Source organism: Microbacterium sp. SLBN-111, from assembly GCF_049739645.1.
Lineage (GTDB): Bacteria > Actinomycetota > Actinomycetes > Actinomycetales > Microbacteriaceae > Microbacterium.
This window is the reverse complement of sequence record NZ_JBMGQH010000001.1, coordinates 1021261-1250371: the sequence shown is the minus strand read 5'-3', so window position 1 is coordinate 1250371 and position 229111 is coordinate 1021261. Positions and strand designations below refer to the sequence as shown.

Sequence of the window (229111 nt, the reverse complement as noted above, 5' to 3'; positions counted from 1 at the left end):
GTCGACCATGATGATCGCGCTGACCGTCGTGCCCATGCCGGCGAGCTCGGGACGCCGCGCGACCGTGTCGATGAGGTCGGTCGCGGTGTCGGCCAGGGCATCGCCCAGCGCGTGCTCGGCCTCGCTGGTGCTGGGGAACGGCCGGTCGAGGTCGGTCAGCCGTGCGATCGCCAGGCTCGAGGCGACGTCACCGCCGGCGTGCCCGCCCATGCCGTCGGCGACGATGAAGAGATTGGATCCGGCGTAACCGGAGTCCTGGTTGTTGGAGCGGACCTTTCCCGTGTGGGAGATCGCCGCGCTCGAGCCTTGAAAGACCAAGGTGCGTTACTTCCGCAGCTCGAAGGTCGTCGCGCCCACCTTGATCGGCGCGCCCACCTTCACCTGAACGGGGGATGCCACGCGCACCCCGTCGTGCGTGGTGCCGTTCGTGGAGTCGAGGTCCTGCAGCATCCACTGGTCGCCCCACAGCACGAGTCGCGCGTGATGGCTCGAGGTGTAGTCGTCGCGGATGACGAGACCCGACTCGCTCGAGCGGCCGATCGTGAGCGGCTCGGTGCCGAGCGGCAGCTCGAGTCCGGCCTTGGGGCCGCTCGTGATGACGATGCGCGAGACCGAGGCGGTCGTCGCGAGGCCCCCCGCGGGGACCGGGGCCGGAGCAGCGGGACGCTTGACCTGCGTCGTCACTGCGTTCGGCGATGCCACCGGCGCCGGGGCGGCCGGAGCGGGGGCGGATGCCTCGGGCTCGGGGAGCTTCCGCACCTTCACGCCGAAGAGGTCGGCGCGCAGCGAATACACGACACCGAACACGAAGAACCACAGGAGGATCAGGAATCCGCCCTGCAGGAGAAGAAGAGTCAGTGGACTCATGACAGGGGCCCCCGGTCCCGGACGTCGAAAAGCTGTGTCGCATCGGACGGCGTCGAACGCCGTGCGGTCTGCGCCTGCGCGACCACACGGAAGACGATATCCGTGCGGCCGATCGAGATCTTCGAATCGGGCGGCAGAGCGGCTTCGGTCACCTTGCGTCCGTTGAGCGTCGTCCCGTTCGTGGAGCCGAGGTCGCGGACCATGGCGCGCTCGCCGTCCCACAGGATCTCGACGTGCTTGCGGCTCGTGCCGGCGTCGGGGATCGTGATGTCGGCGTCGCTTCCGCGACCGATCACCGTGCGGGCCTTGACCAGCGGATGCCGCGTGCCGTTGATGTCGACGACACCCCGCCACGAGACCTGGCCCTCGGTGGTGCCCGAGTCGACGCGGAGCGTGCCGGTCGAGACGGAGGAATCACGCTCGATCGAGATCGTGACGGGACCCGCGAACGAGTAGCCCTGCGTGCGCGCGTGCTGCTTCACCAGGGTGTCCAGCTCGGACACGAGCGTCGAGCCGAACGCGCTCATCTTCTCGTCGTCGGCGGGGGAGAGGCGCACGGTCAGGGCGTTCGGCACCAGGATGCGCTCACGCGTGACCACGACGGCCTTCTTGTCGAGCTCGGCGCGGAGTGCCGAGGCGATCTCCACCGGCTGGATGCCACTGCGGAAGGTCTTCGCGAACGCACCGTTCACGGCGCGGTCGAGACCTCTCTCGAAACTGTCGAGTAGTCCCACGAGACTCCTTCAGGCAGGCAGACCAGTAGCCACATCGTAGTCAGCGCGCCTGGGGAGGTCATGGATGCGAGCGCCGAACACGGTTCATCTGCCCCGTGGGACCGTGATATTCTCGGGAAGTTGAGTGCGCGGCATCCCTGGATGCCACGACTCGCGCGAGTGGCGGAATAGGTAGACGCGCTGGCTTCAGGTGCCAGTGCCCGCAAGGGCGTGGGGGTTCAAGTCCCCCCTCGCGCACAGAACGACGAGGGCCCCGGAGAGATCCGGGGCCTTCGTTGTCGGCGGGAGCGGGGGGCCGTGCGGGGTTGGGCCCACGCCGCCGAAGGCTCGCTGTGCCGCGCAGTGATGAAGCTGCGGTGGGAACCACCGCGGATCATCGGCGATCCGCTTCTCGTGTCGCGAACAGCGCAGAAACCAGCACGGTCGCCGCGAACAGCCCTGACATGACCGCGAACGTCAGTGCGATGCCTCCCCAATCGATGGCGCCCACGGCCGTCGCTGTCGCCCCAGGGTCGCCGGCGACGTATCGCCAGGCGATGAACGCAAACGCGACGGTGAGCAGGGCACCGCTCGTGAGCACGAGGACGACCGCTTCGGAAAGCAGCGTGCCGATGATCCGAGGCCGAGAGACGCCGAGCAGGCGCAGCAGTCGGTACTCGCCCCGCCTGTTGAGCGTGGAGGCTGCCAAGCCTTGGATCATCGCGACCACCGCGAGCACGTAGATCGTGCCGAAGAGGGCGATATTGCCCGTGCGGGCATTGCTCTGGCGGAGTTCCACGCGGGTGTGAATGTACTGATCCTTGGTCAGGACCGGAGCCACCGCCCGCACTTCGTCGGCGACGGCGCTCACATCTTCGGTTCCTGTCGAGAGGAAGGCGCGGACGTCCCACACCTGAGGGTCGAGCTGCTGCATCAAGCCCCAATCCAACAGGAGGCCCGAATAGATACGCGAAGCGACCACTGCTGCCACTTGGAGGGTCACGGTGGCCCCATTCGGTGCTTCGACCGTGATCGTGTCGCCGACCTTGTCTCGTTCGCGTGCGGACACGACCTTCGTGCCACCGGCGGCCGCGAAGTCCCCCGCCCGCACTTCGGTATCGAAGACGTTCCGGTACGTGTCGAGGTCGACGAAGTTGAAGACCGTCAGGAAGGTGCCATCCGGCCGGCCCGATTCGAGGAGTCGGGTCGTCGCCGCTGATCTCATCACCGCGTTCACGCCCTTGAGTTCGCTTGCCAGAGTGAACACCGCGTCAGCTTCTTTCGTGCCGGTGGGTTGCGCGACCAGGTCGGCGGTCACCTTGTGGTCGTAGTCGGCGCGCGTCGTCGCCTGATCGGGCCCGGCTCCGATGGCGAACCCGCCCAGGACCCCCATCAGGATCAGGAGGGGGAGAACGTTGGATGCAAACCTGCGCGAGTCGCGGGAGGCCCGCTGGGCCACCAGCACTCCGGAGCCTCGAATCAGCGGCCACAAGGTCCAGGCCAGCAGGCGAGCGACGCCGGGGACGAGAACCGGGGCGAGCGCGCCGAGTGGGAAGACGATCAGCAGCGGCACGATGATCGACGCAACGGGGTTTTCGCTGCCGGTGTCGGGCATGAAGACGAGGAACGCGGTGAGCCCGACGACGGACAGGGCCGCCACCAGTAGCCGAACTGTGCTCACACGCCTGGTGGCGTCCCCCTTCGCCGTAGAGTCGAGGGCCGCCAAGACATCAACCGCCTGACGGGTCCGAAGGCTCAGCCAGGCCGCAACGACCGAACAGGAGATCATGCCGGCCGCAACCGCTGCGAGCGTTCCGACGGGCACGCCGAAGTCCAACTGCAGCGAGCTTCCAAACACGCCGACGGACTGCAGCAACAGGTAAAAGGGGTGGGAGAGAAGCTGTCCGACGATCACGGATGGGACGACGACGGTGGTCGCGAAGACAAGCGCCTCAGTGGTGACCATCACGCGAACCTGGAGGACGCTGGCCCCCGCGAGCCGCATCTGACCGAGTTCGTGTCGGCGAAGAGCCAGCATTTTGCGGAACCCCAGGTAGACGAGCACGAGGGCGATGGCCACCGTCGTGAAGCACATCACCTGCAGAATGCCCTGCGACGCGTTCACCGCTGCCCGCACGACGCGCGCGTCGAACTCATCGAGCGTCTGGCTCTGGATGGCGTCACCGCTTGCCAGCCCGGTGTAGAGCACCATCTCGACGGTGGTGACGACCGTGGCAACACCGAGCAGGACCGAGACGCCCACGTAGGCGGCGCGGTGTCGACGTACGAACGCGGCGGACACCCAGAGCCGTCGACCTACACTCATCGGGCCGCGCTCTCCAAGCCCGTCATGCGCGTGCTGACCCTGTCGGCCGTGGGATCGTTCATGGTGTCGACCAGTTGACCGTCTACGAGGAAGAGCACGCGGTCTGCGAAGGCGGCGATCTGCGGATCGTGGGTGACCATCACCACCGCGGCCCCCCGCTCGCGGAATCGACTGAACTGCTCCATCACGACGAATCCACTCTTGCGGTCCAGCGCTCCGGTGGGCTCGTCAGCGAAGATCACCCGACGGTTTTGCGCCAACGCGCGCGCGATCGCCACCCGCTGTTGCTGCCCGCCGGAAAGCTCCGCCGGGTACGAGGCGCTCTTCTCTGCCAGCCCCACCTCGGCGAGTGCGTCCACCGCCCGCGATCGCGAGATCGCCGCGCCGCCGAACAGCGAGGGCAACGTCACGTTCTGCTGCGCCGTCAACGCTTCGAGCAGGTTGAGGTTCTGGAAGATGAAGCCGAAATCGTCCCGTCGGAGCCGGTCGAGTTGCCGCGTTCGCGCGGTCGTCAGCGTTACCCCATCGAAGGTCACCGATCCGGTGGATGCGCGGACGAGCCCTGCCAGACAGTAGAGGAGGGTGGATTTCCCCGAGCCCGACGGACCCATGATGGCCGTGAATGTGCCCGCCTCGAAGGCGCAATCGACGCCGCGGAGCGCCACCGTCTCGACGCGACCGTTGGAGAAGGTGTGGCCCACCCCGGATGCTCTGAGAATCTCGATCCTCCTTCGCCTGTCACCCATCGAACCGTTCACACCTGGGGGAGGCGATGGGCTCAGCCAGCCTGTGGGGGTATGGCTGGCCATACTTCGTGGGGTTCCCCCTCTCAGCGAGCCGGATCCGTAGGCTAGCCACATGGAGGGCGGGGATCTGAGGGCGGCGCTGACCCTGCCCCCGTGGCGGTTCGCTTTCCGTGCGTGGCCATGGCGGGCACTGGGCTATCTGATTCTGAGCGTCGCCATCGGGGCCGTTCTCGTTCCGCTGACTGTCCTGTCGTTCCTTCTCCTGCCCTTCTGGGCGCTGCTGCTGGGTGCGGTGGAACGCCGACGAACCCGCGTTTTGGGCTTTCCTCCACAGGAAAGTGGCCACGTGCACGTCGGTGATCACGAACGCCACCACTGGATCAACATCCGTCTCAGGGAAACGGCCACGTGGCGGGAGACGGCGGCGCTGCTGCTGGATCTCGCTTTCGCCTTCGGGGCGCTCGTGGTTCTTTTCTTCGAGGCGGTGACCGTTGTCGCGCTGGGCATGGTTGCGGTCGCCGGCATCACCGGCCCGAATGAGGTTCAGTTCGTCGGCGAGGCCGAGGGGGTGATGACACCGAGCAACTGGTGGCCGGTGCCTCTCCTCCTCTTCGCGGCGATGTGCCTGTTCGGGTACGTGAATGCGGTGCTCGCGACGGCCCAGGCTCTTTCGCTCCGGTACCTGTGTGAACCACGCCCGAGTGAGACCGACATCAACCTCGCCAAACTCATAGACTCCCGACGCGCGCTCGCGGAGTCGGCGGACGCAGATCGTCGTCGCATCGAACGAGACCTCCACGATGGGGTGCAACAAGAGCTGATCGCCCTGGGCGCACGCCTGGGCATGATCGGTCTGGAGGTGGACGAGCTGGCCGCACGCGGCACGGACACGACCCTGTTGTCGCGGGCCGTCAACGATGCCCAACAGCAGGCCGAGCACGCGATGTCCACGCTCCGTGACACGGTGCGCGGCATCCATCCCTCCGTGCTGACGGACCATGGACTGAGAACCGCGCTGGAGGAGCTCGTCGAACGCGCGGCGATTCCGGTGTCGCTCCAGGGTGATGCTGACGCACGTCTGCCCGCGGCGATCGAGACGACTGCCTATTACCTCGTGTCCGAGGCTCTGAACAACGTCGCGAAGCATGCCGCCGCGACTTCTGCGGGCATCAGGATCGATCTCCGCGACGACACGTTCACCGCCACGATCACGGATGATGGCGTGGGCGGTGCCGACGACAGACGGGGAAGCGGACTTAGGGGACTCCATGAGCGGGCCGAGTCGCTGAATGGTCACCTGCGGGTGACGAGCCCTGCGGGTGGCCCTACCGTTCTCCGCATGGCACTTCCCCTGCCCCCGGGTTGGAGCACGTGAGCATGAAGATTCTCATCGCCGAGGATTCCGCTCTTTTGAGGGAGGCGCTCGTCGCCCTTCTCGAGCGGCTCGGTCACACGGTGGTCCACGCGGCGGAAACGGCGACAGAGCTGGTCGACGAGTATCACGCCCTCGCTGCCGCCGCCGACGTCCCCGACCTCGTGATCACCGATGTGCGCATGCCGCCGGGCCTTACGGACGACGGACTCCGTGCCGCGCTCGACATTCGGCGCGAGTACCCGGACCAGCCAGTGATGGTTCTGTCGCAATACCTCGCCGACGCGAACGCCCGGCAGCTGCTCACCCTCCCGGAAGGTGCCGTCGGGTATCTCCTGAAGGACCGCGTGAGTCGCGTCCGCGACTTCGCCAGCGCGTTGGTGAACGTCGCCTCCGGTGGGACCACGATCGACCCCCACGTGGTGCAGCACCTCCTCCGTGCAGGCAGGCCGGGCGTCCTCGACGCGCTGACACCTCGGGAGACGCAAGTGCTCGCGCTCATGGCCGACGGCCAGTCGAACGCCGCTATCGCGGATCAGCTCGTGCTCAGCGACCCCGCGGTGGGAAAGCACGTCGGGCGGATCTTTTTGAAGTTGGGACTGAGTCCCGTCGACGAGAACCGCCGCGTCAAGGCGGTGCTCACCTACCTCCAGGCTTCCGACTCGACCTGAGAAGGTGTCGACCGGTCGTGGCTCCGGATGGCGGTAGGACACGTTCGCCCGGTAGGAAGGTGCGATGGAGAGAGTCGTCAGGCCCCGGGTCGTATCGCTGATGCGCTCGCCCCTGTTCGCGGGGGTCGTGTTCGTCGCCACCGTCGTGCAGGTGTCCGCGGTGCCCGTGTTGACGCTGTTCGGTGGGGGCGGCACGTGGGACGGGCCGCTCACACCGGCGGTCGTGATCGTGCTCGTCATCCTGGCCTGCCTCGCGCAGGCCGCGAGCCTGATGCTCGTGGCATCCCGTCCCGTCCTGGCGATGCTCGCGACCGTCGTCTTCTATCTCGTCGTCCCGGTGGGGCTGGCGGTACCGAACTGGGCCGGGCCGATGCACCTCGTGATCGCGATCGCGATGTTCGCCGTCGGGACCGCACGACCGCCCTCCGTGGCCGCCGCGTGGGCGGCCTTCGGCGTGGTCGGCGCGTGCGTGGTCCTGGCGGCGTGGGCGGCCGGGATCGGCACACCCGCCGACCGGGTGATCGGGTTCCTCCTCACGGAGGGGACGTCGCTGGCATCCACGTCGTTCGCGGGTGTCGCGCTCGGCATCCTGTGGGCGGTGCTGGAGCGGCGTGCGGCGCGGGCGCGACAGCGCGCGATCGATCTCGAGGAGGAGCAGGCGGCGGCGATCGAGAGGCCTCGCGTGCCACCGAGCGGGCACGCATCGCGCAGGAGCTGCACGACGTCGCGGGGCAGCACCTCGCCGGCCTGGTGTCGCTGTGCGACGCGTCCGCGGAGCTGGCGCCCGCGCACCCCGATCAGGCGTTGCGGCTCATCGAGGAGGTTCGCGCCGAAGGGAGGTACGCGGCGGCCAGTCTCTACGGCGCCCTGGGCGACCTGCGTTCCGTGGAGGACGTCGCGCACGCACCGACGCCGGATCTCCGCGATCTCGAAACCCTCGCCCGGTTCTGGCGCGAGCGCGGGATGGAGGTGTCGCTCGAGGTCCGGGGCGATCTCGACGAGGCGCCCGTCGTGGTCTCGTCGACGGCGTATCGCGCGGTGCAGGAGGGTCTGTCCAATGCCGCGAAGCACGCTCCGGGCGCGCCCGTCGAGGTGCGGGTGACGGTGGATGCCGAACGACTTCACGCCGGCGTCACGAACGGGTCTCCGCGGCACTCGCGTGCCGGCGAGGACGACCTCGGCCTCGGGTGGGGTCTGGAGAACCTGCGCGACAAGCTCGCACTGGTGGACGGAACCCTGGATGCCTCGGGCGACGAGTCCCGCGGATGGCACCTCGCGGTCGAGATCCCGTTCGTCCGCCCCCGGGAGATCGTGCGTGACTGACGAACACGCGATCCGGGTGCTCATCGTCGACGACAACCGGATGTTCCGGCGAGGGGTCCGCCTGCGGCTCGACAACGTCGACGATGTCGTCGTCGTCGGGGAGGCGGCGACGGGGACGGATGCCGTCACGGCGGCACTCAGTGAGCGTCCCGACGTGATCCTCATGGATCTCGAGATGCCCGGCATGAACGGCATCGAGGCGACACGCGCCGTCATCGAGGACTCGGGCGGCAGGGTCCGCGTGATCGCCCTCACCAGCCACGGGGAAGACCACCTCGTTCGTCGCGCGCTGTCGAACGGCGCGAGCGGCTATCTCCTGAAGACCCACGACGGCGCGCAGCTCGTGGAGGCCATCCGCTCCGTCCACCGCGGCGAGGGCGTGGTGTCATCGCGCGTGACGCGGGCGCTGCTCGCGTACGTGGTCCAGCGGCGGATCGGCGACGAGGACCGGGGGAAGGTGGCATCCCTCAGTCCGTCGGAGGTCGCGATCATCCGTCTGCTGAGCGACGGCGTCACCTCGAACGAGCACGTGGCGAAGCGACTCGGGGTGTCGGTGAACACGGTGCGGACCCATATCCACGCGGCGCTGCGCAAGGTCGGCGTCGCGGACCGCACGCAACTGGCTCTGTGGGGCGTTCGCGTGCGCGAGGAACTCGTGCCGCGCGACGGCATCCGCTGACCGAGGGGGGAGGGCCGCCCCCAATGGCCGGCCCTCGCCCGTCGGTGACGCAGGACCTTGGCGGCCGTGCGCGGAGACCGCCTCCGGCCGGGAGCCCGTACCGCCCGACGTCTCACTCCTTCCAGCTTGCGCCGGTGCGGGTGAACCAATGAGTGACCCCGGACCCGGCACCCCGGGATTCCGCTGGACGCCGGACCGACGTGCGAAGGAATCTCATCCGATCGGATGAGGAGGGGACTCTGGCGGAGCGACGTTCATCAGCGTATGATCGCTCAACGAACACGCGTTCGCTGAACGAACAGAGGAACCATGATCGACAAGACCGTGCCGGACGTCGCGGCGGCCGTGGCGGGCATCGCCGACGGCTCGACCGTGATGATCGGCGGATTCGGCCGCGCGGGGCAGCCCGTCGAACTCATCGACGCGCTCATCGCGCACGGCGCCCGCGACCTCACGGTCGTCAACAACAACGCCGGCAACGGCGAAACGGGCCTCGCGGCGCTGCTGAAGGCGGGGCAGGTGCGCAAGATGATCTGCTCGTTCCCGCGCCAGAGTGACTCGTGGGTCTTCGACGGGCTGTACCGCGACGGCAAGATCGAGCTCGAACTCGTGCCGCAGGGGAACCTCGCCGAGCGGATCCGCGCAGCGGGCGCCGGCATCGGCGGCTTCTTCACCCCCCCACCGGGTTCGGAACGCAGCTCGCCGAGGGGAAGGAGACGCGGCGCATCGACGGCCGCGACTACGTCCTCGAGTACCCGATCCACGCCGATGTCGCCCTCATCAGCGCGCGCCGCGCCGACCGCTGGGGCAACCTCGTCTACCGCGAGACCGCCCGCAACTTCGGACCGATCATGGCCGCCGCGGCGAAGACCACCGTCGTCCAGGTCGACGAGATCGTGCCGCTCGGCAACCTCGACCCCGAGGCCGTCGTCACCCCCGGCCTGTACGTCGACCGGGTCGTGGCCGTGGGCGAACGCCGCTGGCTGAACGGCGGCGTCTTCGTCGGCGGCGTCGACATCGAGGGGCGCCCGCTCGCCCAGAACGGAGCGGACGCATGACCACCCGCGTCTCCCGCACCGCGCTCGCCGCGCGCGTGGCATCCGACATCCCCGAAGGCGCCGTCGTGAACCTCGGCATCGGCGCCCCGACGCTCGTGGCGGACTACCTGCCCGAGGGGCTCGAGATCGTGCTGCATACCGAGAACGGAATGTTGGGAATGGGTCCGGCGCCGGCCGTCGGATCGGTCGATCCCGACCTGATCAACGCCGGAAAGCAGCCGGTCACCGCGCTCGCGGGAGCCGCATACTTCCACCACGCCGACTCGTTCGCGATGATGCGCGGCGGCCACCTCGACGTGTGCGTACTGGGTGCATTCCAGGTCTCGGCATCCGGTGATCTGGCGAACTGGTCGACCGGTGAGCCCGGGGCGATTCCGGCCGTCGGTGGGGCGATGGACCTCGCCATCGGGGCGAAGGACGTCTACGTCATGACCGACCTGCTCACCAAGCAGGGCGCGCCCAAGCTCGTCGAGACGTGCACCTACCCGCTCACCGGTGTCGGCTGCGTCTCCCGGGTCTACACCGACCACGGCGTCTTCGACGTCACCCCCGACGGCTTCCGCGTGCAGGAGCTGTTCGGCGACAACACGCACGCCGAGATCGAGGAGCTCCTCGGTCTCACGCTGATCGAGCGAGGAGCCTGACATGACCGCCAGCTACGTCTACGACGCCGTCCGCACGCCCTTCGGTCGCGCCGGGGGAGCCCTGGCATCCATTCGTCCCGACGATCTGGCCGCTCTCGTGATGAAGGCGACGGTCGAACGGACCGGTCTCGACCCCGCCCGCATCGACGATGTCGTCTTCGGGGATGCCAACCAGGCCGGGGAGGACAACCGGAACGTCGCCCGTTTCGGCGCGCTGCTCGCCGGCTTCCCGACGACCGTCACGGGGACGACCGTCAACCGGCTCTGCGCGTCGTCGCTCGAGGCCGTGATCCAGGGGTCGCGCGCGATCGAGTCGGGCGATGTCGACATCGTGCTGGCCGGCGGCGTCGAGTCGATGAGCCGCGCGCCGTACGTCGTGGAGAAGGCCGCGAAGCCGTTCCCGGCCGTCGGCAACGCGACGATGTGGAACACCGCGATCGGCTGGCGCATGACGAACCCCGCCCTGCCGAAGCACTGGACGATCTCGAACGGCGAATCCGCCGAGAAGATCGCGCGCGAGTGGGGCATCACGCGGGAGGCGCAGGATGCCTTCGCCGTCCGGTCGCACCAGCGTGCGGCATCCGCGTGGGCCGACGGCGTCTTCGACGGCGAGATCGTGGCGGTGCCCGGGGTCGCGCTGAGCCGCGACGAGGGCATCCGCGACGACACCTCGGTCGAGAAGCTCGCGGGGCTGAAGGCGCTGTTCGCCGCCGACGGGCAGGGGAGCGTCACGGCCGGCAACTCCTCGCCGATCAACGACGGCGCCTCCGCCGTGCTCATCGGCGGCGAGGGAGCCCTGGATGCCGAGCCGCTCGCGCGGATCGCGGGTCGTGCGGCCCACGGTGTCGACCCCGACGTCTTCCCGATCGCCCCCATCGAGGCCGCGAACAAGGCGCTCGCGCGCGCCGGGAAGACGTGGGCCGACGTCGACTTCGTCGAGCTCAACGAGGCCTTTGCATCGCAGTCGCTCGCGTGCCTGGCCGGATGGTCCGAACTCGACCCCGAGAAGCTCAACGTCCACGGCGGCGCGCTCGCGATCGGTCACCCGCTCGGCGCGTCCGGCGGTCGCATCATCGGCCGCGCGGCGCACGAGCTCGCCCGCCGCGGCTCGGGAGTCGCCGTCGTCTCGATCTGCATCGGCGTGGGCCAGGGCCTCGCCGTCGTCCTGGAGCGGTGAGGTCGCTGACCGCCCGATCGATAGGGTGAGCCGGTGACCGACGCCGAACCCCTCGCCTCCGCTCTCGGCGACGACAGCGACGGCCCCGGCGAGGTCGTCCAGGCCTTCGTGCGAGGGCTCGCGGTCATCCGCGCGTTCGACGCCGATAACCCCGAGTTGACGCTCAGCGACGTCGCGCGCCGCGCCGGCGTGACGCGGGCCGCCGCGGGCCGCTTCCTGCGCACGCTGCAGAGTCTCGGGTACGTGCGGAACGATGGGCGCTCGTTCGCCCTCACCCCGCGGGTGCTGGAGCTGGGCTACAGCTACCTCTCGGCCCTGTCGCTCCCCGAGGTCGCGCAGCCGCACCTCGAGGCGCTGTCGCGCGCGGTCGGCGAGAGCGCGTCGGCTGCCGTCCTCGACGGTGCCGAGATCGTCTACGTCGCCCGCGTCCCCGTGCGCCGGATCATGTCGGTCGGCATCACGGTCGGCACGCGGTTCCCGGCCGCGATCACGAGCATGGGTCGCGTCCTTTTGGCCGCGGCATCCGCTCCGGAACGGGATCGGATCCTGGATGCCACGAAGCTCGACGCTCGGACCCCCCGAACGCTGACCGATCCCGCCGCCGTGCGGCAGGAACTCGAGCGGGTGCGCGCGCAGGGCTGGGCCCGCGTCGACGGTGAACTCGAGCCCGGGCTGCAGTCGCTCGCGGCGCCGGTCCACGGCCGCGAGGGGGCGGTGGTCGCGGCCATCAACCTCTCGATGGCGACCGGCCGCTACCCCGAAGCCGAGGTCACCGACCGGCTGATCCCGGCGCTGCTCGCCGCGGCCCGCGCCATCGAGGCCGACCTGCGGACGCCCTAACGCGCAAGCGGGTCCACGGCATCCGGCCGCAGATCCAGGCGGCGCAGGAGCTGCGCGTTGAGAGCCACGACGATGGTCGACAGCGACATCAGGATCGCGCCGACCGACATCGGCAGGACGAAGCCGATCGGTGCCAGCACTCCCGCGGCCAGCGGCACGGACAGCAGGTTGTACCCGGCCGCCCACCAGAGGTTCTGGCGCATCTTCCGGTAGCTGGCGCGCGAGAGCTCGATGACCGAGAGCACCGACCGTGGATCGTCGCTGGCGAGAACGACACCGGCGGAGGCGATCGCGACATCCGTTCCCGCGCCGATCGCGAGCCCCACGTCGGCGCGCGCGAGCGCCGGTGCGTCGTTGACGCCGTCGCCGACCATCGCCACGCGGCGACCCTCGCCCTGGAGTTCGGCGACCTTGGATTCCTTGTCCTCGGGGCGCACTCCGGCGAAGAAGCGACGGATGCCGAGCTCGTGGGCCACCGCGGCGGCGACCGGCTCCGCGTCACCGGTGATCATCACGACCTCGATCCCGCGTTCCGCCAGAGCGCGCACGGCGGTCACGGACTCGGGTCGGATCTCGTCGGCCAAGCGCAGCGCACCGACGGTCTCGCCACCCGCCACGACATGCAACACGATCGAGCCGTCCCCGCGCCACTCCTCGGCGATCGGAAGCTCGTCGGCGCCCTCCTCCGCGAGCAGCGCCGGGCCGCCCACGCGAACGGTGCGACCGTCGACCGTCGCCCGCACGCCGACCGCCGGTGACGAGGAGAAATCGGTGGATGCCGGGACGTCGAGCTCTCGCGCTTCGGCGTCGCGCACGATCGCGCGGGCAAGGGGGTGCTCGGAGTCGGACTCGGCGGCGGCCGCCCAGGCCAGGACGGTGTCGCGATCGAAGCCGGCGGCGGCGGCCGTGGCGGTGACGGCGGGCTCGCCGCGGGTGAGCGTGCCGGTCTTGTCGAAGAGGACGGTGTCGACCGTGCGCATGCTCTCGAGCGCGAGACGGTCCTTCACGAGAACGCCTCCGCGCGCGGCACGTTCGGTCGCGATCGAGACGACGAGCGGGATCGCGAGACCGAGCGCGTGCGGGCACGCGATGACGAGGACCGTGATCGTGCGGATGACGGCGGAGTCCGGCATCCCGACCAGCGTCCACACCACCGCGGTGATCACGGCGGACCCGAGGGCGAACCAGAACAGCAGCGCGGCGGCGCGGTCGGCGAGGCGTTGCGCACGCGAGCTCGACGCCTGCGCCTCGGTGACGAGCTTCTGGATGCCGGCGAGGGCGGTGTCGTCGCCCACGGCGGTGATCTCGACGCGAATGCCGGAGTCGGTCGCGACCGTGCCCGCGACCACCGGGTCGCCCTCGCCGCGGGACACGGTGCGGGATTCTCCCGTGATCATCGACTCATCGAGCTGGGCGGAGCCCTGGACGACTCGGCCGTCCGCGGGGATGCGTCCGCCGGGGGCGCACGACCACCACGTCGCCGACCCGCAGCGCGGACGGCGGCACCGACACGGTCGTGTCGCCCTCGACCCGCTCGGCCTCGTCGGGGAGCAGTGCCGCGAGCGAGTCGAGCGCCGAGGTCGTCTGGGCGAGGGACCGCATCTCGATCCAGTGCCCCAGCAGCATGATCACGATCAGGAGGGCGAGTTCCCACCAGAAGTCGAGATCGTGGTGAAGCAGACCGAGGCTCGCGCCCCAGGATGCCAAGAAGGCGACGGTGATCGCGAGCGCGATGAGGAGCATCATGCCGGGGGCGCGCCCGCGGATCTCGCTGACCGCTCCGCTGAGGAACGGCGCGCCGCCCCACACGTACATCACGGTTCCGAGGACCGGCGACACCCACGGCACCCACGCGGCATCCGGAAGCGCGTAACCCAGGAGATCGGCGAACATCGCGGAGAAGCCGACGACCGGCACGGCGACGACGAGCATGATCCAGAACAGGCGTCGGAAGCGTGCGACGTGCCCGGCGTGGCCACCGTGACCGGCATACCCGGAGTGGCCCGCGTGGTCGTGCATCTCGTGGCCCGCGTGGTCGTGCATCTCGTGGCCCGCGTGGTCGTGCATCTCGTGCTCCGTCGACGTCGAACCCGGCGTCGCCCCGTGCATCGCGTGATCGTGCGAGGTCATGGCATCCTCTCTTCCGCGTCAGGACGCGACGGACGGCTCCGCGCGGAACCTCCGCAGCCGCAGGCTGTTCGTCACGACGAACACCGACGACAGCGCCATCGCCGCGGCCGCGACGACGGGGTTCAGCAGACCCGCCATCGCCACCGGAATCGCGGCGACGTTGTAGGCGAAGGCCCAGAACAGGTTGCCCTTGATCGTGCCGAGCGTGCGGCGCGCGAGACGGACGGCGTCGGCGACGACGAGCAGATCGCCCGACACCACCGTGACGTCGCTCGCCGCGATCGCGGCATCCGTCCCTCCGCCCATCGCGATGCCGAGGTCGGCGGCCGTGAGTGCCGCGGCGTCGTTGACGCCATCGCCCACCATCGCCACGACCCGGCCCTCGGCCTGCAGCGCGCGGACGACGTCGAGCTTCTCGGCCGGCGTCACCTCGGCGCGGACGTCGTCGATCCCCGCCTCCGCGGCGACGCGGGCGGCGGTCGCGGCGTTGTCCCCGGTGAGCAGCACGGGGCGGAGCCCGAGGCGGCGGAACCGTGCGATCGCTTCGGCGCTCGTCGGCTTGATCGTGTCGGCGACGACGATCGCGCCGAGGTACTCCCCGTCGCGCGCGACGGCGACGACGGTTCCGCTCGCCTCAACATCGAAGGATGCCGGCACCTTCACGCTCCACTGATCGCGCAGCCACGACAGCCGACCGGCGACGACCGCGGAACCGTCCACGACACCCTGGACGCCGTACCCCGCGTGCGCGTTGAACGACTCGACGCGGGCCACGGTTCCCGCGGCGGACGCGATCGCGCGCCCGACGGGATGCTCCGATCCGCCCTCGACGGCCGCGGCGACGGCGAGCAGTTCGGCGCGGTCCACACCTGCGCCGGGGAGCACGTCGGTCACGGCCATGCGGCCGGTGGTGACGGTGCCCGTCTTGTCGAGCACGATCGTGTCGACGCGGCGCGTCTGCTCGAGAACCTGCGGACCGCGGATCAGGATGCCGAGCTGCGACCCGCGTCCCGTTCCCACCAGCAGCGCGGTCGGGGTCGCGAGGCCGAGGGCGCACGGGCAGGCGATGATAAGCGTCGCGACGGCGGCGGTGAACGCGAGTTCGAGCGGTGCCCCCGCGACGAGCCACCCGACGAACGCCGCGACGGCGAGCAGGATCACGACCGGCACGAAGACCGCCGACACGCGGTCCGCGAGACGCTGCACCTCGGCCTTGCCGGTCTGCGCCTCCTCGACCAGGCGTCCCATGCGGGCAAGCTCGGTGTCGGCGCCCACGCGCGTGATCTCGACGACCAGGCGGCCACCGACGTTGATCGTGGCACCGACGACGCGGGCGCCGGGGGCCACCTCGACCGGAACGGATTCGCCGGTGAGCATGCTGGCATCCACCGCCGACGTTCCCTCGAGGACGACACCGTCCGACGGGATCTTCTCGCCCGGACGCACGACGACGACGTCGCCGACGACGAGGCTCGCGACCGGGACCTCGCGCTCACGGCCGTCGTCGAGCTTCGTCGCGGAGGTCGCGCCGAGGTTCAGCATGGCCTTCAGTGCACTGGCCGAGGCTGTGCGCGCCCGCGCTTCCGCGTAGCGTCCGGCGAGGAGGAACACCGTCACGAGCGCGGCGACCTCGAGGTAGATCTCGTGCGCGCCGGCGGTCGGTGCGCCGAAGAGCGTGAAGCTCATCGTCATCCCGGGCATGCCCGCGCCGCCGAAGAAGAGGGCGTAGAGCGACCAGCCGAACGAGGCGATGACGCCGAGGCTGATCAGCGTGTCCATCGTCACGGCGCCGTGGCGGGCATTGACCGCCGCCGCACGGTGGAACGGCCACGCCCCCCACACCGCGACGGGAGCGGTCAGCGTGAGTGCGAGCCACTGCCAGTTCGAGAACTGCAGCGCCGGGATCATCGACAGCAGCGCGACCGGCACGGCCAGCGCGAGGCTGATGAGCAGGCGTCGGCGGAGGGCGTCGGTCTCGGGGTCGGTCGCGACCTTCTCCGGAACCGGGGGCGCGGGCACCGCGGCCGCGTAGCCCGCGGCCTCGACGACAGCGATGAGGTCCGCCGGGTCGAGGTCGTCGCCGCGCACGCGCGCCTTCTCGGTGGCGTAGTTGACGGATGCCTCGACGCCGGGCAGCTTGTTCAGCTTGCGCTCGATCCGGGTGGCGCACGAGGCGCACGTCATCCCGGTGATGTCGAGCTCGACGTCGGTGGTGCTCATGACGGGTCGGCCGCCAGGGCGTAGCCGGCCTCCTCGACGGCGTCGCGCACGAGGGCGGCGTCGAGCGGGGTCTCGCTGGCGATCGTGACGCGCGAGACGTCGCCGACGCGCAGGTCGACGGACACTCCCTGCACTCCGGCGATCCCCGAGATCTCCTCGGTCACGCTGCGGACGCAGTGCGCGCACGTCATCCCGGTCACGCCGATCACCTGGGTGACCGCGCCTTCCGGAAGGGGAGTGGATGCCGCGGCCTCGCGGAGACCGAGTTCGATGCGTTCCTTCATGGTGTTCTCCTCGGGGGTCAGGACCGGACGAGCCGGGCGATGGCGTCGTTGGCTTCGCGGATCTTCTCGGCGGCGACCTGGCCGCCCTCCGCGCTGGCCTCGGCGACGCAGTGGCTGAGGTGATCGGACAGGAGCGACAGCGCGACGGTCTCGAGCGCCTTCGTCGCGGCGGACACCTGCGTGAGGATGTCGATGCAGTACTTGTCTTCGTCGACCATCCGCGCGATGCCGCGCACCTGGCCCTCGACGCGCCGCAGCCGTTTCTGCAGGTCGTCCTTGTGTCCGTCGTACCCGTTCATGATGGATACCATACCCCCCTAGGGTATGCGGGAGGGCCGATCCGGCGAACATTCATCGAACTCCGCTTCACTGTGGGGATGCCGACCGCTTCGCGCCGCCGACTCCCGCTCCTGATCACGCTTCTCGTGGCAGGCGTTCTCGCCCTCCTCGTCGTCTGGCCGCAGCTCATCGGTGCGGAGCGGTGGCAGGGCGTGGCCCTGCTGATCTCGTTCCGGGCGCCGGTGGCGATCGGGTTCGCGGCGCTCGCCGCCGTGGCCGGGATCGTCGCGCTCCTGCGTCGTCGCGCGGCGGTCGCCCTCGGGCTGGCCGTCGTCTTCGCCGCCGCGGCGGTCGGCAACGGCGCGGTGCTCGTGACGCGGGGCTGGGGCGGCTCCGTCGCGCAGGGCGACCTCACCGTGGCGGTGTGGAACACGTACGGCGGGGGAGCGTCGCCCGACGCCATCGCCCGCCTCGTTCGCGAGAGCGGCGCGGATGTCGTGAGCCTCCCCGAGACCGACTCCCGCGCGGCGGCGGAGGTCGTCGGCATCCTGGAGCGCGACGGGATCCGCATGACGGCCGCGACCGTCGAGGCCGCGCCCGGCGATCGCCCGGTACCGACCTCGCTCCTCGTCGCGGACGCGCTCGGCCCGTACGTCCTCGACGCCGCCGCGGGATCGACGCCGGGTGCACCGAGCGGGGTCTGGCGGCCGGTCGACGGCACCGGTCCGACGCTCATCGCCGCGCACCCGCTGCCCCCGCTGCCGTTCATCATCGACGACTGGACCCGGGGCATCGACTGGGTCGCGGCGCAGTGCGCGGGGCCCGACGTGATCCTCGCCGGTGACCTGAACTCGACGCTCGACCACCTGTCCGGGCTCGGGCGGAACGGCGGGACGGTCGGCGAATGTCAGGATGCCGCGCAGGAAGCCGGAGCAGCGGCCCGGGGGACCTGGCCGGTCGACCTGCCGACCGCGCTCGCGGCGCCCATCGATCACGTGCTGGTGGGGTCCGCCTGGGAGGTCCGCAGCTTCGAGGTGCCCACCGACTTCGACGACGCCGGCAGCGATCACCGTCCCGTCGTCGCGGTGCTGGCTCGGCGCTGATCTGGCGGATTCGTATGCCGGAATGACGTTCCCGTCACTTCCCCGTCCCTGAAGGCGCTCCTAGCGTGAGGGCATGGCATCCATGCGCGTCGTCACGCAGGACCGGCTCGGCGGTCCCGAAGTCCTCCATACGGGCGAGGCGGAGCGGCCGACCCCGGGGGTCGGGGAGATCCTCGTCGAAGTCCACGCAGCCGGGGTGAACCCGGTGGATGCCATGCAGCGACAGACCGGCACCTTCGGCGGGCCGCCGCCGTTCACCATCGGCTGGGACGTGTCGGGCGTCGTCGCCGCCATCGGCCCGGGCGTGACGCTGTACGCCCCCGGTGACGAGGTGTTCGGCATGCTGCCGTTCCCGCGCGGAGCGGGCGCGTACGCCGAGTTCGCCGTCGGACCGCCGCGCGCGTTCGTCCGCAAACCCGAAACGCTCTCGCACGTCGAGGCGGCGGCGCTGCCTCTTTCCGGGCTGACCGCGTGGCAAGCGCTCGTCGACACCGCGAACGTGACCGCCGGAACCCGCGTCCTCCTCACCGGGGCGAGCGGCGGCGTGGGACACCTCGCGCTGCAGATCGCCCGGTCGCGCGGAGCCCACATCGTCGCGGTCGCCTCCGGAGAGCACGCGGATGCCGTGCGGGCCTGGGGCGCTGACGAGATCATCGACTACCGCACGACCGATGTCGCGACCGCTGCCACCGACATCGACGTCGCTCTCGAGGTCATCGGCGGGGAGTACCCGGCCCGGGTGCTCCGCACGGTGCGGGCCGGCGGCATCCTCGTGTCGACCCTGCCGCCGAGCCTCGCGCCGATCGTGGCTGCGGCGAGCGAGCGGGGTGTGCGCCTCGCGGGGCTGTTCGTGGAGTCCGACCAGCTGGGCATGCGGGGTCTCGCCGACCTCGCGACGCGGGACCTGCTGCGCCCGCGCATCGCCGCGACGTATCCGCTCTCGGACGCCGCGTCCGCGCACGCGCGGCGCCACGGACCGGGCAAGGTCGTGCTGACGGTCCGGTGACCGCGAACGGCCCTTCCGGGAGGAGAGAACCCATGTCGACGACCCACCTCGTGGCCGTGCTGGCGCTCGATCACGTCTATCCGTTCGAGCTCGGCATCCCGGCCCGCATCTTCGACGCCGCCGACGCCGGATACGACACGCGAGTGTGCAGCGCCACGGGCGGTCCGGTCCCGACCAACGCGGGGTTCTCGATCACTCCGGAGCACGGCCCGGAACTGCTCGATCGCGCCGACACCGTCATCGTGCCGCCCATCGACCCGTACCGGTTGAGTCCCACCCTCGCGCGCGACGTGCGGGCAGCGCTCGACCGCGTGCGCCCGGGGGCGCGCATCGCGTCGATCTGCACCGGAGGCTTCTTCCTCGCGGCCGCGGGCCTCCTCGACGGCCGTCGCGCGACGACCCACTGGGAATGCGCGCCCCTCTTCCGGTCGTGGTTCCCCGAGGTCGAGCTGCAGGAGAACGTGCTGTTCGTCCACGACGGTCGCATCCACACGTCCGCGGGAGCCGCCGCCGGCATCGACCTGTGCCTCGACCTCGTCCGGCGGGACCACGGCGGCCGCGTCGCCAACACCGCCGCGCGCCGGTGCGTGGTCGCGCCGTTCCGCGAGGGCGGGCAGGCGCAGTTCATCGACCGCCCGGTTCCCGAGATCCAGGATGCCTCGACCTCGCCGACCCGGGACTGGGCGCTGGCGCACCTCGATACGCAGCTCACCGTCGCCGACCTCGCACGCCACGCGCGGGTCAGCGACCGCACGCTGGAGCGCCGGTTCGTCGAAGAGACCGGCCTCGCACCGCGCCGCTGGCTGACGATTCAGCGGGTGCAGCGGGCGCGGGAGCTCCTGGAGGAGACCGACCTGCCCGTCGAGCAGGTCGCGGCGGCCGTCGGGTACGCCACCGTCGCCTCGCTCCGCCACCACCTCACCCGTCACCTGGGCGCGGCTCCGGCCGCGTACCGGCGGGCGTTCCATCCCGACGCCCCGGCGTCGTCACCGAAAGAGAGCACCGACCATGTCCACGTCGACTGAGAACACCGAACTCGTCCTGCGCTTCTGGAACCAGGCGTTCAACCTGGGCGAACCCGAGGCGGCAGCCGCGGCCGCCCTCGGCGAGACCTACACCCAGCACAACCCGGGAGCCCCCGACGGCGCCGAGGCGTTCGTCGGATACGTGCACACGATGCGTCAGCGCTTCCCCGAGCTGACCGTCGAGGTGAAGCGGACGGTCGCCGAGGGCGACCTCGTCGTCACGCACAGCCACTTCCACCTCGTGCCCGGAGACGACGGGCTCGCGACGGCCGACTTCTGGCGCATCGCCGACGGACGCATCGTCGAGCACTGGGACGTCATCCAGCAGGTCCCCGCCCAGTCCGCGAACGCCAACGGCATGGTCTGAGCCGCAGACGCAGCCGGCTCACTCGAGGGTCGGCGGGAGTACGTAGACGATGTCGGCCCCGTCGCGCCCGTGCTCGACGAAGCCCAGCCGGGCGAGCGTGTCGTGCGAGGGGTCGTCATCGGCCGCGACGCACGCGTACAGCGGGCGCTCCGGCTCGGCGAGCGTGAGGAGCCGCAGCGCCTCCGTCGCGGACTCCCGCGACGTGTCGGGCGACACCGCGAGCAGCGCCTCACGGTCCCCGTCGACGTCGAGCGTCGCGGCGAGCCCCACCACGTCGTCGCCGTCCACGATCGTGCGGGCCGTGACCCGATCGGCATCCACCCACGCGTCGAAAGCCGCGCGATCGGCGACCTGCCCGCGCGGCCACCTCGATGCGCTCGCGCGCACCGCCGCGTAGGCGGCATCCCGGTCGTCGTCACGGAGGTCGCGGAGCTCGATGCGGGTCATGACGTCACGGTAGCGGGAGCGCCGGGGAGGAAGGGATGCCTTGCGCTCGCGGCGCCGAGGCGTTGAGGGGGCGGGTTACTTCGGGAAGTGGGGGCGGAGGTTCGCGGCGCTGACGCGATCCAGAACGGCATCCGGCAGGATGCGGGTGAGCCGGGTCATCATCGCGGCGTCCCGACCGATGGTGTACCGCGCCCGTGGCTTGGGCGTCGTGGCGGCGTCGGCGATGACGACCGCAGCCGCCTGAGCTCTCACGCCGCTCGTCGTGAAGGCCGTCGCCTGGTTGATGATCGCCTGCATGAGGGGTGCGTAGCGGCGCCGGTGCACGGGGGTCATCTCCGCCACGAACGTCTTCGCTCGTTCGATGCCGTGCCCGGTCATCTCGGTCTGCACGCCGCCGGGCTCGACGACGACCACCTGGAGCCCGTGGGGAGCGAGTTCGCGACGGAGGGCGTCGCTGACCGCTTCCAGTGCGAACTTCGCTCCCGCGTACGCGCCGTATGTCGGCATCGCGATCTTGCCCCCGACCGAGCTGATGTTGACCACGCGGCCCGTGCTGTCGTGGAGGAACGGCAGCAGCGCCTGGGTCATCGCGATGTGTCCGAAGAGATTGACGTCGAACTGCCGCCGCCACTGATCCAGGGGAAGCGTCTCGACGGGGGCGTTCACCGCGATCCCGGCGTTGTTGACGAGGGCGCGCAGCGTGCGGCTGCGGGGGTCCGTCGCGATCCGCTCGACCAGCGCCTCGATCTGTTCGGGAACGGTGATGTCGAGGAGGACCGGCTCGACGTGTTCCTCGCGGATCGTGTCGGCGTCCGCGGAGCGTCGGACGCCGGCGAGGACGTGGTACCCGCGCCGGGCGAGTTCGTGCGCCGTTGCGGCGCCCATCCCCGTCGATGCGCCGGAGATGACGATGAGTTCATTTTCATGTGACGTTGTCATATGGGCACTGTGAACCATTCGTGTGACATTGTCAACTAGGCTTTCGATCATGGTGACCCGTGCGGACGGTGCGGCGGCGACGCGTGAGGCGCTCCTGCGCGCGGCGGGTGATCTGCTCGACGTCGGCGGCCCCGCGGCGGTCACGCTGCGGGAGGTCGGCGGACGTGCGGGGGTGTCGCGGGGAGCGCCCTACGGGCACTTTCCGGACAAGGAGCATCTGCTCGCGCAGCTCGCCGTCGACGGATGGCAAGAGTTCGCCCGGGTGCTCGACGAGATCCCCGGCTCGGGCGGAACCCCGACCGAGAAGATCGAAGCGGCGTTGCTCGCGCTCCTCCACCTCGCCGCGACGAAGCCGCACCTGTACGCCCTCATGTGGACGCCTCCGGGGGTCGACCCCGCGCCGATCATCGAAGCGGCGGGGCGGTCACAGGATGCGTTCCTCGCCCTCGTGGGCGATGTCGTCGGCCGGGAGGACGCTCGCCGGTACGGTGCGCTCCTGATGTCCAGCACCCATGGCATCGCGGGTATGGACCTGAGCGGGCACCTCTCGAAGAAGAAGTGGAACACGGACGCGCGGACACTCGTCGCCATGTTGGTGGAGTCGCTTCCGCGCGATCCTCGCTCCTGACGCGCGCGCTTGGCGACCTCAGTAGAGACCGTGCAGGCGGAGCCAGAGGTGTGCTGCCAGCGCCGTGTCGCGCTCGCGGATCCCGTCGGCGAGGAGGAGGAACAGCTCTTCGCAGTCCTCGACATGCGCGCACATCCAGCCGCGGAGGTTCCGGCGCACGAGGAACGTCGTCTGCTTCAGCGTCTCGACCAGCACGATGTTCTCCGATGCACGGGTGAAATGGGCGAGAAGAGCGAATCCTGCGTCGACGTAGGCGGGGGAGGAGTTCGCGCGGGCAGCATCCATCAGGCCCGCGATCAGTCGCGCGCCCTCGGCGATGTCCTCATCCGAGCACCGGGGAAGTGCGAGGTGCATCGTCATCGCGATCATGTGGACCGTGTAGTCCTGCATGTCCGCGATCTCTTTGTCGCTGGGCGCCGTCACGCGGGTGAACCGGTGAGGGGCGATCTCGACGAGTCGGATCGCCGCGAGACGCTGCAATGCTTCGCGCACCGGCGTCCGGGAGATGCCCATGTGAGCGGCGAGTTCGACATCCCGGAGCCGGTCGCCGGGCCGGAGACGGCCGTCGACGATCGCCTCGCCGAGAGCCGAATACGCCTCGTCGACGAGGGCGGAAGGCTGGCGCCGCTCGTCCACACGCGGATTCTATGACGCCCGGTTACCACACATCCCCGTCATCCGTGAAGAATTCCCAGCTTTCGTGTCGCGCGAAGGGCATTCGCGGCGGTACAGTTATCGCCGTCACGCCTCGCGTGACATATCCGGGGGGATCCGTCGACGCCCGGGCTTCGAGCTTCTGCTCAGCCCGGGCGTCGTATGGGCTTAAGGGGAGGATGCCGTCCGTGACGCCGTGCAACGTTTGTGTCACGGGCCGATGCGCCGCCCCGGTTCCTGCCGTTACCGTGGGCACAGATCGGCGCGCTCGGCGCCGGCAGGAGCGGGAAACGGCACGTCCATGAGCACGCAGGGCACGGTCAAGTGGTTCAACTCGGAGAAGGGCTTCGGCTTCATCGCGCCCGATGAGGGCGGCCAGGACGTCTTCGCCCACTACAGCGCGATCCAGTCGGGCGGCTACCGCTCGCTCGAGGAGAACCAGCGCGTCGAATTCGACATCGCGCAGGGCCCCAAGGGCCTGCAGGCGGAGAACATCCGCCCGCTCTGACGGTCCCTGCCCCGGCAGCCGCGGCGTCGGGTTCGACGCGGTCCGGCCGACCTGATCGCGCGCCGTGGCCCGCTTCACTTCTCGGGTCGCACCAGCTCCACGCCGGCGGCGGCGAACTGCCGCAGGGTCGCGTGCGGGAGGAACGCGCGGGTGAGCGCGGCTCCGATACGGGTGAGATCCGCTTCGTCGCGGTAGAGCAGGTACATCGTTTCGTACCTCGGGTGGAACTTCTGCTTGAAGCGGTGCAGAGACGCGAAGCCGTAGACCGGCTCGAGCATCGAGGCCATCCGCTCCTGCAGATCGGCGAGCACTCCGGCATCCGCGGGGTATTCGTGCGCGAGCGGAGCGCCGGAGAGCGACATGACCTCGGCCCCTTCGGTCGAGAACTGCTGCGCGGACGAACCGATCAGGTACTCCATCACGGGACCGAAGCCGCCCTCGCGACGCCGCATGAGGTCCAGCGTCCAGCCGCGCACGCGTCCCTCGCCGTAGACCGGCAGCCAGGACAGGAATCCGTCGACGTCGCCGGCGGGTGAGACGGCCAGCGCGATCCGCACCTCCGGGTCCGCCGCTTCGTGCAGGGTGCCGAGGGTGAAGCCCATCTCGGGCAGCCCCTTGTCGCCCACCCAGCTCTCCGAGATGGCGCGGAGCTGCTGCCGCACGCCCCACGTCTCATCGGCGAGACGCGACAGGCGGAACGTCATGCCCTCGCGCTCGGCGCGATTGAGCGACGTGCGCACCGCGCCCCACGCCTTCCCCGTGAATTGCAGGCCCGGCAGGTCGACGATCGTGTCGTCCGCCACGACGACGCTCCGCCACCCCTCCGGTACCACCGCGCGGGTCGCCTCGCCGGCGCTGAAGAAGCACGGCGCGAGCCCGGCGTTCTCCGCGCGCTCCACGAACGCGCGGACCGTCTCGGCTCGTGTCGCCTCCGGCCCGAGCGGGTCGCCCAGGACGAGCGCCACGCGGGAGCGCCGCTGGAACGCCACGATCCCGCGTCCGAACCGCGCGTACGACATGCCCTCCCACGTCGTCATCCACGACAGGGTTCCGCCGCCGGTGGCGCGCAGCTCCGCCTTCACGTCGTCGACGGTCGGCGCGGGGGACTCGCCGAGGGCCGCCTTCGGCCGCGCGCGGAACGCCGCCCGCACAAGGATCAGGTACACGAGCGCGACGACCCACGTCGCCGAGGACGCGAGCGTGACCGTCAGGTCGAGGTCCGCGGCGTCTTCGATCCCGCCGAGTCCCACCGCGACGAGGAGCACCGCCGCGAGCACCAGCACGAGGGCGTTCAGGATGCCATACCCCACCAGCAGCACCCACGCCCAGCGCCGACCCCGACGGATGCCGTTCGCCACTGCCAGGACGACCGCGGTGTTCACCGCGACGTCGACCCACGATCCCGACACCGGGTCCGAGGAGCCGAAGGGACCGGTCGTCGGGCTGAGGTACGTGAGCACGTCGATCGCCCCGAGCCCGCACACCACCACGAACGCGATGAGCCGCTGCTCGCGCACCGACACGCGTTGCGGGCGCAGCGACCGGTCGACGGCGAGCACGAGGACCACCGCGAGGACGTGCTCGAGGTCGTTGAGCGACCCCCAGTAGAGGAAGGTCACCGAGAGCACCGCCACCAGCACCGTCCACGCGCGCAGACGCCACGGCGAAGGGAGCAGCGACACCGCCGCCGCCACGCCCGCGATCACCCCGGGCGAAGGCCCGACGTCGAGGGCGGCAGCCTGCTCCTGGGCCCACGGCCACGGGAGCAGGGCCGCGAGCCACAGCACACCGGACGCGAGCAGCACCGCGCCGAGCTGCCCGCCCGCGAAGTACGCGAGCGCGATCCGGGAGCCGCGGCGGAATTCGAGGTAGCCCAGCCCCGCGAAGCCGACGAGGATCGGGGCGTACAGCCACGGCACTGACACGAAGAACGTCCCCGTGAGCGGGGTCCACCACCGGCCGGCCTCCAGCGCGGGGAGCCCGTAGGCCACGGTGTCGTGCAGCGGTGCCGCCGCGAACGGCGACCACAGACCCGCGGATGCCACGCCGACCGCGAGCAGCACCACGACGAGCGCCGCGGTGACCGGGAGACGGCGGGCGGCGGCGGCGACGTGACCGAAGGTGCTTCTCTCCCCCATGGGCCTCACGATAGTGCGGAGGGGGACGACAATGAGGGCGATGGATCTCCACTGCCATGGCGCGCTCGGCCATTCCTTCGACGACGCGGATGCCGCCGGGGTGGCGGCCGCGGTCGCGTACCACCGGGAGCGCGGCAGTGACGCGGTGATACTCAGCCTCGTCAGCGCGCCCCTCGACCGGCTCGTGCGCCGGCTGACGGAGCTCCGCGGCATCCTCCCCGACGTCCCCGGTGCGGCGGGGGTGCACCTCGAGGGACCGTTCCTCGCCCCCGGGCGCCGTGGGGCGCACGACGCCGACGCCCTCCTCACGCCGACCCCCGAAGCGGTCCGCATCCTGCTGGCCGCGGGGGATGGCATCCTGCGCCAGATCACCCTCGCTCCGGAACTGCCGGGCGCGCTCGCCGCCGTGCGCGCGTTCGCCGACGCGGGAGTCGTCGTGGCGGTCGGCCACACCGAGGCCGACTACGCCACCGCAGGCGCCGCGTTCGACCACGGCGCGCGCCTGCTGACGCACGCCTTCAACGGGATGCCGGGTCTCCATCACCGCGATCCGGGCCCGGTCGGGGCGGCCCTCGAGCGCGACGATGTCGTGCTCGAGCTCATCGCCGACGGCGTGCACGTGCATCCGGCGCTGATCCGCACGCTGTTCGCCGCGGCCCCGGGGCGCGTGGCGCTGGTCACGGATGCCATGGCCGCCACCGGGCTCGGCGACGGCGTCTACGCGCTCGGCGAGCTCACCGTCGAGGTGACCGGCGGCCGTCCGGTCCTGCGCGGCACCGACACGCTCGCGGGTTCGACGCTCACGCTGGACCGGGCCGTGGAGGTGTGCCTGCGCGCGGGAGTGCCCGAGGAGCAGGTGCGCGCGGCGGTCAGTAGCGTTCCGCGGCGCGTGCTCGCGCCCCTCGCCTGAGCGGACTCAGACGTCGGTCACCGCGTGCCACGCGGCGCGGGCGGATGCCAGGGCCTGGAACGCGTCGTGCGCGGAACGCGCTGCGGCGAGTTCGCGGCGAGCGGCCGCGAGCCGCAGACGTTCCTCGATCGTGGGGACCTCGGCGAACGCCTCGGCCGCGGCGACGGCCGCCCGCGCGCACGCGAGGGTGCCGGGGAGGGCGGCGCGGGCGGCTTCGAGCCGCCGGCGCGCGCTCGGCGCCTCGCCGAGGACCTCGTCGCGCACCTCGCGCACGCGGGCCACGACCTCGATCGCCGCGCTCGGGCGCCGCGCCGACGCGGCCCGGAGGTCGGCGGCTGCGACGCGAAGCCGTTCGACCGCGTCAGGGGCGACCTCGCCAGGGCGGGCTTCGGCGAGCTCGAGGGCCGACGCGAGCTCGGCCTCGGCGGCCGTGACCTCCGCGGTGGCGTTCTCCGCCGCCTGCAGGACGAAGCGGTGCGCGTCCTCGACGGCCCGGAACAGTCGATCCGCACGCCGGAGCGCGAGGGAGGCCTCGACCAGGTCCGCGTCGGGGGCGTTCAGCGCGGCGTCGGCGCGAGCGAGCGCCGCCCGTGCCTCGCGCTCGGCGCGGTCGGCATCCGTCCACTCCTCCTCGTCGAATCGCGACCGGTCCTCGGCGACGAGACGGGCGGGGTCGCCCGAGGTCAGGGCGATCTCTTCGCGCCGGGAGCGGACCGCGGCGATGCGAGACTCGATGCTCCCGTGCGTGCGGGTCCACTCGGAGAGGCGTTCGCGGGTCTGCTCGACCTGGACGCGACGACGTTCGAGATCGTCCCGCAGACGCACGGCGTCGACCCGCCGCTGCGCCGGAATTCGCGTCGAGGTCGCCAGCGCGGCGACCTCCTCGAAACCGCGGTCGCGCCCGCGCAGCGCGGCGGCCAGCGCGCGGCGGAGGTCGGCCGGGGCCTCATCGGCGTCGGCCGCCTCGAACGCGACATCAAGGTCGTTCGCCGCGTCGTCGAGGCGCGCGAGCGCGGCTTCGGCGGCGGATCGGGCCTCGGATGCCGCGGCGGCGGCGCGAGGCGACCTCCGTCGTGCGCGCACGACGAGCGTCACGACTCCGGCGATGACCAGTGCCGCAAGGAGGGCGATCGACGCGGGGAGCGCCCAGGAGAGGTCAGACACCGTCGGCGGGACCGGAATCCTCGTCGGACACCAGCAGCAGCGCGCGCAGTTCGTCGGCGGTGTCGACCGCCGCCTGGGCGCCGTCTGCCTCGTGCGGCCAGCTGAAGCCCCAACGGACGAAGATCACCGGTACATCGGCATCCGCTCCGCCTTCGACGTCGTGGTGACGATCGCCGATGAGGACGGGGCGCGAGGTGTCGTAACCGCGGACCTCGAGACGCCGCAGCGCCTCGCGCACGATGTCGGACTTCGCGCTCAGCGTGCGCTCGTCGGGGCTCGCACCGACGATGGCCTCGAGGTCGGGGGCGAGGCCGAAGTGGTCCATGAGCGCCACGACCTGCACCTCGGGCTTCGAGCTCGCGGTCGACTGCGGGACGCCGGCGGCGTGCAGGTCGCGCACGATGTCGGCGACACCCGGGTACAGCTGTGCGCTGCCGGTGTACCCCTCGTTCTTGTTCAGGGCGCGGTAGAACGTGACGGCCTCGGTCGCCTCGTCGGGCGTCATGCCGACGTTGACCTGGAACGACTCGAACATCGGCGGCCCGATCCAGTGCGACAGTTCGCCGCGGAGGGGCGGCCTCCGCCCGAAGTGCTCGAGGGTGGTGGTGAGACGGCGGAGGATGCCCTCGGATGCATCGACGAGGGTTCCGTCGACGTCCCAGAGGACGCACGACCAGGGGGAGCGCACGGGCATGGGCTCCACGCTACCGGCCGTGTCGGGTGCGGGCCGCCGGGGTTGCGGTCACGGCGGGAGGGCCGGGGGCATGGTCGCGGCGGTGACGACGGGAGGGCGTGGGACGGTGGGAGGAGCCGCGAGGGGCGTGGCATCCTCCCCTCCTCCCCTGCCCTCCGCTCGTCACGCGAAGGGGAGCCCGTCAGCGCCGGGGCAGGTCGTGGAGCAGCCGGTCCGGGTGGATCGGCAGGTCGCGGACGCGCACCCCGGTCGCGTGGTGGACGGCGTTGGCCACGGCGGCCGCGGTCCCCACCATCCCGATCTCGCCGATGCCCTTCCCGCCGATCGGCGAGAGGTGCGGATCGTGCTCGTCGATCCATTCGACCTCGACGTCGGGGGCGTCGGCGTGCGCGGCGATGTGGTAGCTCGCGAAATCCCGCGCAAGGTAGCGTCCGGTGCCGGGGTCGACCTCCGCGTCCTCGTGGAGCGCCATCGACAGTCCCATCGTCATCCCGCCGACGAGTTGGGCGCGGGCGGTGCGCGGGTTCAGGATGCGGCCCGCGGCGAAGACGCCAAGCATGCGCGGCACCACGACCTCGCCCGAGTCGAGGTCGACCCGGGCTTCGACGAACTGCGCACCGAAGGAGAACCGCGCCATGGGTTCCATCGCCGCGACCTCTTCAGCGGTGTCGACGGTGACCGAGATGCCCTCGGGGGGCATCGTCGGGCGCGAGGCCAGGCGGCGCGCGAGCTCCTCGCCCGCCCGGATCACGGCCCACCCCCACGAGGCGGTGCCCCAGGACGCCCCGGACACCGCCGCGGGGGGCAGTCGCGTGTCGCCGATCCGCACGTCGATGCGGTGGAGCTCGACGCCCAGGGCGTCCGCGGCGAGCTGCACGATGACGGTGCGCCCGCCCGTTCCGATCTCGGTCGCGTTGATGGCGAGCTCGAAGCGCCCGTTCGGCAGCGCGGTGATCCGCGCGGTGCTGGGCACCACGTCGGCGGGGTACAGCGAGGATGCGACACCCGTACCGACCATCCACCGTCCCTCGCGCCGGCGTCCGGGGCGGGGGTCGCGCGCGGACCAGCCGAACCGCTCGGCACCGCGCCGCAGGCACTCCACGAGGTGGCGGCTGCTGAAGCGCTCGCCGGTCTCGGGATCGGCCGCGGGCTCGTTCCGCACGCGCAGTTCGACCGGGTCGATGTCGAGTGCGAACGCGAGTTCGTCCATGGCCGACTCGAGCGCGTAGAGGCCGGGCGTCTCGCCGGGTCCGCGCATGTAGGAGGGGGTCGGCACGTCGAGCGCGACGACGCGGTGCGTCGTCCGCCGGTGCGGCGCGGCGTACATGTGCCGCGTGGGGACGGCGGTCTGCTCGACGAACTCCTGGATGCCGGACACCTGGCCGATCGCGTCGTGGCCGACGGCGGTGAGGGTGCCGTCGGGATCCGCCCCCAGCCGCACGCGGGAGATCGTGGGCGACCGGTAGCCGGCGAGGCCGAACATCATCTGCCGCGTGTACGCGATCTTGACCGGCCGATCGACGAGGAGGGAGGCCATCGCGGCGAGGACCGCGCCGGGGCGCGTCGGACCCTTCGAGCCGAACCCGCCACCGACGTGCTCGGACCGGATGCGGACCCGCTCGGGCGGGAGGTCGAACAGCGCGGCGATGGTGGCCTGCGCCCAGTTGGTGCCCTGGGTGGAGTCGAGGAGGTCGAGCCCCTCGTCGTTCCAGCGGGCCACCGTGGCGTGCGGCTCCATCGGGTTGTTGAAGGCGGCCGGCGTCGAGTACGTCGCGTCGATCGAGACGGCGGCGGACGCCAGGGCGGCGTCGATGTCGCCGATGATGCTGTCGGTGGCGAACATCGCGTTGGTGTGCTCGGGCGCGTAGAGGCGCGGATGCGTGGGCGTCAGGCGGACGTCGGCCTGCTCCTCCTCGTAGACGACGGGCAGGCGCTCCGCGGCCTCGCGCGCGGTCTCCGGGGAGTCGGCCAGAACGACCGCGACGACCTGGCCGCGGTACGACACCCTCGAGGACTGGAGGACGAGCACCTCGGCGTCGCCGGCGTCGTGAAGTCGGGGCGCGTTCTCGGCCGTCATGACGAACGCCACCCCGGGCATCGCCTCGACGGCGGCGGAGTCGATCGACACGACGCGTCCGCGGGCGATCGTGGAGGTGACGATCCACGCGTAGAGGACGTCGGACGGCGTGTGCTCGTACGAGTAGCGCGCCGCGCCGGTCACCTTCACGCGGCTCTCGACGCGGGCGACGTCACGTCCGACGGCGCTCACGCCCCCTCCCCCTGACGCTCCGCGAGGTCGCGGAGCGCCCCGGAGATCAACCGGTGCGCGAGCTCGAGCTTGAACGCGTTCTCGGGCTCGGGTTCGGCGGCCGACAGCTCCGCGGCGATCGCGTCGTTGAGCGTGTCCGCGTCGAACGGGGCTCCGACGAGACGCTGCTCGATCACGCGCGCTCGCCAGGGGCGGTGCGACACGCCACCGAGGGCGATCCGGACGCCGGTCACGATCCCGTCCTCGAGGCGCAGGCCGGCGGCCACCGTCACCAGCCCGAAGGCGAACGACTGGCGATCGCGCGCCTTCCGGTACGACGTCGACATCCCGGCGGGCGCGGCGGGGATCGTGATCGAGGTGATGAGCGCACGGGGCGGGAGCGTCGTGTCCAGGTCGGGACGGTCGCCGGGAAGACGGTAGAGCTGGTCCACAGGGATGGATGCCGAGCCCTCGGCGGTCTCGAACTCCACCGTCGCGTCGAGAGCGACGAGCGCCACCGCGAGATCGCCCGGGAACGTCGCGAGGCACGAGGCCGACGCGCCCAGCACCGCGAGTTCGCGCGCGGCCCCCGAGCCGCGCGCGGAGCAGCCGGAGCCGGGATGGCGCTTGTTGCACGGCGTCGAGACGTCCGCGAAGAAGACGCAGCGCGTGCGCTGCAGGAGGTTGCCGGCGACGGTGGCCATGTTGCGCAGCTGCCCGGACGCACCGGCCAGGACCGCTTCCGCGACGAGGGGATGGCGCGAGCGGACCGTCATGTCGCCGGCGAGGTCGCTGTTGCGCACGCTCGCGCCGATCCGCACTCCTCCGTCGGCGTCGATCGAGATGCCGCCGAAGTCGAGGCGGCTGACGTCGACGAGACGGGACGGGTGCTCGACGCCGAGCCGCATCAGGTCGACGAGGTTCGTTCCCCCTCCGAGCAGGCGGGCGTCGGGGTGGGCGTCGAGGAGGGCGAGAGCCGCCGCGGCGTCGGCGGGCCGGTCGTACGCGAAGGACTTCATCGGGCGTCCAGGACGGCGGCGACGATGTTCGAGTAGGCCGCGCAGCGGCACAGGTTCCCGCTCATGCGCTCCCGGACCTCCGCCGCGTCGAGTTCGGCGCCCGCGGGTCCGGCCGGAGCCGCGACATCGGCCGTGACCCGGCTGGGCCATCCTTTCGCCGCTTCGTCGAGCACACCGACCGCCGAGCAGATCTGGCCGGGAGTGCAGTAGCCGCACTGGAAGGCGTCGCGCTCGATGAACGCACGCTGGACGGGATGCAGGTCGCCCTCCTCGGCGAGCCCCTCGACCGTGGTGACCTCCCGACCCTCGGCCGCGACGGCGAGCGTGAGGCATCCGAGTTCGCGACGCCCGTCGATGAGGAGCGTGCACGCTCCGCACTGCCCGTGGTCGCAGCCCTTCTTGCTGCCGGTGAGATCGAGGCGCTCGCGAAGGAGGTCGAGCAGGGACATCCGGTTGTCGATCTCGACCGACTCGGGGCGTCCGTTGATCGTCACGACGATGTGCGACGTGTGCGTGGCCTCGGGGATCATGCGATGCAGTATGCACGAGCGGCGACCTCGGGGGAACGGCGCCTTCTCAGCTCTCGATAGCGGCCTTCTCAGCGTGCGACGGGGAAATCCGCGCAGAAATGCGGCCGACGAGGTCGTTCTCAGCGGCGGCGTTCGACGCCGAAACACACGAGAAACCTTGATTTTACGGGGATCTCGGCGGTTCCCGACGCGCGGCGGGCCGTCGCGGACGCGGGGGCGATTCTCACGGAGCGTGTCCGAAATTGTAACGATGCGCGGGAGCGCGGCTGCCTATAGTTCTCGTCAAGCGACAGACCCATTCTCTCCTGGTGAGAGACCCGAACCTCCCAACGACAGATGGAGAACTGATGAAATTCGGCCCCTTCACTCGCGGCGGCGCACTCGCGTCGCTCGTCGTGGCCGCCGCCCTCGTCATGAGCGGCTGCAGCGGATCCGCGAGCACCTCCACCTCCCCCGCTGCGAGCGGCATCCCGCAGAAGACGATCGGCGTGTGGCAGTCCCAGGGCGACGGCGACGGAGAGAAGCAGACGCTCGCCGCCATCCAGCAGGCGGCCGACACCGTCGGATGGACCACCGTGGTCACCGACTCGGCGGGCGACCCGCAGAAGATGGCATCCACGATGCAGTCGCTCATCACGCAGCACGTGGACGCGATCCTCACGAACTACGTCGCGACCGGCCTCATCGCGCCGCAGCTGAAGGCCGCCGCGGCCGCGGGGATCCCGGTCATCGCCGTCGGCTACGCGGGCGTCCCGAGCGACGACTTCGCCGGCATGTACTACCCCGACCAGGGCGAGCAGACGACGATGCTGCTCCAGCAGATGGCGAAGGACATCCCGAAGGGAGGGGCGGTCGCGCCGCTGGCGGTCGCCGGCTACTTCGGCATCGACGCCGAGGTCGACACGCTGAACCAGGACGGTCCCGGCCTCGGCTTCACGCCGCTGCAGCGCATCGACGTGCCGGTCACCGACATCTTCGGCGGCACGACGTCGGCCGCGGTCGACGTGCTCAACGCCAATCCGGATCTCGCGGCGCTGTTCACCGCGCTCGACATCGGCGTGCAGAGCACCGTGCCGGCCCTCAAGCAGACCGGACGCAACGTGCCGATCTACGGTTTCGGCGCGATCCCCGGTGCCCTGAGCTTCGTCCGCCAGGGCGGGGTCACGCTCGTCACGTCGGACGGCGCCAAGTCCGGTTTCGTCGCGATCGACGCGCTCCTCGACCACTGGGTCAACGGCACGGACATCCCCAAGACCACGCCGGCCGAGTACGCCTACAAGTACACGATCGTCGACAAGTCGAACGCTCCCGCGGAGGGGACCGACGTCTACCCGCAGGACGACTTCGCCAAGCCCTTCCTCGACAAGTGGAAGAGCAAGTACGGGATCTGATCCCTCGGGCCGCCCGCCCTCCCGGCGGGCGGCCCTTCCCCGCCACACCGAACCGACCCGCGCCGAAAGGGGCAACAGTGACGACCCAAGCGACACCCGAGCGACGGGCGACCGTCGCCGAGACGGCACCGACGCCCCGCCGGCGCATCACCGCGGCCGGACTCGAGCGATGGACGCTCCCGGCCGTGTTCGTCCTCGCGATCGCGCTGTTCTCGATCCTGAAGCCCGCGGTCTTCCCCACCCCGGCCAACTTCATCGCGATCGTCCAGCAGAACCTGCCGCTGCTGGTGGTGGTCGGCGGACTCTGCGTGGTCCTGGCGCTGCGCGAGTTCGACCTCTCCTTCGGCTTCGTGGCCGGCGCCGCGGGCGCCCTCGCCGTCCAGTCGATGGTGCTGTGGCAGGCGAACTGGATCGTCGCCACCCTTCTCGGGATCGTCTTCGGCGCGGTGCTCGGCGCGGTCAACGGCATCCTGGTCGCCTACACCCGGCTGCCCTCGTTCATCGGAACGCTCGCGACGGGGGCCACGATCCAGGGCATCATGCTCGCGATCTCGAGCCAGACGATCTTCTCCGGCATCGCGCCCGAGTACACGCTCATCACCGGCGCCACCATCGGGACACTGCCGATCGACATCGTCGTCGTCGCCGTCCTGCTCGTCGCCATCGGTGCCCTGCTGCGCTTCACCGTCTTCGGACGTCACGCGTCCGCCATCGGCGACAACCCCGTCGCCGCGCGGATCGCGGGCGTCAACGTCTCAGGCATCCAGGTCCTGAGCTTCACCCTGGTGGGCGCGTGCGCCGGCATCAGCGGCGTGCTCCTCACCTCGCAGGCGGGTCAGTACTACCCCGACCCGGGCAGCAGCCTGCTCCTGCCGGCCTTCGCCGCGGCCTACCTCAGCCTCTCGCTCGGACGCGGCTGGCGCTTCAACGTGGGCGGGGCCGTCCTCGGCGCCCTCTTCCTCGCCGTGGTGAGCACCGGCGTCACGATGCTCAACCAGCCGAGCTGGCTCGGCCAGCTGCTGCAGGGTCTCATCCTGCTGATCGCCATCCTGGCGCTGAACCGCCGCCGGGGGACCCGATGACGGCGTGGCTCCGGACCGTCGGACTCACCAAGACGTTCGGCGGGGTGACGGCGATCGGCGACGCCGCGGTCGCGCTCGGCGCGGGCGAGGTGCGCGGTGTCGTCGGCCCGAACGGGGCCGGGAAGTCGACGCTCATGCAGATGCTCGCCGGCATCCATGCTCCGGACGGCGGCGAGATCCTCATCGACGGCACCGCCGTGCAGTTCAGGGGCCCCGACGACGCGCTCGAGGCGGGCATCGCGTTGGTGCCCCAGGAGATGCAGCTCGCGCCGCACCTCAGCGTCGCCGGGAACATCGTCCTGGGCCGCGAACCCCGACGGTTCGGCGTGGTCTCGGAGTCGCGCTCGCGCGCCGTCGCGGAGCGGGCCCTCGAACGGCTCGGCGCCCCGATCGAGGCCACGGCACCGATCCATTCGCTCACCTCGGTGGAACGTCGACTGGTGATGGTGGCGCGCGCCCTGGTCACGGACGCGCGACTCATCATCCTGGACGAGCCGACCGCGGCCCTGGCCCCACAGGAGGCGGCCGCGATCCTCGACATGGTGCGGAGCCTCTCCGCGAAGGGGGTCAGCGTCCTCTACGTCTCGCACCGCTTCGACGACATCGAGGCCGTCGCCGATTCGGTCACCGGGGTGCGGGACGCGCGCGTCGTCGCCGACCTGGCGAAGGAGGAGATCAGCCGATCCGCGCTCGTGCGGCTCGTCACGCCCGTCGACCAGATCTCGCACCGCGTGGACGCGCCCGCCGACCGCCTCACCGATCCCGAGGGAGCGCGGGAGACCGCTCTCGTCGTCGAGGATCTGCGCGGGGGACCGCTCGAGCATCTGTCGTTCTCCGCCCACCGCGGCGAGATCCTGGGGCTCTCGGGCCTGGCCGGATCCGGCGTCGACGAGGTGCTCTGGTTCGTCGGCGGCATCGACCCGCGGGACGGCGGATCGGTCACGGTCGAGGGGTTGCCTCTGCGTTCGGGCGACCGACTGCAGGCCGCGCGCGCGGGCGTCGCCTACGTTCCCGGAGATCGGGGCCTCGCGGCCCTCCCGAGTCACGACATCCGTTCCAACATCTCCGTGTCGAGCCTGCGCGGCCTTGCCGTCGCGGGCGTACCGAACCGCGCGCGCGAGACCGAGACCGTGACGGCGCTCGCCGCGCGCGTGCGCCTGGCCGCGCCGATCTCCGCCGCTCTGTCGACCCTCTCGGGCGGCAACCAGCAGAAGGCCATCTTCGCCCGGTGGATGGCGGCCGACGCGCGGGTGCTCCTGCTGCACGACCCGACCGCGGGCGTCGACGTCGGCGCCCGGGCCGAGATCCATCAGCGCGTGCGCGAGCTCGCCGCGGCGGGAGTGACGGTGCTCGTCGTGTCGACCGACGTGCCGGAGATCTGCGAACTCGCGGACCGCGTGATCGTCCTCGATCGCGGGCTCGCGGTCGCGGAGATCTCGGGCGACGCCATCAGCGAGCCGGCGCTCCTCGCCGCGATGACGAGTGGAGCGCCAGCGCAGACGACCGCAGGACATCCGGACCCCCGTGGAGGAACCTCGTGACCAGACAGACCAGCAGCACTTTCACCGCGGCGATGGCCGCGAACCCCGGTGAGGTCCGGGCGCGCGCCACCGGCACGTCGGGCTCGGAGAGCTCGCGGCGCGTTCTCGCCGTCCTCCTCTCCTTCACCGAGGAGAACCACACGCAGTCCGTGCAGGAGATCGCGACGTACCTCGACGTCCCGGTCAGCTCGGCGTACCGCTACGTCGGTCAGCTGAAGGACTTCGGACTCCTCGAGGAGGCCGAGTTCGGCGGCTACCGGGTGTCGCTGCGCGCGGTCGGCCTCGCCGCCGCGGCCCGGGCCGGATCCGCGGGCCTCGCCGAGGTGGTCCGTCCGGTGCTCGAGCGGTTGGCGCGCGAGACCGGCGAGACCTCTCTGCTGGTGCGCCGCCTGGGGCAGGCGGTCGTCGCGGTCGACATCGAGGAGTCGCGCCGCCCCGTCCGGCTGCGCTTCGAGAAGGGCGTGCTGATGTCCCTCCATCAGGGCGCCGGCGCGCGGGTCCTGCTGTCGGCCCTGACGCCCAAGGAGCGGGCCGAGTACTACAAGTCGATCTGGGCCTTCGAGGAGGACCCGAAGCTGCCGACGGATGCCGAGCTCGCCGACATCGCGGCCGCCGGGTGGACCGAGAGCTTCGGTCAGATCGAGGACGGCATCTGGGGGACCGCCGCGGCCATCCGGGTCAACCGCTCGGTCGTCGCCGCGCTCGCCGTCGCCGGTCCGCTCTACCGCCTCGACGACGACAAGCGCGCCCACATCATCGAGGCGGTCCGCGCGGCCGCGACCGAGATCAACGCGACGGTCGGCGAGGGGACGAACGCATGACGACGACGACACACGCCCTCCCGCTCTGGATCGCGGGCGAGCCCCACCCGGGGACGGCGGTCATCGAGCGCGAGAACCCCGCGCGTCCGGGGGAGATCGTCGGTGCGGTCGCGGCCGGCGACGCCCGGCTCACGACGATCGCCATCGACGCGGCGCACGCCGCCTTCCCGGCGTGGGCCGCACGACCGGTCGCCGAGCGCGTCCGCCGGGTGCGCGACGCGATCGCGCAGGCCTCGGCCGACAACCCCGCGCGTTCGCGTCTGCTTGCCCGGGAGCTCGGCAAGGTCGCCCCGGACGCGCTCGGCGAGCTGGGCTTCGCGGCCGCCTTCGCCGACTTCGCGGCGCCGGTGGCGGAGCGGATCAGCGCGGACGTCGTCGTCGAGGACGCCGAGGGCCGCCTGGTGATCGTCAAGGAGCCGTTCGGCGTCATCGCGGCCATCACGCCGTGGAACGCCCCGGTCATCCTGGCCGCGCTCAAGGTCGTCCCGGCGCTCATGACGGGGAACACCATGGTGCTCAAGCCGTCGCCGCTGGCGCCGCTGGCCGTGACGGACTTCCTCTCCGCGGTCGCCGCCGAACTGCCCGCCGGAGTCCTCAACGTGGTCAACGGCGGAGCGGACGTCGGGGAGACGCTCGTCTCCGACCCGCGGGTCGCGAAGATCACGTTCACCGGGGGACTGCCCACCGCCCAGGCCATCGCCACGTCCGCCGCTCGGCGCGTGACGCCGACGGTGATGGAGCTCGGCGGGAACGACGCCGCGATCTTCCTGCGCGACGCCGAGTACACCGAGGCGATGTACACGCGTGCGGTGTTCGGCGCCTTCCTCACCAGCGGGCAGGTGTGCATGGCGATCAAGCGGATCTTCGTGCCGCGCGAGCGCCACGACGAGTTCGTCGCCGGCTTCCGCGCCGCCGCGGGGGCGGTGCTGCGCGTCGGCGATCCGCTCGAACCGGGCGTCACGATGGGGCCGGTCGTGAGCCGCGATCACCAGGAGCGCCTGCGCGGCCTGATCGAGTCCGCCGAGGCGGCCGGTGGCATCCGGTACGAACTCGGTCGATGGGACGTCGAGCCGGACGCGGCCGACGGGTACTGGGTCCGTCCGACGCTCGTGACGGGGCTGACCGACGAGCACCCGCTCGTCGCCGACGAACAGTTCGGACCGGTGGTGCCCGTGCTCGTGTACGACGACGAGGACGAGGTGGTCCGTCGGGCCAACGCGGTCGACCAGTCGCTCGCGTCGTCGGTGTGGTCGACCGATCCCGCCCACGCCGAGGCGATCGCCCGTCGCCTCGACGTCGGGTTCACGTTCCTCAACTGCGCCAATCGCGCCGGCACGTCGCTGCGCGCTCCCTTCGGCGGACGCGGGCTCAGCGGCCACGGCCGCGAGTTCGGCGAGCTCGGCGTGGGGGAGTACCTCCAGACCCACTCGATCAACTACCCCGCGGCGGTCCGCACCGGCGAGGCCGCCGGGAACGCCTACCCGGTCCCCGCGTCATGACCGTTCCGACACCGCGCATCGGGGGACGCACGGTCCGACTGCGCGCGGCCCGCGAGCTGGAGGTCGACGTCCTCCCCGTGCCGGAGCCGCGGGCGGGAGAGGTGCACGTGCGGATCCGGGCCGTGGGGATCTGCGGCACGGACGTGCACGGGTACCTCGGCCGCACGGACCTTTACCCGGCGACGCTCGGACACGACGCGATCGCCACCGTGGTCGAGGTCGGGCCCGACACCCCGTCGACCCTGGCGGTGGGGGACCGGGTCGTCATCGATCCGACCCTCGCGTGCGGGGATTGCGCGGCGTGCCGCGCGGGGGCGCCGCAGATCTGCCGGAACGGCGGCTATCTCGGGATGGGCGTCCCCGGCGTCATGGCGGACCACCTGGTCGTGGCGGCCGACCGCCTCGTGCCCGTGCCGGACGCCGTGGCCGACGACGCCGCGACGGTCCTCGAACCGATCACGGTCGCTCTCCACCTGCTCGAACGCATCGGGTCGTTCTCGCCGCCCGGGCGTCGCGCGCACGTGATCGGGGGCGGACCGCTCGGCGTGCTGCTGGCGCAGACCCTCGAGGCCTTCGCGTGGGACACCACGGTGTACGAACCGCAGCCGCACCGCCGGGAGATCGCGCAGGGCCTCGGTCTCCGCGTGGTCGATCCGGCGGACGTGGATGCCGACACCCCGGGCGACCCCGGTCCGGTCCTGGTCGTCGAGACCTCGGCGGCCGCCGCCGGGGTGGAGACCGCGCGGATGCTCGCCGCGCCCGGTTCGGTCGTCGCCCTCGTGGGGCGCGCGCCGACCGGCTTCAGCAGCGCCGAGATCCTGCTTCACGAACTCACGGTGCTCGGCGTGCGCGCCGGCACGGGCCAGTACGCGCGCGCGGTCCAGCTCGTCGCCGACGGTTCCGTCACCCCCGCGGCCACCATCACGCACCGCTTCGATCTCGCCGACGCGGCGGACGCCTTCGCGGCCGTCACCGACTCCGAGCAGCACGTGATGCGGGCCGTGCTCCTCGCATCCTGACCCCGCCTCCCGACAGGAAGACACCCCCATGACCACAGACATCACCGGCTACCGAGCGAAGGTCGGCGTCATCGTCCCCTCGACCAACACGGTCGTCGAGCACGACACCGCGCTGCTCGCACCGCACGGCGTCACCTTCCACACCGGCCGCATGTACATCGACGACCCGGCGATGGACGACGACACCACCTTCGTGAACCTCATCGAGCAGATCCGCGCGTCGATGAAGGTCGCGCTGCGCGACGTCATGACCTGCAAGCCCGACCTCATGATGATGGGGATGTCCGCCGAGACCTTCTGGGGCGGCGTCGAGGGCAACGCCTCCTTCATCCGTCGCGTGGAGGAGATGGTCGGCGGCATCCAGGTCACCACCGGCGCCTCCTCGTGCCGCGCCGCGCTCGAAGCGTTCGACGTGAAGCGCATCGCGGTCTTCTCGCCGTATCAGCCGGTCGCCGACGTCAACGTCAACCGCTACTTCACCGAGGCCGGCTTCGACGTGCTCAACGTCACCGGGTTGCGCGTGCCCAGCGCGACCGCCATCGCGGAGGTCTCCGAAGAGACCGTCATCCGCACGCTCAAGGAGATCGACTCGCCGGACGTGGAGGCCATCGTGCAGGTCGGCACGAACCTGTCGATGGTCCGGCTCGCCGACCAGGCCGAGCACTGGCTCGGCAAGCCGGTCATCGCGATCAACGCCGCCACCATCTGGCACACCCTGCGCTCCGCGGGATTCACCGACACCTGGGGTGCCGCGGGATCCCTCCTCCGCAACTTCTGACCCGCGCCCCGGACGACCCGGGCCGCACGAGCCGACACGACAGGACTGACATGACCGAACACACTCCCTTCCGCGAGCTCGACGCCGACGTGGTCGTCGTCGGAGGAGGGCCCGTCGGGACGACGACCGCACTCACCCTCGCCCAGGGCGGGCTCCGTGTGATCGTCCTGGAGGGACGCGCGGCGACGAGCCTCGAGGCCCGCGCGACGACGTTCCATCCCCCCACCCTGGAGATGCTCGACGAACTCGGCCTGGCGGACGAGCTGATCCGCCAGGGCATCATCGCGGAGTCGTACCAGTTCCGCGACGCGGAGCGGGGCAAGATCGTCGACCTCGAGTTCTCGGTTCTCAGCGAGGACACCCGGTACCCGTTCCGGCTCCAGGTGGAGCAGAGCGTCATGACGCTCATGGCCAATCGCGCCCTCGAGGCGCACCCCCTCGCCGAGCTGCACAACCTCGCGACCGTCACCGCCGTCCGACCGCAGGACGACCACGTCGAGGTCGAGGTCGTCGGCGGCCCGCGGGAGGGCGTCCCTCCGCGCGCGGCACGTCGTCGGAGCGGACGGGATGCGAAGCACCGTGCGCTCGCAGCTGGGCATCGGGTTCAGCGGGCACACGTATCCCGAGCGGTTCCTGGTCACCTCCACCTCGGCGCCCCTGCACGAGCTGCTCCCCGACATCGCCAGCGTCAACTACGTCGCCGACCCGGTGGACTGGCACGTGCTGATGCGCAACCCGAGCGGGTGGCGCGTGCTGTTCCCGGCGCCCTTCGGCGAGGAGACCGCCGAAGAGCTGCTCTCGTCCGAGAACGTCCGTCGGCAGTTCGACCGGGTACTCCCGGGCCACGACCCCGAGCAGATCGACTGGGTGACCCTGTACGAGGTGCACCGGAAGGTCGCGGACTCGTTCCGGGCGGGCAACGTCTACCTCGTCGGGGATGCGGCGCACGTCAACAACCCCATGGGCGGGATGGGGATGAACAGCGGCGTGCACGACGGGTACCTCCTCGCGAAGCTGCTGGTGCGGGCGGGGAACGGCGAGGACGTGGATGCCGAGCTCGACGACTGGGCGCGCCGTCGCCGCGAAGTCGCCCTCGACTACGTGGGCAAGGAGACCGAGGGCAACTGGTCGGCGCTGCGCGACACCGACGAGGAACGCCGTGCCGCGCAGCGCGCGGCGTGGGAGGCCCTGGGCGAGGACGAAGAGGCCCGCCGGTCGTTCCTGCTCACCTCGTCGATGCTCGCGAGCCTCCGGGGCTGACCCGGATGCAACCCTTCATCCGTCACAAGGGGGTCGGAGCCCCCCTGCGTCTCAGCAACGTCGACACCGACCAGATCCTGCCCTCGAAGTACCTCAAGCGCGTGACGCGGACGGGGTTCGAGGACGCCCTGTTCGCGGCGTGGCGCACCGACCCGGACTTCGTCCTCAACCGACCGCCCTTCCGGGACGCCTCGGTTCTCGTCGCGGGCCCGGACTTCGGCACCGGGTCGTCGCGCGAGATGGCGGTTTGGGCCCTCCAGGACTACGGCTTCCGCGTCGTCATCGCGCCCCGGTTCGGCGACATCTTCTTCAGCAACGCCGGCAAGGCGGGGCTCCTGGCGGTGCGGCTCGACGAGGACGTCGTCGAGCGGCTCTGGGATCACCTGGATGCCACGCCGGGGGCGACGATCGCCGTGGACCTCGAGCGGGGCACGGTGGAGGCGGGTGGCATCCATGTCGAGTTCGTCCTCGACGGGTACACGCGGTGGCGTCTGCTGCACGGGTACGACGACATCGCGATCACCCTCGAGTCCGCGGAGGCGATCGATCGCTTCGAGGCGGCGCGCAGCGACCTCAAGCCCGTGATCGGGGCCGGTCGTTGACGGCGCGGGAGGGCGTCCAGAGCGACGCGGAGGCCGGCTTCGGCCGGAGGCTCACGCCGGGGGCGTCACCGGCGCTCGTCGTCGTCGACATGGTGCGGGCCTACTTCGAGCCGGGCGAACAGCTGTACATGGGGCTCGACGACTGCCTCCTCTCGGCGGAGCGCGTCCTCGCGGCGGCGCGCCGGGCGGGGATCCCCGTGCTGCACACGACCGTCTCGTTCGTCGAGGGCGGCATGGACGGCGGCTACTTCTTCCAGAAGGTCGGGGCGCTGTCGGTCTTCGTCGGCGACCAGCCCGGCGGGCGCCCCATGCCGCAGGTGGCACCCCTCCCGGGGGAGCCGGTGCTGGTCAAGCAGTACGCGAGCGCGTTCTTCGGCACCTCGCTCGCCTCGACGCTGCGCGCCCAGGGGGTCGACACGGTGATCGTCGTCGGGGTGAGCACGAGCGGCTGCATCCGCGCGACGGCCGTCGATGCCCTGCAGCACGGCTTCATCCCGCTCGTGGTGCGCGACGCCGTCGGCGATCGCGCGGACGGCCCCCACGAGGCGAACCTCTTCGACATCCAGGCGAAGTACGGCGAGGTCCTCGGCGAGGGGGCCGTCCTCGAGTACCTCGGCGGGGTGACGCGATGACCGCGACCACGGCCGCGCCGCGGACGATGATCGACAAGATTTGGGAGCGCCAGGCGATCGCGCGCGGCGACGGGCGACCCGACCTGCTCTACATCGACCTCCACTTCGTCCACGAGGTGTCGAGTCCACAGGCGTTCGACGGGCTGCGGGTCGCCGGTCGCCCCGTCCGGCGGCCCGACCTGACGATGGCCACCGAGGACCACAACGTCCCGACCGACACCCTCCTGCTGGCCGATCCGGTGAGCCGGCTTCAGGTCGAGACGCTCCGCCGCAACTGCGCGGAGTTCGGGATCGAGCTGCAGCGGCTCGGCGAGCCGGGACAGGGCATCGTCCACGTGATCGGCCCCGAGACGGGACTCACGCAGCCCGGGATGACGATCGTGTGCGGCGACAGCCACACCTCGACCCACGGGGCGCTCGGGGCCCTCGCGTTCGGCATCGGCACGAGCGAGGTCGAGCACGTCCTCGCGACCCAGACGCTGCCGCAGGCGCGCCCGAAGACGATGGCGGTGACCGTGAACGGCCGCCTCCGCGAGGGGGTGTCGTCGAAGGACCTCGCCCTCGCGCTGCTGTCCCGGGTGGGGACCGGCGGCGGCCAGGGGCACGTCGTCGAGTACCGCGGGGAGGCGATCCGGGCGCTCTCGATCGAGGCGCGGATGTCGCTGTGCAATATGAGCGTGGAGTGGGGCGCCCGCGCGGGCCTCGTCGCGCCGGACGAGGTCACCTTCGCCTACCTCCGGGGACGCCGGTACGCCCCCGCGGGCGACGCGTGGGAGCGTGCCGTGGCCGAGTGGTCGTCGCTGACGACCGACGAGGGTGCCGCGTTCGATCGGGAGATCGTGATCGACGCCGCGGAGATCTCGCCGTTCGTGACGTGGGGCACCAACCCCGGCCAGGGCGCTCCCCTCGATTCCGCCGTGCCGGATCCGGAGGCGTTCACCGACCCGGAGGAGCGCGAGGCCGCCCACCGCGCGCTCGCGTACATGGACCTGCGCCCGGGCACCCCGCTGCGTGGCATCCCGCTCGACACCGTCTTCATCGGCTCGTGCACGAACAGCCGCATCGAAGACCTGCGCATCGCCGCGGACGTCCTCCGCGGACGGCGCGCCGCCCCCGGCATCCGGCTCCTCGTCGTGCCCGGGTCGATGGCGGTCAAGCGCCGCGCGGAGGAGGAGGGCCTCGACGAGGTCTTCCGCGCCGCCGGCGCCGAATGGCGCGGGGCCGGGTGCTCGATGTGCCTGGGGATGAACCCCGACGTCGTCGGACCGGGCGAGCGCACCGCGTCCACCTCCAACCGCAACTTCGAGGGTCGGCAGGGGCCGGGCGCGCGCACGCACCTCGTCTCCCCGGCCGTGGCCGCGGCCTCCGCCGTGGTCGGCCGCCTCGCCTCCCCCGCCGACCTGTCGGCATCCGATCAGAAAGTGACCTCATGACCCCCGCCTCCCAGCTCCGTGGCCTGCTCGCCGACACCGCCGCACCCCTCGTCGTCCCCGGCGCGGGAACGCCCCTCGAGGCGCTCGCCATCCAGCGCGCGGGCTTCGGCGCGGTCTACCTCAGCGGCTACGCCATCGCGGCCTGGCGGCACGGCCTGCCCGACATCGGTCTCCTCGGTGCCGGTGAGGCCCTCGAGGCGCTGACGGCCACCGCCCGCGTGACCGACCTGCCCCTGCTCGTCGACGCCGACACCGGCTACGGGGATGCCACCTCGGTGTGGGCGAACGTCCGCATGCTGGAGGCGGCGGGGGCGGCCGGCATCCAGATCGAGGATCAGGTCTGGCCGAAGCGCTGCGGCCACATGGTGGGCAAGGAGGTCATCGACGCCGACGAGGCCGTCCGCAAGATCGCCACCGCGGTCGAGGCCCGGCGCGATCCCGACACCGTCATCGTCGCGCGTACCGACTCGCTCGCGCCGCTCGGGCTGGACGAGGCGCTGTCGCGGGCGCAGCGGTTCCGCGAGGTCGGCGCCGATGTCGTGTTCATCGACGCGCCGTCGTCGATCGCGGACCTCCGCCGGATCGGCGCGGAGCTCGAGGGTCCGATCATGGCCAACATGAGCGAGGGCGGGGTGACCCCGGCGCTGTCCGCGGACGAGTTCCACGCCCTGGGATTCCAGCTCGTCATCTTCCCCACCGCGCCGCTGCGCGTCGCCTCGATGGCGATGTCGGACTTCCTCACCGACCTGCGCCGGGACGGCGATTCGCGGTCGTGGCGCGAGCGCATGGACGGCCTCGACGAGCTCAACGAACTCGTCGGACTCGACCGGTACCTCACGATCGGCGACCGGGCGTCGAGTCTCGAGCTGCCCCGGGCCGCCGTGCAGGGGGCATCGTGAGGATCCGCGGCGCGGTCCTCGAGGAGGTGGGGCGGCCCGCCCCCTTCCGCGAAACGCGGCCCCTCACCGTCTCGGAACTCGAACTGGCCGAACCGGGTCGCGAGGAGATCCTGGTGCGGATCGAGGTCGCCGGGCTCTGCCACTCCGACCTCTCGGTCGTGGACGGCAACCGCGCGCGTCCCACGCCGATGCTCCTCGGGCACGAGGCCCGCCGGGATCGTGGATGCCGTCGGCCCCGGCGCCGACCCGGAGCTTCTCGGTCGGCGGGTGGTGATGACGTTCCTCCCGCGCTGCGGCGCGTGCGAGGGGTGCGCGAGCAACGGGCTGCGGCCCTGCGTGCCCGGCTCGGCGGCGAACGGAGCCGGCGAGCTCATCGCCGGCGGTCGACGTCTGAGCAGGGACGGCATCCCGGTGCACCATCATCTCGGCGTCTCCGGCTTCGCCGATCACGCCGTCGTCTCCACCCACTCCGTCGTGCCCGTGCCGGACGACGTGCCCGCGGAGGTCGCCGCCGTCCTCGGGTGCGCCGTGCTCACCGGCGGCGGTGCCGTGCTCAACGCCGGGCGCCCGTCGCCCGGGCAGACGGTGGCCGTGGTCGGACTCGGGGGCGTCGGCATGGCCGCGCTGCTCACGGCCCTCGCGCTCGACGGTCTCACGGTCGTCGCGGTGGATGCCGTCGAGGCGAAGCTCGCGCTCGCCCGCGAACTCGGTGCCGCGCAGGCGCTGTCTCCCGCCGAAGCGATGGAGTCGGGGCTGCGCGCTCCCGTCGTGATCGAGGCCGCCGGCAACGTCCGTGCCCTCGAGACGGCGATCGCGCTGACCGAGGCCGGAGGGCGCACCGTCACCGTCGGCCTTCCCGCCCCGGACGCGCGCGTGAGCTTCTCGCCCACGGCGCTCGTCGCGGAGGGGCGTTCGATCATCGGCAGCTACCTCGGCTCCGCCGTGCCCGAGCGCGACATCCCCGTGTTCGTCGACCTCTGGCGACGCGGGCGTCTCCCGGTGGAGCGCCTGGTCTCGTCGGAGATCGCCCTCGATGACATCAATGCGGGCATGGACGCGCTGGCATCCGGAGCAGCCGTGCGTCAGATCATCCGCTTCGCCTGAGGCGTCCGGGCTGGGCGGACCGGGAGGGCCGAGCCGTGCCGGGGGAGGCTTTTCGCCGAGCGGAGGATCAGGAGGCGACAGGGCCTCCTCCGCTCCCCGTTTTTCCTCCGCTCCGCACGGGAGCCGACGCCGGCCCCGGCTCAGAACAGCCGCGGAGCGCCCGACTCGATGCCCTTCATCTCGTCGTAGTCGAGGGTGAGGCAGCGGATGCCGCGGTCGGTCGCGAGCACGCGCGCCTGGGGCTTGATCTCCTGCGCCGCGAAGACGCCGCTCACGGGCGCGAGCAGCGGATCGCGGTTGAGCAGCTCGAGGTAGCGCGTGAGCTGCTCGACGCCGTCGATGCGTTCGCTACCCGCCGCTACCCCATTCTTTGAGATAGTCGCCAAGGGGTCCGCTGGCCGGGCGCCTTCGCCACCACCAGCCATCCTTGTCGTCGATCCTGTAGTGCTGGCCGATCAGGGCGCCAATGTCCGGTTCAGTAGACGCGCGGAATCGATCGTCGGCTGCCGCAACCTGTCCCGCGATGTACTCCCGGGTCCCCGCCGACGCCGTTGCCGAGAACTCGGCGATGTAGTCGCGTGAGTACAAATCGTTCAAGTAGTCGTCAATCGTCGCCTCATAGCGGTCGACTTCAGCGGCCAGACGGTCCCAAACTTGCAACTCTCGTCGCAGGCTTGTGTGAGTAGCCCATGCAGCCGCGCGCATTTCGGCCTCGATGCGGCCGATCTCGGAATCGAGTGTCACAGGCGCAGTCTGTCAGTCCAGCACCCTAGAAGAGGGTCGGTAGGCCGCTGTCCACGCCCCTCATAGCGTCGTAGTCGAGGACTACGCAGTCGATCCCGCGGTCCGTGGCCAACGTGCGCGCTTGAGGAGCGAATGACTGCGCGGCAAGCACCCCCTTGACCGGGCGAAGGTGCGGATCACGGTTCAGAAGATCTAGGTATCGGGTCAGCTGCTCGACCGCGTCGATGCCGGCCTTACGCTTGACCTCGACGGCCACATGGCTAGGAGTAGGCGTAGACGAGATCGAACCGTCGATGTCGCCGCGGCGCTTGACCTCGATCGCCACCGTGCCGCCGTTGTCGTCGCGGAGCAGCAGATCGACCGGGCCGATGGCCGTGGGGTATTCGCGGCGGACCAGGGTGAGGCCCTCACCGACGACCGAGACCTGCTCGGCGAGCAGCCGCTGCAGGTCGGCTTCGACGCCGTCCTTGATGAGACCGGGATCGACGCCGAGGTCGTGCGAGGTGTCGTGGATCACCTCGTAGATCTTCACGACGAGCGCGTCGCCCGACTTCTTGTGCGTGACGCGCCACTGCTGCGTGACGCCGACGCTCGCGGCATCCTCGTCCGGCTCCTCGACCGTCAGCGTGCACGGCGGGCTCATCCAGTTCAGCGGCTTGTAGGAGCCGCCGTCGGAGTGCACGAGCAACGACCCATCGCCCTTGTGCACGAGCAGACGCGTGGCGAGGGGCAGATGGGCGTTGAGCCGACCGGTGTAGTCGACGGAGCAGCGGGCGATGACGAGACGCACCCGACGAGCCTAATCGCGGCGGGCGGCTCTCTCGGCCTCGGGTTCGGCGACGACGAGCGGCTTCGCCGCGCCGGAGAAGAGTCCGGATGCCACGATCAACCCGACCACGATGAGCAGCGTGTTGAGCAGCCCGATGTGATCGCCGATCCAGCCGAGGATTGGCGGACCGCACAGGAACGCGACGTATCCGATGGTCGCGGCCGCGGCCACCCGGGAGGCGGCTTTGGCGGGGTCGTCGGCCGCGGCGGACATGCCGATGGGGAAGCCGAGCGAGGCACCGAGACCCCACAGCGCGGCGCCGAGGTACACGAGCGGCCCGAACGGCGCGACGATGAAGAGCAGCAGTCCCGCGGCGGCGGTGATCGCGAGGATCCGCAGTACCCACACGCGTCCGAACCGGTCGACGACGGGACCGCCGAGGAGGCGCCCCGCCGTCATCGCGACCGAGAACACGGCGAGGACGGCGGGTCCGGCCTCCTCCGGAGCGCCGTGGCCGAAGACCACCGCCGACGGCAGCCAGTCGTTCGCGCTGCCCTCGGCGAAGGCCATCCCGAGCATGATCACGCCGAGCGTGTACGTCCGCGGCTCGCGCCACGCGGCGAGCGAAGTGCCGAGCCGCTCGCGCCAGTGGGCCCGCTGTTCCACGGCCGGGGCGTCCATCGCGATCTCGCGCGACGGGACGTTGGCGATCGCGACGAAGGCCACCACCGCGATCACGATCGCCATCGCGAGGCTGTGCGCGAAGACGGGCACCCCGCCGCGGACGGCGAGGAACCCGATGCCCGCACCGATCACCGTGCCGAAGCTGAAGAACGCGTGCAGCAGCGGCATCACGGTGCGCCCGGTCGCCTTCTCGAGCGCGGCGCCCTCGACGTTCATCATGACGTCGACCGCTCCGTTGCCGAACCCGAACAGCGCGAGGCCGATGAGCGCGACGCCGTACAGCTGGAGGGTGTCGGATCCGAACCCGATGATGAACAGCCCAACCACGACGAGCAGCAGGGCGATGAGCATGCCGCGACGGGCACCGACCCGCGCGATGACCGCGGGCGCCACGGTCAGACCGATGATGGATGCCACCCCCATGCCGAGCAGCAACTGCCCGACGCCGGCGTTCTCGATGCCGAGCGACTCGCGGATCGCCGGGACCCGGGAGGCCCAGGTCGAGATGCTCAGGCCGCTCGCGAGGAAGATCGCGCAGATCGCGATGTACCAGCGCACGAGGCGCGAACGGGTGAGCGTGGAATCCATATCGCCACAGTAACCAGGATTCGCGGACGAATCGAATCGATTCGAGAGATCGGTTCCACGCGGGGTACGATCAGGCGGTGAGCACGCGCCGCGCGACCATCAGCGACGTCGCCCGAGAGGCGGGCGTCTCCGTCTCGACGGCATCCGTCGTCTTCAGCGGCAAGACGCCGACGTCGGAGGCGACGCGGGCGCGGGTGCTCACGGCCGCAGAGAAGCTCGGCTACACCGGTCCCGATCCCCGCGCCGCCTCGCTGCGCCGCGGTCGGTCGGGCATCGTCGGCGTCGTCTTCGACCAGCACCTCGGCACGGCGTTCCTCGACCCCGTGACGACGCACATGATGGACGGCCTCGCCGACGGCGTCTCGCGCCTGGGCGCCGCGCTCCTTCTCCTGCGCGACGACGGCGTGACCATCAGCGAACCGTCGCTGCACACCGCTCCGATCGACGCCGCGGTGCTCATCGGCTGCAGCCCGCGCATGGCCGACTCGCTTGAGATCGTGCGGGGGCGTGGCATCCCGGTCGTCGTCATCGAAGGGGATGCCGGGGACGGAATCCCGCGCGTGCTGCTCGACAACGTGGAGGCGCAGCGCGAAGCAGCCCGGCACCTCGCCGACCTCGGGCACACCGACGTCGTGGTCGTGACGCTGCCGGTCGACGTCGAGCGGCGCCGCGGGTGGATCCCCGACGACGCCGCCGTGCACGTCGACATCACCGTCGACCGGCTCGCCGGCGTCCGCGAGGTGTTCCCCGACGCCCCGGCCCTCGCCGCCGCGGCCAGCTCGATCGACGAGGGCGCGATCGCGGGCCGCACGATCTTCGCCGACCCTTCGCGCCGACCCACGGCCGTGATCGCGCAGAGCGACCTGCTGGCGGCGGGCGTCATCCGCGCCGCTGAGGAGGCGGGACTCCAGGTGCCCCGCGACGTGAGCGTGACGGGCTTCGACGGCGTCGTCGTGGACGGTCTGGCGCCCCACGTCCTCACGACCCTCGTGCAGCCGGCCACGGCGAAGGGCCGCGCGGCGGGCGAGGCCGTCGCAGCGATGCTCGAGGGCTCGACCCCCGCCGGACTCGACCTGACCTGCACCTTCCGCGTGGGCACGACCACCGGACCGCCGCGCACGACCTGAGCGCTCCCGGCCGGGAAGACGAATGCCTCGGGTAGAATGGATCCGACACCCCGAGAGCCCGGGCACCTGCCCGTCGACCCCGAGGAGGCCCACTCGTGCTGGCATTCCTCGGCGCCTTCGCCCTCGTTCCCCTCCTTCTGCCGGTTCTCGTCGCGTGGATCGGCGCCCGCGCGTTCTACGTCGCCGCCGTCCTCCCCGCCCTCGCTTTCGCGCACGCCATCGTGCTGGCGCCGGCGGTGCTCTCCGGTGCCATTCCGTTCGAGGAATACGCCTGGATCCCCGGTCTCGGCGTCACGCTCTCGATGCGCATGGACGTCCTGGGCTGGCTCCTGACGCTGATCGTGACCGGTGTCGGCGCGCTCGTGATGCTCTACTGCCGCTGGTACTTCCGCGGCAAGACGACCGGGGTCGGACAGTTCTCCGCGGTGCTCCTCGCGTTCGCGGGAGCGATGTACGGCCTCGTGCTCACGGACGACATCGTCGTGCTGATCATGCTGTGGGAGGTCACGAGCGTCCTCTCGTACCTGCTCATCGGGTACTACCACGGCCGTGCCGCGAGCCGCCGTGCCGCGCTCCAGGCGCTGCTGGTGACGACGCTCGGCGGACTCGTCATGCTGATCGGCGTCGTGCTGATGGTCGTGCAGGCCGGCACCACCAGCCTGTCCGCGATCCTCGCCGACCCGCCCGTCGGACCCGTGGCCGACGTCGCCGTGCTGCTGCTCCTGGTCGGGGCACTGAGCAAGTCGGCGATCTTCCCGTTCCACTTCTGGCTCCCCGGTGCCATGGCCGCCCCGACCCCGGTGAGCGCCTACCTGCACGCCGCGGCCATGGTGAAGGCGGGCATCTACCTGATCGCGCGCCTGGCGCCCGGCTTCGCCGACACCCCGTTCTGGCGCCCCACGCTCATCACGCTCGGCGTCTTCACGATGCTGCTCGGCGGATTCCAGGCGCTTCGCGAACGCGACCTCAAACGCATCCTCGCGTTCGGCACGGTGAGTCAGCTCGGCTTCCTGACCGTGATGCTCGGGTACGGCACGCGGGATGCCGCTCTCGCCGGCATCGCGCTGGTCCTCAGCCACGCGCTCTTCAAGTCGTGCCTCTTCCTCGTCGTCGGCGTGATCGACCGCCAGCTCTCCACGCGTGACATCGGCGAACTGTCCGGTGTCGGTCGCCAGGCACCGGTCATGGCGACGGCCGCGTTCATCGCGATCGCCTCGATGGCCGGTGTCATCCCGGCCTTCGGCTTCGTCGCGAAGGAGACCGCGCTCACGGCGCTGTGGCACGAGGCAACCGAAGGGGCGCCGTGGGGCATCGTCGCGCTGATCGGCGTCGTCGCCGGGTCGGCGCTCACGGCGGGGTATGGCATCCGGTTCCTCTGGGGGGCGTTCTGGACCAAGAAGTCCATCGAGCGCACCGAGTGGCCCGACCCGCCCATCGGGTTCCTCGCCTCGCCGGTTCTGCTGTCGGCCGCGACGCTCGCGCTGGGGTTCCTCGCGCCGATCGTCGACGGATGGCTCGCGCCGTACGCCGACACCGTCCCCGAGGCGACCGCGGGCCTCCGGGCCCCCGACCACACATACCACCTCGCCCTCTGGCACGGCCTCGAGCCGGCGCTCTTCCTCTCGCTCGGCACCCTCGCGCTCGGCGCCGGAATCTTCTGGCTCGTACGCCGCACCCAGCTGCACAAGCGCAAGCGGATGCTGCCGTTCACGGCGAACGACGCGTACAACGGCGTGCTGCGCGCGATCGACCGGTCGTCGGAGTGGACGACGGCACGGTTCCAGCGCGGTTCGCTGCCGTTCTACGTCGGCACGATCTTCGTGGTCCTCGTCGTGGCCGAGGGCACGGCGCTGCTCGCCTCGGACGAATGGCGTGCGCAGCTCGACGCGTGGCAGTCGCCCGCGCAGCTCCTCGCCGCTCCGGTGATGATCGCCGCCGGCATTCTCGCGGTCCGCGCGCCCAAGCGCTTCACGGGCGTCGCGCTCGTGTCGGTGACCGGTCTCGGCATGGTCGTGCTGTTCGCGACGAGCGGCGCCCCCGACCTCGCGCTGACGCAGGTGCTGATCGAGACCATCACGCTCGTGGTGTTCGCGCTCGTGCTGCGGCGTCTGCCCGCGCGCATGGGCGAGCACAACGCCTCGGTCGCCCCGATCGCGCGCGCCGCGCTCGGCGTCGGCGTCGGCCTCACGATGGCGCTCGTCGCCGTCGTCGCGACCGGCGCGCGACAGGACGCGCCCATTTCGCTCGAGTGGCCGCCCCTGGCGTACGAGATCGGCCACGGCAAGAACGTCGTCAACGTCGCGCTCGTCGACCTCCGCGGGTGGGACACCATGGGCGAGTTGTCGGTGCTCATCCTGGCCGCCACGGGCGTGGCATCCCTCGTCTTCATCACCGACCGCAGCGACAACCTCTCGCGCCGCCGCTCGGGCACCGCCCGCAGTCGCGTGGGTCTCGGACGCCGGCGTCCGCTGGTCGAGACCGACAGCGGCGTGCGCGCGCAGCGCTCGGGCGAGACCGACGCGCCGCGCGCGTGGCTCGTGTCGGGCGCGAAGGTGCAGCCCGAGAACCGGTCGATCCTGATGGAGATCATCATCCGCGTGCTGTTCCACGCGATCATGCTCATCTCGATCTACCTGCTCTTCGCCGGGCACAACCTCCCCGGCGGCGGCTTCGCGGGCGGCCTCGTCGCGGGCATGGGCCTCGTCATGCGCTACATCGCGGGCGGCCGCTGGGAGCTCGGTGCCGCAGCTCCGACCGACGCCGGACGCCTCCTCGGTGCGGGCATGTCGCTCGCGGTGCTGTGCGCGATCGTGCCGCTGTTCTTCGGCTACGCGCCGCTGCAGAGCTTCACGTTCGAGGGCGAACTGCCGCTCATCGGGCACTGGGAATTCGTCACCAGCACGATCTTCGACGTCGGCGTCTACCTCGTCGTGATCGGCCTCGTGCTCGACGTCCTGCGCAGCCTCGGCGCCGAGGTCGACCGGCAGTCGAAGGATGCCGCCGACATCGCCGCCGACGCCGGGACCGACACCGGGACGGTGACGGTGCCGTGAGTATCTCGTTCGTCCTCATCATCGTCATGGCGGTGCTCTTCGCCTGCGGCGTGTACGCGATGCTCGAGCGCAGCCTCACGCGCGTGCTGATCGGATTCCTGCTGCTCGGCAACGCGGCAAACCTCCTGCTGCTCATCGTCATGGGACGGCCCGCGCTCGCGCCGTTCTACGACGACGGGAAGACGGATGCCGCGGACATGGCCGACCCCCTCCCGCAGGCGCTCGCGCTCACGGCGATCGTCATCACGTTCGGCATCTCTGCGTTCCTCCTCGCGCTCATCTACCGCTCCTGGCAGCTCGGCCAGGCCGACACCGTCGTCGACGACGCGGAAGACGTCGCGATCCGCGCCCGCACGGCCGCCGAGCCGGAGGATGCCATGGACGAGGAGTCGCGCTCGGACGACACCGACGTCACCACCGACTTCATCGGCGACGCGATCTCTCCGATCCGCGTGCTGCACGCGGGCGACCTGTCGCAGCTCGTCGACGACGCCCCGGTCGACCGCGTGGCCGTGGGCCGCGATCGACCGCAGGGCGACACCCGGCGACCCGAGGGATCCGCCGACACCGTGGCATCCACCGACACCGTGGCATCCGAGGACGACACCCGAGACCCGGAAGACGGTGATCGCGCGTGAGCGCCCTGGTTCCCCTGCTCGTCGGCATCCCGCTCTTCGGCGCGGCGATCAACCTCATCTTCGGCCGCCGGAAGAAGACGCAGATCCTGGTGTCGGTCCTGGCGCTGACGACGGTGCTCGTGCTGGGCGCGATCCTGCTGGTCGCGGTCGACACGAGCGGTCCGATCGCGGTGGCGATCGCGGGGTGGCCGATTCCGCTCGGCATCGTGTTGTACGTCGACGTGCTCGCGGCGCTGCTGGTCGTGGTCACCGCGATCGTGCTTCTCGCGGTCCTGCTGTTCTCGATCGGTCAGGGCGCGGCCGACAACGACGAGGACACCCCGGTCTCGATCTTCTACCCGGCGTACCTGATCCTCGGCGCGGGTATCTTCAACGCGTTCATCGCCGGCGACCTTTTCAACCTGTACGTCGGTTTCGAGATCCTGCTCGTGGCCTCGTACGTGCTGATCACGCTGGGCAGCACCGAGTCGCGCATCCGCACGGGCGTGGTCTACATCGTCGTGTCGCTGGTGTCGTCGATCCTGTTCCTCGCGGCGATCGCGATGGTCTACGGAGCCCTCGGCACCGTGAACATGGTGCAGATCAGCGAGCGCATGGCGGAGCTGCCGCAGGACGTGCAGACGATCCTGCACCTCATGCTGCTGCTCGCCTTCGCGATCAAGGCGGCGGTCTTCCCGCTGTCGTTCTGGCTGCCCGACTCGTACCCGACGGCGCCAGCGCCCGTGACCGCGGTGTTCGCGGGGTTGCTGACCAAGGTCGGCGTCTACGCGATCATCCGCACCGAGACGCAGCTGTTCGTCGCGAACGACCTCAACTTCGTGCTGATGATGGTCGCGCTCGCGACGATGATCGTCGGCATCCTGGGCGCCGTCGCGCAGGCCGAGCTCAAACGCATCCTGTCGTTCACGCTCGTCAGCCACATCGGGTACATGGTCTTCGGACTCGCGATCAACACCCCGCTCGCGGTGGGGGCGACGATCTACTACATCGTCCACCACATCATCGTGCAGACGACCCTGTTCCTCGCCGTCGGCCTCATCGAGCGCCGCGCGGGCAGCACGTCGATCCTCAAGGTGAAGGGCCTCATGCGGGCGGCGCCGGTGCTCGCGGTGCTGTACTTCATTCCGGCCATCAACCTCGGCGGGCTCCCGCCGTTCTCGGGGTTCATCGGCAAGTACGCGCTGTTCGACGCTGCCGCACAGGTGGGGACGCCCGTGATGATGGTGCTGATCGTCGGCGGCATCGTCACCTCGATCCTCACGCTGTACGCCCTGATGCGCGCGTGGAACCTCTCGTTCTGGCGCGAGGAGAACGACTCCACCGAGACCATGGAACGCATCGCGTACCTCGGCAACGCCCCCGCCGCCGCGATCTCGACCGAGCGGCGCACGATCCCGAAGATCATGACAGCGGCGACCGCCGGCATGGTGGTCGTCACGCTGTCGCTGACGGTGTTCGCGGGGCCGCTGCTCGACCTGTGCCTTCGCGCGGGCGATCGCATCACCGAGGGCATCACGCTCGTGCAGCTGCAGGACGAGGGGGCCGAGCGATGAGCCCGTCCCGCCGGTCGCAGGTCGGCTTCTTCCTGCAGCAGCTGCCGTTCTTCGTCGTCCTGGTGGCCCTGTGGATGCTGCTGTGGGGCCAGTTCACGTGGCTCGCGTTCGTCACCGGCATCCTCGCCGCGGTCTTCGTGACCCGCGTGTTCCGCCTGCCGCCGGTCGACCTGTCGGGACGCCTGAACCTCTGGTACGGCCTCGTCTTCGTCGTGACGTTCTTCGCCGCGGTCGTGCGCGGATCCCTCGTCGTCGCGTGGCAGGTGCTGGACTTCCGGCGCCCGCCCGGAGCGGCGATCATCGCCGTTCCGCTCCGCGTCGACGACGACGTCATCATGGCGCACACGGCGGTCACGGCATCCCTCATCCCGGGGTCGCTCATCGTCGACGTCGACCGCGAAGGACGCACGCTGTTCCTCCACACCATCGGCGTCCGCAGCGACGCGGATGCCGAGCACCAGCGCCGTGTCGTGCTCGGGTGGGAGGCCCGCATCACGCGTGCCGTGGGGTCGCGCGCGCAGCTCGCCGACCTCCGGCGGCAGATCGCGGATGCCGACGACCACGCGCACCGCGCAGCAGAGACGCCTCGCGACGGACGGACCCCGATATGACCGCCCTCATCGTCGTCATCCTGGTCGTGTTCGCCGTCGCCGCGGTGCTCGCGCTCATCCGGCTCGTGATCGGCCCGTCGATCCTCGACCGCGCCGTCGCCGCGGACGTGCTGCTGACCGAGGTCGTGTGCATCCTCGGCGCCGACATGGTCATCAACCACCACACCCGGTCGCTCCCGGCGATGCTCATCATCGCGGCGGTCGGCGTGTTCGGATCGATCGCCGTCGCGCGGTTCGTGGCGCGGAAGGAGAACCCCCGGTGACCCTGGAATCGGTCCTCGACGTCGTCGCGCTCGTGCTCGTGCTGATCGGCGCGGTGCTTTGCCTGACCGCGACGATCGGTCTGCTGCGGTGGCCCGACGTCCCCTCGCGCCTGCACGCCGCGACGAAGCCCCAGGTGCTCGGTGTGCTGCTGATCGTCACCGCGGTCGTGCTCGCGGTGCGCACGTGGGAGGCGCTGGCCTTCGGCATCCCGATCGTCCTCATCCAGTTCGCCACCGCGCCGCTGGCCGCGCACATGGTCGGCCGCGCCGCGTACCGCAACCGCACGATGGACGAAGCCGGCCTCTACGTCGACGACCTGCAGCACCGCACGGAGGAGGGCGGCTCGATCGCCGCTCCGTCGCGTCCCGAGAGCTGACGCGCGGGCCGCATTGCGGCGGCGTTGCGCCGTCGCGGCCGACGCCCATGGCTGCATAAACGCTCGCGCTCGGCAGAAACGCCCGGCGAGGGCGTTTCTGCCGAGGCCGAGCGTTTACGAGGGGACCCGGATGCCACCCGGCCCGGATGCGGCCGGGGTCGGGGCCGGGGCCGCCGCGGGGCCGGGGCCGGGCGTGGGGTGATGCGCGCAGATCGTGCCCTGGCATCCCTAGGCGCACACATAAACGCTCCCCCTCGGCAGAAACGCCCGGACAGAGCGTTTACGCCGAGGGGGAGCGTTTATGGAGCGGGCGGCGGGGCCGCGACGCAAGAGCGCCGCGGCCCGACCAGATCCTCAGCCGAGCGCGATCGCCTCGGCCGCCTTGCGCTCGGAGTCGGCCGACTCCTGCAGTGCCGACTTCGCGCGCAGCGGCGGCGTCCGGAAGAACAGCGTCAGGACGAAGGCGATGAGCGCGACACCCATCGCGACCCAGTACACGCTGACGCTCGACTGGTTGAACGACACCAGCAGCGGCTTCGTGAGGCGGGGGTCGGCGCCGTTCAGGAACGACGTGTCATCCATCGTGCTGTTGTCGAACGACGAGTCCGACGAGCTCGACATGTTGTCGATGATCTGCGGAACGGCCTGGTCGACGAAGGCCCGGCGGGCGGTGGCATCCGAGAAGTCGAGCGTCACCGTGCCGTCCGTCGCGATCTTCGCGACGGGCAGCTTCTCCTGGATTGCCGTCGCGGCCTGCTGGATCGCCTGCTCCTCGGCGGCGGCGGTCGCCTGCGCCTGCGCGGCGGCGGGGATCGTCCCGGCCGCGACCTGCTGCGCCACGGCGGCCGAGGCGGCGTCCTTCGCCTGCTGCACTCCGTCCTGCGCGCCGGTCAGCGCCGCGTCCGTGAGCTTCTCGACGAACGGGTCGTAGACCTTCGACATGATGCCCGCGTTGGCCGGAGCGGACGCGACGGTCGGGTCGAGCGCGGCATCCAGGGCGTCGGTCAGGGTGCCCTGGTCGCGGAAGTTGGTCTGCAGGTTCAGCGGGATGAGCGTGAACAGCAGCGACAGCAGGACGGCGGTGCCGAGCGTGCCACCGATCTGGCGGAAGAACGTCGAGCCCGAGGTCGCCACGCCGATGTCGCGCGGACCGACCGAGTTCTGCGACGCGATCGTGAGCGTCTGCATCAGCTGGCCGAGGCCGAGGCCGATGAGGAGCATCGCCCCGGCGATCTGCCAGTACGACGTGTCGAACTTGATGAACGTCAGCGTGAAGAAGCCCAGCGCCATGAACGCCGTGCCGATGGTCGGGAAGATCCGGTAGTGGCCGGTGCGCGAGATGATCTGGCCGCTCACGATCGACGAGATCATGAGGCCGAGGATCATCGGCAGCAGCTGGAAGCCGCTCTCGGTGGGGTTCGAGCCGAGCACGAGCTGCAGGTACAGCGGGAGCGTGAGCATCGCGCCGAACATCGCAAAACCGACGAAAACACCGATGATCGTGGCCATCGAGAACGTCGAGGAGCGGAAGAGCTTCAGCGGGATGAGCGCGTCGTCCTTCATGCTGCGCTCGATGAGGATGAACGCCAGGATGCCAAGGGCCCCGATGATGTAGCACGCGATGGCGATGGGCGAGGTCCAGCCCCACTCGCGGCCCTGCTCGGCGACGAGCAGCAGGGGCACCAGGGCGATGATGACGGTCGCCGCGCCGAACCAGTCGATGCGGACGGCGCCGTGCGGGTGACGCGGGATGTGGAGGAACCGCACCACGATGGCGAGGGCGACGAGGCCGATCGGCACGTTGATGAGGAATACCCAGCGCCAGCCGGCGAGGAACAGGATCTCGGGCGCGCCGGCGAACAGGCCGCCGACGAGCGGGCCGACGACCGACGAGATGCCGAACACCGCGAGGAAGTAGCCCTGGTACTTGGCGCGTTCGCGGGGCGCGAGGATGTCGCCCATGATGGCGAGCGGCATCGACATCAGGCCGCCGGCGCCGAGGCCCTGGATGGCGCGGAACGCGGAGAGCTCGATCATCGACGTCGAGAAGCTCGCGGCGATGGATCCGATGATGAAGATCACGATGGCGATGATGAAGAGCGGACGGCGGCCGAAGATGTCGGAGAGCTTGCCGTAGATCGGCGTCGCGATCGTCGACACGATCAGGTAGGCGGTGGTCACCCACGCCTGCTGGCTGAGTCCGTTGAGGTCGTCACCGATCGTGCGGATCGCGGTTCCGACGACGGTCTGGTCGAGCGCGGACAGGAACATTCCCGCCATGAGCCCGAAGATGACGAACAGGATCTGGCGGTGAGTCATCACCGGGGTGCTTCGAGTGGTCGGGGTCGACACGGCAGCAGTGGTCACGTTTCCTCGATACAGAGAGGGCCGAACAGAGAGTGCCGCGTGAAGGGTCATACGCGGCGGGGGCGGGTCGAAGGACGGGCGTCGCCGACACCGGGAGAAAGTTGTGTTTTGTCAACTATAAGGGTGCCGAACGGCTGCGCATTCCCGTTTGCCGCAGGTTCAGATATCCGATTCCCGTGCGTCGCTCTCGGCCTGCGGCGACGCCGCGCCGTCCGCGGGGTCGGGAGTCGCCGGGCGCGCTTCGAGCTCGCCCCGCTCGCGTTCTTCTCGCCGGCCCTCCGCGAGGAACGCGAGTCGGTTGAGACATTCGTGGTTCCGCAGGACCAGCAGGGGTCGCCACAGGATGCCAGGGAGCACAGCCGGCAACCCCGACACGGGTTCTTCTGCGATCGTGACGGCGATCCCGTCGCCGTACGGGCGCACGTCGAAGCGGATCACGCCGCGGCCGAGCGGCCCGGCCTTGGGCCGCAGTCGGACGCGGCGCGGCGGGTCCCACTCGACCATCTCGGTGGTGTCGTGCACCATCACGGGCCACACGCCCAGCGAGTGGTGGATCCGGGCGCCTTCTTGCGGCCACTCCGGGTCGACGTCGCGCATCCGCGCCGCCCCCACGACCCACACCGGGTACAGCCAGCCGTCGGCGAGCACGGCGAACAGGTCGTCGGGCGTGCAGCGCATCGGGCGGGTGTTGCGGGCGGCCATGGCATCCCTTCGCGATCGTCGTGCAACGACCCTACGGCGCGGCCCTTGCCGCCGCACGGTCTTGACGGCGCGCGAGAGCAGCGTGCGCCGTGGCGCCGCCGAAGCCGTGCGCCACGGAGTCCGAGTCTGCCCCCAACAGGACCGATAAACGGCACCGGCGGGTGGAAACGGCGGGACGCACCGTTTCCCTCCGTCGATGCCGTTTATCGCGAAGGATGCCGCGCGCCCGCGCCGCGCCCGCGCCCGCGCCGCGCCCGCGCCCGCGCCCGCGCCGCGCGCCCGAGCCCGAGCCCGCCGCGCGCCCGGCGCCGCGCCGACCTCAGCCGATCAGGCTCGGCTGCAGGTCGCGGAGCGTCCGGTGGTGCGTCATGCGCGTGACGCCGATGGCCGCGAGCAGCACGCCGCCGACGAGCCACGCACCGAGCACGGTGAGGTCGGTCCCGACGCGGCTGATGTCGCCTCCGTACATCACCTGGCGCATGGCATCCACGACGTATCCCATCGGCAGCACGTGGTGGAGCGCCGCGAGCGGCCCGGGGAGCGTCTGCCACGGGAACGTGCCGCCGGCCGTCACCAGCTGCAGCACCATGAGGACGAGCCCCAGGAACTGGCCCACGGATCCGAGCCACACGTTCAGCGCGAGCACGATCGCCGCGTACGTCGCCGAGGCGAAGATCAGGATGCCGAGGGCAGCCCACGGATTCGCGAACGAGAACTGCAGCGCGAACGCGAGGATCGTGAACAGCCCGACCATCTGGACGGCGCCGAGGCCCGCCGGGGTCAGCCACCCGGCGAGCGTCACGCGGAAGGGCGAGCGCAGCGCCGTGACCGCGCGCTTGGACACCGGCTTCACGATGAGGAACAGCGCGTAGATGCCGATCCAGCCGGCCAGCGCCGCGAAGAACGGCGCGAGGCCCGCGCCGTAGTTCTGCGCCTTGGTGATCGACGTCGACCCGACGTTCACCGGGTCGGAGATCGTGTCGGCCTGCGCCTTCCGGGTCTGATCGTCGGAGTCGGGGATCTGCTGCACGCCCGACGCGAGGCCGTCGCGCAGCTTCGTCGCTCCGTCCGACAGCTGCCCGAGGCCGCTGTCGAGCTGGCTCGCGCCGTCGCGCAGTTGCGCGGCTCCCGTCGCGGCCGACGAGGCGCCGTCCGCGAGGGCCGACGCGCCGTCCGCTGCGGTGGAGGCTCCGGATGCCACCTGGGCACTGCCGGAGGCGACCTGACGCGCCCCGTCATCGAGCGTATTGATCTGCTGGACGGTGTCCTGGACGCGGGTGTTGGCCGCCTGCAGTCGGTCGCCCACCAGGTCGAGGCGCGAGAGGATCTGGTCGATCTGCGCCTGCGTGAGCCCGGCGTCGGCCAGGGCCTTCGCGATGTCCGCGCGGGCCTGGGGCAGCTGGGCCGCGGCATCCCCGGCGATCGATCCGACCTGCCGCGCGGCGGCGTCGATGCGGTCCACGCCGCCCGCGACCTGCTGCGCGCCGTCCGCGACGCGCGCCGAGCCGTCGCGAAGCTGGGCGGTTCCGTCGGCGAGCTGAGCTGCGCCGGAGGACAGCTGCGCGGTGCCGTCGGCGAGCTGGGCCGAGCCCGAGGCCAGCTGCGACGACCCGGACTTCGCGGTGCCGAGACCGTCGACGAGTTGGGTCGCCCCGGTCGTGGCATCCACGAGGTTCACCCGGATCGTGTGCAGCGCGTCGAGGAGCGTGAGGCCGGCTTCGTCGGTGACCTTCTTCGCGACCGATTGCTGGATGCGCGCGACGGCCTGCGAGCCGATCGTGGACGCGAGGTAGTTGTTCGCGTCGTTCGTGCGCAGCTCGATCGAGGCCTGCCGCGGGGAGTCGCTCGAGAGCGAGGCGACAGCGTCGCTGAAGTCGGCGGGGAGCGTCACGATGAAGTCGAAGTCGCCGCGCTCGAGTCCGGTCGCGGCCTGGTCGGCATCGACGCGGTGCCACTCGAACGTGTCGCTGTCGAGCAGCTGGTCGGCCGCCTCGTCGCCGAGGTTGCGCTGCTCGCCGTTGATCTGGGCGCCGCGGTCGTCGACGACGAGCGCGACGGGGACCTGCGAAAGGTTGCCGTACGGGTCCTGGTTCGCCCACAGGTACAGCCCGCCGTACACGATCGGCACGGCGAGGAGCGCCACGAGGGCGAGGATCGACATGCGGGTCGACGTGAGGCGGCGCAGCTCCGCCGCGATCATCTGCGGGATCTTCACCGGGCGTCCTCCTGACGGGTGTCGGCCTCGGGGGCGGGGTCTTCGGCGGGGTCGGGGTCCTCGACGGGTTCCGCGGCCGGGTCGTCGGCGGGTACGGGGTCGAGCGCCGCCGGTGCGTCGCCCTCCAGCGCCCCGTCGCCCCCGAGCACACCCTGCGCCTCGAGCGCCGTCAGCGAGGCGTGCCCCGCGATCACGAGCACCGCGTACCCGCGCTCGGCGAACTCCTCGGCGATCCGCCACCAGGCGGCCGGTTCGCCGCCGTGCCGGTCCGGCGCGACGAGCACCAGCCCGTCGACGCCCTTGCGCAGCGCCGCGAGCTCGAGCAGCATCCGGATCCGCTGCGGCGCGTCGACGTTCCCGATCGGGAGGGATGCCACCGACTCCAGGCCCAGCCCCTCGAGCCACCGCTGCGCGGCGAAGGGCGTGGGCGCCTGCCCGGCGAACATGAGCTCCTCGGCGACGACGCCCGTGACGGTGACGTTCGGCGACGGCTCCGACACGACGGGTGCGTCGACGAGGGCGACGCGGCGGCGGAGCTGACCGGCATCCATCCGTCCGTCGATCGTGACGGACCCGCCGTCGATCTTCATACGACCGGATGCCACGAGCCCGAGCACCGTGGGGCGCTGCTCGGTCTCCGCGACGACGAGCGTCGCCCGCCCGGTCTCGAAGGAGGTGGAGGTCTCGGGGAGGGCGCGCTGCGCGCGTCCTTTCGTGACCGCGTCGAGGACGATCTTCACTGCGCCTCCAGGTCGGGGTGCTGAGCCATGAGCTGTCGGGCCTCGGTCCACGAGAGACCGGCGATACCGAGCACGGCCGTGACGGCGATCTCGCGGGCCGCGGTCGACTCGGCGTCGACGCGGGTCACGACCATGCGCCCGGTCTCTTCGAGCAGGCGCGACAGGGTCGGGGCGGAGAGGTCGGTCCGCAGTTCGCCGGCCTCCTGGCCGCGGCGGACGATCGCGTCGATGCGGCGGCGGAGCGGAGCGAGGGATGCCGCGGTCTCGGACACGTGCGCGTCGTCGAGCGCGAGGGAGGCCGCGGCCTGCACGTGCGCGGCTTCGCGCCAGAGCTCGGAGACGAGGCGCGCGAGCGCGAGCCGCGAGTCGGGGTCGTCGATGCGGTCGGCGATGGCGTTGAAGCGCGCGGCGCCCGCGGCGATGACCTCGCGGACGATGGCATTGCGGTCATCGAAGTGGCCGTACAGGGCGCGGCGCGACAGGCCGGCGCGCGCGGCGATCTCGGCGATGGAGGCGTGGGGGTCGTGGCCGATCGCCGCGGTGGCGGCATCGACGATGCCGGCGCGGTTCTCCACAGCGTCACGACGGGTGGCGGGCGTTCTCACGTCTCCCGAGTGTAGCCCTATCTTGCACGCCAGTGTGCACTTTCTGTTTCCGCGCGTACGTGTTCCGCTCCCGTCGGGGCGCCAAATCACGTGATCTGGCCGAGGTCACCCGCCGTGGCGCGCCATAGCGGGTACGTTCGGCCAGATCACGTGAACTGGCGCCCCCGGCAGCGCCCACCGGCACCCCACCGCGACGCCGCACGCAGCACGACGCCGCCCGGCCGAAACGGCGGGCGGCGTCGAGGAAGCGCGAGGTCAGTCGGTGCCGGCGTCGAACGCGGCGGACTCGCCGGCGGCATCCGTTGCGTCGGCGAGACGCTCGCCGGCCGCGTCGACGGGAGTCGCGGGCTCGATGATCTCGCGGGCGCCGCCGACGGCGACGTCGCCGACGAGCTCACCGGTCGGGCCTCCGATGAGGCCGAGGCCCGCGTACTGCTCGAGGCGGGCGCGCGAGTCGGCGATGTCGAGGTTGCGCATCGTGAGCTGGCCGATGCGGTCGACGGGGCCGAATGCGGCGTCGCCGACGCGCTCCATCGAGAGCTTCTCGGGCGAGTACGACATCCCGGATGCCACGGTGTCGAGGATCGTGTAGTCCTCGCCGCGGCGCAGGCGCAGCGTCACGGAACCCGTGATCGTGGAACCGACCCACTTCTGGATCGACTCGCGCAGCATGAGCGACTGCGGCTCGAGCCAGCGGCCCTCGTACATGAGGCGCCCGAGGCGGCGACCCTGCTCGTGGTAGGTGGCCAGGGTGTCCTCGTTGAGGATGCTGTTGACGAGGCGCTCGTACGTGATGAACAGCAGCGCCATGCCGGGCGCCTCGTAGATGCCGCGCGACTTCGCCTCGATGATGCGGTTCTCGATCTGGTCGCTCATGCCGAGACCGTGACGGCCGCCGATCGCGTTCGCTTCGCGGACCAGCGCCACCGGGTCGTCGAAGCGCGTGCCGTTGATCGCGACCGGGCGACCGGCCTCGAACTCGACCGTGACGTCCTCGGTCTCGATCTCGACCGCCGGGTCCCAGAACCGCACGCCCATGATGGGCTCGACCGTCTCGAGCGAGACGTCGAGGTGCTCGAGCGTCTTCGCCTCGTGCGTGGCGCCCCAGATGTTGGCATCCGTCGAATAGGCCTTCTCGGCGCTGTCGCGGTAGGGGAAGTCGTGCGCGACGAGCCATTCGCTCATCTCTTTGCGCCCACCGAGCTCGGTGACGAAGTCGGCGTCGAGCCACGGCTTGTAGATGCGGAGCGCGGGGTTGGCGAGCAGTCCGTAGCGGTAGAACCGCTCGATGTCGTTGCCCTTGTACGTGGAGCCGTCGCCCCAGATGTCGACGCCGTCCTCCTTCATCGCGCGGACGAGGAGGGTGCCGGTGACGGCGCGGCCGAGGGGCGTGGTGTTGAAGTACGTGCGCCCGCCCGAGCGGATGTGGAACGCGCCGCACGCGAGGGCGACGAAGCCCTCCTCGACGAGGGCGGTCTTGCAGTCGACCAGGCGCGAGATCTCGGCGCCGTACTGCGTCGCGCGACCGGGGATCGACGCGATGTCGTCTTCGTCGTACTGCCCGAGGTCACCGGTGTAGGTGCAGGGGGCGGCGCCCTTGTCGCGCATCCACGCGACGGCGACCGAGGTGTCGAGACCCCCCGAGAAGGCGATGCCGACGCGCTCGCCGACGGGAAGGGACTGCAGGACCTTGGACATGCCCTCGATTCTATTCGGGACGGATGCCGGCCCCCGAAACGCCCGAAGCACCGGCCACCGCCCGGCGTCGCCCGCGGAGGCGCCCGACCCCGATCGCGATCGCGCCGAGCCCGAGGATGGCGATCGCGATGCCGACGGAGTAGAGGGCGACGCCGCCGTAGCCCCACGGCTGCACGTGGGGGTTCAGGAACGGGTACGGGTACCACCACGCGTTGCCGGTGCGGAAGTCGAGCGTCAACGGTCCGCGCACGAGCGTGTAGACGAGCCACACGATGGGGAAGACGGCGATGGTGCCGATGGTCGTCCAGGGCAGGGCCCGTCGGCGCGGCGCGAGGAGAAGGTCGAGCAGGAAGAACAGCGGTGCCCAGACGTGCAGGATCTCGTTCGACCACGGCACGGTCGACCCCTGGGGGAGAGGGATGTTCCGCAGCAGCAGGTTGTAGACGATCCCGGTGATCAGCATGTAGGTCGTGACGCTCACGAGGACCGTCGCGAAGACGCGGGAGTCGACTGTTCCGGGCCGCAGCAGGAGGACGGCGCCGATCACGAGCACCACCATCGAGGTGGCGTTGGACAGGATCGTGAAGAAGCTGAAGAAGTCGACCACCGTCTGGGCGATCGGCCAGCCCTTCTCGGCCGAGATGCTGATGGATCGGACGAGCTGGCCGACGATCGCCGCGGCGATCGCGCCGGCCGCGCCGAAACGCAGGATGCTCCAGACGATCGTGCCGGCCCCGGTGTCGCGCATGAGGAGAAGATATCGGGCGCTGCGCGCGAGGGCCACGGGGCGGAGCCGGACGGTCGTGTCCTACCCCCTCGATAGGATGGGGTGTACCGCCGGATAACACGCGAGGAGCGCACATGCCCGGAATCGTGATCGTCGGCGTCCAGTGGGGCGACGAAGGCAAGGGCAAGGCCACCGACTTGCTCGGTGAGCGCACCGACTGGGTGGTGAAGTTCAACGGCGGCAACAACGCCGGTCACACCGTCGTCATCGGCGACGAGAAGTACGCGTTGCACCTGCTGCCCAGCGGCATCCTGTCTCCCGGGGTGAACCCGGTCATCGGCAACGGCGTCGTGATCGACCTCGAGGTGCTCTTCAACGAGCTCGAGGCGCTGAACGCCCGTGGCCTCGACACGAGCCGGCTGCGGATCAGCGCGAACGCGCACATCATCACGCAGTACCACCGCACGCTCGACAAGGTCACCGAGCGCTTCCTCGGCAAGCGCATGATCGGCACGACCGGTCGCGGTATCGGCCCGGCCTACGCCGACAAGATCAACCGCGTCGGCATCCGCGTGCAAGACCTGTTCGACGAGAACATCCTGCGGCAGAAGGTCGAGGGCGCCCTCGATCAGAAGAACCACCTGCTCGTGAAGATCTTCAACCGCCGCGCGATCACCGCCGACGAGATCGTCGACGACCTGCTGTCGTACGCCGACCGCGTCCGCCCCATGGTCAGCGACACCTCGCTGCTCCTGAACGACGCCCTGGATGCCGGCGACGTCGTCGTCTTCGAGGGCGGCCAGGCCACGATGCTCGACGTCGACCACGGCACCTACCCGTTCGTCACCTCGTCGTCCGCCACCGCGGGTGGCGCCGCGACCGGATCGGGCGTCGGACCCAACCGCCTCGACCGCATCGTCGGCATCGTGAAGGCGTACACGACCCGCGTCGGCTCGGGCCCGTTCCCGACCGAGCTGTTCGACGAGAACGGCGACTACCTGCGCTCGCGCGGCTTCGAGTTCGGCACGACGACGGGCCGCCCTCGCCGCGTCGGCTGGTACGACGCCCCCATCACGCGCTACGCCACGCGCATCAACGGCATCACCGACCTCGTGCTGACGAAGCTCGACATCCTCGGTGGTCTCGAGCAGATCCCGGTGTGCGTCGCGTACGACGTCGACGGGGTTCGGTTCGACGACCTGCCGGTGAACCAGACCGACTTCCACCACGCCAAGCCGATCCTCGAGTACCTGCCGGGGTGGAGCGAAGACATCTCGACCGCGCGCACGTTCGACGAGCTGCCGCAGACGGCGCAGGACTACGTTCTCGCGCTCGAAGAGATGAGCGGCACGCGCATCTCGGTGATCGGCGTCGGCCCCGCGCGCGACCAGGTCATCGTCCGTCACGACCTGATCGACTGACGTGCGGTTCTGGGTCGGCGCCTACGCCCCCGACGCGGGGTCGGCCGAAGGCATCGGCATCCTGCAGGCGGGTGACGTCGACTCGGTCTGGGCGTCCGGTCCGCTCGGCATGGTCGGCACCGCCGTCGCAGCTCCCGGTTCACCGTCGTGGATCGCGCCGCACCCGCAGCTCGACGTGCTGTACGCCGCCCTGGAGTCCGAGGGCACGGTGCAGGCGTACCGCCGCACGGGCGAGACGAGCCTGGCGCCGCTCGGAGCCCCGGTCCCGGCCGGTGCCGCGGTGTGTCACGTCGCCGTCGCGCCCGACGGAACGTTCCTCGTAGCGAGTTGCTGGGGCGACGGTCGCGTCGTCCGGATCGCCCTGGATGCCACCGGCCGCCCCTCCGCTCCGGTGATCGCCGCGGCCGCGAACGACCCGTACGGCTCCACCGACGATCCGTTCGTCGTCGACACCGGCGCGGCCGTCTCCGGAGCCGCGGTGCCCGACCTCGCGGCCGCGGCGCGGGCGTTGCGTGAAGCCGCCGGCGAGGAGTACGGGCACCTCGTCCCGGAGTACGACACCCTGCCCGAGACCGACGCCGAGTCCGAGGAAGCCGCCGCCGGCGCACGGGTCTCGCGGGCGCACGAGACGATCGTGCTGCCGCGCGGGCTCTTCGCCACGACCGACATGGGTCTCGACCTCGTGCGCTTCTGGCGGTCGACCGGCGCGGGCCTTCGCCTGACGCAGGAGGTCGTGCTGCCGAAGGGCAGCGGACCACGGCACGGGGTGTGGCATCCGTCCGGTCATCTCTACGTCGTGACCGAGCTCAGCCGTGAGGTCTTCGTCCTGACCCCGGATGCCGAGGGCCGCTGGCGCGTCGTCTCGGGTGAGCCGCTGCTGGGCACGCTCGAGGGCGATACCGCGGCCGAGCTCAGCACGAGCCGCGACGGCACGACCCTCTACGCCGGCGTCCGCGGCAGCGACACGATCGGCGTGCTCGCCGTCCGCGGCGCGGGCGAGGCGCTGCAGTTCACGGCGCTCGCCGAGGCCGGAACGCACTGGCCCCGGCACCACGTCGTGGTGAACGACACGCTGCTCGTGGCCGGTCAGCTCGCCGACGAGATCGTGTCGCTCCCGCTCGACGCCCGCACGGGCGTCCCGGGCCGCGTGCGCCACCGCACCGCGTCCCCCTCCCCGACGCGCCTGCTCCCGATGCGCTGAGCGTGGACGTCATCGGCGCCCCACCGCGAGGTGAGGCGCCGAGGTCGATTCACGACGTGGGGATCCACACCCGCATCGTCGAGGGGCCGCGATTGCCCCAGTCGTGGTACGCCACCAGGGGCACGGCATCCACGTCGGCGATCTCGGGTGCCGTCGACTCCCGGTACGGCCACGCGTCGGTCGACAGCACGCGGCGGCCGACGCGGACCCACACCCGACCGTCGCGCTCGAACGGGGCGGGGTCGTCGACGAGACGCACGTCTCCCACGTCGTCGACGCGCGGAACGTCGGTCGACTCCAGCGCCAGCACCTCGGGGCCGCGCTCGATCGCGACGCACCCGCGCACCGCGTCGATGCGCGGGTCGGGCGTCACGACGCGGGGTGCCATCGGCAGCTCCAGCTCCACCACGTCGCCTGCGCGGAACGGGCGCCGCACGCGGGCGATCCCGGGGGCCACGGCGGACGTGTCGACGATCTCCCCGCCCGAACGGACGGTCACCCGTGCACCGTCGGCCCAGTGCGGCACGCGGAGCGACAGCGTCCACTCGCCCGCCGAGTCCTCGTCCACCGTGACGCGGATCAGGCCGTCCGCGGGGTACGCGGTGTCGATGTGCAGCGACACCGTTCGTCCGTCGCCGAGCGCGGTCCGGATCTCCGCCGGTGCGTATTGATGGATCTGGATGCCATCGGCATCCGCCGTCGCGACGTACGCGTCGAGACTGGCCAGGGTGCGCGCGACGTTCGGCGGGCAGCACGACACCTCGAACCACGGCGCCCGCAGCGACGAGGACGCGCGCGGGGAGGTTCCGTCGGGGTCGGCGACGACGCCCGGCACCCGCTGGTGGAGGGTGTTGGCGTAGAAGAAGCTGCGTCCGTCCGCCGCGGGCGATGTCGCCACCACGTTGTACAGCGTGCGCTCGATGAGGTCGGCGTACGTAGCGTCGCCGTCGTTGAGCAGCAGCCGCCACGAGAACATCACGGAGGCGATGCCCGCGCAGGTCTCCGAGTAGGCGCGGTCCGGGGGCAGCTCCCAGTCGACGCCGAACGCCTCGTCCTGGTGGTGCGAGCCCTGACCTCCGGTGATGTACGTCCGCCGGCCGCGCGTGCGCTCCCACTGGCGGCGCAGGGAATCGAGCAGGGCGTCGTCGCCGGTGTCGACGGCGACATCGACGGCCCCCGCGGCGAGGTAGTTGGCGCGGACCGCGTGGCCGCTGAGAGCCTCGGCGTCCCGCACCGGCACGTCGTCCTGGAAGTAGGTGCGGCCCCACTCGATGTCGCGGAGCGTCTCGTGGCCGCGGCGCGCGACGAACAGGGCCGCCTGTCCGCCATAGCGCGGCTCCCCGGTGACGCGCGAGAGCTCGGCCAGGGCGGTCTCGATCTCGGGGTGACCGCAGAAGGCCGGGATGCCGTCGGGGCCGAACATCTCGCACACGAGGTCGGCGGCGCGGCGCGCGACGGTCAGGAGGCCGTCATCGGCGCCCGGCCGGGTCCGCTCGCGCGCCACGGCTGCCTGGAAGAGGTGCCCGAGGCAGTACAGCTCGTGCCCCCATTCGAGGTCGGACCAGCGGGGCTGCTGTCCGGCGCGGCCGAACTCGGTGTTCAGATAGCCGTCCGCCTCCTGAGCGGCCGCGACGCGGGTGACGACGGCCCGGAAGGTCCGCTCGAGGTCGGCGTCGTCGCTGCGCCCGATCTCCCAGGCGGCCGCTTCGAGGAACTTGTAGACCTCGGAGTCGGAGAACTCCCGTCCGCGGCGGCCGGCGGGGAGGAGGCCCGCCGCGGCGAGGTCGAAATTGGGCAGCCAGCCCTCGGACTCCAGGCGGCCGAGGACGTGGCCGAGCGTGTGGGCGGCGTTGACGCGCTGCCGCTCGCCCCAGAACCCGCCCGTGATCCGGACCTCGCCGAGACCCAGCGGGCGCAGGGCCGAGCGGGGCGGGACGACGGGGGCGATCACGGTTCCGGAGGAGGCGACGTCGAGAGGGTGGGCGGGGAGAGTGGTCGACATGGTCATCCCTTGAAGGCGCCGGACATGAATCCGCGCACGTAGTGGCGTTGGAGGATCAGGAACAGGACGATGCAGGGCAGGGCGAGCACGACGACACCGGCCTCGGTGACGCCGTAGTCGATGACGCCCATCGTCTGGCCGCGCAGATTCGCCACGGCGAGCGGCAGGGTGATGCGCGAGGTGTCGTTGATGAGGATCAGGGGCGCGATGAAGTCGTTCCAGGCGGTGAGGAACGCGAACAGTCCGACCGTGATGAGGCCCGGCTTGACCGCCGGCAGCAGCACGCGCCGCAGCGCGCCGAAGCTCGTGCACCCGTCGACGAGGGCGGCCTCGTCGAGCTCGCGGGGCACGGACTCGAACGAGATGCGCATCATGAACATCGAGAACGGCAGCTGGAACATCGTCAGCACGAGCGCGACGCCGACGAGGGAGTTCTGGAGCCCGACGGCGGTGAGGATCACGTAGAGCGGGATCAGCAGCGTCGCGTACGGGACCATCAGGATCGCCAGCACCAGCAGGAAGAGGAGGTTCTTCCCGGGGAACTGGAACCGCGCGAACGCGTAGCCCCCGAAGAACGAGACGGTGAGCGTCAGAACCACCGTGAGCAGCGACACGAACAGCGAGTTCCCCAGGTACACCCAGATGCCGGACTGGAAGTTCGCCAGCGTGACGTAGTTGCCGAACCCCCACCCTTCGTTCTGGCTCGTCCCCGCCTGGGGGCTGACGGATGCCACACCGGTCCAGACGAGCGGGTAGAGGAAGATGATCGCCAGGGCTCCGGTGAAGATCTTCGACGGGAGCCCCCACAGGACGGGCCCGCGAGCGCGGTGACGTCCGTTCGAGCCCGGGGCCACGATCGCGCGGGTGCTCAGGGTCGCCGGGCGAGCCGGGGTGTCGGTCAGAGCCACGTCAGGCCTCCTCGGTGCGACGGAACGCGCGCAGTTGCACGACGTTGATGACGACCAGGGCGAGCAGGATGATCACCGAGAGCGCCGCGGCGATGCCGAGGCTGTTCTGGCCCTGGAAGGCGATGTTGTAGATGAGCTGGACCACGGTCATCGTGCTGTTGTCCGGCCCGCCCTTGGTCAGGATGTAGAACTGGTCGAACGCCAGCAGCGAGCCGGTGACGCACATGACGGTGGTCAGCGCGAACGTCGGCCGCAGCAGCGGGACGGTGATGTCGCGGAAGATCTGGCCGCGCGAAGCGCCGTCGATGCGGGCTGCTTCGTACAGCTCCTCGGGGATGCCCTGGAGGCCGACCAGCAGGAGCAGCATGTAGAACCCCGCGAAGCGCCAGACGATGAGGAACACCGTCGACCACAGGGCGCCCTCGGGCGTGCCGAGGAAGGTGATGCCCCACGACTTCATGAGGCCCGCGAAGGGACCCGCGATGGGGGAGTAGAGCACGTAGAAGAGGAGGGATGCCGAGGCCAGGCCGAGCGCGCTGGGCAGGAGGAAGGCGGTGCGGAGGAAGCCCTTCCACCGGCTCGACTCCTGGACGAGGAGCGCGAGTCCGAGTCCCAGTCCGATCAGCAGGACGGTCGTGATCGCGGTGTAGAGCAGCGTGAAGCGGACCGACTCCCAGAAGAGCCGGTGGTTCACGGCATCCACGAAGTTCTCGGGCAGGTTCGGGCCCATGTTTCCGCGCAGGAGCGGCCACTCCGAGCCCGACATCTGGAGCACGAGCAGCAGCGGGATGATGAACAGCGCGAGCACGAACAGCGCCGTCGGGGTGGCGTAGAGCCAGCCCTGGAGCGGGCCGCCCAGGGCGGAGCGGGCGTAGCGCTTCCGCCGGACAGGTGTGGAGAGGGCCACGTCATTCCTTCCGAAGGGGTGGGGCGCCGCCGTCGTCGGCGACGCCCCACCGGGACTCACTGGGCGAGGACCGCGGTGATCTCGTCGTTGTCGGCGTCGATGCTCGAGCCGTCACCGAGGACCGCGTTGCGCACGAGCGTCAGCCAGGGGCTGCCGGGAGCGTTGAACGCCTGCTGGAAGTTCAGCGCGACGGGCGTCTTGCCCTTGCCGGCGACCTCGTTGATCGCGACCTGGCGCGGGTCCTTCGACGAGTACTCGTTCGAGGCGAGGTCGGAGCGCGAGACCGTGCTGCCGTCCTTGGCGAGGACACCCACCTGGGCGTCCTCGGAGGTCAGCCACGAGAGGAAGTTCCACGCCTGAGCCGACTGCTTCGAGTCCTTCGAGACGCCGATGCCGTCGCCGCCGACGAAGGTCGACTCGCCCCCGTCGACACCCGGGATGCCGGCGACACCCGCGTCGAAGGTCAGGCTCGACAGGAGCGTGGCGGGGAACGGCATGATGCCGACGTTGCCCTCCTGGAAACCGGCGACCCAGGTCGCCCCGGTCTCGTCCGCGGAGCCGGGAGCCACGGCGCCGGATGCCTCGAGGTCCTTCCAGGTCGAGTACACCTTCTTCGCGGCGTCGTTGTTCAGCAGCGACGCGGTGCCGTCGGCGTTGAGCACCTCTTCACCCGAGGCCCAGATCGACGGGAACCACGTGAACAGGAGGCATCCGCCGCAGTTGAGGCCGGTGGAGGTGCCGGAGACACCCGGCTTGTTCAGCGCCTGGACGGCCTCGGCGGTCTTGGCGAAGTCGGCGACGGTGGCGGGGGCCTTCTCCGGGTCGAGTCCCGCTTCCTTGACGAGCTCCTTGTTCCACATCATGACGGAGAGGTCGAGCACGAACGGCAGGACGTACTCCTTCCCGTCGAGGGTGCCGGCATCCAGGTGACCCTTGTTGATCGTGTCCTTGTACGACAGGCCGTCGATCTGGGGCGTGATGTCCTGGAACAGGCCCTGCTGCACCCAGTTCGGGACGTAGACGATGTCGGCGGCGAACAGGTCGGGCAGTCCTCCGGAGCCGGCGGCGGCGCCGACCTTGGCGACGTAGTCGTCATTGGGGACGACCGTCAGCTCGACCTGGTTCTTGTGGCTGGCGTTGTAGGCCGCGACGAGCTCCTTGGCCTGCTTCTCCAGGGGTGCGCGGGTCCACAGGGTCAGGGTCGCGCCGTCGTCGGTGCCCTCGGCCGGGATGTCGGCGGGGGCGGCGGTGTTGCTGCTGCTTCCGCAGGCGGTGAGCCCGCCGGCGAGGGCGCCCACGGCGAGCATCGCCGTGGCGGCCCGGAGCGCGAAGCTGCGCCGGAATAGGGTCATTGCTGTCTCCTCATTGCTCTTCGTTGAGCGGGTGCCGGATCGGGACCGGACGCCGCTGTCTGGGGGTGGGAATCGAAAGCGCCGAAATCCCTTTCGGGACGCTAACCTGTGAAAGGCTTACCCGTCAATACCGATCCACGGTAACGATTGCGAAACGGAGGACAGATGCCGACCGAGCCCGCCCGCGCGGCCACTCTCAGCGATGTGGCGCGCCGCGCCGGCGTGTCGATGGCGACCGCCTCCAAGGCCCTGAACGGTCGCGGAGACGTGGCCCCCGCCACGCGCAAACGGGTGATGTCGGCCGCCGAAGAACTTTCGTTCACGCCCAACGCCATGGCCCGCGGGCTCCTGGCCGGCCGCACCGGAACGGTCGGCCTGCTCACGAGCGACCTCGAGGGCCGCTTCGTGATCCCCATCCTCATGGGAGCCGAAGACGCGTTCGGCGCCGGCCAGGTCAACGTCTTCCTGTGCGACGCCCGCGGCGACGCGATCCGCGAGCAGCACCACCTGCGCGCCCTGCTCAGCCGCCGCGTGGACGGCATCATCGTCGTGGGGAGGCAGACCGATGCCCGTCCCTCCCTCGGGCAGGAACTCCCGGTGCCCGTGGTCTACGCCTACTCTCCCTCCGACGATCCGCGCGATCTCTCGCTCACGCCGGACAACTACTCCGGCGGACGCCTCGCCGTCGAGCACCTGCTCGCGTGCGGGCGCACGCGCATCGGGCACATCTCCGGCGACCCCACCTATGCCGCCGCTCAGGACCGACTCGCCGGTGCGCGCGCGGCGCTCGCCGCGGCCGGCTCGGACTTCGTGGGCGAGCCGATGTTCGCCGAGTGGAGCGAGAACTGGGGGCGCGATGCGGCGGCCATGCTGCTCGATCGGCACCCTGAGGTGGATGCCATCTTCTGCGGCTCCGATCAGATCGCCCGCGGTGTGCTGGACACCGCCCGCGACCTGGGGCGCGACGTCCCGGGCGACCTCGCAGTGATCGGATACGACAACTGGGAACTCCTCGCCGCGAGCGCACGTCCTCCCCTCACGAGCATCGACGCCAATCTCCAGCAGCTCGGGCGACAGGCCGCGCAGCGGATCTTCGACGCCATCGACGGGGTCGATGTGGGGAACGGCATCCACCAGCTCCCGGTGCGGCTGATCATCCGCGGATCGACGATCGCGCGTCGCTGATTTCGGTCGAAGGCTCGCAGTTTTCGGGAATTCCCGAAAACTACGAAAACCATTGCGGTCGGTGATGAATCCTCTGTAACGTGCCACCGACGTACGCGCCGGTCATCGACGAACGGCGCCGAGAGGAATCACCACCGTGGACCGAATCCCGACGACGCCCCTGCGCATCGGACGAACGGCGGTCGCGGCTTCCGCCGCTGCCGCTCTGCTCCTGACGACCTTCGCCGCCGCACCGGCTCGCGCCGCCAACACCGACATCGGGTACCCGACGTTCACCGGCAGCGCTCACCCGGTGCCGGACACGGGAGTGACCTACACGCCGGGCAATCAGATGCGGAAGATCTTCGACGCGGACGTGGCCGCGGGCGCCGGCTCGAGCACCGACGCCGACTTCTGGATCGACCGCATGCTCGCGCGCACCGGCGACGCCGGCAGCTTCGGCGACAACAACCAGTGGCTGTTCACGCGCGGGCGCGCTGCCTTCATGAAGGAGCACGACCCGAGCATCCTCGGCTTCGGCGGGCAGCTCGCCTACTGGGAGGCCATCGACGGCAGCGGCGGGTTCACCGTGACCGCCCGCATCGGCGGCGCGGACGTCGTCCTCCAGGAGGACGTGGCGCAGCGCAAGCAGACCCCGAGCTACTGGCGCAGCGTGCACCGCGACGCGGCGTCGGGCCTCGAGGTCGTGCAGACGAAGTTCATCACCGACGGCAACGTGCTCGTGACCAACCTCGACCTGCGGGCGACGGGCGGCGCGCTCGACGTCCAGCTGGTGGCATCCTCGTCCTTCACCCCCGACGTCGAGGGCGACGAGCGCGTCGGTCACGTCAACGCCCTGAACAACCTCACGAAGATCTCGCCGCGCCTCTCCGGCGACGGCTTCGCCCCCGACGGCGACGCGCTGACCCGCACCGTCAGCGTTCCCGCGGGCGGAGACGTCACGGCGAAGGTGCAGCTCGGCCTCGTGACCGACGAGATCGCCGCCTCGCGCACCGAGTACGACACCGTCCGGGCCGCCGCTCCCGCGCAGGCCTACACGGACCACGTCACCGCCTACAACCGGTGGTGGGCCGAGAACGTGCCGTACCTGGACACGCCCGAGGACAACATCGACAAGACGCTCTTCTACCGCTGGTGGCTGATGCGGTTCAACTTCCTGGATGCCGACATGCCGGGGAACACGTACCAGTTCCCCGTCGCGATGGAGGGCGTCCTCGGGTACAACAACTCGATCGTCCTCACGACCGGGATGTTCATCGACGACCTCAAGTACTTCCGCGACCCGATCTATTCGTACGGGCCGTGGGTCTCGACCGGCGAGACGAGCAAGAGCTACAAGTTCGTCGACAACCCCGGCGACCCCGCGAACTGGTCGAACAGCTACACGCAGTACATCTCCGAGGCGGCGTGGCGCTCGTACGAACTGCACGGCGGCCCGTCGGTCATCGCGAAGAACCTCGCCGAGTACGCCGAGGACGACGTCAAGGGCCTCCAGGACGCCTACGACTTCAACAAGAACGGCCTCATCGAGTACAACTGGGGCGCCATGACCGGGAACGACGCGGATGCCGTGTCCTTCCACTGGAAGGGCGGTTACCAGGACCGCGCCGAGAATGCGTACCTGTACTCGAACGCCCTCGCCTCCGCCGCCGCGTATCGGACCGCCGGTGACGACGCCAAGGCCGACGAGATGGAGGCCTTCGCGCAGAACATCAAGACCCAGGTCATGAAGGTGCTCTGGAACCCGCAGGACAAGCTCATCGAACACGCCATGGCCAGTAACGGCGAGCACGTCCCGTGGAAGGAGATCAACAACTACTACCCCTTCTCGGTCGGCCTCGTGCCGAAGCCCGGTGACGCCGACTACAAGGACGATTACGTCCAGGCCCTCCGGCTCTTCGCCGACGACAAGCAGTACCCGATCTTCCCCTTCTACACCGCGAACCAGGCCGATCAGGCCGCCTACAACGCCACGGGTGGCCAGGGCAGCAACAACTTCTCGGTCATCAACTCCACGGTGACCTTCCGGATGCTGTCGAAGGTGCTGCGGGACTACCCGACCGACGCGATCAACGCGGAGTGGTACAAGAAGCTCCTGTACTGGAACGCGTGGGCGCACTACCAGAACGGCGGCGACAACCGCCTGCCCGACCAAAACGAGTTCTGGGCCAACGGATCGGCCGACCCGCAGAAGATCGACTACCGCTCGTGGATCCACCACACGATCCTGGGCGCGACGAACTTCACCATGATCGAGGACACGATGGGCCTCCGACCGCGCAGCGACGCGAAGATCGAGCTCGACCCGATCGACATCGGCTGGGACCACTTCACCGCGAACAACATCCGCTTCCGCGACCGCGACCTGACGATCACGTGGGACGCGCCGGGTGGCACCCGTTACTACGGCGACGACGTCCCCGAGGGATATTCGGTGTTCCTCGACGGGAAGCTCGCCTTCACCGTCGACAAGCTGTCGCACGTCGTCTACGACCCGGCGACCGGGACGGTCGACGTCGTCAAGGGCGACGCGAAGGTCACGACCGCGACGGCGTCGTCGGTCCAGGCCCCGCAGGACGTGCGCTTCGCCGACGACGCCCGCGTCGTCGACCTCTTCGCGAAGGCGGGCGCGGACGTGCGCTCCGCCAGCACCGGCAGCGCGAACCTGGCCGTCTCGGCGACCGCGACCTTCTCGGCCGCGGGCCGGGAGCCCTCGGGAGCGGTGGACGGAACGACCATCAACGAACCGTTCTGGGGCACCGCGGGGTCTCCGAACGCGAAGGACTCGCTCACCGTCGACCTCGGCGGCGAGAAGTCGTTCGACGACATCCGCACCTACTTCTACGACACCTCGTCCTCGGCGACCGCGCCGGGATACGCGGAGCCGTCCGTCTACACCCTCGAGGTGCGTCGGGGCGGACAGTGGTCGGTCATCCCGCAGCAGGCCCGCACGCCGGCCTACCCGCGCGCCAACTACAACCACGTCCAGTTCCCCGAGGTGACGGGTGACGCGGTCCGGTTGACCGTGACGCACGCGTCCGGCGCGAAGACCGGTGTGAAGGAGCTGCAGGTGTTCCGTACGGGCCTGGAGGCACCGGCATCCACGAATCAGGCTCCGCTCGTGACCGCGTGGCAGGACCGCCAGGCCTCGGTCGGTGGCGCCGCCGCCCTCGTGGGAACGGTCAAGGACGACGGGCTTCCCTCCGGCGAGGTGTCGTCGCGGTGGAGCGTCGTGAGCGCGCCCGAGGGGGCGACGGTGCTGTTCGACGACGCCTCGGCGGCGTCGACGACCGCGCGGTTCTCCGACAAGGGGCAGTACGTGCTGCGGTTGACGGCGGAGGACGGCGAGAAGACCTCGCAGACCGACGTCACGGTGCAGGGCGATCCCGTCACGACGGGGACGAACGTCGCCCCGGATGCCACTCCGTCCGCCGAATACACGGCGGGCTGGAACAACGTCAACGCGGTCAATGACGGCAAGGTGTTCTTCGACGGCGGCAGCCAGAGCGACATCTGGGGCACCTGGTCGGGCAATCACCCCGCCACGCGCTGGCTCCAGTACGACTGGAAGACGCCGCAGCGCGTCGCGGGCGCCGAGATCGCGTTCTGGAGCGACCAGACGGATCCCGCCTCCGCGGACGGCGTCAACATCCCCAAGGGGTGGAAGGCGCAGTACTGGACCGGCTCGGCCTGGGCCGACGTCACCGGTGCGTCCGAGTACACGGTGAACCGTGACGCGGTGAACACGCTGACCTTCGATCCGGTCACGACGACCAAGATGCGCGTCGTCCTGCAGGCCGCGGGCACCGGACCGTACGCCGCGGTCGCCGTCAGCGAGTGGAAGGTCTTCGCGGACGCGCCCACGTCGATCGAGCCGATCGACGTCCGCACGGCGGTGGGGACGAAGCCGACGCTGCCGGCGACGGTGGATGCCACCTTCTCGGACGGCAGCCACGCCGACATGCCCGTCACGTGGGCCGAGGTGACCGACGCCCAGGTCGCCGGCGAAGGCAGCTTCGTGGTGTCGGGCATCGTGCCCGGCTCTCCCGTGGCGGCCAAGGCGACGGTGTGGGTCCGCGCGACGGCCCCGGGTCAGATCAACCAGGTGGATGCCGTGACCACGCGCACCCAGCCCGGTGTCGCCCCGGTGCTCCCGAAGGCCGTGGGCGTGCTGTTCAACGACGGCTCGCGCCAGGATCTGCCGGTGACGTGGGACGCGGTCGCCGCGGACTCGTACGCCGCGCCGGGTCGGTTCACGGTCGCGGGTACGGTGCAGAGCGACCTGCCCGGCACCAAGGTCGCTTCGGCCGCGGTGACCGTGGGCGGTGGCGGCGAGGACACGACGGCGCCGACCGTGTCCTTCCAGGTCTCGCCGGCGGCCCCGGGCTCGGGCTGGTACACGCAGGCGGTGAACGTGGGTGTCACCGCGACCGATGACCAGGACGCTTCCCCGCGGATCGAGGTGCGTGTGGATGCCGGCGCCTGGGCGTCGTACGGGGGCACGGTCTCGGTGACGGGCGACGGCGTGCACGTGGTGCAGGCGCGGGCGACGGACGCCACCGGCAACACGTCGCCGGTGGCGGAGCAGACCGTGCGCATCGACGCCACGGCCCCGGCCGTGGAGGTCACGACGGACGCGGTCTCGCGCACGGTGAAGGCCTCCGCGACCGACGCCGGTTCGGGTGTCGCCTCGATCGAGTACCGTCTGGCCGACTCCGGCGACTGGGCGGCGCTGACGGGCCCGGTGCTCGTCGGTCTCGACGAGACGACGGTGCAGGTCCGCGCCACGGACACGGCGGGCAACGTCTCGCCGGTCGTCGAGCGCACGGTGCCGAAGGCGGACGGTTCGCAGAAGCGCAACGTCGCTCTGCTCGCCACGCCCACGGCATCCGGGACCGCCGCGTGGAACAAGGTCACGGGCCTGAACGACAACGTGCAGCCGACCTCGTCGGGCGATGTCACGCCGAACGACAACGCGAACGTGTGGGGCGTGTGGCCCGCCGTCACCGACCAGTGGGTGCAGTACGACTGGGCGGAGCCGGTGACCATCGGCGAGCTCGGGGTGTACTTCGTCTCCAACCTCGACGCCGACGGTTTCGGCATCGACGTCCCGGCGGCGTGGCAGGCGCAGTACTGGGATGCGGCGAAGAACGCCTGGGTGCCGGTGTCGGCGCGCGGTGCCTACGGCACCGCGAAGGACACCTACAACACGGTGTCGTTCGAGCCGGTCACCACCTCGCGCCTCCGCCTCACGCTCGACCCCGTCGGGACCGGGCAGGGCAAGGGCAGCGTGGGGATCAAGGAGTGGCAGGTGTGGGAGCAGCCTGCGACCCCGGTGCCCGACACGCAGGCGCCCGTCGTCACGACGGCCGTCGACCCGGCCGCTCCCGCGAGCGGCTGGTACACCGGCACGGTGAAGGTCTCGGCATCCGCCATCGACGACCGTGACGACGCGCCCGTCGTCGAGGTACGCGTCGGCGACGGCGCCTGGGCGGCCTACACCGCGCCGCTCGAAGTGACCACGGATGGTGTCACCACGGTCTCGTTCCGTGCGAAGGATGCCTCCGGCAACGTCTCCGAGCCCGTGGATGCCGAGGTGAAGCGGGATGCCACGAAGCCGGTGGCCGACGCGGGCTGGAACGCCGCAGCGCGCACGGTGACGCCGACGGGCACGGACGCGGGCTCGGGCGTGGCCGTCGTCGAGTACCAGCTGGGCAGCGGAGCGTGGACCGCCGCCGGCGGAGCCACCGCCGTCGGCGACGCCGCCACGACGGTGCGCGTGCGGGTGACCGACGTCGCCGGCAACGTCTCCGACGTCGCCGAGGTCGTGGTGCCCGCGAAGACCACCGATCCGGGCACCGACCCGGGGACGAACCCCGGCGGGGACCCCGGCTCCGGCTCGGGGGCGGAGCCGACCGGCTCGCTTACGGGCAGCGAGGTGCTGCGGATCGGCGTCGCCCAGGTGGCGCCGGGCGGCCGGCTGCCGGTCTCGGTCAGCGGAGCGGCTCCGGGAACGGTGTTCGCGGTGGAGTTCCGATCCACCCCGGCTCGCCTGGGCACCCTCACGGTCGGCGCCGACGGCACGGCCAGCGGAGTGTTCACCGTCCCGGCGTACGCCGAGGCGGGAACGCACACCGTGGCGCTCGTCGTGCCCGGCGGTGAGCTCACCGCGCAGGTGACCGTGGTCGCTCCCGGGGCGACGTCGTCGCAGACGCCGCCGCTCGCCGCGACGGGGCAGGATGCCGCGGCGACCCAGGGGGCGCTGGCGTTCGGTGTCGGTGTCCTCCTCCTGGGGCTGGCCGTCGCCGTGGTGGCCTTCATCCGTCGCCGCCGCTCGGCCTGACACCACCGGCCGGGGACGGAGCACGTTCCCGGCCGGGCGGTCCGGCTTCCGCGCCGGACCGCTCCCCTCCCGCGCTCGACCGATCGAGCGGGCGGTCACGACCGCCGCGTCACGTTTCGAAGGAGACCTGTGTCCCGTCCCGCTCTCCGCCCCCTGGCGGCGCTCGTCACGACCGGTGTCGTGGCCGGCCTGCTGGCCCTGGCTCCGGCCGGGCCGGCCGGCGCGCTTCCCAACCCGCTCATCGGCGACGGATCGACGTACTCGGCCGACCCCGCCACCCTCGTCGCCGACGACACGCTGTACGTCTACGCCGGCCGCGACGAGGCGGACGCCACGACGAACGACTTCGTGATGAACGAGTGGCAGGCCTTCTCGACCACCGACGTCGAGGGCGGCTCCTGGACGCACTACCCCTCGCTCATGCGCCCCGAGCAGGTCTTCTCGTGGGCGACGCCGGGCCGCGCCTACGCGGGTCAGGTCGTGCAGGGCGGCGACGGCCGGTACTACTGGTACGTCCCGGTGCACGAGGCCGGCAGCAGCTCGTCCGACCCGTTCGGCATCGGCATCGCGGTGTCCGACACTCCGCTCGGTCCGTGGAAGGACTACGCGGGCGGCCCGATCGTGTCGCAGAAGATCCTGGGCAACAACGCCCACAACATCGATCCCACCGTCTACGTCGGCGATGACGGCCGCGTGTGGATGTACTGGGGCAGCTTCAGCCGCCTCTTCGGTGTGGAGCTGGCATCCGACATGAAGACGCTCATCGGGACGCCGACCGAGTTCCGCAGCGGAGTCGACGGCTTCTTCGAGGCAGCCTGGCTCTTCGAGCGCAAGGGCACCTACTACCTCGCCTACGCCGCCAACACGGCCGGGCCCGACAGCTGGTGCACCCCCGCGGTATACCACGCGTGCATCGCCTACTCGACCGCGCCGACGCCGATGGGGCCGTGGACGCCGCAGGGCCGGGTCCTCGCGCCGGTTTCGTCGACGACGAGCCACCCGGCGATCACCGAGTACCACGACAAGTGGTACATCGCGTATCACACGGCGGATGCCGTCGGCGGGAACCACTTCCGCCGATCGGTCGCCGTGGACGAGGTGCAGTGGGACGACTCGGTCGTGCCGGCCCGCATGAAGCCGGTCGTCACGACCCCGGTGCGCGACCCGCTCCTCACTCCCTCCTCGAACGTCGCCGGCTGGGCGACCGCCTCCGCGTCGAACGAACCGGTGCCCACGCAGTACTGGATCGCCGCCCTCAACGACGGCATCGTGCGGCCCAACCCGCTGCCGCCGGACATGTGGGGCTCGTACGCCGCTGACCGACCGGCATCCCAGTGGATCCAGTACGACTGGTCGGAACCCGTGCGCATCGACCGCTCGTCGATCCAGCTCTGGGCGGATCGCGAGCCCGGAAGCGGGGACGGGGTGTCGGCGCCGTCGTCGTGGAAGCTGCAGTACTGGGCGGACGGCCGATGGAACGACGTCGAGAATCCGAGCGGATACCCGACGACGACGGGTGAGATGCACGAGGTGACGTTCTCGCCGGTGACCACGACGCGGTTGCGCGCGGTCCTGAATGCCTCCGCGGGCACGGGCCCGTCGTCGGGCTACTCCGCTCTCGCGGTGGAGGAGTGGACCGCGGAAGCCGTCGCACCGACGGGCGTGGACCCCGCGGCCTCGAGCACGCTCGTCGGAGAGGCGCCCGAACTCCCGGACACCGTCGCCCTGGCCTACGGCGACGAGCGCGTCGCCGCGCCCGTGAAGTGGGATGCCGTCGACCCGGCGGCGTATGCCGCTCCCGGATCCTTCACCGTGAGCGGGACGGCGCAGGGATACGCCGCCGGTCGCGTGAAGGCCACGGTCACCGTGATCGGCACGGACGCCGGGCGCACCAACCTCGCGAAGACCGGTGCGCCGGTCGCCGACTTCACCGCGGGCTGGAACTCCCTCGCGTCGATCAACGACGGCACCATCGTCTACGAGGGCGGCGAGGGGTCGCAGGTGTGGGCGACGTGGGACGACGACCGTCCGGCGAGCCGCACCGTGGGCTACACGTGGGCGGAACCGGTCACGGTCGACGCGGTGAACGCGCACTTCTGGAGCGACGTCCCCGGAGCCGAGGGCGCGGGCAACGGCGTGGCGGTCCCCGCCGCCTGGCACGTCGAGGCGCTCGTGGACGGCGTGTGGACCGAGGTCTCGGGGGCCGGCGGCTACCCGGTCGAGGCCTCGGCCCCCAGTCGCGTGTCGTTCACGCCCGTGACGACGACCGGCATCCGCGTCGTGCTCGACGCGCAGTCCGACGGCGCCACGCACGCCGCGGTCGGTCTGTCCGAGCTCGAGGTGCTCGGTGAGCCCGTGGATGCCACGGCCCCCGAGGTGTCGCTCCAGACGCGCGGTCCGCAGGGGGCCGGCGGATGGTTCGTCGGGCCGGTGACGGTGCGGGCGGACGCCGCCGACGACCGCGACCTGCGCGTCGCCATCTCGGTGGGCGTCGACGGCGCAGCGGCGGCGACCACGCCGAACGTGCGCCGTGTCGACACCGTCGTGCGCCGGGACGGCGACCACACGGTCACCGCCCGCGCCACGGACGCCGCCGGGAACGTCTCGCCCGAGGCGACGGCATCCTTCCGCATCGACGCGACCGCTCCCGCGGTGACCGCGACCCTCGACGCGGACGCCCGGGCGGTCTCGGCGACCGCGACGGACGCCGGCTCGGGCCTGGCCGGCGTGGAGTACGCGCTGGACGACCCCCTCACGTGGATGCCGTACACGGCGGCCGTCGCCGCGCCCGACCTGGAACGGCACGTCGTGTACGTGCGTGCGACGGACGTCGCGGGCAACGTCTCGACCGCCACGGCGGTGACCGTTCCGCGCTCCCCCGACGCTCCCCTGACCGGCAACATCGCGCTGTACGCGACGCCGACGGCCTCGTCCGCTTCCGGTTGGGCGCCCGTCGGTGGCGTGAACGACGGCAGCGTCACGGGCAATCCGTGGGGCACCTGGCCGCGCGTGGGAGAGCAGTGGGTGCAGCTGACGTGGGATCGCTCGGTGACGGTCGACCGCGCGGGCGTGCAGTTCGCGCGCGATGCGGCCGACGACCAGAATGCGGGTCTCATCCCTCCGCGTTCCTGGGTGCTGCAGTATCGCGACGGCTCGGGGGCGTGGAAGGACGTCGCGACTTCCGACGCGTACGGGCGTTCCTCGGACGCGCTCAACGAGGTGCGCTTCACGGCGGTCGAGACCACGGCCCTGCGCGCCCTGATGCAGTCCTGGGGTGCGGCGGAGGGCCAGGGTTCGGCCGGAATCGCGGAGTTCGAGGTGTGGCCCCGCCGCGGACCAGCCGCCGGTGGACACGACGGGGCCGACGCTGACGTTCGGCGCCGCGGATGAACCGAACACCGCCGGGTGGTACCGCGCCGGGGTGGCGTTCGCCGCCACCGCCGTTGACGACACCGATCCGTCGCCGACCGTGCGCGTGCGCGTCGACGGGGGAGCATGGATGCCGCTCACCGACGATTTCCGGGTCGCCGGTGACGGCACGCGGCTGGTGGATGCCGAGGCGGTGGATGCCGCCGGGAACGTCTCCTCGCGCGCGACCCTGACGGTGAAGATCGACGGCGTAGCACCGACGGTGACGACCGCTGTCATCCACGACGCGTCGGGCCATGTGGTCGAGGTGGCCGCGTCGGACGAGCTGTCCGGCGTCGCCTCGGTCGAGCGTCAGGTGGACGGCGCTTGGATCCCGGTGGTCGATGGTCAGGTGGTGCTCGCCGCGGGTGGGGGGACCGTACCCGTTGTGCTGCGGGCGACCGACCTCGCCGGAAACGTCTCGGAGGAGAAGACGGTGACGGTCGACACGGGCACGACCGGACCGGTCGACCCGACCCCGACGCCGACCCCGACGCCGACCCCGACGTCGGCCGCCTCGCCCGCGCCGGGCGGTGAGCAGGACCCGGGGACGTCTGCCGGTGGTTCGGCGACGACCGCGGACGCGGGCTCGGCGACGCTCGCGCGGACCGGCACGGTCTGGCCGCTGGCCGCACTCGCGCTCGCGGTCGTCCTGCTCTTCGCCGGCGCGATCGTTCGTGGTCGGCCGCGACGGGACCGGCGTTAGTGCGTCGCCCTACTTCTTGGCATCCTGTCGCGGAATGATGATCTGCTTCACGATCAGCAGCAGCGAGGCCGTGACGGGGATCGCGACGAGGGCGCCGAGCAGGCCGAGGAGCGTTCCGCCGACGAGCGCGCCGATGACGACGAGCGAGCCCGGAACCGAGATCGTGCGGCTCATGACGCGCGGCGTCAGGACATATGCCTCGACCTGCATGTACACCAGATAGACCACGGCGAAGATGAGGCCGGCGGTCGGATCGACGATGAGCGTGAAGACCGTGGCGGTCGCCCAGAACAGCACGGAGCCGACGAGAGGGATCAGGGTGATCCCGAACGCGAGCGCCGCGAGCAGCGCCGCGAACGGCTGCCCGACGATCGTCAGGACGATGAACGCGAACACCGCGTTGATCAGAGCCAGGACCACCATTCCCGACAGGTAGCCACCGACCGAGTCGGTGATCTGCCCGGTCATCTCCGACACCGTCTCGCGGTTGCGGGCGGGGGTCAGGCGCACGAGCGAGTTCTTCATCGTGGGAAGGGATGCCAGGAAGTACAGGCTCAGCACGAGCACGATGATCGCGCCCGAGATGCCGGTCGCGATGTCGATCCCGACGTGGAGCAGCCCGCCGCCGATCGCGGTCAGGTTGGCCGGGTTGGTGAAGAACGTCTGCACCTCTTTCAGGATGTCGCCGAGGCTGTCGCCGAAGTTTGTCTCGACCCATCTCACGGCGTCGCTGTTGATGGCGTCGTTGATGAAGTTGGGGAGGTCCGAGATGAACTGCGAGATCTGCCGCACGACCGGGGGAATCAACAACCACAGCGCCCCCGCCAGGACGACCGCGAGCCCCCCGAACACGATGACGATGGCCCACGCCCGCGAGATGCCGCGTCGCACCAGTCGCCGCACGATCGGGTCGAGCGCGAGCGCGATGAACAGCGCGATCGCGATGTAGATGAGCACGGTCGACAGGTTCGACAGCGCGAGCCCCAGGAGGATCGCCGTCAGTCCGCCGAGGGTGAGGAAGAACCCGGCGGCATAGGGTCGGGCGATCGCCGACCACACGGGGCGGTCACGCGAGGTGACCTCGCCGGCGTTGGCGCCGACGGCGGAAGGATCGGGGTGCGACGAGCGGCTCATGGTCACACTGTAGGGGTCAGCGGTCGCGCACCGCGGGGCGCGATAGGGTCGCATCCGGAGGACCCATGACCGACGCCGACCCGACCACGATCCTGCAGGGCCTGCGCGGCAGCATCGACAACATCGACGCCGCGCTGATCTTCCTGCTCGCCGAGCGCTTCCGCTGCACCAAGCAGGTCGGTGTGCTCAAAGCGGAGCACGGGATGCCGGCATCCGATCCGGCCCGCGAGGAGCAGCAGATCGCGCGTCTGAAGCGTCTGGCGGGCGAGGCCGACCTCGATCCCGAGTTCGCCGAGAAGTGGTTCAACTTCGTCGTCGCCGAGGTCATCCGGCATCACCGGTCCGCCGCGGGCGCACCCTCCGACGACTGACGCGACACGCCCGGGCCTTGCTTCCGGTGCGGCCGCGTGGGGTGAGAAGCCACGCGCCCGCGCGTGCCACGAGTGTCCGAAGAACGCAAGCCGACGGTCGGTTTGCCAGCCGATCCATCAGCGTGAAACGGTAGAGGAGGCCCCTTGCGGGGCCGCCCACCCGACCAGTCCGCGGTCGCCGGTGCCGACTCGGGGAGTCGCGCCGCGAGCGTACGGTCGGCGGCCAGGACCCGGATCCGACATCCGGTGTCGGAGCGCTCGCACCCCCGGTGAGCGCCGGACGGCTGCCACCCGGGCGTGACCGATGCGGCCACCCGAGGCCGCCCAGGTGCACACAGTGACCCCTCCGCATGCCCTCGCGGCGAAGAACCTCTTCAAGGTCTTCGGCCGCTCCCCACAGTCCGCCGTCGAGAAGCTCCGCGCCGGGGCCCGACGCGACGACCTCGGTGACGCCGGCACCGCCGCCGTCATCGACGCGAGTTTCGACGTCGAGCCCGGCGAGATCTTCGTCATCATGGGCCTCTCCGGCTCCGGCAAATCCACCATCATCCGGATGCTCAACGGCCTGCACGACGCCACGGCGGGCACCGTCGAGGTGCAGGGCGACCCGCTTACCGGCGTGAGCCCCGCCCGCCTGCGAGCCCTGCGCCGCGAGCGCATCGCGATGGTGTTCCAGCACTTCGCGCTGCTGCCCCACCGCACGGTGGCGGCGAACGTCGCGTACCCGCTGGAGATCCGCGGCGTCGGCAAGACCGAGCGGCTGGCGAAGGCGGAGGAGATCCTCGCGCTCGTGGGGCTCGAGGGCTGGGGCGAGAAGCTCCCCTCGGCCCTGTCCGGCGGCATGCAGCAGCGCGTCGGCATCGCCCGCGCGCTCGCCGCCGACACCGACATCCTGCTGATGGACGAAGCGTTCAGCGCGCTCGATCCCCTCATCCGCCGCGAGATGCAGGAGCAGCTCCTCGAGCTGCAGCGGACGCTGAAGAAGACGATCGTCTTCATCACGCACGACCTCAACGAGGCGATGTTCCTCGGCGACCGCATCGCGGTCATGCGCGACGGGCGGATCGTCCAGATCGGCACGCCGGAGGACATCCTCACCGACCCCGCGAACGACTACGTCGAGCAGTTCGTGCACGACGTCGACCGCGCCCGCGTGCTCACGGCGGCGAACGTCATGGAGCGTCCCCGTCCCCGGGTGGATGCCGCCGCCGGCCCGCGCACGGCCCTGCGCCAGATGCGCGACGCCTACATGTCGGCCGTGTACGTGACCGACCGCGACCGGAAGCTCCTCGGGATCGTCACCGACCGGGATGCCGTGAAGCTCGTGCGCGCGGGGGAGAGCTCGCTGCTCGGGCGCCTCCAGCCCGTGCCGCACAGCGTCCGCGAGGACGAGGTGCTCATGAACCTGTTCGTGCCCGCCGTCGAGTCGCCGCTGCCCCTGGCGGTCGTGGATGCCGAGGGACGCCTCGCGGGCGTCATCCCGCGCGTCACGCTCCTTGCGGCGCTCGGCCCCGGCCCCACGGCCACCGAGGAGATCACCGTGCTCCCGCAGCCCGTGCCGTCGGCCGAGATCGACGCCGTGCTGGCTGGTGCGGGCGATGCCCCCGAAGCCATGGCATCCGGAATCGAGGGGGTGCGCTGATGGACGGGTTCCGCATTCCGGTCGGCACGTGGGTCGACGCGGGCGTCGATTGGCTCCGCGACAACCTCTCGGGTCTGTTCGACGTCATCGCCGTGGTCGTCCGCTTCCTCGTCGGGGGACTCAGCGATGTGCTGCTGGCCGCGCCGATCATCGTCGTGATCGTCGTCGCCGCTCTGCTCGCGTGGCTCCTCCGCTCGTGGAAGCTCGCCCTCGGCACCGTCGTCGGCTTCGCGCTCATCCTCGCCATGGGGCAGTGGGTGACCGCGATGCAGACGCTCGCGCTCGTCGTCGTGGCGGCGGCCGTCGCCGTGGCGATCTCGGTGCCGCTGGGCATCTGGTCGGCGCGCAATCCCGCGGTGCGTGCCGTGATGAAGCCGGTCCTCGACTTCATGCAGACGATGCCCGCGTTCGTGTACCTCATCCCCGCGATCACCTTCTTCAGCATCGGCGTCGTCCCCGGCGTCGTCGCGACGGTGATCTTCGCCCTGCCGCCCGGCGTGCGGCTGACCGAACTCGGCATCCGGGGAGTGGATGCCGAGACCGTCGAGGCCGGACACGCGTTCGGTGCGACGCCCGGGCAGATCCTCCGTGGCATCCAGCTCCCGCTCGCGATGCCGACGATCATGGCCGGGGTCAACCAGGTCATCATGCTCGCGCTGTCGATGGCGGTCGTGGCCGGCATGGTCGGTGCCGACGGCCTGGGCAAGGAGGTCGTGCAGTCGATCTCGACGGTGAACCTGCCCAAGGGCGTCGAGGCCGGGCTGAGCGTCGTGATCCTCGCGGTCTACCTCGATCGCCTGACCGCCGCCCTGGGCTCCCGCGCCGCGAACACGTCGTCGCTGTTGGCCGCGCTGGGTCGCCGTCGCGGTCCCGGCGCTCCTTCCGCGACGACGGACGCGGCGAGCGAGGCCGAGCGCGAGGTCGCCTCGCCGCGCCGCGCCCCGATCACGACGGGCGCCTGAATCCCCTGCCTCCCGCCTGCACCACGGAAATCACATACGGAACGGAAGAACACATGAACAAGCGACACCTCACAGCAACCCTCGCCCTCGGCACGGCAGCGGCCCTCGCGCTCGCAGGCTGCGCGAGCGGCAACCAGGCCGAGGGCGGCTCGGGCGAGGGCGGCGGCAAGGGCACGATCACGCTCGGCTTCCTGCCCTCGTGGACCGACGGCCTCAGCACCGCGTACCTCCTCGAGGACCAGCTCGAGAAGCTCGGCTACACCGTCAAGATGCAGACGCTCACCGAGGCCGGCCCGCTCTACGCCGGGCTCGCGCAGGGCGACGTCGACATCTACCCGTCGGCGTGGCCCGAGCTGACCCACAAGTCCTACATGGACACCTACGGCGACGCGATCGAAGACCTCGGGTCTTACTACGACAACGCAAAGCTCACGATCGCGGTGCCCAGCTACGTCGACATCGAATCGATCGACCAGCTCCAGGCGAACGCGGGCCGCTTCGACGGCAAGATCTACGGCATCGAGCCGGGCGCGGGCCTGACGAAGCAGACGCAGGAGACGATGCTCCCCGGCTACGGTCTCGACGGCGACTTCGAGCTCGTGACCTCGTCGACGGCGGCGATGCTCACCGAGCTCGACAACGCGATCGCGGCGCAGAAGGACATCGCGGTGACGCTGTGGCGTCCGTTCTGGGCCAACGACGCGTACGACGTGAAGGACCTCGCCGACCCGCAGGGCCTCATGGGCGACCCGGAGAAGCTCCACTTCCTCGGCACGGCCGGCTTCGCAGAGAAGTACCCGGATGCCGCTGACCTCATCGCCGGCATCCAGCTCGACGATGCGCAGTACGGCTCGCTCGAAGACCTCGTCGTCAACGAATACGGCGAGGGGCGCGAGGCCGAGGCCGTCGACGCATGGCTGGAGCAGAACCCCGCGGCGTACCCCACGCAGCGCGACTGATCCCCGCGTCCCGAGCCCCCTCCGCCACGTCAGGCGGAGGGGGCTTCATCGCCACACGCGAGTCCACGTTCGACCATTCCCGTCCTGACCGAGCACCTTCACACTCAGCCACAGGTGCCGGTGCAGATGCGGGTCTAACGTACGCCATCGCCGATGCTGCAGCTCGACCACCTCGATACGGTGCAACTGCTCTCGGAAGCGACCGCCGGCATCGCGCCGCGCGTTCAGCGCACGCTGCCACGTCAGCAGGATCCGCTCACGAAGCCGGTCCTGCAGCGCCTCGAACTCCGCCGCGAGCTCCGGATTCAGCAGCGCGACCAGGCTGTACGACTTCGGCGCGTTGATCGTCCCGTCCAACACCAGATCCGCATCCGCAGACACCAGCTCCCGGCCCGCCGCTCGCCCGTCTCAGGATCGTCGCCATTGACCCAGCGCGCAAGGCCGGCCCGATCCAGCTGGTCGACGGAGATCTCCCCATCCACCAGCACGAACCGCGACACCTTGCCGGCATCCACATCGCCGTAATGCGCGAGCGCGGCTGCCCCCGACACACCCGTCAGATGCGAGTCGCACGCTCCATGAAAGGCGTACTCCACGGCCTGTCGGACGCCCCGCGACCCGACCCCCCCGCTTCCACCTTTCCAGCCCTCCACGCGCGGCCACAGCGTAGCCCAGATCACATAGTGCCTGCGTGCATCGTATTGAGTGATGATCGATCGGCGACAGGTCCTTTCCCGGCGGCAGGACCTCCTGCCTCGATGAGAGGCAGGAGGTGTCTAGGCGACGGTAGATTGCTTGCCCTGACGGGGGATATGGGGCGCCGAGGACCCCGCGCCGATGTAGCCGCCACGCCCGATAGACCTCGTCACCCCACCGTCGACGCGCCCCGACGGACGCGCACCTTCTGCAGGCGTGCAAGCCATACCGCCCGGCTGGCCCAGCGCACGAGATCGGCCTCGGCAAGGTCGAGCATCGCGTCGACCGTCTGCCAAACTTTAGCCGCGCGCGCTATCTCGGTCTTGACTGCCGTCATCGCGCCCCGCTCTGAGGCCTCGCGTACATTGCGCTGGGCCTCCTCCGCTTCGGCCGCGTATCCCTCGGCGGCGATGACGCGTAGGACCGCAGTAAGGGTCGTGTCGTTTTTCGAGGAGTAGGTGAGGTAGTGGGCGAGCGCTCGCTCAGCGAGGGCGCGTGCTTCCTGGGCGTTATCGAGTAGTCGGAGTGCACGCGCCTGATAGGACATCGCCTTCACGGTGCCGCCATGGTGCACACCGAGCACGTCCTTGCGGTTGCGGTATAGCTCGGTCGCGTCCCGCATCACCTTGCGTGCCGCTCTCCGGTCGACTGGACCGAACTCACCGTCGTCGGCGGTTTCCTCGAGCCGGTAGAGCACATTGAGTACCCGGTTGCCCTCGGCCACCAGGGTGAACGGATGACGGGCGCCGAAAGTCGCCTGACGCCATTCCGCGTTGACAGCGGTAATACGTTCGCCCTCTGCCCAGTCGCCGGGGTCGTCTGACCGACGCAGCATAGTTGCAAGGTTTTGAGTGGCGAGCGACAGGCGGAAGTTCAGCGGGTCGCGAACATTGCGCCATCCCCGCCGTGCGAGCGACAAACGGTACGCCGCTATCGCCTCGTCCCGAGTCGCACTTTCGCGGGCGAGTTCGAGGTAGTACGACTCCCAGTAAGCGCGTACGTGCGAATCGTCTTCGCCCAACAGCGTCTGCGCGCTCTCGGCGCGAAGGCGTAGATCCGCGCGACGACGTTCGGCGGTGCGTCGCTCGACGCCGCGCGTGTAGAGCCAATTCTGGATCCTCATACCAAGCAGTACGCCAGTGCGACCGCGCTGCGCTTCGGGGGTATCGCCGAAGTGTGTGCGGTTCGCTGCATCGAGGTGGTTGAGCACCACATCGCTGTCAGTGCGCACCTGGATCGCGATGCGGGCAGCGGCGTACATCGCAGTGAGTGGGGCAGCGAGGAGCGTTCGACGCATCTCGATCATGCGCGCCGCGAACTTGGGGTCCATGGTCTCTGCCGTGCTCTGGGTCTCGGTCATCGTTCGCTCTCCGCGTTCTGGCTGCCGAGCGCACCAACTGCAATGCGCAACAAATGGAACTTGTTGGCAAGGCGCGCCCGTTCCTCCACCTCGGCTGGCGATGGGTCGTCGGCTGACGGCTCAAGGAAGTACCTGCGCACTTGCTCGAGCACGTCGCGGGTAACGATATTCGTACCCGGTCCTCGCGCTCGGAGCCGTCCGAGCGCACCTCCGAGCGCGTTGTTCGCATCGATCCGCGCGACGTTCGCCGCGGAGAGCGCCTCAAGGCTCGGATCGCGAGCCATCATGGCGATCGCGAGTGCTAGTTGGAGGATGATTGCGTCAACGGCGAGACCAATTTGGCTCGCCGGGGTGAGTGACGAGTCGATGTCGCCCGCCTCCACCTTCACGAGTCGCAAAATCGCGCGCAGATCCCAGCCAACCACGAGTGGTAGCGCGCTGCGTGCCCGCAGGAAGTCGACCTGCGTCATCGTGGGGCCATCAGGGTCGCGCAGTGCGAGCGCATCGGCGTACTCAGCGCGGGTCGCGACGGCCAGGCCCGGCCACTCGTGCGCCCAGTCCGTGACGACGCGCACGTAGGCGTGAAGGGCACCCTCGGGCGAGATAGGCACTTCGCGTAAGTAGCGTTCGAGCCCGTCACGATAGGGGAGGAATGTCGCCATACGCGCCTGGTGGTACAGACCCAGGATCGCGCGACCACGGCTGGAGGCATCGTCGGGTGAACCCGCTATGACAACGCCCTCGAGCGCCTCGGCGCCGAATGCGTCTAACAACATATCGAAGTGACGGTGGATCGCCCCGTCACTCACCGGTTTGCTGCGCGAGGCTCCCAGCGCGCGCCCCAAGTGTTCAATGACTACCGGCTGACGGTATTCCAAGTCGGCGGACGGGTCGGAGAGCGCGGCAAGAGCGAGGAACCAGTCCATCGGCGGGTGTTCCCCGCGCGCGGTATCGACCCAGGCGCGCCATTCGTCGAGGATCAACGACCCCGGCAGCGTGATGACGCGCGTTGCCTCAGCCTCGGACAGTCGTTCAGGTCGGCCCACGTCTCCTCCTTCGTTCGTGAGGCCCAGTATTCCGACCCACGGGACCGATAAACGCCCGTTTCCCCATGTTGGTGCCCCAGACGGGGAAACCCCGGCTTCCCTTTCCCCATCGCCTCCAGCATGGGTCGAAATGGCGGCATAAAGCCGCGTTGAGACAGGAGCCACAGCATGGGATGGAAATCGAAAGCAGCAGTCGTGGTGGGCGTAGTCGCTTTGTCGGCTGGAGCTCTTTCGGCCCTGGAACGTCCAACGAATACCTCCGAACTGCAGGAGCAGCAGCGCGAGCAGCAGCTCCAGAATTTGCAGGACGCGAACGAGCGCGAGCAGCAGCGGTACGAAGATGACGCCGATGCTCTGCGCCGCGCGCAGGAGGCCGGCCGTGCCGCATCGGGTGAGCACCGTCCGACGCTCCCTCGTCTCCCTCTGCCAGGCAAGGGGTGATCCGAGATGTTCTTCTCGTTCCCGCCGCGCGTGGGCGACGTCGTGAGGCTCACCTCAGCGTTGGCTCCAGGGCTGTTCAGTGCCGCCCTGCCGATCGGTAGCGTCGGAGTCGTCTCGGCTGTGACGAACGGATCTCTTGTCGTCGATGTCGACGCAGGCTTCGCGGGCACCGTGTCCGTTACGGCCCGCCCTCACCAGTGCCGCGTCGTGGAGCGAGGCACCGGGGTAATCCGGTTCCGTTCGCGGACGGGCGTGCGAAACGCGATGCGCCTTGGTGCACTCATCGTCGTCGTCGCGCCGTTCATCCATTTCGTGGCGAGCTGGTGGCTCGCCACGGGGAGCCTCGACGGACTCCTCGAAAATCTTCCCCTACTCGCTCTCGAATCGGGTGCCGAGGCCGTCGGCTTCGCATTCGCCGATCCGGTGCGCGCAGTGCTCTCGCTCGGCCTCGGCACCCTGCTGTGGTGGCTGGCCTTCGGCCCGCCCCGACGCATCTAGCACCGGTACCTCCCCGCATCATTCCACGCATCGCCCAACCGAAAGGACAGTAATGAACCGCACCATCGCCGCCCTCGCGGCCTCCACCACCGTTGCCGCGCTCCTCACCGGCTGTGCGGCGACGCCCACCTCCACGACAACGCCTGCCGCCTGCGGCGAGCCTGCGGTCAAGACCGACGCGCCGATCTACGCCGTGCTCGCACCGACCGGTGAAACCCTCACCGATGTCGATGCCGATCTGCGCACCGTAGTCGACGCGGCAACCAACGATGGCGCCCAGCTGATCGTGAGCGGCATCGGCGAAAGTGCCCCGTCGTTGATCGTCGACACCGTGCTCGTGGGCGTCGGCGAAAACCCTCTGGCCCGCTCGAAGGACCTGGCGTGCAAACACGACGAGGTGACTGCCGGCCTCGACGTGCTCCGAGGCCTGGCAGTCGACGGCACGGACGTCTTTGGGTCGATCTCCACCTTCGCGGGCAACGTCGGCGACCACGCGACAGCGCAGCTCGTCATCTTCGGCGGCTTCGCACCGGCCCCTGCACTCGCGGATCCGATCGGCACGATCAACACCCTCGCGGCCAAGGGTCTCATGCCCGTGGATTGCACGGGCTGGACCGTCTCCGTCGCTGGGCCCGCCGCAGCCGACCCTGCTGTGCGCGACTTTTGGCTCGCCTATGTCGCCAAGTGCGGCGGGACTCTGGCCGCGGTGACGACGCGTCTAGCCAACTTTCCGAGCGGCACGACAGTCACAGCATCCGATCGATCGCCTGTCGAGATTGACCACCAGGCTGACGTTGTCACCGCGACCGTGGGGGGCGACGTGCTCTTTGACTACGGGTCTTCGACGCTTTCCTCCGGGGCAGATCCCGTCCTCGTCAAGGTGTTCGAGATGGTCTCCACGACCCTCGGCACCGTCCAGATCACGGGCCACACGGACTCGCGTGGCACGGGCAACGAAGCGCTCTCGCTCGCCCGCGGCGAGGCGGTACGCGCGTGGCTCGTCCAGCACGGCGTCGACCCCGCGCGAATCGCGCCGGTACGCGGGGCGGGCGCTTCCGAACCCGTCGTCGCGAACGCTGTCACGGAGGCCGAGCACGCCGCCAACCGGCGCGTGACCATCTCCGTCATCCCGTCCGCCTAACCCGCACCATCCACACCCGAAAGGAATGATCATGACCACCACCCCTTCCCACCGCTCGATGCTTTCGAGTGACCGTCGCACCTACGTCGGCGGGTACGCCGACGACCGCGTCGCCGAGATCGGTACCCAGGACGGCTCCGCGAGCGTTGGCGTCACCGACATGTTCGGCGCCAACACCACCGCGCACGGCGCCGGCCTCGTCGCCACCGCTCATGCCGCTCAGAAAGGCCTCATCGGGCACGAGCTCGCCGGCGTTCTCGGCGCTCTCGACGCGCTCCGTCACGACGTGAAGGCCCGCTACGGTGCGACAGTCGCGACGTTCACACAGTCGCTCGGGCGCATGGTCGACGCGTCAATGCACCGAGCAAACATGGCGTTTCAGCGCACGGCCCTCGGGCTAGGCGCCCCGCATGCATGGGCGCCGTTCGCGTTGCTCGCTGTGCTCATCGTGCTCTTCCTCGGCGAGATTGGACTGCTCGCCAGCGCCTTACAGTCCATGGGGCTGAGCGATGTGCCACTCATCCCCGGTGTCTCTCTGACCGACGAGCTGCATATTGCGGCTTTGGCGACTGTCGTGTCGCTCGCCCTCGTCTCGCACGCGGTCGGCGATACGCTCAAGCACCTGAAGACCGATGCCGATGTCCGTCGTCTTGAGATTGTCGATGAGGTGCGCGCCCGGCTGCCAAAGCCGTCACGCTTCGCCATGACGATCGCAGGCGTCGCCGGGATCTGCGGCATCGTGGCCGTGGCTGGCATGGTGATGATCCGGGGCGAGTACCTTGCCGAAAGCGGATCGCAGATCACTTCCGCTCCATTCATCCTGATCCAGCTCGCACTGCTGGCCGCGGCTGTATTCACGGCGTACTTCTTCTCCGACCCCACCGCGGCCGCCTACCGCCACGCAGTCAAGGTAGAGAACGAGCGCGTCGCTGAAACAGAGCAGCACTTGAGCATGCTGGAGGGCACTTGTCGCCGAGCACAACACGATCGCCGACACACGCGAGGCTGAGATCCGCGGCGCCGTGCAGCACGCGCTTGTCGACCAGGCAAACGCGATGCGCCAGGCACTGCACCTCTACCCGCGGGCGGTGCTCCACGGGCTTCCCGAGCCCGTGGTCGACAAGCTCTTCGCTGCGGGACACCCGGCGGTGGAGGCGAAGACGGCCGAGCAGGTGCGCGTCGAGCTGGTCGGCAAAGAGGCCTCGGTGGTCGCGCCGCTATCGGCCGAAGAGTGTCAGAAGGCGTTCGCCACGGCTGTGGCACAAGTCGGCGCACGTGAACAGAAGCTGCGCGCGCTTCTGGACGAGCGCGTGCTCCCCACACGTCCCGCTGACGAGTTCAACTACGCCGTGGCGGAGGACGTCCCCGGAGAGCCGGAGTATGCCGAGGGAACGGAGACGCAGCCGGATGCGACAAGTACGGATCCTGAAGCCCAGGGGCTCGCGCTCCACCCGGTCAAGCCCGCGCACGAGGACGACAACACCGAGGAGTCCGCCGCGTGAGCGTCGTCCAGCGCGACGCGTGGGTGACGGTGGGTCGGGCGGGCATTGTGCCCGACCTACCGGTGCGCGCCTCCCATCGTCGTACCGCGGCAAAGCCCGTATCCCTCGCGCCAATTCGCGGCGCGGCGCGCGCCGAGATCATCAGGCGGGTCGCTGCCTCGACGACGGCCTACCTCGTCGATCGGTCGGGGAGCATGTACGGCGCATGGGGCGACCCGAGCGACGTATGCGGTGCCGCGTGCGAGAGCGTGCTGGGCTTGCAGCGCCGCTCGGGCGGGGGTCGTGCGGTGATCGTGCCGTGGGGGTCGACCGCACCGGCAGAACTCGTCGTCGGGCCCATCGACGTCAGGACGGGCGAGAAGAAGCTCACGACGGCACTGCGCGAGCACGGCTCCCTCGGCGGAAATGACATGAGTGCCGCCCTTCGTCGCCTCGCCGAGGTCGCCGATTCGGGTGCGGACGGGGAGCGAATTGCGACATTCCTCATCACCGACGGCATCGAGACCGTCACCGACGAGATTCGAGAAGGGGTCCGTGCCCTCCCAGATCGGTCGGTGCACCTCTGCCTGATCGACCGCAGGGGCGGCTGCGGCCCCGACCTCGAAGCACAGTGGCGTACCGTCGAGTTCGGCTCATTCACAAGGTTCGCGAAGCTAGACGTGGGCTCAGTCGCGCGCGAAATGGCGGCGCTGTACGCCGGCGCTCTCGGACTCCCTCCGTCGTGACCTATCGGCCCGGGATCGCCGCGCGCTTAGCAGGGGAGATCACAGCTGCTGGCGCATGCTCCAGCACCCCGCAACGCCCAGAGGATGCGAAGGCCATTCCACGCTCGTAGTATCGTGCTACATCTGCTCGGCGCAGCCGCGCGTCCGGGGTAGTGCATCCATGCGGCCGGGGGCCTGGGCCTCCAAAACCCAGGCTTCCTGGCCCCTTTCTTCTCCCACACCCGTGGAACCTCGTTGATGAGCTGGTGGGCCATTCACCCCCGCAGCCGGGTGCGCGGCGTGTGCGGCGTCAGGCGCCGCGTCGACGAGCTACTGAACATCGGTCATGGCGTGCCCCTCGGAGCGCGATTGGGTCGTGTTGACTCGCTCCTATGATCCAAGCACGCGTGGGGGGTCCAGACCTCGCCGCAATCTACGAGACATGGGTTCAGGCACTCGATGTGGCTGTGATGCAACACGACCGGTTCACAGTGCGCGACGGTAGCGACCTGCTGCGCGATGCCGACGCCTTGCGCGGCGTAGAACACATCCAAACTATCCAAAAGGGCATCCAAACAGCGGCCTTTCAGCTACTCGCTGCTGTCGAGATGCACGAAGTATGGAAGCCGCGTTCAGCCGTTCCCGCTCTCGCGCGAGCGGCATTGGAAACTGCGGCAACCGCAGCCTGGACGCTCTTCCCGACAAACCCCGCACGTCGACTCGAACGGTGCGTGTCCCTCCAGCTTCAGAACAACTATGACGAGCAGCAGTTCCGCGGAGCTGGATGGCAGTCTGAATACTCGCGTAGGCGGACCAAGCTTCTAACCACAGCCGACACCCTGAGCATCCCGAGGAGCAGGTTCAAGTCGTTCAGCATGACCAAAGTCATGTCCGACGTATCCGGTGAGCTGAATATCCCTGGCCTCAGTCCTCTCTGGTCCCTGCTATCGGGTCTGTCGCACGGCCGGCATTGGGCGATTCATGAGGCCGCCGGCAGCCCGACAGACTTTCTTCCGGCCACGCGAGTTCTGAGCGTGCCGCGCGAAGCTTTTGGGCGCCATCAGCTCCACGTCGCCGCCGTCCTTGACGCGGCCGTGGCGCTGTGGAACGAGCGATCCGGCAACACGGGTGTAAGCGCCATGCCGCTCGTCGGAGTGTCGGTAGATGTCCTACTCCATGGCCACTACCCGGCCCGCGAACCGCACTCAGATACGGCTAGGCCGTAGTCCCCGACGGCGCTTCGCACAGGTCATGTACACCGCCGATCACAGTCCTGACGCCTCGTTCTCGGCAAGTTCAACTATCCACTTGGGCGTCGCGCGTCCGGCCTTCCGATCCGCGATCACGCGAATTCGTGCAGCCGCCGAGGCATGCGAGGCCGCAAGCGTGATCGAGCTGTCTAGGGCGTCATCCTTCTCATAGTCGGGCGGTAGTGAATGGTGGGTCTGCTGCACGATTGGGTGACAGTGGGTAGTCAGGCCGCGAGGGCCAGGGTCTTGGTCATCATGGTCTCGAACTCGACCGGGGTCAAACGGCCGAGACGGTCTTGGCGGCGTCGACGATGGTAGGTGCGCTCGATCCAGGTGACGATGGCGATGCGGAGCTCTTCGCGAGTGGTCCAGGAGCGCCGGTTGAGGACGTTCTTCTGTAGCAGCGAGAAGAACGTTTCCATCGCGGCGTTATCCCCGGCGGCGCCGACTCTGCCCATCGACCCGACCATGCCGTGGCGCGTGAGAGTGCGCAGGGCCTTCCGGGAACGGAACTGGCTGCCCCTGTCGGAATGGACGATGCAACCGGCGACGTCGCCGCGGAGCGCGGCTGCGTTGTTGAGCGCGTTCACGACCAGGCGGGACTTCATCCGGGAGTCGATGGAGTACCCGACGATCTTGCTCGAGAACACGTCCTTCACGGCGCAGAGATAGAGCCTGCCCTCGGCGGTGCCGTGCTCGGTGATGTCGGTCAGCCAGAGCCGGTTCGGGGCGTCCGCGGTGAACACCCGCTGGACGAGGTCGTCGTGGACGGGAGGACCGGCCTTCTTCCCCTTCCCGCGGGCCTTGCGCTTGCCGAACGCTGACCACCAGCCGTTCTCCGACGCGATCCGCCACGCCGTCCGATCCGCCATGCCCTGACCGGCGTCGCGGGCCTTATCAGCGAGGAGACGGTGCCCGAACTCGGGATCGTCGCGGTGCGCGTCGAAGAGCGCGTTCGCGCGGTACGCCTCCACCAACTCCGCTCGCGTGATGGGCTGGTTCAGCCACCGGTAGTACGGCTGGCGGGAGAGCTTGAGGACCCGGCACGTCACCGTGACAGGAATCCCGTCACAGGCGATCTCTTTCACGAGCGGGTAGAGCCTTTCCCGGCAGATGCGCCTGCGACAGATACGCCGTCGCCCGCCGCAACACCTCGACCTCCTGCTCCAGCAGCCGGTTGCGCTGACGCAACTCGCGAAGCTCGGCGTCGCGGTCGCTGGGCGACGGCGAGCCCCTCTCGGAGGCGGTCTTCTCAGCACGCGATCGGGCGAGCCACTTCGTGAGGGTCATCGGGTGAACCCCGAAATCGGCGGCGATCCGCTCGATCGTCACGCCGGGCTCACGGTTCTCCGCAACGCGCACCACGTCATCACGGAACTCCTTCGGATAGGGCTTGGCCACGATGGCATCCTTCCAGGCCCACCCCTCGGGGCAAGCCAGATCAGATGTCACCTATCCGTGCAGCAGACCCCAGTATCGGTCACCCGGAGGAGCCGGAGCTGGCGTTCGAGTTCCTGCGCGAGTTCTGGGGTCGAGGCTTCGCAACGGAGGCATCGCGACTGGTCATCGACCTCGCATCGGCCGTCGGCTACGACAGCTTGGCGTCCACTGTCCGCGAGTGGAACACGGCGTCACTCAACGTGCTCGCCAAGCTCGGATTCGTCATCACCGACGAGAAGGAGCGCGACGCAGTGCACGGCGACTCCCTACTGCTCCGGTTACCTCTCCGGCGAAGACGCTCGTAGCCCGGCCAACCATCCCCAAACGAACACCACGAGACGCCGACAAGAATCGGCATGATGCGGCGAGCGACGACGACTTCTAGACCCGCCAGAGGATGAACAGCGGCCTGTAGGAGGAGGTCCGGCCATCGCGACGAGGAGTGAACGACCATCCTGTGCTGTACCAGAAGTCATCTGCCTCTTCAGAGAACGCGTAGAGGGTGTGGTCGGGGTGCAGTTGCTCGAGTAGGCGTATCACCTGAGTGCCAACACCCCGACGAGGGTGCAAGAGGTCTGCTCGCACCTCGATGAAGTCCACCGCTATGGCGTCGCGAGGCAGTTCGACGCCGGCATCTTCGAGGTCTGTGAACCCTGCTCTTGTGCGAAGAAGAGCTCGCGCCACCTCTCGACCTTCGTTCCCGGTAAACGAGTAGGGAAGATGGTCGCGCTCAGGAGCGCGCACGAAAGGATCTAGCCACCAGTGATCTCGGAATCCTCGAGCCGTTTCGTCGTACGGAGACTGGTGGGCCGTCTGTTGCTGAAGTAGATGAGCTTCGATGTGCATGATGCGTGTTGGATGTCGATCAGGGGACAGCGTCGTCTTTTTTCGATGACTTGGCTGGAGTTGTCCGTCGGCGGCGCTTGACGGTCATGGTCTTCTCACGGTTTGCCTTGGTCCAGATTCCGACCGTTGTGTAGACGTTGACGGTCCGCATCATCATCTTCGTGCTCAAGTCGATCGTGGTCTTCGGTTCGGCGTCGAGGATGCCCCGTTCGCGGAGCCCCTTGAACCCCCGGACGGCGGTGGACTCCGACACCCCGTACCATTCCTGCGCGCGGTTGGTGGGAAGCGTGAATCGTTGCTTCTGATCGAGCGAGATGAGGAGCATGATCTTCTCCGCGAGAGTCAGCTTTTGGTCCCAGCCGTCTAGCCAGTACGCGTAGGGGATGGTGACCCATCCTCCGTGCGCGAGTTTGGTGGGACGCGTGTACGGCGCTCCGTCGCCTCTCTCGTGCAGAAGGGTGTACACAGCCTGTCTCTTGTCGCGACCGGTCTCGATGAGCTGAAGTTTGGCGAGCTTGTTGACTGACTTCGACCACTGTTGACGGGCCGATTTCTGCGACGCGGTGAGCGTGAAGCCTGCGGCATGCGCCCACACCAGTCCGGGGTATGAGGCCTCGTGTGGCGCTTTGGAGCTCGCCAGCGCATGGATGAGGAGGTAGGCGTCGAGGGAACGTGGGTCCGTCGTGAACGAGGCGAGACGTGACACACGGCTACCCGAGGGATCGGCTTCACGCAGCTGTACAAAGTCGCTGCGGAGAGGGACCCCTCCACGGCCTGTACCTGACAGCATTGAGACGAGAACGTCGCGGCGGTCAGGGAGTTCGATGTCCTGATGTTTGGGACCGCTAGCGGCCACCTTCGATGACTGAACCATGGTCAGATCTTCACCCTTCGAGCGCCTGTCGGCGTTGCCCCCCGCCCCAAATCGTTGGCGAATCAGACAATACTATGCGATGTCTGCTAGCTCGATGCGAGGTCGATGCCAGTTCGCTGCGATGTCGCGTATGGCGAGTTGGCGATCATCCGCACGTATCGCTCCCGGCGACGACAGCACTCGAACCCGAGTTCGGTGATTGGCGTTGGGGATCGGGCGGGACCCCCTCGGAAGGTGACGACCCCGTGGGAGAATGGATTTCAGAGGGCGGAGACGTGCGACCCGCTCGCTCGGGCAAGAAAAGACCCCAGCCGCTACCAACGACTGGGGTTCAGATCTTGCCTGCCAGGCGGCGGGCATGGGAAGCGTAGATTCCCGATACAACAACTGGATTCTACGCGCCCTTTACAGGGCCTGCAAGCGCGGTCCGCCGGCTTGCGGGCCCTCGGGCGCTCTCATGTCAGCCCCTCTCGTACCGGTCGCACACGACGAGAGGTCAGGTGCTGACGATGAATCGACGAGGTTCTGTCGATAAGAAGCACTCCGACGAACGTGGACAGTGGGTACGGGTGGGGATTCTGATCCTCTTCCGCCTCGCATGCACGATCTGGGAGATGTTGGGCTGAGCCCGGGGCCCCCGCAAGGGGGCCCTTTCTTTGCTCTCCCCCACGAGATGAGGTAGACGGAAAGAAGCGACAGGTTGGCGCCCAAGTGGTGCATGGATGGTATACACGCGATACGCTCGTCGAGCGTCGGGCCGGCTATCGGAACGTTGCACGCCTAGGACCTCGCTGACGCGGGGTCCTAGTTTTTTGCGGAGATCCCTAGGGAGTCCAGACCCGGTCGTGCACGACCATCTCGTTGAGTAATCGCGATCGCGCGCGCGGCGGTGAAGCGGGTGCGGAAGCCCGGGTGCCCCGCGGGCATCGCGAGCACCGAGTCGGGGGTGCGTCCGCGCAGCGGGGGGAAGCCGGCATCCGCCACGAGCTCGTCGTCGAGCACCTCGAGCTCGGCGGTCACCAGGGGCCACGGCTCGTGGGTGTTCGCGGCCCAGATCGTGCGGCCGAGGTGCCTCTCGTGGAAGCCCCAGCGTGCGGTGAGGAACCGCGACGACGGGGTGTCGACCGGGTCGGTGCCGAGGCGCGCTCGCAGGCGGGTGCCCGGATGCCGCCCGGTGTGCCGCCGCGACCGGTACTCGATGAGCGGCCCGTCGGTGCGCACGCCCGCTCGCGCCCAGCGGTAGGGCAGGCCGAACAACGCGCGTGCCGCGAGCACGGGCGCGAGGTGCTCGGCCTCGAGCGTGCGGAAGACGACCCCGCGACGCCCGGCGTCGTCCACGGCGTAGGTGCGGACGTTGATCTCGGTGAAAGTCCCGAGCAGCGGCACCGGCGGGAGCGGCAGGAAGCGGAACTCGCTCAACACGAACGGCACGAGCCCCACCCACGCCGCGCCGTCGTGCACGTCGGGGCGGGTTCCGGCGGGCAGCATCGGCGCGACATCCTCCGGATCGACCCGCCAGTGCACGAACACGGCGCGGTTCCACCGCTGCTCGATGACGGCGCGACCGGGGAGGGCGGGGGCGTGGCGTTCGACAGGCACGGCCCGATTCTCGCCCCGACGCCTTTGCGTGGAGGGACACTGGACACATGCCCCCGTCATCTGCTGCGGATCCTCGGCTCGTGGCATCCATCCGTCGGGGCCGTTGACGCCACATCTCGCAGATTCGCCCGAAGCTCGCAGATTCTGAGCCGGAATCTGCGAGTTCGGCGGGATTCTGCGAGGAACGGTCGCGTCAGACGGCCGGCTCGGGCGGTGTCGCGGACGGCAGCTCCAGCGCGACCTTCTTCTCGAGGTTCTCGACCGCGTCGTCGCTGAGCCAGATGAGGCCATCGAGCTCCTGCCGCACGCGGCGATACGCGACCTGCCGTTCGTTCGGCGTAGCGGCCTGGTCGACGGCGACGCCGAGGAGCTGCTGCGCCGTCTCGAGGCGCTTGCGCTCCTCGGGCGTGAACGCCGCAGTCTTGACGCGCCGCGCGTCGCGTTCGGCGAGTTCGAACGCGACCTCGTAGTCGGTCACCGCGTCGCGGTACTCCTTGAGCCGCTCGGGTGTCGGGGTCTCGCCCGCCGCCGGGCGGAGCGTGTCGGCGACCTTCTTCGCGCGCAGGAACGCGGCGGTCAGCGGCTGCCGCCCGTCGCTCATCGCGGGGTACGAGATGAGCTTCGCGACGTCGAGCTCGTAGTCGAGCCAGCGATGCGTGACGTCGTCGTGCCGCGCCTGCACGCGCGCGAGGCCGTCGCCCGCGGCGGGCACCGCGGCGGGCGGGGCGGGAGTGGATGCCAGGGCCCCGCCGCCCTGCACGCGGATCAGTTCGAGCTGCTCGCGGTGCCGCCGACGGGCGGCGACCTCGCGCTGCTTCGAGATGCGGCCGACCGCCGCCATCGTCATGCCGAAGAGGGGAAAGACGAGCCACCAGTAGTTGCCCGCGAACTCCATCATGTTGCTCACGTTACGCGTCCGGTCCGCTCTTCCGCGCTCGCTTCGTGGCGCGCTCGTTCCATGACTTGGATGCCGCCCGCCCCATGTTCTCCACCGACCAGGCGAGCGCGCGCTGGGCCTGCTCGGCCCAGTCGGACGCCATGCGTCCCCACGCGTCGGTGGAGTCGGAACCCGGGCGGTCGTCGCGACCGTGGCGAGCGGCCCGCTCGGCGCGGTCGAACGCGTGGGTGAGCCCGCGGACGGCGTCGCGGTACGCGAGGAAGTCCGCCGGTTCGAGGCGCGCGGTCGGGGAGGACGGCCGCAGCCACTGCGCGCGTTCGTGCGCGCGGAGGAACTCCGCGAGGAGCGGCGACTTCGGGTCGCTCATCATGGGGAAGTCGATCGCGAGCGCCGGGTCGGTCTCGTACGCCATCCAGCGGACGAGGACCGCGTCGTGCTCCCCGAGCAGCCGCGCCACCGGGAGGGGAGCGCTGCCCGCGCGGATCGCGGGGAGCAGCGCCTTCGCCGCGCGCACGCCCGCGCGACGGGCCCGGACCTCGGCCGCGGCGGCGCGCAGCTCGCGCTGCGCGTCGACCAATCGCTCGCGCGCTCTCGACACGGCATCCGGCGAGACTCGGGATGCCGCCCGCTCGGCCTGCGCGCGCATGACCTCGGCATCCGCGATCTTGACCTCGGCGCGACCGCGAGTGAGCGCGTGCCGAGCGTGCTGCAGGTCGAGGAGCGCGGCATCCAGTTCCAGGCGCCGGGCGGCCGACTTGCTGATCGGGCGGTTCGCCCACGTTCGCGCGGCGCGGTCGGTCGTGGAAGCGCCGGCGGGGAGCGCGCGGCGCCGTGTGCCGCGCACGCCGATCCAGCCGACGGTGCCGGCCCCGGCCGCAGCCGGCGCGATCCACCACCACTCGGCCATCAGCGCTAGGAGCGGTTCCACGCCCTCATGCTACGTCGGTGTCCTGGCATCCCGCGGGGAGTTTCTCGTCCGGGGTCGCTCTCGCCCGGCGCCTTGTGGGTGCGGGGCTGCTCTCGCACGGCGCCGCGCGCGCTCGGCGCCGCGCGCGCTCGGCGCCCCTTCGCCGATAAACGCTTCTCGCGGCAGGAAACGCCCTGCCGGCGCGTTTCTTGCCGTGGATCGCGTTTATCGCGGGGGTGGGCGGCGGGGTGCCGCGGCGCGCCCGACTACGGTGCGCGCACCCGCGCCCGACCGCGGCGCGCTCAGCCGCGCCGCGCTCAGCCGGGTCGCGCACCCGCGCTCAGCCGCGGCGCGCTCAGCCGGGCCGCGCAGGCGCGGCCGGCCCGCGCGGCGGAGGTCAGCGCGCGATGAGCGCCAGGAGCGTCGCGCCGCCGCCGGTGAGGATCAGGGCGCCGATCACCACCCACGCGGTGATCTTGACACGGTGCTGACGGCGCGCGTCGAAGTCCGCCATGTCGTCGTCGTGATCGGCCATCGGCGACTCCTTCTCGTTGGGCGGGTTCCCCGGACGGCTCAGGCGACGGGCTCGGTGACCGTCGGACCGAAGACGCCCGGAAGGGTCTCGGTCGACAGACGCCGCAGCTCCGACACGGGAACGGTGAACACGTCCTGGATCTCCAGCGTCGCCTCGGCGCCCGGCTCCACGTCGGTCACGCCGATGCGCAGCACCGGGTAGCCGCGGCCGTCGCACAGGCCGCGGAACTTCACGTCCTCCTCGCGCGGCACGCTCACGAGCACGCGGCCCGTGGACTCGCTGAACAGGGCGGCGGTGGCATCCACTCCGTCGCGCTCCATGAGCTCGGTGAGCCAGACACGCGCGCCGACGCCGAAGCGCATCACGCCCTCCGCGAGGGCCTGCGCGAGACCGCCGGACGACAGGTCGTGCGCGCTGGACACGAGCGACTGCGACCCCGCGGCCTGCAGCAGCTCGGCGAGCTTGCGCTCCTGCGCGAGGTCGACCTTCGGCGGGCGGCCGCCGAGGTGGTCGTGGATCGTCCCGGCCCACTGCGATCCGTCGAGCTCGTCGGCGGTGACGCCCAGCAGGTACAGGTTCTCGCCGGCATCCTGCCATCCGCTCGGGATGCGCGCGGCGACGTCGTCGATGATGCCCATGACGCCCACCACGGGGGTCGGGTGGATCGGCTGGTCACCGGTCTGGTTGTAGAACGACACGTTGCCGCCCGTGACCGGGATGCCGAGTTCGAGGCATCCATCCGAGAGACCCTCGACGGCCTGGCTGAACTGCCACATGACCTCGGGGTTCTCGGGGCTGCCGAAGTTCAGGCAGTCGGTGACGGCCGTCGGTACGGCGCCGGTGACCGCGACGTTGCGGTACGCCTCGGCGAGGGCGAGCTTCGCGCCGGTGTACGGGTCGAGCTGGCAGTAGCGGCCGTTGCAGTCGGTTGCGATCGCGAAGCCGAGGCCCGACTCCTCGTCGACGCGGATCATGCCGGCGTCGTCGGGGAAGCTCAGGGCCGTGTTGCCGAGCACGTAGTAGTCGTACTGGTTCGTGATCCACGAGGTGTCGGCGAGGTTGGGGCTCGCGACGAGGGTCGTGAACTGCTCGCGCAGCACGTCGTTGTCGGACGCGCGGGGCAGCTTCGCGGCGGAATCGGCCTGCAGCGCGTCGATCCAGGTCGGGTACGCGACGGGACGCTCGTAGACGGGGCCGTCGACCGCGACGGTCGAGGGGTCGACGTCGACGATGCGCTCGCCGTACCAGTCGATGACGAGGCGGCCGTCGCCGGTGACCTCGCCGAGCACGCTCGTCTCGACGTCCCACTTGCCGACGACGGCGAGGAACGCGTCGAGCTTCTCGGGAGCCACGATCGCCATCATGCGCTCCTGGCTCTCGCTCATGAGGATCTCCTCGGGCGTGAGCGACGGGTCGCGCAGCAGCACCTTCGACAGCTCGACCTTCATGCCGCTGTTGCCGTTGGCGGCGAGCTCGCTCGTGGCGCACGAGATGCCCGCGGCACCCAGGTCTTGAATCGCCTCGACGAGGTCGTCGCGGTACAGCTCGAGGCAGCACTCGATCAGCACCTTCTCGGCGAACGGGTCGCCCACCTGGACCGCGGGACGCTTGGTGGGTCCGCCGTCGGCGAAGGTGTCGGATGCCAGGATGCTCGCGCCGCCGATGCCGTCGCCGCCCGTGCGGGCACCGAACAGCACGACCTTGTTGCCCGCGCCGGAGGCGTTGGCGAGCTTGAGGTCTTCGTGACGGAGGACGCCCACCGCGAGGGCGTTGACGAGCGGGTTGCCCTGGTAGACGGAGTCGAACACCGTCTCGCCGCCGATGTTCGGCAGGCCCAGACAGTTGCCGTAGAACGAGATGCCGCTGGTGACGCCGTGGACGACGCGCGGGGTGTCGGGGTGGTCGATGGCGCCGAAGCGGAGCTGGTCCATGACCGCGACCGGGCGCGCGCCCATCGAGATGATGTCGCGGACGATGCCGCCGACGCCGGTCGCCGCACCCTGGAAGGGCTCGATGTAGCTCGGGTGGTTGTGCGACTCGACCTTGAAGGTGACCGCCCAGCCGTCGCCCACGTCGACGACGCCGGCGTTCTGGCCCATGCCGACCATGAGGCGCGTCTTCATCTCGTCGCTGACCTTCTGGCCGAACTGGCGCAGGTAGATCTTGCTCGACTTGTAGGAGCAGTGCTCGCTCCACATGACGGAGTACATCGCCAGCTCGCCGCTCGTGGGGCGGCGGCCGAGGATCTCGCGGATCTTGGCGTATTCGTCGTCCTTGAGGCCGAGGGCGCCGTAGGGCTGGTCCTTCTCGGGCGTCGCGATCGCGTTCTCGACGGTGTCAGCGAGAGCTGTACGGGCGGCGGGGTTCGGGGTGGTCACGCGGCTGAGCTCCAAGAATCGCGGGGGCCGGACGGGGACAGTCTAGTTGCGCGTGCTGCCCCGTCCGGCCGCGCGATCACGCGGCTCACACACGACCGACGGTCGTGATGTCCTCGAGGAACTCGGCCGCCGCCTCGGACGAGACCGTCGCGCGCGTGCGGGCGACCGCGGCGACGTAGTCCGACATGTAGGGGCCCGCGGGGTCGGGGGTCCCGGCATCCACCGCCGATTCCAGGGCCGCCTGCGACGCCTGACGGGCCGCGAACTCGATGTCGGCGGGCGAGAAGCCTTCCGTCATCGCGACCAACCCGGCGAGGTCGACGCCGACCGCGCTGTCCGGCACGTAGCCCTTCCAGATCGCGGTGCGCGCCTGCTCGTCCGGCAGTCCAATCGGGATGACGTAGTCGAACCGGCCGTGGCGGAGGAAGGCGGCATCCAGGGATCGGATGAAGTTCGTGGCGCAGATCAGGATGCGACCGGGCTGCTCGCGGAAGGCCGGAATGATCTTCAGCAGCTCGTTGGTGACCCCCTGCGTCGGCGACGGGGGCTCGCCCTGCCGGTGGGAGGCGATCTCCTCCACCTCGTCGATGAACACCACGGCGTGTTCCAGCTCGGCGATCTTGGCGAACGTGGAGCGCAGCGCGCCCGCGAGTCCTTCCGGGTTGCCGGCGAGGCGCGAGGGGAAGACCTCCACGAACGACCACTCCAGCCGCGACGCGATCGCCTTCGCGAACGTCGTCTTCCCGGTTCCGGGCGGGCCGAAGAGCACGATCGCGCGCGGGGGCACGACGCCGAACCGGTCGGCGAGTTCCGTGTGGGCGAGGGGCATGACGATGCGCCGTTCGAGCAGTTCCTTCTCGGCGGTCATGCCGCCGACGGCATCCCACAGGCCGCGCGGGAGCACCCGGCCGCCGAGCTCGGCCAGCGTCTTCAGCTCTTCGCGCTGGACGGGGATGTGCCGTTCGAAGTAGCGCAGGTCGTGCAGGGGCGCGAAGCCCTGAGCGACGAACGCGTCGACCGGTGTCTCCCCGGCGGGGACGAGGGCCGACAGCTTGCTGATGCCGTGGGGAGCCATGCGCGCCTCGAGGGCCGCGAGCAGCGCGGCACCCATGCTCCCGTCGTGCGGATGCGACGCGGTCGCGAGGAACACCACCCATCCCTGAGCGTGCGCCGCGCGTCCGATGGCCGCTCCGACGACGTGGTCACCCGAAACCGCGACGACGGCGTCGTCCTTGGCGCAGGATGCCAGGACCTCGGCGAGGCTGTAGACGGGTTCGGTTCCGTCGGCGGTGACTCTCTCCCAGAGTCGAAGGATGTCATCGACGTCGTCGGCGTGGTAGTCGCGGATGCGCCATGCGGTCATGAGGAGCCCTTCGTCCGATACGCACTCGGAATCCGTGGCGGTCGGGCGTACCGTGCCGGATGCCGAGCGCGCCGACGTCGAGGGGGGTGCACGTCGACGGCGACGCCGAGGATCACGGCTGCCGGGTGCGCCGCCGAGGTTCCTCTGTTCGGCACTACCGTAGCGGGCGCGCGGCGCCGGCGGTACGCGTGGCCGGCGTGCGGCCGCTCCGTTGGTTGCGCTCGCCGCCGGCCGCGGCGGGGCGGGCGGTCGCGGCTCCGCGATCTGCACGACCTCAGCCGGCTCGGCGGGGTCCGGGCTGAGGTTGTGCGAATCGCTGAGGTTGCGCGAGGGCGGTGGGGCGTGGCATCCCCTCCCGATCACTCCGGGAGGTGGACGACCTCGCGGCTGCGCCAGTGGCCGATCGCGCTCAGCACGACACCGACGAGCGCCCACGCCGCGAGCACGAGCCAGGGCTGAGTCGTGTCCGCCGCGGGGAAGTAACCGAGGTCGCGGATGAGCGTCGCGGACGCGCCCGGCACGAAGAACTGGCCGACCCCGCCCCACGGCGCCGCGAGGAACTGGACCGGCATGCTCGCCGCCGACAGCGGGTTGCCGATGAGCATCGTCGTCACGGCACCGACCGCGATGCCCGGAGGGCCGATGAGGGCATTGAGCCCGACGATGAACGATGCCGTGCCGAGCATCGCGAGGGCGACGCCCGCGACGAGGGGGAGGGGGTCGCCCGGCAGGATGCCGAACCACGTGTGCGCGATGAGGGTGACGGCGGTTCCCGCGACGGCCGCGTACACGACGAGTGCCGTGATCCGTCGGGCGACCCCGGTCACGAGCAGGGAGATCAGGATGCCACCCGCCAGGCCACCCAGGACGAGCGGGAAGCCGATCGCGACGATGCCCGCACCGTTGGGGTCAGCGTCCACGAGGGGGACGACGTCGGTGACGGTGACCGTGACGGCCGTCGGGTTCTGCCCCATTGCCGCGAGTTGCGCGGACACCTGCGCCTGCAGGCCCTGCGCCACGCCCCGGAGCGCCGTCGCCACCGCGGGGCTCGCCGCGGTCGCGAGGAGCACCTCGGGCTGCTGTCCGGCGACGACCGCGCCGTAGACCTCTCGCCGTTCGATCGCGTCGATCGCGGCATCCCGGTCGTCGGAGGTCGTGGGCGCGAACACACCTTCGGCGTTCTTCGTGAGGCCGTCCTCGACCCGGGCGACCGCGGTGGGGTCGCCGACGACGGCGAGCGGGATGTCCTTGGCGGATGCCGTGGCCACCGGCCACAGGAACGCGAGGACGATCAGCGTGACGGCGACGGCCGCGCCGACGGCGATGGCGAGGGAGCGGGCCCAGTGGGTGGGCGGATCGACGCGGGTCGACATGCGAGCCTCCAAAAAGAATGTACGTTCTGTGTGTGACTATACAGAACGGCTACTCTGTTTGCATGCCGAGACTCACGGAAGCGTCCTCACAGGCCCGCCGCGACGAGATCGTGGCCGCCGCGATCCGGGTGATGGAGCGCAAGGGACTCACGCGCACGGCGATTGCCGACATCTCCGCCGAGTCCGGGCTCTCGACGGGCTCGATCTACTCGCACTTCGAGAGCAAGGCGCAGATCGCGCTCTACGCCGCCAACACCGTGATCGGCGCCCGCGAGGAGAACATCGCGGCCGCAGGCACCGTGCCGCGCTCGCCGCGTGACCTCGTGGCCGGCTTCCTCCGCGGATTCGACGAGGACGGCACCCCCGCCTCGGTCGTCCTGCAGATGTGGGCGGAAGCCTCGATCGACCCCGAGATGAAGCAGCTGATCACCCACATCGTGGGACGCATCCGCCGCTCCTACGAGGAAGCCCTCGGTCCGTGGGTGGCCGAGCATCCCGGCACGGATGCCGCGGACCTCAGCCTCCACATGGTCGCGCTCGCGCAGGGGTACATCGTCCAGCGATCGTTCGGGGTGAAGGTGACCTTCGAGGAGTACTGCGTCGGTCTGCGCCTGGTGCTCGGGGCTGATCCCTTGGTATGAGCGCGAGCGCTGGCTCGGTGATTCGCGCAACCTCAGTTGCGTTGCCGGGATTCGGGCTGAGGTTGTGCGGATCGCTGAGGTTGTGCCGGGCGCGGCGCGGGCAGTTTCGATCCTGGATGCCAGGGGCCCGCGGCCCGCGCTGGCTCAGTGATTCGCGCGATCTCAGTTGCGTTGCCCGGATTCGGGCTGAGGTTGTGCGGATCGCTGAGGTTGTGCCGGGCGTGGCGCGGGTCAGTGAGGTTGTGCTCGGCGCGGCGCGGGCAGTTTCGATCCTGGATGCCCGCGGCCCGCGGCCCGCGGCCCGCGGCCCGCGCTGGCTCGGTGATTCGCGCGATCTCAGTCGTGTTGCCCGGATTCGGGCTGAGGCGACGCGGATCGCTGAGGTTGCGCCGCGCGCACGCGCGCGCCGCGGCACGCCGCACGCGTGCGCGCGCAGCGCAGTGGCATCCGGTCAGGCGGTCTTCGCGACGCGCACGCGCAGGCTCTTCATCAGCGGCTGGTCGCTCTGGCGGCTGTAGTCGTCGGGGCCGAGGAGCACGTTCATCTCGGGGAAGTACCCGGCGGCGCTGCCGCGCGGGGTGTCGTACTCCAGCGCCCGGAACGCCGTGATGCTGCGCACCGACCCGTCGCGCGAGGTGGCCACGATGTCGACGAGGTCGCCCTCGGCGATGCCGCGGTCCCGCATGTCTTTGCGGTTCATGAAGATGAGCTCGCGGATGTTGCGCACGCCGCGGTAGCGGTCGTCGGCCGAGTAGATCGTGGTGTTCCACTGGTCGTGCGAACGCATGGTCTGCAAGACCAGCACGTCGGAGTCTGCGGGGATGACGTCCGGCAGCTCGGCGGTGGAGAACTCCGCCTTGCCCGAGGGAGTGCGGAAGTCGCGCTCGCGCGCGGGCTGCGGGATGCGGAAGCCCCAGTGCTGGCGGACGAGCTCGTTGAAGCCCTCGAACCCGGGCAGCACCTTCGCCATCGTGTCGCGGATGCGGTCGTAGTCGCCGACGTACCACTCCCACGGCGTCTTCGAGTCGGGCATGGCCGCGCGGGCCATGCGCGCGATGATCGCCGGCTCGCTGAGCAGGTGCGGCGACGCGGGCTTGCGCGACCCGAGCGAGAGCATGACGGAGCTCATGGCATCCTCGGTCGAGATCGACTGCGGACCCGACTCCTGATCGTCGCGCTCGGTGCGACCGAGGCACGGGAGGATGAGCGCGGCCTTGCCGTGCGTGAGGTGGCTGCGGTTGAGCTTCGTGCTGACGTGCACCGTCAGTTCGCAGCGGCTCATGCCTTCGGCGGTGAGCTTCGTGTCGGGAGCGGCCCGCACGAAGTTGCCGCCCATGCCGACGAACACCTTGAGGTCGCCGCGGTGGAGAGCAGCGACGGTGTGCACGGTGTCGAGTCCGGGATCGCGGGGAGACCGGATGCCGCAGACCTCGTCGAGCTTCGCGAGCCATTCCTCCGTCGGCTTGTGGTTGATGCCGCACGTGCGGTTGCCCTGCACGTTGCTGTGGCCGCGGACGGGCGACGGCCCGGTGCCGAGGCGCCCGACGTTGCCGCGCAGGAGGAGGAGGTTGACGATCTCGCGGACCGTGTCGACGCCGTGCTCGTGCTGGCTGACGCCGAGGCACCAGCTGATCACGGTGCGCTCCGACGCGAGGTAGATGTCGGCGGCGGCGCGGATCTCGGTCTCGGTCAGGCCCGCCTGCGTGACGAGGGCGTCCCACGGCGTCGCCTCGACGAGCGCGCGATACGCCTCGTAGTCATGCGTGTAGCCGTCGAGGAACGCCTGGTCGAGCACCGACGGGTCGCGCTCGGCCGCCTCGAACACGACCTTGGCCATGCCGCGGATGAGCGCCAGGTCGCCGCCCGGACGCACCTGCAGGTTGAGGGTGCTGGTGGGGTGGTCGTGGAAGGTCGCCATGTCGACGATCTCGTGCGGCACGATCGTGCGGGTCGCCGCGACCTCGCGCAGCGGGTTCACGTGCACGACCTGCGCACCGCGCTCGACGGCCTCGGCCAGGCTCGTGAGCATGCGCGGAGCGTTTGACGCCGCGTTGACCCCCAGCACGAACAGCGCGTCGCAGTTCTGCCAGTCCTCGAGGTCGGCCGTTCCCTTGCCGGTGGCGAGGGATGCCGTGAGCCCGCGGCCCGAACCCTCGTGGCACATGTTCGAGCAGTCGGGGAGGTTGTTCGTGCCGAGTTCACGCGCGAACAGTTGGTACAGGAAAGACGCCTCGTTGCTGAGACGCCCCGAGGTGTAGAAGGCGGCCTGGTCGGGGCTGTCGAGTCCCTGCAGGTGCTGCGCGATGAGCCGGAACGCGTCGTTCCACGAGATGGGGACGTAGTGGTCGGTCGCGGCGTCGTACGCCATCGGACCGACGAGGCGACCGGCATCCTCGAGGGCGAAGTCCGTCCATTCGGCGAGTTCGGAGACGGAGTGCTCGGCGAAGAACTCCTTGCCGACGCGCTTGTGGGTCATCTCCCACGTGACGTGCTTGATGCCGTTCTCGCAGATGTCGAGGGCGACGCCCTTGTCGTCGGGCCACGCGCACCCGGGGCAGTCGAAGCCGCTCTTGGGGTGGTTCATCGTGAACATCGCCTTGGTGCCGGCGATGGGCTGCCGCTGCTCGAGCAGGACCTTCCCCACCGTGCGGGCGGCGCCCCATCCGGCGGCCGGGTGCATGTACTCGCCGGTGCTCGCCCAGTCGCCCGTCACGGCGGGCCCGAGGCCGCCCTGACGCGGTGCATCCTTCATCAGCCCGAACGCGTCACCCATGTGCACCCTCCGATGGTTTCGGCGCCGAGTCGGTGGCATCCATCCGCGCGCCCTCGGTCAGCGTACGCCGGAGGTCTCGGTGAGAGCGGGGGTTGTGGACGGAACGAGGATGCGATCCGGACGTGTGTAGAGATTCATGCTGCCGCCGCGCACGAACCCCGCGACGGTGAGTCCCGCACGCTCGGCCAGTTCGATCGCGAGCGACGACGGCGCGGACACCGCGGACAGGATCGGGATGCCGGCCATGACGGCCTTCTGCACGAGCTCGAAGCTCACGCGGCCCGAGACCTGCAGCACGGTTCCGCGCAGCGGCAGCCGGTCGTTCAGCAGCGCCCAGCCGACGACCTTGTCGACGGCGTTGTGGCGCCCGACGTCCTCGCGCACGACGAGCAAATCGCCGGACGCGACGTCGAAGAGCGCCGCCGCGTGCAGTCCGCCGGTCTTCTCGAACACCTTCTGCCCCTCGCGGAGGCGGTCGGGGAACCCCGCGAGATCGACGGCCTCGACCTGGATGCCATCGCCCGACACGTCGTAGGACGACACCTTCTCGACGGCCTCGATGGATGCCGTGCCGCACACGCCGCACGAACTCGTGGTGTAGAAGTTCCGGGCGATGTCGGGGGAGGGGAGCGTCACGCCGGGAGCGAGCGTGAGGTCGAGGACGTTGTAGGTGTTGCCGTCCGCGCCGCCGGTGCCCGGCCCGCCGCAGTGGATCGCCCGCGCGAACTGGTCGCCGCGGTGGATGACGCCCTCCGACACGAGGAATCCGGCCGCGAGTTCGACGTCGTGCCCGGGCGTGCGCATCGTCACGGACAGCGGCGACCCGGCGACCCGGATCTCGAGCGGCTCCTCGACGGCGACGGCATCCGGTCGCCGTCTGTTCACGCCGTCGAGCGTGATGCGGGTGACGCGGCGCGAGGCGGTCAGGCGGCCCATGTCAGGACCGGCCGTGCGAGGAGGGGGCCATGGGTCGAGCGTACGCCCGGGGTCCGACATCGGGGCGGGCTTGTCGGCCCGCCGTCGCGGTGCCGGACCGCGCCCGGAGCCCGCCTCCGCGCGTCGCAGTGTCCGACCCGTGTGGTGGAATGGCGGGGAGCGTATTCGAGAGGACCGGCATGTCGGCGAGAGCGGGGCGCGCCCGTCGCGCGGTACGCGGCGTTTCCGCCGCCGTGCTCGCGACGTTCGTCGCGACGCTGTCGCACTCGGTCGCCGCCGGCAATCTCCCCGCGGTGCTCAACGTCGTGCTGGCCCTGAGCCTGGCTTCGCCGCTGTGCATCGCACTGGTCGGTCGCACCGCCTCGTGGTGGCGGCTGTCGGTGGCGATCACCGCCAGCCAGCTGCTCTTCCACACCCTGCTCGCGCTGGACCTCAGCGGGCCGGTCGCGGTCGCGCACCAGCACGGGGCCGTCGCGCTCGCGGCCTCCGGGCACGCGCACGGCCTGACGGGCACCGAATCGCCCTGGATGTGGGTCGCGCACGCGTTCGCCGCGGCCGTGACGGTTCTGGCGCTCGGTTCGGGCGAGCGCGCGCTGCGCGCGGTCGCGGGGCTCCTCTCCGACACGTTCCGCGCGCTCGTCCCGTTCGCGGCGCCGCGCCCCCGCGTGGCGCCCCGGGTGCGTCCGGAGCCGCCGCTGCTCACGGTCGGCATGACCGTGCTGTCGGTGATGAGGCATCGGGGTCCGCCGCTCGCGGCGTAAGACCCTCTCCTCTTCACCCTTCGCGCTTCGGCGTGCGATCACGCCTGCGCACATTCGCAGAAAGCAGCATTCATGTCCCGTACCCTTTCGCGCGCCCTCGCGGGCGCGGCCGTCGGCCTCGCCCTCGTCCTGGGCGTTCCCCTCGCGGCATCCGCACACGTCACCGTCAACCCGAACACCGCCACCCCGGGCAGCTACGCCACGGTCAACTTCCGCGTCCCGACCGAGTCCGAGACGGCCTCTACCGTGAAGGTCGAGGTCACCCTCCCGACCGACACCCCGTTCACGGCGGTGCTCGTCCAGCCGGTTCCCGGCTGGACCGCGACCGTCGAGAAGGGCGCTCTCCCCGCGCCCGTCGAGGTCGACGGCAACACGATCAGCGACGGACCGCTGAAGATCGTCTGGCAGGCCGACCCCGGAGTGGGCATCGGCCAGGACCAGTTCCAGAACTTCTCGGCCGTGCTCGGCCCCGTGCCCGACACCGGCCACGTCGTTCTGACCGCGGTGCAGACGTACTCCGACGGTGAGGTCGTGAACTGGTCGGCCACCCCCGACGAGGTCGCCGCCGACGACACGCTCGAGCCCGCTCCGGTGCTGTACATCAACGACGCTCCGCCGGCCACGGGCCACGGCGCCTCGCACGACACCGCCACGGCGGCCCCCGCCGACGACCACGACATGGCCGCGGCGTCGTCCACGGACGGTTCCGCCGGCGCGGCGCTGGGCCTCAGCATCGCGGCGCTCGTCATCGGGATCGGTGGCGCGGTGCTCGGGGCGCTGGCGTTCGCCCGTCGCCCGAAGAAGGCCTGATCGTGCGCGCGCTCACGGCGCCTCGGCGTCGAGTCGGCGTCCTCGGCCTCATCGTCGCCGCGGCCGCCGTGGGCGCTGCGCTCGGCGGGGCGCAGGCCGCGTCGGCGCACGACAGCCTGGTCTCGGCGACCCCGGCGGCGGACGCGACGGTCTCGGCCGCCGCGGACGTCACGCTCACCTTCAGCGCCAACCTCCTCGGCGCTGACGGCGGGAACGAGGTCATCGTGGTGGGGCCCGACGCCCGCCACTACGAGACCGACTGCACCGCGTTGGCCGGGCCCGCGCTCACGACCCCGGTCGAGCTCGGGCCCGCGGGCGACTACCAGGTGACCTGGCGGGCGGTGTCGTCCGACGGTCACCCCGTCTCGGGAACCTACCGGTTCACCTACGCGCCCGCCGCGGGCGCGCCCGTCGCGACGGGATCCGCGGCTTCGCCCTGCGCGAGCGTCGCCTCGCAGCAGGCGGAAGCGGCCCTGGATGCCACGGCCCCCGCGGCCGCGCCCTCCGGTCTGGTCATCGGCCTGTCGGTCGGCGGCCTCGCGGTCATCGTGGTCGGCGTCGTCGTGGTGCTGCTCGTCCGGCCGCGCCGGAAGGACGACGCGGGCGACGAGTGACGCTGGGCGGGGAGGGGCTGTCCGGCTCCTCCCCGCTGGCGTCGGCCGGTGGCATCCGGTGTGCACAACTCCTGCGGGTTCGCGTGGGACAGGGGGTGGACACGGGTCGGTGTCGGGTTTGCCGGAGTTGTGCGCGGCGTCGGCCGGTGGCATCCGGTGTGCACAACTCCTGCGGATTCGGGCGGGACAGGGGGTCTGCGCGGGTCGGTGTCGGGTTTGCCGGAGTTGTGCGCGGCCCGTGGCATCCGGTTCCGGTGCACGACGAAGGAAATCCGTGTCCCGGGGCAGCCCTCGGCGGCCCGAAAGGGTCGAATGTCCTTCGTTGTGTCCGCGCCGCCCGGGGTGCGGCGGGGCGCGGTGCGTCAGCGCGTCGGCGAATCCAGGGTGCAGAGGTACCGTGCCGTCATGCGCCGCTGGATCGCGCGGTTCAGCGGCCATGCGAGTCGCGTGAACCAGCGCCCCGGACGCGAGAACGCCGTGATCGTGAAGGTCACCTCGCCCGTCGCGGCCAGGGTCAGCTCGAAGCGTTCCTCGCCGCTCTCAGGGTGCCCCGGCAGCGAGCCGTACGCGAAGCCCACGTGCTGATCGTCGCGCTCCGCCCACACGACCAGACACGGGATGCCGAAGGGGCCCAGCCGCATGTCGATGCGGGTTCCGACGCGGAGGGGCGTCTGCGACATCCGCACGGTCGCGCCCGCCCGTCGCTGCACCGCGCCGCACAGCAGCGCGTCGGCCGCCTGCTCGAACGCGAAGCGACCCCGCCCGATCACGCGCTCCGCGCGCACGTGGTGATACCCGCGCGGCAGCACCCCCGCCGTCGCCCCGATCTCGGGATAGGTGAGGTCGCTCATGCCGCACACGGTACTCGCGCGGGGGCGGCGGGCGGCAAGGCTTGTGCCGAACGGAGGACCGAACGCCCCGCGGGGCCCCCCGCCCGTCCCTCGCCCTCCGCTCGTCACGCGCCGAACCGGATGCCACGACCCGGCGCCTACGCTGAGGGAATGCCTGTGATCGCGGTCTCCACGCACCTCGCCGCGATCCTCTCGGCGGTCGAGCCGCTCGCCGCGGAGCAGCGGCCCCTGGAGCATGCCCGCGGGCGCGTGCTGCGGCATCCGGTGCACGCCGCCGTCGACGTGCCGGGCTTCGACAACTCGGCCATGGACGGCTTCGCCGTGCGGGCCGACGACGTGGCGACCGTTCCCGTCACGCTGCGGGTCGTGGCCGACCTGCCCGCCGGGACGTCGGAGAACCCCCCGCTGCGGCCCGGAGAAGCGGCCCGGATCATGACCGGTGCTCCCGTGCCGACGGATGCCACGGCCATCGTGCCCTTCGAAGATTCGCGGGACGGTCTCGCGGGCTCGCTGTCCGAGACCACCGTCCTCGTCGCCCCGCGCGGGCGCGGCGCGCACATCCGCCGCCGCGGGTCGGACACGCCCGCCGGGGCCGCGGTCGTCCCCGCCGGAGTGCGGCTGACCGCCGCGCGCATCGCCGCGATCGCGGCATCCGGAACCGCGTCCGTCGAGGTCGCGCGGGCGCCGCGGGTCGCCGTGATCTCGACCGGCTCCGAGCTCGTCGCCCCCGGGATGCCGCTGGACCACGGACAGATCCCGGAGTCGAACAGCTTCCTGCTCGCGGGCCTCGCCGAAGAGGCGGGAGCCGAGGTCGTGCTGCGCGCGAGCATCGGCGATGAGGGGGACGGGCCGCGGGCGTCGATCGCCGCGGCCGAGCGGCTCGGGGCGGACGTCGTGGTCTTCTCGGGTGGGGTGAGCGCGGGCGCGTACGAGGTCGTGAAGAACAGTCTCGGCGACCTGCTGTCGTTCGTGCAGGTCGCGATGCAGCCCGCGCGACCCCAGGGTTTCGGACGCACCCCGGCGGGCACGCTCGTGTTCGGCCTACCCGGCAACCCGGTGAGCGCTGCGGTGTCGTTCGAGGTGTTCGTCCGCCCCGCGCTGCGGGCGTTGGAGGGCGAGGTCGACGACGTTCGCGCGGTCGTCCGGGTCCCGCTCGCCGAGGGATGGCGCGTGCGCGTCGACCGCCTGCAGTACGTTCCCGTGCGGCTGGACCGGACGGATCCCGCCGCGTGGCGCGCCGTCCCACCCGCGCCCGGAACCCGCGGATCCACCCGCGGCCTCGGTGACGCGGACGGCTACGCCGTGATCCCGCCGGGCGACCGCGACCTCGAACCCGGCGACCTCGTCGAGGTGAGGATCGCGTGAGCCTCGACGCGATCCTGCTCGCCGGGGGCCGCGGCGCGCGCGTCGGCGGGGCCGTGAAACCGCTGTTCCGCCTCGACGGCGAGACGCTCCTCGCCCGCGCGGTGGCGGCGGCCCGGAGCGTCGGGGCGGCGCGGATCGTCGTCGCGGCCCCCGTTCTCGCGCCCGACCTCGACGTGACCTGGGTCCGGGAGGACCCCCCGTTCGGCGGCCCCGTCGCCGCGACCGTCGCTGCGCTGGCCCTCGTCGAGGCCGACGAGACGTTGCTGCTCGCGTGCGACCTCGTCGATCCCTCGACAGCGGCGGGCGCGCTGCCGCCGATCCCCGCCGACGCCGATGGGGTCTGCCTCGCCGAGGGCGGCCGACCCCAGTGGCTCACGGGCCGCTACCGGGCCGCGGCGCTGCGGGAGGTGGCATCCACGATTCCGGACGGAGGACGGGATGCCGCGATGCGGACGCTCCTCGGAAGCTTGCGGATCGCGTTCGTCGACGCGCCCGTGGCGCTGTCGCGCGACATCGACACGTGGGACGATCTGACGGCGGCCGGAGGCTCGGCCGCGAGCGAGCCCGAGGAGGAGCCGTGACCGAATCCCGCACCCTGCCGCCCGAGGCCCTGAACGAGTGGAGCGCGGCGCTCGCCGAGCGCTTCGGGCTCGCGGAGGGCGATGTGCCGATCGCGCTGGTCCTCGACCTGGCGCGCGACGTCGCGAACGGCGTGGCTCGGCCCGCCGCCCCGTTGAGCGCGTTCGTCGCGGGCCTCGTCGCGGGACGGGCCGGGGGCACGTCCGCCGACACCGAGGCCGCGGTCGCCGCGGTCGTCGAGCTCGCGAAGGGGTGGAACGCGGGCTGAGCGTCGGGCGGTGTCACCCGCCGCTGATCACGTCCACCGCCAGGCCGCCGGAGGCGGCCGCGAGGCGCGCGTCGTTGGTCCAGAACGCGGTGCACCCCGCGCGCCGGGCGATGGCGAGGTGCAGCGCGTCCGCCGTCTGCAATCCGCGGTGCCGCGCCCGGAGCCTCGCGGCGTGAAGGTAGTCGTCATCGTCGATGGGCAGGAGCTCGAGGCGATCAAGGGCGCTCCACATCTGCGCTTGTGACAGCGCGTCCCCGTCTCGCATCGGGCCGACCAGTGCCTCGAGCATCACCAGCGGGCTCGTCGCGAGCGGCTGGTTGGAACCGGCAAGGGCTTCGCGGGCTCGGCTCCCGACATCGTCGCCGCGCTCGACGGCGTAGATGACGAGACAGCTGTCGACGTAGATCACGCCCTGTTCTCGGCGATGATCGCCTCGATCTCGTCGATCGAGCGCGCACGGTCGGGAGCCAGGGGATTCTCCGCGAGCCACCGCGCGAAGGCGTTGCTCGCCCGTCGCGGCTCGGGGGCGATCGGCACGATCCGTGCGACGGGGATTCCGCGCCGTGCGATCGTGACTTCGACTCCGGACTCGGCGTCAGCGATGAGCCGCGAGAGGTTGTTTCGCGCCTCCAGGACGTTGTACATCATGTCCGGCAACCTAGCCAGGTCCCGGGCGCGGACGGGGCGGCAGACGGCCGCTTTCACCCCGATCCGGCCGGGACTTCACGGCCCGACGTACTCGCCGCGCGGGCGCAGCCGCATCGCGGGCTCGGCGTACTCGGCGGCGATGTGCGCGATCCACCCGGCCGTGCGGCCGACGACGAAGACGGTGGCCGCGGTGTCTTCCGGAAGCCGCGCCGCCGAGGCGAGGGCCGCCAGCGCCAGATCCACGTTCGGCGCGAGGCGGGCGCGGTCGGCGACGACGTCCTGAAGTCGGCGCACGGCATCCATCGTCCCGTCGCCGTCGGGCAGCGTGGCGAGAAGCGGAAACAGGGCGTCGGCCCGATCGTCGACGCTGTCGTAGAGCGGGTGGCCGAACCCCGGGATGCCATTGCCCTCCTGCAGCGCCTCGACCAAAGCCCGTTCCGGCTCCAGCCCGCGGCGCACCCGGGCCAGCAGGCGCGTGGTGCGGGTCGCCGCCGAGACGTGGAGGGGGGAATCGGCGGCGCCGAGCGCCGCGCTGACCGCGGCGTATCCGTCGGCGCGCGCGGACGCAGCGACGCGCGCCGCGAAGGTCGACACCGCCAGATCGTGGTCGATGAGCAGCACGAGAGCGGCGTTGACCGCCGCGACGACCGGTGCCGACGGGGCGGGGATCCAGGCGCTGACCAGGGAACGGGCGAGGTCGGGGTGCGGGTGCCCGCCGAGGGCGACGGGGAGCCCGGTCAGCAGGGTCCAGCCGACGCGGTACGCCGTCGTGGCACTCGCGTCGCGCCGGAGCGGATCGTCGGCGGCGAAGCCCGTCAACGCCGCGCGCAGCCGATCCATCGGCCCCGCGTGCAACGGCAGCGCCTGCACCATCGCCCGGGCGGAGCCGATGGCGTCGTCGGGCGCGTCGACGCGTTCGGCCTCCCACAGCCCCGCGACGACCTTGGCGAACGGGCGGTCGATGAGGTCGCGGGCGCGGCGACCGCGGTAGAGCAGCTCGCCGTCCTCGATGTCGGCGATGTCGGTGCGGATCACTCCGAGCGGGAGACCGGTCGTCGGGTGCGACGGCGCGGGCGCGACCGTTCGGCGACGCGCGGCGGCGAACGCCTCGACCTCGAGCGCGTCGAACGTCGAGCCGTGCGCGTCGCGTTCGCGCGCGAGCATCCCGCGCGAGACGTAGGCGTACAGCGTCGCCGGCTTCACGCCCAGCCGCGCGGCGGTCTGGGCGGCAGTGAGGCGGGGCGGGGGCATATTGATCCGATCAACGTTGACGGTGTGATCGTCATGTTCGCACACTGAGCGCATGAGCGAGCTGATCGATGTGCCCCGCGGACTGACGGGGGTGGTGGCGGCCGAAACCGCCATCGGCGACGTGGACGGCGACGCCGGGATGTACCACTACCGCGGGATCCCGGCAGTGGACCTCGCGCGCGAGCGCACGTTCGAGGACGTGTGGCACCTGCTGGTCGTGGGTGAGCTTCCGGATGCCACGACCCGCCGTTCCTTCCTCGACCGGGTCGCCGCGGCCGCCGCGCACCCCGCGGTCGACGGCGTCGTCGAGACGGTCTCGGCCCGCACCGAGGACCCGCTCACCGCGCTGCGCGCAGCCTGGCCGCTGCTGGCATCCGCTCGGGGCACCCGTCCGCTCTACGACCTCGACGAGGACGCGCGGCTCGACGACGCGATCGCCTTCGCGGCGGTCGCCCCGCGTCTCGTCGCGGCGGTGGCGCGCGGGTCGGACCCCGGCCCGGCGGGGTCGGTGGTCTCCGGCTACCTCACCGCGCTCACCGGCATCCATCCCGATCCTGCGCACGAGCGGGCGCTCACGGCGTACCTGATCGCCGCGATGGACCACGGTTTCAACGCCTCGACGTTCACCGCGCGGGTCATCGCCTCGACCGGCGCCGACATGTCCGCGTGCCTCACCGGTGCGCTCGGTGCGCTGGCAGGGCCCCTCCACGGCGGAGCGCCCGCGCGGGCGCTCGAGAGCCTCGACCGTGCGGGCGACGATCCCGAGGCGTGGATCCGTGGCGAACTCGCCGCCGGCCGCCGGTTGATGGGCTTCGGCCACGCGGTGTACCGCACGACCGACCCGCGTTCCGCGCTGCTGCGCACGGTCGCGGAGGGCTTCGGCGGCCCGCGGGTCGCGCAGGCGCTGGCGTTCCAGGGCACGGCCGAACGGCTCCTCGTCCAGCACAAGCCGGACCGGCCGCTGCACGCGAACGTCGAGTTCTACGCCGCGGTCGTCATGGAGGAGTGCGGCATCCCGCCCGAGATGTTCACGCCGACGTTCGCCCTCGCGCGGACCGTGGGCTGGACCGCGCACGTCCTGGAGCAGGCGCGCGATCCCAAGATCATCCGCCCGTCCGCGCGATACGTCGGGCAGACGCCGGCGTAGGTCGCGCCGGCGGGTTCCGTGCGTCGCTGCGTTCTCGGCGCCCCGGGGCTTCGGTGTCCAGGACACGCGGATGCCGCGGCCTCGCGTCCGCGTGTCTTGGACACTGAGCAGCTCGCAGGCCGGTGCGACGCAGTGCGCTCTCGGCGCCCCGGGGTTTCGGTGTCCAGGACACGCGGATGCCGCGGCCTCGCGTCCGCGTGTCTTGGACACTGGAGCGCTCGCAGGCCGGTGCGACGCGGCGCGCTCTCGGCGCCCCGGGGTTTCGGTGTCCAGGACACGCGGATGCCGCGGCCTCGCGTCCGCGTGTCTTGGACACTGAGGCAGCTCGGAGGCCAGTGCGACGCGGCGCGCTCTCGACGCCCCGCCGAGCGCCGGACGAACGGTGGGATGCCGCGGACTAACGGTCGGGCGCAACAGCGGCCCACCGGCGAGTATCGGAGCATGACCACCACAGCCCCGGTCCCCGTGACCGCGCCATCCCCCATGCGGTACGGCGGACTCCTCGTCCTCATGCTCATGAGCTTCCTGCTCGTCACCGCCGAGTTCCTCCCGAACGGCGTGCTGACGGAGATCGCCGCGAGCCTCGGCATCACCGCGGGCCAGGCCGGTCAGACGGTCACCGTCACGGCGCTCGCGGGACTCCTCGTCGCCCCGACCATCGGCATCCTGGTGCCCCGCCTCGACCGCCGTCTGCTCCTGACGGCCGCGGCGGGGGCGGCCGCGGTGTCGAGCATCGTCGTCGCGCTCGCGCCGAGCCTGATCGCGATCCTCGTCGCGCGGTTCCTGCTCGGGGCGGCGATCAGCACGTACTGGTCGATGTCGATCCTCGCGGCGGGGGCGCTCGCCGCTCCCGGACGCATCGGTCGCGCGGTCATGTTCACGTCCGCGGGAGTGTCGCTGGCCACGGTCGCGGGGGTGCCGATTGGCGTCGCGCTGAGCGAACTGCTCGATTGGCGGGTCACGTTCCTCATCGTCGGAGTCGCCACGGCCGTCCTCGGCGTCGCGGTGCGCGCCGTGCTGCCCCCGGTGCCCGCGGCGACGGTGTCGAGCCTGCGGATCCTCGGCGACACGCTGCTCCGCCCCGGCACGCTCGTCGGCATGGCCGGCCACGTCCTCGTCGTGCTCGGGCACTTCCTCGCCTACACCTACGTGCGGTTGTCGTTGGAGCGTCTCCCCGGCATCGAGCCCGGCACCGTCGTGCTGCTTCTCGCCGCCTTCGGCGTGGGCGGGCTCGCGGGCAACATCGTGATCGGCATGGTCGTCGACCGCGCGTTCGGGCGCCTCGCCGTGACCGGGCCGCTCGTGATCGCTGCGGCCATCGTCGTCGTCCTGCTGCTGCCGGGGGCGCTCGCCGCCGTGGCCATCGCGGTCGTCGTCTGGGGCTTCTTCTTCTCGTCGTGGTTGATCATCGTCAACACGTGGGTCGGCAAGCGCATGCCGGACCGTCTCGAGGCCGGCGGCAGCCTGGTCGTGACCGGATTCCAGCTCGCGATCACCATCGCCGCGGGCGTCGGTGGACTCCTCGTCGACACCGTCGGGATCGAGACCGTGGATGCCATCGGGATCGCGTTGCTCGTCGTCGGCGCCGTGCTGTTCGGGCTGTCGCTGCGGCGCCGGGGCGCGGCCGTCTCTCCCCGCTGAGTGTCCACGACACGCGGATGCGGCTGCTCCCGGTCCGCGTGTCCTGGACACCGAACCGGGGGCCTGGGCGCTTACGCCGTCAGCGCCCGGGCTCGCCACGACGAGGGCGCGACCCCGGTGTGCCGGCGGAACGCGCGACGGAAGCCCTCGTCACTGGCATAGCCCAGCGTTCGAGAGACCTCGGACACCGGTGTCCCGGCATCCAGGAGTCTCTTCGCCTCCCGCACACGCACCTCGGTGACGTAACCCGCGGGCGAGCGGCCCATGGTGTCGCGGAAGCGCTCGGCGAAGACGCTCCGCGACATCGCGGCGAGGGATGCCAGGTGCTCGAGCGTCCAGTCGTGGCCGGGGTCGGCGTCGATCGCGGCGGCGACGCGCGCGAGGAACGGGTCGGCGACGGCTGCGGGCCAGCCGTCTCGCGACGCCCACGCCCGCACGGCGGACAGCAGCACCGACCGGATCATCGACCGGCAGACGACCGCGTCTCCCGGACGCTCGCACGTCGCGCCGTCGGGCGTCGGGCCGAGGTGGCCGGCCAGCGCCGCGGCGGCGGGCTCGAGCCGTGCGAATCCGGTGACGAGGACGGTTCCCGGGAGGGATGCCACGGCCTCGGAGGGCGTGATCTCCGCCGTGACGACGATGACGTCGGCGCCGGACTGCGAGGAGAGGACGAGCGTGCGGCATCCGAGCGACATGGCCGCATCCCCCGCGAGGAGGGTGCGGCGGCCGCTGACGGAACGCCCGCCGCCGGTCGGGGCGTCGACCTGGCATCCGGTGCCGAGCGCGAGGTCGCCCGTGATCTCGCCGCGGTGGACGTACACGAACGTCGTCGATCCGATCGGAAGCACGAATTCTCCGCCCGCAGCGAGGACGACGCGGCGGGACGAGCCCGTGCGCACGTCGAGGGTGGCGAGGGCGCGCTCCAGGGCGTCGGTCATGCTTTACCGAACGGCCGCGGGTCGCCGGGCATTCCGCGGGTGCGCTGCCGCCGCCCGTTCAGTGTCCAAGACACGCGGATGCCACACGGCGCGGTCCGCGTGTCTTGGACACTGAATCCGGGCTCTGCGCCTCACGTCCTGACGACACTCGGCGGTCGACCCTGCCGGTCTGCGCGCCCCAGTGTCCAAGACACGCGGATGCCATGGCATCCCGTCCGCGTGTCGTGGACACCGAACGGGCATACGGCGCCCTGCCCGGCGCGGGACCTCAGGAGAGGAAGCTCGCGCCGCTGAACAGGCCGATCGCGATCGACAGCAGGAACGCGGCGACGCCCGAGATGAAGCCGGCGGCGGCGAGTTCGCGCGCCATGCGCGCGTTCAGACTCAGGATGCCGAGGACGAACGACACCACCGCGAGCGCCCAGATCCCGATCTGGATCCACAGGAACTGGTCGAGCTCGGCCACCGCGCTCACCGACACCAGGAAGATGTGCCACGCCACGACGATGACGCCCGTGACGACCGCGATGATCGACACCGCGCGCAGGTCGCCTTTCGGCGTCGGGGGTGCCGGGGGCTCTTTCCGCGGCGGCACGTTCAGCCCCGGCTCGAGGGAGTCGGGGAGTTCGTCGTCGGCGGGCATGGGTCGATCCTCCCAGGTTCGTGGGACGGGGGCCACGATGTCGGCGGCCCCGCGTAGCCTGCCGGGATGAGAACGATCGGCGTCGACCTCGCCGCAGGGGTTCCCGGCACCGCGCTCGCCGAGATCGTGTGGTCGTCGGGCGGGGCGCGCCTCGTGCGGCTCACGGTGGGGGTCGATGACGCCGGGATCGTGGCATCCATCGGCCAAGACGGCTGGCTCGGACTCGACTGTCCGCTCGGGTGGCCGGACGCGTTCGTCGACTTCGTCCAGGCCCACCACGGGGGCACCGCGCCCGCGCTCGGCGAGGTCGACGGCGGAGCCGACTGGCGCCGTGGCCTCGTCTACCGCCGCACCGACGCCGTCGTGCGCGACCGCATCGGCCGCTGGCCGTTGAGCGTCTCGACCGACCGCCTCGGAGTCACGGCCCTGCGCGGAGCCGGACTCCTCCGCCGACTCGCGGCCGGCGGCTTCCCGGTCGACCGTGCCGCTGAGGGCCGCCTGTTCGAGGTGTATCCCGGCGGCGCACTCAGGATCTGGGGCTTCGACACCACGAAGTACCGAGTGGATGCCACCCGCCGGGCGACTCTGCTCGCGGTGCTGCAGCAGCGGGCGCCGTGGTTCGACGTCGGCGCTTTCGCGGCGCTCGCCGTGGCATCCGCCGACGCGTTCGACGCGGTGATTGCGGCCCTCGCGACGCGCTCTGCCGCGACGGGCCGTTTCGTCCGGCCCGGGCCCGGCGATCTCGAGGTCGCGCGGCGCGAGGGGTGGGTGGCTCTGCCGGAGGGGGAGTTCGAGGAGCTCGCGCGGCCCTGACCCGTCCAGGGGCGCGGGCCGCGCGGCATCCGGGATCAGGAGGCGGTGTAGCCGCCGTCGACCAGGTGGTAGCTGCCCGTGATGAAGCTCGCGGCGTCGCTGGCGAGGAAAGGCGATGAGGTTCGCGACCTCGTCGGGCTTGCCGAGGCGGCCGATGGGGTGCTTGCTCACGAGGAATTCCTTGACGTCGTCGCCGACGGCGTCGAGCAGCGGGGTGTCGATGAAGCCGGGTCCCACGGAGTTCACGCGGACGCCCTGGGCCGAGTACTCCAGCGCGGCGTTCTTCGTCATGCCCACGACCGCGTGCTTGGCGGTCACATAGGCGGGGGAGGTGGCGAAGCCGACGCTGCCGAGGATCGACGCGACGTTCACGACCGAGCCGCCGCCGTTGGCGAGGATCGAGGGGATCTGCGCGCGCATGTTGCGGAACACGGCGTTGAGGTTGATCGCGATGACCTTGTCCCACGCTTCGTCGGTGTACTCCGCGGTCGGGGCGGCGGCGCCACCGATGCCGGCGTTGTTCACGCCGATGCGGAGCGGCGCGAGGGTGTTCGCGAGCTCGACGGACGACGCGATCCACGCGACGTCGGTGGCGTCGCCGACCGAGGCCTCGGCCGTGCCGCCGGCGGCGCGGATCTCCTCGACGACCTTGTGGGCGTGGTCGGCGTTGAGGTCGTTGACGACCACGGCGGCGCCGTTCTGGGCCAGCAGCAGGGCGGTCGAGCGCCCGATTCCGCTGCCCGCTCCCGTCACGATCGCCGAACGGTTCGCTACGTCGTACTGGGCCATGGGTGGCCTTCTTCCCGGGCGGGCGCGGTGCCGGGAGATCTTCTCGGACGGTCCGTCCTCGTGCTTCGAGCCTACCCCTCCGGTGGGTGATGAATGCGCGTGAATGGAATTTGGGCCGGGTGCAAGAACCCCTGCGGTGTGGGGTGCGCGGGGCGGCACGCGTCGCCGGTGCACGGCATAACCTCAGCGATTCGCGCAGTGTCAGTGGCATCCGGTCGCTCCTGGCTGAGTGTGCGCAGATCGCTGAGGTTGCGCAGATCGCGGAGGTTGCGCGGATCGCGGAGGTTGCGCAGACCGCTGAGGTTGCGCAGGTCGCTGAGGTTGTGCAGGTCGCTGAGGTTGCGCAGATCGCGGAGGTTGCGCGGATCGCTGAGCGTGCGCAGATCGCTGAGGTTGCGCGGATCCCTGAGGTTGCGCGGCCAGGACTTCACGAGCACTGATCCCTTGCCCCCGCCCGCCACCGCTGCTAACGTGCAACCAAATGGTTGAACGAATCGCTCCCACCGACGCCGACATCGACCGCGTGTTCCATGCGCTCGCCGATGCGACGCGGCGCGACATCGTCCGGCGCACGCTCGTCGCCGAGCAGTCGGTGTCGGCGCTCGCCGCGGGGTATGCGATGTCGTTCGCGGCGGTCTCGAAGCACATCGGCGTGCTCGTCGAGGCCGGCCTCGTCCGCAAGCGTGCCGAGGGGAGGGAGCGTCTCGTGAGCGCCGAACCCGCGGCCATCGCGCACGTGCAGCGCCTCCTCCGCTCGTACGAAGACCTCTGGCGCGGGCGCATCGACCGCCTCGACGCCCTGTTCGCCGAAGAAGCCGAAGACCCGGATGCCGCGGCATCCAGCCAGCCGAACTGAGAAACGAAGGAGTCCCTCATGCCCGTCACCTCCGTCGAGACCGACGCCGAAGCGCTCACGCTGACCCTCATCGCCGACTTCCCGGTCGGCCCCGAGCGGCTGTGGGCGGTGTTCAGCGATCCGCGGCAGCTCGAGCGGGTGTGGGGTCCTCCCGGCTGGCCGTCGACCTTCGGCTCGTTCGACTTCACGCCCGGCGGGCGCGCGAGCTACCGCATGACCTCGCCGACGGGGGAGCGGGCGAACGGCCGCTGGGAGTTCGTGTCGATCGACCCGCCGCGCGGGTACGAGGTCATCGACTCCTTCGCCGACGACGACGGCGAGCCGATCGACACGATGCCGGCGATGCGCATGACGTTGACGTTCGAGGCGACACCCGAGGGCTCGCGCCTCACGAGCGTGTCGCGCTTCGCCTCGACCGAGGCGCTCGAGCAGGTCGTCGCGATGGGCGTCGTCGAGGGCTCGACCCTCGCGATGAACCAGCTCGACATCGTGGTGCAGGACCTCCGCGACTACGCGCAGGGCAAGGGCACGCAGCTCGAGGTGCTGAGCGACCAGCACGTGCGGATCACGCGGCTGATCGACGGTCCGCGCGACCTCGTCTGGCGCGCGCACACCGACCCCGACCTGATGCGGCGCTGGCTGCTCGGCCCCGACGGCTGGCGCATGACGGTGTGCGAGATCGGCGACACCGTCGGTGCGACCTACCGCACCGCGTGGGAGCCCGAGGAGGGGACCCCGGGCGAGGGCTTCGGCTTCGACGGCGAGGTGCTGTACGTCGAAGCACCGCGACGGGTGGTCCAGACCGAGCACATGACCGGCACCGACTTCCCGTCCACGACGAACGACCTCTCGCTCTACGAGGAGGACGGCGTCACGCTGTTGACGCTGCTCATCGAGTATCCGGATGCCGCCACCCGCGACATGGTCCTCGCCACGGGCATGGTCGGCGGCATGGAGGACAGCTACCGGCGGCTCGAGGGCGTGCTCGTCGGCTGAGGTCGTGGCATCCACGGGTCTGCGGATGTTCGCAGGATCGCCCGAAGTTCGCAGGATTCGGCCCAGAATCTGCGTAGAACGGGGGATTCTGCGAATTTCGGCGCGGACCCGTGGATGCCGCTGCCCCGACGCCGCGTCAGGCGGCCGGGGCCGCCCGGCGCACCAGCTCGCGGATCTTCTGCTCGACCTCGGGCGTGACCTCGATCACGGCGTACGACACCGGCCACATGGGGCCGTCGTCGAGCTGCGCGGTCTCGTCGAAGCTCACCGTGCCGTAGCGCGTCTTGAACTTCGAGCCCGGCTGATAGAACACCACGACCTTGCCGTCCTTCGCGTAGGCCGGGAAGCCGTAGAACGTCTTCGGGTTCAGGTGCGGCGCCTCCTCGAGCACGATGACGTGCACGCGCTCCGCGACCGCGCGGTCGACGCCCTCGAGCTTGTCGATCGCCTCGAGGCAGGCCTCGTTCTCCTTCTCGAGCTTCGCCGCGCCCTTCAGGCCCTTCATGGCCTTGAGCTCTTCGGCGCGCTGCTTCATCGCCGCGCGTTCTTCGTCGCTGAATCCCGCTCCGTTTGCCGCCATGGCATCCGTCCTTCCGAGGTCGTCGCTCCGCAGGATAGCGCCGACCGGGCTGCGCAGGGAGGGCGTTGGGTCGGGGATCTGCGCTGGGTGAGTCAGGAGCGGCGGGATGCCGCTGAGGTTGTGCGGATTGCTGAGGTTGTGCCGCGCGGGTCGGGGTGGGCCGCAGAGTCAGTGATCTGCGCTGGGTGAGTCAGGAGGGGCTGGATGCCGCTGAGGTTGTGCGGATTGCTGAGGTTGTGCCGCGCGGGTCGGGCCGGGGCGCAGAGTCAGTGATCTGCGCTGGGTGAGTCAGGAGGGGCTGGATGCCGCTGAGGTGGTGCGGATCGCTGAGGTTGTGCGGATCGCGGAGGTTGCGCCGCCCGCAACCGGGCTCCGGCCTGAAGCCGCGCGCCGGTCAGGCCTGGCGGAGGCCCTCTTCGAGTGCGACCCAGGCGAGCATCGCGCACTTCACGCGCGCGGTGTACTTCGAGACGCCGGACAGTGCCGCGGCGTCGCCGAACGTCTCCTCGTCGAGCGGGATCTGGCCGCGCGAGCGCAGGGCCTCGCGGAAGCGACCGATCAGCGCCTCGGCGTCGGCCGTTGGCATCCCGTCCGTGCCCCCGTCCTCGTCGAGCAGCGCGACGAGCATCGACGCGGACGCCTGCGAGATCGAGCAGCCCGCGCCCTCCCAGCTGACGGATGCCACGCGGCCGCCGTCGACGTCGACCCGCAGCGTGATCTCGTCGCCGCAGATCGGGTTGCGCTGGTGCACCGTGGCGCTGTGCGCGCCGGGGTCGGCCAGTCCGAAACCGCGGCGGTTCTTCGAGTGGTCGAGGATCAGGTCCTGGTACAGGGATTCCAGGCCGCTCATGCGTGCACCCCGAAGAAGCTGCGGACGCCGGAGACGGCATCCAGGAAGGTGTCGACCTCGTCGGTCGTCGTGTGGACCGCCGCGCTCGCGCGCACCGACGCGGTGAGGCCGAAGCGGCGGTGCAGCGGCTGCGCGCAGTGATGGCCGACGCGCACGGCGACCCCGCGGCTGTCGAGGAACTGCCCCACGTCGTGCGCGTGGACCCCCTGGACGTCGAACGCCTGCAGGGCGACGCGGTCGGCGGCATCCGTGTCTCCGAGCAGACGGATGCCATCGATCGAGCGCAGTCCCTCGCGGAGGCGCCGTTCGAGCGCGGCCTCGTGCGCGTGCGCGGCGTCGCGATCGAGAGCGCCGAACCACCGCACGGCAGCCGCGAGCCCGATCGCCTGCGACACCGGCTGCGTGCCGGCCTCGAAGCGCTGCGGCGGCGGGAGGAACTCCGCCTTCTCGAGCGTGACGGTGGTGATCATGGATCCACCGGTGGTGAACGGCGGGAGCGACTCGAGCACGTCCTCGCGGCCCCACAGGCCGCCGATCGCGTACGGGCCGAAGATCTTGTGTCCCGAGAAGACGGCCAGGTCGACTCCGGATGCCGGCAGGTCCAGCACGAGGTGCGGTGCCGACTGGCACGCGTCGAGGACGGTCAGTGCGCCGACGCTGCGCGCGAGGGCGACGAGCTCGGCGACGGGGTTCACGATGCCCAGGACGTTCGAGACGTGCGGGAACGCGACGACCTTGGTGCGCGCGCCGATGAGGCTTTCCGCCGCGGCCATGTCGAGCGTGCCGTCGTCCTTCACGGGGATGTGGCGCAGGCGCGCGCCGGTGCGGGCGGCGAGTTCCTGCCACGGGATGAGGTTCGCGTGATGCTCGGCCTCGGTCACCACGATCTCGTCGCCCTCGCGGAGACGCCCGGCGTAGCCGAGCGAACCGGCGACGAGGTTGAGGCCCGCGGTCGCGCCGCAGGTCCAGACGAGCTGCTCGGGCGTGCCGCCGACGAACTCCGCGACGGCGGCGCGGGCGTCCTCGAATAGTTCCGTCGCCTCGGCGGCGAGCGTGTGCGCGCCCCGGTGCACCGCGGAGTTGGCGGTCTCGAGGAAGTCGCGCTCGGCACCCAGGACGGCGCGCGGCTTCTGGCTCGTTGCGCCGGAGTCGAGGTAGACGAGGGGCCGGCCGTCGATCTCGGTGCCGAGGATCGGGAACTCGGCCCGCACCGCGGTCACGTCGAAGGGGAGTGTCACCCCTCCAGGCTACGCGGCGGCGGGTGGGCCGGGGCTGGGCCGCGGCTCGGCAGGCAGGGAGCTGCCGCGGAGCGCTGCCGCCGCGGGGCTGGAGTGAACCTACCAGTCCTTCACGACGGCGCACGCGGTGACGAAGGGGATCCCGGCCATCCCGCGAGGCGCCTCAGCGAGGTGGATCTTGCGGAACCCAGCGGGCTCATAGAGGTGTGAGAAAACTTCTTCTCGGGCGTCGACGACGACGAACCGGCCGGCGATGTAGCCGCGGGCACGCCTGATGACCTCCTTTGCTTCGTCCAAGATGACGCGTCCGGGCAGCTGTTCAGACGAGTAATCATCGGACCTGGCGAGTTCGGCGATGCTGTAGGCACCCGTCTGCACCACACTCACGTCTCCCATGAGTCTCTTGCGGGCGCTCGATGTCGCCTTCTGCAGATTGAGTGCTGTCATACCCACAGTGAAGAAGCCAGCCACATCGATCGTGTCGTCGCGTGGAGTCACAAGAACGTATGTTCGGCTGTGCCCGTGCCGTTCATACTTCTGGACGCTGGACCTCGCGAAGTCTTGGAGACGTGGTGATCGTTCGCAGCGAAAAGTGGACAGCCTCTCGTCCACCGTCTCCGCGAGGACGCGGTACTTCTCTTGCTGAACGTCCGCGAGTGCGAAGACGTCGTACTCGATCACTCTTGGGTGTCGCGGTCAGCGCTCGTTCGGCGTGTGCGCGCGTACGAGGCGCTCCAGGACGGACAGGCGCTGATCGGCCGCACCGTATTCGAGCAAGCGCGAAGAGAATCCGGGCGTCGCCCCCGGTGCGCTTCCGCCGGCCGCCATCTCGGCGAGCTGGCGCGCGCCCGCCGTCGACAGAACGTAAGCGCTGCCAAGTGCTTCCGAAGCCATCTCGATCTCCGTCTCGAATGTGCTGCGTTGGTCCCACGCAACGGGCCGACAACGAACGTTCGCTCAAGTCGTTGGCTTAACGGAATCTAGCATCCGAATCTGTACGCGAGACGTGATCTCTCCGCACCATGTGAAAAATCACCCGCATTCGATCGGAGGGCCGGGAATCGCACCGCCGTGTTCGGCTGACCACGGCGGGGCCCGGGTGCGCCATGAGGATCGCATCCGCGGACGCGGAGCCCGTGCCGAACTCCTGAGAATTTGGCTCGATTCGGGTCGGATGCCGCGCTGCGCGGCGGGAACGACGGATTTCTCCTGAGTTCGGCACGCGGCCCCGGTCCCGCCCCGCGCCGGGGCTGGCCGGGCGGCCCGAGGGTGCCCCCGCGCCCCGCCCCCGGCCTACAGCACCAGGCGGTAGCCCATGCCCTGCTCGGTCAGCAGATGCACCGGGGCCGACGGCTCGGCCTCGAGCTTCTTCCGCAGCTGCGACATGTACAGCCGCAGGTACCCGCTGTCGGCGACCTGCTCGCTCGCCCAGATCTCCTTGAGGAGCGTCTGCCGCGTCACGAGCGAGCCGGGGTTGCGGGCGAGGAACTCCAGCATCCGCCACTCCGTCGGGGTCAGGTGCACGCGGGAGCCGGCGCGCGTGACGGCCTTCGCGGCGAGGTCGATCTCGACGTCGCCGAACCGCACGACGGACTCGCCGCTCGCGGGGACGGCCCGCCGGCCGTGCACCCGCAGGCGGGCGAGCAGCTCGTCGATCTGGAACGGCTTGGTGACGTAGTCGTCGGCGCCGGCGTCCAGCGCCTCCACCTTGTCGGCGGAACCGGTGCGGCCGGACACGACGATGATCGGCGCGGTCGTCCACCCGCGCAGCGCTTGGATCACCTGCACGCCGTCGAGGTGCGGCATCCCAAGGTCGAGCAGCACGATGTCGGGGTGCGCCTGCGCGGCCAGCGTGATCGCCGCCGCCCCGTCGGCCGCGGCGACGACGTCGTATCCGTGGGCGGCGAGGGTGATCCGCAGCGCCCGCACGAGCTGCGGATCGTCGTCGGCGATCAGGACCTTCATCGGGTCTCCGTTCGGGGGAGGGATGCCGCGGCCCCGGCGTCGCGCGGGGTCTCGGGTGGCGCATCGCCGCGGGATGCCGCGCCCTCGGCGTCGCGCGGGGTTTCGGCATCCACCGCCACCGGCAACGCAATCACCATCGTGAGCCCGCCGCCGGGGGTGTCCTCGGGGGTCAGCGTTCCGCCCATGCCCTCGGCGAAGCCGCGCGACAGCGCGAGGCCGAGGCCGAGGCCCACGGTGTTGTCGGTGTCGCCGAGGCGCTGGAACGGCGCGAACATGTCGGTGCGCCGCTCGGGTGCGACGCCGGGGCCGTGGTCGATCACGCGGATCTCGGCGACCCCGCCCAAGCGGCTCGTCGCCACCCGGGCCCGGCCCCCGTCGGGGGTGAACCGCACGGCGTTGCTCAGGACGTTCACGAGCACCCGCTGCAGCAGGACCGGGTCCGCCTGCAGCGGCGGCAGGTCGGGGTCGAGGGCCAGCTCGACGTCGTCGGGACCGAGGCCGAGCTCGTCGAGCGCGACCAGGACGATCCCCGCGGCGTCCACCGGAGCCAGCGACACCGCGAGCACTCCGGCCTGCACGCGGCTGACGTCCAGCAGGTCGGTGACGAGCACCGACAGCGTGGCCAGGCTCTCGTCGGCGGTCTCCAGCAACTCGCGGCGATCGTCCGCGGAGAGCTGATCGCCGGCGGCGCGCAGTCCACCGAGCGCGGCGACGGCGGCGGCGAGAGGCCGGCGCAGATCGTGGCTCACCGCCGAGAGCAGGGCGCTGCGTACCTGGTCGGTTGCGGCGAGGACCCCCGCCTCGGCGGCGGTCTCGGCCAGATCGGTGCGCTCGAGGGCGGCGGCGAGCTGCGCGACGACGACGTCGAGGAGGCGCCGCTCCGTGGCATCCAGGTCTCTGCCGTGCAGTTCGAGTACCGCGCGTCCGTCGCCGACGGGCACCGTGGTCGCCCGGCCGTCGCGGACCGGTTCGCCGTCGGTGGCGAGCACGGAACCATCGGATGCCACGAGTCGCACGCCCGCGAGCGCGAACGCCTCGCGGGCGCGGGACACCAGCGCGGGCACCGCGCTCTCGCCGCGGAGGACGCTGCCGGCCACCGTGGCGAGCAGCTCGGACTCGGCCGCGGCCCGACGCGCGGCTCGGGCGCGCCGGGCGGCCTGGTCGACGACGACGCTCACGAGCATCGCGATGATGACGTACAGCACCAGGGCGATCACGTGGATCGGGTTGGCGATGGTCACCGTGTACAGCGGCTGGATGAACAGGAAGTCCAGGGTCAGCCCCGACAGCACCGCCGCGAACACCGCGGGCCAGATGCCGCCGATCAGGGCCACGACGACGACGAGCAGCTGGTAGGCGAGGACATCGGTCGTGATCGACTCGTCGGTCCCCGTGGCGATGAGCAGCCACGACAGCAGCGGGCCGCCCGCGAGCGCCGTGAGGAACCCGAGGATGCGCCGCTTCGCGCTCAGCGCGGGTCCGGCGAGGCGGGGGAGGGCGAAGCGGCCGCCGGCGCGCGCGTGGTTCACGATGTGCACGTCGATGTCGCCGGACAGGCGGATGACGGTCGCGCCGATGCCCGGGCCGGTGAGGGCGGCGCCGAGGCGTCCGCGGCGGCTGACACCGATGACGAGCTGCGACGCGTTCACCGACCGGGCGAAATCGACGAGGGCCGTGGCGACCTCGTCGCCCACCACCTGGTGGTACGTCCCGCCGAGCGACTCGACGAGCGCGCGCTGCGCGGCGAGGGCGCCGGGTTCCTCGGCGCGCAGCCCGTCCTGCGTCGACACGTGCACGGCGAGCAGCTCGCCGCCGGCGGAGCGCGCGGCGATGCGGGCGCCGCGCCGGATCAGCGTCTCGCCCTCCGCGCCGCCCGTGAGCGCGACGACGACCCGCTCGCGGGCCTGCCACGACCCCTCGATGCCCTGCTCCACGCGGTACCGCTGCAGCGCGGAGTCGACCTCGTCGGCGAGCCACAGCAGCGCGAGCTCGCGCAGCGCCGTCAGGTTGCCGAGCCGGAAGTAGTTCGACAGGGCCGCGTCGATCCGCTCCGCCGGATACACGAACCCGGATGCCAGCCGGTCGCGCAACGACTGGGGGGCGAGGTCGACGACCTCGATCTGGTCGGCCGCGCGGACCACGGCATCCGGGACCGTCTCCCGCTGCACCACGCCGGTGATCTTCTCGACGACGTCGCCGAGCGAGGCGACGTGCTGCACGTTGACCGTCGTGATGACGTCGATGCCCGCGTCCAGGAGGGCCTCGACGTCCTGCCAGCGTTTCTCGTGCGCCGACCCGGGTGCGTTGGTGTGCGCGAGCTCGTCGACCAGCGCGATCTGCGGGTGGCGTAAGAGCACGGCATCCAGGTCCATCTCGTCGAGGTCGACGCCCCGGTGCGCGACGGCCCGGCGCGGGACGACCTCGAGTCCCTCGGCCTGCGCGGCGGTGGCAGCGCGGCCGTGCGTCTCGACGATCGCGATGACGACGTCGCGGCCCTCTTCGCGCAGCCGGCGGCCCTCCTCGAGCATCTCGTACGTCTTGCCGACGCCGGGAGCTGCCCCGAGCAGCACGCGCAGGTGCCCGCGCTTCACGCCGCGCTCCCGCGAGGCCGCTGGGGTCTCGGTGTCCAAGGCACGCGGAGCCGAGGCGCGGCGATCCGCGTGTCTTGGACACTCAAGATCTTCGCGGGCCCGGGTGCCGGCGCGGCCGGGAGTGCGCGTGCGGCACCGGTCGTGGACGCGCCGCGGTGGGCTGCGCGGGCGGCGTTCGCGCTATTGAGGTTCAGTGTCCAAGACACGCGGAGCCGAGGCGCGCCGATCCGCGTGTCTTGGACACTCAACGTGGGTGCGGCGCCGGGCGCCGACACGCCGCCCACCGCGCCGGACGCGCCGAACCGCCGCCGCCCGGGGAGGGCGACGGCGGCGGCGGGAAGCGTGCGCATGTCAGCGATTCTCGCGCGTCAGAGCGCGTCCAGCGCGCGGTTGAGCTCGAGGACGTTCACGCGCGGGTCGCCGAGGAACCCCAGGTCGCGCGGCAGCGTGTGCTGCGCGATGAGCGCTTCGACGTCGGAGACCGGGATGCCACGGGCCTCCGCGATCCGCGCGGCCTGCCGTTCCGCGTTCGCGACGGAGATGTCCGGGTCGAGGCCGGAGCCCGACGAGGTGACCGCGTCGGCGGGGACCGCGCCGGCGCCGTTCAGCTGCTCGAACGTCGCGCGGCCCTGCTGGATCGAGGCGATGAGATCCGCATTCTCCGGGCCGAGGTTCGATCCGGTCGAGGCGGCGGCGTCCCAGGAGGCGGCGGACGGACGCGACTGGAAGTACTGCGGCAGCGCGTTGCCGTCGGCATCCTGGAACGACTGCGCGATGAGCGACGAACCGACGACGGTGCCGTCCGCGGCACGCACGAGCGAGCCGTTGGCCTGGGACGGGAGGGCGAGCTGACCGATCCCGGTGATGAGCAGCATGTAGCCGACGCCGAGGAGCACGGTGAAGACGAGCATCGCGCGGACGGCGACGCCGGCGGTACGCAGGGTGGTGCGCATGACGGGGCCTTTCAGAATCCCGGGAGCAGGCTCACGACGAGGTCGATGAGCTTGATGCCGATGAAGGGGACGAGGATGCCGCCGAGCCCGTAGACGAGCAGGTTGCGGCTGAGGATGCTCGAGGCGCTCGCCGCGCGGTACTTCACACCGCGCAGGGCGAGGGGGATGAGCACGATGATGACGATCGCGTTGAAGATGATCGCGCTCAGCACCGCGGAGGCCGGCGACGAGAGCTGCATGACGTTGAGCACCGCGAGTCCCGGGAAGACGCCCATGAACATCGCCGGGATGATCGCGAAGTACTTCGCGATGTCGTTCGCGAGCGAGAACGTCGTGAGCGCGCCGCGCGTGATGAGCAGCTGCTTGCCGATGCGCACGATGTCGATGAGCTTCGTCGGGTCGCTGTCGAGGTCGACCATGTTGCCGGCCTCCTTCGCGGCCGACGTGCCGGTGTTCATCGCGACGCCGACGTCGGCCTGTGCGAGCGCGGGGGCGTCGTTCGTGCCGTCACCGGTCATCGCGACGAGGTTGCCGCCCTCCTGCTCGCGGCGGATGAGGGCGAGCTTGTCCTCGGGCGTGGCCTCGGCGAGGTAGTCGTCGACGCCCGCCTCGGCCGCGATGGCCTTCGCGGTGAGCGGGTTGTCACCCGTGATCATCACGGTGCGGATGCCCATGGCCCGCAGCTCCCCGAACCGCTCGCGGAGGCCGTCCTTCACGACGTCTTTGAGGTGGATGACACCGAGCACGCGCCCCTCGCCCGCGGGCGTGAGGGTCGCGACGACCAGCGGGGTGCCGCCGGACTGGGCGATGGCATCCGTCTCCTCCTGCAGCTGCGCGCGCAGCGTCTCGGGAACGGGCGATCCGGATGCCGCGAGCCAGGCGACCACGGCCGACGCGGCGCCCTTGCGGACCTGCGTGCCGTCGGTGAGGTCGAGGCCGCTCATGCGGGTCTGGGCCGTGAACGGGACGGGCTCCGCGCCGCGGGGCATCTCGGCGACGATCCCCTGCGCCGCGGCGAGCTCGACGACCGACGTGCCCTCGGGCGTGGGGTCGGCCTGCGACGACATCGACGCGTACTCCGCCAGGAGTGGCCCGCCGACGCCCTCCATCGGGACGAACGCCGACGCGCGACGGTTGCCGTAGGTGATCGTTCCGGTCTTGTCGAGCAGCAGCGTCGTGACGTCGCCCGCGGCCTCGACGGCGCGGCCCGACATCGCCAGGACGTTCCGCTGCACGAGCCGGTCCATGCCCGCGATGCCGATCGCGCTCAGCAGCGCCCCGATCGTCGTGGGGATCAGGCACACGAGCAGCGCGACGAGCACGGGGATCGACACCGGCGACGCGGCGTACGACGCGATCGGGTTCAGCACCAGGACCACGACGACGAACACGATCGAGAGGCTCGCCAGCAGGATGTTCAGCGCGATCTCGTTCGGCGTCCGCTGCCGCGACGCGCCCTCGACGAGCGCGATCATGCGGTCGACGAACGTCTCGCCGGGCTTCGACGTGATCGTCACGACGATGCGGTCGCTGAGCACGCGCGTGCCGCCGGTGACGGCGCTGCGGTCGCCGCCCGACTCGCGGACGACGGGGGCCGACTCGCCCGTGATCGCCGACTCGTCGACGGTCGCGATGCCCGCGACGATGTCGCCGTCGCCCGGGATCAGCTGCCCCGCCTCGACGAGCACGACGTCGCCGACTCTCAGGTCGCCGGACGGGACCTCCTCGATCCGGGCGGTGGATGCCAGGGGGTCGGCCTTCGTGTCGTAGGAGACGACGCGGCGGGCGGTGGTCGTCGTCCGCGTCTTGCGGAGCGTCGCGGCCTGCGCCTTGCCGCGGCCCTCGGCGACCGACTCGGCGATGTTCGCGAAGAACACCGTGAGCCACAGCCAGATCGCGATGCCCCACGTGAAGCCGAAGGGGAGCGAGGCCTCGTCAGTGCCGCCGTCTCCGAGGAACGGCTCGGTGATCGCGATGAGGGTGGTGAGAGCCGCCCCCACCCACACGAGGAACATCACGGGGTTGCGCCACTGCGACGCGGGGTTGAGCTTCTTCGCGGCGCCCGGGAGCGCGGCGACGATCTGCGCGGCGCTGAACGCGCGGCGCGGAGCGGCCGGGGTCGGGGCCTCGGCGGGAGCCGGGGCGTGGGTGAGCGTGGACATCAGCGGGTAAGTCCTTCGGCGAGGGGTCCCAGGGTGAGGACCGGGAAGTAGGTGAGGGCCGTGACGATGACCGCCACGCCCGCGAGGAGGCCCGCGAACTGCGGGCGGTACGTCGGCAGGGTCCCGGCGGTGGCGGGAACGGCATCCTGCGCCGCGAGGGAACCCGCCAGGGCCAGCACGAACACGATCGGCAGGAAGCGTCCGAGGAGCATCGCGACCGCGAGGGCCGTGTTGAACCACGGGGTGTTCGCGGTGAGTCCCGCGAACGCCGAGCCGTTGTTGTTCGCCGCCGAGGTGAAGGCGTACAGCACCTCGCTGAGGCCGTGGACGCCCGGGTTCAGGATCGAGGTCGACTCGACATCGTCCCGGATGCCGGGCAGGCCGAAGCTCAGCGCGGTCCCGGCGAGCACGAGGGTGGGCGTGACGAGGATGTACAGGCTCGCGAGCTTGATCTCGCGCGGCCCGATCTTCTTGCCGAGGTACTCGGGCGTCCGTCCGATGAGCAGCCCGCCGACGAACACCGCGATCACGGCGAGGATCAGCATGCCGTACAGGCCCGAGCCGACGCCGCCCGGAGCGATCTCGCCGAGCATCATGTTGATCATCGGCATCATGCCGCCGAGCGCCGTGTAGCTGTCGTGCATCGAGTTGACCGCACCCGTCGAGGTCAGGGTGCTCGTCGTCCCGAAGAGCGTCGAGCCGAAGATGCCGAAGCGCACTTCCTTGCCCTCCATCGCACCGCCCGCGAGCTGCGGGGCGCTTCCGGCACCGGCGAGCTCGGCCCACGTGAGGAGGGCAGCGGATGCCACGAAGATCGCCGCCATCACGCCGAGGATCGTGTAGCCCTGGCGGTCGTCACCGACGATGCGGCCGAAGGCGCGGGGCAGTGAGAACGGGATCACGAGCATCAGGAAGATCTCGAACAGGTTCGTCCACGGGGCAGGGTTCTCGAACGGGTGCGCCGAGTTGACGTTGAAGAACCCGCCGCCGTTCGTGCCGAGGAGCTTGATCGCCTCCTGGGATGCCACGGGTCCGCCCGGGATCGACTGGGCCGCGCCCGCGAGGGTCGTGGCATCCGTGAATCCGCTCAGGTTCTGGATGACGCCGCCGGCGAGCAGCACGATCGCCGCAACGATCGAGAACGGCAGCAGCAGCCGATAGGTGCCGCGGACGAGGTCGACCCAGAAGTTGCCGATCACGCCGCTGCGGCGGTACGCGAAACCGCGCACCAGAGCGACAGCGATGGCGATGCCGACGGCGGCGCTCACGAAGTTCTGGACGGTCAGCGCGGCGAACTGCACCGTGTAGCCGAGCGTCGTCTCGCCCGAGTACGACTGCCAGTTGGTGTTCGTGACGAACGAGACCGCGGTGTTGAAGGACAGGGCCTCGCCCGGGGCGTCGAGGCCCAGCGAGAACGGCAGCAGCGGCTGCAGACGCATGATCGCGTACACGAACACGACGCCCGCCGCCGAAAACAGCAGCACGGACCGCAGGTACGCCTGCCAGGTCTGGGAGCCGCGCGGGTCGACGCCGATGAGGCGGTAGGTGCCCCGCTCCACGGCGAGGTCGCGCTCGCCGGTGTAGATGCGGGCGATGTAGTCGCCGAGCGGGCGGTACGCCAGGCCCAGGGCGACGATGAGCGTGAGGCTGGTCAGGACGATGGACCAGATGCTTCCGGCATCCATCAGAACTTCTCCGGACGGACGAGCGCGATCACGAGGTAGACGATCGCGGCGACGGCGAGGACGGCGGCGAGGATGCTCATGCGGAGTCGCCCCCTCGCTCGGGTGCGGCGCTGCGCGATGAGCGCTCGGGCGCCGGGGCGGGGGCGGCGGCGGGCGGCTGGGCGCCGCGGCCGGGGATGCGCGCGGAGGGAGCGCCGGGCTGCGGGCCCAGCTTCTCGACCCCCTGCGCGATGAGGGCGACCAGCGCGAAGAGCGCCAGGATCGCGACGAGGTAGACGACATCGAGCACGATGACTCCAGATTCGGGAGCTTCCGCGCGACTGCTGTGGCGCGGGTGCCGTGGGGCGGCACGTGTGTCGATGCAACTCCTGTGCGCCGCGGGATTCCGCGGTCCTAACGCTTTCCCTACGGCCCGCCCACGGACGCATACGAGGTGCATACGCGGCGGTCCGCCGACGCCGATGGGATCGCCGTCCGGTACACAACGAAGGAGATCCGCGGTCCAGGGTCTGCCGTCGCGCGTCGTTCCGTGCGTCCCAAACCGAATCTCCTTCGTTGTGTACCGGCGGGCGGGGCGGGCCGCGGGCCGACGGCCGGGGCGAGGTACTACTCGCTCTTGCTAAGTACCGGTACTCAGTGTTACTTTCTAGCGGTAGTCAACGTTGAGGAGTACCGCATGGGGAGACACGACACCGAGATGCTCAAGGGGGTGCTCGAGGGCGTCGTCCTGGCCGTCCTTGCACGACGCCCGGCGTACGGATACGAGATCACCGCCGACCTCCGCGAGCGGGGGTTCACCGACCTCGCCGAGGGCACGGTCTACGCGATCCTCGTCCGCATCGAACAGCGGGATCTCGTCGACGTCGAGAAGGTGGCATCCGAGAAGGGGCCGCCGCGCAAGGTCTTCACCCTCAACGACACGGGGCGAGAGCAGCTCGCCGAATTCTGGACCACTTGGGGTCTGCTCGCCGATCGGCTCGAGCAGCTCCGCAACGAAGGGAACTGACATGGCCTGGTACGAGAAGATCATCGGCGACCTGGGCGCCAAGAAGCAGTGGCGGGAGTATCGCCGCCGCCTCGACGCCCTCCCCGCTCCTTACCGGCAGGCGGGCCGCGCGCTCGAACGGTACGTGCTCAACCTCGGGCCGACGGATGACAGCGACGCGCTGATCCGTATGGTGACCGACCTTGCCGACCTGCTCGAGCAGGCCGCCGCGGCAGGCACGCCCATCCGCGACGTGACGGGCGCCGAACCGTCCGTCTTCGCCGAGGAGTTCATGGCGAACTACGGCGACGGCAGCTGGATCGGACGCGAGCGCGCCCGCCTCGCCCGCGCGATCGACGAGGCGGCCCAGTCCCAGGGCTGATCGCCCTCTCCCACACGCGTCCTCCGGAACCGGCTGGCCGGAGGCGATGGCCTCGTGCGCCCTCCGGCCGGAACAACACGAGAGGAACACCATGCCCATCACCGATACCGGTCCCGCCATCCGCGTGCGGAACCTCACCAAGTCCTACGGCGACGTCGCCGTGCTGCGGGGTCTCGACCTCGACGTCGAGAGAGGCACCATCGTCGCGCTCCTCGGCTCCAACGGCGCCGGCAAGACGACGGCCGTCCGCATCCTGTCGACGCTGCTGCGTGCCGACGGCGGGACGGCGGTCGTCGCCGGAGCCGACGTCGCGACCCAGGCCGCCCGCGTGCGCGCCGCGATCAGCCTCACGGGGCAGTTCGCCGCCGTCGACGAGGTCCTGACCGGTCGCGAGAACCTCATGCTCGTCGCCCGTCTGCGACACCTGCCCGACCCCGGTCGGGTGGCCGACGCGCTGCTCGAGCGTTTTTCGCTCACGGATGCCGCGCGCCGAGCGGCATCCACGTATTCCGGCGGCATGCGCCGGCGCCTCGACATCGCGATGAGCCTCGTGGGGGAGCCCGCGGTGGTCTTCCTCGACGAGCCGACGACGGGGCTCGACCCGCAAGCCCGCCTCGAGGTGTGGGATGCCGTGCGCTCGCTCGCCGCGTCCGGCACCACGGTGCTGCTCACGACGCAGTACCTCGACGAGGCCGAGCACCTCGCGGACCGCATCGCGATCCTGCACGGCGGCCGCATCATTGCCGAGGGGACGCTCGCGGAGCTCCGTGCGCTGTTCCCGCCGACGACCGTGGAGTACGTCGAGAAGCAGCCCACCCTCGAGGAGATCTTCCTCGCCATCGTCGGTTCCGCCGGCCCGCTCTCCGAGGAGGAGTCATGAACACATACGCCCTGTCCGACACCGCCGTCCTCACCGGCCGGTCGCTCCGGCACATCCTCCGCAGCCCCGACACGATCGTGACGACCGCGATCATGCCGGTCGCGATCATGCTGCTGTTCGTCTTCGTCCTGGGCGGCGCGGTCGACACGGGCGGCACCGCGTACGTGGATTTCCTGCTGCCCGGCATCCTGCTGATCACCGTGGCATCCGGAATCGCGTACACCGCGTACCGCGTCTTCCTCGACGTCCGCGGCGGGATCGTCGACCGGTTGCGGTCGATGCCGATCGCGCCGGCGAGCGTCCTGTGGGGACACGTCCTCACGTCGCTGCTGGCGAACGCGGTGTCGCTCGGGCTGGTGATCGGCGTGGCGCTGCTCGTCGGCTTCCGCTCGGGCGCGTCGGTCGGCGCATGGCTGGGGGTGGTCGGCATTCTGATGGCGTACACGCTCGCCCTCACGTGGGTGGCGGTGATCGCCGGACTCGCGGCGAAGACCATCGACGGCGCCAGCGCGTTCAGCTACCCGCTGATCTTCCTGCCGTTCGTGAGCTCGGCGTTCGCGCCCACCGACACCATGCCCGGGCCCGTGCGCTGGTTCGCCGAGAACCAGCCCGTGACGTCCCTCGTGGATGCCATCCGCGCCCTGCTCGCGCAGCAGCCCGTCGGCGCGAGCGTGTGGATCGCACTGGCGTGGTGCGCCGGCATCCTCGCGGTCGCGTGGGTGGTCGCGGTGGCGCTGTTCCGCCGCGCGGGGCGCTGAGCGGGGCTTCGGTCCGGCCTAGCGCCGGGTGGGGGCGGGCGCCGTAACCCCGGTTCAGTGTCCAGGACACGCGGGTGTCGTCGCGAGGCGTCCGCGTGTCTTGGACACTCAACGGGGTGGGGCTCGCCGGGGGCGGGATGCCGCGGGCTCAGGCCTGGGCGTCGCCCTCGGCGCGACGGCGGCGCACCTGCTCCTCGAGGTCGGCGAGGTACATCTCGCGCTCGAGGTCGGCGATCTGCTGCTCGGTCGTCCGGCGGTCGTGGGCACGCGGCGCCGGAGCCGGCTCGGCATCCTTCTGCCACCGCCGGGGGTCGCCGAACGACATCGGCTCGCCGCGCTGCTCCCACTCGCGGCCGATCGTGAACCACAGGATCGACCCGACCAACGGCAGCAGCACGATGAAGAACACCCACGCGAACTTCGGCAGGTGCTTTACCTGGTCGTCACGGCGGGTGATGGCGTCGATCAGCGCGAACACCATGATGGCCAGGGTGAGCAGAGCGAGGATCGGCATGGCATCCACCCTGTCCTAGACGGGCCGTCACGTCTACCGACCGCGACGGCGCCGCGGCGCGGTGAGCCAAACTCCTGAGATTCTGCGCACGAGACGCCGTCCGCCCGCCCACACGCCGAGCAGGCTGCCGTTCTTCAGGAGTTTCGCCCGCCCGGCCCCCGGGCCGCGGCTCAGGAACCCGAGCCGCGCGGCGCCTTCGTCCGATGCGTCGGGACCTCGGCCACGGGCTGGCCGCCGCGCTGCTGGCCCGGGAGCGGGCGGGAGCGGCGACCGTAGATGACCTCGGACGAGTCGAGCAGCCACGGCACGAGGGTGATCGAGACGCCGTGCACGAGCATGAGCTGCTGCGCGAGGCGGCGCGAGCGGCGGTTGTGGAGGATCGACTCCCACCAGTGCCCGACGATGAACTGCGGCAGGTACACCGTGACGACCGCGGAGCCGTGCTTCTCGCGGTACGACTTGATGAACGACGTCACCGGCGACGTGTACGTGCGGTACGGCGACTCGATGATGACGAGCGGGATGGGCATGTCGTGCTCCGCCCATTCCTTCTGGAGGCTCGTGGCATCCTCTTCCGAGATCGCGACGTGGACCGCGAGGGTCTTGTCGTGCTTGGCGGCGAGGGCGTAGTCGATGGCCTTCACGACCGGCTTCTGCAGGCGGTTCACGAGGATGATCGCGACGTCGCCGGACGAACCGAAGTGCACCGTGTCGTCCATGCGGATCTCGTGCTCGACGTCGCGGTAGTAGCGGTTCACGCCAAGCATCAGGGTCGCGAGGATCGGGATCGCGATGAACACGAGCCACGCGCCGTGCGTGAACTTCGTGATCGTGACGATGAGCAGCACGAGCACCGTGAACGTCGCGCCGAGCGAGTTGATCCACAGGCCCGAGATCGCCGATCGGCGCTCGTACCGCGCGCTCTGCTGGCGGGCGGCGTCGGGGGAGAGGGCGTGGAGTCCCGCGAGCGTCCGCCGCCAGTGCTTGACCATGCCGATCTGGCCGAGCGAGAACGACACGAACACACCGATGATGTACAGCTGGATCAGGGTCGTGAGGTTCGCCTGGTAGACGATCAGCACGCCGATGGCGACGATGCCGAGGATCACCATGCCGTTCGAGTACACGAGGCGGTCGCCGCGGGTGTTGAGGGCCTTGGGGGCGTAGCCGTCGCGGGCGAGCACGGCGCCGAGCAGCGGGAAGCCGTTGAACGCGGTGTTGGCCGCGAGCAGCAGCACGCACGCGGTAGCGGCCTGGATGATGAAGAACGGGATGCTGTTCATGCCGAAGGTGGCGGCGGCCACCTGCGCCATGAGGCTCGGCTGCGGGTTGTTCGCGCAATCGAAGCCGATGAGGTTGCAGGGGTTCTCGGCGTAGTGCACGCCGGAGAGCAGGGCGAGCAGCGTCAGACCGACGAACAGCGCGATGGCGATGCCGCCCATGAGGGTCAGCGTCGTCTGGGCGTTGCGGATCTTCGGCTTCCGGAACGCGGGCACACCGTTCGAGACGGCCTCGACACCGGTGAGGGCCGAGCAGCCGCTCGAGAACGCGCGCAGCACGAGGAGGATCATCGCGGCCTGCGTCATCGATTCCGCTTGGACGTCGTAGTTCGCGCTGGATGCCACGGGCACATCGCCGAACAGCGTGCGGGCGAGGCCCACGACGATCATGACGCCCACCGACCCGATGAACAGGTACGTCGGGATCGCGAACACCGACGACGCCTCGCGGACGCCACGGAGGTTGACGATGACGATGAGGATGACGAACCCGACGGCGATCTCGACGCGGAAGTCGTTGATCTCGGGCAGCGCCGAGATGATGTTGTCGACCCCGGATGCCACCGACACGGCGACCGTGAGCACGTAGTCGACCAGCAGCGCGGCGGCGACCACCACGCCGGGGACTTCGCCGAGGTTCTTGCTCGCGACCTCGTAGTCGCCACCGCCGGAGGGGTACGCCTTGATGAGCTGGCGGTAGCTCAGGACGACGACGACGAGCAGCACCACGACGGCCGCGGCGACCCACGGGCTGAGCGTCAGCAGAGCCGTTCCGCCGATCAGCAGGATCATCAGCAGCTCCTGTGGCGCGTAGGCCACGGAGGAGAGTGCGTCGGAGGCGAAGATGGGGAGGGCCATCTTCTTGGGCAGGAGCTGCTCGTCGAGTTTTTCCGACGTGAGAGGCTCGCCGATCAGGATGCGCTTGGCCATCGGCGTCTGTTCGCCGGGCTCGCGACTTTCGTCAGTCACGGCGCGCGACATTACGCGTCCTGCCGCCCGTATGCAATCTGACGCACGGGACGTTCACCGGGTGGTAGTCCACTGGCGAGACACAATACGACCCGTAACGGCCGCAACTCCGTGGGTCGGACATGTATTCCCTAGTATTCCCGGGTGCACAACATCGTCGGATCCGGGCTCCTCGCGGTGCTGCTCGGCGGTGTCGTCGCGGTGCTCGCGTTCGTCCCGTTCGTCGCGGTCAGCTACCGCCGTCGCGGCGGTCTGTCGTTCGGGCGCAGCGTGCTGTGGGCGGGCGCCGCGGTCTACTTCTGGGCGATCTGGACGTACACGCTCGTGCCCCTCCCCGACAGCGATGACTACCGCTGCGCGGGCACGAACCTCCGCCCGTTCCAGTTCGTCGACGAGATCCGCGAGGCCGTCGCCGTCTCCGGCCGCTACCTGACGGATCCGGTCGTGCTCCAGGTGGCGCTCAACGTGCTCCTGTTCGTGCCGCTCGGGTTCTTCCTGCGCGTGCTCGGGGGACGTGGCATCCTGATCGCCGGTCTCGTCGGGCTCGCGGTCAGCGGGGTGATCGAGACGACGCAGCTGACCGGCGTGTGGGGGATCTTCCCGTGCGCGTACCGCGTGTTCGACGTCGACGACCTCATCGCCAACACGTCCGGAGCACTTCTGGGATCGCTCGTGGCGTTCGTCGTTCCGCGGAAGCACCGAGGACTGGAGAAGACTCCGGATGCCGACCTCCCCCGTCCCGTCACGCGGGGGCGTCGGGTGCTCGGCATCCTGTGCGACGTGCTCGGCGTCGGTCTGCTGCAGTCGGGCATCGCCGTGGCGCTGCAGGCGGTGCTGGTCGTGCTGTTCGAGGACCCGGGTCGCACCGGCCCGCTCTCGTCGACGGTGGGGACGGCCGTCGCGGCGGTCGTGTGGCTCGCGGTGATCCTCGCCACGGGGCGTTCGGTCGGCGACCTCGCGACGCGCGTCCGCTACACGGACGGCGTGCTGCCCACCTGGCTCGCGCGCGTGCTGCGATTCCTCACCGGTGCGGCGTCGTACTCGGTGCTCGAGACGCTGCCGGCCCCGTGGGGGCTGTCGTCGGGGCTCCTGCTGCTGGCGACGCTCGTGCTGCTGTTCGTGTGGAAGGACGGCCGCGGCCTGACGGGCTGGATCGGCGGGCGGCGTCTGGTCGACGATCGCGCCGGCGTGGTGACCCCGGCGGTCGACGCCGGAACGGCTCGAAACCCCGAGAATCCTCGATGACAAGGATTGCCATGCGCAGTAAGGTGGCGGCATGGCGACGATGAACATCTCCCTCCCCGACGATCTGCGCGCCTTCGCCGATGCTCAGGTGCACGCCCACCTCTACGCATCGAGCAGCGAGTACGTGCGCGAGCTGATCCGCCGCGACCGGGAGACCTCAGTCGTGCGCGAGGCCGTGCTCGAGGGGATGAGGTCGGGTGAGGGTTCGCGGATGGATGCGGACTACTTCGACGTGCTCCGTGCGAGCGTCCGCGACGCTTCGTGACACGGGTCGTCTCGTCTCGCGCGGCCGATCTCGACATCGCGCGAGCCGTCGAGCACTATCGAGATGAGGTCGACCCCGAGACCGCCTCTCGCTTCATCGATGCGATCGAGCTCGCGGCGCGCCGGCTCGCCGATTTTCCCGCCTCCGGCTCTGCGACGGCCGAGGCGCGAACCGGAATCCCCGGGCTTCGTGTCCTCGGCGCGGAGGGCTTCCCCTTCCTCCTGTTCTACACATGCGATGACGACGCGGTCCGCGTTCACCGTGTCCTGCACGAGAGGCGTGACATCGACGCCGAGTTCCAGCCCTGGATCTGATGGCCCAGGTGCAGGTCGGCGCCGCGCCCGACCGCGTCGGAGCCGTGGCGCGTGTCTACAGGCTCCCCGCCGCGACCGCGAACGTGTCGCACGCGTTCACGCCGCCGGAGCGACCCGCCTCGAACCAGCGCTGGCGCTGCTCGCTCGAGCCGTGGGTCCAGCTCTCGGGGTTCACCACTCCGCCGGACTCGGCCTGGATGTGGTCGTCGCCCACCGCGGCCGCGGCGGCCAGGGCGTTCGTGATCTGCTCGGTCGTGGGCGGCTCGAGGTAGGGCGTGCCGCTCTCGTCGACCTGGTCGGCCGCGTCGGCGACCCAGGCGCCCGCGAAGCAGTCGGCCTGCAGCTCGGTGCGGACGCCGTTGCTCGCGGGTCCGGTGCCGTTGTTCGGGTACTGGTCCATCACGCCGATGAGGTTCTGCACGTGGTGTCCGTACTCGTGCGCGAGCACGTACAGCTGCGCGAGGGGCCCGGCGTTCGTGTCGAACTGCTGCCGCAGCACCGCGAAGAACGTCGGGTCGATGTAGACCGTCTGGTCGGGCGGGCAGTAGAACGGTCCGGTCGCGTTCGACGCCGTGCCGCACGGCGACGACGCCGCCCCGTCGACGATGATCAGCTGCGGCTTGCTGTACCCCTCGACGGTCTTGCCCCAGAACTGGTCGAGGTTGAGCGATGCGGCGGCGAGTCGGCAGTCGTCGTTGCTGTTGGCATCCTGACCCGTCTCGCAGTTCGCGATGCGCTCGCCGCCGGTCTGCGGTCCCGCGGCTTGGCCCCCGCCGATGAGCCCCGTCAGGTCGGTGCCCGTGAACAGCGAGATGAGCAGCACCACGATGCCGCCGAGGCCCACCGCGCCGCCGCCCACGGCGGCCACGGTGCCGCCGCGGCGCTTCGCTGAGTTACCGCCGACGCGGGCGTTGTCGTTGAACGTCACGCCCGAGACCGTAGCGCGGGGCCCGCGCTCGCGGAGGGGGCTTGAAACCCGAGCGTCAGCCGATCCGACGTACCGCCGCGGTCGACCGCGGCGGCGCCGTGCTCTCGCGCACCACCAGCTGGGGACGCTCGGACGAGAACCGCCTGCCCGTCTCGCCGGCGATCTCGTTGAGCAGCAGTTGCAGGCCCCGGCGACCGAGACCCGCGAAGTCCTGATCGACGGTCGTCAGCGGGGGAGACCACAGCGCGGCGAGCGGATGATCGTCGAATCCAGCGACCGAGATGTCGTCCGGAACGCGGAGACCGGATGCCGTGATCCCCCGGATCACTCCCATCGCGATCTCGTCGTTGCCGCAGAACACCGCCGTGACAGACGGGTCGTCGGCGAGGCGGCGGCCGATGTCGATGCCGGAACGCGGATCCCACGTCGCGTCGCTCAGCGGCGGGACGACCGCGCCGCGGCGCTTGAGCGCCCGACGCCAGCCCGTCGTGCGACCGTCCTCGCGCCGCGACGGCGGAACCCGGACGTGATGCACGGTCGCGTGGCCGAGGTCGAGCAGGTGATCGGTGAGCTCCTCCGCGGCGCGGGACTCGTCGAGCACCGCCTGGCGGAGGCCCGGCTCGCGGACGCCGGACAGGGCGACGACCGGCAGCGACGGGGGGATGCGGTGCAGCGCCGCGACACCGGGAGGGTCGAACTTCAGCACGCAGACCCCGGCCAGCGGCTGGGCGAGCGTCGCCGCGATCGCGCGGTCGATCTCGTCGTCGTCGGTGCTCTCGACGACGGTGATCATCACGGTGTAGTCGTCGGCGCGCGCCGCTTCCTCGATCCCGCGGATCGTCTCAGCGTAGCCGTACTGCGACGTGTCGCCCGCGATCACGGCGATCACCTGGGCCTTGCGGGATGCCAGGACGCGGGCGGCGGCACTCGGCCGGAACCCCAGCGCGGCGATGGCCGCCTCGACGGCCTCGCGCTTGGCGGGGCTCACCCGGGCCGCCCCCGTCAGTACCCGCGACACCGTCGGCACGGATACCCCCGCCCGCGCCGCGACGTCGGCGATCGTCGCCGGTTTCGTGCGGGAGGGGTCCATTGCGCTCCGTCCGTGTGCGGCGCCCGCTCTCACTTGACGGCGCCGCTGGTGATGCCCGAGATGATCTTCCGCTGCGCCACCATGAACGTGATGAGCAGCGGAAGGCTCATCAGGATGATGTAGGCGAAGATCAGATGCCAATTCTGAAGATACAGACCGGCGCTCGCCACCTGGTACAGGTTCAGCGGCAGGGTGTCGAGTCGGCCGCCCACGACGAACAGCGCGTAGAACACGTCGTTCCAGATGTAGAGGCAGATGAGGATCGTCGCGGTGGCGAGCACCGGCATGAGCAGCGGCAGGATGATCTTCACGAACACCCGCACCGGCGAGGCGCCGTCGACGCGCGCGGCCTCCTCGAGTTCGACCGGGATCGTGCGCACGAAGCCCGTGACGAAGAAGATCACGGTCGACATGTACATGCCCATGTACACCCCGATCATGCCGACGGGTGTGCCCGCCAGGCCCAGCTGGCGCAGCAGGAGCACGATCGTGACGACGGCCGGCGGCAGCACGATGCCACTGATCGCGAGCGCGTAGACGAACGCCAGGCCCTTGGACCGGCGTCGCCCGAGGATCCACGCAGCCATCGAGCCGAGGATCAGCACCCCGAGCACCGCCGGAACCATGACGAGCAGGCTGCCGCCGAACGCGGCGATCATGCGGCCCTCCGAGAGGACGGTCGCGAAGTTGTCGAACAGGTGCCACTCGGTGGGCAGGGCGAGCGAGGGGACGAAGGCCTCCGCCTGGGTCTTGGCCGCCGTGAGCACGGTGAGCAGGAACGGGATGCCGAGGAGCACCACGGCCACGATGATCGCGGCGATCGGCTGGACCACGCGGCCGATCGGCGATCGGCGTCGGGGGAGTCGCCGGGTGCGGCCCGTCGTCAGGGTCATGGTCTCGGTCACAGCACGTCCTCCCGCTTGCGCAGAAAACGGATCACGGGGAAGGCGAGGATCGCGACCACGAGGAACAGCACGAGGCTCATCGTCGTGGCCTGGGCGAACAGGCCCTGGCCGAAGGTCCGGAAGATGAAGATGTTGAGCAGCTCGGTGGTGCCGCCGGGGCCGCCCGCGGTGGTCGCTTGGACGATGTCGAAGCCGTTCATCGAGCCGAGCAGCGACGTCGCGACGTTGAAGGTCACGGCCGGGGCGAGCAGCGGGAAGCGGATCGCGCGGAACGTCGTCCACCACCCCGCGCCGTCGAGGCGCGCGGCCTCCAGGACGTCGTCGTTGATCGTCTTCAGGCCCGCGAGGTAGATGAGCATCGACAGGCCCATCCACTTCCACGCGTGGATGAGGGCGACGACCACGATCGTCCAGGTCGTGCTGCCGAGCCAGGCGACGTCGACGTTCTGGCCGGTCAGAACGCTCAGGATGCCGTTGAGCGCACCGTCCGGCTTGAGCATCGCCTGGAAGATGTAGCCGACCGCGAGCGCCGACATGATCACCGGCACGAAGAAGGCGACCCGCAGCGCGCGGTTCGTCCGAGTGTCGCGCTCGAGGAGGAGGGCGAGCCCCAGACCGAAGAGGTTCTGGAAGATCGCGACCAGCACGGCGTAGATCAACGTCACCGACAGTGCGTTGACGAGCGAGCCGTTGGAGAAGAGCGAGACGAAGTTGTCGGTGCCGATGAAGTCGATCGAGCTCTTGAAGCTCGACCAGTTCGTGAAGGCGTAGACGAAGTTGAAGACGGTGGGAACGGCGAAGAACACCACCAGGACCGCCAGCGCGGGGATGAGGAACCATAGGGGGTGGTCCTTCGCGTGCCGACCGCGCGGCGCGGGGCGCGTCGCGCGCGCCGGCGGCGTCGCCGTGCGGGGACGCTCGAGGGTCGATGTCATTGGGTCGTTCCTCCCGGGAAGGGGGCGCCGGGTCGGGTCCCGGCGCCCCGAGGGAAATCAGAAGCCGGGCGCTCCGATGGCCTTGGCCAGCTCGGCGAACTGCTTCTGGGTGGCTTCGGCGACCTGCGTGGGCGTCTTGGTGCCCTGGATCATGTCACCGAGGTTGAGGTACAGGTCGGGGTTCGCGACGGCGAGCGCCTGCATCGATCCGACCGAGTCTCCGAGGGAGCCGCTCACGTCGAGCAGCGCCTGCGGCACGTCCGAGGACGACTTCACGTTGCTCTGCAGCGAGACCGTCTTCTGCGCCTGGACGAAGTCGCTGTAGCCGTCGCCGAGCCAGTACGACAGCAGCTGGCGCGCGGCGGCCTCGCGCTTGGCATCCCCGGTCTTGAACGCCACGAGGGCGTTGGACTGGTCGGGGATGAAAGTGCCGACGTTGCCCTTGGGCGAGATCGGGAAGAAGCCGATCTTCTCGTTCAGCTCCTTCGTGTCGGCGAGCGACTGCAGCTGCCCGAAGAACGAGTTCACCTGCACGGCCATGGCCGCCTGGCCCGACAGCAGGGCCGGACCCTGGTCCTCGAACTTCGCGGTCGTGAGGTTCGCGTTGAACAGGCCCTCCTGGATGAGGCCCTGGTACGTGTCGATCGCGCCCTGGATCGTGGGGTCGGTGAACTTCTCCTCGTTCTTGTTCACGCGATCCCAGAGCCCCGCCTTCGCGGCATCCGCGAGCTGCACCTGCACCCACCACTGCGTGGCCCAGGGGGTCCCGCCGCCGAAGTCGAAGAACGGGGTGACCCCCGCGGCCTTGAGCTGACGCGCGTCGGCGAGGAACTCGTCCCAGTTCCCGGGGGTCTTGGTGATGCCCGCCTTCGCGAACACCTCCTTGTTGTAGTAGACGCCCTCGACCGCCGGAGTGGTGATGAGCGCGGCGTACCGCGTGCCGTTCAGGATGCCGGTGATGTCCTTCAGCTCGGGCGTGTAGGCGTCGATGAAGGGAGCGCCGTCCAGCGGCTGGAGGTTGGTCGAGGCGTTCAGCGCCGTCAGTTGCGAGGCCGTGGGCTGCCAGAAGGCGAGGTCGGGCTTGTCGCCCGTCGCGACCTTCGTCTGCACGCTCTGCTCGTAGGGGTCGGGGATGGTCACGACGTCGACCTTGGCGCCGGTGGCCGCCTCGAACCCCTTGACGACGCTGTCGGGGACCTTGTTCGAGTTCTGCGCGGCCCAGATGGTGAGGGTCGTGCCGTCGAGCTTGGTGTCCTGTGCGGGCCAGTCCGAGGGACCCGCGTTGCCGCCGCCGCCGGCGCCGGGGTCCGAACAGCCGGCGAGGGCGAGGGCTGCCACGGCGGCGACGGCCGTCGCAGCGAAGAACCGCTTCTTCATTGAATTGCTCCTTGTTGATGTGATCAGTCTGATCCAGTGCCGAAGCTCTCGCCGACCGGGGCCGGTCGGGTCGAAAGCCGGAGAGTACGCGCGGAGATACGGGCATCGCCGGCGCGCACGTGCAGGGTTCCCGTCGTGGCATCCCATTCGGTGTGCCAGGTGGGGAGGTCCAGGGGGAAGACCGGGGTCACCTCGACGTCGTGGCCGACGAGGTGGGGGAAGGACAGCGCCACGGATGCGTCGCCGTCTCGGCGCCAGACCGAGACGAGATCGCCTCCGGAGCCGCGGAGGGAGAGCGCGATCCAGGGGTCGTCCCAGCCGGGCAGGCCGAGCGGCCAGTGCGGGTGGCAGCGGGCGATCTCGGTGCGCAGCTCCTTCGCGACCGTGATCGCGTCGGCGACCCGGTGGCGTTGCGCGGGCGTCATGCGGTTGAGGTGACCCGAGACGTAGAAGCGGCCGAGGAGGCCGGTGACGAGGCAGAACGCCGACTCCTCGGCATCCATCTCGGGCTGGGGGTAGGCCCAGCTCGCCGCCTGTTCGGGCAGGATCGCCATCGGGGCCGCGGCCGCGATCGGCGGGTACTTGCGGAAGTCCTGCTGGTCGGAGGTCGACTGCATCGCCAGCCGCGACAGCATCGCGTAGTCCATGCGCATCGCGCCCGAGCTGCAGTTCTCCACGACGAGGGTCGGATGCCGGTCGAGCACGCCGTCCAGCCAGTCGAGCACCGCGCGGTTGTGGCCGAGCAGTCCGTCGCCGACGCTGTCGGCATCCAGGTCCGTCCCCGGGCCGGGGTTGATGTTGTAGTCCATCTTGAAGAACCCGAGACCGAAGTCGGCCACGAGCCGATCCACGACGCCGTCGAGGTGCGCGCGGGCGGCGGGGTGACGGAGATCCAGGTGGAAGCGGTCGTGCTCGACGACGCGCTGACCGTGGCGCTGCAGGAAGGCCTCGGCCGGCAGACGGTCGGCGAGGGGGCTCCGGATGCCGACGACCTCCGGCTCCAGCCAGAGCCCGGCCACCATGCCCTCGGCGTGGATCGCGTCGATGACCTCGGCGAGGCCGCCCGGGAAACGGGTGGTCGATGGCATCCACTCGCCGACGGAGTCCCACCAGTGTCCGGAGTCGTCGTACCACCCGGCGTCGATGCAGAACACCTCGGCGCCCACCTCGGCCGCAGCGCGGATGAGGGGGAGGAGCTTCTCGGTGGTGGGGTCGCCGTCGAGGGTGTTCATGTAGTCGTTGAAGACCACGGGCATCGCGGCGTTGTCGGGGTGCGGGCGCCGCGTCGCGCGGCGGTGGTCGGTCAACGCCGACACCGCGCCGGTGGCATCCGGAGCGAAGGCGACCGTCGCGGGCACGCTCGTGAACGAATCGGCGGGCTCGAGGACGTGGGTCCACGCCGCGTCGGCGTCGGTGGGTCCGGCGAGGGCGAGGTAGCCGCCCGCGGTGTCTTCGCCGATCTCCCAGCGCCACGCACCGTTGTGCTCGATCTGCCAGGCGAGCGCGAAACCGGCGGCCCGGGAGGCGAGCACGCCCATCGGCAGGGCGTGCGCCGTCGACCACGTCCCGGTGGAGACGGCGGTGAACGCGCCGCGCGGGTTGTGACCGGTGAGGTGCTCGGCGAGGGGCACGAAGTCGGGTCCGCGCAGAGGAGTACGCGTCCACCGCCCCTCGCCGAGCCAGTCGCTCTCACCCGTCAGGCGCTCCCAGCCCGCGAACGCGTCGTCGGTCGCGCCGGGGACGGTGAACCCGGTGGCCCAGGAGGCGACCGACCGGAGCGCGACGCGACCCGTGCCGACGTTGGTGAGGGCGACGGTGCTGGAGATCGCGGCCACGCCCTCGCGGGTGGTGAGCGTGAGGGCCGCCTCCAGGTCTCCCGAGCGCTGCCGGATGATGAGGGTGCGCACGCCGGCGCGGACGGTCTCGGTGTGGTCGACGTACCGCATCCGCAGACCGAGTTCGGTGTGGGCGAGGCGTCCGGAGGCGGGGCGGTGGCCGGCGTCCGCGGTGAGCACCTCGACGAACGGGATGCGGTGGATCGGCAGGTCGCGACCGGCGACACGAATCGCGGTGCAGACCACGGGCGCGTCGTCGTCCCACTGGAACGTCAGCGCCACGAGGTCGGTGCCCCACTCGAGACGCGGGGTCGGGGCCGCGTCGGTGGGGGCGGGGTGCATCGTCGTCATTCGTCTCTCCGTCGTGTCAAACGAGAGGGACGCTAACGGATTCTGAAAGCGTTATCAAGCGGAACGTGAAAGCGATATCAGAATTTTGCGTCGCGCCTTGTGCGAGCCGACTCGACAACCTATGCTCGCGGTCTGAAAGCGCTATCAAGATGTGATGCGCGAGTCCAGTCACTCAACGACGAGGAAACATGAGACCCCACACCCATCCCCCGCGCCGCGTCTCCGCGGCCGTCGCCGCCTGCGTGACCGTGCCCCTGGTGGTCGGCCTCGTCGGCGCGCCCGCCGCCGTCGCCGCTCCGGACGACACCACTCCCCGCCCCATCGTCGAGTACACGTTCGACGGGGATGCCACGGCATCCGTCATCGCCAACGAAGGCTCGAAGGGCAGTGCCTTCGACGCACGCGTGCGTAACGCGTCGTCGCTCGCGCGGGGGACAGGACCGACCTCCGCCGCCGGAGCCTCGGGGCTGTTCCCGGGCGCTGCGCAGGGCTCGTCGAGCTCGGCGAGTCCGTACCTCGACATCCCCGCCGGGCTGTTCGACGGAGTGACGGCGCTGACCGTTTCGACGTGGATCAAGTGGGACGGCAAGAACTCCGGCAACCTGCCGTGGGCCTACATCGTGGGCAGCGACGCCCTCCCGCGCGACAACTGGGGCCTGTATTACGTGCCGAACGAGGGAGGACAGTCCAAGGCGGTGGCCAACTCCGGCACCGAGGTCAAGGCCGTGTCCCCGGTCCCGCTCACGGCGGGCGCCTGGGCGCAGATCACCTCGGTGGCCGACGGTCAGACGCTGTCGTACTACATCAACGGCGAGCTCGTCCGACGTGAGGCCGCGGCAGTCGACTTCACGAAGCTCGCCGCGGAATCGAGCACCCGCTCCGGCCTGATCGGCCGTGTCCCGTGGGCGCCGCAGTGGGCCGCTCTCTTCGGCGGCGAGTTCGACGACTTCTCGATCTACGACGTCGCGCTGACCTCCGACCAGGTGGCGCAGGGCTTCGCCGCCGCCGCCGGCCCCGTCACGGCGGTGGATCAGACCGCGTGGCAGGTGCAGACCACCGCCGGTCAGGCGCCGGTGCTCCCCGCGCGGGTGGGCGTGACGCGCGAGTCCGGCTTGAAGACCGACGCGGCCGTCCGATGGGATGCCGTGCGGTCCTCGCAGTACGCGACGGCGGGGGCGACATTCACCGTGAACGGCGTCGTCGAGGGGACGGACCGGTCGGTCACCGCAACCGTGTCGGTCGCCGCGCGCCAGACCGAGGAGATCGTCGCCGACCTGAGCCGCCGCACCGGCGACTTCCGCGGCGGCGCGTCGGGGACGCTCTACGGCCTCGGCGACGAGCAGTCGCCCACCCAGGCGCTCGTGAACGGCGCCGCCATGACGAACGTGTCGCAGAAGCCGCCGTTCGGTACGCAGCACCCGGGCGGCGACGCCTTCAACATCGAGAAGACGTTCTTCGACAAGCACGGCGAAGACCTCTACATCTACACGCAGGACTACTACCCCGACTGGCCGTACAACCAAGGCGTCCGCCCGGGCGACGACCGCACGTACGTACGTGACGCGAACGGAAAGCTCACGTCCGAGTGGACGCCCGGCGGCGACGGGGTGTGGGACTACCTGGAAGTGCTCGAGATCGTGACCGAGGCCGTCGCGACCGGAGCCGACGACCCCGAGAAGTACACCTTCATCCCCTTCAACGAGCTCGATCTGCAGTGGCTCAACACGGACGACAAATACAACCGCTACCTGCAGCAGGGCGGGCAGCCCGACAGCTACACCCCCGGTGGCGCGAGCGACTGGGCCGCGGCGTGGAAGGTCATCACCGACGTCTACGCCAAGCACGGACTGAGCCGGCCCCGCATCGCCGGACCCGGGGATGCGGCGTGGCGCGGTGAGGGGAACATCAAGGCCTTCCTGCGTTCGGCGATCGCCACGAACACCGTCCCCGACGTGTACGTGTGGCACGAGCTGCGCGGGTACCAGTGGATGCCGGACCGCGCCGACGCGTTCCGTCAATACGCGCGGGACCTCGGGATCGCCGAGGACGAGATCCCCCAGATCAACATCACGGAGTACGGCGCGAGCAACGACATGAGCTCGCCCGCCAACCTCCTACGCTGGTTCTCCAGCTTCGAAGCGGCGAAGATCGACGCGCAGACGGCGTACTGGACGGCATCCGGCACGATGTCCGACAACCAGGCCAAGGTCAACGCCGCCAACGGCGGCTGGTGGATGTTCAAGTGGTACGGCGACCTCCAGGGATCGCAGACGGCCGAGGTCACCACCAACCGCGAGAAGGCCATCGCCGCGGTCGACGACGCGAACCGTCGCGCCCAGGTCATCGTCGGTGGGGTCGAGCAAGGCCGGGACGGGCTGCTGACGGTCAAGGGAATCTCGAACGACACGTTCGGCGGCACGGTCGACATCGAGGTGCGCGAAGACCTCATCTCGGGCACCGACGGCATCGCCGACACCCCGCGCGTGGTCGCCGCGTACGACGACGCCGTCGTCACCGACGGCGCCGTCCAGGTGCGTGTCCCGTCGGCGAACGCGAGCGCCGCCTACCAGGTAATCATCACGCCGGCCACCGACCGTGACGTCGCGGCCGCGGCGGCTCAGCAGGCGCCGCACCAGTGGTCGGAGGCGGAAGACCTCGCGATCACCGGCGGTGCCGTGCGGTCGCAGCCGGGTGGCGGCTACCGCCTCTCGGGCGACCGCGACGTCACGGGCCTCACGGGCGCCGACGCGCGGCTGGATTGGCAAGTCGATGTGGCCGAGCCGGGCCTGTACCGCTACACGGTCCTGGGCGCGACACCCGGTCGAGCCGCTCAGCACGAGCTGTTCGTCGACGGGACAGACTCCGCGACCGTGCAGTACGGCGCCAATGCGATCAAGCCCGACAACGTCCGCGGAACGGCCCGCGGAACCGCCGACGTGTACGTGAAGCTGGATGCCGGCACCCACACGCTGAGTCTGCGCACCAGCCGTGACGGACAGAACGTCCTCCCGGGCGCCGGCGCGGACGGCGGCGTCACCGTCGACCGGGTCGAGCTCACCCGCGTGGGCGATGACACGAACACCCATCACACGGTGTACCCCGCCACGACCCTGCGTCTCGCGGGCTCCGCGAGGCTCGAGGGGGGAGCGGTATCGATCGGGGACGGTGACCGTGTCGACGTCTACCCCTCCGCTGCCGAGTCGGGCTACTACGACGTGGTGGTCGACTGGACGGGTGCCGACCTGGGCCTGACGATCAACGGCCGCCTGGCGACGACGTTCACCGAGGGCCAGAAGCGCGCGCGCATCCACCTGCCCGAGGGCATCAGCGAGGTCGAACTGCGCAGCACGGGCGGTGCCCGCGTCGGCGCGGTGAGCACGACCCGCGCGGTCGAGGGCGACGCCGCGATCGTCAAGGTCGAGGTGGAGGACCCCGCGAAGGCCACGCTCGGCGGAACCGCCGCGGTGAAGGGCTTCGGCACGGAGCTTACGAACGGCTCGGGCTCGGGCTATGTCGGCGGGCTCGGCATCACCGACGCGGTCGCCGCGAACCAGGGAACGCTGACGATCGCCCGCGGCGCGGGCTTCGACAGGGCCGGAGCGTACGACGCGATCGTGCACTACTCGAACGACGACATCGAGGGTCGCCACGACTACAACCCGCAGGTCGTCGATCTGGGGCTGCAGGCAAAGGAAGCCGGTCACGACGGGTTGGTGGGGCGCTCGACGTTCCGCTACACCTACACCGCGACCAACTTCTGGGAGGCCGTGATGCCGCTGAACCTCACCACCGACGGCGGGGCGGTGACGTTCGGCAACACGAAGCAGACGCTCGTGATCGACGAGCGCACCAGCCAGCAGGACCAGGTCGTGCTGAACGGCTACGCGATCGCCCCCGATGTCGACTGGATCGCGTTCGCCCCGTTCGTGCTCGAGACCGACGGCGTCGAGATCGGCGTTCCCTCCGCTCCCGCCGCGCCGGCGGTGCAGGTGGACGGCGCCACGGCGGTCGTCTGGTGGGAGGCGCCGGCCGACAACGGCTCCGCGATCACGGGGTACGTCGTGTCGCTCGAGGGGCCGGACGGGCTGCAGCGTAGCGCCGAGGTGGGCGGCGACGCTCTGTCCGCCGACGTGCGCGACCTCATCCCGGGCGAGTGGACCGTGCGGGTCGTCGCGGTCAACGGTGTCGGATCCTCCCCGGCATCCGCGCCCTCGGCCTTCGTCGTCGACCTCGCCCCGGGGACGGGCGCAACGCCGACGCCGACTCCCACGCCGACGGCCGCGGTGGAGCCTCCGGACGCGGGTGCACCCACCACCGGAAGCTCGACCGACTCCACCGGCCTGGCCGCGACCGGCGGCACGGTCTCGCTCCTGGCACTGCTCCTGGGGGCTGCGGCGGTGGGGACCGGACTCGTGCTGCGTCGGCGTCGTCGGGCTGAACGGTCGGCCCGGGACTGACCGGGTCGACGGGGCGGGTCTCGGTGCACGACACCGGGCCCCGCCCTCGTCGTCCGCGACGGCGGCTCAGCCGGTCGCGCCCATCGGCCGTGTCGAGATGTCGAAGCTCGCGAAAGGGACGGGAGCGAACAGGGAGTAGTTGTTCCAGTCCTCGACGTGGAGGGTCGCGATGGCCCAGTGCCCCACGACGAACGTGACCAGGGTGAGCACCACGATCCCCATCCGGGCATTGTGGAGGATGCCGAGCGCGCGCTCGACGGTGTCGGCACGGCCCAGGATCCTCGTCAGCGAGAACAGCACGATCACGCCGATCGCGACGTACACGAGCGGGTGCGCGCTCACGGTGACCGAGCCGCACATCGGAGCGATGTCGGTCGGCCGTCCTTCGGCGTCGAGGAAGCTCCCGCTGCCGGTGACGCCGCCCGAGCAGCTGCTCATCCCGCCCTGGAGGAACACCGCCAGCATCGTCGCCGCCACGATGGCCCAGACCAGGAGCGACCGGATGCCGACCACGATCTCGGCGCCCGGAAGCAGGGCGTTCTCGTCGGTTTCGTTCTGCGTGATGGTCATGGACGCCCCCCGAGGTTCCCTCCACCCTCACACGGACGGGCTGATCAGTCCAGGAATTCCCGCGCCGCGACGACGAGGTTCTCGACGCCGCGGTCGATCGTGGGCTGCATCACGGGGGCGAAGAACGGCGAGTGGTTGGTCGGGATGTCCCGTTCGACCGTGCCGCCGGCCACGGCATCCGCGAAGGTCTGCGGATCCACGCCGCCCCAGAACCAGAACACGAGCGGGGCGCCGGATTCGCGCGCGAACCACGACACGTCCTCGCTGCCGGTGAACATGCCGGGGTCGACGACGCCGGCCTCGCCGAACGCCCGACGGAAGGCCGCGGTCAGGCGGGAGGTGGCATCCGGGTCGTTGATCGTGGGCGGCAGGGTGTGGTCGGTCGTGATGGTGGGGGCCTTCTCGGCTCCGGATGCCTCGGCCTCGGCGCGGATGATCCGCTCGACCTTGCTCATGACCCGCGCGCGTGCCTCGTCGTCGGGGTAGCGGAGGCTGAGCTCGAGCTTCGCCTCGGCCGGGATGATGTTGTTCTTGAGGCCCGCGTGGATCGAGCCGACGGTGACGACCGCGACGTCGCGCGGGTCGACCTCGCGCGACACGACGGTCTGCAGTCGCATGACGGTCGCCGCCGCCATGACGACCGGGTCGATCGTCGAGTGGGGGCGCGAGCCGTGTCCGCCGCGGCCGTGCAGCACGACGGTCAGGCCGTCGGAGGCCGCCATCTGGGTGCCCGGCCGCACGCCGATCGTGCCCGCGGGGAGCGGCGTGACGTGCTGGCCCAGCACGATGTCGGGGCGCGGGTACCGGTCGAGCACGCCGTCGGCGATCATCGCCTGCGACCCGGCGCCGTATTCCTCGGCGGGCTGGAATACCGCGACGATCGTGCCCGACCACTCCTCGGTGGTCGCGACGAGGCGTTCGAGCGCGCCGATGAGCGCGGTGACGTGCATGTCGTGACCGCACGCGTGCATCACAGGAACGGCGTTGCCGGTGGGATCGGTGCCGCGCGCGGTGCTCGCGTAGGCGAGGCCCGTCTGCTCCTCGACGGGGAGGCCGTCCATGTCGGCGCGCAGCCACACGACCGGTCCGGGACCGTTGTCGATCCGCGTGACGACGCCGGTGCGGCCGACGCCCTCCTCGACCGGGAGCCCGAGGTCGGCGAGGTGCCGCGCGGTGACCCCCGCGGTCCGCGTCTCCTGGAACGACAGCTCGGGGTGCGTGTGCAGGTCGGTGTAGAGGCTTTCGAGGTCGACGCTCATGCGTTCGAGCCTAGGCGTCGCGTCGGTGCGGCGTCCCGCTTCCGTCGAGTGTCCAACACACGCCGCATCTGCCCGACGCCACGCGGCGTGTCTTGGACACTGAACCTCCACACGAGACGCTCGAGCGGGCGAGGTGCCGCTCGATGCGATTCAGTGTCCAGAACACGCGGACGCGGGCGAGTGGCATCCGCGTGTCTTGGACACTGAAACCCGGTGCCGCGCTGCCGCTACCCGATGCCGCGACGCCTGTCCACCCGTCCCACGTCGGCAGCAGCGGCGGGGAGGCTGGCGGCATGGCCACGACACACTTCGACTACCTCATCGTCGGCGGCGGGATGGTCGCCGACACCGCCGCGCGCGGCATCCGCGAGCTCGACGCCGACGGGTCGATCGGCATCCTGAGCGACGACGTCGACGAGCCGTACACGCGTCCCGCCCTCAGCAAGAAGCTGTGGACCGACGACGAATTCACGTGGGAGAAGGTGCCGCTCGGCACCGCCGACGACACCGGCGCCGACATCCGGCTGCGCACGCGCGCGACGGCGATCCGCCCCGAGGCGCACGAAGTGGATGCCGACGGCCACACGTTCACGTACGGCAAGCTGCTCCTCGCCACCGGCGGACACCCCGTGCCCCTCCCGATCGACGATCGTTCCGGCGGCGAGCGGGCCCTCACCTTCCGCACCGCCGCGGACTACCGGCGGCTGCGCGCCCTGTCCGAGCAGGTCCGGCGCATCGCGGTCGTCGGCGGCGGGTACATCGGCTCCGAACTCGCGGCCGCGCTTGTGCAGAACGGCGTCGAGACGGTGCTGATCCACACCGGGGCGGTGCTCGGCGACGCCGTGTTCCCGCCCGCACTCGCGGAGCGGTTCGAGAAGCTGTTCCGCGACGCCGGGGTCGAGATCGTCGCGGGATCGAAGGTCGAGGGCGGCGAGGCGGATGCCGATGGCATCCGGCTCCAGCTCGAGGGTGGCGACGACGTGCGCGCGGACGCCGTGGTGAGTGGTCTCGGCATCGAGGTCGCGACGGATCTCGCGGAGGCTGCGGGACTCGCGGTGGACGACGGGATCGTGGTCGACGCGCAGCTGCGGACGTCGGTCGACGACGTCTGGGCCGCCGGCGATGTCGCGAGCTACCCCGACCGCCTGCTCGGTCGTCGCCGCGTCGAGCACGTCGACAACGCCAACGAGATGGGCCGTGCCGTCGGCCGAAACCTCGCCGGCGCCGCCGAGGCGTACACGCACACGCCGTACTACTACTCGGCGGTGTTCGGCATCCGGTACGAGGCCGTCGGCACGCTCGACGCGTCGCTCGAGACGGTGGAGGACTGGATCGACCCCGACCGCGGTGTCGTGTACTACCTCGACGACGACCGGGTCGTCGGCGTGCTGCTCTGGAACGTCGAGGATGCCCGCGACGCGGCCCGCGCCGTGCTCGCCGAGGCCGACACCCTGACACGCGACGACCTGGTTGGCCGTCTTCGCTGACCGCCGGGCGATAGCCTGATCGCTGTCGTGGCGATTGCCGTGCCACGAGATCAGGGGGCATCCGTGGCGACCGCAGAACTGCGTCTTCTTCTTCCGCTCGACCAGGCACGGGATGCCGTCGGCTCGGCGCTGGCCGAGCAGGGGTTCACCGTGCAGCCCACGGCGACCGGCTCCCTCGACGTGTCACGCGGAAGTCTCGGCACGACGATCGTCGCGGGCGCGTTCGCCGGACAGGACATGCACGTGCGATTCGACGTGCATTTCTCTCCGGATGCCGAGGGCACCCTGGCCGCGTTCGAGCACTCCGCGGTCGGCGGGTTCTTCAAGGGCGGGGCCATCGGCGCGGCGAAGGCGGGCGACGTCGTCCGCGAGGCGGCGCACCTGGCCGGGGTTCGACTTGCGCAGCAGGGCGTCCTGGCCGGTAGCCCCGCGCCCGGCGCCGGGCCGACGGCAGATGCCCCGGTTTACCCGGCGCCTCCCGGTGCTGCGGGAGGGGTCCCGCCGATCCCGCCCGCGCCTGGCGGCAGCCCGGATGCCGTGGGCCTCGCGCCCGTGCGGTACGGCGCACCCGCTCCCGTGCCCGGCGCGGAGCAGCGGACGAACACCGTCGCGATCGTGGCGATCGTCCTGGGGTTCGCGGTTCCCATCGGTGGCATCATTGCCGGCGCGGTCGCCCTCGCTCAGGTCAAGCGCACCGGCGAGAAGGGCCGGGGCCTGGCCATCGGGGGCATCGTGGCCGGAGCCGTGTTGACGTTCCTCACGATCGTCGCCGTCGTCGCGCTGGTCGTGTTCGCCGCCCTCGGGGCGGCCAGGTCGTCATCCGCCGGCGGATCCTCGGACCCGTTCGACGGACCGGGTGAGGCGGCCAGCGCCGCGCCCAGCGACCCGGGTGCGGATGAGTTCCTCCCGCTCCCCGTGGGCTCGTGCCTCGACGACGTGCCCTCGGGCTTCATCACCGACAAGAACCTGCTCGATTGCGCGAGTCCCCACACGTACGAGGTGTTCGGCTCGTTCGACGTCGCTGACGGCGACTACCCCGGCGAGGCCGCATTCGAGAGCCAGGCGTTCGACACGTGCAAGGGGAAGTTCACCGACTTCGTCGGCATCGCGTACGACGACTCGGTCCTGAACTACTCCTACATCTATCCGACGGAACCGATGTGGGCGCAGGGCGATCGCGAGATCATCTGCCTCATCTTCGACCCCGCCGGCGAGGTCTCCGGAACCCTGTCCAACGCCCAGCGCTGACGTTCCGCCGGCGCCGTCGCCCGCCGCACGGCGCCTCAGGCGCCCGGCGCCGCCGCCGTCGAGCCGCCGCCCGGCGCCGACGCGTCGCGCCGCCGCACCGGGACACAAAGAAGGAAATCCGCCCGGGTTGCCGCGGAACGGCACGGCGTCGCGAGCGCGGACCGGGGGATTTCCTTCGTTGTGTACGCACGGCCTCGGACAGCGGCCCGCAACGACCCCGTTGAGCCGGAGCCGCAACGGCCGCGAAACCCGAACCCGCGCCCGGGCCTCAGGCGCCCGGCGCCACCGCCGTCGAGCCGCGCTCGAGCAGCGCGAACGGCAACGTGCCGCGGGGGTGGCGGGCTCGGCGCCGTCGAGTTCGGCGAGTACGGCTTCGGCCGCCCGCTCGCCCTGGCCGTGGGCGAGGGTGCAGCATGATCGGGAGATTCCCTGTCAGATCTTCAACCCGGAGGTCGCGCCGGTGGACAGTTGGCAGAGCGCAACAGAGCGCTGACTTGATCGGCACGCGTCAAGGAAGCGGGTGCGAGACCGATTAGTTGTGGCACATGGGTGCACTGCGGTCTAAGCTCAAAAACGGGCTCGACCATCTGCGGGGGCAGGCGTCGTCGAGTGAAACACGCGTTTGGGGGTAACGTGCGTTGGATTTCACCTGTCGTCGTTGTGCTGGGGTTGCTACTCGCGGGATGTTCCGCGCCCGCAAATGAGGGGTCGTTGGACTCGTCAACCGTCCAGTCGTCCATAGAGCCCACCGTCCCCGTTGTCGAGCCGGCGGTTGCGCCGCCACGGGCATTGACATGGAAGTCGTCCTGCATGCTCTCGCAGGACGAAGTCACTGCCGCCATGCAATACCTCGGATGGGCCGGCACAGGTGCGACGGAGCCACTGAACGACGACACCTCGCTGACAGAATGTGATTACCCGGAGACGGGAGACTCGACTAGGAGTGTCGGGGTCGACTTCCGGTTGTATCGCGATGGAGCCGACTACGGATGGGTGACACCGAGCAGTTCTACGGTCACCTTCACTGCGCCTGACCCGGTTACAGGAGCGGCGAACGCTTGCACGTCGGCTACCTCAGGGAAGAGCCCGGCCGGATATGAGGGCATCTGCACGGCGGTGGGCGGGGTTCCCGCAGTCCTCGATCCCGAGCGTCTCGCGGTCGTCATATTCCCGGCAGGTAAATCTTTCTATGTGATTCAACTCCTTGGAATCTCCGGGACTGAAAAGGAAACCGAACCCTTGCTCGCATTGGCTACACTTCTTTCGACTCGTGACCTGGTCGCGGAATAATCTTGGAGCGCGTAATGGTTCTGCACTCGCGGCGGGCGGCGGTAACGGCAGCGGCCTTTGCTATGGCTCTTCTCTCGGCATGCTCGCCTGGGGCAGGTAATGGCAAGGGGGATGTCTCGACGCCGGAAGGCGAGGTCGTGACGGCGCCCGAGACTGAGTCGGCGTGCCCACCTGATCTCATCGCAAGCTTCGAGTCTAACGATGAAATAGTTGCGCCGGTAGACACCTCGTTAATTGGGGGCGTGTTCAGTGCTGAGCTACCCGAAGCCGCTTGCGTTTTATTGTCGGATAACAGCGGCGACTCTGATATGGACTACGTCTATATGTTCTGGCCGGGCGAGGATCAGAACTTTGCGAATAAGGTCGGAAATGTGCTCGTATCATCGGGTAGTAGTGCTCTCGGCGATCCGATTACCTACCAGAAAGATGCGGCGGATCTGACGCTCTATGCGTATCCGGCGAACGACCCATTGCATTGGGGCGACTACTTCGATGGTTTTCCGCAGATTGTCGTCGGAACTGGGCACGTCCCGAAGACAGGGCTGGTCGGCTAGCGGCTCCCGGTGGCACCGTGGCACGGCTGCCTCGGTCGACTCACGGTATAGTCCGGTGGATTCGTGACGGTGGCACGATTCTGAGTTCGTTCCCTCCTGTTCTCAGCCGCCATTCTGTCGGCTGAAGCCGAGTGAGTTATCGCTGGACCTCGGTTGACATGGCACCTCCGCACCGCCTCAGGCGCCCGGCGCCGCCGCCGTCGAGCCGCGCTCGAGCAGCGCGAACGGCAACGTGCCGCGGCGGGTGGCGGGCTCGGCGCCGTCGAGTTCCGCGAGCACGGCTTCGGCCGCCCGCTCGCCCTGGCCGCGCGCGAATTGGTCGATCGTGGTCAGGCCGAACCAGCGGCCGAGGTCGTTGCCGTCGACGCCGATGATCGAGACGTCGTCGGGAACGCGCAGCCCGAGCTCCCGGGCGGCGAGCACCGCGCCGATCGCCATCTCGTCCGACGCCGCGAAGATCGCCGTCGGGCGGTCGGCGTCCTCGAGCAGGTCCCGCGCCGCCGCGGATCCCCCGTCGATGGTGAAGTCACCGGCGGTGTATTGCGGCGTCGCGCCGGCGGCATCCATCTCCTCCGCGAACCCGCGCCGACGCAGGGTCGGGACCGACGACACGGCGTCGGTCGTCGCGTCCGCGCCGATGTGCGCGATACGGCGGTGTCCGAGGTCGAGCAGGTGCCGCGTGGCGAGCCGCCCCACGGCGAGGTCGTCGACGGTGAGGGTCGTGAGGAGCGGAGTCGGCCCGGCGATCGCCACGATCGGGATGCCGAGACCCCGGAGCAGCGCGGACTCCCCGCCGTCCAGCTCGAGGGCGATCGTGATCACCCCGTCGATGCGGCGACGGCGCAGATGGTCGTCGAACACGCGGCGGCGTTCCGCGCGCTCGCCGCTGACGCTGTAGAGCGTGATGTCGTAGCCGCGGCGTACGAGCGCGTCGGAGATCCCGGCCAACACGGTGCTGAAGAACCAGCGGTCGAGGAACGGCACGACGACGCCGATCGCCCGGGTCCGTCCGGTCGCGAGCGCCGACGCGGGAGCCGAGACGACGTAGCCCAGCTCGTCCGCGGCGGCCTGCACACGCTCCCGGGTCGCGGGCGAGACCGGTCCGCGACCACTGAGGGCCCGCGAGACCGTGGCCGTCGACACGCCCGCCCGGCGGGCGACCTCGTCGATGCCTACCACGGTCTCGCGAATCCCGGATGCGTGCTGGATGCCGGCGGCTCAGGCCGCGGCGATCCAGACGGTCGTGTCGGTCGGGAGCGTGTCGCCGTCCAGCGGTCCGCTCGCAACGAGGACGTCGCCGGCCGGCAGCTCCACGGCGGTGTCGCCGAGGTTGGCGATCACGGTGACGGGTCCGTTGCGGAACGCCACGACGTCGTCGCCGTACCCGTCGAGCCACTCCAGCGACCCCGCGCCCAGGCCGTGCGCGCGGCGCTCGGCGAGCAGCGAACGGTAGAGCGACAGAGTGGATGCCGGGTCCTCACGCTGCACGTCCCGTGCGAGCTCCGCCCACTCGGCGGGCTGCGGCAGCCAGGCGGCGCCGGTGGCGTTGAAGCCGTAGGCCGGGGCGTCGGCGGTCCACGGGATCGGGACGCGGCAGCCGTCGCGACCGTAGCGCTCGCCGTTCGTGCGGAACCACGTCGGGTCCTGACGGGCGTCGTCGGGCAGGTCGATGACCTCGGGGAGGCCGAGCTCCTCGCCCTGGTACAGGTACGACGAGCCGGGCAGCGCGAGCATCAGAGAGGTCGCGGCGCGGGCGCGACGCAGGCCCTTCACCGGGTCGGGCTTGCCGGGGGACTTCGGGCCGATGCCGGCGCCCTGCGGGTTCTCGGCCGTGAGCGCGAGGCGCGACGCGTGGCGCACGACGTCGTGGTTCGACAGCACCCACGTGCTCGGCGCGCCGACGGCGGCGTACTCGTCGAGCGACTCGGTGATCACGTCGCGGAGGGCCTCGGCATCCCACTTCGTCTCGAGGTAGGCGAAGTTGAAGGCCTGGTGCATCTCGTCGGGGCGGACCCACAGCGCCGTCTGCGCGACGGTCGGGAGCCACGCCTCGGCGCACAGGGCGCGGTCGCCGTCGTACCCGGCGAGCACCTCGTGCCACTCGCGCCACACTTCGTGCACGCCGGGCTGGCCCCAGTACGGCACGCCGGCGGCGTCGCCGCCCATGGAGCCACCCTCGGGGTCGGGCGTGAAGTCGGGGAGCCCCGCGGCCTTGATGAGACCGTGCGCAACGTCGACGCGGAACCCGTCGACCCCGCGATCGAGCCAGAACCGCAGGATGTCGCGGAACTCCGCCCGCACCTCGGGGTTGGTCCAGTCGAAGTCGGGCTGCGACTCGTCGAAGATGTGCAGGTACCACTGGCCGGGGGTGCCGTCGGCCTCGGTCGCGCGCTTCCACATGCCGCCGCCGAACACGGACTCCCAGTTGTTCGGGGGCAATTCGCCGTTATCGCCCTTGCCGTCGCGGAAGATGTACCGCGCGCGCTCGGGGCTGCCGGGGGCGGCCTTCAGTGCCTCCTGGAACCACACGTGCTGGTCGCTGGAGTGGTTGGGCACGAGATCTACGATCACCCGGATGCCACGCTCGTGCGCACCCGCGAGCATCGCGTCGAAGTCGGCGAGGGTGCCGAAGATCGGGTCGACGTCGCGGTAGTCGGCGACGTCGTACCCCGCGTCCTTCTGCGGCGACCGCTGGAAGGGGCTGAGCCAGATGGCATCCACTCCCAACTCTTTGAGGTCGTCGAGGTGCGCGGTGACGCCGGGCAGGTCGCCCAGGCCGTCGCCCGACGCGTCGGCGAACGAGCGGGGGTAGATCTGGTAGATGACGGCCGTCCGCCACCACTCGGAGCCGGGAGCGGACTCGAGTTCGGGGCGCGCGTCCTGCTGCGTGAAAGTCATGGGTCCAGGGTAGTGCAAGCGCTTGCAGTGCGGCGAGGGCTGGGCGGCGTTCTCGCGGTCAGCGAACCATGTCCCACTTATTGTCACTTCGGCGCCCCGCATTCGACCACCATCGGGACATGCTCCGCCAGAAGTGGGACGGGGCCCGCGTCTAGGCTGGGACGGTGCCCGACGCCTCCGCTCTCTCCCGCGCCGAATCGCTGATCGGCAGCATCCCCGACTATCCCGAGCCGGGGGTGACGTTCCGCGACATCACGCCTCTGTTGGCGGATGCCACGGCCCTGCGCGCCACGATCGACGCGCTGCTCGAGCCCTTCGCGGGCCGCTTCGACGTGGTCGCGGGCATCGAGGCGCGCGGGTTCCTCCTCGCCGGAGCCGCAGCCGTCGCGGCGGGCGTGGGGCTCGTACCGATCCGCAAGGCGGGCAAGCTGCCCAGGCCGGCGGCATCCGTCTCCTATGCGCTCGAGTACGGAACCGCCGAGATCGAGATGCACGACGACATCCCGAACGGCACGCGCGTGCTGCTGCTCGACGACGTGCTCGCGACCGGCGGCACGCTCGAGGCCGGGCGCGCGCTCGTCGCCCGCCTGGGCGGCGAGGTCACCGGTACCGCGGTGCTGCTCGAGATCGACGCGCTCGGTGGCCGCGAGGTGCTCGGCGGCGACGTCCACACGGTCTTCCACGTCTGAGTCGGCCCGCGTCTGACCCGCGTGGCGTTTGATCCGCGCGGCGTCTTGCCCGCGCGGCGTCCGGCTCGGACCGCCTCCGACCCGCGCCGCCGCGCGTCGGTGCCGCACCCCGGTTGAGTGTCCAAGACACGCGGACGGTAGTCCGTGGCATCCGCGTGTCTTGGACACTGAAACCCAGACGTTGCGCCGCCCGCAGCGCCGCAGCAACTCGAGTGTCCAAGACACGCCGTTGCGCGAGCGCCGGATGCGGCGTGTCGTGGACACTCGCGGCCGCACGTGATGGGGCGGCTACCGTGGCCGAATGACCGAACCGACGGATGCCACCCCCTCGGCCGACGAACCGGATGCCGCCGATCCCCCGGTGGCGCCGCCCGCGGCGAGCTATGTGTCGTCGCAGCGGACGACGGAGCGGCCCTCGCCGAGCCCCGACGGGCTGACGCCGGGGGAGCAGAAGCACCAGCGCGAGACGAGCCTCGTGATGTCGATCGTTGTGATCGCGGCGGTGGTGCTCGGGGCCGTGCCCCTTCTGTACATCTTCCTCATCGCGCTCTTCATCCCCGGCGGGGCGCTGCTCTGGTTCGTCGCGCCGGTGCTGCTCACGGTCCTCGCGGCGACGGCGCTGCGTCGCGCCAAGCGCGGCGGCCGCCGTGGGCCGCGCATCACGGCGCGGTGGGCGCTCGGTGCGGCGATCGCGACGTTCGGGCTGCCGCTCATCGTGCTCGCGGAGTTCAACGCCGCGATGCGCTGAACGCCCCGCATGCGAGTTGAGTGTCCAAGACACGCGGACCGTGGGCCGTGGCATCCGCGTGTTTTGGACACCGAATCATGGTCGAGCGGTCTCGAAGCGGTCGGTGCCCAAACCCAGTCGAGTGTCCAGGACGCGCCGTTCCGCACGCCCGCGCTACGGCGTGTCCTGGACACCCAACGGTGGCCCCCGACGCCCCGACCTCAGCGCAGCACCGACGTGCGACGCCCGCCCGGCCTCAGCGCAGCACCGACGCGCCGAGCTCCACGGGGCTGCCCTCGATGTTGCCGACGATGCCGCGGATGACGCCGGTGCCGTCCTCGCGACGGAGGCCGTCGTACCAGGCCTGCGTGGCCTCGACGTCGAACGCGTGCGTCTCGTGCGCACGCTTGCGCGCCCGCAGCACGAGGTCGCCCGCGCGCTCGGTGCGGATGCGCTCGTACCGCTTCAGCGAATCCTCGACGCCGAGCGTCGTCGTGGCGAACACGATGCCGAGGGCGAAGCTGTCCTCGAGCGCCGAGCACGCGCCCTGCCCGATGTCGGGTGCGGTGTTGTGCGCGGCGTCCCCGAGGATCGCCACGCGCCCCCGCACCCAGGTGTGGAACGGGTCGATGTCCCAGATCTCCACGCGGTTCAGCGAGGCGTCGGGGTCGATGGCATCCAGGAGTGCCCGGACACCCGGTGCTCCCCACGACCCGAACGCCGCCTCGAGCGCCGCCGCGCGGTCCTCGAGCACGCCCGAGGGCCCCGGAACGTCGACGAAGAAGTAGAAGCGGTCGCCCGCGACGGGCATCACCGCGCAGCGCTTGCCGTCGCCGACGTACGTCGTCCACTGGTGCGGCGGCCCGATGCGCGGGTCGGCGGGCACCAGGCCGTTGTAGTTGACGTAGCCGGAGTAGCGCCGCTCGGGACGGATGCCAGTGGGCTCGGTGACGTAGTCGCGCACGAGCGAGCGCGCCCCGTCGGCACCGATGAGGAGGTCGGCCGTGTCGGTCGAACCGTCGGCGAACGTGGCGGTGACCGTCTCGCCGTCGTCGGAGACCTCGACGAGCTGCATCCCGAGGTGGATGCGGTCTGAGCCGACGGCATCCATCATCAGCGCCTGCAGATCGGCGCGCGCGACCGGGTAGGGTCGCTGCCCGGTCTGGGAGGTGACGGATGCCAGGCTGAACCGGCACATCTCCTCGCCGGTGTGGCCGTCGTAGTAGGCCATGTCGTCCATCTGGCCGCCGAGGGCGGCGACCTCGGTGCCGAGTCCGAGCCAGTTGAGCACCTTCACGCCGTTCGACCACAGCGACAGCGCCGCGCCGACCGGGCGGTTCTCGCGCATGCGGTCGTACACGACGACCTCGTGCCCGAGCTTGAGCAGCGCCAGGGCGGCGGAGGTTCCGCCGATGCCCGCGCCGATGACGATGACCTTCATGGCTCCTCCTCAGCTGCCGCGGTAGGTCGAGTACGCGAACGGGCTCAGCAGCAGCGGCACGTGCAGGTGGCCCTCGCCGCTCACGGTGAACGCGACCGTCGCGACGGGGTGGAACGATGCGACCCCGCGCAAGCGGAAGTAGTCGCCGGTCCCGAACGTCAGCGCGTAGTCGCCGTGCGAGAGGCGGTCGGGACCGAGCGCGAGGCGGCCGTCGGCGTCGGTGACGCCCTCGGCGATGGTCTCGCCGCCCAACCGGGCCAGTGTCACGGCGACGCCGGCCGCGGGCGTCCCGGTCGCGGCATCCAGGACGTGCGTGGTGAGGTGCGTCATTCGGCGGGCTCCGGTTCGTCGGGGGCGTCGTCGGCGAGGGTGGTCCGCAGGCGCAGCAGCGCGATCTCGGCGAGCTGCCGCGTCGCTTCGAGGGTCTCGGCGTCGGGGGTGTTGCCGAGGCGGCGCTCGAGTTCGGCGCGGATCTCGCCGGGGGTCCGCCCCGCCGCGCGGATGAGGAACACACGACCGAACCGCTCCTCGTACGCGGCGTTGCCGGCGGCGATCGCGGCGACGTCGTCGTCGGCGGCGGTGCTCATCGCGGCCTGTTCGCGACGGGATGCCGCGGCCTCGGCGTTCTCGCCCGACACCCTCGCGCCGATGCGGGGGTGGGCGTGCAAAGCGGCGGCGAGGTCGTCCGGTGACCACGTGGAGGCGAGGTCGCCGGCGTAGGCGGCGAGGGCGTCGACGTCCGCGTAGGGGCGACCGGCGACGACGGCGTCGACCCACCCCGGGATGTCGGCCCACACCCGGACGACGTCCGTCGCGTCGGCCGAAGAGGCCGCGTTGAAGGCGGTGAGGTGCATGCCCGCAACGCTACGGGCGCCGCGTTACGGGGCTGTGGCCGGATGTGTCCGCGATGTTGCTGTGGGGAACATTCCGCGGTTGGCCGCAGCCGGCCTCGGTCTGCGCGGCGGTCGTCCCCGGGACACAACGAAGGAGATTCGAGTGGCAGGGGGCGAAATGGCGCGGCGCACGTCGCTCGCTCGGGCGGATTTCCTTCGTTGTGTCCGCGAAGCTCCCGCCCGAACGGCCGCGTCGTCCCCGCCGTCAGGCGTGGACGATCAGCCAGTGCGCGACGGCGTCCGCGGTGCCGGTGTTGTGCAGGCGGTGGGGGACCGAGCAGGGGTAGCTGATGGCATCCCCGGCGCGGAGGATCACGCGCTCGGCCTCGAAGTCGATGGTCAGCTCGCCCGAGACGACCGTGCCGACCTCGTACCCCTCGTGGTGGAACAGTCCGTCGGCGCCGTGGGCCGACGCCCCGGGCGGATAGATGGACTCGAAGTAGTCGACGCCGGGCGAGGAGCCGGGTGTCAGGCGGCGGAACGAGACGCCGCTGTCGAGCACGATGTCGGGTGACTGTCCGGCGCGCTGCAGCGTGAAGCCCGAGGGGCCCGCGGGCTCGACGGGACGATCGGATGCCGGGTCGAACGCGGCCACGAGGGGAACGCCGAGCGCGTCGGTGATGGCGATGAGGCGGGAGACGCTCGGCTGCATCACGCCCCGCTCGATCTGTGACACGGCGCTGGGGGAGATGCCGAGTTTCGCCGCGAGGGTGCGCGCCGACATTCCGCGCGCGGTGCGCAGCGTGCGGATGCGTTCGCCGACGCCACCGGCGGCGACGGTGCTCTCGTCCACGGCGGCGGGCTGCGTCATGCCCCGAGTCTAGGGATGCCGCGAGTGTGAAGGAGCGACTTCACACAGCTGTTACACGAGCGAAACCAGGGCGGATGTGTGAACCCATAGCTTCACATTCATGCACCACTCCGGCCGCGGACTCCACGTCGTGGCATCCACCGTCCTGAGAGGAATGACATGACCACGACACCGCTCACCGGCCCCCACGATCTCGTGGAGGCCGCAGGCCACCCCACCGGCGGCGGCAATATGAAGCCGCAGTACGACGACCGGCTCGCCAACGAAGACCTCGCTCCGCTGAAGAAGCAGAAGTGGTCGTCGTACAACATCTTCGCGTTCTGGATGAGCGACGTGCACTCGGTCGGCGGCTACGTCACCGCGGGCTCGCTGTTCGCCCTCGGCCTGCAGTCCTGGCAGGTGCTCGTGGCTCTGCTCGCGGGCATCGTCATCGTGCAGGTGTTCGCGAACCTCGTCGCCAAGCCCAGCCAGAAGACGGGCGTCCCCTACCCGGTGATCAACCGCGTGGTGTTCGGCATCCGCGGGGCGAACATCCCCGCGATCATCCGCGGCCTCATCGCGATCGCCTGGTACGGCGTGCAGACGTTCCTCGCGGCGGAGTCGCTGAACATCATCTTCCTGAAGTTCATCCCGGGCTCGGCGGCCCTGCTCGACGTGTCGTTCGCGGGGCTGTCGGCTCTCGGCTGGATCTCGTACGCGATCCTCTGGACCGCCCAGTTCCTGCTGTTCTGGAACGGCATGGAGGTCATCCGGCGCTTCATCGACTGGGCCGGCCCGGCGGTGTACCTCGTCATGATCGTGCTCGCGGTATACCTCGTGTCGCAGGCCGGCATCCAGAACATCTCGTTCACCCTGTCCACGACGCAGCTGGACTTCTGGGCGTCGATCCCGGTGATGTTCGGCGCGATCGCGCTGGTGGTGTCGTACTTCTCAGGTCCGATGCTGAACTTCGGCGACTTCGCGCGGTACGGCAAGAGCTTCCAGGCGGTCAAGCGCGGCAACCTGTGGGGCCTGCCGATCAACTTCCTGTTCTTCTCGCTGCTCACCGTCATCACGGCCTCCGCGACGGTTCCGGTGTTCGGCGAGCTGATCACCGACCCGATCAAGACGGTCGAGCGCATCGACACGCCCTTCGCGATCCTCCTCGGCGGCCTCACGTTCGTCACCGCGACGGTCGGCATCAACATCGTCGCGAACTTCATCTCGCCCGCGTTCGACTTCTCGAACTTCGCCCCGAAGAAGATCTCGTGGCGCGCGGGCGGCATGATCGCCGCGGTCGGTTCGACGTTCCTCATGCCGTGGAACTGGTACTCGAACAGCGACGCGATCCACTACTCGCTCGGCGTCCTGGGCGCGCTGATCGGTCCGCTCTTCGGCATCCTGATCGCCGGGTACTACATCGCGGCCCGCCAGCGCGTGAAGGTCGACGCGATGTTCACGATGGATGCCAAGGGCCCCTACTGGTACCGCAACGGTTTCAACCCGAACGGGGTCAAGGCCGTCATCGTGGCGGGCGTTCCGACCGTGGCGATCGCGGTGTTCCCGAAGCTCTTCGCCGACCTGGGCCTGTTCAACGTCTCGTGGATCAGTGACTACAGCTGGTTCATCGGCTGCGGCCTCGGATACGTCCTGTTCCTCCTGTTCGAGCGCTTCGACCCCCGCGTCCCGACGTTCGACGGCGAGACGGACGGCATCTCGGACGGCACCGTCGACGGAGCCGCGGCCACCGCGGCATCCGAGCCGCCGGCGATCTCGGGAGTGATCCCCGTGGATGCCACGGCCCCGGCGTCGAAGTCGGGTTCCGGTGTCTCGGGAGCGGGCGCGCTCGCGTGAGGATCCTGCTCATCAACCCCAACACCTCCCGGGCGATGACCGCGAAGATCGCGGATGCCGCCCGGGAGGTGGCGGGACCCGACGTCCTCCTCGATGCGGTGTGCCCGACGGTCGGCGCGGCCGCGATCGAGAGCCACGTCGACGAGGTCGCGGCCGCGGCCGCGGTGGTCGAGCTGGTCGCGGCCGACCGCGACGGGCCGGCCCCCGCCGACGCCTACGTCGTCGCGTGCTTCGGCGACCCGGGGCTCGACGCGGCACGCGAGCTGGTGGACGCGCCGGTCGTCGGGATCGCCGAGGCGGCGATGCACCTGGCCGCGGTGTCGGGGCGGCACTTCGGCGTCGTCACGACCCTCAGCCGCACGCTCGGCCGGGCCCGTGACCTCGTCGGTCGGTACGGTATGGAGCGCGCGTGCGTGTCGCTGGCCGCGACCGGCATCCCGGTCCTGGATCTCGAGGACACCGGCTCTCCCGCCTTCGAGACGATCGCGCGCCACAGCACCGATGCCGCCACGGCCGGTGCCGACGTGATCGTCTTGGGCTGCGCCGGCATGGCCGACCTGTGCGCCGAGCTGACGGCCCGCGTGGGCGTGCCTGTCGTCGATGGGGTCGCGGCCGCGGTGGGACTGGCATCCGGAATGGTCCGCATGGGTCTCGGGACGAGCAAGCGCGACGAGTACGCGACGCCGCCGGTGCGGGTTCCTTCCGGGTTTGGGGCGGATTCCTCGCTTTGGGGCGGAGAAGTCACGCCCCAAAGCGCGAATAGCGCCCCAAACCCCGCGACCACCGCCGGCGCGGCACCGGGCCGAGTGTTCGCATGAATGTTGATGACGGTTACATCGGCGAAACGCGGGGCCTTTAGCGTGATCGGCATGAGCACCAGGATCGCCGCCCGCCGCACGTTCGTGGACGGGCGTTTCGTCCCCGCGACCGTCGTGATCGACGAGGGTCGCATCACGGACGTGACCGTCTTCGACCCGATGGCCGACCGCGTGCTGCCCGACGACGCCGTGCTGCTGCCGGGCCTCGTCGACTCGCACGTGCACCTCGACGAGCCCGGCCGCACCGAGTGGGAGGGCTTCGCCACCGGCACCGCGGCCGCCGCGGCCGGGGGAGTGACCACCGTCGTCGACATGCCGCTGAACAGCTCGCCGGTCACGACAACCCCGGAAGCCCTGGATGCCAAGCGCGCCGCCGCCGTCGGAAAGCTGGCCGTCGACGTGGCGTACTGGGGCGGGGCGGTCCCCGAGAACCTCGGGTCGCTCCGTGCGCTGGCGGATGCCGGGGTCGTCGGGGTCAAGTGCTTCCTGTCGCCGAGCGGGATCGACGAGTTCGGACACCTGGATGCCGAGCAGCTCGAGGCCTGCCTCGCCGAGCTCGCGGAGTTCGACGGGCTGCTGATCGTGCACGCCGAGGATCCCGCGCACCTGCACGCCGACGGCGCGCTCGGTCCGCACTACGCCGACTTCGAGGCCAGCCGCCCGCCGGTCAGCGAGCGCGCGGCCATCCGCCGGGTCATCGAGGCGGCCCGCCGCACCGGTGCCCGCGCGCACATCGTGCACGTGTCCGACGGCGAGGTGCTGGACGACGTCCGTGCCGCGAAGGCCGAGGGCGTGCGCCTGACCGTCGAGACGTGCCCGCACTACCTCACGCTGGACGCCGCCGAGGTGCCCGACGGAGCCGCGGCGTTCAAGTGCTGCCCGCCGATCCGCGGCGCCGCGAACCGCGACCTGCTGTGGGCGGGGGTGGTCGACGGCACCATCGACGCCATCGTCAGCGACCACTCGCCCGCGACGGTGGAGCTGAAGTCCAACCCCGACTTCGGCCTGGCCTGGGGTGGAATCGCGGGACTCCAGACCGGCCTGTCGTCGGTGCACACCGCGGCGCGGGGGCGTGGCATCCCGCTCGAGGACCTCCTGCCGCTTCTCACCACCGGCCCCGCGCGCGTCGCCGGGCTCGCGGGCCTCGGCGTGATCGCTTCCGGCGCTCCGGCGCACCTGGTGGCGTTCGCCCCCGACGAGGAGTTCGTCGTGGATGCCACGGCCCTCGAATACCGCAACCCGGTCTCACCGTGGCACGGGCAGACGCTCACGGGCGTCGTGCGCGAGACGTGGCTGCGCGGAGAATCGGTGTTCCGCCGCGGCGAGCACGTGACGGTCCGCGCGGGGCGCGAGCTCGTGACCACGGTGGTCGAGGCATGAGCGCGGTCCCGATCCTGCAGCCGGGCGTGGGCGAGATCCCCGGCGATCACTACGTCCGCGCGACGCCCGAGACGGTGCTGTGGGGGCGGCTGCCGTGCGGGACCGACACGGCGGTGCTCGAGATCGCGTCGGGTGAGACCGTGACGTTCGACACCGTGAGCCACGAGGGGATCCTCGACGACCAGGGCAAGGACCCGGCGGCGTATTTCGCGACCCACGGTGTTCCGGCGGAGCAGGTGCTCGACGACGCGATCGAGATCGCGGCATCCGTTCCCCGTGACGTGATGGCGGACGGCCCGCACGTCGTCGTGGGGCCCGTGCACGTGCGCGGCGCGCATCCCGGCGATCTGCTGAAGATCACGGTCGAGGCGCTCGCGCCGCGCGTGCCGTACGGCGTCATCTCGAACCGCCACGGCAAGGGCGCGCTCGTGGGCGAACTGCCCCGCGGAGAGCACAACGTCAGCGTGTTCGCCTCCGTCTCGGCGCGAGAGGACGGGCTATACGGAACCCTGCCCGTCGTCGAGGGCGGCGAGCCGGTGGTCGCGTTCCCGCTCGCGCCGTTCCTCGGGACGATGGGCGTCGCGGTCGCCGGGCACGAGCGGCCGCACTCCGTCCCGCCCGGAACCCACGGCGGCAACATCGACATCAACCTGCTCGTCGAGGGGGCGACGCTGTTCCTCCCGGTGCAGGTGGAGGGGGCGCTCGCGTACGTCGGCGACCCGCACTTCGCGCAGGGCGACGGCGAGGTCGCGCTGACCGCGCTCGAGGCCTCGCTGCGGGCGACGTTGCGCTTCGAGGTGATCCCCGCGGATGCCGCTCGCGCCGCGTTCGGAGACGTCGTCGGCCCGCTCGTCCGGACGCCCGAGTACCTCGTGCCGACCGGAATGGACCCCGACCTGGATGCCGCGATGCGCGCGTGCGTCCGCGCGTCGCTGTCGCTGCTCGGGGGCCGCTGGGGCATGGACGAGCACCTCGCCTACGCGTACCTCAGCGCCGCGACCGACTTCGACATCTCGCAGGTGGTCGACATCGTGTCCGGTGTGCACGCCCGCATCCGCGAGGCGGACTTCGCCGGCGTGGCCGCGGTGGAGCCCGTGCCGCTGGCCGGTGACGGAGGCGCCGCATGACCCCCGCGCTCGCCGCCGCCCTCGCCCGCGCCGAGGCCGCGGACGCCGCCGGCGCCGCCCCCGGCATCGTTCCGAGTCGCGCCGCAGATGATGGTTCAGTGTCCAAGACACGCCGCATCGCGCGGGTCGCACGCGGCGTGTCCTGGACACTCGATCGCGTCGGGAAGGGACAGCGATGACCGATGCCACGATCCCGGTCGACCTGCGAGAGGCGTTCGACGCGTACGAGCGGGCGATCGTCGCCAATGACCTCGACGCGCTCGACGCGTTCTTCGCCCCCGGCGACGACACGCTCCGCGGCGACACGGCGGGGCTCCTCGTCGGGCACGACGCCATCAGCGGGTTCCGGGCGCTCCGCGGCGGCGTTCCCCCGCGCGAGATCGCCGAGGTGCACTACCGCCCCCTCGCCCGCGGCGGCGAGGCCATGGCATCCGGTGCTGACGCCGCCGAGAGCACCGACGGCGACGTCGCCCTGCTGATCTCGGTCTCGGCGTTCCGCGGCGGCGGGCGCGGGCTGCAGACGCAGGTGTGGCAGCGGATCGATGGGCGCTGGCTCATCACCGCGGCGCACGTGACCCCGCGGACGCCCGCGCTCGACCGGACGATCTGGCGCAGCGTCGGCGATCCGTTCCTGCAGGGCGCGTGGGAGGGACCGCTCGCGGGACTCACCGTCGCCGTGAAGGATCTGTTCGCGATCGCGGGGTTCCGCATCGGCGCGGGCAACCCGACGTTCCTCGAGGAGGCGCGCCCCGAGAAGGCCACCGCTCCCGCCGTCGCCGACCTGCTCCGCGCGGGAGCGTCGCTCCGCGGCATCGCCCGCACCGACGAGTTCGCGTACTCGATCGCGGGCGACAACGTCCACTACGGAACCCCGCCGAACGGCGCTGTCGTGGGCGCGCTCCCCGGCGGCTCGTCGAGCGGACCGGCCTCCGCCGTCGCCCTCGGCCACGCCGACGTCGGCCTCGCGACCGACACGGCGGGGTCCATCCGCGTGCCCGCGTCGTACCAGGGACTGTGGGGCCTTCGCACGACGCACGACCTCGTGCCGCGGCAGGGGATGCTGCCGCTCGCGCAGTCGTTCGACACGATCGGCTGGCTCACCCGCGACGGCGAGACCCTGCAGCGTGTCGCCGACTGGTGCCTGAGCTACGACGGCTCGGCCTCCACCGAGAACGTCTACGGAGCCTCCGGCGACGACCTCCCCTGGCGCTTCCTCGTGCCCGAGGAGATCCTCGCGTGCGTCGAGCCCGACACGCGCACGGCCTTTTCGCGTCTGCTCGCCGCGCTCGCGGCATCCGACGATCCGCCGCCGTTCCGCGCCGTGGATTCGGGAGACCTGGATGCCACTTTCACCGCGTTCCGCACCGTCCAGGGCGCCGAAGCGTGGCGCAATGACGGCGAGTGGCTGCGGGCGCATCCCGGGGCGGTGGGTCCGGCGGTCGCGGAACGCTTCCGCGTCGCGTCGCAGATCACCCCGGCCGAGGAGGCCTCCGCCCGCGCCGCGCTCGAGCCGATCGCGGCGCACATGGCCGAGCTCGTCGACGGCGCGGTCCTCATCTTCCCGACCGTTCCCGGCCCCGCGCCGCTGCGCACGGCGGACGTGGATGCCGTCCGCGCGGCGACCCTCCGCATGACCGCCCCCGCGGCGGCGGCGGGGCTCCCCGCGGTCTCGGTGCCCCTGCTGACGGTGGCCGGCGCGCCCGTCGGCGTCTGCCTGGTGTCGCGCGCCGGCACCGACATCGCGCTGGTCCGTCTGGCTCGGCGGCTCGCGGCAGTGGTTGGGGCGGGGGCCGGCCGATGAACGCGGCACAACTCCTGCAGAACCGGCACAGCTCGGCATCCACCGCCCACCGCGCCCGGATTGCCGGAGTTGGGTCGAACGTGCCCCCGCCCTGCGCGACACAACGAAGGAAATCCGGCCGCCGGACCGGCGACTGGCGCGCCATAGCGCCGAGGCGGAAGCCGATCTCCTTCGTTGTGTTCCGTCCCGAGCCCGTCCGCCCCGCCCACCCCCGCACCACGGAGCCCAGATGACCCACCTCCCCGGCCCGATCGACCCGCCCGCGCGTCTGCTGATGGGGCCCGGCCCCATCTCGGCCTACCCCAGCGTCCTGCGCGCGATGGGCGCCCCGCTCGTCGGGCAGTACGACCCGTTCATGACCGCGACCATGAACGAGACGCAGGAGCTGTACCGGCGAGTCTGGGGCACCGCGAACGATGCGACCCTGCTCATCGACGGCACGAGCCGCGCCGGCATCGAGGCGGCGATGGTGTCGCTCATCCGCCCCGGCGACCGCGTGCTCGTCCCGGTCTTCGGCCGTTTCGGCCACCTGCTCAAGGAGATCGCCGAGCGCGCGCTCGCCGAGGTCCACACGATCGAGGTGCCGTGGGGAGAGGTCTTCCCAGTCTCGACGATCCGCGAGGCGATCGAGCGGGTGAAGCCGCACCTCGTCGCGTGCGTGCAGGGCGACACGTCGACCACGATGCTTCAGCCGCTCGACGAGATCGGCGAGATCTGCCGCGCCCACGGCGCCCTGTTCTACACCGACGCCACGGCATCCCTCGGCGGGAACCCCTTCGAAATGGATGCCTGGGGCCTGGATGCCGCGACCGCGGGCCTGCAGAAGTGCCTCGGTGGACCCTCCGGCTCGGCGCCGATCAGCCTGTCCGACCGTGCCGTCGAGGTCGTCCGGTCGCGCGCGCGGGTCGAGGCGGGGATCCGGGAGGAGGGGGATGCCGTGGCATCCGACTTCATCCGCTCGAACTACTTCGACCTCGCGATGATCCTGGACTACTGGGGTCCGCGGCGCCTGAACCACCACACCGAGGCGACGACGATGCTCTACGGCGCGCGGGAGTGCGCGCGCGTGCTGCTGCTCGAGGGCCGCGACGAAGTGATCGCGCGGCACCAGCTGCACGGCGACGCGATGCTCGCCGGCGTCGAGGGCCTCGGGCTCACCGTCTTCGGTGACGTCGCACACAAGATGACGAACGTCGTCGCGGTCGAGATTCCGGATGCCGTCGTCGGCGACGCCGTGCGCGCCGAGCTGCTGAACGACTTCGGGATCGAGATCGGCACGTCGTTCGGTCCGCTGCACGGACGCGTCTGGCGCATCGGCACGATGGGCTACAACGCCCGGAAGGATGCCGTGCTCACGACCCTGGCCGCGCTCGAGACGGTGCTGCGCCGTCACGGCGCGGCCGTCGCCGCGGGCGGGGGCGTCGAGGCCGCGCAGGACGTGTACGGGGCCGCGGGATGAAGACGCGGCTCCAGGTCGCGCCGGAGCGCATCGCGTCGGCCGCGCGCCGCGTGATGGGCCGCTGCGAAGAGCTCGCCCGCGTCACCGCGATGACCGGCGGAATCGAGCGCGTGTACCTGTCGCCCGAACACGCGCGCGTGAACCGGCTCGCCGCCGAGTGGATGCGCGAGCTCGGCATGTCGACCCGGCAGGACGCGGCCGGCAACCAGGTCGGTCGCCTCGCCCCTGCCGGAGCCCGGGACGCCCCCGCCCTGCTGATGGGGTCGCACCTCGACACGGTCCCGGATGCCGGGCGCTTCGACGGCATCGTGGGTGTGCTGATGGCGCTTGAGGTGGTGCGGCTGGTCCGTCGTGTGGACGACGAGGGGGTGGCATCCAGTCCGTTCCCGTTCGCGCTCGAGGTGATCGCGTTCTCGGACGAGGAGGGCACGCGCTTCGGCAAGGCGCTCCTCGGGTCGTCGGCCGTGGCCGGGCAGTGGGATTCGTCCTGGTGGGATCTCACGGATGCCGACGGCTCGACGCTGCGGCAGGCGTTCCGCGAGTTCGGCCTCGATCCGGGCCGCGTGGGCGAGGCCGCGCGGAAGCCCGAGGAGCTCGTCGGGTACCTGGAGGCGCATATCGAGCAGGGCCCCGAGCTCGATCGGGCGGGGCTGCCGCTCGCGGCGGTGTCGTCGATCGCGTCGGCGCGGCGGTTCCAGCTGGTCGTCGAGGGCGAGGCCCGGCACGCCGGCGGAACGCCGTACGACATGCGCCGCGACGCGCTGCTCGGCGCGAGTGAGGCGGCGCTCGCGGTGGAGCGGATCTGCCGCGCCGAGCATCACATCGTCGGCACGGTCGGGCAGCTGGAGGCGTTCCCCGGCGCGGTGAACGTCGTGCCGGGCGAGGCGGTGTTCTCGCTCGACCTGCGGGGTGAGTTCGATGAGACCCGCGACCACACGTGGTCCCAGATCTCCGCGGAATTGGATGCCATCATGGGCCGCCGTGGCCTGCGCTGGCGGTCACGCGAGGTGCATTCGGCGCCGGCGGTGTTCTGCGAGCCGTTGCTGCAGGACGTGGTGCGGGCCGGCATTGGCGGTGAGGCCCCGACCTTGTTCAGTCGCGCCGGTCACGACGCGATGGCGATCGGGGCCATCACCGGGGTGGGGATGCTGTTCCTCCGCAACCCCGACGGGATCAGTCACCACCCCGACGAGGCCGTTTCCGCCGCCGATGTCGCGGCGGGGATCCTGGCACTCGCCGAGGCGGTGCTGGGGTTGGGGGCGGAGCGGGGGTAGCGCGGCCAGATGCGGGCGTCAGCCGCAGGCCGACGCGCTGATGTACTCGATCACCGGCGACCCGTAGTCGTCGATCGAGCCGATGGCGCCGGAGACGCCTGTGGCAAACCTCCCGATGTTGCCCCAGTAGAGTTCGCCGAACGGAGAGAGGTAACCGTTACCGCCCACGGGCGTCGATCCGGCCGGCACGGTCGGCAGGTCCTGGTGTTCATCCGTCTGTGTGGACACGTTCCGGATGTACCTGTGAGCCGACCCGTCGGTGGACAGCACATATTCGAGGGCATACCTGCCAAGCTCATCGACGCCGCCCGAGGCCTTCGAAACGCCCGCCGCGACCTTGCCGTAGTCGGCCCAGTAGAGATCGCCACCGGCTGTAAGCCACCCGATGCCGCCGACGGGTGTCGTCCCGGCGGGCACCGCCGGGAAGTCCTGGTAGAACCCTTCTTGCCGCGGGACGTTGTAGACGTAACGGTGGGCAGAACCGTCGGATGACAGGACGTACTCGACGACGTACTGGTTCTGTTCGTCGATCCCGCCGATCGCCTTTGCCACGTTGGATGCGATGACTCCGACGGTGGACCAGTAGAGGTCGCCGGTAGAAGTCAGCCACCCGATGCCCCCGACGGGAGTCGTTCCGTTGGGGACGTTCGGGAAGGACTGGTGCAGCGTGTCTCCGGTCTTTGCATTGCGGACGTAACGCTGCGCCGAGCCGTCCGACTTGAGCGTGTATTCAAGTACGTACTGGTTCTTGTCGTCGCGTCCACCTATCGCCCGGGCAACGCCGGTGGCCACGGGGTCCTCCGCGGCCCAGTAGAGGTCGCCGGTCGGCGAGAGATAGCCGATACCGCCAACGGGCGTCGAACCCGAAGGTGCCTTTGGGAAGGATTGGACGGTCGTCGGTGTCGCCCCGATGATCCGCACATAGCGATGGGCTGATCCATCGTTGGCGTCGATGTACTCCAACACGTAGTTGCCGAATTCGTCGATGCCGCCCACGGCCCGAGAAACGCCCGAAGCGACAATACCCGTGTATGCCCAGTAGAGGTCGCCGGTGGAGGAGAGGTATCCGATCCCGCCGACGGGGGTGCAGTTGGCTGGGATATTCCAGTAGTCCTGATAGACGACCGTGTTCGTTGTCACGTTCTTGATGTAGCGATGGGCAGATCCATCGCTGGAGAGCGTGTATTCCAGGACGTACTGCTGTTTCTCATCGACGCCGCCGACAGCCTTTGATACGCCAGAGGCGACCTTACCGTCGTCCGCCCAATACAGGTCGCCCCCGGCTGTGAGCCATCCAATCCCGCCGACGGGTGTCGTGCCAGCGGGGACGGAAGGGAAGGCCTGATAGAACCCCTCCTGCCTCGGGATGTTGTAAACGTAGCGATGCGCCGACCCATCGGACGCGAGCACATACTCAAGGACGTACTGGTTCTGCTCGTCGATCCCGCCGACCGCCTTGAAGACGTCGGTTGCGACCTTGATCCCCGTCCAGTAGAGATCCCCATTGGGGAGGAGCCATCCGATTCCTCCTACCGGGGTGGCTCCGGCGGGAACGTCCGGAGCGTCCTGGTAGAGCGTCGTACCGTTGGCGACATTTCGGACGTAGCGGTGGGCAGAGCCGTCCGAGGTCAGCGTGTACTCGAGGACGTACTGCTTCCTGTCGTCGATGCCGCCGATCGCCTTGGCCACTCCCGTAGCGACACTCACACCGTCGCCCCAGTAGAGGACACCGTCGTCGGTCAGCCACCCGACCCCGCCAACGGGAGACGTCTGAGCAGGTGTATTGGGGAAGTTCTGGAGGAGTGAACTGTTGGGGTTCACGTCTCGGATGTAGCGGTGCGCTGAACCGACCGTCGCGGCCGAAGCGGTGGAGGCCGCGGGCGTTGCGCCCGCCGATGTCGCAGACAACGTTCCGGTCCCGCCTTGAGGCGGCACGCTGATGGCCGGAAGGTTCACGCGGCCGTCGCTGCCGCTGGGCTGCGTGTTCGTGACGGAGCCGTCGGCGAACCGATAGCCATTGTCGAGACTCGTCGTCACGCTTGCCCCGGCACTGGGCACGCCGCCGACCGTGACCGTGATGTACGCGCCGGTGATCGTTCCACAGGCCACACCGGTATAGGTGGTCTTGTCGAACGTGAGCACCGGAGCGTTTGACGCCGCGGCAGCGGCCGGGGCGATGCTGGCTGCCGCAATGACGGGGACGGACCAGGCTGCTCCGGCGAGGACGGTACGGCGGGACGGCGTGGGCGTGCGGGGCACTTCGGGCGTCCGGTTTTCGGGGTCGCGAGACATACGTAGGCCTTTCGGGTTCGGGTGGCGCCAGCATCCGCGGGTGCCCCGAGCGACTCCAACTCCACGTTTGCGCGACCGGTGCGGGTGAGGACGCGCGGGTGGGTGGCATCCGGAATCGAAGGAGCGCGTGAACCGGGAGGTGAATGAATCCGAGGGTGGCGGAGCGGCGGAGGAACGGGCGGCGACGCTGGAGGGACACCTGCTCAGATCGGAGCCGCATGACCCGAAGCGTGCGCGCCGAGGGCCCGGCGGTGCGCGAGTGGTTCGCGCAGCGGTCCCTCGACTGGACCCCGATGTCGGAGGGGCCCGCGATCCTCATCGTCGATGAGGCGGAGATGTCGGCCATCGTCATCCGGCGTCTGTGGCACACCGCGGCGCGCATCTCCCCGGCACCCGCGCCCGCGCGGAACACCGGCGCGACGCTCGTGCTCGAGGCCGAGGGGCGTGTCGACTACTCCTTTCGCGACGGGCGTGATGTCCCCGCCGACACCGCGGACGCGCTCGTCTACCCGAACGCGTCGTTCGCCGGGTTCGTGTCGCAGCAGCCGAGCGCGCGCATCGAGGTCGTCGCGACGCACCGGCTCCTCGACGAGCCGTCGGTGCTCCCGGGCGCCGACGATGGGCCGGCGTGGCGGGCATTGGCATCCACCATCAACGCGATCCTCAACACCGAGCGGTCTACGACCCCCTCGACCCGCGCCGCGCTCGGACACGCGATCGAGGGCCTGTGCGCGGCCCTGATCGCCGACCGCGCAGGGGCCGGGCCGGATCCTGCGTTGTTCCGCTCCGCGGAGGGCACCTTCGCGGCGGCGATGCAGCTCGTGAACGAGCGGGCCGACGACCCCGGGTTCACCGTCGAGCAGCTCGCCGACGCGTTGGGGGTGTCTCGGCAGTACCTCGCGCGGGTGTTCTCGCGCCGGGGGAGCACGCCGCGCGACGCGCTGCGGGCCCGGCGCCTCGAGCTCGCCGACGGGTTCACGGCGGTGGGGATGCCGACGGCCGAGGTCGTGCGGCGTTCAGGATTTCCGTCGCAGCGGGCGTTGTCGCACGCGCGGCGGGAGCGTGACGCGCAGCGCTTCGAGCTGTGAGGTGAGGGCCGGAAGTGAGACTTCCCACGCCATTAATCTAGGTTATTCGCGCTAACCTAGGTTAACGAGTCGATTGGTCTACGTTATGCGTGCGAAGGCGGGGGCGCCCGGAACCGGGTCTGGCGGCGGTGTTCCCTGGCCACCCCACGGCGCATGCGTCGTCCCCTGGCGTCAGGAGCGTCGCGGTGGTAGCAAGCAGGATCGGATGCTGCGCGAGGTCGAGACGCGCATCCCTCCGTTCATCGCCGACGTTGACGTGCGCATCCCCACCGACCTGACCGGTGCCAACGAAGCCGCACTTCTCGCGCTCGGCGCGATGGACGCGGAGGCAGCGGGTCAGTCGGTCGCGCTCGCGCGCTTCCTCATCCGCACGGAGTCGGTCGCCTCCTCGAAGATCGAGCGCGTCTCGGCGTCCGTCGAGGACTTCGCGCGGGCTCTCGCCGGCAACAAGTCGAACACGTCCGCGATGAGCATGGTCGCCGCGACGACGGCTCTCGGGACCATGGTCGAGGCGGCGGGGCGCATGGGCCAGATCGTGGTCGACGACATCCTTCGTGCCCACCGTGACCTCATGCGCGACGATCTCACCGAGGGTCCCTACGCCGGACGGCTACGAGCCAGTCAGAACTGGATCGGCGGAAGCGAGGACAGCCCGGTCGGTGCCTTGTACGTTCCTCCGCCCGCGGAGATGGTCGGCGAGCTGCTCGACGATCTCGTCCGATTCGCCAACCGGGATGACGTCCCGACTCTCGCGCAGGCTGCCCTCGCACACGCGCAGTTCGAGTCGATCCACCCGTTCGGCGATGGCAACGGTCGTATCGGGCGCGCGCTCATCGGCGCGATCCTGCGGCGGAGGGGGGTGACGCGAAACACCGTCGTCCCGGTGGCGAGTGGGCTGCTGGCGCGGCGCGAGGACTACTTCGACGCGCTGACCGACTATCGGGATGGCGCGACGTCGCCTTTGCTCGAGCTGATCCTGCGCGCGTCGACGGTTGCCGCGGAAGCCGGGCGCGAGTCGATCCGGCACATTTCGGGCGTTTCCCGATGAGTGGGCGGAACGAGTGGAGGCGCGTCGAGGATCGGCTGCGGCCGCTTTGATCCCCGCGTTCTTCGACAACCCGGTGATGGGTGTCGATGAGGTGGAAGCCGTGGCGGGAGTGAGGGGGCAGGCGACGTACACCGCCCTTGCCCGGCTCGAAGAGGCTGGAGTCGTCCACGAGATCACGGGCCGCAAGCGTGACAAGGTGTGGGCGGCGAGCGACCTCCTCGCCGAACTGACGGTGCTCGACTCGCGGATCGCCGCGGGCATGCGCCGGCGCTGACTCCGGCGCGTGCCGTCTCGAGGAAGCGTTCCGCAGCCGGGATTGAGGGCGGGTGAACTTTCCGCCGGTCGGGGCTAGGCCTCCCTTGACTCTAGGCAATCCCGGGCTAGATTATCGAAAAGAAGGCGCAGAGGACACGGACGGTGGTGAAACACCTGAAGAGCCTCGGATGGGTGTGCCTGCGGGGCGGCCAAGGGAGCCACGAGCTGTGGGGCCTTCCCGACGGGTCGCAGAAGGCGTCCATCCCCGTCGGCCATCGCGAGGTGTCCGTAGGCGTGCTACGACAGATCGAGAGGGCCGGGGCGACCCTTCCGCCGACCTGGAAGTGAGAGGAAGCACATGAGTGTTCAGACCTTCGACGTGACCGTCGAGCGCGAAGGCCGGTGGTGGGTGTTCGACATCCCTCAGCTCGGCACGGGCGGCCAAGCTCGATCTCTCGAGGAGGTCGATCGCGAGGCGCAGGGCGTCGCCGCCGTGTGGCTGGATCGTGACCCTGCCGAGGTCGCTGTGAACCTCCACGTGAGCGGCGCGGAGCAGCTCCTTGCGGAGTGGGTAGCGGCCGAACGCGATGAGGCCGAGGCGCGACGCGCGCAGGCGCGCGCGGCCGAACGTCGTCGCGCCGTCGTCACGACTCTCCGCACCCGCTACACCGCTCCCGACGTCGGACGCGTCCTCGGCATCAGCAAGCAGCGGGTGTACCAGATCGAGAAAGCGAAGGCGTCGTAGTCCCGGGCCACCGGAAGGCAACTGGCCCGCGACGCCCCGCCCCTCGGCCGGGAGAATCGAGGCATGACCGAAGCGCCTGGCATCCTGCACCTGCTCGCCTTCGCCGCGGAACCGGGCGGCGGCAACCCCGCCGGAGTGGTCCTGGATGCCACGGCCCTCGACGAGTCCGACATGCTGCGGATCGCGGCTGACCTGGGGTATCCCGAGACGGCGTACGTCACGGCTCGCGACGGGGAGCGGTTGCGGGTGCGCTACTTCTCGCCCGAGGCCGAGGTGCCGTTCTGCGGCCACGCGACGATCGCGACGGCGGTCGCCCTCGCCGAGGAGTCGGGGCCGGGCGATTTCGTGTTCGAGACCACCGCGGGCGACGTCGCCGTGGTTGCGAGCGCCGAGGGCGGCCGGATCGCTGCCGGATTCACGAGCGTCGAGCCGACGGTCCGCGACTTCGCCGACCCCGCACCGCTGCTCGCTCTGCTCGGACTCGACGCCGACGACCTCGACCCGCGGATGCCGCTCGCCGAGGCCTTCGCGGGGAATTGGCATCCGGTGGTCGCCGTCCGCACGATCGAGCGGTTCGATGGATTCGGATACGACCCGGCCGAGCTGCGGGTGCTGATGGATGAGCGCGGGTGGACGGGGACCGTCACGGTCGTGCATGTGGCGGGGGACGTCGCGGACGGTGCTGTGGTCGAGGCGCGCAACCTCTTCCCCGTGGGCGACATCACCGAGGACCCGGCCACGGGTTCGGCGGCCGCCGCGCTCGGCGCGTACCTCCGCGACCGTGTCGGAATTCCGACGCCGTTCCACGTCACCGTCCACCAGGGGCGGCACATCGGTCGGCCGAGCATCCTCGAGGTGGACGCGCCGCCGGTCGGTGGCATCCAGGTGTCCGGGACGGCCGCGCCGCTCGAGGGCTGAGTCTCCGCGGGGAGCGTGTCCCAGTTATTGCTGTCTGCGGCGCTCGCAGGCGGCCATGAGTGGGACATGCTCCGTCATAAGTGGGACGAGGGTTCTGGTGCCGCGTTGGTGCCCGGGTGCATGTCCCAGTTATTGCTGGCTGCAGCCGCTTGAGGGAGCACTAAGTGGGACATGCGCCGCCATAAGTGGGACGCGGGGGGGGGGGGGGGGGGGGGGGGGGGGGGGGGGTAATAGCACCCGCCTCACTCCCCGCCCGCAAGCCTCCACACGCGGTCGCGGGAGAAGGGCAGCTCGTAGCCGCGGCGGCCGAGCGCGCGTGAGACGGCGTTGCCGATCGCCGCGCCCACCGGGTTGTACGGCGATTCGCTCATCGACTTCGCGCCGAACGGTCCGAGGGTGTCGTCGGTCTCGGCGAAGTACACCTCGGTGTCGGGCACGTCGGCGAACTGCGGCACGCGATACGTGCGGAACACGGCGTTCTGCACCACGCCGTCCTCGAGCAGCACCTCTTCGTACAGAGCGCCGCCGAGCGCCTGCGCGGCCCCGCCCTCGATCTGCCCGCGGCACTGTTCGGGGTTGATCACGACGCCGGCGTCGGCGGTCTGGATCGACTGCAGCACTCTCACCGTCCCCGTCTCGGGGTCGACGGCCACCCGCACGGCGTGCACGTTGAACGCGAGCGAGCGGAAGTCGCCGAACTCCGCGCCGTCGGCCGTGAGTCCGTGTTCGTCGCGCATCGTCGCGGGGGCGGCATCCACGATCCGGTCCCACGGGACCAGCTCGTCACCGGCCAGGATCCCGGATGCCACGACCTCGGCGGAGTCGGCATCCCCTCCGGCGAGCTCCACGGCGATGTCGATCATGCGCCGCCGCAGCACCGAGCACGCGACGTGCAACGCCTTGCCCGCCACGGTGGTTCCGGCGGAGGCGAAGGCGCCGGTGTCGTGGCGGACGGCGTCGGTGTCGGCGGCCCAGAGTTCCAGGCGGTCGTGCGGCACGTCGAGGACGGTCGCGGCGATCTGCCGGTGCACCGTGGACGTGCCGTTGCCGAACTCGGCGGTCCCGACCCGCAGCAGGAACGTGCCGTCGCGGCGCAGGGTCGCCGTCGTGTGGGCGATGTGCCCGCGCGGCGCCATCGTGGCGATCATCGCGGCGGCCATGCCCTCGCCGACCGCCCACCCCTCGGGAGCCTCGACGCCGTTGCCGCGCCGCAGGGCGTCCTGCGCGAGATCGAGGCACTGGTCGAGGCCGTAACTGCCCCAGATCAGGTCTTCCTCGTACTTCTCGTCCTCGTCGGGGTGGAGCGGGTCGCCCTCCTTCACCGCGTTGATGCGGCGGAGGTCGAACGGGTCGATCCCCAGCTCCTCGGCGAGGGCGTCCATCGCCGACTCGACCGCGAACACGACCTGCCCGAGCCCGTAGCCGCGGAACGCGCCCGACGGCGGGTTGTTCGTGTAGACCGCCTCCGCGTCGATCCACTTCGTCGGCACGCGATACAGCGTCGTCGACTCGGCGCAGGAGTGGAACAGCACGCCGATCGCGTGGTTGCCGTACGCGCCGGTGTCGCTGAGGACGTCGAGCTTCATCGCCGTCAGACGCCCATCGGCATCCGCTCCGAGCGTGGTGCGCACGCGCATCGGATGCCGGAGCGAGGCCCGCACGAACTGGTCGGTGCGGGAGTACTCGTACGCCACCGGACGGCCGAGCTTCAGCACGGCGAGGGCCGTGAGGTCTTCCGTGAACAGCTCCTGCTTGCCACCGAAGCCGCCGCCGACGCGGTTCGCGAAGACGCGGATGCGGTCGCGCTCGAGGCCGAGAATGTGCGCGAGCTCGTTGCGCGCGAGGAACGGCACCTGCGTGGACGAGCGGATGACGAGACGCCCGTCGTCGTCGAGCCACCCGACGGCACCGTGCGTCTCCATCGCGGCGTGCGTGACGCGCGACGAGCGCCATTCGCCGGTGACGGTGACGGGGCTCGCGGCGAGGGCCGCGTCGATGTCGCCGCCGTGGCCGGTGTGGAAGCCGGCGACGACGTTGCGCCCGGCATCCATAACCCGCTCGTCGGGCGTGCGGTCGGGGTGCAGCAGCGGAGACCCCGGCCGTCGCGCCTCCTCCGGGTCGAAGACGGCGGGCAGCACCTCGTACTCGACGCGGACCGCGCGGCAGCCGGCATCCGCCGCCTCCGCCGTCTCCGCGACCACGGCCGCCACGCGCTGGCCGACGTGCCGCACGACGTCGTCGAGCATCCGTGTGTCGTCGGGGTCGTCGGTGCGGTGTTCGTGACGGCCGGTGGAGTAGCGGGTGTCCGGCACGTCGAGGTGGGTGAAGACAGCGACGACGCCGGGCAGCGCCAGCGCGGCGGTCGTGTCGATCGAGGTGATCCGCGCGTGCGCGTGGGGTGAGGTGACGACGCGCAGGACGAGCGGCGGGCCGCCCGGGACGGGCTCGTCGAAGGTGAAGGGCTCCTTGCCCTGCACGATGCGGCGGGCGGCTTCAGGGGCGACCGAGGTGCCGACGCGCCCGGCCACGCCCTGCTGACTTGGGCCATGTGTACGCGCGGGCTGGGTTTCGGCGGGCGTTTGGCCGAAGTCAGCGGCGAGGGTCGCGGCGGGTGTGCCCGTCTCGCGCACGGGACCCAGCACGGACTCGCGGATCGCCTCGCGGATCGGGCGATATCCCGTGCAGCGGCACAGGTTGCCCTTCATGCGGCGGTCGAGGTCGTCGAGGTCGTGCGCGCAGAGCGTGGATGCCGTGACGCTCATGCCCGGGGTGCAGAAACCGCACTGGAACCCGAATCCGGATGCCAGGGCCTCCTGCACCGGGTGGAGTTCGTCGCCCGGAGCGAGCCCGGCGGCTGTCGTGATCGAGCGCCCCTCGAGGCGCACCGCGGGGATGATGCACGAGTGCGTCGGTTCGCCGTCGAGCAGGACCGAGCACGCGCCGCAGTCACCCGCGTCGCAACCCTTCTTCACCTCGACATGCCCGGTCTCGCGCAGCAGCGTGCGCGCGCACTGACCGGGCCGCGGGTCAGCCTCGACGGCGGACCCGTTGACCTGGAACTTCACTCGGTGTCCTCCTGCTGGACCATGCCGACTCGGCTTCGCGTGCTCACGCGGCACCCTCGTGCGCGTCGCGGGCGAAGCCCGCGCGCAGCCGCTCGGCGAGCACGACGCTCACCCCGCGCCGCCAGTCGGCGCTCCCGAGCGGGTCGGTGTAGAAATCGGTCGCGGATGCCACGGCATCCCGCAGCTCTCCGGCCCCCGGGATCCGCACGAACCGCAGCACGCGTGGCCGACGCACCGCCGCCGTGACGACGAACACGCACGATCCGTCGGGGTCGACGCGGGCCGTGACCACCGCGCCGGAGCGCCCGAGTTCGGCCAGCGCGATCTTCTGCAGCGCCACGCGCGACGTGAGCGCCGTCCGCGGAATGTCGAGCGCGCGGAGCACCTCGCCGGGCGCCAGCGAGGTCGCGGCGTTGTCGATGACGAGCTCGGCGACGGCGATCCGGCGCTCGCCGCCGTCGGGCGTCCACACCAGGGCCGTGGCATCCAGGGTCGAGAGGAAGGCGATCATGGCGCCGGCCGCGAAGGCGCGGCAGACGTTGCCGCCGACGGTGGCGGTGTTCCAGATCTTGAACGACGCCAGCAGCGCGTCGGCGGCGGGGCGGGCGAGCGCGAGCGACGTCCATTTGGCCGGCGCTTCGCGTTCGGCCCACGCGAGCAGTCGCGCGATCGTGCAGGTCGCGCCGATGCGGAGGCCGGTGTCGGTGACCTCCAGGTCGGGCCAGCCGAGGGTGGTGAGGTCGACGAAACCCGTCGTCTCGAGCTGCGGCTCGCTCATGAGCCACGTGCCGCCGGCCATGACGACTTCGCCCGGAGCGAGCGCGAGATCCGCCCGGGTGTGTGCGGCGCGGTATGAGGTGACGGAGGTGATGTCCACGCGTCAGCCCGCCAGGATCTCGCCCGACCATGCCCCATCGTCGAGTCGGTAGTGCTGCCGCGTGCTCTGCCCGGCGGGGTCGCCGCGCCAGAACGTGAGGGTGAGCGGGCGCAGCCGGAAGCCGACCCACCGCTGCGGGGGATCGAGGACCGGGTGCGTGGCGTCGAACTCCGCCCACACGCGCCGGCGCTCCTCGGCCGGGAGCTGCGCGTTGTCGAGTGTGTTCATCCAGGCGAGGAGTTGCAGGTAGCGCGACCGCTGCGCGTAGACGGCGGCGGCCTCGCGGGCGCTCACCCGCTCGACGATCCCGCGGACGACGAGCTGCCGGCCCACCTCGGGCCACGCGACCGCCATCGCCGCGACCGGGTTGGCCGCGATCTCAGTGACCTTCGCACTGGCGGCGTCGGTGTGGAAGTACAGGCCCGTGGCATCCCGGTCGCTCACCAGGACGTGACGCAGCGACGGGAGTCCGTCGCGACCGATCGTGGACAGGGCCGCGAGCGGACGCAGCTCGCTGTCGTGCTCGGGGAGCCACTGGATCATCAGCGCGACGGGATCGGCGACGAGGGTGTCGGTCCCGTCGATGTCGGAGCCGAACGTGGTACCTGCGGTGATCATGCCCACCTCCGGTTTGTGCAGTGTCACCGCCGAGCGTAGGGACCGTGCGTTTCGGCGATGTTGCCGCCATGAACATTCGCGGAAACACGCGGTCGGTACAGTCCCGAACGGGGCCGCGGGCCCCGGATCGGAGGCGCCCCGTGACCCTGCTGCCCCTGCTCGACGCCTGCCCGAAGCGCATGGAGTACGGCCCGTGCGGCGGCGTCGGCTTCGACGGATCGTGCGAGATCGACACCGAGCACGCGTGCGCGTTCCTCCCGCGCGGGACGGTGCCGTGGACGGGCGTCGACCGCGTTTCGGCACCAGCTCCCGGCCCCCGCACGGCCGCCGCCGCGGAGACCCTGGCTTCGTTCGGCACGCGCCCGTGGGTCGTGGCCGACCTCCCCGCGCGTGCGTTGAGCGTGGCATCCATCGACTCCTGCGCCGCGGTCCTGGCCGGAGAAGTGGATGCCGTCCTCGCCGGCGACGCGGGAACGGCCCGGGTCCAGTTCCCTCCGGCGTACCGGGCGCACCTGCTGCAGCGCGCGGGGCTGCGGGTGTGGACCGGGCTCAACATGCGCGACCGCAACCGCGTGGCGATCGAGGGGGAGCTGGCGGCCCTGGCCGTCGAGGGGGTGGTCGGCGTGCACTGCGTGACCGGCGACCACACCCGCACGGGGCACCGGCCCGATGCCGCACCCGTGTTCGACCTCGACTCGACCGAGGCCGCCGCCCTCGCCCGGGCCGCGGGGCACGTCGTGTCGGTCGCAGCGTCGCCCGCAGCCCCGCCGGTGGAGCGCCGGGCCGCGCGGCTGCGCGAGAAGCTGCGCGCCGGCGCCGACGTCTGCTTCGTGAACCACGCCGGGGGAGCGGAACCGGTGCGGAGGTTCATCGACGAGGTGGCCGCCCCGGTGCGGTTCATCCCGTGCGTGCCGGTGGTCGTGGACCACGCCTCGGCCGACGTGCTCGAGTCGTTCACGACGCTCGTGCTGCCGGACGGGTTCCTGTCACGGGTGCGATCCGCCCGCGACCCGCGCGCCGAGGGCATCGCGCTCGCCGTCGCACTCGCCGAGGAGCTGCTGGCCCTGCCGGGCGTGGTGGGCGTGAATCTGTCGGGCGGCCGCGACGGCGGCGAGGAGTCCTTCGCCGAGGCCCAGGCGGAGATCGCCCGGCGGCTGCGCTGACGCGGGCGGGGCCGCGCGATAGCGGCCCGGGGTGGGGGTGCGGCCGTGGGTGCGGTGCGGCCGGGGACACAACGAAGGAAAACTGCGGCCCGGGGCGGAGACACAACGAAGGAAAACTGCGGCCGGGCGGGCGTGCGGCGCGGGGTGGTGGCATCCGGGGTGCAGATGTCCTGCGTTGTGTACGGGCGGGGTGGGTGGATGCCGCGGGGGTGGGGGATCTGCAGGAGTTGTGCGCCTCGTCAGGCCGGAGTGCGGATCGCGGCGAAGCGGTTCACCCGGCGATGCGCGAAACCGAGCCGCTCGTACGCCGCGATGGCTCCGACGTTGGTCGCGGCGGCGTGCATCATGGCGCGGTCTCCGCGTTGCTGGATGTGGAACGCAACGTCGAGCACCAGGCGCGACGCGAGTCCCTGGCGGCGGTGATCCTCGTCGACGGCGACGGCGCTGATCTCGGTCCAGCCTGTCGGGTGCAGGCGTTCGCCGGCCATCGCGACCAGGCGTCCTCCGCGACGGATGCCGATGTACCGACCCAGCTCGTGCGTCCGGGGTCGGAAGGGGCCGGGCTGGTTCCGCTCTACGATCGCCATCATCTCGGCCGCGTCGCCTGCGTCGAGTTCGATCGCTTCCTCGAACGGGCGCGGCTGGAGCGCGGCGGTCTCGACGAGCTGGACGCCCTCGCCCCCGCCGAGGAACTCCCACCCGTCCGGGATCTCGCCCTCGTAGCCCGACAGCCCGACCTCGGCGCCCGGGCCGACGAGGTCGCGCAGCGCATCCCAGACTTCGGGCTCGTCCCACGTGCGCACCGCCACGAACGGGGCCACGTCCTCGGGATACCGCCGCACCAGGTCGCCGCCGATCGCGAAGTGCGCGTGCGGTCCCGCGAGCGAGTGCCACGCGGCGTTGTCGAGGACCGCGGCGGGGTCGTCGGCGGTCGAGGCGGTGGGGGCGAGGTCGGCCGAGGTCATGGCATCCATTCCGGGTGGGGTACTGCGGGTGCAACGTCGGTGGTGCCGGGTCATTCCCGAACCAGCCGCTTGCGCGGCAAACTAATATGCGCGCATACTAAAAACATGATCACTCTCGCCACCGTGCAACGCGTCGCCGCCGCACCGCCCACCGCTTTCTTCGCCCGCTGGATCGACCACGCCACGTGGAGCGAATGGTCGCCCGACACCGAGTGGGTCCGCGTCGACGGCCCGGTGCGGCTCGGGGCACGCGGCATCCTGAAGCCGAAGGGCGGACCCCGGACGCCGTTCACCATCTCGGAGCTCGAGACCGACCGCGTCTACACCGACGTGTCGCGAGTCCCCGGCGCGCGGCTGACCTTCCGCCACACCGCGGCGCCGGTTGCCGAGGGTTCGGCGCTGACGGTCGAGGTCACGCTCGACGGGCCGTTGGCGTGGCTGTGGGCGCGCACGGCGTTCTCCGGATTCGAGCGCTCGGCGATCGAGGACCTCGATCGGCTCGTCGCCCTCGTGGAGATGTCGGCGTCGTCCGCGCGATGATCGAGGAATGACCACGCCCCTCGACACCCGCTTCGCCTCGGCCGACGAGAGCCCCGGGTTCCTGCTCTGGCAGGTCACGAACCGCTGGCAGGCCGCGGTCCGCCGGGCGCTCGCGCCGTTCGACGTGACGCACGTGCAGTTCGTCCTGCTCGCCGTGCTCACCTACGGAGACGTCGAGGCGGGACTGACGCAGGCGGAGGTCAGCCGCCGCGCGGGGGCGGATCCGATGATGGTGTCGCAGGTGCTCCGCGCCCTCGCCGCCCGGGGACTCGTCGAGCGGACCCCGGATGCCATCGACCGCCGCGCCGTCCGCGTTCGGGCCACGGCCGAGGGGCGCGCCCTCGCCCGCACGGCCAATCACGCCGTGGAGGACGTCGATGACACGTTCTTCGGCCCCGGGGCCGCGGCATCCGGCACGCTCGTCGGCCACTTGTCCGCGGTGCTCGACCGCTCCCGCGAGCCGAACTCCTGAGAAATCCTCGGATCGAGGCCCTTTCTCCGCGGGTGCGGCACGAGGGTGTCCGTTTCTCACGAGTTTGGCCCGGGCTCAGTGCATGATCATGCCGCCGGTGACGTTGATCGCCTGGCCGGTCAGGTAGCCGCCCGCGGGGGAGGCGAGGAAGTGGGTGACGCCGGCGACGTCCTCCGGGATGCCGAGGCGCCCCAGCGGCGACTTCGCGCTCCACGCCGCGATGTCGGCCTCGGACCGGGTGTCGGCGCCCATGTCGGTGAGCACGTAGCCCGGGCACACCGCGTTGACGGTGATGCCGTGGCATCCCCATTCCTGCGCGCCGGCGCGCGTGAGCGCCACGACCGCGGCCTTCGACGCGGCGTAGTGTCCCTCGCCGCCGCCGCCGTGCTTCGCGGCCATGCTCGCGATGTTGACGATCGAGCCCTGGCGCGCCTCGAGCATCACGGGGGCGACGGCCTGCATCGTGACGAGTGTCGCGCGGGCGTTGATGTCGAGGACGCGGTCCCAGTCGTCGACGGTGATGTCGAGGAGCGACGCGTGCTGGAAGATCCCGGCGCAGTTCACGAGCACGTCGATGCCGCCGAGGGCCGCGATCGCCTCCCCCACCGCGCGGCGCGTGTCGAGCGGGTCGAGCAGATCGACCGGGAAGAAGGATGCCGATTCCCCCGCGGGCGCGCGCCGGTCGAGCACCGCGACCGCAGCGCCGTCGGCCGCGAAGCGCTCCACGATCGCGGCGCCGATGCCGCCCGAACCTCCGGTCACGATGACGCGCTGGGACATGGCACTCCTCACTCGGGCGTCGGGGGCGCCCGTCGGCGTCACCGTACGCCCGGGCGCGAACGGTGACGCGACGCGGGTGTTTCGACGGCGTAACGCTCGGTGTGCGGGGTGCGGCTTCGGCCCCGCTTCGGCCTCGGCCGGCGTCCGGCTTCCGGCGTCCGGCGCCGCGCCCGGTGCCCGGCCCTGGCCGCGCCCGGCTTTCGGCGATAAACGCGATTCACGTGCAGAAACGGGGTCCCGCGGCGTTTCCTCCCGGGATCAGCGTTTATCGATGGGGCGGGGCCGTGAGCAGCGCCCACACCTCGGCGACGTCGACCTCGAGCCGGGCGTCCGTGCCGCGGGAGCGCCACGCGTCCCGGTCGAACACGAACGCCTGCACCGCCTCGAGGACGTACAACCGCTTCGTCGGCACGGCCAGGACGGCGGCCGGATCGTCGTCGCCCGCATCGCGGGGGAGCCGAGCGCCCAGGATGTCTCGGATCGCCGAGGCCTCGGCATCCACTTCCCGCGCCGCGAACGCCAGCTGCACTCCGTCCGCGTCGGCGGGCGCGGCCGTCGAGTCGAACACGACACCGGATGCCACGCCCGACGCCGCGATCGCGCGCGCGTGCCGCGACGCGACGTCGGACTCCACGTACAGACCGCGCGGGAGGAGCCGATACTGCGCGGCCGCGGTCCAGGGTCCGTCGGCGTCGGCCGTGCCGATCACGACGTAGCGCTGGGTGTGCAGGATCGCGGCCGCGCGCTGCACGGGAGAGGTCATGCGGACATGTTCGGCCGTCCGGGCGACGGCGGTGTTTCCACGCCGTAACGCTTGCGCGGTGGCGGGCCGCGGCGCGTGCGGTTGCGGCGCCCCAAGGTGTTGAGTGTCCAAGACACGCGGACGTCGTCGCGTGGCATCCGCGTGTCTTGGACACTGAACGGGCTGGTTCCGCCCCGCGCGGCCCCGCCCCGCCCGCGCGGCCCCGGACCCCGCCCGAACCCCACCCCGAGGAGCACCGTGAGCGACACCGTCCATCCCGCGATCACCGACCCGGACGTGCGCGCGCACCTCGCGCGGCTCGCGGCGCGAGCGGGCACGATCCCCTTCCGGAGCGACGGATGCCGACGGCGACGACGCCGCGCGGATCGCCGAGCTCCGCGCGAACCCGTCGTGGGTACGGCTGCCCGACGACGACGTCATCGAATCGATCGACATCGCCGACGGCGACCTCGCGCTGCGTCTGTACCGTCCGCGCGCGGGGTACCGCGGAACGCTGGTGTTCGCCCACGGCGGCGGATGGGTCGCGGGCGACCTCGACAACAACGATGCCCTGTGCCGCGCGCTCGCCGCCGCCACCGGCACGCAGGTGCTGAGCGTCGACTACTGGCTCGCCCCCGAGCATCCGTTCCCCGCCGGCCTCGACGACCTCGACCGGGCCCTGCGCTTCGCCGCGGCCGGGGCCGGAGGACTCGTCGACCCGACGCTCCTCGGCGTCGCGGGACACAGCGCCGGAGGGAACCTCGCCGCCGCGCTGGCGTTGCGCTCGCGCGAGGGCCGGGCTCCTGGCATCCGGGTCCAGGTTCTGCTGTGCCCCGTGCTCGACGCGCCCGACCCCGACCGCCCGAGCTACCGCGCCTACACCGAGAACCTGCCCCTGACCGCGAAGGGCATGCAGTGGTACTGGGGGCTGTACCTCCGGGATGCCACGACCCCGGTGCCCGTCGAGGCGGCGCCGTTGCGCGCGCCGGAGCTCGCCAGTTCGGCTCCGGCCGTGATCGTCGCGGCGGGCGTCGACCCGCTCTCCGATGAAGCCGGGGAGTACGCCGAGCGGTTGACGGCATCCGGAACCCCCGTCGAGTTCGTGCGGCGGGAGGGCGTGCCGCACCTGTTCCTGGTGTTCCCGTCGATGCCCGCGCGCGACGAGGTGTTGGCGGCGGTGGCGCCGGCGGTGCGCGCGGCGTTCGCCTGAGGCTGCGGCTGCCGGCGTCGACCTGCCGTGTCCCACTTTGTGCAGTCGAGGGGGCGCTGGGCCGCACATTTTGGGACACGCAAGGGGGAGGCGGCACTGCGGACGCTGTGGCTTCCGCCGTCGACCTGCCGTGTCCCACTTTGTGCGACCGAAGCGGCCGTAAGTCGCACATTTCGGGACACGGGCTGCCGGAAACCCCCCGCAAACACCCCGCCGCACACTCGGAACACCGCGGAAACACGCGATTGTTACCGTCATCAACATGTCGCTTCTGGTCACGAACGCACGGCTCATCACGGTTCCCGCGGGCACCGACGACCCCGGCTACATCGAGCGCGGATACATGCTCGTCGAGGACGGACGCATCGCCGCGATCGGCGCCGGCGACCCCGATCCGGGGCTCACGGCTGACGAGATCCTCGACGTCGACGGCAAGTTCGTCGCCCCGGGTTTCGTCTCCTCGCACAGCCACCTGTTCACGAGCGGCTCGCGCGGGCTCGGCGTCGACCAGACGCTCTACGGCTGGTGCACGTCGATGTTCAGCGTGCTCAACAACGCCTCACCCGACCAGATCTACTGGGCGACGCTGCACGGCTCCCTCGACTTCCTCGCCAACGGTGTGACGACGGCGTACAAACTTCACCGACCCGCTCCTGCCCTGGGAGCCCATGGTCGACGGCAAGCGCGCCGACGGCGGTGGCATTCTGCGCGATCACGCCTGGCACACCCGGCAGGCGGATGGATGCCTCGACGCGGGGCTCCGCTTCGTCGACTCCATCGCCCTCGATGCGACCGTCGGCACCGACGACGAGATCTTCGCCCGGTTCGAGGCATCCCTCGATCACGTCCTGGCGATGGATCCGGACATCGCGCTCGGCGCCTCGATCATGGGGCAGGTGCAGTGGTCGACGAGGCCCGACGCCGCCGAGATCGAGGTCGCCGTCATGGACCGCTTCGGCGTCACGAACCAGGCGCACTTCCTCGAGACGTACGAGGCGATCGAGCACCAGCAGACCAAGTTCCAGCTGTACAAGAACGCCGGTGCGCTGCGGCCGGGCATGATGTTCGGCCACTTCATCCAGACGACGCCGGAGATCATCGCGGATGCCGCTGCCGGCGGGGCCGCGATGTCGTGGCAGCCGGCATCGAACGGGCGTCTGGCGTCGGGTGTCGCGCACGTGCCCGAGATGCTGGACCTCGGCATGAAGGTCGGCATGGGCCTCGACGACCAGGCGTGCACCGACGTCGCCGACCCGTGGCAGAACATGCGCATGGGCATGTTCATGCAGCGCGCCCGCACGCACGACCCGCTGTCGATGATGCCCGAGCGGGTGCTGCGCCTGCACACCCTCGGCGGCGCCGAGATCATGGGGGTCGACGACCGCGTCGGCAGCCTCGAGGTGGGGAAGTTCGCCGACTTCGTGGTCGTCGACCCGCGGCTTCCGGACGTCGGTCCGCTGTGGAACCCGGTACGCAGCTACGTGCTGGCGTGCGGGCTCCGCAACCTGAAGCAGGTGTACGTCGGCGGCAAGCTCGTGAACGAGAACGGCGTCTCGACCAACCCGCTCGCCGCGGAGGCGTCGCACGTGCTGCACACCGAGCTGCCCGCACTCGCGGACGAGTTCGGCGTGATCCTGTAGACGGCGGCTTACCGCTGCGGCGGGAGCTTGTATCCGTCGGTGAAGGTGTTGTGTGCCACGACGCCGTTCTCATCTCCGACGCTGAAGATCGTGTGCGCGTCGAGGTTGAGAGTGTCGCCGGGGTACAGACCGGCATTGTCGCGGCGCGCGTGGTTGATGAGGTCCAGCCAGTCCTCGGTGAGGCAGAACCGCGCGGCGATCGTGAAGATCGCGTCGCCGGACGCGACGCGATAGGCGACTGGGACACCGTCGCCGTTGAGGATCGCCTCGCCGGACGCCATCGCCGTGACACCACCATCGTGGGGGACGGCGAGGCTCCGGCCGCCGAGCTGCTCGGGATCGCCGGGATCGGCGATCGGATGCGTGGAGGTCGCCGGGTCGCAGCCGGCGGGCGTCGCGACGGCAGGCGCGGCGGCCCCCGAATCCGCGGCGGATGCCGACGCCGACGCCGCCGGGGTCGATTCCGCGGACGGTTCCGCGGTCGGTGTGCACCCGGTGAGCCCCACCACCAGGATGCCGATCGCCAACGTCGTGGTCGTGCGCACTGTCCCCATGCGACGAAGTGTACGTCGCGCCCCTCGCCCGGTACCGCGCGCTCTCGCCCGGAACCGCGCGCCCGCGCGGCGTGGGCCCGCGCCCCGGATCCGCGAGACTGCATCCCCCTGACAAATCCACTGCAGCCCGCAACCGAGATGTCAGCCACGTGCAGTCTCGCGGACGCGGACCGTGGACCGGGGACCGCGGACCGCGGACCGCGGACCCGCCCCGCGCGGGGCGAGACGTGCGAGCCTGGGCGCATGCGCACGACCATCGCGGGCCTCGACGTCCACACGTCCCACGACGATCTCTTCGGACGCGACGTGCTGCTGTGGCACCACGGATCGCCGCAGACCGGAGCGATCCTCCCGCCCGTGCAGGCGGCGGCCGACGCCCGCGGACTCGCCGTCGTGTCGGTCGCGCGGCCCGCCTACGCGCACTCGCCGCGCGTCCCGGGCCGCACCGTTGCGGACGTCGCCCGGGGGCTGCGCTCGGTCGTGGAGGCGCTGGGCGTGGCATCCATCGTCTCCGTCGGGGCTTCGGGCGGCGGACCGCACGCGCTCGCGTGCGCGGCCGCGATGCCCGGGCTCGTCCGTCGCGTCGTGACGTTCGCTTCTCCGACACCGTTCGACGGGAGCGACGAGTGGTTCGCCGGGATGCAGGCGCCGCAGGCGCTCCGCGCGGCGGCGGAGGGTGAAGAGGCGCGCCGCCGGTTCGCCCAGATCGACGAGTTCGATCCGGATTCCTTCGTGGATGCCGACTACGCGGCGCTCGAGGGGGAGTGGGCGTCGCTCGGGGCCGACGTCGGGGCGTCCGCAGCCTACGGTGACGACGGACTCATCGACGACGACCTCGCGTTCGCGCGGCCGTGGGGGTTCGCGCCGGCCGAGGTCATGGCATCCGTTCTGCTGGTCCAGGGCGAGCGCGACCGCGTGATCCCGCCGCGGCATGCGCGGCTACTCGCCGAGGCGCTCCCGAACGCGACGCTGCAGCTGCACCCCGACGACGGCCATGTGTCGGTGCTGCGACACCTCGCGGCCGTGCTCTGACGGGGGCCCAGACCGCGAGACTGCACGCGCCTGACAACTCCACTGCAGCCTGCAACCGAGACGTCAGCCCCGTGCAGTCTCGGCGTTCCGGGGCCGCGCCAGCGACGGCCCGCCAACCCGGCCGGCCAGCGCCTCAGCGCCGCGCGACCCGCAGCACGCCCTCGCCCGCCACGGCGATCGCGGCGGCGCACGCCAGCGCCACGGCGAGGGTGATGAGCGCGGTCGCGGGGCCCGTGGCATCCAGGGCGGACCCTGCGATCACGCCGCCGATCGGGACGCCGAGCGACATCGCCGCGGTCGGGTAGGCCAGCGTCTCCGTCACGCGCCCTTCGGGCGCGCGGGCGGATGCCACGAGGATCCCCGAGATCATCACGGGTGCCATCAGCAGCCCCAGGAGCAGGATCGCGAGGAACAGCACCGGGGTGAGCCCCTGCGTGAGGGGGAGCGCGAGGGCGACGACCGCGGCCGCCGCGGCGAATCCGATGAACCGGGCGATCGGCGACAGCTTCCACGCCCGCGCCCCGGTGATGACCGAGCCGACCGCGATCGCGAGCGCCAGCGCACTGAACGCGGGGCCGGCGAGCCACGGACGTCCACCGACCTCCGCCCACCCCACGAGCGTCACGTCGAACGCCCCGAACACGCCGCCCAGCGCGATGCACGCGAGCGCCACGGGAACCACCCCGGCGGGCGGCCACACGAACCGGGCTCGGCCCCGCGCGCCGGTCGCCGTCGGTTGCGTCGCCCGCTGCGACGCCAGCCAGACGCCGCCGATCACGCCGAGCGTGAGCGAGCCGAGCATCGCGACCGCGGGGTTGATCGCGGCGGCGACCGCCGTGATGACCGGCGGCCCCGAGATGAACACCATCTGGTCGCCGATCGTCTCCAGCGCCAGGGCGTGGGTCCGCTGCGACTCCGGCGCGAGCACCGTCCACCGCGCGCGCACCGCCGACGTGAGGTCGGGAGTCGCGGCGCCGGTCGCGAACGCGGCGACGAGCCACGTCCAGAACGGCGCGCTCGCCAGCACGAGCGCCAGGAGAGCGGATGCCGCGAGCACGAGGCATCCGAGCGAGATCAGGATCACGCGGGCCTGGCCGTGCCGGTCCATGCGCGACGACCACAGCGGAGCGGCCAGCGCCATGCCGATGACGAGCGGGGCCACGACGATCCCGGCCGACCCGAAGCTGCTCGTCGCTGCCGACACCAGCAGGATGATCCCGAGCGACAGCGTCGCGCGGGGGAATCGGGCCAGGATGCCGGCCGCCACGAACGTCCGCGCCCCCGGCAGCCGCAGCACCTGCGCGTAGGCACGTACGCCGGTGGCTTCGGCCGCGGCGGTCACGCGGCGACCTTCCGCGGTGTCGGGGACGCGCCCCGCTGCGGTGTGGGGGACGCCCCCTGCTGCGGTCGGAATCTCCGGCCGCCGTCTCGCCCGCGGACACAACGAAGGAAAACCGGGATGTCCCCCGCGGCGCCGCCCGTCATCACGGGCCGCACCGCCGATCGGTGGTCGGATTTCCTGCGTTGTGTCCCGCGGGGTTCGGACACCGTCACGCGGTGTAGTCGAATCGGCTGATCTCCTCGAGCGCCTCGACGACGAACGACACGCTGTCCTCGAACAGTTCGGCGCCGTGGGCGGCGTTCGCTCCGGTCGGATCGCCGAGCACGCCGGTGGGGCCGAAGTCGTTCGAGAGCCAGCCGAAGGTCACGGGCTTGCCGTTGAAGCCGATGTGCCGGAAGTCGCCGATGTGCGCGGGCACCGTGGCCTCGAACTTCGAGGCATCCACGAGCTCGGGCCGCAGGTGCATGATCATGCTCGTCTCGCCGTGGCCGGCGTGGATGCCCGTGCCGTGCTCGTCGGGACCGCCGTCGGTGCCGCTGAAGGACGGCACGCGCGCGGCGGGCATGAAGAACGTGCGCAGGCCGAAGCGGCGGCGCAGCTCGCGGTTCGCGACGTTGAGCAGCGCGACGTTACCGCCGTGCCCGTTGAGGAACACGAGCGTGCGGGCGCGCGTGGTCAGGAGCGAGCGGCCGATGTCGACGATGGTCTGCATCATCGTCTCCGGGGTGAGCCACAGCGTGCCCGGCGCCCACGAGTGCTCGTCGGACTTCGTGACCGACAGCGTCGGCAGCTGCCACACGTCGATGCCCTGTGCCGCGGCACGCGCGACGGCGGCCGTGGCGGAGGCCTCGGCGACGATGGCATCCGTCGCCAGGGGAAGGTGCGGACCGTGGTGCTCGATGGCGCCGGTGGGCAGCACGATGATCGATTTGTCGGTGAGGGCTTCGGCGGCGGCGGGGCCGCTCAGTTCGGCGAGCAGGCGGCTCATGAGATGATCGCTCCCTTGCGTGCGCCCGAGTAGTCGGGGTTGAGCTTGCCGGGGTTCAGCAGCCCGTTCGGGTCGGTGGTCTTGGCGAGTTCCGCGGTCTGCTCGACGTTGAAGTCGACGTTCCACTGGTGCGGGTTGTGCACGCCCACGCCGATCGCGTTGAGGTCGGCGATTCCGCGGTACACGTCCTCCTCGCTGACGTAGGGGGCGGCGAGCATGCCGATGGGGAACGCCTTCGTCGACTCGATGTGGAGCTTCGCGCCGGCGAACACGCCCTCGACGGCGTCGACGTCCTCGGCGAGCGGAGCCCCCGAGACCTCGAGGTGGAACACCTCGTGCGGCTGGCTCTTCTGGTACCACTCGATCGGGTGGTTGTAGCTGAGCATCGACAGGCGGATGCTGGCCTGCGGCCCCTCGCGCACCGCCTCGACACGGCCGCCCGCGCCCTCGACGATCGCGGTGACGGTGTCGATGAGCGACGCGTCGATGATCGCGCGCAGGCTCGACCGGCCCTCCGGAATGGCGTCGTCGGCGGGGAGGGATGCCGAGATCTCGGGCCCGTCGCCGGACACGAGGCGCGGAGTCGGGTCGAGGTTGCCGATGGTCTGCAGCACCGACAGGGTGCCGGAGAAGTCGGGGAAGCTCGCCCACAGCCCGCGCCACTCGCGCAGCGGCTCGAGCCGGACGGTGGCGCGCACGATGACGCCGGCCGTGCCGTAGTTGTGCACGTACTTCTGGGCTTCGTCGCCCTCGACGTGGATGATGTCGGCGCTCCCGTCGGCGTGCACGACGTCGAGCGCGGCGACGAAGCCGCGGTCGTTCGAGCCGTGCTCGATGGAGCCGGTGCCGCCGGAGCCGCCGGAGAGGAAGCCGCCGAGGGTGGACTGCGCGGTCGAGGGGTACATCCACAGCGCCTGCCCGGCGGCCCACGCCGCCTGCTCGAGCAGCACCATGGGGGTGCCGGCTTCGGCGGTGATGAATCCGTCGCCGACCTCGATGATCGCCTTGGCGCGGGTGGTGTCGATGACGAGGCCGCCCTGCATCGGGATGGCCTGGCCGTAGTTGCCGGTGCCCTTGCCGCGCACGGTGACGGGCACGCCGTGCCGCGCGGCCGCGGCGACCGCGATCGCGATCTGCTCGGCATCCGCCGGGAACACCACGAGGTCGGCGAGGCCGAGGGGGAGCTTGGCGGCGATGATCGGCGACATCGGCGACCCGTCGACGCTGGCGCGCTCGCGCACGCGCGGTTCGGTGCTGACGGCGGCGGGGCCGAGCAGGTCGAGCAGGTCGTCCTCGAGGGAGAGGACGCGGGTGGCGGTGTCGCTCATGGGTGTCTCCGGGTGACGCGAGTGGGTGGATGCCAGGTGTCGGGGCCGCGGTGCGGCCGGGGTGGGACGGGGGCGGGACCGACACGGCCCGGCCCGCGCGAGGCGGACCGGGCCGGTTCGATCAGAACGAGATCGAGGTGTCGATGAACTCGTTCGTGTACAGGTCCTTCGGGGTGTAGCCGGCCGCGGGCGGGGTGCCGAGGGCCGTGTAGACCTTGCTGGCCTTGTCGAAGAAGTCCGCGAAGCGGGCGTCGTCGAAGTTGCCGTAGGTCGAGTCGGGGCCGTTGCCGACCAGGCCGAGGTCGACCTGCGTCTTGACCGAGTAGTCCGCCACGCCCTGCGTGTAGGTCCAGCCGGTGTTGTACTCGTCGACGAGCTTCAGGATGAGGTCGTTCGCAGCCTTCGGGTCCTTGTAGTACGCGACGCCGGCCTTCTGCAGGACGGGGACGAGCTTCGTGAGGCAGGGGCTCAGCTTGTCGAAGTCGGCGGCCTTGACCGACATCGACGACTGGTAGGTCTGCCATCCGGAGTCGTGGATCAGCGCGAACTTCACCGGCTTGCCCCAGGCCGAAACCTCGTTCTGGTAGACGTACGGCTCAGCGGACGCGAAGCCCTGCTGCATGTCCTTGCCGCCGGCGGCGACGAAGTTCGACGGCGTGCCGTCGTACGAGCCGTCGAGGATGTCGGCGCTGGCGAGGCCGGCGCTCTTGAGGTACTCGATGTACGCCGAGCCGTCGAAGTAGCGCCAGACGCCCTTCTTCGACTCGAGGGCCGGCTTGACGTCCTGGATCGTCTTCACGTCCGGGTAGGTCGCCGGGTCCCACATGACCATGGTCGGGCTGATGTCCAGCGGTGCCATGACGGCCTTGGTGGGCGTGGTGCTGGAGAGCTGGATGGCCTCGTCGGTGCTGACGTAGCCGAGGGTGATCTTGTCGTCCTGGTACATCTGGGCCGAGACGGTCTGGAAACCGATCGCGGGGCCACCGGCACGGATTTCGAGGTTCACGCCGGTGTACTCGCCGTCCGACATCAGGGGGCCGGTGACCGCCTTGGTGTTGGCGTCGATCGTGTACTTGTCCTTGATCATCTCGTAGAGGTGACCGTGCTCGGCCTCCGGGTTCCAGTCGGTCTGGACGACGATCGTCGAGGGGCAGTCGGCCGACAGGTCGACGGAGCCGACCGTGAGGTCGGTGCTGCTCGGCGCCGCCTGGTCCGCGGCGCTCCCGGCGCACGAGGTGAGCGTGAGGGCGATCGCGAACGCGCCGGTGACGGCGGTCCCGCGAAGGAGGGTGCTGCGCTTCATGCTGTTTCGCTTTCTGTGACGGGTGGAACTCTCGGGTACGGAGGTGGTGCGGGAGGGGTCGGATGCCACGGCCGTAGGCACGCCCGAGGGCGCGGTGCCGTGGCATCCGGTGTCTGTGTGAAGGGTCTGTGCGGTGCGGGCGGGCCCGCGGGGATCAGCGGGCTGCTTCGTACCAGCGGCCGACGGCGACCTTGGACAGCCAGCCGAAGAAGGCGAAGATGACCACGCCGAGGAGGCACGCCGCGAGGATCGAGGCGAACAGCTCGGCGCTCTGCAGGCGCGACTGGTAGTTGGAGATGAGCGAGCCGATGCCCGGTTCGCCGCGGCGGAAGAAGTAGTCGCCGACGATCGCGCCGATGACCGACAGGCCGGCCGAGGTGCGCATGCCCACGAAGATCGAGGGGAGCGCGGCGGGGAGGGTGAGCTTCGTGAGCACCGTCCACTTGTTGGCCTTCTGGAGGCGGAACAGCTCGCGCTGCGACTTGTCCACCGACTGCAGACCGAACAGGGTGTTCGACACCATCGGGAACAGGGCGATCAGGATGCAGACGATCACGCGGGCCGTGAACTCGTAACCGAACCAGAAGCCGACGAGCGGCACGAGGGCGAGGATCGGGATGCACTGCAGGATCACCGCGTAGGCGTACGTGCTGCGCTCGACCCAGCGGGCCAGCGACATCGCGATGGCCCAGCCGATGCCGATGATCATGGCGACCAGGAGACCGGTCAGGGCGACGCCGGTGGTGCGGAACAGCGCGGTCCAGATGTCGACGCTGACCTGCGGGTCGAAGAAGCCCTTCGTGAACATCTCGTGCGGCATCGGCAGGAGGAAGCCCTTGCCGGTGGCGGTGAGGATGCCCGCGATCAGGTACCAGATCCCCACGAGCACGGCCAGCACGCCGAGGGGCGGGGCCGCGAGGATCAGCGCACGCGTGATCTTGCTGCGACCGCGCGGGACCTTGGGGGCCGTGTCGCTCGTCGGGGCGGGGGTGGATGCCGTGGGCTCGGACGTCTCGGAGACGACCGGCTCTGCAGAGGTGGTGCTCATGAGTGTCCTTCCCGGAGGGCGTGGGAGACCTCGCCGACGAGCTTGGCGAACTCGCCCGTGTAGCGGATCTCGGGGTCGCGAGGCATGTCGAAGGGGACCTCGAACGTGTCGACGAGGTGGCCGGGGCGACCGGACATGACGACGACCTTGGTGGAGAGGTAGACCGCTTCGGAGACCGAGTGCGTGATGAAGAGGCCGCCGAACTTCTGCTCGACGAAGATCTTCAGCAGCTCGTCGTTCAGGCGCTCGCGCGTGATCTCGTCGAGGGCGCCGAACGGCTCGTCGAAGAGGAAGAGTTCCGGGTCGAGGGTGAGGGAGCGGGCGAGAGACGCGCGCATCTTCATGCCGCCCGACATCTGCTTGGGCAGGTGCTTCTCGAAGCCGTTGAGGCCGACCAGGTCGATCGCCCACTTCGCCTTCGGGGTGCGCACCCGCTTGGGCTGCCAGTTGAGCTCGGCGAGCAGCTCGACGTTCGACTGCACGTCGCGCCAGGGCAGGAGCGTCGCGTCCTGGAAGACGTACCCGATCCGGTCGGTGTTGACCGTCGCGGTGCCTTCGCTCGCGGACTCGAGGCCCGAGGCGATGCGCAGCAGGGTCGACTTGCCGCAGCCCGAAGGGCCGACGACGCTGACGAACTCGCCGCGCTGGACGACGAGGTCGACGCCCGAGAGAGCGGTGGTGCCGTTGGGGAACGTCATGGCGACGTTCCGGAAGTCCAGCAGCGGCGCCGCGGGGTCCGCGAGCGTGGCTGCCGGGGAGGGGGAGGCGAGGGTCACGAAACGCTCACTTTCCGGTCGGGACGAGGGTCGGAAGCGCCGGTGCGGGTGCGTCGGCGAGGGGTGTGCGGGCGGGGAGCGCGGTCTGCGTCGACACCGTCGTGCGGCTGACGACGCGTCCGCGGTACAGCACGACGCGGTCGGCGGAGGCGAACGCGACGGCTTCGCCGAGCGAGGCGGCGCGGACCGCGACGAGGTCGGCGCGGGCGCCGGGGATCGGCCCGGCGACCGGCAGGCCCATGACGTCCCGCGCGCCGGAGGTGACGGCATCCATCGCCTCCTCCGGGGCGAGGTGCCCCGCGGCGACGAGCAGGGACGCGGTCTCGAGGTGATCGCAGCGCCCCACGGGGTTGAAGGGGTCGCGCACGTTGTCGGCCCCGGCCGCGACGCGCACGCCGGCGGCCTTGAGGCGGCCGATCGGCGCGATTCCGCGGGGCACGGCGTGGTCGGCATCCCATCCCTGCAGGTACAGGTTGGTGATCGGGAGGGCGATGACGCCGATGTCGGCGACGCGCACGTCCTCGGCCAGGGAGGCGAGGTCTTCGGTCGGCATCATGCTGAGCCGCACGCAGTGACCGGCGCTGCGGGGACGGTGCCAGCCGGTGACGGCCCGGGCGTAGGCGGCGAGCGTGTCGGCACCGGCGAGGCTCTCGTCGGTGTGCAGGTCGAGGCCGACGTCGCGGCGCCGCGCGATCGCGATGAGGCGGTCGAGGTCGGTGATCGGGTCGTCCGCGAGGTGCGGTGCCCCGCCGACCAGGTCGATGCCCGCGTCGAGCGCGGCGTCGAACACCGCATCCGGCACGGTCGGTCCGCCGAGGGCGACGAGCTCGATGTCCATGACGCCGCGCAGTTCCTCGCGCAGCCGCACGAGCGCGCGAACGCCGACCAGCGCGTCCTCGCCGCGGAGCAGGTCGACGTGCGTCCGGACGGCGGTGATCCCGGATGCCAGCATCCGCACCGCCGTGGACCGTGCCCGGTCGAGCGTCTCGTCCTCGTCGAGGTCCTGGGCGAAGGCCTGCCAGCTCTCGATCGCGCGCACGAGGTCGCCGAACGGGGGCTGGATGGCATCCCACGACTGCGACTTGTCGAGGTGCGCGTGCGGTTCCGCTCCGGCCGCCGTGACGACGTAGCCGGTGAGATCGAGGATCTCGCCGTCGGTCTCGGGCAGCGGGGTCCCGGCCGGAACCACCGCGACCACCGTGTCGCCGTCGATCGCGATGTCCACGAGCGCGCCGGACGCCAGTCGCGCGTTGCGGATCTCGCTGATCGAGACGGGTGGAGCGGCGGACACGAGGACCTCCGAAGAGTGAGGGTAGGGATGCCACATCGTCGAGGCGGGTGCCGTCGGGAGCGGCGAGCCAGTGTTGGTGTGACCAACATCCGGGCTGTTTCCGATGCTAGGAACCGGTCGTTTCCGCCGTATTTCCCGCTCGTGACCCTCGTGACAAACCTGCTCGCGCACGGCACCACCTCCGCGATTCGCGCACGTTCAGCGGCATCCGGTCGTCTACGGCTGACCGTGCGCGGATCGCTGAGGGAGGGCCGCGGAGCCGCGCAACCTCCGTGATTCGCGCAAGCTCAGTGGCATCCCCGGCGTGGGCGGCTGAGATTGCGCCGATCACTGACGAACGGAATGGGGGCGGATGCCGGAACTCCCTGCCGCGCGCACGCGCTGCCTCCGTCGCCCGGTGACCGCGAGGCACCGCCCTCACCCTGCCCTTCGGCGGGCCGGGGATTCGGTCACGAGCTGGGTCGCCCGGATGTCGGCATCCCCTCGCCCGGTCTCGAGCGGTCCGGATGCCACGGGGCCGCCGCCCCGGCGCGGGGAGGCTGGGAGTTCGTGCCGTCCGCTCGGCGCGAGGGGAGGGTGCATGCGGATCGTCAGTTTCTCGCCGGTCGTGCCCCACGATGGGCTGCCCGACACCGAGGGGGGATACCTTCTCCACCATCTGCGCGCGCTGCGCGAGCTGGGTCACCGGGTGACCCTCGTCTCGTTCGACGGTCCCGAGAACCGCGCCGCGGCCGAGGTGCTCGGCGATCTCGTCGACGTGCTGCTCGTTCCGGCCGATCCGCCGCGCTCGGCGGCGGCCCGACGTCTAGTCGACGCGTTCGAGCGTGAGGAGCGGCGACTCTTCCCGACGCGTCCCGTCGTTCGTCTCCGACGGGCGCTTCGGCGCAGCGCGGCGGTGCGCGCCGCCGTCGCCGGCGCCGACGCCGTCGAGTATCAGGGGACAGGATCCGGCTGGTACGTCCTGGGTCAGCGCCCGCGGGCCGCGAGGCTCCGCGTCGTCGTCGCGAACGACGCGGTGCCGCGGACGCCGCGCGTCCGCCGCGATGAGCGCCGCATCTACCGCCGCGCCGATGTCGTCCTCACCTTCAGCGCCAAGGACGCGGTCCTCGTCGGCCGCGCCGGCGCTTCCGTGCGCGCGGTCGTCGTCCGCCCGCCGCTCGCCGACGGCACCGAAACCCGCCCCCGCGTGGGTGATCCGACTCCCACCGTGCTGGTGGTCGGCGCCTTCGGGAGCTCGGGGCATGCCGACGCGGCGCTGTGGACCATGACCGACATCGCTCCGCGAGTCCTCGAGATCTATCCCGAGGTGCGGTTCGTCTTCGCGGGCGCGCGTCCGACCGCCGAGATTCGGCTGGTCGCGGCGACCCGACCCGACAGCTTCATCGTCGCGGGGCACGGGGAGTCGCTCGAGACGGCCTACTCCGGAGCCGACGTCGTACTCGTCCCGGTGCGCGCCGGCGCCGGCGTGACCTTCGCCGCGGTGGAGGCGATGCTGCGTGGCATCCCGGTCGTCTCCTCGGGCTTCGGGGTCGAAGGCATCGTCGACGACCGGCTGCACGCCTTCGCGGTGGCGGACGACGCGCGCGGCCTCGCCTCCGGGGTCGTCCGTGCCCTCGCGGACACGGACGCCGCGCGCCGTGAGGCGCTGCGTCTGCGCGACCCGGTCGCGGACGAATTCTCCGGTGACGGGTTCCGCCGCGCGCTCGCCGAGGTGTATCGGGAAGCGCGCGTGCCCGAGCGGTTGCACCGGACGGCGGATCTCCCGGCGTGATCTCCCGCCGCGCCCCGCGTCAGAGTTCGAGCGTGATGCGCGGGCAGGCGGCGCGCGAGACGCACACCATCATCGTGCGGTTCGCTTCCTGCTCCTCGGGCGACAGCACCGAGTCACGGTGCTCCACGTCGCCGTCGATCACGGGCACTTCGCACGTTCCGCATGTGCCGACGCGGCAGCTCGACGGCACGACGGCGCCGTACTCCTCGACGACCTCGAGGATCGACTTCTCCGGCGGGACCACGACCGTCAGTCCCGACATCATGAGGTCGACCTCGAACGGCTCGGCCCACACCGGAGGGCCCAAAACCTTCGCCTCGAACCGCTCGACGTGGAGGCTCCCGCGCGGCCAGCCCGACATCGTGGCATCCAGGGATTCGAGGAGGCGGGCGGGACCGCACGCGTAGACGACGGTCCGGGATGCCGGGGTGCCCAGGCGGGCGTCCAGATCGAGGCGGGTGCCCTCGTCGGCGGCGAACACCTCGACGCGGTCGCCGTAGCGCTCGACGAGCTCGTCGACGAAGGCCATCGTGCGCCGCGACCGGCCCGCGTACAGCAGGGTCCACGCGGCGCCCGCGGCGTCGGCGGCCTCGATCATCGGGACGATCGGTGTGATGCCGATGCCCCCGGCGACGAAGACGTAGGAGCGGCCGGCGGTGGGGGCGAAGAGGAAGTGGTTCGCGGGGCCGCGGACGCGGAGTGCCGTGCCGGGATGCGCGTTCTCGTGCAGCCACACCGAGCCCTCGCGCTCGCGCAGCACGCCGATCCGCCACGTGCCGCGCTCGCTCGGCGACCCGCACAGCGAGTACTGGCGCTCGACCCCGCCGGGCAGCACGACGTCGATGTGCGCACCCGGCGACCAGTGCGGCAGCACGCCGCCGGGACGCTCGAGGTCGAGGACGACGACGCCGTCCGCCGCTTCGCGCCGCTCCCGCACGATCGCCTCGAACGTCAGACCGCCGCTCATGTGTCTCCTTCGCCGGGGTCGGGGGCGCCGTGGACCAGTTCCTTCACGATCAGCAGCCGGTATGGCGCACCGCCGGGCGAGTGCCAGCGGTGCGGTGTGCCCGACCGGCAGTACACGGAGTCGCCGACCGCGAGCGTCGTCTCGCCGAACGGGCCGAGCGAGATCACGATGGAGCCCTCGAGCACGGTGAGGAACTCATCCTCCTCGTGGACGTAGTGGTCGCCGGGTTCGGGGTTCGCGCCCGTGAACTCCATGGGCTCGAAGCGCCGCGGACCCTCGGCGAGCATCCGCGCGCTGCCCTCGGCGTACGGCCCGACGAGCCCCTCGTTCGCGCGCACGAAGGTCGGGTGCGCGCTCTCGTCGGGGCGCGGCGGCTCGGACGCGGCGATCAGTTCGACGCGGCTCGTGCCCAGCGCGCGCGCCAGTCGTTCGAGGCTCGCCATGCTGGGGCGGGCGAGGCCGCGCTCGAGCTGACTGAGGAACGGATGCGAGAGTGCCGCCGCCTCGGCCAGCTGGGTCAGCGTGAGCCCGCGCGCCTTGCGCAGGCCGCGCAGGTGCGCCCCGAGACGCTCGTCGCCGGTGGAGCCGGTGGCGGGATCGATCGTCGGTGGGGATCGCGGGAGCCATGGTGGTCATCGTCCCACCCTCTCGAACAATCGCGCGGTGATCTCGCGCTCGTCGGCGGAGACGAGGCATCCATCGTCCACGACGACGCGTCCCGCGACCACGACCGTGCGCGGGCGCCGACCGGGCGAGGCCCACAGGAGCCCCGCGACGCGATCGGCGACGCCCGCGTCGGCGACCCCCGCCACGTCCCACAGGCACAGGTCGGCGGCGGACCCCGGCGTCAGCCGCCCGAGTTCGGGGCGTCCGAGCCCGTCGGCCGATCCCTCGGTCGCCATCGCCAGGACCGTGGATGCCGCGACCTGCGGCCCCACGAGCGCCGAGACCTGCATCGCGAGACGCGCGTCGGCGAGGAGATGTCCGGCGTCGTTGCTGCCGCCGCCGCTCGTTCCGAGCCCGACCGGGATGCCGGCATCCCGGAGCTTCGCGACCGGTGCGACCCCCCAGCCCATCGGTACGTCGCATCCGGGCGCGTGGGTCGCCGTGACGCCGGCCGCGGCGAGCCGGGCGATCTCGTCGTCGGTGACTCCGCAGAGGTGGGCGAGGGTGACGTCGCGAGCGAGCCAGCCCCAGTCCTCGAGGAGGTCGAGCGGGCGGCGGCCGTAACGGTCGAGCGCGATCTCGACGTCGACGACCTCGTTCGCCTGCGTGCGGCGGCGAAGGCCGCGACGTTCGGCGACCTCGGCGAGCAGGGCGAACGTCTCGCGCGGGTCGCTGTGCACGCCCGCGGGGCCGACGGCGACCTGCAGCATTCCGTCGGCACTGACGCCGCCCGGCTGCCCGTCGACGAGCGCGGCGGCGATCGCCTCGGCCGACAGTGCGGCCTCCTGCGGGTCGTCGCGCGCGGCGCCCCGCACGAAGGCGAGGCGGGCACCGAGGTCGGCGGCCGCCGCCGCGGCGGCGCGGGCCATCCCGACCGTGTCGGCACCGGACGGCCAGGTGAGGTGGTGGTCGGCGACCGTGGTCACGCCGCTGAGCAGCGCCTCCGCGAGCCCCGCGCGCGCGGCGATCCCGGTCAGTTCGGGGTCGACACCGGCCGCGGCGTACGCGCTCGCCATCGCGGGCAGCCATTCGCGCATCGGGATGCCACGCGTGCCCGGCAGCGTCCGGAACGCGGTCTGCAGCAGGTGGTGGTGGGCGTTCACGAGGCCGGGCGTCACAACGCATCCGCTCGCGTCGATCACCGTCGCGTCGGCGGGAGCGGGGGTGTCGACGACGACGCCGTCTACGGCCACGACGTCTCCGGTGCGGACGCGGCCTTCGGCCTCGACCACCGCGACCGCGTCGCGGATGACGAGCGCCGTCATCGGGCCGTCACCGGGGTCGGGACGGCGCAGCTCGCCGCGGCATTCGCGTGCACGGGGCCGTCGGTCGCGCTCAGCGGGAGCGCGCTCGCGCCGCGCCGGGCCGCGACGATCTCGGCGATCACCGAGAGGGCCGTCTCCTCGGGGGTCTCCGCCCCGAGGTCGAGGCCCAGGGGGGGAATGCAGCCGGCCGAGCTCGGCATCCGTCACCCCCGCCTGTCTCAGCAGCGCCGCGCGGCGGGCGACGGTCGCCCGCGCCCCCATCGCGCCGACGAAACCCACCGGGAGGCGCAGCGCCGTCCGGATCGCTGGCACGTCGAGGCGTTCGTCGTGCGTCAGGACGCAGACGGCGGTGCGCTCGTCGGGGTCCTCGAGCGACGCGAGGTACTCGTGCGGAGTGGCGACGACGAGGTCGGATGCCTCGGGGAAGCGTTCGCGCGTCACGAGCAGCGCCCACGCGTCGCACACCGTCACCGCGAACCCGGCAGCCGCGCCGACCCGGCACAGCGCCGCCGCGTGTTCGCCCGCGCCGAGGACGATGAGGCGCGGGCGGGACCGCCGCCGCAGCTCGAGGGTCGTGCCGTCGCCCAGGTCGAGGTCGATCGCGCTCTCGCGTCCGGCCGCAGCGCGCTGGAGCGCGGCGCGGACCCGCGGGGCGGTGCCGTCGATCGGGTACGCCACGACCTCGATCGCACCCCCGCACGCGAGCCCGGCCGTGACGATCGCGTCGTCCGGACCGGCGAAACCGAAGCTCCCGCGGCGCACCTCGCCCGTGCGGAGCGCGTCGAGACCCAGCATCACGGCGTCGCCCTCGACGCAGCCGCCGGACAGCGATCCGATGACCCGCGCGTCGGCCGTGACCGCGAGGGTGGCGCCCACTCCGCGCGGGGCGCTGCGGATGACGCGGGTGACCGTGACCGCCGCGACGGGCGTCCCCGCCTCGAGCATGGGGAGCAGGTCGGCGGCCAGTTCGAGCATGCTGGCGACGGTATCCGCGCCGTGTTTCACGCACGCTACGCTGTCGTGACCATGCTCCCCGAGGCCCCCGTCGACCCCCTCACGCACCGTCCGGCGGGCCTCGTTCTCGCCGCCGGGGCCGGTCGTCGCTTCGGCGGTCCCAAGGCCCTCGCGCGCGATCCCGACGGCATTCCGTGGGTCGAGAAGGCCGTCCGGGCGCTGCGCGACGGGGGGTGCGAACCGGTGTTCGTGGTGCTCGGTGCGGCGGCCGACGATGCGGCGCCTCTCGTCCCCGGGGAGGCGCTCGTCGTACGCGCCGAGCGGTGGGCCGAGGGTGTCTCGGCCTCCCTTCGGGCGGGACTGGATGCCATGGCATCCACGGCCGCGTCCGCGATCGTCGTCGTGCCGGTCGATACACCGGAGCTGCCGCCCGCCGCCGTGGCCCGGCTCGCGTCGCGCGCCACCGCCGACGCCCTGGCGTTCGCCGCGTACGGCGGTGCGCCGGGCCATCCCGTCGTGATCGGCCGCACTCACTGGGCCGCGCTCGCTGCGGCGGTCGGCGGTGATGTCGGCGCGCGCCCGTATCTCCGCGCCCACGGCGCCGAGGCCGTCGAGTGCGGCGACCTGTGGTCGGGCAGGGACCGGGACGTTCGCTGATCCGGGGGCGGCTCCTCGCGGCCGCGCCGGGCGGCTAACCTGTGGGAAGGGAGGTGGGGATGTCGCTGATCACCGTCGGCCAGCGTGTGCGCGGTGCGGGCACGCGGACCCTCCTCCTGCTGCTCGGCGCGAGCGCTGCCATCATCGTGGGTCTTCTGGCGATGCATGCTCTGAGCGCTTCGTCGCCCGGCGCCGGTCACGGCGACATGGTCTCGATGGCCGACGTCGCGTTCTCGGACACCCAGGACTTCCACGAGGCCGCTCCGGCCGCCGCCCCCGCCGAATCCCTCTGCGCGGACTGCGGCGACGATCACGGGATGGCGTCGATGTCCTGCATCCTCGCGCTCCTCGTCGGCGTGATCCTGTTCGCTCTCTTCCGCGCGGGCCGGCTGGCTTCCCGGCGGGATGCGGGGGTGCGGGGGATCCCGAACCCGTGGCTCCCGTCCGCCCGTGACGCTCCGCCTCCCTCGCTCGTCGTTCTCTGCATCAGTCGCACGTGAGATCGCGTGTGCCCGCCTCTGCGCGCGGGCAACGCGTCCTTCGGGCTCGTCGACCGTCGAGCCTCGTCACCGACTTTGGAGAACATCACAATGAAGACCCCTCTTGCGGCGACTGCCGCGCTCACCCTCGCCGTCGCGCTCGTCCTGGCCGGCTGCGCCGGCGGAACGACCGCCGGTGGCACCATGCCCGGAATGGACCACGGCGGCAGCAGCAGCTCGGCCACAGCACCCACCGCGGATGCCAATGAGGCCGACCTCATGTTCGTCAGCATGATGATCCCGCACCACGAACAAGCGATCGAGATGTCCGACACTCTGCTGTCGAAGAGCGGTATCGATGAGCGAGTGACCGCGCTCGCGCAGCAGATCAAGGACGCACAGACCCCCGAGATCCAACGGATGAAGGGGTGGCTCGAGGACTGGAATGCCGGTGCGGCCGACATGGGCGGCATGGATCACGGCGACGGCATGATGAGCGACGGCGATATGCAATCGCTCGAGCAGGCTTCCGGAGCCGAAGCCGCTCGACTGTTCATACAGCAGATGATCGACCACCATCAGGGGGCGATCGACATGGCTCGGCAGGAGCAGACGGACGGTCAGAACAGTGACGCGATCGCTCTGGCGACGGCGATCGTCGAGGCTCAGACATCGGAGATCGCGACCATGAAGGAACTCCTGACCGAGTTCTGATCGAAGCGGGTGGGGCGCGGCACGGGGTCGCGCCCCACCTCTTCCGTTACGCGTTCGTTGCATTTCGCGGGGGATCGAACTCTGGACAAATGCGCACACCCGGGGATATGTTCACGGAGCCGTCATAATTACGACGGAACCAGGAAGCCGGGACGAGGACGTACCCGATCCGACGCCGGGGAGGGCGCCGGGTGCGACCACGGGGGTCCCTGCAGTTCAGAGAGGAACGCAGATCACAATGCTGAAGAAAATCCTGACCGGTGCGGCCATCGCGGCTCTCGCCGTGGGTCTCGGAGCGTGTAGCTCCACGCGGCCCGCCGATGGCGGCGGAGACGCTGCCGGGGGCGGCAGCGGCGACTGCAACGTCGGTATCGCGATGCCGACCCGCAGCCTCGAGCGCTGGATCAACGACGGTGAGCAGCTCCAGAAGAAGCTCCAGGACGCCGGTTGCACCGTCGACCTGCAGTACGCCGACAACAAGACCGACCAGCAGATCAGCCAGATCCAGAACCAGATCTCGGGTGGCGCGAAGATCCTCGTGATCGCCGCCATCGACGGTTCGACGCTCGGCCCGGTGCTGCAGGAGGCCAAGGCCCAGAAGGCGACCGTCATCGCCTACGACCGCCTCATCAACGGCAGCGAGAACGTCGACTACTACGCCACGTTCGACAACTACAAGGTGGGCACCCTGCAGGGCCAGTTCATCGAGAAGCAGCTCGGCCTGAAGGACGGCAAGGGTCCCTTCAACCTCGAGCCCTTCGCCGGCAGCCCCGACGACAACAACGCGAAGTTCTTCTTCGCCGGCGCGTGGGACGTCCTGAAGCCGTACGTCGACAAGGGTCAGCTCGTCGTTCCGAGCGGCAAGTCGCCCGCCAGCGACGACGCGTGGGCCAGCATCGGCATCCAGGGCTGGGCGTCCGACAAGGCTCAGGCCGAGATGGACAACCGCCTCTCGTCGTTCTACGGCGACGGCAAGAAGGTCAACGTCGTCCTGTCGCCCAACGACAGCCTCGCCATCGGTATCGAGGCATCCCTGAAGTCGGCCGGCTACACCGCCGGTGCGGACTACCCGATCATCACGGGTCAGGATGCCGACAAGGCCAACGTCAAGGCGATCCTCGAGGGTCTGCAGGCGATGACGGTCTGGAAGGACACCCGCGCTCTGGGTGACCGCGTCTTCCAGATGATCCAGGAGATCAAGGACGGCAAGACCGTCGAGGTCAACGACACCAAGACCTACGACAACGGCAAGAAGGTCGTCCCGTCGTACCTGCTGACGCCTGAGGTCGTCGTCAAGGACGACGTGCAGTCCAAGCTCATCGACTCGGGCTTCCTGAAGGCCTCCGACGTCGGGCTCTGATCCGCAACTGCGGCGGGGCGGGTTCGCCCGCCCCGCCGCTCTATCTGTCGCCGCGCGGCGACGGAGGGAGACACCATGACCGAACCGATCCTGCGCATGTCGGGGATCTCCAAGTCGTTCAACGGCATCCCGGCCCTCGCCGACGTCTCGATCGACGTGTACCGCGGAGAGGTGCACGCGATCTGCGGCGAGAACGGCGCGGGGAAGTCGACGCTGATGAAGGTGCTGAGCGGCGTCTACCCCGCCGGCAGCTTCGACGGGACGATCACCCTCGAGGGGGAGCCGGTCGCGTTCCGCTCGATCAACGACAGCGAGGCCGCCGGCATCGTCATCATCCACCAGGAGCTGGCGCTCAGCCCCTACCTCTCGATCGCCGAGAACATCTTCCTCGGCAACGAGAAGGCCAAGCGCGGTGTCATCGACTGGAACGCCACCAACACCGCCGCCGCCGAACTTCTCAAGCGCGTCGGTCTGCGCGAGAACCCGGCGACCAAGATCTACGAGCTCGGCGTCGGCAAGCAGCAGCTCGTCGAGATCGCGAAGGCGCTGGCCAAGGAGGTCAAGCTCCTCATCCTCGACGAGCCCACCGCCGCCCTCAACGACGACGACTCCGCGCACCTGCTCGACCTCATCGACCAGCTGCGCGATCAGGGGATCACCTGCATCATCATCAGCCACAAGCTGAAGGAGGTGCTGCGCATCGCCGACCGCATCACGATCATCCGCGACGGCCGGACGATCGAGACGATGCTGCGCGACGACCCCGACACCGACGAGGGCCGCATCATCCGCGCGATGGTCGGCCGCGACCTCAATAGCCTCTTCCCCCCGCGCGAACCCGACATCGGCGAGGAGCTGTTCCGCGTCGAGCACTGGACGGTCCACCACCCCGTCGACACCGAGCGTGTGGTCATCGACGACGCGTCCTTCATGGTGCGCGCGGGCGAGATCGTCGGCTTCGCCGGCCTCATGGGCGCCGGCCGCACCGAGCTCGCGATGAGCATCTTCGGGCGCATGTACGGCACCGGGATCTCCGGCGAGGTCTACAAGAGCGGCGAGCAGATCGACGTGCGGACCGTGGATGCCGCGATCAAGAACGGCATCGCGTACGCCACCGAGGACCGCAAGAAGTACGGTCTCAACCTCATCGGCGACATCCAGGTCAACGTCTCGGCATCCGCCCTCGCGCGCCTCGCGCGCCTCGGCGTCGTCGACCGGTACCGCGAGTACAAGGTCGCCGACTCGTACCGCTACAAGATGAACATCAAGGCGCCCAGCGTCGCCGCGATCACCGGACGCCTCTCCGGCGGGAACCAGCAGAAGGTCGTCCTGTCGAAGTGGATGTTCACCGGACCCGACGTGCTGATCCTCGACGAGCCGACCCGCGGCATCGACGTCGGGGCGAAGTACGAGATCTACGGAATCATCAACGAACTCGCGGCCCAGGGTAAGGCCGTCATCGTCATCTCGTCGGAGCTGCCCGAGGTCATCGGCCTCTCCGACCGCATCTACACCATCTCCGAGGGACGCATCACGGCCGAGGTCAGCCGAGCGGATGCCACCCAGGAGACGCTCATGCGGCACATGACCGCCGGAAGGAACTGACAGCAATGGCCACCGCATCCACTCAGACGGTCGAAGCGCCGACGCAACCCGGGCCCCGCCGCCGCGGCCTGCTCGCGCGCATCAACTTCCGGCAGTTCGGCATCCTCGCCGCGCTGGTCATCATCATCGTGCTGTTCCAGGTGCTCACCGGCGGACGTCTGCTGCTCCCGGGCAACGTCAACAACCTCATCCAGCAGAACGCCTACGTGCTGATCCTCGCGATCGGCATGGTCATGGTCATCATCGCCGGCCACATCGACCTCTCGGTCGGGTCGGTGGTCGCCATGGTCGGCGCGATCGCGGCGATCGCGATGAACCAATGGGGTCTGCCCTGGTACATCGCCGTTCTCCTGTCGCTCATCGTCGGTGCCGTCGTCGGCGCGTGGCAGGGCTTCTGGGTCGCGTTCGTCGGCATACCCGCGTTCATCGTGACCCTCGCGGGCATGCTGCTGTTCCGCGGCCTTACGCTGGTGCTCCTCACCGGCGGCACGATCAGCGGTCTGCCCGACGGCTTCACCGCGATCGGTGCCGGGTGGCTCCCGCCGGTGCTCGGCTACGTCGGCAACTGGGACAGCCTGACCCTCGTGCTCGGTGCTCTCGCGAGCGTCCTGCTCATCGCCCAGCAGCTGCGCACCCGCGCGACGCTGCGCCGCCTCGAGCTGCCCCGCGAGGTGGCGTGGTCGTTCTGGCTGAAGAACGCGATCGCGGTCATCGTGATCATGGCCGCGGCCTTCACGCTCGCGACCTACAACGGCACCCCGATCGTGCTCATCATCCTCGCGGTCCTCGTGCTGGCGTACACGTTCGTGCTGAACCGCACGACCTTCGGCCGTCACATCTACGCGATGGGTGGCAACCTGTTCGCCGCCGTGATGAGTGGTGTGAAGACGAAGTGGGTCAACTTCTTCATCTTCGTGAACATGGGCGTCCTCGCCGGCCTCGCCGCGGTGGTCAGCACCGCCCGTGCCGGTGGTGCCGTCGCCGCGGCCGGTCAGAACTACGAACTGGATGCCATCGCGGCGGTGTTCATCGGCGGCGCCGCCGTCCAGGGCGGTATCGGTACCGTCGTCGGCGCGGTCGTCGGTGGTCTGGTGATGGGTGTGCTCAACATGGGCCTCTCCATCCTCAGCGTCGACGCGGCCTGGCAGATGGCGATCAAGGGCATCGTGCTGCTCCTGGCCGTCGCGTTCGACATCTTCAACAAGCGACGCAACGGCGGTGTCTGATCGGGTGGGGAGCGCGGCCTCGCGTCGCGCTCCCCACACCGGCCGTAACCGGGACTCGGGCGATGCGACAATGGTGGAGGTGCTCCCCTCATGACCCCTGCCGTGTTCGAGCCCGCGACGCCGCTCGCACCACCCGCAGGTCGTACGACGAACGACCTGATCCGTCAGCAGAACCTCGCGTCCGTCCTGTCGTTGCTGCATCTGCGGGGAGCGCTCTCACGCGCGCAGCTCGGCGCCACCATCGGCCTCAACCGCTCGACGGTCACGGGCCTGGTCATGGAGCTGACCGAACTGGGACTCGTCCGCGAGGTCGCGGCCGGTGAGCGCACCGGCAAGGTCGGCCGCCCGACGCTCGACATCGAGCCCGAGGACCACGTCGCCGCGCTGAGCGTCCGCGCCGAACCGCACGCCGTGACCGTGGCCCTCGTCGGGCTCGGCGGTGTCGTGCACGCGCGGCTCCGACACGACACGGCGACCGCCCCGTCGCCCCGCCGCTTCGTGCAGATCGTCGCGTCGTCCGTCGAGGCGATGCGCGCTGACATCGACCGGCACTACCGCGTGGTCGGTGCGGGTCTCGCGGTTCCCGGGCTCGTCAACGCCAACGGCTCGGTGCTGGTGTCGCCGACCCTCGGGTGGCGGCGCGACCCGGTGGCCGCGCGTCTGAGTGACGAGCTCGGCATCCCGGTCTCCGCCGGAAACGACGCGAGCATCGGAGCCCTGGCCGAGTCGCGGTTCGGTGTCGGCGTCGGCGTCTCGAACCTGCTGTACCTCGGCGGCGCGATGCACAGCATCGGCGGGGGCCTCATCATCGACGGCACGCTGCTGCGCGGAACCTCCGGCTACGCCGGCGAACTCGGCCACACCGTGATCGACCCGCGCGGGCGCGCGTGCGTGTGCGGACGGCATGGATGCCTCGAGGCCGAGGTCCGGCTCGACCTGCTGGAGCCGCTGCTCGGACGCCGGAAGCTCGACGAGGACGAGCTCGACGTCGAGCTCGGCGTCGCCCGCGATCCGCGCGTGCTGGCCGAGGTCACGCGCCAGGTCGAGGCCCTGTCGCTCGCGCTGACGAACTTCGTCAACGCCTTCAGCCCCGAGACCGTGGTGCTCTCCGGATACCTGGGCGCGCTGCTCTCGGTGAGCCGCGAGCGCCTGGCCGAGGCCGTGCGCGTGCACCCGCTCGGCGCCGAGGGCCGCACGATCCGCCTGGAGCGCGCGCTCCTCCGCTCGCGCTTGATGCTCATCGGCCCCGCCGAGCTGGCGTTCGCCGACCTGCTGGCGAATCCTGCGGGTTTCCGCGGCTGACTCTGCTGGCGGGGCTCTGGCGGCTGTGTGCTGCCCCCGCGGGGGTTGCGCCTGCCTCGGTTGCGCCTTCCGTCGGAGTGTCTCCCGCCGGGATTGCCCCCCCCCCCCCCCCCCCCCCCGCTGCCCTACACGTTGAGTGTCCAAGACACGCGGACGCCGCGCGGTCCGGTCCGCGTGTCTTGGACACCGAACCGGTCGGCGGGCCGCGCGCCGACGCCGGCCTCGCCCCGGATCGAAAGTCGCCGTTCACCGAGGCGTCGCCTCGCGGGGCTAGTCTCTCCGCGGCGTTCGCTACCCGGGTGGATGCCAGGGGAGGGCCCGCGTGGATCTCGACGCCGGCCGCGGTCGTTCGTGGTCATCCGTCTTCGCCGCCGTGCTGGCGGCGCTCTTCGTCGGGATCGCCGCCGTCCTCGTCGTGTCGGCGCAGGCCGCCGGCCGTGAGCGCCCGCTCGAGGAGCGCATCGCCGCCCCGGCCACCGCGGAGATCGCGGCGACGGTGACGACGGATGCCACGTCCACCGCTGAGGTGAGCGAGGTGCCGGCGCCGGATCCCGCCCCGGCGGGCGCGCCCCCGGCCGCCGCGCCCCCGGCCGCCCAGCTCTTCACCGCCGATGCGACCTGGAGCGCGCGGATCGCCGCAGCCACCGGCATCCCGGAACGCGCCCTCCGTGCGTACGCGTCGGCCGCGCTGACCCTCAAGGCCGAGCAGCCCTCGTGCGGACTGGGCTGGAACACCCTCGCGGGGATCGGGGCCATCGAGTCGGCCCACGGGACGCACTCGGGCGGTCATCTCGACGAGGCCGGGTACCCGCAGCCCGCGATCCGCGGCATCCCGCTCGACGGCAGCGCGAGCGCCGCGATCGCGGACACCGACGGGGGACGTTGGGATGGGGATGCCGCGTGGGACCGCGCCGTGGGGCCGTTGCAATTCATCCCCGCGACGTGGCAGCGGTGGGGAGCCGACGGCAACGGCGACGGCGTGGCCGACCCGAACCAGATCGACGACGCCGCGCTCGCCGCGGGCCGCTACCTGTGCGCCGCCGGCGAGATGACGAGCGCCTCCGGCTGGCGGCGGGCGATCTTCTCGTACAACCACCTCGACAGCTACGTCGACGACGTCGCGGCCATGGCCAACACCTACGCCGCACGCGCCGCCGGCTGAACGACCCCCACGGGTTCCGCGAGACTGCAGGCGCCTGACAACTCCGGTGCAGGCTGCAGTGGAGATGTCGGCCGGATGCAGTCTCGCGTCGTCGGGACGGAACGCCGGTCAGCCGCGCAGCACCACGTTCTCGGGCTCCTCGCCCGCGAGGAAGTGCTCGATCTGCCGGCGGACGAGCCGCGCGATCCGGGGACGCATCGCCCCGGTGGCACCGCCGACGTGCGGCGCGATGAGCACGCCCTCGAGGGCCCACAGCGGGTGGTCGGCGGGCAGCGGCTCGGGGTCGGTGACGTCCAGCGCCGCACGGATGCGCCCCCGCTGCACGTGGTCGACGAGGGCGTCGGTGTCGATCACGGGGCCGCGGCCGACGTTCACGACGAGCGCTCCGTCGGGGAGGGCCGACAGCGCGGCGTCGTCGACGAGGTGCTGCGTCCTGTCACCGCCGGGAAGCGAGACGATCAGCACGTCGGTCGCCGTGAGCACGTCGTACAGCTCGCCGAGGGGGAGGACCTCGACGTCGTCCTGCAGTCGCCCGTGCGACGCGACCGCGCGCAGCTCGACCTCGAAGGGCTTCAGCCGCGCGGCGATGGCGCGGCCGACACCGCCGAAGCCGAGCAGGGTGACGCGGGCGTCGGCGAGGCCCGGCGTCCACTTCCCCTTCCAGACGGCGCGGTCCTGCGCGCGGACGAAGTCGGGCAGCGCGCGCTGGGCCGCGAGGGCCAGGGCGACGGCGAGCTCGGCGGTCGCCGTCTCGTGCACGCTCGTGGCGTTGGCGAACACGATGCCCTCGGGCAGGCGGCCCTCGACGTTGTCGTAGCCGATCGACTGGCCCTGCACGAGCCGGGTGGACACCTCGGCCAACCGCGCGATGACGCCGTCCATCGACATGTAGGGCGGAACCACGATGTCGATGTGGGGCCGGGGCGCGGCATCCGTCATGTCCCAGA

General features: G+C 70.8%; 202 protein-coding genes, 1 tRNA gene and 7 pseudogenes (2 of these 210 running past the window's edge). 106 read left to right on the top strand and 104 right to left on the bottom strand.

The genetic code is table 11. The features are described 5' to 3' along the window. The 3 genes in view from RKD05_RS05885 to RKD05_RS05875 are tightly spaced (at most 6 nt apart) and all read right to left on the bottom strand, a layout consistent with a single transcriptional unit that may run on beyond the window. Nucleotides 1–318 carry the 5' portion of a PP2C family protein-serine/threonine phosphatase gene (locus tag RKD05_RS05885; protein WP_424708668.1) on the bottom strand. 921 nt of this gene lie to the left of the window's left edge, so only the first 318 of its 1239 coding nucleotides appear in the window; its start codon is at nt 316–318; its stop codon lies off the left edge, out of view. Nucleotides 319–324: 6 nt separating this feature from the next. Then, entirely contained in the window at nt 325–867 is a 543-nt protein-coding gene (locus RKD05_RS05880; protein WP_424708667.1) for an FHA domain-containing protein FhaB/FipA, read from the bottom strand. Then, nucleotides 864–1601, bottom strand: a complete 738-nt coding sequence (locus RKD05_RS05875) for an FhaA domain-containing protein (RefSeq protein ID WP_424708666.1) — start codon at nt 1599–1601, stop codon at nt 864–866. Before RKD05_RS05875 ends, RKD05_RS05880 begins: the two co-directional genes overlap by 4 nt. Nucleotides 1602–1754: 153 nt before the next feature. Here RKD05_RS05875 and RKD05_RS05870 point away from each other — a divergent pair. Continuing rightward, nucleotides 1755–1838: transfer RNA gene (locus RKD05_RS05870), tRNA-Leu, on the top strand. Between the two features lie 136 nt (nt 1839–1974). Here RKD05_RS05870 and RKD05_RS05865 read toward each other — a convergent pair. Both RKD05_RS05865 and RKD05_RS05860 read right to left on the bottom strand, forming a co-directional pair. Then, nucleotides 1975–3882: an FtsX-like permease family protein gene (locus RKD05_RS05865; protein WP_424708665.1), complete on the bottom strand. Its 1908-nt coding sequence runs from the start codon at nt 3880–3882 to the stop codon at nt 1975–1977. A gap of 20 nt (nt 3883–3902) precedes the next feature. After that, a complete protein-coding gene (locus tag RKD05_RS05860; RefSeq protein WP_424708663.1) occupies nt 3903–4607 on the bottom strand; it encodes an ABC transporter ATP-binding protein in 705 nt (234 codons plus the stop codon). Nucleotides 4608–4764: 157 nt separating this feature from the next. On the opposite strand from RKD05_RS05860, the gene RKD05_RS05855 reads away from it, so the two are divergent. From RKD05_RS05855 to RKD05_RS05820, 8 genes and pseudogenes are all read left to right on the top strand, one after another. Further along, nucleotides 4765–6027, top strand: a complete 1263-nt coding sequence (locus RKD05_RS05855; RefSeq protein WP_424708662.1) for a sensor histidine kinase — start codon at nt 4765–4767, stop codon at nt 6025–6027. 2 nt (nt 6028–6029) lie between these two features. Continuing rightward, nucleotides 6030–6695: a response regulator transcription factor gene (locus RKD05_RS05850; RefSeq protein ID WP_424708661.1), complete on the top strand. Its 666-nt coding sequence runs from the start codon at nt 6030–6032 to the stop codon at nt 6693–6695. Between the two features lie 591 nt (nt 6696–7286). Continuing rightward, nucleotides 7287–8018, top strand: coding sequence for a sensor histidine kinase (locus RKD05_RS05845; protein ID WP_424708659.1), 732 nt, complete (start codon nt 7287–7289; stop codon nt 8016–8018). Further along, a complete protein-coding gene (locus tag RKD05_RS05840; RefSeq protein WP_424708657.1) occupies nt 8011–8697 on the top strand; it encodes a response regulator in 687 nt (228 codons plus the stop codon). The genes RKD05_RS05845 and RKD05_RS05840 overlap by 8 nt, the downstream gene beginning before the upstream one ends. 309 nt (nt 8698–9006) lie before the next feature. Further along, nucleotides 9007–9755 (top strand): annotated as a pseudogene (locus tag RKD05_RS05835) (3-oxoacid CoA-transferase subunit A). Continuing rightward, nucleotides 9752–10399 (top strand): 3-oxoacid CoA-transferase subunit B, encoded by a 648-nt coding sequence (locus RKD05_RS05830; RefSeq protein WP_424708656.1) that lies wholly within the window; start codon nt 9752–9754, stop codon nt 10397–10399. Before RKD05_RS05835 ends, RKD05_RS05830 begins: the two are co-directional and overlap by 4 nt. A gap of 1 nt (nt 10400) precedes the next feature. Next, on the top strand, nt 10401–11576 hold the full coding sequence (locus RKD05_RS05825) for a thiolase family protein (protein ID WP_424708654.1): 1176 nt from the start codon (nt 10401–10403) through the stop codon (nt 11574–11576). Between the two features lie 33 nt (nt 11577–11609). Next, complete coding sequence (locus RKD05_RS05820; protein WP_424708652.1) at nt 11610–12416, top strand: IclR family transcriptional regulator domain-containing protein; 807 nt, start codon at nt 11610–11612, stop codon at nt 12414–12416. Here RKD05_RS05820 and RKD05_RS05815 read toward each other — a convergent pair. The 4 genes and pseudogenes from RKD05_RS05815 to RKD05_RS05800 form a co-directional block, all read right to left on the bottom strand. Continuing rightward, nucleotides 12413–14525, bottom strand: a pseudogene (locus RKD05_RS05815) (heavy metal translocating P-type ATPase). The gene RKD05_RS05820 and the pseudogene RKD05_RS05815 sit on opposite strands and share 4 nt — an antisense overlap. Nucleotides 14526–14564: 39 nt before the next feature. Then, on the bottom strand, nt 14565–16766 hold the full coding sequence (locus RKD05_RS05810; protein WP_424708651.1) for a heavy metal translocating P-type ATPase: 2202 nt from the start codon (nt 16764–16766) through the stop codon (nt 14565–14567). Beyond that, nucleotides 16763–17050 (bottom strand): heavy-metal-associated domain-containing protein, encoded by a 288-nt coding sequence (locus tag RKD05_RS05805; protein WP_424708649.1) that lies wholly within the window; start codon nt 17048–17050, stop codon nt 16763–16765. The genes RKD05_RS05810 and RKD05_RS05805 overlap by 4 nt, the downstream gene beginning before the upstream one ends. Nucleotides 17051–17067: 17 nt before the next feature. Next, complete coding sequence (locus RKD05_RS05800; protein ID WP_026095929.1) at nt 17068–17349, bottom strand: metal-sensitive transcriptional regulator; 282 nt, start codon at nt 17347–17349, stop codon at nt 17068–17070. Nucleotides 17350–17427: 78 nt separating this feature from the next. On the opposite strand from RKD05_RS05800, the gene RKD05_RS05795 reads away from it, so the two are divergent. From RKD05_RS05795 to RKD05_RS05780, 4 genes are all read left to right on the top strand, one after another. Beyond that, entirely contained in the window at nt 17428–18432 is a 1005-nt protein-coding gene (locus RKD05_RS05795; RefSeq protein ID WP_424708648.1) for an endonuclease/exonuclease/phosphatase family protein, read from the top strand. 73 nt (nt 18433–18505) lie between these two features. After that, on the top strand, nt 18506–19438 hold the full coding sequence (locus RKD05_RS05790) for an NADP-dependent oxidoreductase (RefSeq protein ID WP_424708646.1): 933 nt from the start codon (nt 18506–18508) through the stop codon (nt 19436–19438). 32 nt (nt 19439–19470) lie between these two features. Further along, nucleotides 19471–20463 (top strand): GlxA family transcriptional regulator, encoded by a 993-nt coding sequence (locus RKD05_RS05785; RefSeq protein WP_424708644.1) that lies wholly within the window; start codon nt 19471–19473, stop codon nt 20461–20463. Further along, nucleotides 20447–20830 (top strand): nuclear transport factor 2 family protein, encoded by a 384-nt coding sequence (locus RKD05_RS05780; protein WP_424708642.1) that lies wholly within the window; start codon nt 20447–20449, stop codon nt 20828–20830. The genes RKD05_RS05785 and RKD05_RS05780 overlap by 17 nt, the downstream gene beginning before the upstream one ends. A gap of 18 nt (nt 20831–20848) precedes the next feature. Here RKD05_RS05780 and RKD05_RS05775 read toward each other — a convergent pair whose 3' ends face one another. Beyond that, entirely contained in the window at nt 20849–21277 is a 429-nt protein-coding gene (locus RKD05_RS05775) for a hypothetical protein (protein WP_424708641.1), read from the bottom strand. 75 nt (nt 21278–21352) lie between these two features. After that, entirely contained in the window at nt 21353–22216 is an 864-nt protein-coding gene (locus RKD05_RS05770; protein WP_424708640.1) for an SDR family NAD(P)-dependent oxidoreductase, read from the bottom strand. Nucleotides 22217–22265: 49 nt separating this feature from the next. Here RKD05_RS05770 and RKD05_RS05765 point away from each other — a divergent pair, with 49 nt between their 5' ends. Further along, a complete protein-coding gene (locus tag RKD05_RS05765; RefSeq protein WP_424708639.1) occupies nt 22266–22844 on the top strand; it encodes a TetR/AcrR family transcriptional regulator in 579 nt (192 codons plus the stop codon). Nucleotides 22845–22862: 18 nt separating this feature from the next. On the opposite strand, the gene RKD05_RS05760 is transcribed toward RKD05_RS05765, so the two are convergent. Further along, the gene (locus RKD05_RS05760) at nt 22863–23480 is read right to left on the bottom strand and encodes a GntR family transcriptional regulator (protein ID WP_424708637.1); all 618 of its coding nucleotides are present in this window, start codon (nt 23478–23480) and stop codon (nt 22863–22865) included. Between the two features lie 319 nt (nt 23481–23799). On the opposite strand from RKD05_RS05760, the gene RKD05_RS05755 reads away from it, so the two are divergent. Beyond that, nucleotides 23800–24006, top strand: coding sequence for a cold-shock protein (locus RKD05_RS05755; RefSeq protein ID WP_022879538.1), 207 nt, complete (start codon nt 23800–23802; stop codon nt 24004–24006). A 74-nt stretch (nt 24007–24080) separates the two neighbouring features. Here the strand turns inward: RKD05_RS05755 and RKD05_RS05750 are convergent, their stop codons facing one another. Continuing rightward, nucleotides 24081–26144 carry a bifunctional lysylphosphatidylglycerol flippase/synthetase MprF gene (locus RKD05_RS05750; RefSeq protein ID WP_424708636.1) on the bottom strand — a complete coding sequence of 688 codons (2064 nt, stop codon included), beginning with the start codon at nt 26142–26144 and terminating at the stop codon, nt 24081–24083. Between the two features lie 40 nt (nt 26145–26184). On the opposite strand from RKD05_RS05750, the gene RKD05_RS05745 reads away from it, so the two are divergent. Next, nucleotides 26185–27054: an N-acetylglucosamine-6-phosphate deacetylase gene (locus tag RKD05_RS05745; RefSeq protein WP_424708634.1), complete on the top strand. Its 870-nt coding sequence runs from the start codon at nt 26185–26187 to the stop codon at nt 27052–27054. Nucleotides 27055–27060: 6 nt separating this feature from the next. On the opposite strand, the gene RKD05_RS05740 is transcribed toward RKD05_RS05745, so the two are convergent. The 5 genes from RKD05_RS05740 to RKD05_RS05720 form a co-directional block, all read right to left on the bottom strand. Further along, complete coding sequence (locus RKD05_RS05740) at nt 27061–28218, bottom strand: hypothetical protein (protein WP_424708632.1); 1158 nt, start codon at nt 28216–28218, stop codon at nt 27061–27063. Further along, nucleotides 28211–28912, bottom strand: coding sequence for an HAD hydrolase-like protein (locus RKD05_RS05735; RefSeq protein WP_424708630.1), 702 nt, complete (start codon nt 28910–28912; stop codon nt 28211–28213). The genes RKD05_RS05740 and RKD05_RS05735 overlap by 8 nt, the downstream gene beginning before the upstream one ends. A gap of 181 nt (nt 28913–29093) precedes the next feature. Next, a complete protein-coding gene (locus RKD05_RS05730) occupies nt 29094–31181 on the bottom strand; it encodes a xanthine dehydrogenase family protein molybdopterin-binding subunit (protein WP_424708628.1) in 2088 nt (695 codons plus the stop codon). Next, nucleotides 31178–32179 carry an FAD binding domain-containing protein gene (locus tag RKD05_RS05725; protein WP_424708627.1) on the bottom strand — a complete coding sequence of 334 codons (1002 nt, stop codon included), beginning with the start codon at nt 32177–32179 and terminating at the stop codon, nt 31178–31180. Before RKD05_RS05725 ends, RKD05_RS05730 begins: the two co-directional genes overlap by 4 nt. Continuing rightward, complete coding sequence (locus RKD05_RS05720) at nt 32176–32709, bottom strand: 2Fe-2S iron-sulfur cluster-binding protein (protein WP_424708625.1); 534 nt, start codon at nt 32707–32709, stop codon at nt 32176–32178. Before RKD05_RS05720 ends, RKD05_RS05725 begins: the two co-directional genes overlap by 4 nt. Nucleotides 32710–33056: 347 nt before the next feature. Between RKD05_RS05720 and RKD05_RS05715 the strand changes: the two genes are divergently transcribed. From RKD05_RS05715 to RKD05_RS05655, 13 genes and pseudogenes are all read left to right on the top strand, one after another. Continuing rightward, nucleotides 33057–34100 (top strand): sugar ABC transporter substrate-binding protein, encoded by a 1044-nt coding sequence (locus tag RKD05_RS05715; protein WP_424708624.1) that lies wholly within the window; start codon nt 33057–33059, stop codon nt 34098–34100. 77 nt (nt 34101–34177) lie between these two features. Then, nucleotides 34178–35182, top strand: coding sequence for an ABC transporter permease (locus RKD05_RS05710; RefSeq protein ID WP_424708622.1), 1005 nt, complete (start codon nt 34178–34180; stop codon nt 35180–35182). Next, nucleotides 35179–36723 carry a sugar ABC transporter ATP-binding protein gene (locus RKD05_RS05705; RefSeq protein ID WP_424708620.1) on the top strand — a complete coding sequence of 515 codons (1545 nt, stop codon included), beginning with the start codon at nt 35179–35181 and terminating at the stop codon, nt 36721–36723. The genes RKD05_RS05710 and RKD05_RS05705 overlap by 4 nt, the downstream gene beginning before the upstream one ends. Next, nucleotides 36720–37544: an IclR family transcriptional regulator gene (locus RKD05_RS05700; protein WP_424708618.1), complete on the top strand. Its 825-nt coding sequence runs from the start codon at nt 36720–36722 to the stop codon at nt 37542–37544. The genes RKD05_RS05705 and RKD05_RS05700 overlap by 4 nt, the downstream gene beginning before the upstream one ends. Then, entirely contained in the window at nt 37541–39043 is a 1503-nt protein-coding gene (locus RKD05_RS05695) for an aldehyde dehydrogenase family protein (protein ID WP_424708616.1), read from the top strand. Before RKD05_RS05700 ends, RKD05_RS05695 begins: the two co-directional genes overlap by 4 nt. Further along, nucleotides 39040–40062, top strand: a complete 1023-nt coding sequence (locus RKD05_RS05690) for a zinc-dependent alcohol dehydrogenase (RefSeq protein WP_424708614.1) — start codon at nt 39040–39042, stop codon at nt 40060–40062. The genes RKD05_RS05695 and RKD05_RS05690 overlap by 4 nt, the downstream gene beginning before the upstream one ends. A gap of 28 nt (nt 40063–40090) precedes the next feature. Then, nucleotides 40091–40840 (top strand): maleate cis-trans isomerase family protein, encoded by a 750-nt coding sequence (locus RKD05_RS05685; protein ID WP_424708613.1) that lies wholly within the window; start codon nt 40091–40093, stop codon nt 40838–40840. A 50-nt stretch (nt 40841–40890) separates the two neighbouring features. Then, nucleotides 40891–42100: pseudogene (locus RKD05_RS05680) on the top strand (FAD-dependent oxidoreductase). Between the two features lie 5 nt (nt 42101–42105). Next, nucleotides 42106–42702, top strand: a complete 597-nt coding sequence (gene leuD, locus RKD05_RS05675) for a 3-isopropylmalate dehydratase small subunit (RefSeq protein ID WP_424708611.1) — start codon at nt 42106–42108, stop codon at nt 42700–42702. Then, entirely contained in the window at nt 42699–43334 is a 636-nt protein-coding gene (locus RKD05_RS05670) for an isochorismatase family protein (protein ID WP_424708610.1), read from the top strand. Before leuD ends, RKD05_RS05670 begins: the two co-directional genes overlap by 4 nt. Further along, nucleotides 43331–44767, top strand: coding sequence for a 3-isopropylmalate dehydratase large subunit (leuC, locus tag RKD05_RS05665; protein WP_424708609.1), 1437 nt, complete (start codon nt 43331–43333; stop codon nt 44765–44767). The genes RKD05_RS05670 and leuC overlap by 4 nt, the downstream gene beginning before the upstream one ends. Further along, nucleotides 44764–45666 (top strand): isocitrate lyase/PEP mutase family protein, encoded by a 903-nt coding sequence (locus RKD05_RS05660; RefSeq protein WP_424708607.1) that lies wholly within the window; start codon nt 44764–44766, stop codon nt 45664–45666. The genes leuC and RKD05_RS05660 overlap by 4 nt, the downstream gene beginning before the upstream one ends. Then, nucleotides 45663–46770 (top strand): annotated as a pseudogene (locus RKD05_RS05655) (alcohol dehydrogenase catalytic domain-containing protein). Before RKD05_RS05660 ends, RKD05_RS05655 begins: the two are co-directional and overlap by 4 nt. 140 nt (nt 46771–46910) lie before the next feature. On the opposite strand, the pseudogene RKD05_RS05650 reads toward RKD05_RS05655, so the two are convergent. From RKD05_RS05650 to RKD05_RS05635, 4 genes and pseudogenes are all read right to left on the bottom strand, one after another. Continuing rightward, nucleotides 46911–47111 (bottom strand): annotated as a pseudogene (locus RKD05_RS05650) (endonuclease NucS domain-containing protein); the annotation flags it as partial. A 7-nt stretch (nt 47112–47118) separates the two neighbouring features. Then, the gene (locus RKD05_RS05645) at nt 47119–47514 is read right to left on the bottom strand and encodes a hypothetical protein (RefSeq protein WP_424708606.1); all 396 of its coding nucleotides are present in this window, start codon (nt 47512–47514) and stop codon (nt 47119–47121) included. A gap of 25 nt (nt 47515–47539) precedes the next feature. Beyond that, nucleotides 47540–48304 carry an endonuclease NucS gene (gene nucS, locus RKD05_RS05640; RefSeq protein ID WP_424708605.1) on the bottom strand — a complete coding sequence of 255 codons (765 nt, stop codon included), beginning with the start codon at nt 48302–48304 and terminating at the stop codon, nt 47540–47542. Between the two features lie 9 nt (nt 48305–48313). Further along, nucleotides 48314–49555 (bottom strand): MFS transporter, encoded by a 1242-nt coding sequence (locus tag RKD05_RS05635; protein WP_424708604.1) that lies wholly within the window; start codon nt 49553–49555, stop codon nt 48314–48316. Nucleotides 49556–49632: 77 nt separating this feature from the next. Here RKD05_RS05635 and RKD05_RS05630 point away from each other — a divergent pair, with 77 nt between their 5' ends. From RKD05_RS05630 to mnhG, 7 genes are all read left to right on the top strand, one after another. Then, nucleotides 49633–50682, top strand: a complete 1050-nt coding sequence (locus RKD05_RS05630; protein ID WP_424708603.1) for a LacI family DNA-binding transcriptional regulator — start codon at nt 49633–49635, stop codon at nt 50680–50682. Nucleotides 50683–50777: 95 nt separating this feature from the next. After that, complete coding sequence (locus RKD05_RS05625; RefSeq protein WP_424708602.1) at nt 50778–53735, top strand: Na+/H+ antiporter subunit A; 2958 nt, start codon at nt 50778–50780, stop codon at nt 53733–53735. After that, a complete protein-coding gene (locus tag RKD05_RS05620) occupies nt 53732–54373 on the top strand; it encodes a Na(+)/H(+) antiporter subunit C (protein WP_424708601.1) in 642 nt (213 codons plus the stop codon). The genes RKD05_RS05625 and RKD05_RS05620 overlap by 4 nt, the downstream gene beginning before the upstream one ends. Further along, nucleotides 54370–55926, top strand: coding sequence for a Na+/H+ antiporter subunit D (locus tag RKD05_RS05615; RefSeq protein WP_424708599.1), 1557 nt, complete (start codon nt 54370–54372; stop codon nt 55924–55926). Before RKD05_RS05620 ends, RKD05_RS05615 begins: the two co-directional genes overlap by 4 nt. Continuing rightward, nucleotides 55923–56537 (top strand): Na+/H+ antiporter subunit E, encoded by a 615-nt coding sequence (locus RKD05_RS05610; RefSeq protein WP_424708598.1) that lies wholly within the window; start codon nt 55923–55925, stop codon nt 56535–56537. The genes RKD05_RS05615 and RKD05_RS05610 overlap by 4 nt, the downstream gene beginning before the upstream one ends. Continuing rightward, the gene (locus tag RKD05_RS05605) at nt 56534–56800 is read left to right on the top strand and encodes a monovalent cation/H+ antiporter complex subunit F (RefSeq protein ID WP_022878547.1); all 267 of its coding nucleotides are present in this window, start codon (nt 56534–56536) and stop codon (nt 56798–56800) included. The genes RKD05_RS05610 and RKD05_RS05605 overlap by 4 nt, the downstream gene beginning before the upstream one ends. A 2-nt stretch (nt 56801–56802) precedes the next feature. Then, on the top strand, nt 56803–57177 hold the full coding sequence (gene mnhG / locus RKD05_RS05600; RefSeq protein WP_051038695.1) for a monovalent cation/H(+) antiporter subunit G: 375 nt from the start codon (nt 56803–56805) through the stop codon (nt 57175–57177). 354 nt (nt 57178–57531) lie between these two features. Here mnhG and RKD05_RS05595 read toward each other — a convergent pair whose 3' ends face one another. From RKD05_RS05595 to RKD05_RS05565, 7 genes are all read right to left on the bottom strand, one after another. Continuing rightward, a complete protein-coding gene (locus RKD05_RS05595; protein WP_424711774.1) occupies nt 57532–59496 on the bottom strand; it encodes an MDR family MFS transporter in 1965 nt (654 codons plus the stop codon). 207 nt (nt 59497–59703) lie between these two features. After that, entirely contained in the window at nt 59704–60246 is a 543-nt protein-coding gene (locus RKD05_RS05590) for an SRPBCC family protein (protein ID WP_424708596.1), read from the bottom strand. Between the two features lie 319 nt (nt 60247–60565). Next, on the bottom strand, nt 60566–62461 hold the full coding sequence (locus tag RKD05_RS05585; protein ID WP_424708594.1) for a YhgE/Pip family protein: 1896 nt from the start codon (nt 62459–62461) through the stop codon (nt 60566–60568). Next, nucleotides 62458–63201 carry a hypothetical protein gene (locus RKD05_RS05580; protein ID WP_424708593.1) on the bottom strand — a complete coding sequence of 248 codons (744 nt, stop codon included), beginning with the start codon at nt 63199–63201 and terminating at the stop codon, nt 62458–62460. The genes RKD05_RS05585 and RKD05_RS05580 overlap by 4 nt, the downstream gene beginning before the upstream one ends. After that, nucleotides 63198–63806: a TetR/AcrR family transcriptional regulator gene (locus RKD05_RS05575; RefSeq protein WP_424708591.1), complete on the bottom strand. Its 609-nt coding sequence runs from the start codon at nt 63804–63806 to the stop codon at nt 63198–63200. The genes RKD05_RS05580 and RKD05_RS05575 overlap by 4 nt, the downstream gene beginning before the upstream one ends. A gap of 255 nt (nt 63807–64061) precedes the next feature. Next, on the bottom strand, nt 64062–65504 hold the full coding sequence (gene argG, locus RKD05_RS05570) for an argininosuccinate synthase (RefSeq protein WP_424708590.1): 1443 nt from the start codon (nt 65502–65504) through the stop codon (nt 64062–64064). A 10-nt stretch (nt 65505–65514) separates the two neighbouring features. Next, the gene (locus RKD05_RS05565) at nt 65515–66252 is read right to left on the bottom strand and encodes a Pr6Pr family membrane protein (RefSeq protein ID WP_424708588.1); all 738 of its coding nucleotides are present in this window, start codon (nt 66250–66252) and stop codon (nt 65515–65517) included. A gap of 113 nt (nt 66253–66365) precedes the next feature. Between RKD05_RS05565 and RKD05_RS05560 the strand changes: the two genes are divergently transcribed. Both RKD05_RS05560 and RKD05_RS05555 read left to right on the top strand, forming a co-directional pair. Then, entirely contained in the window at nt 66366–67652 is a 1287-nt protein-coding gene (locus RKD05_RS05560) for an adenylosuccinate synthase (protein ID WP_424708587.1), read from the top strand. Nucleotide 67653: 1 nt separating this feature from the next. After that, nucleotides 67654–68853: a lactonase family protein gene (locus RKD05_RS05555; RefSeq protein WP_424708586.1), complete on the top strand. Its 1200-nt coding sequence runs from the start codon at nt 67654–67656 to the stop codon at nt 68851–68853. Nucleotides 68854–68902: 49 nt separating this feature from the next. On the opposite strand, the gene RKD05_RS05550 is transcribed toward RKD05_RS05555, so the two are convergent. The 4 genes from RKD05_RS05550 to RKD05_RS05535 are packed head-to-tail and all read right to left on the bottom strand — an operon-like array spanning nt 68903 to nt 74022. Continuing rightward, a complete protein-coding gene (locus tag RKD05_RS05550) occupies nt 68903–70855 on the bottom strand; it encodes a glycoside hydrolase family 127 protein (protein WP_424708584.1) in 1953 nt (650 codons plus the stop codon). 2 nt (nt 70856–70857) lie between these two features. Continuing rightward, nucleotides 70858–71763, bottom strand: a complete 906-nt coding sequence (locus RKD05_RS05545) for a carbohydrate ABC transporter permease (RefSeq protein ID WP_424708582.1) — start codon at nt 71761–71763, stop codon at nt 70858–70860. A gap of 1 nt (nt 71764) precedes the next feature. Then, entirely contained in the window at nt 71765–72670 is a 906-nt protein-coding gene (locus RKD05_RS05540; RefSeq protein ID WP_424708581.1) for a carbohydrate ABC transporter permease, read from the bottom strand. A gap of 56 nt (nt 72671–72726) precedes the next feature. Continuing rightward, nucleotides 72727–74022, bottom strand: a complete 1296-nt coding sequence (locus tag RKD05_RS05535; protein ID WP_424708580.1) for an ABC transporter substrate-binding protein — start codon at nt 74020–74022, stop codon at nt 72727–72729. 165 nt (nt 74023–74187) lie between these two features. On the opposite strand from RKD05_RS05535, the gene RKD05_RS05530 reads away from it, so the two are divergent. From RKD05_RS05530 to RKD05_RS05515, 4 genes are all read left to right on the top strand, one after another. Then, nucleotides 74188–75207 carry a LacI family DNA-binding transcriptional regulator gene (locus RKD05_RS05530; RefSeq protein WP_424708579.1) on the top strand — a complete coding sequence of 340 codons (1020 nt, stop codon included), beginning with the start codon at nt 74188–74190 and terminating at the stop codon, nt 75205–75207. Nucleotides 75208–75343: 136 nt separating this feature from the next. Then, on the top strand, nt 75344–81550 hold the full coding sequence (locus tag RKD05_RS05525) for an OmpL47-type beta-barrel domain-containing protein (protein WP_424708578.1): 6207 nt from the start codon (nt 75344–75346) through the stop codon (nt 81548–81550). A 129-nt stretch (nt 81551–81679) separates the two neighbouring features. After that, nucleotides 81680–84940: a family 43 glycosylhydrolase gene (locus RKD05_RS05520; protein ID WP_424708576.1), complete on the top strand. Its 3261-nt coding sequence runs from the start codon at nt 81680–81682 to the stop codon at nt 84938–84940. Further along, entirely contained in the window at nt 84897–85664 is a 768-nt protein-coding gene (locus RKD05_RS05515; RefSeq protein WP_424708574.1) for an OmpL47-type beta-barrel domain-containing protein, read from the top strand. The genes RKD05_RS05520 and RKD05_RS05515 overlap by 44 nt, the downstream gene beginning before the upstream one ends. 9 nt (nt 85665–85673) lie before the next feature. Here the strand turns inward: RKD05_RS05515 and RKD05_RS05510 are convergent, their stop codons facing one another. Continuing rightward, the gene (locus RKD05_RS05510; RefSeq protein WP_424708572.1) at nt 85674–86798 is read right to left on the bottom strand and encodes an AI-2E family transporter; all 1125 of its coding nucleotides are present in this window, start codon (nt 86796–86798) and stop codon (nt 85674–85676) included. A gap of 65 nt (nt 86799–86863) precedes the next feature. Between RKD05_RS05510 and RKD05_RS05505 the strand changes: the two genes are divergently transcribed. From RKD05_RS05505 to RKD05_RS05490, 4 genes are all read left to right on the top strand, one after another. Continuing rightward, on the top strand, nt 86864–87169 hold the full coding sequence (locus RKD05_RS05505) for a chorismate mutase (protein ID WP_063257822.1): 306 nt from the start codon (nt 86864–86866) through the stop codon (nt 87167–87169). Nucleotides 87170–87473: 304 nt separating this feature from the next. Beyond that, nucleotides 87474–88811 (top strand): quaternary amine ABC transporter ATP-binding protein, encoded by a 1338-nt coding sequence (locus RKD05_RS05500; protein ID WP_424708571.1) that lies wholly within the window; start codon nt 87474–87476, stop codon nt 88809–88811. Further along, the gene (locus tag RKD05_RS05495) at nt 88811–89773 is read left to right on the top strand and encodes an ABC transporter permease (RefSeq protein ID WP_424708570.1); all 963 of its coding nucleotides are present in this window, start codon (nt 88811–88813) and stop codon (nt 89771–89773) included. Before RKD05_RS05500 ends, RKD05_RS05495 begins: the two co-directional genes overlap by 1 nt. 53 nt (nt 89774–89826) lie before the next feature. After that, entirely contained in the window at nt 89827–90732 is a 906-nt protein-coding gene (locus RKD05_RS05490; protein WP_424708569.1) for a glycine betaine ABC transporter substrate-binding protein, read from the top strand. Nucleotides 90733–90777: 45 nt separating this feature from the next. On the opposite strand, the gene RKD05_RS05485 is transcribed toward RKD05_RS05490, so the two are convergent. From RKD05_RS05485 to RKD05_RS05475, 3 genes are all read right to left on the bottom strand, one after another. Continuing rightward, nucleotides 90778–91089 (bottom strand): relaxase domain-containing protein, encoded by a 312-nt coding sequence (locus RKD05_RS05485; protein WP_424708568.1) that lies wholly within the window; start codon nt 91087–91089, stop codon nt 90778–90780. Nucleotides 91090–91597: 508 nt separating this feature from the next. Further along, a complete protein-coding gene (locus RKD05_RS05480; RefSeq protein WP_424708567.1) occupies nt 91598–92788 on the bottom strand; it encodes a hypothetical protein in 1191 nt (396 codons plus the stop codon). Further along, on the bottom strand, nt 92785–94233 hold the full coding sequence (locus tag RKD05_RS05475) for a hypothetical protein (RefSeq protein WP_424708565.1): 1449 nt from the start codon (nt 94231–94233) through the stop codon (nt 92785–92787). Before RKD05_RS05475 ends, RKD05_RS05480 begins: the two co-directional genes overlap by 4 nt. A gap of 72 nt (nt 94234–94305) precedes the next feature. Between RKD05_RS05475 and RKD05_RS05470 the strand changes: the two genes are divergently transcribed. The 6 genes from RKD05_RS05470 to RKD05_RS05445 all read left to right on the top strand — a co-directional run bounded on the left by RKD05_RS05470 (nt 94306) and on the right by RKD05_RS05445 (nt 99346). Beyond that, a complete protein-coding gene (locus RKD05_RS05470; RefSeq protein ID WP_424708564.1) occupies nt 94306–94773 on the top strand; it encodes a hypothetical protein in 468 nt (155 codons plus the stop codon). A 52-nt stretch (nt 94774–94825) separates the two neighbouring features. Beyond that, a complete protein-coding gene (locus RKD05_RS05465; protein WP_424708562.1) occupies nt 94826–95914 on the top strand; it encodes an OmpA family protein in 1089 nt (362 codons plus the stop codon). A 31-nt stretch (nt 95915–95945) separates the two neighbouring features. Next, the gene (locus RKD05_RS05460) at nt 95946–96923 is read left to right on the top strand and encodes a hypothetical protein (RefSeq protein WP_424708560.1); all 978 of its coding nucleotides are present in this window, start codon (nt 95946–95948) and stop codon (nt 96921–96923) included. A 13-nt stretch (nt 96924–96936) separates the two neighbouring features. Next, nucleotides 96937–97416 carry a hypothetical protein gene (locus RKD05_RS05455; protein WP_424708558.1) on the top strand — a complete coding sequence of 160 codons (480 nt, stop codon included), beginning with the start codon at nt 96937–96939 and terminating at the stop codon, nt 97414–97416. Then, entirely contained in the window at nt 97413–98141 is a 729-nt protein-coding gene (locus RKD05_RS05450) for a hypothetical protein (RefSeq protein ID WP_424708557.1), read from the top strand. The genes RKD05_RS05455 and RKD05_RS05450 overlap by 4 nt, the downstream gene beginning before the upstream one ends. Nucleotides 98142–98512: 371 nt before the next feature. Beyond that, nucleotides 98513–99346, top strand: a complete 834-nt coding sequence (locus RKD05_RS05445; RefSeq protein ID WP_424708555.1) for a hypothetical protein — start codon at nt 98513–98515, stop codon at nt 99344–99346. A 248-nt stretch (nt 99347–99594) separates the two neighbouring features. On the opposite strand, the gene RKD05_RS05440 is transcribed toward RKD05_RS05445, so the two are convergent. Further along, nucleotides 99595–100771 (bottom strand): IS3 family transposase gene (locus RKD05_RS05440; protein WP_424708554.1). Its coding sequence is split into 2 segments (ribosomal slippage): nt 99595–100476 and nt 100478–100771, totalling 1176 coding nucleotides; the frame shifts between segments, so codons are not numbered across the junction. 44 nt (nt 100772–100815) lie between these two features. Here RKD05_RS05440 and RKD05_RS05435 point away from each other — a divergent pair. Beyond that, nucleotides 100816–101115, top strand: a complete 300-nt coding sequence (locus RKD05_RS05435) for a GNAT family N-acetyltransferase (protein WP_424708552.1) — start codon at nt 100816–100818, stop codon at nt 101113–101115. A gap of 560 nt (nt 101116–101675) precedes the next feature. On the opposite strand, the gene RKD05_RS05430 is transcribed toward RKD05_RS05435, so the two are convergent. From RKD05_RS05430 to RKD05_RS05395, 8 genes are all read right to left on the bottom strand, one after another. Then, nucleotides 101676–102530 (bottom strand): hypothetical protein, encoded by an 855-nt coding sequence (locus RKD05_RS05430; RefSeq protein WP_424708550.1) that lies wholly within the window; start codon nt 102528–102530, stop codon nt 101676–101678. An 804-nt stretch (nt 102531–103334) separates the two neighbouring features. After that, entirely contained in the window at nt 103335–104129 is a 795-nt protein-coding gene (locus RKD05_RS05425) for a YqjF family protein (protein ID WP_424708548.1), read from the bottom strand. Nucleotides 104130–104322: 193 nt separating this feature from the next. After that, nucleotides 104323–105027, bottom strand: coding sequence for a hypothetical protein (locus RKD05_RS05420; RefSeq protein ID WP_424708546.1), 705 nt, complete (start codon nt 105025–105027; stop codon nt 104323–104325). A gap of 10 nt (nt 105028–105037) precedes the next feature. Then, nucleotides 105038–105955 carry a hypothetical protein gene (locus RKD05_RS05415; RefSeq protein WP_424708545.1) on the bottom strand — a complete coding sequence of 306 codons (918 nt, stop codon included), beginning with the start codon at nt 105953–105955 and terminating at the stop codon, nt 105038–105040. Nucleotides 105956–106331: 376 nt separating this feature from the next. After that, nucleotides 106332–106469 carry a hypothetical protein gene (locus RKD05_RS05410; RefSeq protein WP_022878577.1) on the bottom strand — a complete coding sequence of 46 codons (138 nt, stop codon included), beginning with the start codon at nt 106467–106469 and terminating at the stop codon, nt 106332–106334. A gap of 38 nt (nt 106470–106507) precedes the next feature. Then, nucleotides 106508–108847 (bottom strand): phosphoribosylformylglycinamidine synthase subunit PurL, encoded by a 2340-nt coding sequence (purL, locus tag RKD05_RS05405; RefSeq protein WP_424708543.1) that lies wholly within the window; start codon nt 108845–108847, stop codon nt 106508–106510. 85 nt (nt 108848–108932) lie between these two features. Continuing rightward, on the bottom strand, nt 108933–110210 hold the full coding sequence (locus RKD05_RS05400; protein ID WP_424708541.1) for an ATP-binding protein: 1278 nt from the start codon (nt 110208–110210) through the stop codon (nt 108933–108935). A gap of 359 nt (nt 110211–110569) precedes the next feature. Then, nucleotides 110570–111583 (bottom strand): hypothetical protein, encoded by a 1014-nt coding sequence (locus tag RKD05_RS05395; RefSeq protein WP_424708540.1) that lies wholly within the window; start codon nt 111581–111583, stop codon nt 110570–110572. A gap of 62 nt (nt 111584–111645) precedes the next feature. Here RKD05_RS05395 and RKD05_RS05390 point away from each other — a divergent pair, with 62 nt between their 5' ends. Beyond that, on the top strand, nt 111646–112224 hold the full coding sequence (locus RKD05_RS05390) for a TetR/AcrR family transcriptional regulator (RefSeq protein WP_424708538.1): 579 nt from the start codon (nt 111646–111648) through the stop codon (nt 112222–112224). A gap of 451 nt (nt 112225–112675) precedes the next feature. On the opposite strand, the gene RKD05_RS05385 is transcribed toward RKD05_RS05390, so the two are convergent. Together RKD05_RS05385 and fdhD are read right to left on the bottom strand one after the other, a co-directional pair. After that, complete coding sequence (locus RKD05_RS05385) at nt 112676–114997, bottom strand: FdhF/YdeP family oxidoreductase (RefSeq protein ID WP_424708536.1); 2322 nt, start codon at nt 114995–114997, stop codon at nt 112676–112678. 57 nt (nt 114998–115054) lie between these two features. Then, nucleotides 115055–115933: a formate dehydrogenase accessory sulfurtransferase FdhD gene (fdhD, locus tag RKD05_RS05380; RefSeq protein ID WP_424708534.1), complete on the bottom strand. Its 879-nt coding sequence runs from the start codon at nt 115931–115933 to the stop codon at nt 115055–115057. Between the two features lie 179 nt (nt 115934–116112). On the opposite strand from fdhD, the gene RKD05_RS05375 reads away from it, so the two are divergent. The 3 genes from RKD05_RS05375 (at nt 116113) to RKD05_RS05365 (ending at nt 118118) form a co-directional block, all read left to right on the top strand. Then, the gene (locus RKD05_RS05375; RefSeq protein ID WP_063257809.1) at nt 116113–116694 is read left to right on the top strand and encodes a hypothetical protein; all 582 of its coding nucleotides are present in this window, start codon (nt 116113–116115) and stop codon (nt 116692–116694) included. Between the two features lie 72 nt (nt 116695–116766). Then, nucleotides 116767–117504, top strand: coding sequence for a YcnI family protein (locus tag RKD05_RS05370; protein ID WP_424708533.1), 738 nt, complete (start codon nt 116767–116769; stop codon nt 117502–117504). 2 nt (nt 117505–117506) lie between these two features. Further along, complete coding sequence (locus RKD05_RS05365) at nt 117507–118118, top strand: copper resistance CopC family protein (RefSeq protein WP_424708531.1); 612 nt, start codon at nt 117507–117509, stop codon at nt 118116–118118. A 362-nt stretch (nt 118119–118480) separates the two neighbouring features. On the opposite strand, the gene RKD05_RS05360 is transcribed toward RKD05_RS05365, so the two are convergent. Next, nucleotides 118481–118969 (bottom strand): DUF1990 family protein, encoded by a 489-nt coding sequence (locus RKD05_RS05360; RefSeq protein WP_424708530.1) that lies wholly within the window; start codon nt 118967–118969, stop codon nt 118481–118483. A 150-nt stretch (nt 118970–119119) separates the two neighbouring features. Between RKD05_RS05360 and glp the strand changes: the two genes are divergently transcribed. From glp to RKD05_RS05345, 3 genes are read left to right on the top strand one after another with little or no spacing between them, the layout of a single operon-like run. Further along, nucleotides 119120–120334, top strand: a complete 1215-nt coding sequence (glp, locus tag RKD05_RS05355; protein ID WP_424708528.1) for a gephyrin-like molybdotransferase Glp — start codon at nt 119120–119122, stop codon at nt 120332–120334. Then, nucleotides 120331–120915 carry a molybdenum cofactor guanylyltransferase gene (mobA, locus tag RKD05_RS05350; RefSeq protein ID WP_424708526.1) on the top strand — a complete coding sequence of 195 codons (585 nt, stop codon included), beginning with the start codon at nt 120331–120333 and terminating at the stop codon, nt 120913–120915. Before glp ends, mobA begins: the two co-directional genes overlap by 4 nt. Then, the gene (locus RKD05_RS05345; protein ID WP_424708524.1) at nt 120912–121181 is read left to right on the top strand and encodes a DUF6457 domain-containing protein; all 270 of its coding nucleotides are present in this window, start codon (nt 120912–120914) and stop codon (nt 121179–121181) included. The genes mobA and RKD05_RS05345 overlap by 4 nt, the downstream gene beginning before the upstream one ends. Before the next feature lie 13 nt (nt 121182–121194). Here RKD05_RS05345 and RKD05_RS05340 read toward each other — a convergent pair whose 3' ends face one another. From RKD05_RS05340 to RKD05_RS05330, 3 genes are all read right to left on the bottom strand, one after another. Continuing rightward, on the bottom strand, nt 121195–121590 hold the full coding sequence (locus tag RKD05_RS05340) for a type II toxin-antitoxin system VapC family toxin (RefSeq protein ID WP_424708523.1): 396 nt from the start codon (nt 121588–121590) through the stop codon (nt 121195–121197). Further along, nucleotides 121587–121829, bottom strand: a complete 243-nt coding sequence (locus RKD05_RS05335; RefSeq protein WP_424708521.1) for a type II toxin-antitoxin system Phd/YefM family antitoxin — start codon at nt 121827–121829, stop codon at nt 121587–121589. The genes RKD05_RS05340 and RKD05_RS05335 overlap by 4 nt, the downstream gene beginning before the upstream one ends. A 75-nt stretch (nt 121830–121904) precedes the next feature. Further along, on the bottom strand, nt 121905–123080 hold the full coding sequence (locus RKD05_RS05330; protein ID WP_424708520.1) for a citrate/2-methylcitrate synthase: 1176 nt from the start codon (nt 123078–123080) through the stop codon (nt 121905–121907). Between the two features lie 52 nt (nt 123081–123132). On the opposite strand from RKD05_RS05330, the gene RKD05_RS05325 reads away from it, so the two are divergent. Next, nucleotides 123133–124227 carry a citrate synthase gene (locus tag RKD05_RS05325; RefSeq protein WP_424708518.1) on the top strand — a complete coding sequence of 365 codons (1095 nt, stop codon included), beginning with the start codon at nt 123133–123135 and terminating at the stop codon, nt 124225–124227. Nucleotides 124228–124668: 441 nt separating this feature from the next. After that, nucleotides 124669–125868, top strand: a complete 1200-nt coding sequence (locus tag RKD05_RS05320; RefSeq protein ID WP_424708517.1) for an MFS transporter — start codon at nt 124669–124671, stop codon at nt 125866–125868. Nucleotides 125869–125939: 71 nt separating this feature from the next. Here the strand turns inward: RKD05_RS05320 and RKD05_RS05315 are convergent, their stop codons facing one another. Both RKD05_RS05315 and RKD05_RS05310 read right to left on the bottom strand, forming a co-directional pair. Further along, complete coding sequence (locus RKD05_RS05315) at nt 125940–126806, bottom strand: helix-turn-helix transcriptional regulator (protein WP_424708515.1); 867 nt, start codon at nt 126804–126806, stop codon at nt 125940–125942. Between the two features lie 268 nt (nt 126807–127074). Continuing rightward, a complete protein-coding gene (locus tag RKD05_RS05310; RefSeq protein ID WP_424708513.1) occupies nt 127075–127449 on the bottom strand; it encodes a hypothetical protein in 375 nt (124 codons plus the stop codon). Between the two features lie 66 nt (nt 127450–127515). Between RKD05_RS05310 and RKD05_RS05305 the strand changes: the two genes are divergently transcribed. After that, the gene (locus tag RKD05_RS05305) at nt 127516–128262 is read left to right on the top strand and encodes a DUF429 domain-containing protein (protein WP_424708511.1); all 747 of its coding nucleotides are present in this window, start codon (nt 127516–127518) and stop codon (nt 128260–128262) included. 35 nt (nt 128263–128297) lie between these two features. On the opposite strand, the pseudogene RKD05_RS05300 reads toward RKD05_RS05305, so the two are convergent. Together RKD05_RS05300 and RKD05_RS05295 are read right to left on the bottom strand one after the other, a co-directional pair. After that, nucleotides 128298–129051 (bottom strand): annotated as a pseudogene (locus tag RKD05_RS05300) (SDR family NAD(P)-dependent oxidoreductase). 71 nt (nt 129052–129122) lie between these two features. After that, nucleotides 129123–129482 (bottom strand): hypothetical protein, encoded by a 360-nt coding sequence (locus tag RKD05_RS05295; RefSeq protein WP_424708509.1) that lies wholly within the window; start codon nt 129480–129482, stop codon nt 129123–129125. 50 nt (nt 129483–129532) lie between these two features. Here RKD05_RS05295 and RKD05_RS05290 point away from each other — a divergent pair, with 50 nt between their 5' ends. Further along, nucleotides 129533–129907, top strand: a complete 375-nt coding sequence (locus RKD05_RS05290) for an ArsR/SmtB family transcription factor (RefSeq protein WP_424708508.1) — start codon at nt 129533–129535, stop codon at nt 129905–129907. An 18-nt stretch (nt 129908–129925) separates the two neighbouring features. Further along, nucleotides 129926–130903, top strand: a complete 978-nt coding sequence (locus tag RKD05_RS05285) for an SRPBCC family protein (protein ID WP_424708507.1) — start codon at nt 129926–129928, stop codon at nt 130901–130903. A gap of 136 nt (nt 130904–131039) precedes the next feature. On the opposite strand, the gene RKD05_RS05280 is transcribed toward RKD05_RS05285, so the two are convergent. From RKD05_RS05280 to RKD05_RS05225, 12 genes are all read right to left on the bottom strand, one after another. Continuing rightward, entirely contained in the window at nt 131040–131483 is a 444-nt protein-coding gene (locus RKD05_RS05280; protein WP_424708506.1) for a hypothetical protein, read from the bottom strand. Between the two features lie 394 nt (nt 131484–131877). After that, complete coding sequence (sufU, locus tag RKD05_RS05275) at nt 131878–132333, bottom strand: Fe-S cluster assembly sulfur transfer protein SufU (protein ID WP_424708504.1); 456 nt, start codon at nt 132331–132333, stop codon at nt 131878–131880. After that, nucleotides 132330–133571: an aminotransferase class V-fold PLP-dependent enzyme gene (locus RKD05_RS05270; protein WP_424708503.1), complete on the bottom strand. Its 1242-nt coding sequence runs from the start codon at nt 133569–133571 to the stop codon at nt 132330–132332. The genes sufU and RKD05_RS05270 overlap by 4 nt, the downstream gene beginning before the upstream one ends. A 99-nt stretch (nt 133572–133670) precedes the next feature. Beyond that, on the bottom strand, nt 133671–134252 hold the full coding sequence (locus tag RKD05_RS05265; protein ID WP_424708501.1) for a hypothetical protein: 582 nt from the start codon (nt 134250–134252) through the stop codon (nt 133671–133673). A 15-nt stretch (nt 134253–134267) separates the two neighbouring features. Further along, entirely contained in the window at nt 134268–134465 is a 198-nt protein-coding gene (locus RKD05_RS05260) for a hypothetical protein (RefSeq protein ID WP_424708499.1), read from the bottom strand. A gap of 399 nt (nt 134466–134864) precedes the next feature. After that, a complete protein-coding gene (locus RKD05_RS05255; RefSeq protein ID WP_063257762.1) occupies nt 134865–135536 on the bottom strand; it encodes a response regulator in 672 nt (223 codons plus the stop codon). Further along, a complete protein-coding gene (locus RKD05_RS05250; protein WP_424708497.1) occupies nt 135533–138127 on the bottom strand; it encodes a DUF4118 domain-containing protein in 2595 nt (864 codons plus the stop codon). Before RKD05_RS05250 ends, RKD05_RS05255 begins: the two co-directional genes overlap by 4 nt. 368 nt (nt 138128–138495) lie before the next feature. Beyond that, nucleotides 138496–139080: a potassium-transporting ATPase subunit KdpC gene (gene kdpC / locus RKD05_RS05245; protein WP_424708496.1), complete on the bottom strand. Its 585-nt coding sequence runs from the start codon at nt 139078–139080 to the stop codon at nt 138496–138498. Between the two features lie 11 nt (nt 139081–139091). Beyond that, entirely contained in the window at nt 139092–141242 is a 2151-nt protein-coding gene (kdpB, locus tag RKD05_RS05240) for a potassium-transporting ATPase subunit KdpB (RefSeq protein ID WP_424708495.1), read from the bottom strand. Beyond that, on the bottom strand, nt 141242–142927 hold the full coding sequence (kdpA, locus tag RKD05_RS05235) for a potassium-transporting ATPase subunit KdpA (protein ID WP_424708494.1): 1686 nt from the start codon (nt 142925–142927) through the stop codon (nt 141242–141244). The genes kdpB and kdpA overlap by 1 nt, the downstream gene beginning before the upstream one ends. Beyond that, nucleotides 142927–143007, bottom strand: a complete 81-nt coding sequence (locus tag RKD05_RS05230; RefSeq protein WP_022878711.1) for a potassium-transporting ATPase subunit F — start codon at nt 143005–143007, stop codon at nt 142927–142929. The genes kdpA and RKD05_RS05230 overlap by 1 nt, the downstream gene beginning before the upstream one ends. Beyond that, nucleotides 143004–143216, bottom strand: coding sequence for a hypothetical protein (locus RKD05_RS05225; protein WP_424711889.1), 213 nt, complete (start codon nt 143214–143216; stop codon nt 143004–143006). The genes RKD05_RS05230 and RKD05_RS05225 overlap by 4 nt, the downstream gene beginning before the upstream one ends. A 387-nt stretch (nt 143217–143603) precedes the next feature. Between RKD05_RS05225 and RKD05_RS05220 the strand changes: the two genes are divergently transcribed. The 4 genes from RKD05_RS05220 (at nt 143604) to RKD05_RS05205 (ending at nt 145932) form a co-directional block, all read left to right on the top strand. After that, entirely contained in the window at nt 143604–143933 is a 330-nt protein-coding gene (locus RKD05_RS05220; RefSeq protein WP_424708493.1) for a PadR family transcriptional regulator, read from the top strand. 1 nt (nt 143934) lies between these two features. Further along, nucleotides 143935–144294: a DUF1048 domain-containing protein gene (locus RKD05_RS05215; protein WP_424708491.1), complete on the top strand. Its 360-nt coding sequence runs from the start codon at nt 143935–143937 to the stop codon at nt 144292–144294. Between the two features lie 91 nt (nt 144295–144385). Next, on the top strand, nt 144386–145174 hold the full coding sequence (locus tag RKD05_RS05210) for an ABC transporter ATP-binding protein (protein ID WP_424708489.1): 789 nt from the start codon (nt 144386–144388) through the stop codon (nt 145172–145174). After that, entirely contained in the window at nt 145171–145932 is a 762-nt protein-coding gene (locus RKD05_RS05205; RefSeq protein ID WP_424708487.1) for an ABC transporter permease, read from the top strand. The genes RKD05_RS05210 and RKD05_RS05205 overlap by 4 nt, the downstream gene beginning before the upstream one ends. 148 nt (nt 145933–146080) lie before the next feature. Here RKD05_RS05205 and RKD05_RS05200 read toward each other — a convergent pair whose 3' ends face one another. Together RKD05_RS05200 and RKD05_RS05195 are read right to left on the bottom strand one after the other, a co-directional pair. After that, nucleotides 146081–146446 (bottom strand): PLD nuclease N-terminal domain-containing protein, encoded by a 366-nt coding sequence (locus RKD05_RS05200; protein WP_424708486.1) that lies wholly within the window; start codon nt 146444–146446, stop codon nt 146081–146083. Nucleotides 146447–146616: 170 nt separating this feature from the next. Then, nucleotides 146617–148707 (bottom strand): APC family permease, encoded by a 2091-nt coding sequence (locus RKD05_RS05195; protein WP_424708485.1) that lies wholly within the window; start codon nt 148705–148707, stop codon nt 146617–146619. A 132-nt stretch (nt 148708–148839) separates the two neighbouring features. On the opposite strand from RKD05_RS05195, the gene RKD05_RS05190 reads away from it, so the two are divergent. From RKD05_RS05190 to RKD05_RS05180, 3 genes are read left to right on the top strand one after another with little or no spacing between them, the layout of a single operon-like run. Beyond that, a complete protein-coding gene (locus tag RKD05_RS05190) occupies nt 148840–149940 on the top strand; it encodes a VanZ family protein (protein WP_424708483.1) in 1101 nt (366 codons plus the stop codon). A 31-nt stretch (nt 149941–149971) separates the two neighbouring features. Continuing rightward, a complete protein-coding gene (locus RKD05_RS05185) occupies nt 149972–150205 on the top strand; it encodes a type II toxin-antitoxin system ParD family antitoxin (RefSeq protein ID WP_424708482.1) in 234 nt (77 codons plus the stop codon). After that, entirely contained in the window at nt 150202–150519 is a 318-nt protein-coding gene (locus RKD05_RS05180) for a type II toxin-antitoxin system RelE/ParE family toxin (RefSeq protein WP_424708481.1), read from the top strand. The genes RKD05_RS05185 and RKD05_RS05180 overlap by 4 nt, the downstream gene beginning before the upstream one ends. A 55-nt stretch (nt 150520–150574) precedes the next feature. Here RKD05_RS05180 and ypfJ read toward each other — a convergent pair whose 3' ends face one another. From ypfJ to RKD05_RS05150, 6 genes are read right to left on the bottom strand one after another with little or no spacing between them, the layout of a single operon-like run. Beyond that, nucleotides 150575–151447 (bottom strand): KPN_02809 family neutral zinc metallopeptidase, encoded by an 873-nt coding sequence (gene ypfJ / locus RKD05_RS05175; RefSeq protein ID WP_424708479.1) that lies wholly within the window; start codon nt 151445–151447, stop codon nt 150575–150577. 55 nt (nt 151448–151502) lie between these two features. Further along, nucleotides 151503–152537 carry a LacI family DNA-binding transcriptional regulator gene (locus RKD05_RS05170; RefSeq protein WP_424708478.1) on the bottom strand — a complete coding sequence of 345 codons (1035 nt, stop codon included), beginning with the start codon at nt 152535–152537 and terminating at the stop codon, nt 151503–151505. A gap of 29 nt (nt 152538–152566) precedes the next feature. Next, nucleotides 152567–153442, bottom strand: coding sequence for a carbohydrate ABC transporter permease (locus RKD05_RS05165; protein WP_424708476.1), 876 nt, complete (start codon nt 153440–153442; stop codon nt 152567–152569). After that, nucleotides 153439–154377 carry a carbohydrate ABC transporter permease gene (locus RKD05_RS05160; RefSeq protein ID WP_424708475.1) on the bottom strand — a complete coding sequence of 313 codons (939 nt, stop codon included), beginning with the start codon at nt 154375–154377 and terminating at the stop codon, nt 153439–153441. Before RKD05_RS05160 ends, RKD05_RS05165 begins: the two co-directional genes overlap by 4 nt. A gap of 57 nt (nt 154378–154434) precedes the next feature. Beyond that, the gene (locus RKD05_RS05155) at nt 154435–155754 is read right to left on the bottom strand and encodes an ABC transporter substrate-binding protein (RefSeq protein WP_424708473.1); all 1320 of its coding nucleotides are present in this window, start codon (nt 155752–155754) and stop codon (nt 154435–154437) included. Between the two features lie 23 nt (nt 155755–155777). Then, nucleotides 155778–157940 carry a glycoside hydrolase family 36 protein gene (locus tag RKD05_RS05150; protein ID WP_424708472.1) on the bottom strand — a complete coding sequence of 721 codons (2163 nt, stop codon included), beginning with the start codon at nt 157938–157940 and terminating at the stop codon, nt 155778–155780. A gap of 188 nt (nt 157941–158128) precedes the next feature. Here RKD05_RS05150 and RKD05_RS05145 point away from each other — a divergent pair, with 188 nt between their 5' ends. Beyond that, on the top strand, nt 158129–162397 hold the full coding sequence (locus tag RKD05_RS05145; protein ID WP_424708471.1) for a LamG-like jellyroll fold domain-containing protein: 4269 nt from the start codon (nt 158129–158131) through the stop codon (nt 162395–162397). A 66-nt stretch (nt 162398–162463) separates the two neighbouring features. Here the strand turns inward: RKD05_RS05145 and RKD05_RS05140 are convergent, their stop codons facing one another. Beyond that, nucleotides 162464–162967 (bottom strand): hypothetical protein, encoded by a 504-nt coding sequence (locus tag RKD05_RS05140; RefSeq protein ID WP_424708470.1) that lies wholly within the window; start codon nt 162965–162967, stop codon nt 162464–162466. Nucleotides 162968–163011: 44 nt separating this feature from the next. Further along, the gene (locus RKD05_RS05135) at nt 163012–164226 is read right to left on the bottom strand and encodes an amidohydrolase (protein ID WP_424708469.1); all 1215 of its coding nucleotides are present in this window, start codon (nt 164224–164226) and stop codon (nt 163012–163014) included. Between the two features lie 293 nt (nt 164227–164519). On the opposite strand from RKD05_RS05135, the gene RKD05_RS05130 reads away from it, so the two are divergent. From RKD05_RS05130 to RKD05_RS05120, 3 genes are all read left to right on the top strand, one after another. Beyond that, a complete protein-coding gene (locus RKD05_RS05130) occupies nt 164520–165713 on the top strand; it encodes an NAD(P)/FAD-dependent oxidoreductase (RefSeq protein WP_424708468.1) in 1194 nt (397 codons plus the stop codon). A gap of 63 nt (nt 165714–165776) precedes the next feature. Next, nucleotides 165777–166961 (top strand): septum formation family protein, encoded by a 1185-nt coding sequence (locus tag RKD05_RS05125; protein ID WP_424708466.1) that lies wholly within the window; start codon nt 165777–165779, stop codon nt 166959–166961. Nucleotides 166962–168265: 1304 nt separating this feature from the next. After that, nucleotides 168266–168805, top strand: coding sequence for a hypothetical protein (locus tag RKD05_RS05120; protein WP_424708464.1), 540 nt, complete (start codon nt 168266–168268; stop codon nt 168803–168805). 177 nt (nt 168806–168982) lie between these two features. Here the strand turns inward: RKD05_RS05120 and RKD05_RS05115 are convergent, their stop codons facing one another. Continuing rightward, nucleotides 168983–169984: a LacI family DNA-binding transcriptional regulator gene (locus RKD05_RS05115; RefSeq protein WP_424708462.1), complete on the bottom strand. Its 1002-nt coding sequence runs from the start codon at nt 169982–169984 to the stop codon at nt 168983–168985. Nucleotides 169985–170023: 39 nt separating this feature from the next. After that, nucleotides 170024–171703, bottom strand: coding sequence for a glycoside hydrolase family 13 protein (locus RKD05_RS05110; RefSeq protein WP_424708460.1), 1680 nt, complete (start codon nt 171701–171703; stop codon nt 170024–170026). Nucleotides 171704–171867: 164 nt separating this feature from the next. On the opposite strand from RKD05_RS05110, the gene RKD05_RS05105 reads away from it, so the two are divergent. Further along, a complete protein-coding gene (locus RKD05_RS05105) occupies nt 171868–172392 on the top strand; it encodes an adenine phosphoribosyltransferase (protein ID WP_022878695.1) in 525 nt (174 codons plus the stop codon). Nucleotides 172393–172693: 301 nt separating this feature from the next. Further along, the gene (locus RKD05_RS05100; RefSeq protein ID WP_424708459.1) at nt 172694–173140 is read left to right on the top strand and encodes a hypothetical protein; all 447 of its coding nucleotides are present in this window, start codon (nt 172694–172696) and stop codon (nt 173138–173140) included. Nucleotides 173141–173375: 235 nt separating this feature from the next. On the opposite strand, the gene hpxO is transcribed toward RKD05_RS05100, so the two are convergent. The 4 genes from hpxO to RKD05_RS05080 all read right to left on the bottom strand — a co-directional run bounded on the left by hpxO (nt 173376) and on the right by RKD05_RS05080 (nt 176264). Further along, nucleotides 173376–174560 carry an FAD-dependent urate hydroxylase HpxO gene (hpxO, locus tag RKD05_RS05095; RefSeq protein WP_424708457.1) on the bottom strand — a complete coding sequence of 395 codons (1185 nt, stop codon included), beginning with the start codon at nt 174558–174560 and terminating at the stop codon, nt 173376–173378. Nucleotides 174561–174569: 9 nt separating this feature from the next. Beyond that, nucleotides 174570–174890, bottom strand: a complete 321-nt coding sequence (gene uraH / locus RKD05_RS05090; RefSeq protein WP_424708456.1) for a hydroxyisourate hydrolase — start codon at nt 174888–174890, stop codon at nt 174570–174572. After that, nucleotides 174887–175414 carry a 2-oxo-4-hydroxy-4-carboxy-5-ureidoimidazoline decarboxylase gene (uraD, locus tag RKD05_RS05085; RefSeq protein ID WP_424708454.1) on the bottom strand — a complete coding sequence of 176 codons (528 nt, stop codon included), beginning with the start codon at nt 175412–175414 and terminating at the stop codon, nt 174887–174889. The genes uraH and uraD overlap by 4 nt, the downstream gene beginning before the upstream one ends. Nucleotides 175415–175658: 244 nt before the next feature. After that, a complete protein-coding gene (locus RKD05_RS05080) occupies nt 175659–176264 on the bottom strand; it encodes a helix-turn-helix domain-containing protein (RefSeq protein WP_424708452.1) in 606 nt (201 codons plus the stop codon). A gap of 159 nt (nt 176265–176423) precedes the next feature. Here RKD05_RS05080 and RKD05_RS05075 point away from each other — a divergent pair, with 159 nt between their 5' ends. The 7 genes from RKD05_RS05075 to RKD05_RS05045 all read left to right on the top strand — a co-directional run bounded on the left by RKD05_RS05075 (nt 176424) and on the right by RKD05_RS05045 (nt 185956). Beyond that, on the top strand, nt 176424–178097 hold the full coding sequence (locus RKD05_RS05075) for an NCS1 family nucleobase:cation symporter-1 (protein WP_424708450.1): 1674 nt from the start codon (nt 176424–176426) through the stop codon (nt 178095–178097). After that, nucleotides 178094–178915 carry an aspartate/glutamate racemase family protein gene (locus RKD05_RS05070; protein ID WP_424708448.1) on the top strand — a complete coding sequence of 274 codons (822 nt, stop codon included), beginning with the start codon at nt 178094–178096 and terminating at the stop codon, nt 178913–178915. Before RKD05_RS05075 ends, RKD05_RS05070 begins: the two co-directional genes overlap by 4 nt. Nucleotides 178916–178966: 51 nt before the next feature. Next, nucleotides 178967–180295, top strand: a complete 1329-nt coding sequence (allB, locus tag RKD05_RS05065; RefSeq protein ID WP_424708446.1) for an allantoinase AllB — start codon at nt 178967–178969, stop codon at nt 180293–180295. After that, nucleotides 180292–181422, top strand: a complete 1131-nt coding sequence (locus tag RKD05_RS05060; protein WP_424708445.1) for an acetamidase/formamidase family protein — start codon at nt 180292–180294, stop codon at nt 181420–181422. Before allB ends, RKD05_RS05060 begins: the two co-directional genes overlap by 4 nt. A 175-nt stretch (nt 181423–181597) precedes the next feature. After that, the gene (locus RKD05_RS05055; protein WP_424708443.1) at nt 181598–183223 is read left to right on the top strand and encodes an AtzH-like domain-containing protein; all 1626 of its coding nucleotides are present in this window, start codon (nt 181598–181600) and stop codon (nt 183221–183223) included. Nucleotides 183224–183452: 229 nt separating this feature from the next. Beyond that, nucleotides 183453–184682 (top strand): pyridoxal-phosphate-dependent aminotransferase family protein, encoded by a 1230-nt coding sequence (locus RKD05_RS05050; protein WP_424708442.1) that lies wholly within the window; start codon nt 183453–183455, stop codon nt 184680–184682. Beyond that, entirely contained in the window at nt 184679–185956 is a 1278-nt protein-coding gene (locus RKD05_RS05045; protein ID WP_424708441.1) for an allantoate amidohydrolase, read from the top strand. The genes RKD05_RS05050 and RKD05_RS05045 overlap by 4 nt, the downstream gene beginning before the upstream one ends. A gap of 18 nt (nt 185957–185974) precedes the next feature. On the opposite strand, the gene RKD05_RS05040 is transcribed toward RKD05_RS05045, so the two are convergent. After that, nucleotides 185975–188098 (bottom strand): hypothetical protein, encoded by a 2124-nt coding sequence (locus RKD05_RS05040; protein ID WP_424708439.1) that lies wholly within the window; start codon nt 188096–188098, stop codon nt 185975–185977. Nucleotides 188099–188466: 368 nt separating this feature from the next. On the opposite strand from RKD05_RS05040, the gene RKD05_RS05035 reads away from it, so the two are divergent. The 6 genes from RKD05_RS05035 to RKD05_RS05010 all read left to right on the top strand — a co-directional run bounded on the left by RKD05_RS05035 (nt 188467) and on the right by RKD05_RS05010 (nt 192302). After that, a complete protein-coding gene (locus RKD05_RS05035; RefSeq protein ID WP_424708437.1) occupies nt 188467–189336 on the top strand; it encodes a helix-turn-helix domain-containing protein in 870 nt (289 codons plus the stop codon). 205 nt (nt 189337–189541) lie between these two features. Beyond that, entirely contained in the window at nt 189542–190384 is an 843-nt protein-coding gene (locus tag RKD05_RS05030) for a Fic family protein (RefSeq protein ID WP_424708435.1), read from the top strand. 46 nt (nt 190385–190430) lie between these two features. Next, nucleotides 190431–190658, top strand: a complete 228-nt coding sequence (locus RKD05_RS05025) for a hypothetical protein (RefSeq protein WP_424708433.1) — start codon at nt 190431–190433, stop codon at nt 190656–190658. 143 nt (nt 190659–190801) lie between these two features. Beyond that, nucleotides 190802–190987, top strand: coding sequence for a type II toxin-antitoxin system HicA family toxin (locus RKD05_RS05020; RefSeq protein WP_424708431.1), 186 nt, complete (start codon nt 190802–190804; stop codon nt 190985–190987). A 10-nt stretch (nt 190988–190997) separates the two neighbouring features. Then, nucleotides 190998–191384, top strand: a complete 387-nt coding sequence (locus RKD05_RS05015) for an antitoxin HicB (RefSeq protein WP_424708430.1) — start codon at nt 190998–191000, stop codon at nt 191382–191384. 63 nt (nt 191385–191447) lie between these two features. Next, complete coding sequence (locus tag RKD05_RS05010) at nt 191448–192302, top strand: PhzF family phenazine biosynthesis protein (protein ID WP_424708428.1); 855 nt, start codon at nt 191448–191450, stop codon at nt 192300–192302. 242 nt (nt 192303–192544) lie between these two features. Here the strand turns inward: RKD05_RS05010 and RKD05_RS05005 are convergent, their stop codons facing one another. Genes RKD05_RS05005 through RKD05_RS04995 form a run of 3 tightly spaced genes read right to left on the bottom strand, consistent with a single transcriptional unit; the run spans nt 192545 to nt 196862 of the window. Next, nucleotides 192545–195367 (bottom strand): molybdopterin-dependent oxidoreductase, encoded by a 2823-nt coding sequence (locus RKD05_RS05005; protein ID WP_424708427.1) that lies wholly within the window; start codon nt 195365–195367, stop codon nt 192545–192547. A 43-nt stretch (nt 195368–195410) separates the two neighbouring features. After that, nucleotides 195411–196244, bottom strand: a complete 834-nt coding sequence (locus tag RKD05_RS05000) for an FAD binding domain-containing protein (RefSeq protein WP_424708425.1) — start codon at nt 196242–196244, stop codon at nt 195411–195413. 3 nt (nt 196245–196247) lie between these two features. Further along, entirely contained in the window at nt 196248–196862 is a 615-nt protein-coding gene (locus RKD05_RS04995; protein ID WP_424708423.1) for a pyridoxine/pyridoxamine 5'-phosphate oxidase, read from the bottom strand. 140 nt (nt 196863–197002) lie between these two features. On the opposite strand from RKD05_RS04995, the gene RKD05_RS04990 reads away from it, so the two are divergent. Further along, a complete protein-coding gene (locus tag RKD05_RS04990; RefSeq protein ID WP_424708421.1) occupies nt 197003–198025 on the top strand; it encodes a methylenetetrahydrofolate reductase C-terminal domain-containing protein in 1023 nt (340 codons plus the stop codon). Nucleotides 198026–198264: 239 nt separating this feature from the next. On the opposite strand, the gene RKD05_RS04985 is transcribed toward RKD05_RS04990, so the two are convergent. After that, on the bottom strand, nt 198265–198990 hold the full coding sequence (locus tag RKD05_RS04985; RefSeq protein WP_424711772.1) for a GNAT family N-acetyltransferase: 726 nt from the start codon (nt 198988–198990) through the stop codon (nt 198265–198267). Nucleotides 198991–199095: 105 nt separating this feature from the next. Between RKD05_RS04985 and RKD05_RS04980 the strand changes: the two genes are divergently transcribed. Both RKD05_RS04980 and RKD05_RS04975 read left to right on the top strand, forming a co-directional pair. Beyond that, complete coding sequence (locus RKD05_RS04980; RefSeq protein WP_424708419.1) at nt 199096–199530, top strand: SRPBCC family protein; 435 nt, start codon at nt 199096–199098, stop codon at nt 199528–199530. Nucleotides 199531–199537: 7 nt separating this feature from the next. Beyond that, nucleotides 199538–200002 carry a MarR family winged helix-turn-helix transcriptional regulator gene (locus RKD05_RS04975; protein ID WP_424708418.1) on the top strand — a complete coding sequence of 155 codons (465 nt, stop codon included), beginning with the start codon at nt 199538–199540 and terminating at the stop codon, nt 200000–200002. 75 nt (nt 200003–200077) lie between these two features. On the opposite strand, the gene RKD05_RS04970 is transcribed toward RKD05_RS04975, so the two are convergent. Then, nucleotides 200078–200782 (bottom strand): SDR family NAD(P)-dependent oxidoreductase, encoded by a 705-nt coding sequence (locus RKD05_RS04970; protein ID WP_424708417.1) that lies wholly within the window; start codon nt 200780–200782, stop codon nt 200078–200080. A 265-nt stretch (nt 200783–201047) separates the two neighbouring features. Continuing rightward, nucleotides 201048–201545, bottom strand: a complete 498-nt coding sequence (locus tag RKD05_RS04965; RefSeq protein ID WP_424708416.1) for a pyridoxamine 5'-phosphate oxidase family protein — start codon at nt 201543–201545, stop codon at nt 201048–201050. A 496-nt stretch (nt 201546–202041) separates the two neighbouring features. On the opposite strand from RKD05_RS04965, the gene RKD05_RS04960 reads away from it, so the two are divergent. Together RKD05_RS04960 and RKD05_RS04955 are read left to right on the top strand one after the other, a co-directional pair. Next, complete coding sequence (locus RKD05_RS04960) at nt 202042–202734, top strand: alpha/beta hydrolase (RefSeq protein WP_424708414.1); 693 nt, start codon at nt 202042–202044, stop codon at nt 202732–202734. Between the two features lie 668 nt (nt 202735–203402). Then, the gene (locus RKD05_RS04955) at nt 203403–204374 is read left to right on the top strand and encodes an amidohydrolase family protein (RefSeq protein WP_424708413.1); all 972 of its coding nucleotides are present in this window, start codon (nt 203403–203405) and stop codon (nt 204372–204374) included. Between the two features lie 8 nt (nt 204375–204382). Here the strand turns inward: RKD05_RS04955 and RKD05_RS04950 are convergent, their stop codons facing one another. Beyond that, nucleotides 204383–204928, bottom strand: a complete 546-nt coding sequence (locus RKD05_RS04950; RefSeq protein ID WP_424708411.1) for a LysM peptidoglycan-binding domain-containing protein — start codon at nt 204926–204928, stop codon at nt 204383–204385. Nucleotides 204929–205171: 243 nt separating this feature from the next. Between RKD05_RS04950 and RKD05_RS04945 the strand changes: the two genes are divergently transcribed. Beyond that, nucleotides 205172–205960, top strand: a complete 789-nt coding sequence (locus tag RKD05_RS04945) for an alpha/beta fold hydrolase (protein WP_424708410.1) — start codon at nt 205172–205174, stop codon at nt 205958–205960. A gap of 133 nt (nt 205961–206093) precedes the next feature. On the opposite strand, the gene RKD05_RS04940 is transcribed toward RKD05_RS04945, so the two are convergent. The 7 genes from RKD05_RS04940 to RKD05_RS04910 all read right to left on the bottom strand — a co-directional run bounded on the left by RKD05_RS04940 (nt 206094) and on the right by RKD05_RS04910 (nt 214036). Continuing rightward, the gene (locus RKD05_RS04940; RefSeq protein WP_424708409.1) at nt 206094–207302 is read right to left on the bottom strand and encodes an MFS transporter; all 1209 of its coding nucleotides are present in this window, start codon (nt 207300–207302) and stop codon (nt 206094–206096) included. 208 nt (nt 207303–207510) lie between these two features. After that, the gene (locus RKD05_RS04935; protein WP_424708408.1) at nt 207511–208290 is read right to left on the bottom strand and encodes a creatininase family protein; all 780 of its coding nucleotides are present in this window, start codon (nt 208288–208290) and stop codon (nt 207511–207513) included. After that, the gene (locus tag RKD05_RS04930; RefSeq protein ID WP_424708407.1) at nt 208287–209618 is read right to left on the bottom strand and encodes an FAD-binding oxidoreductase; all 1332 of its coding nucleotides are present in this window, start codon (nt 209616–209618) and stop codon (nt 208287–208289) included. Before RKD05_RS04930 ends, RKD05_RS04935 begins: the two co-directional genes overlap by 4 nt. Before the next feature lie 121 nt (nt 209619–209739). Next, the gene (locus RKD05_RS04925; RefSeq protein ID WP_424708406.1) at nt 209740–210921 is read right to left on the bottom strand and encodes an ABC transporter substrate-binding protein; all 1182 of its coding nucleotides are present in this window, start codon (nt 210919–210921) and stop codon (nt 209740–209742) included. Nucleotides 210922–211075: 154 nt separating this feature from the next. Next, nucleotides 211076–211969 (bottom strand): ABC transporter permease, encoded by an 894-nt coding sequence (locus RKD05_RS04920; protein ID WP_424708405.1) that lies wholly within the window; start codon nt 211967–211969, stop codon nt 211076–211078. Continuing rightward, complete coding sequence (locus tag RKD05_RS04915) at nt 211966–212745, bottom strand: ABC transporter ATP-binding protein (protein ID WP_022878665.1); 780 nt, start codon at nt 212743–212745, stop codon at nt 211966–211968. The genes RKD05_RS04920 and RKD05_RS04915 overlap by 4 nt, the downstream gene beginning before the upstream one ends. A gap of 7 nt (nt 212746–212752) precedes the next feature. Beyond that, nucleotides 212753–214036: an amidohydrolase family protein gene (locus tag RKD05_RS04910; RefSeq protein ID WP_424708404.1), complete on the bottom strand. Its 1284-nt coding sequence runs from the start codon at nt 214034–214036 to the stop codon at nt 212753–212755. Nucleotides 214037–214616: 580 nt separating this feature from the next. Between RKD05_RS04910 and RKD05_RS04905 the strand changes: the two genes are divergently transcribed. After that, entirely contained in the window at nt 214617–215807 is a 1191-nt protein-coding gene (locus RKD05_RS04905; protein WP_424708402.1) for a glycosyltransferase, read from the top strand. A 19-nt stretch (nt 215808–215826) separates the two neighbouring features. Here the strand turns inward: RKD05_RS04905 and RKD05_RS04900 are convergent, their stop codons facing one another. The 4 genes and pseudogenes from RKD05_RS04900 to RKD05_RS04885 all read right to left on the bottom strand — a co-directional run bounded on the left by RKD05_RS04900 (nt 215827) and on the right by RKD05_RS04885 (nt 219680). Then, the gene (locus RKD05_RS04900) at nt 215827–216774 is read right to left on the bottom strand and encodes a PDR/VanB family oxidoreductase (RefSeq protein WP_424708400.1); all 948 of its coding nucleotides are present in this window, start codon (nt 216772–216774) and stop codon (nt 215827–215829) included. After that, the gene (locus tag RKD05_RS04895; RefSeq protein WP_424708399.1) at nt 216771–217217 is read right to left on the bottom strand and encodes a cupin domain-containing protein; all 447 of its coding nucleotides are present in this window, start codon (nt 217215–217217) and stop codon (nt 216771–216773) included. Before RKD05_RS04895 ends, RKD05_RS04900 begins: the two co-directional genes overlap by 4 nt. Before the next feature lie 6 nt (nt 217218–217223). Then, a pseudogene (locus RKD05_RS04890) lies at nt 217224–217286 on the bottom strand (XRE family transcriptional regulator); the annotation flags it as partial. A gap of 120 nt (nt 217287–217406) precedes the next feature. Beyond that, nucleotides 217407–219680, bottom strand: coding sequence for an amidohydrolase family protein (locus RKD05_RS04885; protein WP_424708397.1), 2274 nt, complete (start codon nt 219678–219680; stop codon nt 217407–217409). Nucleotides 219681–219731: 51 nt separating this feature from the next. Between RKD05_RS04885 and RKD05_RS04880 the strand changes: the two genes are divergently transcribed. From RKD05_RS04880 to RKD05_RS04845, 8 genes are all read left to right on the top strand, one after another. After that, nucleotides 219732–220316, top strand: coding sequence for a nucleotidyltransferase family protein (locus tag RKD05_RS04880; RefSeq protein WP_424711771.1), 585 nt, complete (start codon nt 219732–219734; stop codon nt 220314–220316). A gap of 59 nt (nt 220317–220375) precedes the next feature. Then, entirely contained in the window at nt 220376–220816 is a 441-nt protein-coding gene (locus tag RKD05_RS04875; protein ID WP_424708395.1) for a DUF6153 family protein, read from the top strand. 90 nt (nt 220817–220906) lie between these two features. Further along, entirely contained in the window at nt 220907–221509 is a 603-nt protein-coding gene (locus RKD05_RS04870; protein ID WP_424708394.1) for a DUF305 domain-containing protein, read from the top strand. 238 nt (nt 221510–221747) lie between these two features. Then, nucleotides 221748–222869 (top strand): multiple monosaccharide ABC transporter substrate-binding protein, encoded by a 1122-nt coding sequence (gene chvE / locus RKD05_RS04865; RefSeq protein WP_424708393.1) that lies wholly within the window; start codon nt 221748–221750, stop codon nt 222867–222869. A 75-nt stretch (nt 222870–222944) separates the two neighbouring features. Beyond that, nucleotides 222945–224474, top strand: coding sequence for a multiple monosaccharide ABC transporter ATP-binding protein (mmsA, locus tag RKD05_RS04860; protein WP_424708391.1), 1530 nt, complete (start codon nt 222945–222947; stop codon nt 224472–224474). A 5-nt stretch (nt 224475–224479) separates the two neighbouring features. Next, complete coding sequence (gene mmsB, locus RKD05_RS04855; protein ID WP_424708390.1) at nt 224480–225700, top strand: multiple monosaccharide ABC transporter permease; 1221 nt, start codon at nt 224480–224482, stop codon at nt 225698–225700. A 90-nt stretch (nt 225701–225790) separates the two neighbouring features. Further along, nucleotides 225791–227002, top strand: coding sequence for an ROK family protein (locus RKD05_RS04850; protein ID WP_022878648.1), 1212 nt, complete (start codon nt 225791–225793; stop codon nt 227000–227002). A 322-nt stretch (nt 227003–227324) separates the two neighbouring features. Beyond that, entirely contained in the window at nt 227325–228164 is an 840-nt protein-coding gene (locus RKD05_RS04845; RefSeq protein WP_424708388.1) for a lytic transglycosylase domain-containing protein, read from the top strand. Between the two features lie 108 nt (nt 228165–228272). On the opposite strand, the gene RKD05_RS04840 is transcribed toward RKD05_RS04845, so the two are convergent. Continuing rightward, nucleotides 228273–229111, bottom strand: the 3' portion of a protein-coding gene (locus tag RKD05_RS04840; protein WP_424708386.1) for an NAD(P)-dependent oxidoreductase. It continues 85 nt past the right edge of the window; 839 of the gene's 924 nt are visible here — the last part of the coding sequence; the start codon falls outside the window, past its right edge; the stop codon is at nt 228273–228275.

What these genes read in the sequence shown, in the direction of transcription:
- kdpA (WP_424708494.1), bottom strand. Translation starts at nt 142,927, where the DNA reads ATGGATGCCGGAAGCATCTGGTCCATCGTCCTGACCAGCCTCACGCTC.
- RKD05_RS05280 (WP_424708506.1), bottom strand. Translation starts at nt 131,483, where the DNA reads ATGGCGGCAAACGGAGCGGGATTCAGCGACGAAGAACGCGCGGCGATG.
- RKD05_RS05535 (WP_424708580.1), bottom strand. Translation starts at nt 74,022, where the DNA reads ATGACCCTATTCCGGCGCAGCTTCGCGCTCCGGGCCGCCACGGCGATG.
- RKD05_RS05015 (WP_424708430.1), top strand. Translation starts at nt 190,998, where the DNA reads ATGAGTGTTCAGACCTTCGACGTGACCGTCGAGCGCGAAGGCCGGTGG.
- mmsA (WP_424708391.1), top strand. Translation starts at nt 222,945, where the DNA reads ATGACCGAACCGATCCTGCGCATGTCGGGGATCTCCAAGTCGTTCAAC.
- fdhD (WP_424708534.1), bottom strand. Translation starts at nt 115,933, where the DNA reads ATGGGCCGCCTGACCGCCTCGCGCCGCGTCACCCGCATCACGCTCGAC.
- RKD05_RS05635 (WP_424708604.1), bottom strand. Translation starts at nt 49,555, where the DNA reads ATGGATTCCACGCTCACCCGTTCGCGCCTCGTGCGCTGGTACATCGCG.
- RKD05_RS04950 (WP_424708411.1), bottom strand. Translation starts at nt 204,928, where the DNA reads ATGGGGACAGTGCGCACGACCACGACGTTGGCGATCGGCATCCTGGTG.
- argG (WP_424708590.1), bottom strand. Translation starts at nt 65,504, where the DNA reads ATGTCCAAGGTCCTGCAGTCCCTTCCCGTCGGCGAGCGCGTCGGCATC.
- RKD05_RS05255 (WP_063257762.1), bottom strand. Translation starts at nt 135,536, where the DNA reads ATGAAGGTCCTGATCGCCGACGACGATCCGCAGCTCGTGCGGGCGCTG.
- RKD05_RS05505 (WP_063257822.1), top strand. Translation starts at nt 86,864, where the DNA reads ATGACCGACGCCGACCCGACCACGATCCTGCAGGGCCTGCGCGGCAGC.
- RKD05_RS05080 (WP_424708452.1), bottom strand. Translation starts at nt 176,264, where the DNA reads ATGACGCAGCCCGCCGCCGTGGACGAGAGCACCGTCGCCGCCGGTGGC.
- RKD05_RS05755 (WP_022879538.1), top strand. Translation starts at nt 23,800, where the DNA reads ATGAGCACGCAGGGCACGGTCAAGTGGTTCAACTCGGAGAAGGGCTTC.
- glp (WP_424708528.1), top strand. Translation starts at nt 119,120, where the DNA reads ATGCCTGTGATCGCGGTCTCCACGCACCTCGCCGCGATCCTCTCGGCG.
- uraH (WP_424708456.1), bottom strand. Translation starts at nt 174,890, where the DNA reads ATGACGCACCTCACCACGCACGTCCTGGATGCCGCGACCGGGACGCCC.
- kdpB (WP_424708495.1), bottom strand. Translation starts at nt 141,242, where the DNA reads ATGTCCACGCTCACCCACGCCCCGGCTCCCGCCGAGGCCCCGACCCCG.
- RKD05_RS04995 (WP_424708423.1), bottom strand. Translation starts at nt 196,862, where the DNA reads ATGATCACCGCAGGTACCACGTTCGGCTCCGACATCGACGGGACCGAC.
- RKD05_RS05420 (WP_424708546.1), bottom strand. Translation starts at nt 105,027, where the DNA reads ATGATGGAGTTCGCGGGCAACTACTGGTGGCTCGTCTTTCCCCTCTTC.
- RKD05_RS05170 (WP_424708478.1), bottom strand. Translation starts at nt 152,537, where the DNA reads ATGGACCCCTCCCGCACGAAACCGGCGACGATCGCCGACGTCGCGGCG.
- RKD05_RS05705 (WP_424708620.1), top strand. Translation starts at nt 35,179, where the DNA reads ATGACGGCGTGGCTCCGGACCGTCGGACTCACCAAGACGTTCGGCGGG.
- RKD05_RS05560 (WP_424708587.1), top strand. Translation starts at nt 66,366, where the DNA reads ATGCCCGGAATCGTGATCGTCGGCGTCCAGTGGGGCGACGAAGGCAAG.
- leuC (WP_424708609.1), top strand. Translation starts at nt 43,331, where the DNA reads ATGACCGCGACCACGGCCGCGCCGCGGACGATGATCGACAAGATTTGG.
- RKD05_RS05205 (WP_424708487.1), top strand. Translation starts at nt 145,171, where the DNA reads ATGAACACATACGCCCTGTCCGACACCGCCGTCCTCACCGGCCGGTCG.
- RKD05_RS05490 (WP_424708569.1), top strand. Translation starts at nt 89,827, where the DNA reads ATGAACAAGCGACACCTCACAGCAACCCTCGCCCTCGGCACGGCAGCG.
- RKD05_RS05790 (WP_424708646.1), top strand. Translation starts at nt 18,506, where the DNA reads ATGGCATCCATGCGCGTCGTCACGCAGGACCGGCTCGGCGGTCCCGAA.
- kdpC (WP_424708496.1), bottom strand. Translation starts at nt 139,080, where the DNA reads ATGCGCACCACCCTGCGTACCGCCGGCGTCGCCGTCCGCGCGATGCTC.
- RKD05_RS05660 (WP_424708607.1), top strand. Translation starts at nt 44,764, where the DNA reads ATGACCCCCGCCTCCCAGCTCCGTGGCCTGCTCGCCGACACCGCCGCA.
- RKD05_RS05590 (WP_424708596.1), bottom strand. Translation starts at nt 60,246, where the DNA reads ATGGCCGCCCGCAACACCCGCCCGATGCGCTGCACGCCCGACGACCTG.
- RKD05_RS04970 (WP_424708417.1), bottom strand. Translation starts at nt 200,782, where the DNA reads ATGTCCCAGCGCGTCATCGTGACCGGAGGTTCGGGCGGCATCGGCGCC.
- RKD05_RS05595 (WP_424711774.1), bottom strand. Translation starts at nt 59,496, where the DNA reads ATGACTCACCGCCAGATCCTGTTCGTCATCTTCGGGCTCATGGCGGGA.
- RKD05_RS05110 (WP_424708460.1), bottom strand. Translation starts at nt 171,703, where the DNA reads ATGACTTTCACGCAGCAGGACGCGCGCCCCGAACTCGAGTCCGCTCCC.
- RKD05_RS05045 (WP_424708441.1), top strand. Translation starts at nt 184,679, where the DNA reads ATGAAGACGCGGCTCCAGGTCGCGCCGGAGCGCATCGCGTCGGCCGCG.
- RKD05_RS05140 (WP_424708470.1), bottom strand. Translation starts at nt 162,967, where the DNA reads ATGACCATCACGCAGAACGAAACCGACGAGAACGCCCTGCTTCCGGGC.
- RKD05_RS05830 (WP_424708656.1), top strand. Translation starts at nt 9,752, where the DNA reads ATGACCACCCGCGTCTCCCGCACCGCGCTCGCCGCGCGCGTGGCATCC.
- RKD05_RS05745 (WP_424708634.1), top strand. Translation starts at nt 26,185, where the DNA reads ATGGATCTCCACTGCCATGGCGCGCTCGGCCATTCCTTCGACGACGCG.
- RKD05_RS05430 (WP_424708550.1), bottom strand. Translation starts at nt 102,530, where the DNA reads ATGGTTCAGTCATCGAAGGTGGCCGCTAGCGGTCCCAAACATCAGGAC.
- RKD05_RS05400 (WP_424708541.1), bottom strand. Translation starts at nt 110,210, where the DNA reads ATGACCGCATGGCGCATCCGCGACTACCACGCCGACGACGTCGATGAC.
- RKD05_RS04925 (WP_424708406.1), bottom strand. Translation starts at nt 210,921, where the DNA reads ATGAAGCGCAGCACCCTCCTTCGCGGGACCGCCGTCACCGGCGCGTTC.
- RKD05_RS05725 (WP_424708627.1), bottom strand. Translation starts at nt 32,179, where the DNA reads ATGAAGTCCTTCGCGTACGACCGGCCCGCCGACGCCGCGGCGGCTCTC.
- RKD05_RS05075 (WP_424708450.1), top strand. Translation starts at nt 176,424, where the DNA reads ATGACCACGACACCGCTCACCGGCCCCCACGATCTCGTGGAGGCCGCA.
- RKD05_RS05825 (WP_424708654.1), top strand. Translation starts at nt 10,401, where the DNA reads ATGACCGCCAGCTACGTCTACGACGCCGTCCGCACGCCCTTCGGTCGC.
- uraD (WP_424708454.1), bottom strand. Translation starts at nt 175,414, where the DNA reads ATGCACCTCACCGCCTTCAACGCGGCCTCTTCGGCCGACGCGACGGAC.
- RKD05_RS05850 (WP_424708661.1), top strand. Translation starts at nt 6,030, where the DNA reads ATGAAGATTCTCATCGCCGAGGATTCCGCTCTTTTGAGGGAGGCGCTC.
- RKD05_RS04870 (WP_424708394.1), top strand. Translation starts at nt 220,907, where the DNA reads ATGAAGACCCCTCTTGCGGCGACTGCCGCGCTCACCCTCGCCGTCGCG.
- RKD05_RS05565 (WP_424708588.1), bottom strand. Translation starts at nt 66,252, where the DNA reads ATGCGCGACACCGGGGCCGGCACGATCGTCTGGAGCATCCTGCGTTTC.
- RKD05_RS05335 (WP_424708521.1), bottom strand. Translation starts at nt 121,829, where the DNA reads ATGATGTACAACGTCCTGGAGGCGCGAAACAACCTCTCGCGGCTCATC.
- RKD05_RS05035 (WP_424708437.1), top strand. Translation starts at nt 188,467, where the DNA reads ATGACCCGAAGCGTGCGCGCCGAGGGCCCGGCGGTGCGCGAGTGGTTC.
- RKD05_RS05260 (WP_424708499.1), bottom strand. Translation starts at nt 134,465, where the DNA reads ATGGCTTCGGAAGCACTTGGCAGCGCTTACGTTCTGTCGACGGCGGGC.
- leuD (WP_424708611.1), top strand. Translation starts at nt 42,106, where the DNA reads ATGCAACCCTTCATCCGTCACAAGGGGGTCGGAGCCCCCCTGCGTCTC.
- RKD05_RS05395 (WP_424708540.1), bottom strand. Translation starts at nt 111,583, where the DNA reads ATGTCGACCCGCGTCGATCCGCCCACCCACTGGGCCCGCTCCCTCGCC.
- RKD05_RS05435 (WP_424708552.1), top strand. Translation starts at nt 100,816, where the DNA reads ATGTCACCTATCCGTGCAGCAGACCCCAGTATCGGTCACCCGGAGGAG.
- RKD05_RS04980 (WP_424708419.1), top strand. Translation starts at nt 199,096, where the DNA reads ATGATCACTCTCGCCACCGTGCAACGCGTCGCCGCCGCACCGCCCACC.
- RKD05_RS04905 (WP_424708402.1), top strand. Translation starts at nt 214,617, where the DNA reads ATGCGGATCGTCAGTTTCTCGCCGGTCGTGCCCCACGATGGGCTGCCC.
- RKD05_RS05160 (WP_424708475.1), bottom strand. Translation starts at nt 154,377, where the DNA reads ATGACATCGACCCTCGAGCGTCCCCGCACGGCGACGCCGCCGGCGCGC.
- RKD05_RS05330 (WP_424708520.1), bottom strand. Translation starts at nt 123,080, where the DNA reads ATGCCCCCGCCCCGCCTCACTGCCGCCCAGACCGCCGCGCGGCTGGGC.
- RKD05_RS04930 (WP_424708407.1), bottom strand. Translation starts at nt 209,618, where the DNA reads ATGAGCGACACCGCCACCCGCGTCCTCTCCCTCGAGGACGACCTGCTC.
- RKD05_RS05320 (WP_424708517.1), top strand. Translation starts at nt 124,669, where the DNA reads ATGACCACCACAGCCCCGGTCCCCGTGACCGCGCCATCCCCCATGCGG.
- RKD05_RS05605 (WP_022878547.1), top strand. Translation starts at nt 56,534, where the DNA reads ATGACCGCCCTCATCGTCGTCATCCTGGTCGTGTTCGCCGTCGCCGCG.
- RKD05_RS05880 (WP_424708667.1), bottom strand. Translation starts at nt 867, where the DNA reads ATGAGTCCACTGACTCTTCTTCTCCTGCAGGGCGGATTCCTGATCCTC.
- RKD05_RS05285 (WP_424708507.1), top strand. Translation starts at nt 129,926, where the DNA reads ATGCCCGTCACCTCCGTCGAGACCGACGCCGAAGCGCTCACGCTGACC.
- RKD05_RS05220 (WP_424708493.1), top strand. Translation starts at nt 143,604, where the DNA reads ATGGGGAGACACGACACCGAGATGCTCAAGGGGGTGCTCGAGGGCGTC.
- RKD05_RS04875 (WP_424708395.1), top strand. Translation starts at nt 220,376, where the DNA reads ATGTCGCTGATCACCGTCGGCCAGCGTGTGCGCGGTGCGGGCACGCGG.
- RKD05_RS05050 (WP_424708442.1), top strand. Translation starts at nt 183,453, where the DNA reads ATGACCCACCTCCCCGGCCCGATCGACCCGCCCGCGCGTCTGCTGATG.
- mmsB (WP_424708390.1), top strand. Translation starts at nt 224,480, where the DNA reads ATGGCCACCGCATCCACTCAGACGGTCGAAGCGCCGACGCAACCCGGG.
- RKD05_RS05770 (WP_424708640.1), bottom strand. Translation starts at nt 22,216, where the DNA reads ATGACAACGTCACATGAAAATGAACTCATCGTCATCTCCGGCGCATCG.
- RKD05_RS05855 (WP_424708662.1), top strand. Translation starts at nt 4,765, where the DNA reads ATGGAGGGCGGGGATCTGAGGGCGGCGCTGACCCTGCCCCCGTGGCGG.
- RKD05_RS05460 (WP_424708560.1), top strand. Translation starts at nt 95,946, where the DNA reads ATGACCACCACCCCTTCCCACCGCTCGATGCTTTCGAGTGACCGTCGC.
- allB (WP_424708446.1), top strand. Translation starts at nt 178,967, where the DNA reads ATGAGCACCAGGATCGCCGCCCGCCGCACGTTCGTGGACGGGCGTTTC.
- RKD05_RS05810 (WP_424708651.1), bottom strand. Translation starts at nt 16,766, where the DNA reads ATGAGCACCACCGACGTCGAGCTCGACATCACCGGGATGACGTGCGCC.
- RKD05_RS05480 (WP_424708567.1), bottom strand. Translation starts at nt 92,788, where the DNA reads ATGACCGAGACCCAGAGCACGGCAGAGACCATGGACCCCAAGTTCGCG.
- RKD05_RS05445 (WP_424708555.1), top strand. Translation starts at nt 98,513, where the DNA reads ATGATCCAAGCACGCGTGGGGGGTCCAGACCTCGCCGCAATCTACGAG.
- RKD05_RS04895 (WP_424708399.1), bottom strand. Translation starts at nt 217,217, where the DNA reads ATGGCGAGCCTCGAACGACTGGCGCGCGCGCTGGGCACGAGCCGCGTC.
- RKD05_RS05685 (WP_424708613.1), top strand. Translation starts at nt 40,091, where the DNA reads ATGACCACAGACATCACCGGCTACCGAGCGAAGGTCGGCGTCATCGTC.
- RKD05_RS05195 (WP_424708485.1), bottom strand. Translation starts at nt 148,707, where the DNA reads ATGTCGCGCGCCGTGACTGACGAAAGTCGCGAGCCCGGCGAACAGACG.
- RKD05_RS05360 (WP_424708530.1), bottom strand. Translation starts at nt 118,969, where the DNA reads ATGAGCGACCTCACCTATCCCGAGATCGGGGCGACGGCGGGGGTGCTG.
- RKD05_RS04955 (WP_424708413.1), top strand. Translation starts at nt 203,403, where the DNA reads ATGGTCGACGGCAAGCGCGCCGACGGCGGTGGCATTCTGCGCGATCAC.
- RKD05_RS05310 (WP_424708513.1), bottom strand. Translation starts at nt 127,449, where the DNA reads ATGCCCGCCGACGACGAACTCCCCGACTCCCTCGAGCCGGGGCTGAAC.
- RKD05_RS05765 (WP_424708639.1), top strand. Translation starts at nt 22,266, where the DNA reads ATGGTGACCCGTGCGGACGGTGCGGCGGCGACGCGTGAGGCGCTCCTG.
- RKD05_RS05385 (WP_424708536.1), bottom strand. Translation starts at nt 114,997, where the DNA reads ATGGGTGACGCGTTCGGGCTGATGAAGGATGCACCGCGTCAGGGCGGC.
- hpxO (WP_424708457.1), bottom strand. Translation starts at nt 174,560, where the DNA reads ATGAAGGTCATCGTCATCGGCGCGGGCATCGGCGGAACCTCCGCCGCC.
- RKD05_RS05750 (WP_424708636.1), bottom strand. Translation starts at nt 26,144, where the DNA reads ATGGGGGAGAGAAGCACCTTCGGTCACGTCGCCGCCGCCGCCCGCCGT.
- RKD05_RS05805 (WP_424708649.1), bottom strand. Translation starts at nt 17,050, where the DNA reads ATGAAGGAACGCATCGAACTCGGTCTCCGCGAGGCCGCGGCATCCACT.
- RKD05_RS05055 (WP_424708443.1), top strand. Translation starts at nt 181,598, where the DNA reads ATGACCGATGCCACGATCCCGGTCGACCTGCGAGAGGCGTTCGACGCG.
- RKD05_RS05390 (WP_424708538.1), top strand. Translation starts at nt 111,646, where the DNA reads ATGCCGAGACTCACGGAAGCGTCCTCACAGGCCCGCCGCGACGAGATC.
- RKD05_RS05610 (WP_424708598.1), top strand. Translation starts at nt 55,923, where the DNA reads ATGAGCCCGTCCCGCCGGTCGCAGGTCGGCTTCTTCCTGCAGCAGCTG.
- RKD05_RS05200 (WP_424708486.1), bottom strand. Translation starts at nt 146,446, where the DNA reads ATGCCGATCCTCGCTCTGCTCACCCTGGCCATCATGGTGTTCGCGCTG.
- RKD05_RS05210 (WP_424708489.1), top strand. Translation starts at nt 144,386, where the DNA reads ATGCCCATCACCGATACCGGTCCCGCCATCCGCGTGCGGAACCTCACC.
- RKD05_RS04965 (WP_424708416.1), bottom strand. Translation starts at nt 201,545, where the DNA reads ATGACCTCTCCCGTGCAGCGCGCGGCCGCGATCCTGCACACCCAGCGC.
- RKD05_RS05780 (WP_424708642.1), top strand. Translation starts at nt 20,447, where the DNA reads ATGTCCACGTCGACTGAGAACACCGAACTCGTCCTGCGCTTCTGGAAC.
- RKD05_RS05775 (WP_424708641.1), bottom strand. Translation starts at nt 21,277, where the DNA reads ATGACCCGCATCGAGCTCCGCGACCTCCGTGACGACGACCGGGATGCC.
- RKD05_RS05500 (WP_424708571.1), top strand. Translation starts at nt 87,474, where the DNA reads ATGCGGCCACCCGAGGCCGCCCAGGTGCACACAGTGACCCCTCCGCAT.
- RKD05_RS04880 (WP_424711771.1), top strand. Translation starts at nt 219,732, where the DNA reads ATGCTCCCCGAGGCCCCCGTCGACCCCCTCACGCACCGTCCGGCGGGC.
- chvE (WP_424708393.1), top strand. Translation starts at nt 221,748, where the DNA reads ATGCTGAAGAAAATCCTGACCGGTGCGGCCATCGCGGCTCTCGCCGTG.
- RKD05_RS04920 (WP_424708405.1), bottom strand. Translation starts at nt 211,969, where the DNA reads ATGAGCACCACCTCTGCAGAGCCGGTCGTCTCCGAGACGTCCGAGCCC.
- RKD05_RS05120 (WP_424708464.1), top strand. Translation starts at nt 168,266, where the DNA reads ATGGTTCTGCACTCGCGGCGGGCGGCGGTAACGGCAGCGGCCTTTGCT.
- RKD05_RS04945 (WP_424708410.1), top strand. Translation starts at nt 205,172, where the DNA reads ATGCGCACGACCATCGCGGGCCTCGACGTCCACACGTCCCACGACGAT.
- RKD05_RS05375 (WP_063257809.1), top strand. Translation starts at nt 116,113, where the DNA reads ATGTCGGCGAGAGCGGGGCGCGCCCGTCGCGCGGTACGCGGCGTTTCC.
- RKD05_RS05795 (WP_424708648.1), top strand. Translation starts at nt 17,428, where the DNA reads ATGCCGACCGCTTCGCGCCGCCGACTCCCGCTCCTGATCACGCTTCTC.
- RKD05_RS05230 (WP_022878711.1), bottom strand. Translation starts at nt 143,007, where the DNA reads ATGAGCATCCTCGCCGCCGTCCTCGCCGTCGCCGCGATCGTCTACCTC.
- RKD05_RS05510 (WP_424708572.1), bottom strand. Translation starts at nt 86,798, where the DNA reads ATGAGCCGCTCGTCGCACCCCGATCCTTCCGCCGTCGGCGCCAACGCC.
- RKD05_RS05315 (WP_424708515.1), bottom strand. Translation starts at nt 126,806, where the DNA reads ATGACCGACGCCCTGGAGCGCGCCCTCGCCACCCTCGACGTGCGCACG.
- RKD05_RS05150 (WP_424708472.1), bottom strand. Translation starts at nt 157,940, where the DNA reads ATGACGACGATGCACCCCGCCCCCACCGACGCGGCCCCGACCCCGCGT.
- RKD05_RS05800 (WP_026095929.1), bottom strand. Translation starts at nt 17,349, where the DNA reads ATGAACGGGTACGACGGACACAAGGACGACCTGCAGAAACGGCTGCGG.
- RKD05_RS05100 (WP_424708459.1), top strand. Translation starts at nt 172,694, where the DNA reads ATGACCGAACCGACGGATGCCACCCCCTCGGCCGACGAACCGGATGCC.
- RKD05_RS05305 (WP_424708511.1), top strand. Translation starts at nt 127,516, where the DNA reads ATGAGAACGATCGGCGTCGACCTCGCCGCAGGGGTTCCCGGCACCGCG.
- RKD05_RS05290 (WP_424708508.1), top strand. Translation starts at nt 129,533, where the DNA reads ATGGTTGAACGAATCGCTCCCACCGACGCCGACATCGACCGCGTGTTC.
- RKD05_RS05715 (WP_424708624.1), top strand. Translation starts at nt 33,057, where the DNA reads ATGAAATTCGGCCCCTTCACTCGCGGCGGCGCACTCGCGTCGCTCGTC.
- RKD05_RS05465 (WP_424708562.1), top strand. Translation starts at nt 94,826, where the DNA reads ATGAACCGCACCATCGCCGCCCTCGCGGCCTCCACCACCGTTGCCGCG.
- RKD05_RS05720 (WP_424708625.1), bottom strand. Translation starts at nt 32,709, where the DNA reads ATGATCCCCGAGGCCACGCACACGTCGCACATCGTCGTGACGATCAAC.
- RKD05_RS04935 (WP_424708408.1), bottom strand. Translation starts at nt 208,290, where the DNA reads ATGAGCCGCCTGCTCGCCGAACTGAGCGGCCCCGCCGCCGCCGAAGCC.
- RKD05_RS05010 (WP_424708428.1), top strand. Translation starts at nt 191,448, where the DNA reads ATGACCGAAGCGCCTGGCATCCTGCACCTGCTCGCCTTCGCCGCGGAA.
- RKD05_RS05695 (WP_424708616.1), top strand. Translation starts at nt 37,541, where the DNA reads ATGACGACGACGACACACGCCCTCCCGCTCTGGATCGCGGGCGAGCCC.
- RKD05_RS04985 (WP_424711772.1), bottom strand. Translation starts at nt 198,990, where the DNA reads ATGACCTCGGCCGACCTCGCCCCCACCGCCTCGACCGCCGACGACCCC.
- RKD05_RS05325 (WP_424708518.1), top strand. Translation starts at nt 123,133, where the DNA reads ATGAGCGAGCTGATCGATGTGCCCCGCGGACTGACGGGGGTGGTGGCG.
- RKD05_RS05530 (WP_424708579.1), top strand. Translation starts at nt 74,188, where the DNA reads ATGCCGACCGAGCCCGCCCGCGCGGCCACTCTCAGCGATGTGGCGCGC.
- RKD05_RS05135 (WP_424708469.1), bottom strand. Translation starts at nt 164,226, where the DNA reads ATGAGCGTCGACCTCGAAAGCCTCTACACCGACCTGCACACGCACCCC.
- RKD05_RS05130 (WP_424708468.1), top strand. Translation starts at nt 164,520, where the DNA reads ATGGCCACGACACACTTCGACTACCTCATCGTCGGCGGCGGGATGGTC.
- RKD05_RS05060 (WP_424708445.1), top strand. Translation starts at nt 180,292, where the DNA reads ATGAGCGCGGTCCCGATCCTGCAGCCGGGCGTGGGCGAGATCCCCGGC.
- RKD05_RS05690 (WP_424708614.1), top strand. Translation starts at nt 39,040, where the DNA reads ATGACCGTTCCGACACCGCGCATCGGGGGACGCACGGTCCGACTGCGC.
- RKD05_RS05735 (WP_424708630.1), bottom strand. Translation starts at nt 28,912, where the DNA reads ATGCCCGTGCGCTCCCCCTGGTCGTGCGTCCTCTGGGACGTCGACGGA.
- RKD05_RS05145 (WP_424708471.1), top strand. Translation starts at nt 158,129, where the DNA reads ATGAGACCCCACACCCATCCCCCGCGCCGCGTCTCCGCGGCCGTCGCC.
- RKD05_RS05495 (WP_424708570.1), top strand. Translation starts at nt 88,811, where the DNA reads ATGGACGGGTTCCGCATTCCGGTCGGCACGTGGGTCGACGCGGGCGTC.
- RKD05_RS05215 (WP_424708491.1), top strand. Translation starts at nt 143,935, where the DNA reads ATGGCCTGGTACGAGAAGATCATCGGCGACCTGGGCGCCAAGAAGCAG.
- RKD05_RS04975 (WP_424708418.1), top strand. Translation starts at nt 199,538, where the DNA reads ATGACCACGCCCCTCGACACCCGCTTCGCCTCGGCCGACGAGAGCCCC.
- RKD05_RS05155 (WP_424708473.1), bottom strand. Translation starts at nt 155,754, where the DNA reads ATGAAGAAGCGGTTCTTCGCTGCGACGGCCGTCGCCGCCGTGGCAGCC.
- RKD05_RS04885 (WP_424708397.1), bottom strand. Translation starts at nt 219,680, where the DNA reads ATGCTCGAACTGGCCGCCGACCTGCTCCCCATGCTCGAGGCGGGGACG.
- RKD05_RS05185 (WP_424708482.1), top strand. Translation starts at nt 149,972, where the DNA reads ATGGCGACGATGAACATCTCCCTCCCCGACGATCTGCGCGCCTTCGCC.
- sufU (WP_424708504.1), bottom strand. Translation starts at nt 132,333, where the DNA reads ATGAGCGGCCTGGAATCCCTGTACCAGGACCTGATCCTCGACCACTCG.
- RKD05_RS05410 (WP_022878577.1), bottom strand. Translation starts at nt 106,469, where the DNA reads ATGGCCGATCACGACGACGACATGGCGGACTTCGACGCGCGCCGTCAG.
- RKD05_RS05370 (WP_424708533.1), top strand. Translation starts at nt 116,767, where the DNA reads ATGTCCCGTACCCTTTCGCGCGCCCTCGCGGGCGCGGCCGTCGGCCTC.
- RKD05_RS04900 (WP_424708400.1), bottom strand. Translation starts at nt 216,774, where the DNA reads ATGAGCGGCGGTCTGACGTTCGAGGCGATCGTGCGGGAGCGGCGCGAA.
- RKD05_RS05030 (WP_424708435.1), top strand. Translation starts at nt 189,542, where the DNA reads ATGCTGCGCGAGGTCGAGACGCGCATCCCTCCGTTCATCGCCGACGTT.
- RKD05_RS04850 (WP_022878648.1), top strand. Translation starts at nt 225,791, where the DNA reads ATGACCCCTGCCGTGTTCGAGCCCGCGACGCCGCTCGCACCACCCGCA.
- RKD05_RS05785 (WP_424708644.1), top strand. Translation starts at nt 19,471, where the DNA reads ATGTCGACGACCCACCTCGTGGCCGTGCTGGCGCTCGATCACGTCTAT.
- RKD05_RS05550 (WP_424708584.1), bottom strand. Translation starts at nt 70,855, where the DNA reads ATGTCGACCACTCTCCCCGCCCACCCTCTCGACGTCGCCTCCTCCGGA.